The sequence below is a fragment of the Bradyrhizobium jicamae genome, assembly GCF_018130695.1.
GTDB lineage: Bacteria > Pseudomonadota > Alphaproteobacteria > Rhizobiales > Xanthobacteraceae > Bradyrhizobium > Bradyrhizobium jicamae_B.
Map to the genome: position 1 here is coordinate 1 of NZ_JAFCJX010000008.1, position 229221 is coordinate 229221.

205 protein-coding genes, 4 tRNA genes and 1 pseudogene (1 of these 210 only partly in view) are annotated in these 229221 nt (G+C 64.8%); 118 read left to right on the forward strand and 92 right to left on the reverse strand.

Features of this window, described 5'->3' with window-relative positions:
* Window positions 1-471: 471 nt before the first annotated feature.
* The 4 genes from JQ604_RS12880 (at window position 472) to JQ604_RS12895 (ending at window position 3904) form a co-directional block, all read left to right on the forward strand.
* Window positions 472-1623 (forward strand): hypothetical protein, encoded by a 1152-nt coding sequence (locus JQ604_RS12880; RefSeq protein ID WP_212357785.1) that lies wholly within the window; start codon window positions 472-474, stop codon window positions 1621-1623.
* 159 nt (window positions 1624-1782) lie between these two features.
* Window positions 1783-1859: transfer RNA gene (locus JQ604_RS12885), tRNA-Arg, on the forward strand.
* 131 nt (window positions 1860-1990) lie between these two features.
* Window positions 1991-2872, forward strand: coding sequence for a DUF805 domain-containing protein (locus JQ604_RS12890; RefSeq protein WP_212357786.1), 882 nt, complete (start codon window positions 1991-1993; stop codon window positions 2870-2872).
* A 276-nt stretch (window positions 2873-3148) separates the two neighbouring features.
* The gene (locus JQ604_RS12895) at window positions 3149-3904 is read left to right on the forward strand and encodes a hypothetical protein (protein WP_212357787.1); all 756 of its coding nucleotides are present in this window, start codon (window positions 3149-3151) and stop codon (window positions 3902-3904) included.
* Window positions 3905-4003: 99 nt separating this feature from the next.
* Here JQ604_RS12895 and JQ604_RS12900 read toward each other — a convergent pair whose 3' ends face one another.
* Window positions 4004-4912 carry a helix-turn-helix domain-containing protein gene (locus JQ604_RS12900; RefSeq protein ID WP_249158234.1) on the reverse strand — a complete coding sequence of 303 codons (909 nt, stop codon included), beginning with the start codon at window positions 4910-4912 and terminating at the stop codon, window positions 4004-4006.
* Between the two features lie 227 nt (window positions 4913-5139).
* On the opposite strand from JQ604_RS12900, the gene JQ604_RS12905 reads away from it, so the two are divergent.
* From JQ604_RS12905 to JQ604_RS12925, 5 genes are all read left to right on the forward strand, one after another.
* Window positions 5140-7266 (forward strand): molybdopterin-containing oxidoreductase family protein, encoded by a 2127-nt coding sequence (locus tag JQ604_RS12905; protein WP_212357788.1) that lies wholly within the window; start codon window positions 5140-5142, stop codon window positions 7264-7266.
* Window positions 7267-7319: 53 nt separating this feature from the next.
* Window positions 7320-7625 (forward strand): ferredoxin family protein, encoded by a 306-nt coding sequence (locus JQ604_RS12910; RefSeq protein ID WP_212357789.1) that lies wholly within the window; start codon window positions 7320-7322, stop codon window positions 7623-7625.
* Complete coding sequence (locus tag JQ604_RS12915; protein WP_212357790.1) at window positions 7622-8941, forward strand: FAD-dependent oxidoreductase; 1320 nt, start codon at window positions 7622-7624, stop codon at window positions 8939-8941. The genes JQ604_RS12910 and JQ604_RS12915 overlap by 4 nt, the downstream gene beginning before the upstream one ends.
* A complete protein-coding gene (moaA, locus tag JQ604_RS12920) occupies window positions 8935-9978 on the forward strand; it encodes a GTP 3',8-cyclase MoaA (protein ID WP_212357791.1) in 1044 nt (347 codons plus the stop codon). Before JQ604_RS12915 ends, moaA begins: the two co-directional genes overlap by 7 nt.
* Before the next feature lie 213 nt (window positions 9979-10191).
* The gene (locus tag JQ604_RS12925; protein ID WP_249158235.1) at window positions 10192-11052 is read left to right on the forward strand and encodes a tetratricopeptide repeat protein; all 861 of its coding nucleotides are present in this window, start codon (window positions 10192-10194) and stop codon (window positions 11050-11052) included.
* Between the two features lie 44 nt (window positions 11053-11096).
* Here the strand turns inward: JQ604_RS12925 and JQ604_RS12930 are convergent, their stop codons facing one another.
* Window positions 11097-11810, reverse strand: coding sequence for a hypothetical protein (locus tag JQ604_RS12930; protein WP_212357792.1), 714 nt, complete (start codon window positions 11808-11810; stop codon window positions 11097-11099).
* Window positions 11811-12126: 316 nt separating this feature from the next.
* Between JQ604_RS12930 and JQ604_RS12935 the strand changes: the two genes are divergently transcribed.
* A complete protein-coding gene (locus JQ604_RS12935) occupies window positions 12127-13659 on the forward strand; it encodes an aspartate ammonia-lyase (protein ID WP_212357793.1) in 1533 nt (510 codons plus the stop codon).
* Window positions 13660-13683: 24 nt separating this feature from the next.
* On the opposite strand, the gene JQ604_RS12940 is transcribed toward JQ604_RS12935, so the two are convergent.
* Entirely contained in the window at window positions 13684-15525 is a 1842-nt protein-coding gene (locus JQ604_RS12940; RefSeq protein WP_212357794.1) for a c-type cytochrome, read from the reverse strand.
* A gap of 246 nt (window positions 15526-15771) precedes the next feature.
* Here JQ604_RS12940 and JQ604_RS12945 point away from each other — a divergent pair, with 246 nt between their 5' ends.
* Entirely contained in the window at window positions 15772-16461 is a 690-nt protein-coding gene (locus JQ604_RS12945; RefSeq protein ID WP_212357795.1) for an alpha/beta hydrolase family protein, read from the forward strand.
* 204 nt (window positions 16462-16665) lie between these two features.
* Window positions 16666-17394 carry an aspartate/glutamate racemase family protein gene (locus JQ604_RS12950; protein WP_212357796.1) on the forward strand — a complete coding sequence of 243 codons (729 nt, stop codon included), beginning with the start codon at window positions 16666-16668 and terminating at the stop codon, window positions 17392-17394.
* A 4-nt stretch (window positions 17395-17398) separates the two neighbouring features.
* Here the strand turns inward: JQ604_RS12950 and JQ604_RS12955 are convergent, their stop codons facing one another.
* Window positions 17399-18178 carry an SDR family oxidoreductase gene (locus JQ604_RS12955; protein WP_212357797.1) on the reverse strand — a complete coding sequence of 260 codons (780 nt, stop codon included), beginning with the start codon at window positions 18176-18178 and terminating at the stop codon, window positions 17399-17401.
* Window positions 18179-18199: 21 nt separating this feature from the next.
* Entirely contained in the window at window positions 18200-19174 is a 975-nt protein-coding gene (locus JQ604_RS12960; RefSeq protein WP_212357798.1) for a ketopantoate reductase family protein, read from the reverse strand.
* A gap of 174 nt (window positions 19175-19348) precedes the next feature.
* On the opposite strand from JQ604_RS12960, the gene JQ604_RS12965 reads away from it, so the two are divergent.
* The gene (locus tag JQ604_RS12965; RefSeq protein WP_212357799.1) at window positions 19349-20149 is read left to right on the forward strand and encodes an enoyl-CoA hydratase-related protein; all 801 of its coding nucleotides are present in this window, start codon (window positions 19349-19351) and stop codon (window positions 20147-20149) included.
* Window positions 20150-20155: 6 nt separating this feature from the next.
* On the opposite strand, the gene JQ604_RS12970 is transcribed toward JQ604_RS12965, so the two are convergent.
* Together JQ604_RS12970 and JQ604_RS12975 are read right to left on the reverse strand one after the other, a co-directional pair.
* Complete coding sequence (locus JQ604_RS12970) at window positions 20156-20416, reverse strand: hypothetical protein (protein ID WP_249158236.1); 261 nt, start codon at window positions 20414-20416, stop codon at window positions 20156-20158.
* Window positions 20417-20479: 63 nt separating this feature from the next.
* Window positions 20480-21364 carry a LysR family transcriptional regulator gene (locus JQ604_RS12975; RefSeq protein WP_212357800.1) on the reverse strand — a complete coding sequence of 295 codons (885 nt, stop codon included), beginning with the start codon at window positions 21362-21364 and terminating at the stop codon, window positions 20480-20482.
* Between the two features lie 109 nt (window positions 21365-21473).
* Here JQ604_RS12975 and JQ604_RS12980 point away from each other — a divergent pair, with 109 nt between their 5' ends.
* From JQ604_RS12980 to JQ604_RS12995, 4 genes are all read left to right on the forward strand, one after another.
* Window positions 21474-22832 carry an FAD-dependent oxidoreductase gene (locus JQ604_RS12980; protein ID WP_212357801.1) on the forward strand — a complete coding sequence of 453 codons (1359 nt, stop codon included), beginning with the start codon at window positions 21474-21476 and terminating at the stop codon, window positions 22830-22832.
* Window positions 22833-22844: 12 nt separating this feature from the next.
* Entirely contained in the window at window positions 22845-23849 is a 1005-nt protein-coding gene (locus tag JQ604_RS12985; protein ID WP_212358017.1) for an ABC transporter substrate-binding protein, read from the forward strand.
* Between the two features lie 181 nt (window positions 23850-24030).
* A complete protein-coding gene (locus JQ604_RS12990; protein WP_212357802.1) occupies window positions 24031-24804 on the forward strand; it encodes an ABC transporter ATP-binding protein in 774 nt (257 codons plus the stop codon).
* Complete coding sequence (locus JQ604_RS12995; protein ID WP_212357803.1) at window positions 24797-25615, forward strand: ABC transporter permease; 819 nt, start codon at window positions 24797-24799, stop codon at window positions 25613-25615. Before JQ604_RS12990 ends, JQ604_RS12995 begins: the two co-directional genes overlap by 8 nt.
* 150 nt (window positions 25616-25765) lie before the next feature.
* Here JQ604_RS12995 and JQ604_RS13000 read toward each other — a convergent pair whose 3' ends face one another.
* Both JQ604_RS13000 and gtdA read right to left on the reverse strand, forming a co-directional pair.
* A complete protein-coding gene (locus tag JQ604_RS13000; protein WP_212357804.1) occupies window positions 25766-26776 on the reverse strand; it encodes an MBL fold metallo-hydrolase in 1011 nt (336 codons plus the stop codon).
* 95 nt (window positions 26777-26871) lie between these two features.
* Complete coding sequence (gtdA, locus tag JQ604_RS13005) at window positions 26872-27912, reverse strand: gentisate 1,2-dioxygenase (protein WP_212357805.1); 1041 nt, start codon at window positions 27910-27912, stop codon at window positions 26872-26874.
* 106 nt (window positions 27913-28018) lie between these two features.
* On the opposite strand from gtdA, the gene maiA reads away from it, so the two are divergent.
* Window positions 28019-28651 (forward strand): maleylacetoacetate isomerase, encoded by a 633-nt coding sequence (maiA, locus tag JQ604_RS13010; protein WP_212357806.1) that lies wholly within the window; start codon window positions 28019-28021, stop codon window positions 28649-28651.
* The gene (locus JQ604_RS13015) at window positions 28641-29153 is read left to right on the forward strand and encodes a MarR family winged helix-turn-helix transcriptional regulator (protein ID WP_212357807.1); all 513 of its coding nucleotides are present in this window, start codon (window positions 28641-28643) and stop codon (window positions 29151-29153) included. Before maiA ends, JQ604_RS13015 begins: the two co-directional genes overlap by 11 nt.
* Window positions 29154-29328: 175 nt before the next feature.
* Here the strand turns inward: JQ604_RS13015 and JQ604_RS13020 are convergent, their stop codons facing one another.
* The 6 genes from JQ604_RS13020 to JQ604_RS42010 all read right to left on the reverse strand — a co-directional run bounded on the left by JQ604_RS13020 (window position 29329) and on the right by JQ604_RS42010 (window position 34262).
* The gene (locus JQ604_RS13020) at window positions 29329-30939 is read right to left on the reverse strand and encodes a benzoate-CoA ligase family protein (protein ID WP_212357808.1); all 1611 of its coding nucleotides are present in this window, start codon (window positions 30937-30939) and stop codon (window positions 29329-29331) included.
* Window positions 30936-32066, reverse strand: a complete 1131-nt coding sequence (locus JQ604_RS13025; protein ID WP_212357809.1) for an FAD-dependent monooxygenase — start codon at window positions 32064-32066, stop codon at window positions 30936-30938. The genes JQ604_RS13020 and JQ604_RS13025 overlap by 4 nt, the downstream gene beginning before the upstream one ends.
* 345 nt (window positions 32067-32411) lie before the next feature.
* On the reverse strand, window positions 32412-32624 hold the full coding sequence (locus JQ604_RS13030; protein ID WP_212357810.1) for a hypothetical protein: 213 nt from the start codon (window positions 32622-32624) through the stop codon (window positions 32412-32414).
* A gap of 119 nt (window positions 32625-32743) precedes the next feature.
* Window positions 32744-32968, reverse strand: a complete 225-nt coding sequence (locus JQ604_RS13035; RefSeq protein ID WP_212357811.1) for a cysteine rich repeat-containing protein — start codon at window positions 32966-32968, stop codon at window positions 32744-32746.
* Between the two features lie 37 nt (window positions 32969-33005).
* The gene (locus tag JQ604_RS13040; protein ID WP_212357812.1) at window positions 33006-33824 is read right to left on the reverse strand and encodes a cysteine rich repeat-containing protein; all 819 of its coding nucleotides are present in this window, start codon (window positions 33822-33824) and stop codon (window positions 33006-33008) included.
* Window positions 33825-33911: 87 nt separating this feature from the next.
* Entirely contained in the window at window positions 33912-34262 is a 351-nt protein-coding gene (locus JQ604_RS42010; protein ID WP_349631100.1) for a hypothetical protein, read from the reverse strand.
* On the opposite strand from JQ604_RS42010, the gene JQ604_RS13045 reads away from it, so the two are divergent.
* A complete protein-coding gene (locus JQ604_RS13045; RefSeq protein ID WP_349631099.1) occupies window positions 34207-35277 on the forward strand; it encodes an efflux RND transporter periplasmic adaptor subunit in 1071 nt (356 codons plus the stop codon). The genes JQ604_RS42010 and JQ604_RS13045 overlap by 56 nt on opposite strands.
* Before the next feature lie 11 nt (window positions 35278-35288).
* Window positions 35289-38456, forward strand: a complete 3168-nt coding sequence (locus JQ604_RS13050; protein WP_212357814.1) for an efflux RND transporter permease subunit — start codon at window positions 35289-35291, stop codon at window positions 38454-38456.
* 304 nt (window positions 38457-38760) lie between these two features.
* Here the strand turns inward: JQ604_RS13050 and JQ604_RS13055 are convergent, their stop codons facing one another.
* Window positions 38761-39762 (reverse strand): NADP-dependent oxidoreductase, encoded by a 1002-nt coding sequence (locus JQ604_RS13055; RefSeq protein WP_212357815.1) that lies wholly within the window; start codon window positions 39760-39762, stop codon window positions 38761-38763.
* Between the two features lie 229 nt (window positions 39763-39991).
* On the opposite strand from JQ604_RS13055, the gene JQ604_RS13060 reads away from it, so the two are divergent.
* Complete coding sequence (locus JQ604_RS13060) at window positions 39992-41284, forward strand: dicarboxylate/amino acid:cation symporter (RefSeq protein WP_212357816.1); 1293 nt, start codon at window positions 39992-39994, stop codon at window positions 41282-41284.
* A 12-nt stretch (window positions 41285-41296) separates the two neighbouring features.
* On the forward strand, window positions 41297-42220 hold the full coding sequence (locus tag JQ604_RS13065; RefSeq protein ID WP_212357817.1) for an amino acid ABC transporter substrate-binding protein: 924 nt from the start codon (window positions 41297-41299) through the stop codon (window positions 42218-42220).
* An 88-nt stretch (window positions 42221-42308) separates the two neighbouring features.
* On the opposite strand, the gene JQ604_RS13070 is transcribed toward JQ604_RS13065, so the two are convergent.
* The gene (locus tag JQ604_RS13070; RefSeq protein WP_212357818.1) at window positions 42309-43610 is read right to left on the reverse strand and encodes a bifunctional folylpolyglutamate synthase/dihydrofolate synthase; all 1302 of its coding nucleotides are present in this window, start codon (window positions 43608-43610) and stop codon (window positions 42309-42311) included.
* Entirely contained in the window at window positions 43603-44619 is a 1017-nt protein-coding gene (locus tag JQ604_RS13075; RefSeq protein ID WP_212357819.1) for an ATP-grasp domain-containing protein, read from the reverse strand. Before JQ604_RS13075 ends, JQ604_RS13070 begins: the two co-directional genes overlap by 8 nt.
* Window positions 44620-45062: 443 nt before the next feature.
* Here JQ604_RS13075 and JQ604_RS13080 point away from each other — a divergent pair, with 443 nt between their 5' ends.
* The 4 genes from JQ604_RS13080 to JQ604_RS13095 all read left to right on the forward strand — a co-directional run bounded on the left by JQ604_RS13080 (window position 45063) and on the right by JQ604_RS13095 (window position 50023).
* Window positions 45063-45836, forward strand: a complete 774-nt coding sequence (locus JQ604_RS13080) for a ferredoxin--NADP reductase (RefSeq protein WP_212357820.1) — start codon at window positions 45063-45065, stop codon at window positions 45834-45836.
* 214 nt (window positions 45837-46050) lie between these two features.
* On the forward strand, window positions 46051-46920 hold the full coding sequence (locus JQ604_RS13085; RefSeq protein WP_212357821.1) for a patatin-like phospholipase family protein: 870 nt from the start codon (window positions 46051-46053) through the stop codon (window positions 46918-46920).
* 195 nt (window positions 46921-47115) lie between these two features.
* On the forward strand, window positions 47116-48747 hold the full coding sequence (locus JQ604_RS13090) for an FMN-binding glutamate synthase family protein (protein WP_212357822.1): 1632 nt from the start codon (window positions 47116-47118) through the stop codon (window positions 48745-48747).
* A gap of 142 nt (window positions 48748-48889) precedes the next feature.
* Window positions 48890-50023 carry a sulfotransferase domain-containing protein gene (locus JQ604_RS13095; protein WP_212357823.1) on the forward strand — a complete coding sequence of 378 codons (1134 nt, stop codon included), beginning with the start codon at window positions 48890-48892 and terminating at the stop codon, window positions 50021-50023.
* A 112-nt stretch (window positions 50024-50135) separates the two neighbouring features.
* Here the strand turns inward: JQ604_RS13095 and JQ604_RS13100 are convergent, their stop codons facing one another.
* The 3 genes from JQ604_RS13100 to JQ604_RS13110 all read right to left on the reverse strand — a co-directional run bounded on the left by JQ604_RS13100 (window position 50136) and on the right by JQ604_RS13110 (window position 53879).
* A complete protein-coding gene (locus tag JQ604_RS13100; RefSeq protein WP_212357824.1) occupies window positions 50136-52124 on the reverse strand; it encodes a carbohydrate porin in 1989 nt (662 codons plus the stop codon).
* A gap of 390 nt (window positions 52125-52514) precedes the next feature.
* Window positions 52515-52775 carry a hypothetical protein gene (locus JQ604_RS13105; RefSeq protein WP_212357825.1) on the reverse strand — a complete coding sequence of 87 codons (261 nt, stop codon included), beginning with the start codon at window positions 52773-52775 and terminating at the stop codon, window positions 52515-52517.
* A gap of 288 nt (window positions 52776-53063) precedes the next feature.
* On the reverse strand, window positions 53064-53879 hold the full coding sequence (locus tag JQ604_RS13110) for a creatininase family protein (RefSeq protein WP_212357826.1): 816 nt from the start codon (window positions 53877-53879) through the stop codon (window positions 53064-53066).
* A 125-nt stretch (window positions 53880-54004) separates the two neighbouring features.
* On the opposite strand from JQ604_RS13110, the gene JQ604_RS13115 reads away from it, so the two are divergent.
* From JQ604_RS13115 to JQ604_RS13165, 11 genes and pseudogenes are all read left to right on the forward strand, one after another.
* Window positions 54005-55021: an ABC transporter substrate-binding protein gene (locus JQ604_RS13115; protein ID WP_212357827.1), complete on the forward strand. Its 1017-nt coding sequence runs from the start codon at window positions 54005-54007 to the stop codon at window positions 55019-55021.
* Between the two features lie 210 nt (window positions 55022-55231).
* The gene (locus tag JQ604_RS13120; protein ID WP_212357828.1) at window positions 55232-56032 is read left to right on the forward strand and encodes an ABC transporter ATP-binding protein; all 801 of its coding nucleotides are present in this window, start codon (window positions 55232-55234) and stop codon (window positions 56030-56032) included.
* Entirely contained in the window at window positions 56029-56817 is a 789-nt protein-coding gene (locus JQ604_RS13125; RefSeq protein WP_212357829.1) for an ABC transporter permease, read from the forward strand. The genes JQ604_RS13120 and JQ604_RS13125 overlap by 4 nt, the downstream gene beginning before the upstream one ends.
* Window positions 56817-57800 (forward strand): 2-hydroxyacid dehydrogenase, encoded by a 984-nt coding sequence (locus JQ604_RS13130; RefSeq protein WP_212357830.1) that lies wholly within the window; start codon window positions 56817-56819, stop codon window positions 57798-57800. Before JQ604_RS13125 ends, JQ604_RS13130 begins: the two co-directional genes overlap by 1 nt.
* A 92-nt stretch (window positions 57801-57892) precedes the next feature.
* A complete protein-coding gene (locus tag JQ604_RS13135; protein ID WP_212358018.1) occupies window positions 57893-58495 on the forward strand; it encodes an AprI/Inh family metalloprotease inhibitor in 603 nt (200 codons plus the stop codon).
* A 304-nt stretch (window positions 58496-58799) separates the two neighbouring features.
* The gene (locus tag JQ604_RS13140; protein ID WP_212357831.1) at window positions 58800-59195 is read left to right on the forward strand and encodes a YciI family protein; all 396 of its coding nucleotides are present in this window, start codon (window positions 58800-58802) and stop codon (window positions 59193-59195) included.
* Window positions 59176-60500, forward strand: a pseudogene (locus JQ604_RS13145) (RNA polymerase sigma factor). Before JQ604_RS13140 ends, JQ604_RS13145 begins: the two are co-directional and overlap by 20 nt.
* A 181-nt stretch (window positions 60501-60681) precedes the next feature.
* Window positions 60682-61770 carry a cytochrome-c peroxidase gene (locus tag JQ604_RS13150; RefSeq protein WP_249158238.1) on the forward strand — a complete coding sequence of 363 codons (1089 nt, stop codon included), beginning with the start codon at window positions 60682-60684 and terminating at the stop codon, window positions 61768-61770.
* 24 nt (window positions 61771-61794) lie between these two features.
* Window positions 61795-62115, forward strand: coding sequence for a plastocyanin/azurin family copper-binding protein (locus JQ604_RS13155; RefSeq protein ID WP_212357832.1), 321 nt, complete (start codon window positions 61795-61797; stop codon window positions 62113-62115).
* Between the two features lie 28 nt (window positions 62116-62143).
* Window positions 62144-63802, forward strand: coding sequence for a methyl-accepting chemotaxis protein (locus JQ604_RS13160; protein WP_212357833.1), 1659 nt, complete (start codon window positions 62144-62146; stop codon window positions 63800-63802).
* Between the two features lie 86 nt (window positions 63803-63888).
* Entirely contained in the window at window positions 63889-64263 is a 375-nt protein-coding gene (locus tag JQ604_RS13165; RefSeq protein WP_212357834.1) for a hypothetical protein, read from the forward strand.
* Between the two features lie 109 nt (window positions 64264-64372).
* On the opposite strand, the gene JQ604_RS13170 is transcribed toward JQ604_RS13165, so the two are convergent.
* Entirely contained in the window at window positions 64373-65092 is a 720-nt protein-coding gene (locus JQ604_RS13170; protein ID WP_212357835.1) for a hypothetical protein, read from the reverse strand.
* A 394-nt stretch (window positions 65093-65486) separates the two neighbouring features.
* Here JQ604_RS13170 and JQ604_RS13175 point away from each other — a divergent pair, with 394 nt between their 5' ends.
* On the forward strand, window positions 65487-65792 hold the full coding sequence (locus tag JQ604_RS13175) for a hypothetical protein (RefSeq protein ID WP_212357836.1): 306 nt from the start codon (window positions 65487-65489) through the stop codon (window positions 65790-65792).
* A 74-nt stretch (window positions 65793-65866) separates the two neighbouring features.
* On the forward strand, window positions 65867-66829 hold the full coding sequence (locus JQ604_RS13180; protein ID WP_249158239.1) for a hypothetical protein: 963 nt from the start codon (window positions 65867-65869) through the stop codon (window positions 66827-66829).
* Window positions 66830-66865: 36 nt separating this feature from the next.
* Here the strand turns inward: JQ604_RS13180 and radC are convergent, their stop codons facing one another.
* On the reverse strand, window positions 66866-67579 hold the full coding sequence (gene radC / locus JQ604_RS13185; RefSeq protein WP_212357837.1) for a RadC family protein: 714 nt from the start codon (window positions 67577-67579) through the stop codon (window positions 66866-66868).
* Between the two features lie 57 nt (window positions 67580-67636).
* The gene (locus JQ604_RS13190; protein ID WP_212357838.1) at window positions 67637-68488 is read right to left on the reverse strand and encodes an intradiol ring-cleavage dioxygenase; all 852 of its coding nucleotides are present in this window, start codon (window positions 68486-68488) and stop codon (window positions 67637-67639) included.
* Window positions 68489-68640: 152 nt separating this feature from the next.
* Here JQ604_RS13190 and JQ604_RS13195 point away from each other — a divergent pair, with 152 nt between their 5' ends.
* Window positions 68641-69360 (forward strand): DNA-3-methyladenine glycosylase I, encoded by a 720-nt coding sequence (locus JQ604_RS13195; RefSeq protein ID WP_212357839.1) that lies wholly within the window; start codon window positions 68641-68643, stop codon window positions 69358-69360.
* Between the two features lie 14 nt (window positions 69361-69374).
* On the opposite strand, the gene map is transcribed toward JQ604_RS13195, so the two are convergent.
* Together map and JQ604_RS13205 are read right to left on the reverse strand one after the other, a co-directional pair.
* Window positions 69375-70199: a type I methionyl aminopeptidase gene (map, locus tag JQ604_RS13200; RefSeq protein WP_212357840.1), complete on the reverse strand. Its 825-nt coding sequence runs from the start codon at window positions 70197-70199 to the stop codon at window positions 69375-69377.
* 134 nt (window positions 70200-70333) lie between these two features.
* Window positions 70334-71650 (reverse strand): mechanosensitive ion channel family protein, encoded by a 1317-nt coding sequence (locus JQ604_RS13205; protein ID WP_212357841.1) that lies wholly within the window; start codon window positions 71648-71650, stop codon window positions 70334-70336.
* A gap of 234 nt (window positions 71651-71884) precedes the next feature.
* On the opposite strand from JQ604_RS13205, the gene JQ604_RS13210 reads away from it, so the two are divergent.
* On the forward strand, window positions 71885-73678 hold the full coding sequence (locus tag JQ604_RS13210) for a potassium/proton antiporter (protein WP_212357842.1): 1794 nt from the start codon (window positions 71885-71887) through the stop codon (window positions 73676-73678).
* 4 nt (window positions 73679-73682) lie between these two features.
* Here the strand turns inward: JQ604_RS13210 and JQ604_RS13215 are convergent, their stop codons facing one another.
* From JQ604_RS13215 to mepA, 6 genes are all read right to left on the reverse strand, one after another.
* Window positions 73683-75035: a hypothetical protein gene (locus JQ604_RS13215; RefSeq protein ID WP_212357843.1), complete on the reverse strand. Its 1353-nt coding sequence runs from the start codon at window positions 75033-75035 to the stop codon at window positions 73683-73685.
* A 150-nt stretch (window positions 75036-75185) separates the two neighbouring features.
* Window positions 75186-75857 carry a molybdenum ABC transporter ATP-binding protein gene (gene modC / locus JQ604_RS13220; protein ID WP_212357844.1) on the reverse strand — a complete coding sequence of 224 codons (672 nt, stop codon included), beginning with the start codon at window positions 75855-75857 and terminating at the stop codon, window positions 75186-75188.
* A gap of 2 nt (window positions 75858-75859) precedes the next feature.
* Window positions 75860-76555, reverse strand: a complete 696-nt coding sequence (modB, locus tag JQ604_RS13225; RefSeq protein ID WP_212357845.1) for a molybdate ABC transporter permease subunit — start codon at window positions 76553-76555, stop codon at window positions 75860-75862.
* A gap of 7 nt (window positions 76556-76562) precedes the next feature.
* Window positions 76563-77348, reverse strand: a complete 786-nt coding sequence (gene modA, locus JQ604_RS13230; RefSeq protein ID WP_212357846.1) for a molybdate ABC transporter substrate-binding protein — start codon at window positions 77346-77348, stop codon at window positions 76563-76565.
* 188 nt (window positions 77349-77536) lie between these two features.
* Window positions 77537-78043, reverse strand: coding sequence for a hypothetical protein (locus JQ604_RS13235; protein WP_212357847.1), 507 nt, complete (start codon window positions 78041-78043; stop codon window positions 77537-77539).
* 172 nt (window positions 78044-78215) lie between these two features.
* A complete protein-coding gene (gene mepA / locus JQ604_RS13240; RefSeq protein WP_212357848.1) occupies window positions 78216-79163 on the reverse strand; it encodes a penicillin-insensitive murein endopeptidase in 948 nt (315 codons plus the stop codon).
* Window positions 79164-79395: 232 nt separating this feature from the next.
* Here mepA and JQ604_RS13245 point away from each other — a divergent pair, with 232 nt between their 5' ends.
* Window positions 79396-79788: a L,D-transpeptidase gene (locus JQ604_RS13245; RefSeq protein WP_283817986.1), complete on the forward strand. Its 393-nt coding sequence runs from the start codon at window positions 79396-79398 to the stop codon at window positions 79786-79788.
* 116 nt (window positions 79789-79904) lie between these two features.
* On the opposite strand, the gene JQ604_RS13250 is transcribed toward JQ604_RS13245, so the two are convergent.
* Window positions 79905-80324: a DUF1801 domain-containing protein gene (locus JQ604_RS13250; protein ID WP_212358022.1), complete on the reverse strand. Its 420-nt coding sequence runs from the start codon at window positions 80322-80324 to the stop codon at window positions 79905-79907.
* Window positions 80325-80492: 168 nt separating this feature from the next.
* Here JQ604_RS13250 and JQ604_RS13255 point away from each other — a divergent pair, with 168 nt between their 5' ends.
* Window positions 80493-81608, forward strand: a complete 1116-nt coding sequence (locus JQ604_RS13255) for a DUF2652 domain-containing protein (RefSeq protein ID WP_212357849.1) — start codon at window positions 80493-80495, stop codon at window positions 81606-81608.
* On the opposite strand, the gene JQ604_RS13260 is transcribed toward JQ604_RS13255, so the two are convergent.
* From JQ604_RS13260 to lepA, 5 genes are all read right to left on the reverse strand, one after another.
* Window positions 81609-83576 carry a methyl-accepting chemotaxis protein gene (locus tag JQ604_RS13260; RefSeq protein ID WP_212357850.1) on the reverse strand — a complete coding sequence of 656 codons (1968 nt, stop codon included), beginning with the start codon at window positions 83574-83576 and terminating at the stop codon, window positions 81609-81611.
* A gap of 110 nt (window positions 83577-83686) precedes the next feature.
* The gene (locus tag JQ604_RS13265; RefSeq protein WP_212357851.1) at window positions 83687-84856 is read right to left on the reverse strand and encodes an acyl-CoA dehydrogenase family protein; all 1170 of its coding nucleotides are present in this window, start codon (window positions 84854-84856) and stop codon (window positions 83687-83689) included.
* Between the two features lie 399 nt (window positions 84857-85255).
* Entirely contained in the window at window positions 85256-86482 is a 1227-nt protein-coding gene (locus tag JQ604_RS13270) for an MFS transporter (RefSeq protein ID WP_212357852.1), read from the reverse strand.
* A 150-nt stretch (window positions 86483-86632) separates the two neighbouring features.
* The gene (locus JQ604_RS13275; RefSeq protein WP_212357853.1) at window positions 86633-86962 is read right to left on the reverse strand and encodes a hypothetical protein; all 330 of its coding nucleotides are present in this window, start codon (window positions 86960-86962) and stop codon (window positions 86633-86635) included.
* A 511-nt stretch (window positions 86963-87473) separates the two neighbouring features.
* Complete coding sequence (lepA, locus tag JQ604_RS13280; protein WP_212357854.1) at window positions 87474-89285, reverse strand: translation elongation factor 4; 1812 nt, start codon at window positions 89283-89285, stop codon at window positions 87474-87476.
* A gap of 158 nt (window positions 89286-89443) precedes the next feature.
* Between lepA and JQ604_RS13285 the strand changes: the two genes are divergently transcribed.
* The 4 genes from JQ604_RS13285 to JQ604_RS13300 are packed head-to-tail and all read left to right on the forward strand — an operon-like array spanning window position 89444 to window position 94069.
* Entirely contained in the window at window positions 89444-90802 is a 1359-nt protein-coding gene (locus JQ604_RS13285; RefSeq protein WP_212358023.1) for a YARHG domain-containing protein, read from the forward strand.
* Complete coding sequence (locus tag JQ604_RS13290; RefSeq protein ID WP_212357855.1) at window positions 90802-91566, forward strand: M15 family metallopeptidase; 765 nt, start codon at window positions 90802-90804, stop codon at window positions 91564-91566. Before JQ604_RS13285 ends, JQ604_RS13290 begins: the two co-directional genes overlap by 1 nt.
* Before the next feature lie 58 nt (window positions 91567-91624).
* Complete coding sequence (locus JQ604_RS13295; protein ID WP_212357856.1) at window positions 91625-93238, forward strand: glycosyltransferase family 39 protein; 1614 nt, start codon at window positions 91625-91627, stop codon at window positions 93236-93238.
* 33 nt (window positions 93239-93271) lie between these two features.
* Entirely contained in the window at window positions 93272-94069 is a 798-nt protein-coding gene (locus JQ604_RS13300; RefSeq protein ID WP_212357857.1) for an SDR family NAD(P)-dependent oxidoreductase, read from the forward strand.
* 114 nt (window positions 94070-94183) lie between these two features.
* Here the strand turns inward: JQ604_RS13300 and JQ604_RS13305 are convergent, their stop codons facing one another.
* The 5 genes from JQ604_RS13305 to JQ604_RS13325 all read right to left on the reverse strand — a co-directional run bounded on the left by JQ604_RS13305 (window position 94184) and on the right by JQ604_RS13325 (window position 98196).
* Window positions 94184-94510 (reverse strand): HPr family phosphocarrier protein, encoded by a 327-nt coding sequence (locus tag JQ604_RS13305; RefSeq protein ID WP_212357858.1) that lies wholly within the window; start codon window positions 94508-94510, stop codon window positions 94184-94186.
* Window positions 94507-94908 (reverse strand): PTS sugar transporter subunit IIA, encoded by a 402-nt coding sequence (locus JQ604_RS13310; RefSeq protein ID WP_212358024.1) that lies wholly within the window; start codon window positions 94906-94908, stop codon window positions 94507-94509. Before JQ604_RS13310 ends, JQ604_RS13305 begins: the two co-directional genes overlap by 4 nt.
* 86 nt (window positions 94909-94994) lie before the next feature.
* The gene (locus JQ604_RS13315; RefSeq protein ID WP_212357859.1) at window positions 94995-95576 is read right to left on the reverse strand and encodes an HPr kinase/phosphorylase; all 582 of its coding nucleotides are present in this window, start codon (window positions 95574-95576) and stop codon (window positions 94995-94997) included.
* On the reverse strand, window positions 95573-97384 hold the full coding sequence (locus JQ604_RS13320; RefSeq protein WP_349631096.1) for a sensor histidine kinase: 1812 nt from the start codon (window positions 97382-97384) through the stop codon (window positions 95573-95575). Before JQ604_RS13320 ends, JQ604_RS13315 begins: the two co-directional genes overlap by 4 nt.
* 110 nt (window positions 97385-97494) lie before the next feature.
* The gene (locus tag JQ604_RS13325) at window positions 97495-98196 is read right to left on the reverse strand and encodes a response regulator transcription factor (protein ID WP_016843287.1); all 702 of its coding nucleotides are present in this window, start codon (window positions 98194-98196) and stop codon (window positions 97495-97497) included.
* A 212-nt stretch (window positions 98197-98408) separates the two neighbouring features.
* On the opposite strand from JQ604_RS13325, the gene JQ604_RS13330 reads away from it, so the two are divergent.
* From JQ604_RS13330 to JQ604_RS13345, 4 genes are all read left to right on the forward strand, one after another.
* The gene (locus JQ604_RS13330) at window positions 98409-99143 is read left to right on the forward strand and encodes a HugZ family protein (RefSeq protein WP_212357860.1); all 735 of its coding nucleotides are present in this window, start codon (window positions 98409-98411) and stop codon (window positions 99141-99143) included.
* 67 nt (window positions 99144-99210) lie between these two features.
* Window positions 99211-101793 (forward strand): CHAT domain-containing tetratricopeptide repeat protein, encoded by a 2583-nt coding sequence (locus JQ604_RS13335; RefSeq protein ID WP_212357861.1) that lies wholly within the window; start codon window positions 99211-99213, stop codon window positions 101791-101793.
* 312 nt (window positions 101794-102105) lie between these two features.
* Window positions 102106-103722, forward strand: coding sequence for a phosphoenolpyruvate carboxykinase (locus JQ604_RS13340; RefSeq protein WP_212357862.1), 1617 nt, complete (start codon window positions 102106-102108; stop codon window positions 103720-103722).
* Between the two features lie 167 nt (window positions 103723-103889).
* Window positions 103890-104255 (forward strand): hypothetical protein, encoded by a 366-nt coding sequence (locus tag JQ604_RS13345; protein WP_212357863.1) that lies wholly within the window; start codon window positions 103890-103892, stop codon window positions 104253-104255.
* 237 nt (window positions 104256-104492) lie between these two features.
* On the opposite strand, the gene rocF is transcribed toward JQ604_RS13345, so the two are convergent.
* From rocF to JQ604_RS13360, 3 genes are all read right to left on the reverse strand, one after another.
* Window positions 104493-105461, reverse strand: coding sequence for an arginase (gene rocF, locus JQ604_RS13350; protein WP_212357864.1), 969 nt, complete (start codon window positions 105459-105461; stop codon window positions 104493-104495).
* A 144-nt stretch (window positions 105462-105605) separates the two neighbouring features.
* Window positions 105606-106430, reverse strand: coding sequence for an acyl-CoA thioesterase (locus tag JQ604_RS13355; protein WP_212358026.1), 825 nt, complete (start codon window positions 106428-106430; stop codon window positions 105606-105608).
* A 198-nt stretch (window positions 106431-106628) separates the two neighbouring features.
* Window positions 106629-109145 carry a glycogen/starch/alpha-glucan phosphorylase gene (locus JQ604_RS13360; protein ID WP_212357865.1) on the reverse strand — a complete coding sequence of 839 codons (2517 nt, stop codon included), beginning with the start codon at window positions 109143-109145 and terminating at the stop codon, window positions 106629-106631.
* A 197-nt stretch (window positions 109146-109342) separates the two neighbouring features.
* On the opposite strand from JQ604_RS13360, the gene JQ604_RS13365 reads away from it, so the two are divergent.
* Entirely contained in the window at window positions 109343-109576 is a 234-nt protein-coding gene (locus tag JQ604_RS13365; RefSeq protein WP_212357866.1) for a hypothetical protein, read from the forward strand.
* A 59-nt stretch (window positions 109577-109635) separates the two neighbouring features.
* Here the strand turns inward: JQ604_RS13365 and JQ604_RS13370 are convergent, their stop codons facing one another.
* Window positions 109636-109929 carry a GIY-YIG nuclease family protein gene (locus JQ604_RS13370; protein WP_212357867.1) on the reverse strand — a complete coding sequence of 98 codons (294 nt, stop codon included), beginning with the start codon at window positions 109927-109929 and terminating at the stop codon, window positions 109636-109638.
* 195 nt (window positions 109930-110124) lie between these two features.
* Between JQ604_RS13370 and JQ604_RS13375 the strand changes: the two genes are divergently transcribed.
* The gene (locus tag JQ604_RS13375) at window positions 110125-110556 is read left to right on the forward strand and encodes a hypothetical protein (protein WP_212357868.1); all 432 of its coding nucleotides are present in this window, start codon (window positions 110125-110127) and stop codon (window positions 110554-110556) included.
* A 7-nt stretch (window positions 110557-110563) separates the two neighbouring features.
* Here the strand turns inward: JQ604_RS13375 and JQ604_RS13380 are convergent, their stop codons facing one another.
* On the reverse strand, window positions 110564-111331 hold the full coding sequence (locus tag JQ604_RS13380; RefSeq protein WP_212357869.1) for a DUF2865 domain-containing protein: 768 nt from the start codon (window positions 111329-111331) through the stop codon (window positions 110564-110566).
* Between the two features lie 311 nt (window positions 111332-111642).
* Window positions 111643-112206, reverse strand: a complete 564-nt coding sequence (pyrE, locus tag JQ604_RS13385) for an orotate phosphoribosyltransferase (RefSeq protein ID WP_212357870.1) — start codon at window positions 112204-112206, stop codon at window positions 111643-111645.
* A 189-nt stretch (window positions 112207-112395) separates the two neighbouring features.
* On the opposite strand from pyrE, the gene JQ604_RS13390 reads away from it, so the two are divergent.
* Window positions 112396-113022, forward strand: a complete 627-nt coding sequence (locus JQ604_RS13390; RefSeq protein WP_212357871.1) for a glutathione S-transferase family protein — start codon at window positions 112396-112398, stop codon at window positions 113020-113022.
* Here the strand turns inward: JQ604_RS13390 and JQ604_RS13395 are convergent.
* The 6 genes from JQ604_RS13395 to JQ604_RS13420 form a co-directional block, all read right to left on the reverse strand.
* Window positions 113019-113651 (reverse strand): LysE family translocator, encoded by a 633-nt coding sequence (locus tag JQ604_RS13395; RefSeq protein WP_212357872.1) that lies wholly within the window; start codon window positions 113649-113651, stop codon window positions 113019-113021. The genes JQ604_RS13390 and JQ604_RS13395 overlap by 4 nt on opposite strands.
* 242 nt (window positions 113652-113893) lie before the next feature.
* Window positions 113894-116917, reverse strand: a complete 3024-nt coding sequence (polA, locus tag JQ604_RS13400) for a DNA polymerase I (protein ID WP_212357873.1) — start codon at window positions 116915-116917, stop codon at window positions 113894-113896.
* Window positions 116918-117042: 125 nt separating this feature from the next.
* Window positions 117043-117780, reverse strand: coding sequence for a response regulator (locus JQ604_RS13405; RefSeq protein WP_212357874.1), 738 nt, complete (start codon window positions 117778-117780; stop codon window positions 117043-117045).
* Entirely contained in the window at window positions 117777-119522 is a 1746-nt protein-coding gene (locus JQ604_RS13410; RefSeq protein ID WP_212357875.1) for an ATP-binding response regulator, read from the reverse strand. Before JQ604_RS13410 ends, JQ604_RS13405 begins: the two co-directional genes overlap by 4 nt.
* On the reverse strand, window positions 119492-121483 hold the full coding sequence (locus tag JQ604_RS13415) for a sensor histidine kinase (protein WP_212358027.1): 1992 nt from the start codon (window positions 121481-121483) through the stop codon (window positions 119492-119494). The genes JQ604_RS13410 and JQ604_RS13415 overlap by 31 nt, the downstream gene beginning before the upstream one ends.
* Window positions 121484-121580: 97 nt before the next feature.
* On the reverse strand, window positions 121581-122570 hold the full coding sequence (locus tag JQ604_RS13420; protein WP_212357876.1) for a TRAP transporter substrate-binding protein: 990 nt from the start codon (window positions 122568-122570) through the stop codon (window positions 121581-121583).
* A 158-nt stretch (window positions 122571-122728) separates the two neighbouring features.
* On the opposite strand from JQ604_RS13420, the gene ugpB reads away from it, so the two are divergent.
* The 10 genes from ugpB (at window position 122729) to JQ604_RS13470 (ending at window position 133645) form a co-directional block, all read left to right on the forward strand.
* The gene (ugpB, locus tag JQ604_RS13425; protein ID WP_212357877.1) at window positions 122729-124078 is read left to right on the forward strand and encodes a sn-glycerol-3-phosphate ABC transporter substrate-binding protein UgpB; all 1350 of its coding nucleotides are present in this window, start codon (window positions 122729-122731) and stop codon (window positions 124076-124078) included.
* Window positions 124075-125025 carry an aminoglycoside phosphotransferase family protein gene (locus JQ604_RS13430; RefSeq protein WP_212357878.1) on the forward strand — a complete coding sequence of 317 codons (951 nt, stop codon included), beginning with the start codon at window positions 124075-124077 and terminating at the stop codon, window positions 125023-125025. Before ugpB ends, JQ604_RS13430 begins: the two co-directional genes overlap by 4 nt.
* Window positions 125026-125266: 241 nt before the next feature.
* On the forward strand, window positions 125267-126889 hold the full coding sequence (locus JQ604_RS13435; RefSeq protein ID WP_212357879.1) for an ABC transporter substrate-binding protein: 1623 nt from the start codon (window positions 125267-125269) through the stop codon (window positions 126887-126889).
* 6 nt (window positions 126890-126895) lie between these two features.
* Entirely contained in the window at window positions 126896-127909 is a 1014-nt protein-coding gene (locus JQ604_RS13440; RefSeq protein ID WP_212357880.1) for an ABC transporter permease, read from the forward strand.
* A gap of 3 nt (window positions 127910-127912) precedes the next feature.
* On the forward strand, window positions 127913-128812 hold the full coding sequence (locus JQ604_RS13445; RefSeq protein ID WP_212357881.1) for an ABC transporter permease: 900 nt from the start codon (window positions 127913-127915) through the stop codon (window positions 128810-128812).
* Window positions 128813-129014: 202 nt separating this feature from the next.
* The gene (locus JQ604_RS13450; RefSeq protein ID WP_212357882.1) at window positions 129015-130844 is read left to right on the forward strand and encodes a dipeptide ABC transporter ATP-binding protein; all 1830 of its coding nucleotides are present in this window, start codon (window positions 129015-129017) and stop codon (window positions 130842-130844) included.
* A 22-nt stretch (window positions 130845-130866) separates the two neighbouring features.
* On the forward strand, window positions 130867-131046 hold the full coding sequence (locus JQ604_RS13455) for a DUF4089 domain-containing protein (RefSeq protein WP_212357883.1): 180 nt from the start codon (window positions 130867-130869) through the stop codon (window positions 131044-131046).
* 6 nt (window positions 131047-131052) lie between these two features.
* Complete coding sequence (locus JQ604_RS13460) at window positions 131053-132450, forward strand: AtzE family amidohydrolase (RefSeq protein WP_212357884.1); 1398 nt, start codon at window positions 131053-131055, stop codon at window positions 132448-132450.
* Window positions 132451-132453: 3 nt separating this feature from the next.
* Entirely contained in the window at window positions 132454-132843 is a 390-nt protein-coding gene (gene hpxZ, locus JQ604_RS13465) for an oxalurate catabolism protein HpxZ (protein WP_212357885.1), read from the forward strand.
* Between the two features lie 64 nt (window positions 132844-132907).
* Complete coding sequence (locus JQ604_RS13470) at window positions 132908-133645, forward strand: GntR family transcriptional regulator (RefSeq protein WP_212357886.1); 738 nt, start codon at window positions 132908-132910, stop codon at window positions 133643-133645.
* A 323-nt stretch (window positions 133646-133968) separates the two neighbouring features.
* Here the strand turns inward: JQ604_RS13470 and atzF are convergent, their stop codons facing one another.
* Entirely contained in the window at window positions 133969-135774 is a 1806-nt protein-coding gene (atzF, locus tag JQ604_RS13475) for an allophanate hydrolase (protein ID WP_212357887.1), read from the reverse strand.
* A 191-nt stretch (window positions 135775-135965) separates the two neighbouring features.
* Window positions 135966-136454 (reverse strand): MarR family winged helix-turn-helix transcriptional regulator, encoded by a 489-nt coding sequence (locus JQ604_RS13480; protein ID WP_212358028.1) that lies wholly within the window; start codon window positions 136452-136454, stop codon window positions 135966-135968.
* Window positions 136455-136600: 146 nt separating this feature from the next.
* Between JQ604_RS13480 and JQ604_RS13485 the strand changes: the two genes are divergently transcribed.
* Complete coding sequence (locus JQ604_RS13485; protein WP_212357888.1) at window positions 136601-138454, forward strand: feruloyl-CoA synthase; 1854 nt, start codon at window positions 136601-136603, stop codon at window positions 138452-138454.
* Between the two features lie 238 nt (window positions 138455-138692).
* On the opposite strand, the gene JQ604_RS13490 is transcribed toward JQ604_RS13485, so the two are convergent.
* Entirely contained in the window at window positions 138693-139211 is a 519-nt protein-coding gene (locus JQ604_RS13490) for a MarR family winged helix-turn-helix transcriptional regulator (protein WP_212357889.1), read from the reverse strand.
* Window positions 139212-139305: 94 nt separating this feature from the next.
* Here JQ604_RS13490 and JQ604_RS13495 point away from each other — a divergent pair, with 94 nt between their 5' ends.
* A complete protein-coding gene (locus JQ604_RS13495) occupies window positions 139306-140508 on the forward strand; it encodes a cytochrome P450 (protein ID WP_212357890.1) in 1203 nt (400 codons plus the stop codon).
* A 59-nt stretch (window positions 140509-140567) separates the two neighbouring features.
* A complete protein-coding gene (locus tag JQ604_RS13500) occupies window positions 140568-141773 on the forward strand; it encodes an ABC transporter substrate-binding protein (RefSeq protein WP_212357891.1) in 1206 nt (401 codons plus the stop codon).
* Between the two features lie 171 nt (window positions 141774-141944).
* Here the strand turns inward: JQ604_RS13500 and JQ604_RS13505 are convergent, their stop codons facing one another.
* Window positions 141945-143558 carry a tannase/feruloyl esterase family alpha/beta hydrolase gene (locus JQ604_RS13505; RefSeq protein ID WP_212358029.1) on the reverse strand — a complete coding sequence of 538 codons (1614 nt, stop codon included), beginning with the start codon at window positions 143556-143558 and terminating at the stop codon, window positions 141945-141947.
* Window positions 143559-143785: 227 nt separating this feature from the next.
* Between JQ604_RS13505 and JQ604_RS13510 the strand changes: the two genes are divergently transcribed.
* Window positions 143786-145477, forward strand: coding sequence for a tannase/feruloyl esterase family alpha/beta hydrolase (locus JQ604_RS13510; protein ID WP_212357892.1), 1692 nt, complete (start codon window positions 143786-143788; stop codon window positions 145475-145477).
* Between the two features lie 183 nt (window positions 145478-145660).
* Here JQ604_RS13510 and JQ604_RS13515 read toward each other — a convergent pair whose 3' ends face one another.
* Complete coding sequence (locus tag JQ604_RS13515) at window positions 145661-146932, reverse strand: NAD(P)/FAD-dependent oxidoreductase (RefSeq protein ID WP_212357893.1); 1272 nt, start codon at window positions 146930-146932, stop codon at window positions 145661-145663.
* A gap of 302 nt (window positions 146933-147234) precedes the next feature.
* Between JQ604_RS13515 and JQ604_RS13520 the strand changes: the two genes are divergently transcribed.
* From JQ604_RS13520 to JQ604_RS13545, 6 genes are all read left to right on the forward strand, one after another.
* Window positions 147235-147537 carry a hypothetical protein gene (locus tag JQ604_RS13520; RefSeq protein WP_212357894.1) on the forward strand — a complete coding sequence of 101 codons (303 nt, stop codon included), beginning with the start codon at window positions 147235-147237 and terminating at the stop codon, window positions 147535-147537.
* 18 nt (window positions 147538-147555) lie between these two features.
* On the forward strand, window positions 147556-148443 hold the full coding sequence (locus JQ604_RS13525; protein ID WP_349631097.1) for a sigma-70 family RNA polymerase sigma factor: 888 nt from the start codon (window positions 147556-147558) through the stop codon (window positions 148441-148443).
* 927 nt (window positions 148444-149370) lie between these two features.
* Window positions 149371-150789, forward strand: a complete 1419-nt coding sequence (gene thrC, locus JQ604_RS13530) for a threonine synthase (protein WP_212357895.1) — start codon at window positions 149371-149373, stop codon at window positions 150787-150789.
* Window positions 150786-152075: a M16 family metallopeptidase gene (locus JQ604_RS13535; RefSeq protein WP_212357896.1), complete on the forward strand. Its 1290-nt coding sequence runs from the start codon at window positions 150786-150788 to the stop codon at window positions 152073-152075. The genes thrC and JQ604_RS13535 overlap by 4 nt, the downstream gene beginning before the upstream one ends.
* 152 nt (window positions 152076-152227) lie before the next feature.
* Entirely contained in the window at window positions 152228-152815 is a 588-nt protein-coding gene (locus tag JQ604_RS13540; RefSeq protein ID WP_212357897.1) for a GNAT family N-acetyltransferase, read from the forward strand.
* A 117-nt stretch (window positions 152816-152932) separates the two neighbouring features.
* Complete coding sequence (locus JQ604_RS13545) at window positions 152933-153577, forward strand: hypothetical protein (protein ID WP_212357898.1); 645 nt, start codon at window positions 152933-152935, stop codon at window positions 153575-153577.
* Window positions 153578-153772: 195 nt separating this feature from the next.
* Here JQ604_RS13545 and JQ604_RS13550 read toward each other — a convergent pair whose 3' ends face one another.
* The 5 genes from JQ604_RS13550 to JQ604_RS13570 all read right to left on the reverse strand — a co-directional run bounded on the left by JQ604_RS13550 (window position 153773) and on the right by JQ604_RS13570 (window position 156372).
* Entirely contained in the window at window positions 153773-154258 is a 486-nt protein-coding gene (locus tag JQ604_RS13550) for an ATP F0F1 synthase subunit B (RefSeq protein ID WP_212357899.1), read from the reverse strand.
* Window positions 154259-154261: 3 nt separating this feature from the next.
* Entirely contained in the window at window positions 154262-154828 is a 567-nt protein-coding gene (locus tag JQ604_RS13555) for a F0F1 ATP synthase subunit B (protein ID WP_212357900.1), read from the reverse strand.
* A gap of 64 nt (window positions 154829-154892) precedes the next feature.
* On the reverse strand, window positions 154893-155123 hold the full coding sequence (locus JQ604_RS13560) for a F0F1 ATP synthase subunit C (protein WP_192735362.1): 231 nt from the start codon (window positions 155121-155123) through the stop codon (window positions 154893-154895).
* A 55-nt stretch (window positions 155124-155178) separates the two neighbouring features.
* Complete coding sequence (locus JQ604_RS13565) at window positions 155179-155928, reverse strand: F0F1 ATP synthase subunit A (RefSeq protein ID WP_212357901.1); 750 nt, start codon at window positions 155926-155928, stop codon at window positions 155179-155181.
* A gap of 72 nt (window positions 155929-156000) precedes the next feature.
* Entirely contained in the window at window positions 156001-156372 is a 372-nt protein-coding gene (locus tag JQ604_RS13570; RefSeq protein ID WP_212357902.1) for an AtpZ/AtpI family protein, read from the reverse strand.
* 461 nt (window positions 156373-156833) lie between these two features.
* Between JQ604_RS13570 and JQ604_RS13575 the strand changes: the two genes are divergently transcribed.
* Complete coding sequence (locus JQ604_RS13575) at window positions 156834-157364, forward strand: hypothetical protein (RefSeq protein ID WP_212357903.1); 531 nt, start codon at window positions 156834-156836, stop codon at window positions 157362-157364.
* Between the two features lie 23 nt (window positions 157365-157387).
* On the forward strand, window positions 157388-157855 hold the full coding sequence (locus tag JQ604_RS13580; RefSeq protein WP_212357904.1) for a secondary thiamine-phosphate synthase enzyme YjbQ: 468 nt from the start codon (window positions 157388-157390) through the stop codon (window positions 157853-157855).
* Between the two features lie 51 nt (window positions 157856-157906).
* On the opposite strand, the gene JQ604_RS13585 is transcribed toward JQ604_RS13580, so the two are convergent.
* Window positions 157907-159532 (reverse strand): MFS transporter, encoded by a 1626-nt coding sequence (locus JQ604_RS13585; RefSeq protein WP_212358031.1) that lies wholly within the window; start codon window positions 159530-159532, stop codon window positions 157907-157909.
* A 352-nt stretch (window positions 159533-159884) separates the two neighbouring features.
* Between JQ604_RS13585 and JQ604_RS13590 the strand changes: the two genes are divergently transcribed.
* On the forward strand, window positions 159885-160559 hold the full coding sequence (locus tag JQ604_RS13590; protein WP_212357905.1) for a response regulator transcription factor: 675 nt from the start codon (window positions 159885-159887) through the stop codon (window positions 160557-160559).
* Between the two features lie 72 nt (window positions 160560-160631).
* Here JQ604_RS13590 and JQ604_RS13595 read toward each other — a convergent pair whose 3' ends face one another.
* From JQ604_RS13595 to JQ604_RS13625, 7 genes are all read right to left on the reverse strand, one after another.
* Window positions 160632-160973 (reverse strand): hypothetical protein, encoded by a 342-nt coding sequence (locus JQ604_RS13595; RefSeq protein WP_212357906.1) that lies wholly within the window; start codon window positions 160971-160973, stop codon window positions 160632-160634.
* Between the two features lie 3 nt (window positions 160974-160976).
* Window positions 160977-164486: a PAS domain-containing hybrid sensor histidine kinase/response regulator gene (locus tag JQ604_RS13600; protein ID WP_212357907.1), complete on the reverse strand. Its 3510-nt coding sequence runs from the start codon at window positions 164484-164486 to the stop codon at window positions 160977-160979.
* A gap of 272 nt (window positions 164487-164758) precedes the next feature.
* Entirely contained in the window at window positions 164759-165988 is a 1230-nt protein-coding gene (gene hemA, locus JQ604_RS13605) for a 5-aminolevulinate synthase (protein WP_212357908.1), read from the reverse strand.
* A 190-nt stretch (window positions 165989-166178) separates the two neighbouring features.
* Window positions 166179-167240: an MBL fold metallo-hydrolase gene (locus tag JQ604_RS13610; RefSeq protein ID WP_212357909.1), complete on the reverse strand. Its 1062-nt coding sequence runs from the start codon at window positions 167238-167240 to the stop codon at window positions 166179-166181.
* A 217-nt stretch (window positions 167241-167457) separates the two neighbouring features.
* A complete protein-coding gene (locus JQ604_RS13615; protein ID WP_212357910.1) occupies window positions 167458-169602 on the reverse strand; it encodes a methyl-accepting chemotaxis protein in 2145 nt (714 codons plus the stop codon).
* A 228-nt stretch (window positions 169603-169830) separates the two neighbouring features.
* Window positions 169831-170565, reverse strand: coding sequence for an outer membrane protein (locus JQ604_RS13620; protein WP_212357911.1), 735 nt, complete (start codon window positions 170563-170565; stop codon window positions 169831-169833).
* A 371-nt stretch (window positions 170566-170936) separates the two neighbouring features.
* Complete coding sequence (locus JQ604_RS13625) at window positions 170937-171260, reverse strand: hypothetical protein (RefSeq protein WP_212357912.1); 324 nt, start codon at window positions 171258-171260, stop codon at window positions 170937-170939.
* A gap of 99 nt (window positions 171261-171359) precedes the next feature.
* Here JQ604_RS13625 and JQ604_RS41865 point away from each other — a divergent pair, with 99 nt between their 5' ends.
* Window positions 171360-171485, forward strand: coding sequence for a hypothetical protein (locus JQ604_RS41865; RefSeq protein ID WP_283817990.1), 126 nt, complete (start codon window positions 171360-171362; stop codon window positions 171483-171485).
* A 67-nt stretch (window positions 171486-171552) separates the two neighbouring features.
* Here JQ604_RS41865 and JQ604_RS13635 read toward each other — a convergent pair.
* A tRNA-Thr gene (locus JQ604_RS13635) sits at window positions 171553-171627 on the reverse strand.
* A 309-nt stretch (window positions 171628-171936) separates the two neighbouring features.
* Here JQ604_RS13635 and JQ604_RS13640 point away from each other — a divergent pair.
* The 13 genes from JQ604_RS13640 to JQ604_RS13700 all read left to right on the forward strand — a co-directional run bounded on the left by JQ604_RS13640 (window position 171937) and on the right by JQ604_RS13700 (window position 181410).
* A complete protein-coding gene (locus JQ604_RS13640) occupies window positions 171937-172128 on the forward strand; it encodes a hypothetical protein (protein ID WP_212357914.1) in 192 nt (63 codons plus the stop codon).
* A 35-nt stretch (window positions 172129-172163) separates the two neighbouring features.
* Window positions 172164-173858 (forward strand): FAD-dependent oxidoreductase, encoded by a 1695-nt coding sequence (locus JQ604_RS13645; protein WP_212357915.1) that lies wholly within the window; start codon window positions 172164-172166, stop codon window positions 173856-173858.
* Window positions 173859-173867: 9 nt separating this feature from the next.
* On the forward strand, window positions 173868-174176 hold the full coding sequence (locus JQ604_RS13650; RefSeq protein WP_212357916.1) for a UBP-type zinc finger domain-containing protein: 309 nt from the start codon (window positions 173868-173870) through the stop codon (window positions 174174-174176).
* Window positions 174177-174342: 166 nt separating this feature from the next.
* A complete protein-coding gene (locus tag JQ604_RS13655) occupies window positions 174343-174825 on the forward strand; it encodes a hypothetical protein (protein ID WP_212357917.1) in 483 nt (160 codons plus the stop codon).
* 78 nt (window positions 174826-174903) lie between these two features.
* On the forward strand, window positions 174904-175728 hold the full coding sequence (locus JQ604_RS13660) for an alpha/beta fold hydrolase (RefSeq protein WP_212357918.1): 825 nt from the start codon (window positions 174904-174906) through the stop codon (window positions 175726-175728).
* 180 nt (window positions 175729-175908) lie between these two features.
* Window positions 175909-176568 carry an epimerase gene (locus JQ604_RS13665; RefSeq protein WP_212357919.1) on the forward strand — a complete coding sequence of 220 codons (660 nt, stop codon included), beginning with the start codon at window positions 175909-175911 and terminating at the stop codon, window positions 176566-176568.
* Window positions 176569-176645: 77 nt separating this feature from the next.
* A complete protein-coding gene (locus JQ604_RS13670) occupies window positions 176646-177071 on the forward strand; it encodes a DUF2948 family protein (protein ID WP_212357920.1) in 426 nt (141 codons plus the stop codon).
* Window positions 177072-177260: 189 nt separating this feature from the next.
* Entirely contained in the window at window positions 177261-178556 is a 1296-nt protein-coding gene (gene hisD, locus JQ604_RS13675; protein ID WP_212357921.1) for a histidinol dehydrogenase, read from the forward strand.
* A complete protein-coding gene (locus JQ604_RS13680) occupies window positions 178553-179059 on the forward strand; it encodes a UPF0262 family protein (protein WP_212357922.1) in 507 nt (168 codons plus the stop codon). The genes hisD and JQ604_RS13680 overlap by 4 nt, the downstream gene beginning before the upstream one ends.
* 33 nt (window positions 179060-179092) lie before the next feature.
* A complete protein-coding gene (locus JQ604_RS13685) occupies window positions 179093-179557 on the forward strand; it encodes a low molecular weight phosphatase family protein (RefSeq protein WP_212357923.1) in 465 nt (154 codons plus the stop codon).
* Window positions 179558-179928: 371 nt separating this feature from the next.
* Window positions 179929-180558: a Maf-like protein gene (locus JQ604_RS13690; protein WP_212357924.1), complete on the forward strand. Its 630-nt coding sequence runs from the start codon at window positions 179929-179931 to the stop codon at window positions 180556-180558.
* A 241-nt stretch (window positions 180559-180799) separates the two neighbouring features.
* Window positions 180800-180982 (forward strand): DNA gyrase inhibitor YacG, encoded by a 183-nt coding sequence (gene yacG / locus JQ604_RS13695; RefSeq protein ID WP_212357925.1) that lies wholly within the window; start codon window positions 180800-180802, stop codon window positions 180980-180982.
* Between the two features lie 352 nt (window positions 180983-181334).
* Window positions 181335-181410: transfer RNA gene (locus tag JQ604_RS13700), tRNA-Phe, on the forward strand.
* 282 nt (window positions 181411-181692) lie between these two features.
* On the opposite strand, the gene JQ604_RS13705 is transcribed toward JQ604_RS13700, so the two are convergent.
* Window positions 181693-182613, reverse strand: coding sequence for a complex I NDUFA9 subunit family protein (locus JQ604_RS13705; protein WP_212357926.1), 921 nt, complete (start codon window positions 182611-182613; stop codon window positions 181693-181695).
* 32 nt (window positions 182614-182645) lie between these two features.
* Window positions 182646-183542, reverse strand: a complete 897-nt coding sequence (locus JQ604_RS13710; RefSeq protein ID WP_212357927.1) for a DUF2189 domain-containing protein — start codon at window positions 183540-183542, stop codon at window positions 182646-182648.
* 567 nt (window positions 183543-184109) lie between these two features.
* On the opposite strand from JQ604_RS13710, the gene coxB reads away from it, so the two are divergent.
* The 6 genes from coxB to JQ604_RS13740 all read left to right on the forward strand — a co-directional run bounded on the left by coxB (window position 184110) and on the right by JQ604_RS13740 (window position 188837).
* Window positions 184110-184943 (forward strand): cytochrome c oxidase subunit II, encoded by an 834-nt coding sequence (gene coxB, locus JQ604_RS13715; protein WP_212357928.1) that lies wholly within the window; start codon window positions 184110-184112, stop codon window positions 184941-184943.
* A 74-nt stretch (window positions 184944-185017) separates the two neighbouring features.
* On the forward strand, window positions 185018-186793 hold the full coding sequence (locus JQ604_RS13720; RefSeq protein WP_212357929.1) for a cytochrome c oxidase subunit I: 1776 nt from the start codon (window positions 185018-185020) through the stop codon (window positions 186791-186793).
* Window positions 186790-187494, forward strand: a complete 705-nt coding sequence (locus JQ604_RS13725; protein WP_212357930.1) for a cytochrome c oxidase subunit 3 — start codon at window positions 186790-186792, stop codon at window positions 187492-187494. Before JQ604_RS13720 ends, JQ604_RS13725 begins: the two co-directional genes overlap by 4 nt.
* Window positions 187495-187508: 14 nt before the next feature.
* Window positions 187509-188231: a heme-copper oxidase subunit III family protein gene (locus JQ604_RS13730; RefSeq protein ID WP_212357931.1), complete on the forward strand. Its 723-nt coding sequence runs from the start codon at window positions 187509-187511 to the stop codon at window positions 188229-188231.
* 9 nt (window positions 188232-188240) lie between these two features.
* Window positions 188241-188627 (forward strand): cytochrome C oxidase subunit IV family protein, encoded by a 387-nt coding sequence (locus JQ604_RS13735; RefSeq protein WP_212357932.1) that lies wholly within the window; start codon window positions 188241-188243, stop codon window positions 188625-188627.
* Window positions 188628-188642: 15 nt separating this feature from the next.
* On the forward strand, window positions 188643-188837 hold the full coding sequence (locus JQ604_RS13740; RefSeq protein ID WP_212357933.1) for a hypothetical protein: 195 nt from the start codon (window positions 188643-188645) through the stop codon (window positions 188835-188837).
* Between the two features lie 214 nt (window positions 188838-189051).
* On the opposite strand, the gene JQ604_RS13745 is transcribed toward JQ604_RS13740, so the two are convergent.
* The gene (locus tag JQ604_RS13745; RefSeq protein WP_212357934.1) at window positions 189052-190197 is read right to left on the reverse strand and encodes a Bug family tripartite tricarboxylate transporter substrate binding protein; all 1146 of its coding nucleotides are present in this window, start codon (window positions 190195-190197) and stop codon (window positions 189052-189054) included.
* Between the two features lie 233 nt (window positions 190198-190430).
* Between JQ604_RS13745 and JQ604_RS13750 the strand changes: the two genes are divergently transcribed.
* Window positions 190431-190817, forward strand: a complete 387-nt coding sequence (locus JQ604_RS13750; RefSeq protein ID WP_212357935.1) for a hypothetical protein — start codon at window positions 190431-190433, stop codon at window positions 190815-190817.
* Window positions 190818-190994: 177 nt separating this feature from the next.
* On the forward strand, window positions 190995-192047 hold the full coding sequence (hisC, locus tag JQ604_RS13755) for a histidinol-phosphate transaminase (protein ID WP_212357936.1): 1053 nt from the start codon (window positions 190995-190997) through the stop codon (window positions 192045-192047).
* Window positions 192048-192150: 103 nt separating this feature from the next.
* On the opposite strand, the gene JQ604_RS13760 is transcribed toward hisC, so the two are convergent.
* From JQ604_RS13760 to JQ604_RS13770, 3 genes are all read right to left on the reverse strand, one after another.
* Window positions 192151-194376, reverse strand: coding sequence for a phospholipase D-like domain-containing protein (locus tag JQ604_RS13760; protein ID WP_212357937.1), 2226 nt, complete (start codon window positions 194374-194376; stop codon window positions 192151-192153).
* Between the two features lie 253 nt (window positions 194377-194629).
* Complete coding sequence (locus tag JQ604_RS13765) at window positions 194630-195757, reverse strand: caspase family protein (protein WP_212357938.1); 1128 nt, start codon at window positions 195755-195757, stop codon at window positions 194630-194632.
* A gap of 171 nt (window positions 195758-195928) precedes the next feature.
* Complete coding sequence (locus JQ604_RS13770; RefSeq protein ID WP_212357939.1) at window positions 195929-196744, reverse strand: lytic murein transglycosylase; 816 nt, start codon at window positions 196742-196744, stop codon at window positions 195929-195931.
* Between the two features lie 245 nt (window positions 196745-196989).
* On the opposite strand from JQ604_RS13770, the gene JQ604_RS13775 reads away from it, so the two are divergent.
* The 3 genes from JQ604_RS13775 to JQ604_RS13785 all read left to right on the forward strand — a co-directional run bounded on the left by JQ604_RS13775 (window position 196990) and on the right by JQ604_RS13785 (window position 200873).
* Window positions 196990-198189 carry an ABC transporter substrate-binding protein gene (locus JQ604_RS13775; protein ID WP_212357940.1) on the forward strand — a complete coding sequence of 400 codons (1200 nt, stop codon included), beginning with the start codon at window positions 196990-196992 and terminating at the stop codon, window positions 198187-198189.
* A 10-nt stretch (window positions 198190-198199) separates the two neighbouring features.
* The gene (locus JQ604_RS13780; RefSeq protein WP_212357941.1) at window positions 198200-199915 is read left to right on the forward strand and encodes an FAD-dependent oxidoreductase; all 1716 of its coding nucleotides are present in this window, start codon (window positions 198200-198202) and stop codon (window positions 199913-199915) included.
* A 163-nt stretch (window positions 199916-200078) separates the two neighbouring features.
* Complete coding sequence (locus tag JQ604_RS13785) at window positions 200079-200873, forward strand: IclR family transcriptional regulator (protein ID WP_212357942.1); 795 nt, start codon at window positions 200079-200081, stop codon at window positions 200871-200873.
* Window positions 200874-200910: 37 nt separating this feature from the next.
* Here the strand turns inward: JQ604_RS13785 and JQ604_RS13790 are convergent, their stop codons facing one another.
* Together JQ604_RS13790 and JQ604_RS13795 are read right to left on the reverse strand one after the other, a co-directional pair.
* Window positions 200911-201582, reverse strand: a complete 672-nt coding sequence (locus tag JQ604_RS13790; protein ID WP_212357943.1) for a transglutaminase-like cysteine peptidase — start codon at window positions 201580-201582, stop codon at window positions 200911-200913.
* 73 nt (window positions 201583-201655) lie between these two features.
* Window positions 201656-202363, reverse strand: coding sequence for a hypothetical protein (locus JQ604_RS13795; RefSeq protein ID WP_212357944.1), 708 nt, complete (start codon window positions 202361-202363; stop codon window positions 201656-201658).
* 343 nt (window positions 202364-202706) lie between these two features.
* Between JQ604_RS13795 and JQ604_RS13800 the strand changes: the two genes are divergently transcribed.
* Window positions 202707-204008, forward strand: coding sequence for a PQQ-dependent sugar dehydrogenase (locus JQ604_RS13800; RefSeq protein ID WP_212357945.1), 1302 nt, complete (start codon window positions 202707-202709; stop codon window positions 204006-204008).
* A gap of 242 nt (window positions 204009-204250) precedes the next feature.
* Here JQ604_RS13800 and JQ604_RS13805 read toward each other — a convergent pair whose 3' ends face one another.
* On the reverse strand, window positions 204251-204652 hold the full coding sequence (locus JQ604_RS13805) for a hypothetical protein (protein ID WP_349631098.1): 402 nt from the start codon (window positions 204650-204652) through the stop codon (window positions 204251-204253).
* 133 nt (window positions 204653-204785) lie between these two features.
* Here JQ604_RS13805 and JQ604_RS13810 point away from each other — a divergent pair, with 133 nt between their 5' ends.
* Window positions 204786-205409, forward strand: coding sequence for a hypothetical protein (locus JQ604_RS13810; protein WP_212357946.1), 624 nt, complete (start codon window positions 204786-204788; stop codon window positions 205407-205409).
* A 109-nt stretch (window positions 205410-205518) separates the two neighbouring features.
* Here the strand turns inward: JQ604_RS13810 and JQ604_RS13815 are convergent, their stop codons facing one another.
* On the reverse strand, window positions 205519-205800 hold the full coding sequence (locus tag JQ604_RS13815; protein WP_212357947.1) for a hypothetical protein: 282 nt from the start codon (window positions 205798-205800) through the stop codon (window positions 205519-205521).
* Window positions 205801-206009: 209 nt separating this feature from the next.
* Between JQ604_RS13815 and JQ604_RS13820 the strand changes: the two genes are divergently transcribed.
* The 8 genes from JQ604_RS13820 to JQ604_RS13855 all read left to right on the forward strand — a co-directional run bounded on the left by JQ604_RS13820 (window position 206010) and on the right by JQ604_RS13855 (window position 216350).
* The gene (locus JQ604_RS13820; protein WP_212357948.1) at window positions 206010-206414 is read left to right on the forward strand and encodes a hypothetical protein; all 405 of its coding nucleotides are present in this window, start codon (window positions 206010-206012) and stop codon (window positions 206412-206414) included.
* Window positions 206415-206591: 177 nt separating this feature from the next.
* Window positions 206592-208052 carry a phenylacetate--CoA ligase family protein gene (locus tag JQ604_RS13825; protein ID WP_212357949.1) on the forward strand — a complete coding sequence of 487 codons (1461 nt, stop codon included), beginning with the start codon at window positions 206592-206594 and terminating at the stop codon, window positions 208050-208052.
* 49 nt (window positions 208053-208101) lie between these two features.
* Complete coding sequence (locus JQ604_RS13830) at window positions 208102-208899, forward strand: ABC transporter permease (protein ID WP_249158242.1); 798 nt, start codon at window positions 208102-208104, stop codon at window positions 208897-208899.
* Between the two features lie 14 nt (window positions 208900-208913).
* Window positions 208914-209714 carry an ABC transporter ATP-binding protein gene (locus JQ604_RS13835; RefSeq protein WP_212357950.1) on the forward strand — a complete coding sequence of 267 codons (801 nt, stop codon included), beginning with the start codon at window positions 208914-208916 and terminating at the stop codon, window positions 209712-209714.
* Complete coding sequence (locus tag JQ604_RS13840) at window positions 209714-210313, forward strand: GNAT family N-acetyltransferase (RefSeq protein ID WP_212357951.1); 600 nt, start codon at window positions 209714-209716, stop codon at window positions 210311-210313. Before JQ604_RS13835 ends, JQ604_RS13840 begins: the two co-directional genes overlap by 1 nt.
* A 277-nt stretch (window positions 210314-210590) precedes the next feature.
* Window positions 210591-212810, forward strand: a complete 2220-nt coding sequence (locus JQ604_RS13845) for a TonB-dependent siderophore receptor (RefSeq protein WP_212357952.1) — start codon at window positions 210591-210593, stop codon at window positions 212808-212810.
* Window positions 212811-212825: 15 nt separating this feature from the next.
* Window positions 212826-214004 (forward strand): PepSY-associated TM helix domain-containing protein, encoded by a 1179-nt coding sequence (locus JQ604_RS13850; protein WP_212357953.1) that lies wholly within the window; start codon window positions 212826-212828, stop codon window positions 214002-214004.
* A gap of 321 nt (window positions 214005-214325) precedes the next feature.
* The gene (locus tag JQ604_RS13855; protein WP_212357954.1) at window positions 214326-216350 is read left to right on the forward strand and encodes a DEAD/DEAH box helicase; all 2025 of its coding nucleotides are present in this window, start codon (window positions 214326-214328) and stop codon (window positions 216348-216350) included.
* Window positions 216351-217264: 914 nt separating this feature from the next.
* Here the strand turns inward: JQ604_RS13855 and JQ604_RS13860 are convergent.
* Window positions 217265-219043, reverse strand: a complete 1779-nt coding sequence (locus JQ604_RS13860; protein ID WP_212357955.1) for an acyl-CoA dehydrogenase — start codon at window positions 219041-219043, stop codon at window positions 217265-217267.
* Between the two features lie 193 nt (window positions 219044-219236).
* On the opposite strand from JQ604_RS13860, the gene JQ604_RS13865 reads away from it, so the two are divergent.
* Window positions 219237-219311, forward strand: a tRNA-Gln gene (locus JQ604_RS13865).
* Between the two features lie 431 nt (window positions 219312-219742).
* Here the strand turns inward: JQ604_RS13865 and JQ604_RS13870 are convergent.
* The 7 genes from JQ604_RS13870 to JQ604_RS13900 all read right to left on the reverse strand — a co-directional run bounded on the left by JQ604_RS13870 (window position 219743) and on the right by JQ604_RS13900 (window position 225376).
* Window positions 219743-219940 carry a hypothetical protein gene (locus JQ604_RS13870; RefSeq protein ID WP_212357956.1) on the reverse strand — a complete coding sequence of 66 codons (198 nt, stop codon included), beginning with the start codon at window positions 219938-219940 and terminating at the stop codon, window positions 219743-219745.
* Window positions 219941-220169: 229 nt separating this feature from the next.
* Complete coding sequence (locus tag JQ604_RS13875) at window positions 220170-220604, reverse strand: cupin domain-containing protein (protein ID WP_212357957.1); 435 nt, start codon at window positions 220602-220604, stop codon at window positions 220170-220172.
* 272 nt (window positions 220605-220876) lie between these two features.
* A complete protein-coding gene (locus tag JQ604_RS13880) occupies window positions 220877-221605 on the reverse strand; it encodes an SDR family NAD(P)-dependent oxidoreductase (RefSeq protein WP_212357958.1) in 729 nt (242 codons plus the stop codon).
* Window positions 221598-222983, reverse strand: a complete 1386-nt coding sequence (locus JQ604_RS13885) for an AMP-binding protein (RefSeq protein ID WP_212357959.1) — start codon at window positions 222981-222983, stop codon at window positions 221598-221600. Before JQ604_RS13885 ends, JQ604_RS13880 begins: the two co-directional genes overlap by 8 nt.
* Entirely contained in the window at window positions 222970-223215 is a 246-nt protein-coding gene (locus JQ604_RS13890; RefSeq protein ID WP_212357960.1) for an acyl carrier protein, read from the reverse strand. The genes JQ604_RS13885 and JQ604_RS13890 overlap by 14 nt, the downstream gene beginning before the upstream one ends.
* 43 nt (window positions 223216-223258) lie before the next feature.
* A complete protein-coding gene (locus tag JQ604_RS13895; protein WP_212357961.1) occupies window positions 223259-225076 on the reverse strand; it encodes a long-chain-acyl-CoA synthetase in 1818 nt (605 codons plus the stop codon).
* 30 nt (window positions 225077-225106) lie between these two features.
* Window positions 225107-225376 carry a phosphopantetheine-binding protein gene (locus JQ604_RS13900; RefSeq protein ID WP_212357962.1) on the reverse strand — a complete coding sequence of 90 codons (270 nt, stop codon included), beginning with the start codon at window positions 225374-225376 and terminating at the stop codon, window positions 225107-225109.
* 241 nt (window positions 225377-225617) lie between these two features.
* On the opposite strand from JQ604_RS13900, the gene JQ604_RS13905 reads away from it, so the two are divergent.
* From JQ604_RS13905 to metA, 4 genes are all read left to right on the forward strand, one after another.
* Window positions 225618-226844, forward strand: coding sequence for an acyl-CoA dehydrogenase family protein (locus JQ604_RS13905; protein ID WP_212357963.1), 1227 nt, complete (start codon window positions 225618-225620; stop codon window positions 226842-226844).
* Window positions 226845-226886: 42 nt separating this feature from the next.
* A complete protein-coding gene (locus JQ604_RS13910; RefSeq protein WP_249158243.1) occupies window positions 226887-227828 on the forward strand; it encodes an amino acid--[acyl-carrier-protein] ligase in 942 nt (313 codons plus the stop codon).
* Window positions 227829-227910: 82 nt separating this feature from the next.
* Complete coding sequence (locus JQ604_RS13915) at window positions 227911-229185, forward strand: O-acetylhomoserine aminocarboxypropyltransferase/cysteine synthase family protein (protein ID WP_212358034.1); 1275 nt, start codon at window positions 227911-227913, stop codon at window positions 229183-229185.
* Window positions 229186-229212: 27 nt separating this feature from the next.
* Window positions 229213-229221 carry the 5' portion of a homoserine O-succinyltransferase MetA gene (metA, locus tag JQ604_RS13920; RefSeq protein WP_212357965.1) on the forward strand. It continues 1056 nt past the right edge of the window, so 9 of the gene's 1065 nt are visible here — the first part of the coding sequence; the start codon lies at window positions 229213-229215; its stop codon lies off the right edge, out of view.

The window sequence follows — 229221 nt, forward strand, 5'->3', positions numbered from 1 at the left end:
ACCTTAAAGCTAGACTTAAGGTCAAATCCTCGGGCCGCCTCTCAAACTACACAAGGCGGCCGACGCCGGAGGGATACGTATTGGGGGCAGGTGGTGCGGGAGAATAATATTCGAGCCTGATACGGGCGCATCGCGGCCTTGATCCCGGCTGGCGGTTGCACCGTCCACTCTACTTTAAGCATGGCTTCACCCGCGGAACTGTCGCGGGTCCCGGGCGTGGCTTTATGCTACGTCTCCGAGCTGTCGGATGACGGAACGTCGATCTTTGACCTGCTGCAATTCTAGGTCGGCGAGACAAAAACCTTCCTTTGGCGAACCGGGGATCGGAGCGCCATCGCCTCACTAGAGCTCGGCGTGCAGCCGCGTATTCATTAGACGCGCTACACGCAAACCAACCCCTTGAACTTAAATTCTACTTAATAAAGGATGCAATCCTTAGTTGATTTTAACCGCAATTTTTTGGAGGAAGCAATGTCAATTTCGCGTCGCGCTTTCCTGAATCGTTCTGCAATTGGTTTGGTAGCGGGCCTTTCGCCAACGTCAATCAGATCACTCTTAGCCCAAGGGATGCCCCAAGCTACGGATGGAGACGAAGAACTGAGAGCGATGCTCTCTGAGAATGCAAAAGCACTGTACAATGACTTCTATATGCGAAGCGGACTCGCCGACAATGGTCAAGTACCAAGAAGCCCAGACTGCGCATCTCCGGATGTTTGGCTCAATGGTCCCAAGCTGCTGCCCGATCCGATCAATTCACTTGTAAACACTTACAATCAACAGTCCCCTACAGAAATCTACGTTGGACAGAAGAACTATATTTATGTTCGTTGTCGCAACTTGGGGCCTGATCGAAATAAGGGACAGATACGGCTCTACTATGTTCCCTCGCAGATTGCGATGTGGCCGCGCCTATGGTCACAAAACAAGCTAAAGACGGATACAGGTTCAGAAACAGTCGCAGTGAATGCTACGTATCACAACCAGATTGTTGGCGCTGCCGAGCCATTTACATGGGCTGCGCCGCCACCGCCCTCTGGCTCAGATCACTACTGCATGGTCGGACAGGTTGTGACCGCGTCGCATCCAAATCCGATTCCCGACGTTCAATATCTCGAAGCTTTGGCTGCTTGGCAGGCGAACAACCCTGGAATTGGATGGAAGAATATTGCCGCGGTTGATAGGGATCGCCCGACTTGGCAGGAAAATGTTGCGTATCAACATGAACGGACTGATTCCGACGTTTATATGTTGATTGATTGCCTCAACGTTCCTAACGACTGCTACGTAGCACTTAGTTCCGGCGCGTCGGGTCCAAGCCCTGCGATCGATATACAGAAGACCCGAATTGACACTGGACCGTCTTGGTCCAAGGGAATTCTAACCCGGATTCCTGCCAATTATCAGGCGAATCTGACGCTCAGCTTCTGGAAGGGGGCCCAAGCATTGCCGGGCAACCTCTCAATTTCTATACGATCGATCAAGGTCACGACCGCAAAAAGCTTTGCCGAAAGCTATTTCGAACAGCTTGGTGTTATCGAAAGCTATCAAGTCGACAGCAAAGATGGTCTTAAGCCGGTAAAAGGCTATCCGATCGGAAGAATGAACTTCATTCCAAAGATCTGATGGCTCACAGGCAGCGAGCCTCCATAGGCGGCGTCGGTGGCTCGCTGACTTGTCCCACTTGTTCTAACGTTTCACGCATGGCAGATGCTGGCGCAGGCTGGTGATTATGCGGCGCGTCTGGTATGGGATGGCAGCACCCGTGTGCACTCGCGGGTTCGCGGTCCCGTAGCTCAGCCGGATAGAGCGACGGTTTCCTAAACCGTAGGTCGGAAGTTCGAGTCTTCCCGGGATCGCCATAAAATCAACGATTTAACTATATGTGCGGCAGCCGGAGCAGATGAATTTGCTCCGTTTTTGCTCCGCTCGTTCAACGGTAGCAGTTTCGAGCCTCCACAAGTATTCTGCGATCGGCTGGGGGCCGCACTGCATGCTCATTCTTCGATTGTTTTTCAGCTTTTACGGACGGCTCAACCGCGCAAAATTTTGGCTCGCGCTCGCTCTCATCTACGCGTGGTGGGGCGGGGTTGTGGCTATTTGGTACGCTGTACTCTCACACGATGATACTGGAAACGGTATTGCTGGAGTCTTGATGGTCGTAGGCGTGGTGTCGTTCTTTTCGATCATGGCGAAGAGACTCCACGATGTGGGGCAGACGGCATGGTGGGTCGCTGCAGCCAACGGTGTGCTGGTTCTAGCTGCAAGATCAAGAGATGAGACGTCCGCTTCTATCACGAGCGCTCTTCTCTTTATTGCCGTCATCGTTCTCGGAAGCATGAAAGGACAAGTAGGGGGGAACACGTTCGGTCCAGATCCCTTGGAAGGCAGGCGAGAGCCAAGAGAGATGACCCCAAAGGAACAAAGCGCTTACGATAAAGGGCGTGAGTTCTCAAATGAGCTGTTCGGAGTGTTCGACGATTACATGCAGCAGCGCTTCGAGCCGGTGAAAGGAAGATATCTAGATATTCTTAGAGGTAACGTGCGCGATGCGCTGCAAGCGACGGACTCTCCGCCGCTAACTGTTGCTCGGGTTGAATATCGAGTGTTCCTGAACAACGTGAAGGAACTCGAAGAAAAAATGCTCGAAGAGTTAAAACAGTACATGCACAAGTGGCTAGATGTGGCTCACCAAATCGGTGTGGGGGAGGACACTGAGCGAGCGTTCGGTATTCGGGTTAGCAACTACATCTCTGATCTTTCAATGGCCGGATTGAAATTGCTGACGGACTACGCCGTATCGTTAAAGGACGCGGATACAGAGTGGCGCTTGGCAAATCCAGCGCGAGCGAAAGATTTTCCTGAACCTGAGTGATGGAGACAGCTAGCGCTGATCCAGCATTATGTCGTTCGTCAATTTTTTACAACTTCAACCCAAAGCCGAGCGGGCTCGCGCGTGAAATGCCCAATCTCTGCAGAAATGTAAGCGCAAGCGTAGCAGTGCGCATTTGCATGTTATACTGCCCGGCATGGACGTACAGGAAGTCGGTCGCCTAGGAGGCTTTGCGACTAACGAAAAGCTCTCCAAGAAAAAGCGTCAGCGAAACGCTCGCAGGGCTGCACAAGCTCGATGATCTAAGAGGGGGTAGGTTTGTCAGAGCAAGCAACGATCTCGGCAGAGCAGGCCAAAGAGCAGCCTGCAACACTTCCCTCATTCAAAGAGGTCCTCCAGGCAACGAAAGATAATTTCGTCATTGTGTCCGCAGCCGCCGTGCTGATCGGCGTCGTGTTGGCGATGACTTTCTTGAGTTCTTATTTGTGGGTGTTCGATTGGCATCTGATCTGGTTCGTACAGTATCCCGACATCATAACGTTTGGTCTCATCGCAATCGGAGTTCTCTCCGGTTCATTCGCGTTCATCCAATCTTCAGTGATGACGTTAATTGAAGCGTTCAATCTAAAAGGCCGCACAAGAATTGTCTGGATTGTTGTTCTTGTTCTCTTGGCCGGAGCATTGGCCGCGACCAGCGCGCGCGATGCGGTGGCGCGCGGGGAGGGATATTTCCACATTGTCTCCGGGGCAGGCGCACTCTTTGGAGCTGTATTCTTGATCATGATACTGGCCCGACACGTCAAGAGCGCTCGTCCGCCTAACTCTTTACAGCTGATGTTCCTCTCGTTCGCTCTCATCGGTGAGGTGGCAATCATCGGCCAATGGGTTGGTCAAACCGTAAGAGAGAAGAGTGATTTCAACCAAGATGTTTTTGTCAAAGATCAAGCGCTCAACGACGTCAAGATCGTTATTGTCATGTCTCGGCACACGGTTCTCATGAAAGGCAACGTTCTCTATGTCGTGCCGACTGCCGACATCACCAAATTCCAGTCGATCGGCAAAAGCATCAAATAGACCATTCCGATGCCGTTCCCCTGCCCGCGGCTCCCATTGGCACGGCTGAGGATCGTCACCTGAGTGACGATCTACCCGCTCTTCCGCGCCGTCGGCAGCCTACGTCGCCGGAAACGCCTTCCGGGCGCGGAACTGCGCCGGCGTCACGCCGACCGCCTTGCGAAAAGCCTTGTTAAAATTCGCTTGCGAGGAGAAGCCGGCGGCCAGCGCGATCTCGCCGATCTGGGTGTCTTCGCTGAGCAGACGCATCTTCGCCGAGGCGAGGCGCTGGTGGCTGACGAATTCGTGCGGGGGCGTTCCGGTGGCGAGGCGGAAGCTGCGGGCGAAGTGGGCTGCGCTCATGCAGGCGACCGACGCCATCTGGGTCACCGTGAGCTCGGCATCGAGGTTGCCGCGGATGAATTCCACCACGCGTGCCAGCCGCCGCGCATCCAGCGGTTTGTCGGCGTGTCGCACCGCCGGCTGGCGAATGTCGGCCGCGGAGTATTTGTGGACGAGGTGTGCGGAGAGCGCGAGTCCAAGCGCCTCCATGAGCAGGCGTCCCGAGGAGCTTTCGTGATTCAGCTCCTGCAGGATCTGGCCGGCGATCTGATTGATGAACAGATCCTGCGCGATGGCTTCGTAACGCAGCTCCACCCGCTTGGGGTCGACATCGAGGTCGCGCAGCATCGCGTCCTCGAACGGTTGGCCGGGCAGGAAGATGTGCAGGCAGTCCTGCAGCGGCTCGGCGACGTTGATGAATTCTTCGGTGATGCCGGACGGGCAGAGCCATACGGTGCCCGGCTGGCCATGCGTGACCTGGCGCATTCCGCTGCCGACGCGATCCACCAGGCTGTGGCCGTTCAGCAGCACGGCGACCTCGGTGTCGCGCGGCGTCAGCGGCGGCAGCTCGCCGGCCGCGTGCGTCCAGCGCTCGACCAGCAGGTTTGACCAACGTCGTTCGCAGGAGGTCTGCAGCATGCGTCCGGTAACATATTTACCGGCCGAGTGCCCGAGGACCTGGCCCATCGCACTCTCCTCTTGAGCGGTTACGCCGCTCAAAAAAATCTAGGCACGATTCATCTAGGCACGCTTCAAGGCAATTTCCGTGCCCATTGTCGGCTGCGGGCCCGCGGGCCGTCAAGCGGCGATCTCCGCAGGACAGGAAAAATGTTCCGCAGCCCAGGATAATCGCGCGGCGTTCCGATTTGGCAGACTGCGGCTTCCGATCCGCCAAACCGCTGAGGAGCGCGCACGTGGCCCAGAGCATAGTCGTTGGTGCATGCCCACATGACTGTCCCGATACCTGTTCGATCCTCACGACGGTCGAAGACGGCAAGGCGATCGCCGTTCGCGGCAATCCCGACCATCCCTTCACGAAGGGCAGGCTCTGCGTGAAGGTGAACAATTACGAGGAGCGGGTCTACAGCGACCAGCGCGTGCTGCATCCGCTCAAGCGGGTCGGCCCGAAAGGCAGCGGCAGCTTTACGCGCATTTCCTGGGATGAGGCGGTTGGCGAGATCGCCGCGAAGTGGAAAGCGATCATCGCCGATGATGGCGCCGAGGCGATCCTGCCTTACAGCTATCTCGGCACCCAGGGCATCATCAACGGCCTCAATGTCGGCGATCCCCTGTTCAACAAGCTCGGCGCCTCCGTGTCGGAACGCACCTTCTGCGATTCGGCGTCGTGCACCGCCTACATGATGACGATCGGGCACACGCCGGGTGTCGACCCCGAAAGCTTCGTGCATTCCAAATACCTCATCCTCTGGGCCTGCAACACGCTGAGCACCAACTCGCATCATTGGCCGTTCATCGAGAAGGCGAAGAAGAACGGCGCGAAGCTCGTCGTGATCGATCCGGTGCGAACCCGCACGGCGGCGCTGGCCGACTGGCATCTGCAGATCCGCCCCGGCACCGATTGCGCGCTGGCGCTGGCGATGATCCACATCGTCATCAAGGAAAACCTGATCGACCGCGACTACATCGACAAGCACACGATCGGGTTCGACGAGCTCGCCGCGCGTGCCGCGTCCTACACGCCGGAATTCGCCGCAGCCGAGACCGGCATTCCGGTCGAGGACATCATCAAGCTCGCGCGCGAATACGCGACGACCCCTCCTGCAGTGGTGCGCATCGGCGTCGCCGTGGAGCGCCATGCCGGCGGCGGACAGACGGTTCGTGCCATCGCGTGCCTGCCCGCCCTGATCGGGGCCTGGAAGCATGTCGGCGGCGGCCTGCTGCAGCTTCCGATCTGGGCATTCCCGGTCAATTGGCCGAATTTGATGCGCCCCGACCTGCAGCCGCCGAAGATGCGCGTCATCAACACCTGGCGTCTCGGCGCGGCACTGACCGGCGATTTGCCCGCGGGGCCGCCGATCCGATCGCTGTTCGTCTACAACGCCAATCCGATGGCCATGGTCACCGAGCAGGACAAGCTCGAGCGCGGGCTGGCGCGGGAGGATTTGTTCACGGTGGTCAGCGAGCATTTCCTGACCGACACCGCCAAATATGCCGACATCGTGCTGCCCGCGACCACGCAGCTCGAGCAGAAGGACATCATGTTCTCCTGGGGGCATCTCTATCTCTCCTACAACAATCCGGCGATCGCGCCGCTCGGCGAAGCCGTCTCCAACACCGAGCTGTTCCGGCGCCTCGCCGCAGCGATGGGGATCGACGATCCCTTCTTCTTCCGCTCCGACGATGAAATGATCGAAACGTCGATGGACTGGAGCAGTCCCGCGCTGCAGGGGATCAGCCTGGAGCAACTGAAGCAGACCGGTTTTGCCAGGCTGACGTTGCAGAACCCGGATGACTGGGCGCCGCATCGCGACGGCAATTTCCCGACGCCGTCGGGAAAATGCGAGTTCAAATCGAGCATCGCCGAAGGCGGCAATTTCGTCGTGCCGCTGTTCCGGCAGGGCTACGGCGCCGACCAGGCCGGCGAGCCGGTCGATCCGCTGCCGCATTACATCGCGTCGAACGAGAATCCGATGACGGCGCCGGCGGAAGCCGAGCGCTATCCGCTGAGCCTGATCTCGCCGAAGAGCCACGCCTTCCTGAACTCGAACTACGGCAATCTGCCCGCGCAGCAGGTGCTGGCCGGCGAGCAGCAGATGGTCGTGCTGAACCCCGAGGATGCCGCGCCGCGCGGCATCGTGGCCGGTGCGCCGATCCGCGTCTTCAATCAGCGCGGCTCGTTCGAGGCCTTCGCAACGCTGTCGGCGGACGTCATGCGCGGCGTGGTGGTGGCGCCGGCCGGATACTGGCACCGCTCGAACCGCAAGGGCGCGACCGTCCATGCGGTGACGCCGCCGGCCTATGCGGATCTCGGCCGGGCCCCGACATTCTCCGACGTCCTGGTGCAGGTGGCGAGCGCCTGACGCACTACGCGGCCGGCGTCGGCCGCGTGTTGCCTTCAACGAGAGAACAGACGATGCCCTATGTCGTGACGGATCTCTGCAACGGCTGCCGCTATACCGAGTGCGTCAGCGTCTGTCCCGTCGAGTGCTTTCATATCGACGACAGCATGACCTATATCGATCCGACCAACTGCATCGACTGCGGCGGCTGTGTTCCGGTCTGCCCGGTCGGCGCGATCAAGGCCGCGCACAAGCTGCCGCCGGACAAGACGGAGTGGATCGAGATCAACCGTCGCAGGGCGGCCGAGACGCCGGTCGTTGCGAGCCGGCTTCCGCCACTGCCCGGCGCCGACGCGCGCAAGGCGATGATCCTGCGATGACCGCCGCGGGATGCGCACGCTATCGCGTCGCGGTCATTGGCGGAGGGCCGAGCGGATTCTATGCCGCGGAGGCCCTGCTGCGCTCGGGGCAATCCGTCGACGTCGACATGTTCGAGCGCCTGCCGGTGCCCTATGGGCTGGTGCGCTTTGGCGTCGCGCCTGATCATCCGAAGCTGAAGCAGGTGACCCGAATCTTCGACCGGATCGCTGACATGCCCGGTTTCCGCTTCTTCGGCGGTGTCGAGATCGGCGCGACCGTGACGATCCCGGCGCTGCGGTCCTGCTACCATGCGGTCATCCTCGCCACCGGAGCTCCCGTCAGCCGGCTGATGGATATTCCCGGCGAAGACCTGTCGGGCAGCCATCAGGCCGGCGACTTTGTCGCCTGGTACAACGGTCATCCGGACTTCCGCCATCTGTCCTTCGATCTCGCGGCCGAACGCGCCGTCATCATCGGCCACGGCAACGTGGCGCTGGACGTGGCGCGGATCCTTGCCAAGACGCCGGACGAACTGCGCCATACCGACATCGCCGCGCATGCGCTGGATGCGCTTGCGGCCAGCCGTGTCAGCGAGATCTATCTGGTCGGGCGGCGCGGACCCGGTCAGACCCGCTTTGCCGCAAAGGAGCTGCAGGAATTTTCGGAGCTCGCTGATTGCGATCCCGTCGTCGTATCAGCTGCGTTTGACGCGATCGCTCCCGAGCCTGGCGCAGATGAGGAGGCGGAAGCCGTGCTGGCGATGCTCCGGGAGTTCGCGACACGTCCGGTCACGAAACGGCGGCGTTGCGTGTTCCTGTTCGATCTTGCTCCGCTCGACATCGAGGGCGACGGACGTGTCCAGCAAATATCGTTCGGTCGGGCGCTCGGGCAGCGAGCGCTGACCCTCGATTGCGGCCTGGTGTTCTCCAGCATCGGTCGCCGCGCGACGCCGGTCGACGGCATTCCCTTTGACGATGCCAGGGGCGTTCACGCCAATATCGGCGGCCGGCTTGCGGCGGCTGACCGCGTGCTGCCCGGTCTCTACGTCTGCGGCTGGGGCAAGCGCGGCCCGCAGGGGACGATCGGCACCAACCGCGGCTGCAGCGTGGAGACCGTGGCGAATGTGCTGGCCGATCTGTCGCAGCTTGAGGAGCCGCCGAGTCAGCCGGACAATTTGCTCGCGGCGACAGCCATCCGGCGCTTCGTCGACTATCCGGCCTGGATGCGCATCGACGCGGAGGAGGTCGCGCGGGGCGGCGCGAGAGGCAAGCCTCGCGAGAAATTCATCGCCATTGACGAGATGTTTGCCGCAGCCGGCGGAGGCGTCGCATGTTGAACGATGTTGGCCAGGGCGGCTCAGGTCTCAATGCCGGCGCTTGCGGATTGATCGACCGGTTTGGCCGGCACGTCAGGTATCTGCGCCTCTCGGTCACCGACCGCTGCGATCTGCGCTGCGTCTACTGCATGTCGGAGCACATGACCTTCATGCCGCGCAAGGATCTGCTGTCGCTCGAGGAGCTCGAACGCCTGGCACGGGCCTTCATCCGTCGCGGCGTCAGCAAGCTCAGGATCACCGGCGGTGAGCCGCTGGTTCGCAAGGACATCATGCAGCTGTTCGCGGCGCTGGGCGCGCAGCTCGACGCAGGGCGCTTGCGCGAATTGACCTTGACGACCAACGGCACGTGCCTGGCGCAGTTCGCAAGCGATCTCGCGCGCTGCGGCGTGAAGCGCATCAACGTCTCGCTCGATACGCTCGATCCGGACCTTTATCGATCGCTCACCCGCGGCGGCGCGCTGGCAAATGTGCTTCAAGGGATCGATGCCGCGCGCTCAGTGGGGCTGGCGGTGAAGATCAATGCGGTGGCGTTGCGCGGCAACACCGTGGCGGAAGCGGACCGGCTGATCCGCTTTGCCCATGACCGCAGCATGACCGTGACCTTCATCGAGACCATGCCGCTCGGCGACACCGGCGTCGATCGCATCGAGCAGTATCTGCCGCTCGATCAGTTGCGGCGATCCATCGAAAGCCGCTGGACGCTGAGCGATCTTCCGCTGCGCACCGGAGGTCCGGCGCGCTATGTCCGTGTCGCAGAAACCGGCGGCACGATCGGCTTCATCACGCCGCTGACGCATAATTTCTGCGAGGATTGCAACCGGGTGCGGGTCACGGCGTCTGGAATCCTCCACACCTGCCTCGGGCAGGAGGACGCCGTCGATCTCAAGGCCGTGATGCGCTCCTCCGACGAGGAGGCCGATTTGGAGCGGGCCATCGACGATGCAATCCGCGTCAAGCCGCGCGGACATGATTTCGTGATCGATCGAAATGGCGCGCCGCCGGCGCTGTCGCGCCATATGTCGGCCACGGGGGGATGAACGCGACGGACTCGCGGTTGACGACAGCCTCAGTGTCGATCGTTTCTGAATTTGTATTTCTATCAAACCAGCAATCAGAGTTCAGCGGCGATCTGTCAGCCAATGAACTCGATCACAGCCGCGATACGTCCGTCTTACAAAAGCGTAATGGTCGATCACGCGACCGTTGCTGGACGCGATGCTGGCGGCTGCACGACATTGCATGGCAGTCACATGCCGAAACCATCTGCTTTTCCAACCGCGAGTCGTGGACCAGGCCTGTCTCACGGCCAGCTGCTCGAACGCGCCGCGTTCGCCTTGCAGATGGGACGCTTCGCCGACGCCGAACGGCTTGCCGCCGATATCCTCAGGGCGAGCCGGACCAACACTGCTGCGGTGACGATCCTGGCGCGGGCGCTGCTCGCGCAGAACCGCGGCGCGGAGGCGATCGCGCCGCTGGAGAAAGCCGCGCGCCGCGACAGCGATGCGGGGATTGAGACCCTGCTGGGCGCGGCACTCGGCGGCGCCGGCCGCCGCGATGAGGCGATCGCGCGATTGCGGCAGGCGGTGACGCGACGGCCGCCGTTCTTGCCGGCGTTTCAGGAACTCGCCGGCCAGTTGCACAAGGCTGGCCGTCTCGACGCGGCGGTCGCCGCCGTCGAGAACGGTCTCGCGCTGGTGCCCGGCAGCGTCGACCTGGAGCTCGATCTCGCGCGCCTGCTGATCCATCGCAACGATCGCGACAGGGCGCGCACGCTGCTTCGCACAGCGCTCGATGCGGCGCCCGAGCGCTTCGACATCCTGACCACGCTGGCACGTTTGCTGCTGCTGGAGGGCGACTATACGGAGGCTGCCGATCTTTACCGGCGCGCGCTCGCGATCCGTCCTGACGACGTGCTGACGCGCGCGGATTTCTCCGCGTGCCTGCTGGAGATGGGCGATCGCGACAGCGGCGAGGCCAACCTGCGGCTGGCGTTGCGCGGCCGGCCGCAGATGATCGGCCGCACCACCTACGCGCTGGTCCAGTCATCGCACGGCCGCTTCTTCTTCCGCCCGAGCGAGGTCGCGAAATTCCTGGGCGAAGGGCGGGCCTAAAGCGTTTTCAAGCGAAGCGGATGCCGGTTCGCGTGGATCATGCGCTAGGCCCGGAACTGCCGCCGATACAGTCCGGGCTCCCGGCTGATCTGCCTGGTCAGCTCATGGACGCGCTGCGTCTCCTCGACTGTGAAGGCCGCCGTCTCGGCGACCCAGCTGTCGCGTTTCACCGGCATGCACTGCACGATCGGCGTGCCCATGGGCAGCACCCCGCTGAAACTCTTGTTGTGCCAGTGCGCCGGGAAATGAATCCAGCCGTCGCGGAAGCGGTCGCAATCGACCATGCCGCTCAGCGTCGTGAACGGCAGGTCAAAGCGATTGACCGGATGGGTGAAGAACAGCGCATAGCCGTCCGGCGCCTCGATGCTCCAGAGATTGTGGAACTTGATCACAAAGCGGTCGGGCTCGAACAAGGGCGAGCCCTTGACCTGGCTCTCGTCGTGAAAGCCGAGCGGCGAGCGTGGGTACTCCAGCGTGCCGCCGGGCGGGATGTCGTTGTCCCAGCTGATCGCGCCGCTCTCGACCCGGAGGTCGCAGAGCAGCGGCAGCAGGAAGCCGTGCGTCATGGCGTCGACGAATGGCGGACAGCGCTTGAGGGTATCCTCGTCGCGCATGTTGATCGCGTTGAAGGCTTGCGTCGGCATCGCCTTGAGCCAGCCGGGAAGGCCGAGCGTCGCGGGCACTGGCGGCGGGATCTTGCCTTCGAGCTCAGCCGGGCAGCGGAATTTGAGCGTGAGCGCTTCTTTATTGTTCGGCATCATTGCCTGTCTTTGAGCAGCTTACCTGAGCCTCATAATTGATCCGCGGCGCAATTGGGCGTTACGAAATTGTCACCTTCGTCCAGCTGTCCCTTCGCATCCGCGAAGCCTGTGTGCCGGACCGCTCGCAAGCATCATTTCCCGCAGCAAATCTATGCAAATCTTTGATGATGGAAGCCGAGACGGCATTGGCTTTGCACCCTTGCTGAGGGCATCATGGGCTCGCGTTGGAGGCGGCGCGGTCGATGCATGCGATAAATCCATCTCCGGCATGCAGCGTCTGCAGCCCATGGGGCGATGATCAAGGAGAATACTGATGGCTGAATCGAAGGTTGAGACCGTCACCACGGCAGGCGCCACGTCCGCCGACGCGAGCCCGCCGGCCGAGCTTGCGGTCGCGACCGTTCGCACGGTGCCGATCGAGCAGGCGCAATCGCGCACCGAGCACGACCTGCTCGGCGACGACGAGGTGCCGGCCAATGCACTGTGGGGCATTCACACCAAGCGCGCGGTGGTGAACTTTCCGATCACCGGTGTGCCGGTCGGCCACTTCCCGGAATTCGTCCGCGCGCTGGCGCTGGTCAAGCAGGCCGCCGCCCGCGCCAACAAGCGCCTCGGCTATCTCCCGGCGGAGAAGGCCGATGCGATCGACAAGGCCTGCACCCAGGTCGCGACCGACAAGAAGTACGCCGAGGCCTTCGTGGTCGACGCGATCCAGGGCGGCGCCGGCACCTCGACCAACATGAACGCCAATGAGGTGATCGCCAACGTCGCCTTGCTGCAGATGGGCAAGAAGCCGGGCGACTATCACACGCTGCATCCCAACGACGACGTCAACATGGCGCAGTCGACCAACGATGCCTATCCGACCGCGCTGCGGCTGGCCGTGATCTTCGCCACCCAGCCGCTGGTGCGCGCGCTCGATGACCTCGCCTATGCCTTCAAGGGCAAGGCGGTGGAGTTCGCCGACGTGCTGAAGATGGGCCGCACCCAGCTGCAGGACGCGGTGCCGATGACGCTCGGCCAGGAGTTCGACGGATTCCACGCCACCGTGAAGGAAGACGTCGCGCGGTTGAACGAAATCTCGTCGCTGTTCCGCGAGATCAATCTTGGCGCCACCGCGATCGGCACCGGCATCAACGCCGATCCGCGCTACGCCGCGCTCGCGGTCGAAGAGTTGTCGCGGCTGTCGGGACAGCCGATGATCCTCGCCTCCAACCTGATCGAGGCGACCTCCGATCTCGGCGCCTTCGTGCTGTTCTCCGGCGTGCTGAAGCGCGTCGCCGTGAAGGTCTCCAAGATCTGCAACGATCTGCGGCTACTCTCGTCGGGGCCGCGCACCGGCATCGGCGAAATCCGGCTGCCGGCGGTGCAGGCCGGCTCCTCGATCATGCCGGGCAAGGTCAATCCGGTGATCCCCGAAGTCGTCAACCAGGTCGCCTATCTCGTGATTGGGCATGACCTCACGGTGACGATGTGCGCTGAAGGCGGCCAGTTGCAGCTCAACGCCTTCGAGCCGACCATCGGCTATTGCGTGCTGAGCTCGCTCCGGATGCTCACCGCGGCGATCGATACACTGACAAAACGCTGCGTCGAAGGCATCGAGGCCGACCGCGAGCGCTGCCGCAGCCTGGTGCAGGGCTCGATCGGCCTGATCACCGCGCTGGCACCGTCGCTCGGCTACGAGGCGAGCTCGCGCGTCGCCCGCCGTGCGCTGAAGGAGAACCGCTCCGTCGCCGAGATCGTGCTGGAGGAGAAGCTGCTGACCGAGACCGAACTCAACCAGCTGCTCGAGCTCGAAGCCATGACGCGGCCGGCGCGCCGGCAGGGGCCGGCGCCGAAGGGGTAGGCGCCGCGAACGGCCCTACCGCGCTCACAGCGTCTTGATGAACTCGACCAAGGCGCGGCGCTCGTCTTCCTTCAGCTCCGGTCCGATCACGCCGGTCTTCTTCTCGTTCGAGAACTCGTGCCCGCTGTTGCTGTTGCCGCGTATCGACGTGTCGAGCTCAAAACTATTCCTGATCTTGTCCTTCCAGACGTAACCTAGATCCTTGGCGTCGTATTCGCGGTTGCCGAGATAGAAGGTCTTCGGCCGGTCCTTCACCGGGGACAGCAGCGCGTAGATGGTCGGCACCGAACCGTTGTGCAGGTAGGGCGGCGTCGCCCAGATGCCGTTGAGCGGACGGATCTTGTAGGCCAGCGGCGCCCGGATCTCGTTCGGCCGGTAGCCATTGATCCGCTGGCGATCTGCCGCGGGTGTGTTGTTCTGGTCGTACCAGACATTGACCGTCTTCTCGACGAGGTCACCGAGCGCCTTGCCGAAGCCGGTGTCCTTGATCCCGAGGTTGGCCGGCGTCTCGACGATACGGTTGGCGAGGCCGTCGGCCTGCGCGCTGTCGGTGCCGATATGGCTGATCGGCACCATCTCGACGTCGAGCAGCGGCTGGCCGGCGTCGTTCTTGATCCACCGCTTCTTGTCCTTGAACAGGGCGAACGCTTCGCTCGGGGGCAGCGCCTTGCTGTTGATCGCCGGGCCGTGGCATTCCTGGCAATGCGCCTTGTAGAGGTCGCCGCCCTTCCTCGCGAGATCCATGTTGATCGGCGGCAGGATGTTCTCCGGCCATTTCGGCGAGGCCAGGCCGCCAAAGCCCTTGTCCTCGCTGGGCGGCTCGCCGGCGATCATCCGCTCCATCTCATGCAGCACCTCGATCCGCGTGCTCGATTTGAACAGGCCCTTGGACTCGTCGAGCAGATTGAGCTCGGCGGTGACGCCGAGCGCCTCGCCGGCGTTGCGCACCATCGGCTGCATGATCGAGCCGTCATACTGCACCCAGCTGAACCACGGCGCGTTCCAGATCCGCGGGAAGTGCACCGGGGCCGAATGCGAGGCGTAATTGTTCGGATTGTTCAGGTCGAGCGAGAACACCTGGTTGCCGATCCGGTTCAGCGCATCGAGCCGGGCATAGCCCTCCTCGACACTGTTGGCGGCGACCTTGTTCTCCAGCGAATTGATGTTGCCGTACTGCTTCAGCACCAGGTCGAGCTGGCCGCGCAGCGCCATGCGCTCGTCGAGGCTGGCGTCCTTGCCGAGGATATTGTCGGCGAAGCGGGCGAAGCGGCCCGGCCAGAACCGGGTCAGCAGCAGCGACACGCCGATGCCCTTCTGGAATTCGAACAGGTTGGTGTTGGCGGGGCCGCCGTCGATGACGATCTCGGTGCCGCGATAGGTCAGGCTGCCGGTGTGGCAGGCCGCGCAGGTCAGACCAATCCCTTTCATGTCGGCCTTGGTGGCCGGGTTGCGCCAGGGCGCCCCGTTGGTATCCAGCATCGCCGTGGTGTTTTGCGTGAAGCCGATCGGCAGCGGGTTGGGTTTGCCGGGGATCACCGTATCCGGAATGAAGCCAAAGCGGCCCAGATAATTCGTGTCGCTGAGCGGTGGCGCAGCGGTGAACAGCGTCCACGGAATCGTCGGCTGCTCCAGCGTCATGAACCATTCATGGGGAATGCCGAAGGTCCGCGTGCCCTGGTCGGCGTGATAGAACCAGCTCAGCCGCTCGGCGCTGACATTCTGGTCCAGCCACACGGTCTTGGCCGGCGGCTGGTAGTCGACGACCTTCACGGTGAAGCCGCTCACGACCTGTTCGATGTCGTCCTTGAAGTAGAGCAGGCCGCCGATGACCAACAGTCCGATCACAACATTCGTCTTGCGACCCATGCCCATCCCCGATTCGCCAGTTACCGCGCGTCATAGTCGCGAGATTATTAAGAAACGCCAAAAAACAAACTCGCCTTTGGCGTGTAAAAAACTCGACGCTATCCTACAGGGGTGGGGCGCCGTCTAACAGCGGAAAATGCTGTCCGAGTGTGAGCCAGTTCACCGCCGGTGCCGCGACGTTTGCGCGCAACGCCGTGGGAAGCTAGAACCGGCGAGGTCAAGAATCCTTCCCGGAGTCACGCCGACTTGAACGCCAGCGCGCAACAGCTCACGATCGAGGTGGCGAAGGGCAGCGCGGTGTCCGCGTTGCTGCTGCGGCCGCCGCAGGCGCGCGCGGCCTACGTGTTCGCCCATGGCGCGGGCGCCGGCATGACCCACGCCGCGATGACCGCAATCGCCGAAGGGCTCGCCGAGCGCGGCATCGCAACGCTGCGCTATCAGTTTCCCTACATGGAGAAAGGCAGCAAGCGGCCCGATTCGCCGGCCGTTGCGCATGCCGCGGTTCGCGCCGCGGTCGCGGACGCCGCGCGTCATTGCGGCGATCTACCGCTATTCGCCGGCGGCAAGTCGTTCGGCGGCCGCATGACCTCGCAGGCGCAGGCCATCGCGCCGCTCGAAGGCGTGCGCGGCCTGGTCTTCCTCGGCTTTCCCCTGCATCCCGCCGGCAAGCCGTCGAATGAGCGGGCCAAGCATCTCGGCCAGGTCGATATCCCGATGCTGTTCCTGCAGGGCACGCGCGATGCGCTGGCGGAGTTGAGCCTGCTCGAACCCGTCGTGAAGGAGCTCGGTCCGCGCGCGACGCTGCATCTGGCCAAGGACGCCGATCATTCCTTCCACGTGCTGAAAAGCTCCGGCCGCAACGACCGCGAGGTATTGGCCGAGGTGCTGGATACGTTCGCGGCATGGGTGACCAAGAATTCTTCTCCTTCCCCCTGAAAGGGGGAAGGTCGGGATGGGGGTCTGCCACACGCACCGGCGCGTGTGGAGAGATATGATCCCCACCCGCTTTGCTCTCACGAGCAAAGCGACCTCCCCTTTTCAAGGGGAGGTGAAGATCGCCGTGCGGAAAAGATGGATCCGCAGCTTGCGCCACCTGCTACTGCTTGATCGTCAGACCGCAATCGATGCTAGATTGTGTCCATGACCAAAATCCTGATCGTCAATCCCAACACCACCGCCTCGATGACCGCGACCATCGCCACCGCTGCGCGCGCGGTCGCGGCATTGGGCACAGAGATCGAGGCCGTCACCTCGGCGATGGGGCCTGCCTCGATCGAGGGCTTCTATGACGAGGCCTTTGCCGTCCCCGGCCTGATCGAGGCGCTGCTTGGTGCGACCGATGCCGATGCCGGCATCATCGCCTGTTTCGACGACACCGGGCTCGACGCCGCGCGGACCGCGGCGCGGTTTCCGGTGGTCGGCATCTGCGAGGCGGCGCTGGTGACGGCGGGGCAGATCGCAAAACGCATCGGTGTCGTCACCACGCTGCCGCGCTCGATCGTGCCGCTGGAGGAACTGGTGCGCCGCTACGGCTTTGCCGAGCGCGCCGCGGTCACTGCCTGCGACGTCGCGGTGCTCGATATCGAGAAGCCCGGCTCGGGCGCGAAGCAGAAGCTGCAGGCGGAGATCGCGCGGGCGCTCGACAAGGGCGCGGAGGCGATCGTGCTCGGCTGCGCCGGCATGGCCGATCTCGCGCATGAGCTGTCGGTGCAGTTCGGCGTGCCCGTGGTCGATGGCGTCGCCGCCGCCGTGAAGCAGGCCGAGGCGCTGGCTGGTCTCAAGCTTACGACCTCGCGGCGCGGGTCCTATGCCTCGCCGGTTGCAAAGCCCTATTCGGGCTTGCTGCAGAAATTCGCGCCGCGTTCGTAAGCCCCTACGTCACCGGCCCGCCATAGATCCGGTCGCGCAGGCGGCGCATGCCGGAGAGCCAGCGGTCGCGGCCCGCGGCCTTGCGCTGCAAGTAGTCCTGCACCTGCGGATGCGACAGGATCAGGAAGCGCTCCTCATCCATCGCCGAGATCACCATCCGCGCGACCTCGCCCGGCTGCAGCACGCCGTCGACGCGGGCTGCGCTCGGGCCCGGCGTGGTCATGCCGGTCTGTACCGATTGCGGACAGAGCACGGAGACGCGGATGCCGCGGTCGCCATATTGAATGGCGAGATGCTCGGCGAGCGCGACCGCCGCATTTTTCGTGACGCCATACGGCATCGAGTTCAGCGAGGCGAGCAGCCCTGCGGCGGAGGCCGTATTGAGCAGATAGCCCGAGCCGCGCGCGAGCATGCCCGGCACCAGGGCACGCGCCGCGAACACGTGGCTCATCACATGGACGCGCCAGCTGACGTCCCAATCGGCGTCGGAGGCCGTTTCCTGTCCCTTGCGGGAGAGACCGGCATTGGAGAAGAACACGTCGACCGGGCCATATTTGTCCTCGGCGGCTGCGATCAGCGCCTTGATGTCTTCTTCCAGCCCGACATCGGCGGTGACCGCGAGCCCGTCGATGTCGCCGGCGACGCTGGCGAGCCGATCGCGCGAGGTTTTCAAATCGGCGACCACCACGCCGCGCGCGCCGGCCTCGGCATAGGCACGTGCCACCGCCTCGCCGATCCCGCTTGCGCCGCCGGTGACGATGCAGACTTTGCCTTTCACTTGCATGGTTCGTTGTCCCGTCTTTCGTCAGCCCTGATAGAGCGCTTTGCCGCGCGCCTTCTGGATCGCCAGTGAGGCCATCAGATCCAGCATCGGTGTCGACAATCCGGCAGCGCGCGCGAAGGCGGCGGGGGCGCGGACCAGCGCGTCGATCTCCATGGCGCGGCCGAGCTCAAAATCCTGCAGGATCGACGGCTTGTGGTCGGGCGCGGGGCCACTTCTGGTCACACGCTTCACCGCGGGGATGTAGTGCTGCGCGACCGCGTTGGCTTCCTCGAGCAGGCGCGGGATCACGTCCTGCATGTCGGGGTCGTCGCGCAGGGCGCGCGCGGTCAGTCCGGTCAACAGGCAGACCACCGACATCGACATGTTGGTGAGCAGCTTTGACCAGATCGTCTCGCGGATTTCCGCCACGTCGGGCGATTCGATTTTCGCGTCGTTGAGCGCCGCACGAAGCCGGACGATTCGCTCGCTCGGACGATCGTCGCATTCACCGATCGCCAGACGGTTGCGCTCGGGCGTGAGGTTCGCCACGACGCCGGGGGTGATCACCTCATTGGATGAGAACACCACGCCGCCGATGATGCTGCCTTTGGGCACGACGGCACGGAGCCGGCGGCCCGGGTCAAGAAAGGACAGATCGGGGATCGCAGGATGCGCGGCGGCCCGTCCGAGATCGTACCACCAGGGAATGCCGTTCTGAGCGAATACGATCGCGGTGTCGTCGCCGAGCAATGGCTTCAGTCCGGTTGCCAGTGCGCTGACGCCGGTCGCCTTCAAGGTCGAGATCACGACATCCTGCGGCCCGAGCGCGGCCGGATCGGCCGAGGCCTTGACCGATGCCGTGAATTCGGTGTCGCCGACCTTCAGCGTCAGTCCCCTGGCCCTGACCGCATCGAGATGCGGCCCGCGCATCACGCAGGAGATATCGTGGCCGGCGCGTGCGAGGCGGACCGCAAAGTGGCTGCCGACGGCGCCCGCGCCGAAAATGCAGATGCGCATGAAGGTAAAATTCCTGGTCAATTTGTGTGGCCAGTTTCCACGCCTGCGCGCCGTCGCGCAACCGGTCATGCAGCGAACGCGGCCTCAGCAGGCGGAAAGTGATGGATCAAGCCGCATGCTCTCGGCCATAGTGCCGCCAATCACAACCGAAATGCCGTGAGAGGGGAAATCGCCATGTCCGCCAGCCCAGTCCTGTGGAACCTCGATGCGCGCGGGGTCGCGACCGTCACGCTGAACCGCCCGGAGGTCAACAATGCCTATGACGGCGCGCTGATCCAGGGCGTGCTCACGGCGATGGATGAGCTCGCGACAAAGCCGCTGCGCGTTGTCGTGCTCAAGGGTAACGGCAAGCATTTCCAGGCCGGCGCCGACCTGAAATGGATCAACGGCGTGCGGCCCAAGTCGCCGGCCGAGAACGAGGCCGCCTCGCAGGCGACGTTCGAGGCGGTGCAGCGGCTCAACACGCTGCCGGTGCCGACGGTGGCGCTGGTGCAGGGCGGCTGCTTCGGCGGCGGCACCGGTGTGATCTCGGCCTGCGATGTCGTGATCGCGGCCGACAATGCGCTGTTCTCGATCACCGAGGTGCGCTGGGGCCTGACCGCTGCGATCATCATCCCGCAACTCTGCGATGCCATCGGCGTTCGCCAGGTGCGCCGCTACGCGCTGACCGGCGAACGCTTCGGCGCCGAGGACGCGCGTCGTATCGGCCTCGTGCACGAGGTGGTGCCCTTGGCGGATCTCGAAAGTGCCGGCGCCAAGGTGGTGGATCAGCTGCTCGCCAACGCGCCGGATGCGCTCGCGGAAACCAAGAAGCTCGCACTGGAAAGCTCGTTCGGCGGCATGGCTGTCGACGACGCGGCGTACAAGCGCCTGGTCAAGCTGCATTCGGCCAAGCGCCAGACCGCGGAAGCTGCGGAAGGGCTGGCGTCGTTTGCGGAGAAGCGCGCCGGCAATTGGGGAAGCGGCCAGGCGTAGGCCGGCTCAGCAGCCGCGGCAGATACTGTGCATGCTCCGATAGACGGCTTCATCGTCTTGACGCATCTGCCGCAGCGATTCGAATGTCCTGGAATCGGCGGAGGCTGCAGGTTCGGGCTTGCGCCTGGCGGCGAGCTGCTCTTCCTGGCGATGGTAGCAGGCTTCCCGCTCCGCCTTGGCCTGGATGAAGCGGCAGTTCTGCTCGATCGCGAATGCCGGCGTGGCGACGACGATCAGGCCGAGCGAGATTGAGGTCAGGAGTTTCAAGACAGTCGATCCTTTCGCGCTGTTGTCTCAGCTCGGCAAGACGGGAGCAAGACCGGCTTGACGTCACGGCATCTGTGACAGCGACGTTTTCAACGTCCGCAGCAGTGCCTGCACGGCGGCGGCGTTGATGCGGCGTTCGGGAACGGCGGCCTTCACCCACAATTCCGGGATCGGAAAATCCGATAGCACCGGCTGCAATTTCCCGGCGCGGAGTGCATCTTCGACGAGATAGCGCGAGATCAGCGCGATGCCGTTGTCGGCGAGCGCGCTCTGCGCCAGCACGCGGCCTTCGTTCGAGCTGAGCAGCGGGCGCACCTGCACATTGATGCGGCCGCGCGGGCCTTCGAATGGCCACTCCGGTCCGGTCGGCAGGAAGCTCAGGCAGCGGTGATCGACCAGATCGCGCGGATGCTTTGGCGTGCCGAACGTCCTGAGATAGGCCGGTGAGGCGCACAGCAGCCGGGGCAGCCGGCACAACGGCTCATCGATGACGCCGCCGAACGACAGCGGGAATGCGCCGATCGCGATGTCGAATCCTTCCGTGACCGGATCGACCGGGCGATCGATCATCACAATCTCGAGCTTCACGCTCGGGTTCTGAGTCTGGAACGTCGCGAAGGCATCGGCGAGCCGCGCCACCGTCAGCGAGGTCGGCGCCTTGACGCGCAGATGATCGGTGAGATCGCGATCCTTCTCACCCATCCGCGACAGCAGATCGCCGGCATCGGCCACGACACTGCGGGCGCGATGCACATAGCGTTGGCCGGCCTCGGTCAGCCGCAACTGCCGGGTCGAGCGATGGAACAGCGCGATGCCGATCCGCTCTTCCAACTGCGTGACGCGCTTGGCGACGACCGATGTCGCGACGTTGAGTTTTCGCGCGGCCGCTGAGAAGCCGCCGGCGTCGGCGGTGGCGAGGAAGGCGTGCAGATTGACCAGGACGTCCATCGACCTTTCTCGTTTCGAGTAAGCTGATCGCATAATTTGGCTTATTGTACTCCAATTCGGGTCAATTCATAGTCGGCTGCAACAACGCAATCAGGGTGGAAGTCGCATCATGCGCGCAGCGATCCAGGAGCCGGCACGGCAGGTGCCGGTCTACGGCGAATATGAAGTGGCCGTGCTCGGCGGCGGGCCGGCCGGGATCGCGGCGGCGGTGGCTGCAGCGCGCGCGGGGCGGCGGACGCTGCTGATCGAGCGCTACGGCTTTCTCGGCGGCATGGGCACTGCGGCCGGGGTCACGAACTTCTGCGGACTGCATGCCAATGTCTTCGGCGAGATGCATCGCGTGGTGCAGGGCATCGCCTCCGACCTGCTTGACCGGATCGACCGGCTCGGCGGGCTGAACACGCCGCATCTGATCCTCGGCAAGATCTTTGCGCAGGCCTACGACACCGCGGCCTACAAGATCGCCGCCGACGATCTGCTCGCGAGCCAAAAGGTCGACATCCTCTTCCACGCGCTCGGCGCCGGCGTCGTGATGGACGGCGCGCGCATCAGCGCGCTGCTGGTCGAGACCAAGGCCGGGCGGCAGGCGGTGCTATCAGACATTTTCATCGATTGCTCCGGTGACGGCGATCTCGCGGTCTGGGCCGGCGCGCCGTATGAGGTCGGCGATAACAAGGGCGGCATGCTCTATCCTTCGATGATGCTGCGCCTCAACGGCATCGATCCCGCACGCGCGGGCGACGCCTGGCGCACCATTCCGGCATTGATGGAGCAGGCGGAGGCCGCCGGCACCCATACATTCCCGCGCAAATCCGCGATCGTGCGGCCGCAGAAATCGCAGATCGAGTGGCGGGTGAACTTTACGCAGCTCAAGCGTGAGGATGGCGGGGCGATCTCCGGCATCGATCCCGGCGAGATGACGCGCGGCGAGATCGAGGGCCGCCGCCAGGCGCTGCAGGCCTTCGAATTCCTGCGCACCGTTCCGGGTTTTGAAAAGTCCTACATTGTCGATCTGCCGCCGCAGCTCGGCATCCGCGAGACGCGCCGTGTGATCGGCGGCTACATGCTCAGCGGCGAGGATGTGCTCGGCTGCGCATCGTTCGACGACTCCATCGGCGTCAATGGCTGGCCGAAGGAATCCCATGTCGCTGGCGACGTCGTGTTCGAGTTTCCGCCGATTCCTTCGAGCCGCGGCTTCAACGAATTGCCGTATCGCATGCTGGTGGCGGAGCGCGTAGACAATCTGCTGGTGGCCGGCCGCTGCGCCTCGATGACCCATGAGGGTCAATCGGCAGCGCGCGTGTCCGGCGCCTGTTTCGTGATGGGGGAGGCGGCGGGAACCGCGGCGGCGCTGGCGCTCAAGGGCAACACGATTCCACGCGACATTTCCGTCGAAAAGTTGCAACAACAGCTGACCGAACAGGGCGCCTTCATCGGACGCGATCAGGCTGTCCCGCAAGGATTGTGAGCGGAGGACATGATGCAAGGTTGGGCGCGGTTCGCAGTTGCGGGTCTGCTGATGCTGGCGGCAAGCTCCGTTGCGCGGGCCGATGATCTCTTGAAGGCCAAGATCGGCGTGCTGCGCCTGTCATCCTCCGCGCCGGTGTTCATCGCACAGGACAAGGGCTACTTCCGCGACGCCGGTCTCGACGTCGAGTTGAAATTCTTCGACGCGGCGCAGCCGATCGCGGTGGCGACCACCGCCGGCGACGTCGATTTCGGCATCACTGCCTTCACCGCCGGCCTCTACAATCTTGCCGGCAAGGGCACGCTGAAGGTGATCGGCGGCATGAGCCGCGAGAAGGCCGGCTATCCCCTGATCGGCTATTTCGCCAGCAACAACGCCTATGCGAGCGGCCTGAAGACGCCGAAGGATCTCGCGGGCAAGCGCGTGGCGATGACCCAGGTCGGGTCCAGCTTCCATTATTCGCTCGGCCTGCTGGCCGACAAATACCATTTCAAACTTGCCGACGTGAAGATCGTGCCGCTGCAGTCGCTGTCGAACGCATCAGCCGCGCTGAAGGGCGAAACCGTCGATGCTGCATTGCTGCCGATCTCGACCGCGCGCTCACTGGTGGACTCCGGCGGCGCGAAATTCCTGGGCTGGGTCGGTGACGAAACGCCGTGGCAGTTAGGGGCGGTGTTCGCCTCGCCGAAGACGCTGACCAACAAGCCGCTGGTGACCAAGCTGCTCTCAGCGCTCGCCAGGGCCGACCGCGAATATCACGACGTGATCCTCGCCACCATCAAGGACGGCAAGGTACCGATCAACGAGCAGACAAAGCCTTTGCTCGAGATCATCGCCAAATACACCAACCTTCCGATCGAGCAGGTGGTCGGCAACTGCGCCTATATCGATCCCGATGGCAAGCTCGACGTGAAGAATGTCGACAACCAGATCAAATGGCTGCAGGAGCAGGGTTTCGTCGACAAGGGATTCGATGCCGACGCGATCATCGCGAAGGATTATGTGAAGGCGGATTGAGATGCCGATTGGATCCTGCGGGGGCGGGGGCTGCATGGTTCGAGACGCCGCGTTGCGGCTCCTCACCATGAGGGAAAACGTCGGTCCGCAGGGTCTGCTTTATCCCCTCATGGTGAGGAGCGCGGCGTGCCGCGCGTCTCGAACCACGAGGTCCGTGACGCGCCCGGAGAGCCTAGTCTAGATGGACCTGATCGCCGACCATATCTGCCATCGCTTTGGCGCGCTCGACGTGCTCGACGATGTCTCCTTCCAGGTCGCGGCCGGCGAGGTGGTCGCAATCGTCGGTCCGTCCGGCTGCGGCAAGAGCACGCTGCTCTCGATCCTTGGCGGCTTGCTGCAGCCGAGCAAGGGCGCCGCCGAGCTGCGCGGCGCGCCGCCAAAGGACAGTCTCAACCCGCTGACCTTCGTGTTCCAGGATTTTGCGCTGTTGCCCTGGAACACTGTGGGGGAGAATGTCGCATTTCCGCTGCTGCACACCGGCCTCGGCGCCAGCGACCGCCGCGCGGTGGTCGATGACGCCTTGCGCCGCACCGGCCTCGGCGATTTTCGCGCGACATATCCAAAGCAGCTCTCCGGCGGCATGCGCCAGCGCGTCGGCATTGCGCGCGCGCTCGCGGTGAAGCCCGCGATCCTTTTGATGGACGAGCCGCTGTCGGCGCTGGATTCGCAGACCCGCGAGCTGCTGATGGAGGATTTCGTCCGCCTGCTCGCCGACGGCACGATGGGCGCGGCCTATGTCACTCATAATCTCGAGGAAGCCGTGCGGCTTGCCGATCGCGTCGTCGTGCTGTCGCGGCGTCCCGGCCGTATCCGGGAGATCGTGACCATTCCGATGACGCGCGCCGAGCGCGGCATGGCCGATGCGCGCGGCAAGCTCGCAGGCCTGCAGAGCGAACTGTGGTCGCTGATCCGCGGTGAAGCCATCGATGCCGAACGCGAGGTGCAGCATGCTTGATCGCGCCGCGCCAGATACCGCGAACGAAGCCAAGCGCCCGGTCGCCTTCCGCGGCGCAGGCTTCACGCCATCGAGCAGCCGTTATGCCGGCTGGGTCGGACTCGCGCTTGTGATCGCGGTGTGGCAACTCGCCGGCAGTGCTGGCTGGGTCAATCCGCTGTTCCTGCCGGCGCCGTCGGCGATCGCGGTCGCCATAACCAAGCTCGCCCAATCAGGCGCGTTGTGGCAGCACCTGTCGTGGTCGATCCTGCGCATCGGCTCGGGCTGGCTGATCGGCACTGCCGCCGGCGTCGTTGTCGGCTTCGCGATCGGGCTCTCGACCATGGCGCGCGGCGTCGGCATCACCTTCATCTCGGCGCTGTTCCCGATCCCGAAGATCGCGCTGCTGCCGCTGTTGATCCTCTGGCTCGGGATCGGCGAGGAGCCGAAGATCGCAACCATTGCGCTCGGCGTATTCTTCTCGACCGCGATCTCCGTCTATAGCGGCGTCGACGCTGTGCCGCGCAATTTGATCCGCATGGCGCAGAGTTTCAACGTGCCATTCCACACCATCGTGCGCCGCGTGATCTGGCCGGGCGCGCTGCCCTCGATCCTCGCCGGCTTCCGCATCACCGCCTCGGTCGCGCTGCTGCTCGTCGTCAGCGCCGAGATGATCGGCGCCCAGTATGGCATCGGCGCCTTCGTGCTGCAGGCCGGCAATCTCATGCAGACCGATCAGCTGCTCGCCGGCGTGGTGATCCTGTCGCTGTTCGGGCTCGCGGTGGGGAAGCTGATCGGTGTGCTCGAGGCGCGGCTCTTGCACTGGCGGTGACGACTGCCGCGGTGCGTAGGGTGAGCAAAGCGAACCCGTCCGCCGTAGCTCAACAAGCGAGGCGGAAGCGTGCCCACCATCGCGAGCACGCCGGAAATGGTGGGCACGTCGCTACGCTCCTTTGCCCACCCTACGAAACTGTAGTCCCGGCTACTTCCCCGCCGTGTTCTCGCCAATGCTGGCCCTGGTCGCCAGCGCGCATTCGCCGAGAATCGTGAGAAAACGCTGCACCGTGTCCTGCCCGACCACGAACGGATTCGGCTCGCCGGCCTTGCGCTCCTTGAGCGCCGCCATTTTCGGCACCGCATTGTCGAAGGCGACATGGTTGGAGAGGAAGATGTCGGCATTCTCTGTCTTCATGACGCCGCGATATTTCACCGTCGTGTCGGAATAGAGCTGCAGCCGGTCGGGCAGCGGCCCGAAATTATAGGCGGTGCCGCCCCAGGCCACCGCACGATGCGCCTCGCCGCGGTCGTGTACCGTGAACACGGTGGCGAGCGTACCGAGCGTATGGCCGGGAATCACGTAGAGCTTGATCGTGGTGTCGCCGAGCGTGATGGTCTCGCCGTCATTGACCGCCATGTCGCGCTTCGGTGGGGCGCTGAACAGCGGATTGCGCTTGGTGCCGAACAGGGGATCGCGCTGCGCCGTCTCCTCGGCCTGCCAGTCGATCTCGCTCATCACGATGCGCGGGCCGAATTTCTCCTTCAGATAGCCGGCGCCGCCGTCATGGTCGCCATGGGCGTGGCTGACGATGACGTATTTGATGTCGGCCGGATTGAGTCCGAGCTTGCGCAGGCCGCCGGCGATGTAGTTTTCGGCCTCGTCGGAATTGTCCATGGAATCGATGATGATGATCCCAGCCGAGGTCTTCAGCGCCCACGCCGTCGACCATTTTGCGCCAAGGAAATACAGCTCGTCCATCACCTGCATCGGCGCGAGCGGCGGCTCATTCACCGCCGCCTTGTACATGTCCATGAAGCTCGGCCCCGGCGTCGGGGTCGCCGTCTTGCACAGGCCGAGCGGCCCGAGCAGGTCGGATTTCGCCGCCGCCGTCGCATTCGCGATGTGCTGCGCGACCGCGGCCGGATCGGCCTTCTGGGCGTGGGCGGAGGACAGGCTCAGCGCAATTGCAGCGACTGCGGTGGTCAGATGATTCATGGCGGCCTCGCGTTTCCCCACGTTCTTGTCGTTGTCGACAGCATGAACGTGTGGACGCCCGGGTCAAGCCCGGGCATCACGAGACTGCTATTCGCTCACGCGTTGCCGCGGTCCTCGCGGAACAAATCGAGCTTCTGCTGCACCGGACGGTCCGAGAACGAGAACAGCACCGCATCGGCATCCGCCTCATGCGTCACCCAGTGCCAGCTCGGCACCACGAACAGATCGCGCGGGCCCCACTCGAAAGTCTGGTCGCCGATCCGCGTGCGGCCCTTGCCCTCGATCGCTGCGAACACCGTGGCGTCCGTTGCGCGATAGCGCGCAGTTTTAAAACCCTTCGGCAGCAGCTGGATGAAGGTGCCGATGGTCGGCATCGCGAAATCGCCGGTCTCCGGATTGGTGTATTTGAGCTTCAGCCCGTGGCAGGCGTCCCATTCGTCGCGGACCTTGGCGCGCTCCAGCGCCTCGCGGGTGTGGGCGTAGGGATAGTTGAAGATCGGCGACGTCTTCGAGGTCCGCTTCAGGTCGACTGGCAGCAGATTGTGGCCGTAGCGGGCAAAGCTGTCGCCCGCGGGCTTGGTGATCTTCTGCTGGTCTTCATGCGCGCCTTCCGCGAATGAGCAGTCGAAGAATTTCACGATGGGGATGTCGAGCCCGTCGAGCCAGAACATCGGCTGGTCGGTCTCGTTGGTGTGGTCGTGCCAGGTCATCGCCGGCGTGATCACGAAGTCGCCGGGCTCCATCGCGGTGCGCTCGCCGTCGACCGAGGTGTAGGCGCCCTTGCCCTCGAGCACGAAGCGTAGCGCCGACTGGCTGTGGCGATGCGCGGGCGCGACGTCGCCGGGCACCACCATCTGCACGCCGGCGAACAGCGAGGTCGTGATCTTGGATTGGCCGCGCAGGCCGGGATTCTCCAGCACCAGCACGCGCCGTTCGGCCTCCTTGGCCGTGATCAGCTTGCCGGCCTCGTTCATGTAGTCGCGGATCTGGTCGAATTTCCACAGATGCGGCTGGCAGGCGCTCTTCGGCTCCGGCGTGATCAAATCGCCGAGCACGTTCCACAGCGCCGAGAGATTCTGGCCGTCAATTTTCTTGTAGAACGCCTCGCGTTCCGGGGTCTTCTGCACGGCTTCCATGGGCTAAAACCCTCCCGTCTTTCGTTCTCTGGATTGATTGACAGCATACTGACAATCTGGGTACCGTCAACGGCAAGCCAGACGAGAATAATGCAGGGAGGTTCCGATGAAGCTGCATGGCTATTTCCGCAGCAGCGCGTCCTACCGGGTCCGGATCGCGCTCAAGCTGAAGGCCCTCACGACCGAGCATCTGCCGCATCACCTTCGCAAGGGCGAACAATGCGCCCCTAGCTATCTTGTCATCAATCCGCAGGGCCTGGTGCCGACGCTGGAGAATGACGCCGGCGCGATCCTCACCCAGTCGCTCGCGATCATCGAATGGCTGGACGAGGTCCATCCCAATCCGCCGCTGCTGCCGAAGGATCCGCTGCGTCGCGCCAAGGTGCGGGCGTTTGCGCAGGCCATCGCCTGCGACACCCATCCGGTGCAGAACCTGAAAGTGCTGGCGCGGTTGCGCAAACTGGGCCTGCCCGAAGAGCAGGTGACGGAATGGGCGGCCTGGGCCAATCGCGAAGGGCTGTCGGCCTGTGAGACGCTGATTGCCGAAGAAGCCGGGCCGTTCTGCTTCGGCGACACGCCGACACTCGCCGATCTCTGCCTGGTGCCGCAGCTCGCCAATGCGCGCCGGTTCGGCGTCGACCTCGCGGCCTATCCGCGGCTGCTCAAGGCCGAAGCCGCCGCCATGCAGCTCAAGGCGTTCGCCGACGCTGCGCCGGACAAGCAGCCCGATGCCGAATAGCAAGTCCGCTTCCGTTACGATGGACGCGGTCTATACCGCGCCCGGCTATCTGTTCCGCCGCATGCAGCAGATCGCGGTTGCGCTGTTCATCGAGGAGTGCAAGGCGTTCGACCTGACGCCGGTGCAATACGCCGCGCTGATCGCGATCTCGACCCATCCCGGCATCGACGCGACGCGGCTCTCGGCCGTGATCGCGTTCGACCGCTCGACGCTCGGCAACGTCATCGAGCGGCTCGAGGCCAAGGACTTCATCGACCGCAAGCCGTCGCCCGAGGACAAGCGCGTGAAGCTGCTCTATCTCACCAAGGCCGGCGCGGCGATCCTGCGCGACATCATGCCGTCGGTCGAGCAGGCCCAGGCGCGGATGCTGCAGCCGCTGAAGCCGGCCGACCGCAAGACGTTGCTGGCACTGCTGACGCAGCTGGTCGATCTCAACAACGAAGCGTCGCGCGTGCCGCTGCGGGCCGAGGATGCACTGGAGCATTTGGGGAAGTCGGGGTGATCTTGGAGCCGCTTGCTCCGCTTGACCCTCTCCCCCTGTGGGAGAGGGTCGCTTCGCGCAGCGAAGCGGGGTGAGGGGTATCGCTCCCCTCGGCGCAATCTCGCAAGCGGAGCGATACCCCTCATCCGGCGCTTCGCGCCACCTTCTCCCACAAGGGGAGAAGGAAGAAAGTGCATCACATCCGCATCACGGCCTGCCGATCGATCTTGCCCGTCCCCGTCTTCGGCAGTTCGTCGATGAACAGCACCTCGCGCGGATATTTGTGCGGCAAGAGCTTTGCCTTCACATAATCCTGCAGCCGCCGCGTCGCATCACCGGAGTCGAAGCCGGCCTTGTTCATCACCACCACCGCCTTCAGTGTCATGCGGCGGTCGGGCAGCTCTGCGGCATACACCGCGCATTCGCGCACATCCGGATGATCGGCGAGGCAGAGCTCGACCTCGAGCGGATAGACCCACTGGCCGGAGATCTTGATCAAATCGTCGGCGCGGCCGCGGAAGAAATGGAAGCCGTCGCTGTCGCGGATGAAGCGGTCGCCGGTGTAGATCCAGCCGCCCTCGCGGACGGTCTCCGCGGTCTTGTCGGGCCGGTTCCAGTACAGCGGCGTGTTGGAATCGCCGCGGACCCACAAGATGCCTTCCTCGTTGTCGCCGACCTCGCGGCCATCCTTGTCGCGCAGCAGGATTTCGTAGCCGGGCACGCGCAGGCCGGCAGCGCCGAGCTTCGTCTGCCCGGGCCGGTTGGAGAGATAAATATGTAGCGCCTCGGTCGAGCCGAGGCCTTCGATGATCTCGAGCCCCGTCAGGGTTTTCCAGCCGTTGAAGACTTCCGCAGACAGCACCTCGGCCGCCGACAGCGCCATGCGCAGCGAGGAGAAGTCGGCCTTGTCGGCGCCCTCGGCCTTGGTCAGCGAGGTGTAGAGCGTCGGCAGGCCGAAAAACACCGTCGGCTTGTACTGCCCGATCGCCGCAAAGATCGTCGCCGGCTTCGGCTGTCCCGGCAGCAGCAAGGTCGCGGCGCCGATCGAGAACGGGAAGGTGATGGCATTGCCGAAGCCGTAGGCGAAGAAGATTTTGGGTACCGAGAAGCAGATGTCATCGGGCGTCAGCTTCAGCACGTTGCGGGAGAAGGCGAGCTCGGAATAGGCCATGTCGTGCTGCAGATGCACGATGCCCTTGGGACGGCCGGTCGAGCCGGAGGAGTACATCCAGAACGCCATCTCGTTGCGATGCGTGTCGGCTTCCGCGAGCTCAGTGGCAAAGCCCTGCAGCCAGTCCTGTGCGATCAGCGTCGTCGGCACTGCGTGCTCGCCCGCCGTGCCATTGACGACGATCAACGTCTTCAGCGGAGTATCCTTGCAGGCCTCGGCATTGAACCGCGCGCAGAATTCGGCATCAGCCACCGCGACTGCGGCGCTGGCGTCCGACAAATAGAACTGCAGGAGATCCGGCGGCGTCAGCGTGTTGATCAGCAGCGGCACATAGCCCGCGCGCACCGCGCCGAAGAACGCGGCGGGATAGGCCGGCGTGTCGTCGAGGAACAGCAGCACGCGATCGCCGCGCTTCAGGCCGAGCGATTGGAAACCGTGGCCCCAGCGCGCCGCTTCCGCACAGAGCTCGCGATAGCTGCGATTGCCCCCGGGGCCGGTCAGTGCCAGGCGGTCGGCGTTGCCGTTGCCGAGATTGTCGAACAGGATACGGCCAGCGTTGTAGCGCTCGGGGATCGCAAAGCCGATCTCGCGCGTGCCGGCGCACTCATGCGGGACCTGATCCGTGATCGCGGTCATGACTGGCTCCTCGACGCTTCATAGCTGTTCATGAAGACCGGCGACATCGCGCGCAGCCGTGCGTCGTCGATCCGGCCGGAACGGGTGATGTAGCTGTAGGCAAAATCCATCAGGCCGACCTTCATGTGCTCGGGGAAGGTCTCGTACCAGTCGGCGCTGGTGCGTGCGGCGGTGACGAGCTTCTTCACGATCGGCTTGCGCTCGGCCTCGTAGCGGGCGAGCGCGGCCGCAACGTCGGCTTCCGCCTCCAGCGCCTTGGTCAGCGCGATCGCGTCCTCGATGGCGAGCCGCGTGCCGGAGCCGATGGAAAAATGCGCCGAGTGCAGCGCGTCGCCGATCAGCACCATGTTGCCATGCGACCAGCGCTCGTTCCAGATCCAGGGGAAATTGCGCCACACCGATTTGTTCGACACCAACGGATGGCCGTCGAGCGTGTCGGCGAACACCTGTTCGCAGATCGCCTGCGATTCCTCGATGCTCTTGTCGGCAAAGCCGTAGGCGTCCCAGGTGGCGGCGTCGCATTCGACCAGGAAGGTGCTCATCTCCTTTGAATAACGGTAGTGATGGGCGTTGAAGGAGCCGCGATCGGTCTTCACGAACGTTTGCGACAGCGTCGCAAACGTCTTGCTGGTGCCGTACCAGGCGAATTTGTTGGTGGAATGGGTGACGGAGGCACCGAACTCGGCCTCGAAGCTGCGGCGCACCAGCGAGTTCAGCCCGTCGGCGGCGACGATCAAATCGTAGCCTTTGAGCTCGTCGACCGACTGGATGACGGTGTCGAAGCGCGGTGTGATGCCGACGCTGCGGACGCGCTGCTGCAAGATGGTCAGCAGCGCCAGCCGCCCGATCGAGGAGAAGCCGACGCCGTCGATCTCGACGCTCTCGCCGCGCAGATTGAGCGTGATGTTCTTCCAGCTCTCCATCTGCGGCGCAATGGCGTCCACGGTCTCGGGATCGTCGGCGCGCAGAAACTCCAGCGCCTGCTCGGAGAACACCACGCCAAAGCCCCAGGTGGCGCCGGCGGCGTTCTGTTCGAACAGGTCGATCTCGGCGTCGGGATGACGCCTCTTCCAGAGATAGGCGAAGTAGAGCCCGCCAGGCCCTCCGCCGATCACGGCGATGCGCAACGTCTGCCTCCCAGATTGACAGTGTACTTACAAATTAGGGCCAGACTAATCTCCCTCCGGCCGGAACGCCAGAGGGAAAATGCGTGTTAGCCGGACCGGCAACAGGTCACGGCAGGCAGGCTCACCTCTCTCCGTAAGCGCAGGGCAATCGCATATGGGATCGGTGTGATGTGGGCAGCGGCGCTCGGCTCCCTCTCCCGCCTGCGGGGGAGGGCGGGGTGGGGGTGTCTCCGCATTGGGAATCCCACCGTGGAGGCACCCCCACCCGCCACGCATCTTCGATGCGCGTCGGCCTCCCCCGCAAGCGGGAGAGGCGGGCGCAGGCGGCTGCCGCTCGAACCTGGCTCAGTAGCAGCGGCGGACCTTCACTCCGCCGACCCAGACCCAGCGGCAGCCGGCGACGACCGGCTTGCGGACGACGACGGCGCCGCGATAGCCGGCGCAACCGGCGCGATAGACGCCGCGCGCGCAGACCACGGCATTGGCGTCGGACGCTTCAAAAGTCATCGTCGCGGCAAAGGACAGCAGGGCCGCGGCGAGCAGCAGACATGAACGCATGTGGGTCTCTCCCGGTCTTTGTTCTGGACGTCGGACAATCAGCCAAGGTGCTGCGCATGCGTCCGCCGCTAAAGGCGGCGAACCAAATCTCGCGATCGAACAGGCTGCGGAAGAGGCCGCTATTGCTTCTTCTCCGCGGCGGCCAGCACCTTCTTGCAGGCCGGCGACAGCTTGTCGCTCTCCTTGGCGAGACAGGCGATGATGCGCCCGCCTCCCGGCGTCACGCTTTTGCAATACTTCTCATAGTCGCCCATGCAGGCATTGCGCTGCTCGTTGGTCAGCTCCTGGGCGAAGGCAATCGTGGACGCGCCGAGAAGCGCGGCCGTCAGGACAATACGCAACATCTCTCATTCCTCCCGTGTGGTGCGCTGGTCGGTTCGTTCACCGCGCCGCGAACGGCGCCAGCACGTCCTTGCAGGCCGGCGACAGCGAGCCGGCGTTGGTGGCCAGGCACTGCACGATGCGTCCGCCGCCGGGCGCCACGCCGCCGCAGAGCGAGCGGACGTCGGCGCCGCAGGCCGAGCGCAGCACGAACAGCTCTTCGCGCGGCCGCAGCGGGCGCAGCACGATCACGGTCGGCGCAGCGGCGGGGGCTGCCGCAGGCGCCGCGGCCGGAGCCGTTGCAGCCGCACCGCCGGCTGCGGGAGCCGCGCCACCGCCGCTCGCCGCCGCGACCGCCTTCCCGCAGGCCGGCGAGAGCTTTGCCTTGTTCTTCTCCAGGCATTCCAGCGCCGGCGCGCCGCCGGTCGGCACGCCCGCGCACACCTTCGGATAGTCGGAGCGGCAGGCGCTGCGGATCGCCGAGACCTGCGCGCTGCTGGGTTGTTTTGCCGCAGGGGCGGCCGCGGCCTTCGGCGCAGCGGTTTCGGTGGCGGGCTTGGCTGCAGCCGCTGGCGCGGCGTCAGGCTTTGCGGTCGCGGGCGCTGTGTCGGCTTTCGGCGCCGCAGGCGCCTCGACGGCGCGCACCGCGCTGGCGCAGCTGGGCGCCAGGCTCGCCATGTTCTTCTGCAGACATTGCAGCGACGCCTCGCCGCCGGGTGGAACGCTGGAGCAATGCGCGATGTAGTCGTTGCGACATTGCGACTTGATGGCATCGCGTTGCGCTTGGGTCGGCGCCTGCGACAGGGCCGGCGTCGCGGTCGCAATGACGGCTGCCGCGAGCAACGCCGAGAATGTTGCCGCACGTGTCAACGTGATCATTTGAGCTAATCCTTTTGTTGTCGCCGGAAGCCGCCGCTCCAACCCGATGCTTGCTGACGGTGTTTTGGTTTGCTGACGATGTCTTGTCTAAAAAAGTTTTGTCGTAACAACCTTGGCGGGCGCATCATTTTCGCTTTCGGGTTCCACTGCAAGCAGATTGTTGCTATTCATGGCGAACGACGACCTTCTCGCTGCGATCGCCGTTTTCGAAAGCATTTTGACTCGGGGCCGTGACATGAGGCATGCGCGCACGTCGACAGATTCCAGGTCGGCAAAATCCATGCTGAACAATTTTGTGCGGCTGCGAAAAACCAAACCTGCGCGTCTTGTGTTTGTCGCATTCGCGTTTGCGACTTTAAGTGCCTGCGAACAAAATAGTTTTGTGCCGCCGCCGCCGCCAAAGGTGGATGTTGCGCTGCCGGTGCAGCGCTCGATCACGCGTTATCTGGATGCCACCGGGAATACCGCGCCGATCAAGAGCGTCGATCTCGTCGCGCGCGTGCAGGGCTTTCTGCAATCGATCAACTATCAGGATGGTACCTTCGTGAAGGAAGGCACCACGCTGTTCACGATCGAGCCGGAGAGCTATAAGCTGAAGCTGGAGCAGTCGCAGGCCGCCGAAGCCGGCGCGCAGGCGACGGTGAAGCAGGCCGACCAGGACCTGAAGCGGCAAACCGATCTGGTGCAGCGGCAGGCGGTCTCGCAGGCGACGCTCGATACCTCGACCGCGACGCGCGACAACGCGCAGGCCGGCCTGCAGCAGGCCCAGGTCAACACCAAGATCGCGGCGATGAATTACGGCTACACCAACGTGACCGCGCCGTTCGACGGCATCGTCACCAATCACCTCGTCTCGGTCGGCGAGCTGGTCGGCGCCGCCTCGCCGACGCAGCTTGCGACCATCGTCCAGCTCAACCCGATCTACGTGAATTTCAACGTCAATGAGCAGGACGTGCAGCGGGTCCGCGACGAGGCGCGCCGGCGCGGCATGACCGCCGATGATTTGAAGCAACTGCCGGTCGAGGTCGGGCTGCAGACCGAGACCGGCTATCCGCACAAGGGCCACCTCGACTACGCCTCGCCGACCATGAACCAGTCCACGGGAACGCTCGCGGTGCGCGGCGTGATCCCCAATCCGGACCGCGTGCTGCTGCCCGGCTTCTATGTCCGCGTTCGCGTGCCCTTCGAGAAGCGGGACAACACGCTGCTGGTGCCCGACGTCGCGCTCGGCAGCGACCAGGCCGGTCGGTACGTGCTGGTGGTCAACAGCGAGAACGTGGTCGAGCAGCGCAAGGTGACCACGGGGCCGCTCGAGGGCGATCTGCGCGTGATCGAAACCGGCCTGAAGCCGGACGATCGCATCGTGACCGCCGGATTGCTGCGCGCGATCCCCGGCCAGAAGGTCGATCCACAGCTGCAAAAGAGCGAAGCGGCGCCGGCACCGACCAAGTAAGGGGATACGCCATGATCTCCAAATTCTTCATCGAGCGCCCGGTCCTCTCCAACGTCATCGCGATCCTGATGGTGCTGATCGGCGGCGTCGCGCTGTACAATCTGGCGGTCGCGCAATATCCCGACGTGGTGCCGCCGACCGTGCAGGTGACGACGCGCTATCCCGGCGCCTCCGCCAAGACCGTGGTCGACACCGTCGCGCTGCCGATCGAGCAGCAGGTCAACGGCGTCGAGGACATGCTGTACATGCAGTCCTACAGCGGCGCCGACGGCACCTACACGCTGACCGTGACCTTCAAGATCGGCGTCGACCTGAATTTCGCGCAGGTGCTGGTGCAGAACCGCGTCTCCTCGGCGCTGTCGCAGCTGCCGAGCGCCGTGCAGAACCAGGGCGTAACGGTCCAGAAGAAGTCGACGTCGATCCTGTTGTTCGTGACGTTGACCTCGCCGAACAGGACCTATGACAGCCTGTTCCTGTCGAATTACGCCACCATCAACATCCGCGATGAGCTGTCGCGCCTGCCGGGCGTCGGCAATGTCACCGTGTTCGGCGCCGGGCAGTATTCGATGCGGATCTGGCTCGATCCATACAAGCTGCAGGCCCGCGGGCTGATGCCGTCGGACGTGATCCAGGCGATCCAGCAGCAGAGCCAGCAGGTCACCGCGGGCCAGGTCGGCGCGCCGCCGACGCCGGCGGGGCAGGCCTTCCAGTACACGCTCAACGTCAACGGCCGGCTCGACGATACCAGCCAGTTCGAGGACATCATCGTCAAGTCGGGCAATGCAGGCGACGTCACGCGGGTGCGCGACGTCGGCTGGGTCGAGCTCGGCGCACAGACCTACAGCCAGATCTTCTCGCTCAACAACAAGCCTGCCACCGGCATCGGCGTGTTCCAGTCGCCCGGCGCCAACGCGCTGCAGGTCGAGAAGGCCGTCGAGCAGAAGATGGCGGAGCTGGCAAAGCAGTTCCCGCAGGACATCAAATACGACACGCCGTTCGACACCACCAAGTTCGTCAATGCGTCGATCGAGGAGGTCTACAAGACCCTGATCGAGGCCGGCCTGCTGGTGCTGGTCGTGATCCTGGTGTTCCTGCAGGACTGGCGCGCGATGCTGGTGCCGGCAACCACGGTGCCGGTCACGATTATCGGCGCATTCGCGGCGATGGCCGCGCTCGGCTTCACCATCAACCTGTCGACGCTGTTTGCCATCGTGCTGGCGATCGGCATCGTGGTCGACGACGCCATCGTGGTGGTCGAGGGCGCGGCGCACAATATCGAGCGCGGCATGAGCGGGCATGATGCGGCGATCAAGGCGATGGACGAATTGTTCGCGCCGATCGTCGGCATCACGCTGGTCTTGATCTCGGTGTTCCTGCCGGCCGCCTTCCTGCCGGGCCTGACGGGGCGGATGTATGCGCAGTTCGCGCTGGTCATCGCCGCGACCGCGCTGCTCAGCGCCGTCAACGCCGCGACCCTGAAGCCGACGCAGTGCGCGGTGTGGCTGCGACGTCCGGTGCCGCCTGAGCAGCGCAACTTCTTCTATCGCGGCTTCAACGCGGTCTATGACCGGGTCGAGCGCGGCTATGCGGGGATCATCGGCGGCATCGCCGGTCATGCCAAGACGTCGGTCGTGATCGCGCTGCTGCTGATCGCCCTCGCCGGCTACGGCCTGTCGCGGGTGCCGACCGGCTTCATCCCAATCGAGGACCAGGGCTATCTGCTGGCCGCCGTGCAACTGCCCGACGGCGCCGCGATCGACCGCACCCAGAACGTGCTGCAGCAGGTCACCGAGATCGCCGGCAAGACGCCCGGCGTCGAGCAGGTGGTCTCGATCGCCGGCATCTCCGCTCTCGACAATTCGTCGAGCCTGGCCAATGCCGGTGTCGCCTATCTCATTTTGAAGGACTGGAGCGCGCGCGGTCCGGGCGAGGATCTGCGCTCGCTGGTGTTTGGTCTCAACGACAAGCTCGCGGTGATTCCGGAGGCGCGGATCCTGGTGATCCCGCCGCCGCCCATTCAAGGCATCGGCAACGCCGCGGGCTTTGCCATGCAGGTCGAGCTGCGCGACGGCAACGCCGATTACAGCAAGCTGCAGGCGGTGACCGGCGCGATCGTCAGCAATGCGCAGAGCCAGAGCGCGCTGCAGCGGGTGCAGTCGTCATTCCGCTCGATGGTGCCGCAGTTCAATGTCGAGGTCGACCGCATCAAGACCCAGACGCTGCATGTCACGACCGACCAGATCTTCTCGACGCTGTCGTCCTATGTTGGCGCGAGCTTCGTCAACCAGTTCACCAAGTTCGGCCGCACCTTCCAGGTCTACACCCAGGCCGACGCAAAATATCGCCTGAGCCTGCGCGACATCGAGAACCTGATGGTCCGCAACAGCAATGGCGACATGATCCCGCTCGGCACGGTGGCCAAGATCACGCCAACCGTCGGCCCGTCGCTGATCTCGCTGTACAACCTCTATCCGTCGGCGACCGTGATCGGCCTGCCGGCGCAGGGCTACAGCTCCGGCCAGTCGATGCAGCTGATGGAGGAGATCGCCGCCAAGACGCTGCCATCAGGCACCGGCTATGAGTGGACCGCGATGTCGTACCAGGAGAAGGCGGTCGGCGGGCAGATCTACTACGTGTTCGGCCTCGCGCTGCTCCTGGTCTATCTCGTGCTCGCCGGACAGTATGAGAGCTGGTACGCGCCGATCTCGGTGCTGCTGGCGGTGCCGCTATCGCTGATCGGCCCAACGCTGGTGCTGACGGGCCTGCGGATCGACAACAACCTCTACACCCAGATCGGCATCATCCTGCTGGTGGCGCTGTCCGCCAAGAACGCGATCCTGATCGTCGAGGTCGCGCTCGAGCGTCACATCCGCGACGGCCGCACGGTGCTGGAGTCCGCGATCGACGCCGCCCGCGCCCGATTCCGCCCGATCCTGATGACGTCGTTCGCCTTCATCCTCGGCGTCCTGCCGCTGGTGCTCGCCACCGGCGCCGGCGCCAGCGCCCGCAAGTCGATCGGCATCACCGTATTTTCAGGCATGATCGCCTCGACCTGCCTCGCCGTGCTGTTCGTGCCGGCGTTCTTCGTCGTGGTGCAGACGTTCGAGAACTGGCGCAAGGCGAAGAAGGGCAAGGCGGCGGGGCCCGCCGCGTCGCAGGCGACGGGGGCGGTGCACTAAGCCCCTCTCCCGGCACAAGGGTCGGTAGAAGTGAAGAGGCTGGCACCGAGGCGGGGTACCTTTTCGCCTCTCCCCGCTTGCGGGGAGAGGCCGGATCGCATGCAGCGGAGCGAAATGCGATCCGGGTGAGGGGGAGCCTCCGCGAGTCTGTTTCTCGCTGTTAGCGCGCAATGCAACTCGCAATGACGGTCGCGAGTTGGAGAAGCCGTCTTTGCGGCCACCGTTTGCCATGCCCCTCACCCGGATCGCATCTGGCGATGCGATCCGACCTCTCCCCGCACAAGGGCGGGGAGAGGTGAAGCGGCTACATCTTCACCATCCGCTTGCCCCGGTTCTCGCCGGCGAGCAGCCCGATCAGCGCTTTCGGCGTGTTCTCCAGCCCGTCGATCACGTCCTCCTGCACCTTCAATTTTCCGGAGGCGACCCAGGACTGCAGCTCGGCGAGCGCGGCGTCGCGCTGGTCCATGTAGTCCATCACGATGAAGCCCTGCATGATGAGCCGCTTCACCACGATCAGGCCGGGCACGCCGCGCGGGCCATGGGCGGAGGGCACGCCGTCATATTGCGAGATCGCGCCGCAGCAGGCGATGCGGCCGCGATTGTTCATCAGCGCGATGCAGGCTTCCAGGATGTCGCCGCCGACGTTGTCGAAATAGACGTCGATGCCCTTGGGCGCGGCGGCGCGCAGCGCCTTGAAGGTGGCGCCGTCCTTGTAGTCGACCGCGGCGTCGAAGCCGAGCTCCGATGTCAGCCAATCGCACTTGTCTCTGCCGCCGGCGATGCCGACCACGCGGCACCCCTTGATTTTCGCAATCTGGCCGACGATCGAGCCGACCGATCCGGCCGCAGCCGAGACCACCACGGTCTCGCCCTCCCTGGGCTTGCCGACATGGAGCAGGCCGAAATAGGCGGTGAGGCCCGCGACGCCGTAGACGCTGAGCAGGTGCGTCATCGGCTCGAGCTTCGGCATCCTGGAGAGATGCTTGGCGGGAACCGCGGCGTAATCCTGCCAGCCGGTGTCGCCGAACACGAGGTCGCCCGGCTTCAGGCCGTCCGCCTTCGATGACACCACCTCGGCAATGCTGCCGCCGGCCATCACCGTGTTGGCTTCCACCGCAGCGCGATAGGTCGCGCCGTGCATCCAGGCGCGGTTGGCGGCATCGAGCGAGATGTAGCGCGTCCGCAGCAGCGCCTCGCCGTCCTTCGGCTCGGGGATCGCGCCATTGGTCAGGCGGAAATGTTCGGGGCCGAGCTTGCCGGTCGGCTTCTCCACCAGCAGGATCTGGCGATTGACGGTGTCGTTCATGGTCGTCTCCCCAAGGTTCTTGGTCTGCGAGTCTTGATCAATCCCCGTGCAATGTGACCGCGCGGCGAGCGGCCGATTGCACAGATTGTGCGCTGCACGAACGCTAGTCGTGATGCCGGAAATCCACAACCGAAACATTTCGACAAGACGCAAGCGAAGCGTGAAGCGTGTTGCATAGGTGCGTAAATCTGCCACACTTGCCGCGGTCGGGAACTTACGGGGGTAAGAAATGTCAAACAGGTTTACGCAGTACATCCTGCTCGCGATGGTGCTCGGCATCGTGATGGGGACGATCGTCTTCAACTACATGCCGGACCAGCGGGCCGAGATCGCATCGTCCGTAAACCTGATCGCCATGCTGTTCCTGCGCCTGATCAAGATGATCATCGCGCCGCTGGTGTTCGCGACCCTCGTCGGCGGCATCGCTCATATGGGCTCTGGCGCACGGCTCGGCCGCATCTTCGCCAAGACCATGGGCTGGTTCGTGTCGGCCTCCTTCATCTCGCTGCTGCTTGGCCTGATCATGGTCAATCTGCTGCAGCCCGGCGCCAACTTCCCCGGGACGCTGCCGGACAAGGGCCAGTCGACCGGCCTGCCGGTGTCGGCGTTCTCGTTTGAGAAATTCCTGACCCACCTGATCCCGACCTCGATCGCGGACGCGATGGCGCAGAACGAGATCCTGCAGATCGTCGTCTTCGCCGTGTTCTTCGCCGTCGCGCTCGGCGCCATGCCGGAGCGGGCCAAGCCGATCATGGGCCTGATCGACGATCTCGCCCACATCATGCTGAAGGTCACCGGCTATGTGATGCTGTTTGCGCCGCTCGCGGTCTGGGCCGCGATCATGGCGACCGTCTCCAAGAACGGCCTCGGCGTGCTCTGGAAGCTGATCGTGTTCATGGGCGGCTTCTATCTGGCGCTGATGATCCTGTGGGCCATCCTGGTCATCGTCGGCTTCATCGCCATCGGGCCACGCTACAGTCATCTGTTGCGGCTGATCCGCGAGCCGCTGATGATCGCGTTCTCGACCGCGTCGTCGGAGGCCGCCTATCCGAAGACGCTGGAGGGGCTGAACAAGTTCGGCGCCTCCTCGCGCATCTCGGCCTTCGTGCTGCCGCTCGGTTACTCCTTCAACCTCGACGGCACGATGATGTACTGCACCTTCGCCAGCGTCTTCATCGCGCAGACCTACCACATCGACATGTCGCTCGGCACGCAGCTCGCAATGCTGGCGACGTTGATGATCACCTCGAAGGGCGTCGCCGGCGTGCCGCGCGCGTCGCTGGTCGTGATCGCCTCGACGCTGTCGCAGTTCGGCATCCCTGAGGCGGGCCTGTTGATGATCATGGGCATCGACACCTTCCTCGACATGGGCCGCAGCGCCACCAACGTGATCGGCAACTCGCTGGCCACCGCCGTGGTCGCCAAGTGGGAAGGCGAGTTGAAGGCCGAGCATGAGCTAGGGCCCGATGACGCGGTGCCGGCCGATGCGGTGCCTGGTGATGCCGTGCCGGCCAGCCATTGATGGGAGGGATGCATGCATCACGCCCGATGGAGGTCGATCCGGGCTAGTGGTCTGGCGTTGGCAGCAGCCTGTCTGCTGTCAGCTCCGGCCCTGGCCCAGACGGCCGGCGAGGGGCTGAGCCCCACGCTCGCCAATATCAAATCGAGCCACACCGTGCGGCTCGGCTATCGTGAGAGCTCGCCGCCGTTCTCCTTCCTCGATCATTCCAACCGGCCGATCGGCTACAGCCTCGAGCTGTGCGAGGCGATCGTCGACGAGATCGGGGTCGAGGTCGACGACGCCAATCTCAAGGTCGAGTACGTCAAGGTCACCTCCGACGACCGCATTCCCGCGGTCGTCGACAAGAAGATCGACCTTGAATGCGGATCGACCACGGCGAATGCCGAGCGCGCCAAGCAGGTGGCGTTCTCGCCGCTGATGTTCGTGGCCGGTACCAAGCTGATGGTGCCGAAGGCATCCGGCGTCACGCAGGTGGCCGACCTCAAGGGCAAGACGGTGGTGGTGACGAAAGGCACCACCAACGAGCAGGCGATGCACAATGTCGACAAGAAGCAGTCGCTCGGCCTCAACATCGTGACCTCGCCGGACCATGAGCAGTCCTACCAGATGCTGGTCGACGGCAAGGCGGACGCGTTCGCGACCGACGACATCCTGCTCTACGGCCTGATCGCACGGCACAAGTCGCAGGCCATGTTCCGCGTCACCGGCGATTACCTGTCCTACGATCCCTACGGCATCATGTATCGCAAGGGCGAGCCGCAGATGAAGGAGGTGGTCGAGCGCACCTTCCGCAAGCTCGGCTCCGGCCGCGACCTGATCCCGCTCTACAACAAGTGGTTCGTCGCTCGGCTGCCGACCGGCGAAAAGCTCAACGTCGCAATCTCGCCGCAGCTGGAGGAGGCGTTCATCGCGCTCGACGACACCGCGACGAAGTGAGACGCGGGTTGGGGGCATAAGAACGCGTCGCCGAACAGGAGACGCAACCGGAGCTCAAGGACGCCACCGTCCTTGAGCTCGCGCATGATCAGAAGAAGCGCAGCGCCTTGGGATCGCCGCCCCTGTATGCCACCGCAAATTCGGCGGCCAGGAACAGGCCTCCGATCACGACCACGGCGCGGGACTCGCGCCGCGCGATCTCGATCGTCTTGCGCATGGCGTCGGCGACGTCGCCCTGAAACAGGATCGCAGCCTTTGGATTCTCCTGGAGGATACTCTCTGCAATCACTTGCGGATCAGAGCCCTTGTGATAGGCGCGTGCGCACACGAATTTGTCGAAGCGTCGCGCAATCAACCGAATGATCTTGGACACATCCTTGTCCCGGGACACGCCGACGACGGCAATCCAGTCGCGTGACGGATAGAGCTGGTCAAGAGACTGAATCGTCTGCGTGATGCCATCAGGGGTGTGGCCGACGTCGATGACGATGTGGGGATCGTCCGAGATGGTCTCCAGCCGCCCGGGCCAATGGGCGGCGAGCAGGCCATCCCGCACGGCATTGATGAATTCAGCCTCGATCAGGCGGCCCTGATTCAACAGCCACTGGTGAACCAGGGCTGCGGCGACGACCGCATTGTTGATCTGAAACGAGCCCAGCAGCCGTGTCGAGACGCCAAATCTCAATTTGCCGATGCCGAGGTCGAAGGTTTGGGCGCGAGGGGAATAGCGGATGTCATGGCTGAGCAATTCCCTTCCGACGAACCGCGTGCTCACGCCTCGGTTGGCAACGTAGGACTCGATCACATCGTGCAGGGGCAGACAGTTCTGCCCGTAAATGACCGTGCCGCCGGACGCGCAGGCGTCGGTCTTGTCGAGCGCGATGAGCTCGAGCGAGTTGCCCAGCAACTCGGTGTGCTCGAGATCGACCGACACCACCGCGGTGACCTTGCTCCCGACGGTTCGCACCGGATCGTAGCGTCCGCCAATGCCGGCTTCGAAGATCATGAGATCGCAGGCCTGTTCCATGAAGAGGAGGCAGGCGACGGCGAATTGCGCTTCAAACGCGCCAAATCCCTGCTCACGGTCGGATTTGATCGCGGCGGACACCCTTTCGATGGCGTTGGCCAGCCTGTCCTGGTCGACCGGAATCCCATTCAAGCGAAAGCGCTCGGAAAACGCGAAGAGGTGAGGGGACGTGAAGAGGCCCGTGGTCAATCCATGGGACCTTGCGATGAACTCGCAAAACACCGACGTGCTGCCCTTGCCATTCGAGCCCGTCACGACGATCGAGCGCGCAGCCAGGCGCGCGCGGTCGATGCCCAGCGCCGTGAGCAGCCGGTCGACGCGCGCGAGACAAATCCCCTTGCCGAACTTTGGCAGCTCAATCATCGATCAGGCCCAGGAAAGCAAAGGTGCCGCGCCAGATCTTCTCCAGCAGATCGGTGCGGGAGATGTCTTCGAGAAACCGCACCGACGGGTTGGAGTTCAGCTCGATGACCCGGTAGTCCGATCGCCCCTCGCTTTCCGTTGCAAAGAGGTCGACGCCGGCCAGTCGCAGACCGAGCGCCCGGGTTGCCTTGATCGCAAGCGAGAATGCGGCGTTGCGATCCCGGGGATCAACCAGCGTCATCGTCCCGCCCGCGCTCAGATTGGCACGACCGGGCAGCGCGATCGTCTCTCCCTTTGCCGGCACCTTCTCCAGGCTCAGGCCAGGCGGCAGCCATCGGGCCTTGGCGGCGATCGACGTGCCTTTCCCTGCGAGCAGGTCGTCCATCCGTCCCAGCAACTCCGCGACCGTGCTGACGCCGTCGCCGCGCAACTGCGGAACGGTCTTCCGCGTGCAATACACCACGGCATCGTCCTGGACGAAGACTCGATACTCGGTGCCATCGGCAATTTCCTGGATGATGATCGCGTCGTGATAGCGTTGAACGTCCTCGATGTAGCTCTGCAGGGCAGCCGGGCTGTCGATTCTCTGCGCAAAGTCGCCACGCGAGCCCGTCAGCGGCTTCACGAAGCACTGGCCGCCCAACCGCTTCAAATAGTCCAGCGCATCGAGACGTTCATGGCCGGGCGTTCGCAGCGAGCGGAAGCGGTCATGCAGAAAAAAGTACTCGCCGCCCAGATTCGGGATCTGCAGTTCGCTCAGGATGCGGTTGGCAAAATACTTGTCGGTGGCGAGGTAGGCGCTGGTTGAATCGTTCTGCGGATAGGCGGGACACTTTCCGGCACCGAAGAAAGCGGTGCGGGTCGCGTTCGACACCGAAAAGACCAGGCCGGTCCCGCCGTCATGATCGCGAAACGTGAGGTTGCAGCGCTCGGCGGCGAACTGCGCATAGATGGCGTTGTCCGGATAGGAGGCGGGACGGCCGCTTCTCAGCGCCTTCAATCGATCCATTTTCTCAACCGGCCTTGAGCGATGCGGAGCAAATTTAGCCCACATCACGTGCAGCATCCACACCCGAGCCGGGACCGCGATTTCTGCAGGCCAGACAATCTTTTTTGATGGTTTCCAGCAGGATTTCCCGGCTGATCCGGACTGCTGAAGGATTTTCCCTTTGGCTCGCGCTCCGTAGCAATTAATTGCCGCAGCGACGGCGATCTCAGCAAGTAAATTGCGCAGCGTTCAGTCATTAACGATGTCTGCATCGAACCTTTTTACGCAATTAATCGACTGCCATTCCGAGATCGCAATTGTGCGCCAAACGATCTTGACTATCTCATGCATCAGCGCGATGGACACGCCGAGATCTTCAATGATCTCAGGCACTTTCGCGCGGTCGCGAGCCGTCTAAAAATCAAATCGTTCTAAATCCGGTCACATCGAGAAAACGAAAACACATGAGCGCGTTCTATCGAGAGAAGGTTCTTTCCGTTCAGCACTGGACCGATACGCTTTTCAGCTTCCGAGCCACCCGCGATTCCGGTTTCCGCTTCCAGAATGGCCAGTTCGCCATGATCGGCCTCGAGGTCGAGGGCCGGCCGCTGCTGCGCGCCTATTCGATGGCGAGCGCCAATCACGAGGAAGAGCTCGAGTTCTTCTCGATCAAGGTGCAGGACGGCCCGCTCACCTCCAAGCTGCAGAAGATCAAGGAAGGCGACACCATCCTGGTCGGCCGCAAGGCCACCGGCACGCTGATCACCGACAATCTGATCCCCGGCAAGCGGCTGCTGCTGCTGTCGACCGGCACCGGGCTGGCGCCGTTCGCGAGCCTGATCAAGGACCCCGACGTCTATGACCGCTACGACCAGATCGTGCTGGTGCATGGCTGCCGCCAGGTCTCCGAGCTTGCCTATGGCGAGGAGCTGGTCGCCAAGCTGCGCGACGACGAGCTGTTCGGCCCGCTGCTGTCGGAGAAGCTCTCGTATTATCCGACCGTGACGCGCGAGCCGTTCCGCAACCGCGGCCGCATCACCGACCTGATCACCTCGAACCAGCTGTTCACCGATCTGCATCAGGGCCCGCTCGACATCGAGACCGACCGCATCATGATGTGCGGCAGCCCAGGCATGCTGGACGAGCTGAAGCAGATGTTCGAAGCCCGCGGCCTCAAGGAAGGCTCTGGCAATACGCCCGGTCACTTCGTGATCGAGAAGGCGTTCGTGGAGCGGTGAGTCTCCTGTCCCGGACGCGGTGCAGCGTGCAACGCTGCTCCGCAGAGCCGGGACCCATTCTTTCCGACAACGTGGACCCCGGATCAGCAGCGCACCGCTACGCGCTGCGCAGCATCCGGGGAACGTTGCGGTTAGCGCGGTAGCGCCACACAATACCCCACTGCTATAAACCTCCCAACGCCGCGCATTGACGCTGGCGACGAGGGAGCGCGCATTGTCCATCACCGATCCGGCTGCCCCGAAGACCGCCTTCGTCTTTGCCGGCGGCGGCAGTTTTGGTGCGATCCAGGTCGGGATGCTGCAGTCGCTGGCGGCGCACGGCATCACGGCCGACATGGTGGTCGGCTCCAGCGTCGGCGCGCTGAACGGCGCGTTCTATGCCGGAGACCCGACGGTTGCCGGCGCCGACCGGCTGGCCGAGATCTGGCGCGGCCTGAGGCGGCACGACGTGTTTCCGATGACCTGGAAGACGATGGCGAGCTTCCTGTGGCGGCGCGACTTCCTGATCCCGCATGACGGCGTGCGGAAACTGATCGACGACCACATCCCCTTCCGCAATCTGGAAGACGCCAGGATGCCGGTGCACATCGTCACGACCGACATCATCAGCGGCGACAGTGTGGTGCTGTCGGAGGGATCGACCGCGGAGGCGATCGTCGCCTCCACCGCGATCCCCGGCGCGTTCTCGCCGGTGCACTACCGCGATCGTTTTCTCGCCGATGGTGCGATCTCCAGCAACACGCCGGTCCGCGTCGCGGTCAAGCACGGCGCCAAGCGCCTGATCGTGCTGCCGACCGGGCATGCCTGCGCCAACCAGGCGCCGCCGGTCGGCGCGCTCGCCAATGCCCTGCACGCGCTGACGCTGCTGATCGCTCGCCAACTCGTCAACGAGTTGGAAAACCTCGATCCCGCCGTGACCCATTTCGTGATCCCGCCGCTGTGCCCGCTGGTCGGCTCGCCCTACGATTTCTCCCGCACCGACGACCACATCAGTCGCGCCCGCCACAGCACCGACGCCTGGCTGGCGCAGGACGGGCTCGAGCCCAACAAGATCCCGCACGAGCTGCAGCCGCACGATCATTAGGTGGCGCAGCGGCCGCTTGCTCGCTTCACCTCTCCCGCTGCACCGCAAAACAGGCGTCCCGCTCCCCATTCACGTCATCGCGAGCAGCTGTCACATCCCTGACCCCCACCGCGTATAAGCGTGTAGCACTGGCTCGCTGAGTTGGATTAGGCTGACATGCCGAGGGAATTTCGGCAGAGGGGCTCGAGGGGTTCGATGGACACGCTGCTGCTTCCGTTCTCGCCACGCTTCATCGTGCTGACGATCTGCGGCGTGGTCACCGCGTTGCTGCTGGGGATCGGGGTCTTCGACCACAATCCGAAGATCTGGGAAGTCGTGCTGATCCCGCTGGTGATCTTCGCCGCGCTGACGCTGCTCGGCATCCGCGATCTCGTGCAGAAGAACCATGCGGTGCTGCGCAACTACCCGATCTCGGCGCATTTGCGCTTCCTGCTCGAGGAAATCCGCCCGGAGATGCGGCAATACTTCTTCGAGAGCGAGAAGGACGGCATGCCGTTCTCGCGCGACACCCGCGCGGTGGTCTATCAGCGCGCCAAGATGGTGCTCGACAAGCGCCCGTTCGGCACCCAGGAGGACGTCTATCGTGAGGGCTATGAGTGGATGCACCATTCGGTGGCGCCGAAGAGCCATGCCGATCCGAGCTTCCGCATCACCATCGGCGGCCCCGACTGCACCAGGCCGTATTCGGCCTCGGTCTTCAACATCTCCGCGATGAGCTTCGGCGCTCTGAGCCCGAATGCGGTGCGCGCGCTCAATGCCGGCGCCAGGAAGGGCGGTTTTGCCCACGACACCGGCGAGGGCGGCGTCAGCCCCTATCACCGCGAGAAGGGCGGCGACATCATCTGGGAGGTCGGCTCCGGCTATTTCGGCTGCCGCAACCGCGACGGCAGCTTCAACCCGGATGAATTCGCCCGCATCTCCGCCGACGACCAGATCAAGATGGTCGAGCTCAAGATCAGCCAGGGCGCCAAGCCCGGCCATGGCGGTGTGCTGCCGGCGGCCAAGGTGTCCGAGGAAATCTCGAAGATCCGCGGCGTCCCGATGGGCGAGGACTGCATCTCGCCGGCCTCCCACAAGGCGTTCTCGACGCCGCTGCAGATGATGGAGTTCGTCGCGAACATGCGAAAGCTGTCCGGCGGCAAGCCGGCCGGCTTCAAGATGTGCATCGGCCATCCCTGGGAATTTCTGGCGATCTGCAAGGCGATGAAGGAAAGCGGGCTCTACCCCGACTTCATCGTGGTCGACGGCAATGAGGGCGGCACCGGCGCCGCGCCGCTGGAATTCATGGACCATCTGGGCATGCCGATGCGCGAGGGCGTCAGCTTCGTGCACAACGCGCTGGTCGGCATCGGCGCGCGCGACCGCATCAAGCTCGGCGCCTCCGGCAAGATCGCGACCGCCTTCGACATGGCGCGCGCGATGGCGATCGGCGCCGACTGGTGCAATTCGGCGCGTGGCTTCATGTTCTCGCTCGGCTGCATCCAGTCGCTGAGCTGTCACACCGACCGCTGCCCGACCGGTGTCACCTCGCAGGACCCGATCCGCAACCGCGCGCTCTACGTGCCCGACAAGATCGAGCGCGTGTACAATTATCACCACAATACGCTGCACGCGCTGGCCGAACTGCTCGCCGCCGCCGGCCTCGAGCATCCGCAGGAGCTGCGCCCGATCCACTTCTCGCAGCGGACCTCGACCACCGAAGTCTGCTCGTTCGCACAGCTCTATCCGGCGCTGCGGCCGGGTGAGTTGCTCGAAGGCACCGAGGATCGCCGCTTCCGCGACGCCTGGGCAATGGCGCGGGCGGATTCGTTCCAGCCGGCGGGATAGGGTGGATATTCGCTGTCGTCCTGGCGAAAGCCAGGACCCGTAACCACAGGATTTGGGAATTGGATTCGCTGTGGCCCGCGCCTGCTAAATCTGCTGACATTAGTGGTAATGGGTCCTGGCGTTCGCCAGGACGACGAAGATCATGCTGATCTGGCTTGCGTCCTACCCTCGATCCGGAAACACCTTCTTCCGCGTGCTGCTGCGGCAGGTCTACGGCATCGCCACCTACGACCTGCACGAGCCGGATGCCGACCGGCCCGAATATGAGCACATCATCGGCAATGCCAGGCTCGATCGGACGATCGCGGACATGCACCGCGACGACCGCCTGCACATCGTGAAGACGCACGATCTGCCGACCGAGGACTATCCCGCGATCTATCTGGTGCGCGACGGCCGCGACGCCGTGGCGTCCTACGCGCACTTTGCGCTCGATCCCAGGCTCGCCGCCGACCGCGGCGCCTATCTCGACCTGCTGCGCAATCTGATCGAGACCACCGGCTCCTATGGCGGCTGGAGCGGCAATGTCCGCGCCTGGATGGCCCGGCACACGCCGACCGTGGTGGTGCGGTTCGACGATCTCATCGCGCATCCGATGGAGGAGCTGCGGCGCGCGATGACTGCAATCGGCATCACGGCGCCGGAGACTGGCGTGACGCAGCTGCCGAGCTTTGCCGAGCTGCAGAAGATCGGGCCGCAATTCTTCCGCAAGGGACGCACCGGTGCATGGCATGAGGACATGCCGGCTGATTTGCACGTGTCGTTCTGGCGCCGCCACGGCGACACCATGCGCGCGCTCGGTTATCGCGACGCCGAGCCGGCGGCCGAGGAATTCGCCGGCGCGCGTTTGGCGGCAGGTGAAACCCTGTCGTTTGCCGCCGGCGGCAACGGTCGTCCCGCGCTCGGCCATGGCTGGGGCGAGCCGGAAGCGTGGGGCGCCTGGTCAATCGACCGTCGTGCCGCGCTACAGCTCGCGGTCGGCCGCGATCAGGCCGCGCCGATCGAGATCGCGCTCTTCTATCGCAGCTTCGTCGAGGGCGCGCGCAAGATTGAGATCGTGTGTCGCGCGGCCGGCGGGACGGTTGCATCCTGGACCTGCAGCGTGGAGAATTGGTGCGGCGTGCAGGGGATCACCATTCCGGCAGATGCCGTCAGCACGGATGGAATCGTCACGCTGGAGTTCGAGATCTCCGATCCGGTCTCGCCCGCACAGCTCGGCCTCAGCCCCGACACACGTCCGCTCGGACTGGGCATCGAAACGATGCGGCGGGTGTGATTTGTGGTGACCTCGTAGCCCGGATGGAGCGAAGCGCAATCCGGGAAGGTCCATCCGCGGATGAAGCGGCCCCGGATTGCGCTGCGCTCCATCCGGGCTACGGGGCCGCCTGCTAAAACTCCCCGTGCAAGCGCCCTGAGAAAATATGCACCGGGCCGCGGTCGGCGTTGTAGGCGGGGTTGGTGACGAACTGATAGTCGGCGGTCAGCGTGAAATACTTGTTCAGGGAATAGGCGTAGTAGGCCTCGAGGATGCGCTCCTGGCGATAGTTCAGCGCGCCGTCGCCGATCAGGACACCGAGCCCGCCGGCGGCGATGAAATCGCGATGGTCCTTCGACAGCGAATTGATCGCGCCGCCGATGCCGATCGTGTCGTCGGGCCGGCCCCATTTGGTGCCTTTGATCGAGGTGCCCATCGACAGCGAGGCATCGATGTCGGTGAAGGCCATGATCTCGGTCTTGCCGTCGTTCCAGCTCCAGCGGCCGAACAGGCCGATGTCGTCGGTCAGCGCCTGCTCGAGGTTGACGACGTAGCCGTATTTGATGCGGCCGGTGCGGGTCAGCGAGATGTCGAGATTGAGCGCGGGATTGTCTAGCGTCTCGCGATAGCTGCCGGAGAAGGCGCTGTTCAGCCAGGCGATGGTGCGCAGCTTGCCGGGCAGCGAGAACAGGGAGTAGCGCGTCTCGAGTTCGAGCACATAGGTGCCGCGCTCGAACACATTGGTGTCGAAGCTGTTGGAATTCGACACCGATTGCATCAGGAAATAGCCGCCGCGCAGCGCCCATTGCTTCTGATTGAGCTCGGCGGTGACGCCATAGCTCAAGCCGACCTTGTCGGCGGAATAGTCGAACGCGCCCGGCGCCCACATCGACCAGTTGATGAAGTCCTTGCGGGTGTCCTTGGCGTAGGCGTTGCCGTCGAACACGTCCATGACCGCGAATTTGCCGGCCTGGATGGTCAACCGGTTGACGTCGACCTTGCCGCCGAGCTGGGTGGGCCCGCTGGCCAATTCCTCCTGCTCGCCGCCGAAGCCGAAGGTCTGGCGCACGAACAGCCGCGAGGTGTTGTAATGCGGATAGGGGAAGTTGGACTTCTGCGCCTCGCCGCTCGAAAAGCCGGCCAGACCGACCGTGTCGTTCAGGCCAAAACCCTGCAGCAGCTCGGGATTGTAATAGACCTCGCCGCCGTCCCAGAGGCGCGCATTGAGGAACAGGCTGCTGCTCCAGGTCGCCTGTGCCTGCGGCGCCGGCGTCAAGCTGTTCGTCCCTGTGTAGGGCGCACGGAACGAGGGGTAGCCCTGCGGCAGATAGGTGGTCTGGCCGTGGATCTCCCAGCGATCGGATTCAGGATTGGCAATCGCCGCCATCGGCGTGACGCCGCTGGCCCCGGTCAGGTCGATCTTGCGGTTCAACCCGAGGCGGACCATCTGCAGATCGGGGTTGGAGGAGTATTGCGTGCCCGACGGCAGGATGACGCCGGCGCGGTCGAAATGGCTGTAGAGATATTCCGCGCGCGCCGTCCAGTTTGGCGCAATGGCGTATTCGAGGCCGGCACCGGCGGCCCAGCCGAAGCGGACATGGATGTCCTTTTCCTCGTCGCCGATTGTGGGCGCATTGACGAAGCGCTGGCCCATATAGGCGAAGCCGCCGGTCGCATAGGCGAGCCACGGCCCGCTCGCATAGCCGATGCGGCCGCGCACGGTGCCCAAGTAGTCCCACTGCTCGTTCGCCAGCGAGCGCGGCGTCGCGATCAGCGACATCACCGAGTTCGAGGTGAGATAGTTCGGGAACGTAATGTCGCTTTCGACGCCGAGCAGCAGGCCGGAATTGGTCCGCCAATTGTAGCCGGCCTGCAGGCCGCCGATCATGCCGCTGAAATTGTTGTTCGTGGTGGTCACCGCGGGATCGATCAGCGTCGCGGTCGACGTGCCGCGGCTATAGCCGGCATGGGCGCCGACATAGAAGCCGGTCCAGTCGTACACGGTTTTCAGATAGGGCGCCTTCACCGGCAGCGCGGCGTCAGCCGCATGCGCCGCTCCGCCAAGGGCAATCGCGCCCAGGGCGACGCCGGCCAGAAGGTGAGATCGGTAAAAACGGCTCATGACGCGATGCTATCAGGCGCGAGGGACAGGGTTTCGCGCGGCATCACGACAGATTTGGCAGCATCCCGCCACCACCGAAATGAAGTCATCATCCGTCGCCCCCGACAAATTCCAGACCCGAGCCCGGACCGGATACTCACCAGCTTTCGTCAACCTTTATTGCAAGTAATTCGCAGTAGCAACTAAGAGTGAGCTGATACCTGCTGAATCGCATCCGGCGATGACAGTTTTGCAACAGGGGCGAGGGTCACCCGGCGAAGGGGCGGCGAAGGGGGCGGGCCCAAAAGGTTGACCCGCCCGGGGGGACGACCGGGCGGGTCGGGTGCGACACGGGGTGGATGAGGACCCGTGTCGAACACAGGATCCACAAGCCGTCAGACGTTCAGTCGATCAGTAGCAGGTGCGGACGCGGCCGATGTAGTTGCCGTAGGCGTCGTACTGGCGAACCCAGCCGCAGCGGCGATAGTCGTCGTAGTAGTAGCCGTTGTTGGCGGCGATCGCGCTGCCGACGATGGCGGCGCCGACGAGGCCGGCTCCAACACCCCAGCCCCAGCCGATCGGCTTGGCCTGAGCAGACGAGGTGGTCGCCATGGTGCCGGCCACGGTGAGGGCGGCGAAAGCGACGGCGGCAAACTTGGTCTTGATCGACATGAAAAACTCCATCCTTGCTTCGAGGGCGGCCATTGTGGTCCGCATGCGAGTTGGACGGAGGCTTTGCGAAATCGGTTCGATGTCGAAGCTGGAAATATGGTTTCGTGAATTGTTTCGTCGGAAACACAAGCGCGTGAGCCCTCAACCCTCATCCTGAGGAGACCGCGAAGCGGGCGTCTCGAGGGATGCAGGCCGCAGACGGGGCCTCATGGTTCGCCCGGCGATGCGAAGCATCGTCCGGAGACGCGCTACGCGCTCCTCACCATGAGGGGCTTGTGACGTAGTTCGTTAACCCTGCGGTTTGCGCAGAAAGATGTCCGGATCGAACGCATCGACATCCGCCAGCAATTCGCAGAACGCGCGCGCGCCGTGATCGATCAGGCGTTCGCCTTTTTCAGCGCTCGCCTGCGTCGCATCGCCGACCGCGCCGCTCGGATGCAGGTCCTGCGCCTGCCAGGCGAATGGCGCCGGGCGCTGCGTCGACAGCCAGCGATATTTTTTCTCGAGCGCGATGCTCGCGGGCGTGAAATTCGCGATCGCATCGATACGCACGCTGTGCGGATATTTCGCCAGCATGATCGAAGTCTCCACCGCGCCGCCATGAATGCCGTGTCGGAGTTCTTCCGCGCCGAACAATCCATCCGGCACGCCAAAGCGCGACCAGCTCGTCGTTACCGCGACCATGCCGTGGTGCGCGCGCAGCTCCTGCGCCACCAGCATCATAGCAGCAGAGTTGCCGCCATGACTCGTCACCATCACGAGCTTCCTGATGCCCGCGCGCGCGACGCTTTCGCCGAGCGCCATCCAGTCCCTCAGCGCGACCTCCATCGGCAGCGTCTGCGTGCCCGGAAAATCGATATGCTCGGTCGAGATCCCGACCGGCTGCACGGGTAAGAAGGTCGCGGGGATCGTCGCCGGCAGCAGCTCGCGGACCCGCGCGAGATAGGCCTCGCCGATCATGACGTCGGTTCCCAGCGGCAAATGCGGCCCGTGCTGCTCGGTCGCGGCCAGCGGCAGCACGGCGATCCAGCGCGAGGTCCCGCCGGCGCCGACCTCGGGCCAGCGGATCTCGGTCCAGTCGCGGGGCGGAAGTGGCGAAGTCATCACGCGAGACGTTTCATTCGAGGGATTTGCGAGGTAGTTTGTCCGGCATTCCGGGACCGCGTCCCGGGGGTGCCCACGCCCCTTATCCCGCCATCATGGGCCAGATCAATCGACGGAGTCCAACCATGTATCAGGCCTTTTTGCCGCGAGCGTTAACCGTCAGCCTCGTTGCCGTTCTCGCGGCCCTGACCCCGGTGCGCGCGCAGACCCTGGACAAGGTCTCGTTCGGGACCAATTGGGTGGCGGAGGCCGAGCATGGCGGCTTCTTCCAGGCGGCCGCCGACGGCACCTACAAGAAATACGGCCTCGACGTCGAGATCGTGCCGGGCGGCCCGAACACGAACAACCGCACGCTGCTGATCGCCGGCAAGATCGACTTCTTCATGAGCGCCAATTCGCTGCAGACGTTTGACGCCGTCACCAACAACGTGCCGCTGGTCGCGGTCGCCGCGATGTTCCAGAAGGACCCGCAGGTGTTCCTGACCCACCCCGAGGTCAAGATCAGCAAGATCGAGGATCTGAAGCCGCTGACGCTGCTGATCTCCAAGGAGGGTGTCACCTCCTACTTCCAGTGGCTGAAATCCGAATACGGCTTCGACGAGAACAAGGTAAAACCCTACACGTTCAATTCGCAGCCCTTCATCGTCAACAAGCAGAGCGCGATGCAAGGCTATGTGACGTCAGAGCCCTATGCGGTGGAGAAGGCGGCCGGCTTCAAGCCGAACGTGATCCTGCTCGCCGATCACGGCTACAGCACCTATTCGACCCTGATCGAGACGCGCCGCGAGATCGTCGACAAGAAGCCCGACCTGGTGCAGCGCTTCGTCGATGCCTCCGTGATCGGCTGGTACAACTACATCTACGGCGACAATTCGGCCGGCAATGCCATGATCAAGAAGATGAACCCTGAGATGACCGATGAACTGCTGGCCTATTCCGTCACCAAGATGAAGGAATATGGCATTGTCGATTCCGGCGACTCCCTCAAGAACGGCATCGGCGCGATGACCGATGAGCGCATGGCCAGCTTCTTCGACAAGATGGTCCGCGCCGGCGTGGTCAAGGGCACCATCGACTATCGCCAGGGCTACACGCTGCGCTTCGTCAACAAGGGCGTCGGCGTCGAGCTCAGGAAGAAGTGAGCTGCGAGACGTGATGCAATCAGCCGCGGCATCGGTGCTCCACCTCTCCCCCTGTGGGAGAGGTCGGATCGCATCGCCCGATGCGATCCGGGTGAGGGGTATCGGTCTCTCGTGGGACCTGCGCCCCCTCACCCGGCGCTGCGCGCCGACCTCTCCCCGGAGGGGAGAGGTGTCGTTTGCGGCGCGACTTCCTGCAAAGTCTGGCTACCAATGCTAGCGAACGCTGCAGCCAACACCACCAACCTCGCCGTCCGTCTCCGCGCGGTCACCAAGATCTATGACAGCGGCGTGACGGCGCTCGGGCCCCTTCATCTCGATGTCGGCCGCGGCGAATTCATCTCGCTGCTCGGCCCATCCGGCTGCGGCAAATCCACCGCGCTGCGGTTGATCGCGGGGTTGGCCGCGCCGACCTCGGGCAGCGTCGACGTCTCCCATCACGGTGCCGCCCGCCGCGGCAGCCATCCGATCGGCTTCGTGTTCCAGGAGCCGACCCTGATGCCGTGGGCCACCGTGTACGACAATGTGCGGCTACCGCTGAAGCTCGCGCACGCGCCGCCCAGTGATGCCGAGGGCCGCATCCACGATGCGCTTGATCAGGTCGGCCTGTCCGATTTCGCGAATGCCTATCCGCGCGAGCTGTCCGGCGGCATGAAGATGCGGGTGTCGCTGGCGCGCGCGCTGGTCACCGATCCCGATATCCTGCTGATGGACGAGCCGTTCGCTGCGCTGGACGAGATCACGCGCTTTCGTCTCAACAACGATCTGCTGACGCTGTGGCGCGACCTCAACAAGACGGTGATCTTCGTGACCCATTCGGTGTTCGAGTCGGTCTATCTGTCCGAACGTGTCATCGTCATGACAGCGCGGCCCGGCCGCATCGGCGCCGAGTTTCGCATCACCTCAGCCGAGCCGCGCAGTGAGGCGTTCCGCACCTCGGCCGAATATGCCGCCTATTGCCGCGAGGTCTCCTGCGCGCTGGCGCCGTCCTATGCCGGGCAGGCGAGCGCATGATGTCGCCGCAACGCCTCGCCCGCTTTGTGCTTCCCGTCGTGGTGTTCGCCGCGGGGCTTGCGCTCTGGGAATTTATCGTTCGGGTCAACGATATTCAGCCCTATGTGCTGCCGGGTCCGATTTTGGTCTTGAAGACGCTGGTGTCAGACTGGGGCGTGCTGTCACAATCGCTCGGCGTGACGCTGCTCACGACGCTCGAAGGATTTATTGCGGCTGCCGTGGGCGGTGTCGCGCTGGCGCTATTGTTCAATCAGTCGAAATGGCTGGAATATTCGCTGTTTCCCTATGCCGTGGTCCTGCAGGTGACGCCGGTGATTGCGATCGCGCCGCTGCTGCTGATCTATCTGCAGCAGCAAACGGCCGTGATCGTCTGCGCCTGGATCGTCGCCTTCTTCCCGGTGCTGTCGAACACCACGCTTGGGCTGAACTCGGTCGACCGCAATCTTACCGGTCTGTTCCAGCTCTATGGCGCGTCGAGCGTGCAGACCCTGCTGTTCCTGAAATTGCCGGCGGCGCTGCCCTATATGCTCGGCGGATTGCGCATCGCCGGCGGCCTGTCCCTGATCGGCGCCGTGGTGGCCGAGATCGCCGCGGGCAGCGCCGGCGCGGGCTCCGGCCTTGCCTTCCGCATCGCTGAATCCGGCTATCGCCTGCTGATCCCACGTATGTTCGCAGCGCTGCTCCTCCTGTCGCTGGCCGGGATTGTCATCTATGGGTCGCTGGCGCTAATTTCCCACCTCTTGTTACGACGCTGGCACGAAAGTGCGCTTGGAAAGGAAAGCTGATGTCCTCGATTTCTTCCGAAAAGATCGATCTGCTGATTTATGGACCGATCCGGCCAATCCTCGAGAACGGCTTCTCCGATCAATATGTGGTGCATCGCGCCGAAAGCCGTGGCGATCTCGAGCGGCTGACGCCCGACGTTCTCGCAAAGATCCGCGCGATCGCGGTGACCTATCACACCATGTCGACCGACAAGACCGCGATGGCGATGTTTCCGAAGCTCGAGATCGTCGGCAGCTTCGGCGTCGGCTACGACCACATCGATTCCCACTACGCGCGCGATCACAACATCGTTGTCACCAACACGCCCGACGTGTTGACCGAGGAGGTCGCCGACGTCGCGATGGGCTTGCTGATCTCGACCTTGCGCGAGTTCATCAAGGCCGATCGCTACCTGCGCTCGGGGCTGTGGCAGACCCAGAACTATCCGCTCAGCGTCGGCTCGCTGCGCGACCGCAAGGTCGGCATCGTCGGCATGGGCCGGATCGGCCAGGCGATCGGCCGCCGGCTCGAAGCCTCGCACGTGCCGGTGTCCTATCATTCGCGCAACCCGGCGCAGGGCGTCACCTACAAGCACTATCCCGATCTGATCGAGATGGCGAAGGCGGTCGAAACGCTGGTCGTGATCGTGCCGGGCGGCGCCTCGACCAACAAGATGATCAATGCCGAGGTGCTGAAGGCGCTCGGTCCGCGCGGCGTGCTGATCAACGTCGCGCGCGGCTCCGTCGTCGACGAGCCGGCGCTGATCGCCGCGCTGAAGTCGGGCACGATTCTCGCCGCCGGCCTCGACGTGTTCGCCGCCGAGCCGAACGTGCCTGACGAGTTGAAGGCGATGCAGAACGTCGTGCTGCTGCCGCATATCGGCTCGGCCTCGGTGGTGACACGCAACGCGATGGACCAGCTCGTGGTCGACAACATCAAGACCTGGTTCGCCGGCAAGCCGCCGCTGACGCCGGTGGCGGAAACCCCGGTGACAAGCCGCTGATGTCGGCGCGCGGGCTCATCACTGTCCTCATCCTGCTGCTGGCCGGCCTCGCTCCGGCCCGCGCGCAGGATGCATCGACCTTGAAAAAGGACATGATCGGGCAGTGGGAGCTCGCGACCACCGAGCGCAGCAAGACCTGTGTCGTCACCCTGAAGGGCGATGCCGCCGCCGGCGGCTTCAAGCTTGAGCTGGAGCCCGCCTGCGCCGCCGCGCTGCCTTTCACCAAGGAGATCACGGCCTGGAGCATCAAGGGCCTCGGCGACATCGTGCGGCTGCAGAGCGCCAATGGCGAATCCGTGATCGACTTCACCGAGGTCGAGAGCGGCATCTTCGAGGGGCTGCGCACCAATGAGGGCGTCTACATCCTGCAGAACCTCGCCGCTGCCCGCTCGCTCGCCAAATCGATGGACCAGATGATCGGCGACTGGTCGATGGTGCGCGGCAACGGCCAGGCGATCTGTTCGCTGGTGCTGACCAACACCGACGCCGGCAGCGACAATTTCCAGGTCTTCGTGAAGGGCAAATGCGATCCCGCCATCGCCGCCTTCAATCCGAGCCTGTGGCGGCTCGACCACGGCCAGATGCTCTTGATGTCGGCCAAGGGCGAGACCTGGGCTTTCGAGGCCGACGACAACGCGCAATGGCGCCGCGTCCCCGACAGCGCCGACCCCCTGATCATGCTTCGCGGGCAGTAGGTTCCTCTTCGCCTCTCCCCGCGTGCGGGGAGAGGCCGGAACGCATCGCCAGATGCGTTCCGGGTGAGGGGGAGTCTCCACGAATTTCTCTCTCACCTGACATGTGGAGACAGCCCCTCACCCTAACCCTCTCCCCGTAAGAACGGGGCGAGGGGACTCCGCCGCCGTCGCGGTTGCAGCGTGGTTCCAGCCCAAAATAATCTCCCTCACCCATGTCGAACCGGCGTCCCCCGGATCGTCGTTCCCCATAGCGAGCCGATCTTGCGGCAATCCCGCCGCAACTCGCCCCAATGGGAGTTCTCCGATGCGCTTCATGTATATCGTCACCTCCTCGCAGCCCCCGCGGCCGCCGACGCCGGCGCTGATGGACGCGATGGGCAAGCTCGCCGACCGGGAACTCAAGGCCGGGCGCATGATCGACAATGGCGGCTTGATGCCGCTCGTCACCGGCGCCCAGGTCCGCATCACCGACGGCAAGCTCGCCGTGATCGACGGACCCTTCGTCGAGGCCAAGGAGGTAATCGGCGGCTATGCGATCATCGAGCATCGCACCAAGGAAGAGGCGGTCGCCGCCGCCGTCGAGTTCATGCAGCTCCACAAGGACCACATGCCGGGCTGGGAGGGCACCTGCGAGGTCCGCGCCTTCGCCACCATGGGCGAGGATGGTGCCTGCCAGGTCGATGCCCGCGTCAGCGCCTGAAACGGGTTTTGACGCCACGAGGTCGGCGGCTGACACCGCCGGCCTCCAGCGCACCATCCTCGCGGTGTGGCGCATCGAGCAGCCGCGGCTGATCACCAGCCTGTCGCGGATGCTGCGCGATGTGCCGCTCGCCGAGGATCTGACCCAGGAAACGCTGGTCGCAGCGCTCGAGCACTGGCCCGTCAGCGGCGTGCCCGACAAGCCCGGCGGCTGGCTGATGGCGACCGCCAAGCGGCGGGCGCTCGATCATCTGCGCCGGGGCCGCATGCTGGCGCGCAAGCATGACGTCATCGCGCAGGACATGGCGCGGGAGCAACAGGCGATGCCCGATCTCGATTCCGCGCTCGACGACGATATCGGCGATGAGCTGCTGCGGCTGATCTTCACCGCCTGCCATCCGCGTCTGTCGCGCGAGGCCCGCGCCGCGCTGGCGCTGCGGATGATCTGCGGCCTCACCACCGAAGAGATCGCGCGCGCCTTCCTGCAGTCGGAGGCGACGATCTCCCAGCGCATCGTGCGCGCCAAGCGGACGTTGTCGGAGTCGGGTCTCGCCTATGAGACGCCGCGCGGCGAGGAATTGTCGGAGCGGCTCGCCTCGGTGCTGGAGGTCGTCTACCTCATCTTCAACGAGGGCTATACTGCGGCCAGCGGCGACGAATGGCTGCGGCCGCAGCTCTGCCACGACGCGCTGCGCCTGGGCCGTGTGCTGACTGCAATCGCGCCGCGCGAGCCGGAGGCGCACGGTTTGCTGGCGTTGATGGAGCTCAACGCCTCGCGCATGGCGGCGCGCACCGATGCCAACGGCGATCCGATCCTGTTGTTGGACCAGAACCGCAACAGGTGGGACCGCCTGCAGATCCGCCGCGGGCAACTGGCGCTGGCGCGCGCCCGCGAACTCGGCGGTGGCGGCGGCTTCTATGCGCTGCAGGCCGCGATCGTCGCGGTCCATGCCGAGGCCGCGACGCCTGACGTCACCGACTGGCGGTGCATCGCCACGCTTTACGGCGATCTCGCTGCGCTCGTGCACTCGCCCATCATCGAGCTCAACCGTGCGGTTGCGATCGCCATGGCCGAGGACCGGAGGCGGGACTTGCCATCGTCGAGCGCCTCGCGCATGAGCCGATGCTCGCCACCTATCACCTGCTGCCGAGCGTGCGCGGCGACCTCCTGCATAAGCTCGGCCGCTTCGACGAGGCGCGTGCCGCGTTCGAAGCTGCCGCTGCGCTCGCCGGCAACACGCGCGAACGCGATCTGCTGTTGCGCCGTGCCTCCGCGGCAGGTCAACAGCAGCCCGCGCCACGCTAGATTGTTGCGATGAATCGCACTCGCTCAATCGTTGCTAATACCCAGGGAAAACTCGGTAATTTCCCGGATACCGCCGCGACATTTTGATTAAGCTTTCAGTCCTAGGTTCATCTCCAGTCGGCACGGATTCATCATGCCGGTTCTGCGCGGTGCGGAGGTCTCCACCGTTCGGGGATGGGGCATGTCCGAATTCATTATCAAAAGATCCTTTGTGCTTGCGGCTGCCGTTGCTGCCACGACCAGCCTCGGCATGTTTGGCTTCACCGGCATCGTCAACGGTGCGGCCGTCGTCGGCGAGACACGCAAGATCGACCTCGGCCAGAAGCCGGCGAGCGGCGTCGACGCGCTGAAGGCGCAGTATCGCCGCCCGCTCGCGATTCCATTCCCGAAGGACAATACCTACACGCCGGAGAAGGCGGCGCTCGGCAAGAAGCTTTACTTCGACACGCGGCTGTCGGTGTCGATGGCGCAGTCCTGCGCCAGCTGCCACAGCCCGGGCTTTGGCTGGGGCGACGGCCTCGCGGTTGGCGTCGGTCACGGCATGGCCAAGCTCGACCGCCATTCGCCGACCATTGTCAATGCCGCCTGGGGCGCGATCTTCATGTGGGACGGCCGGCTCGCCACCCTGGAAGAGCAGGCGCTCGGCCCGATCCAGGCCGCCGGCGAGATGAACATGCCGCTCGATCAACTGGTCGCGCGCCTCAACGCGATTGGCGAATACAAGCCGCTGTTCGACGCCGCGTTTCCGGGCGAGGGCATCAAGCCGAAGACGCTTGCCGCGGCGATCGCGACCTACGAGCGCACGGTGGTCTCCGAGCGCGCGCCGTTCGACGCCTGGATCGAGGGCAATGAGAAGGCAATTCCGGAAGAGGCCAAGCGCGGCTTCGCGCTGTTCAACGGCAAGGCGCAATGCGCGGCCTGCCATGAAGGCTGGAATTTCACCAATGACGGCTTTCAGGACATCGGCCTGCCCAGCAAGGATATCGGCCGCGGCGAGTTCATGCCCGGCGTGATCAAGATGCAGCACGCCTTCAAGACGCCCGGCCTGCGCGAGATCAGCCGCCGCAGCCCATTCATGCATGACGGCTCGCTCGCCACGCTGGAAGACGTCGTCGAGCATTACGACCATGCCGGCGTCGATCGCCCGAGCCGCTCCGACCTGATGAAGCCGCTCGGCCTCACCGCCCAGGAGAAGACCGACCTGGTCACCTTCCTGAAAACCCTGAGCAGCGATCTCAGCCCGACCGCCGTGCCCGTCCTTCCCCGCTAACGTCAATTGTCTGGATATACACCGATGCGCAAGCTTGCTCTTTTCACGTCAGTCATTCTCGCAGGTCTTTCGGTCGGCGCCTTCGCCGCCACCGAAGTGATCCATCAGCAGGGCCGCGTGTTCTCGTTGGAGGCCGCGACCGTCAAGAAGGGGCAGGCGCTGACCTTCCTCAACGACGACACCGTCCCGCACAACATCATGTCGGCGTCCAAGGGCAACGAGTTCAACCTCGGCTCCCAGCCTCCGGGCACCTCGACCGACGTCAGCTTCAAGGAAGCCGGCGACGTGCAGGTGATCTGCGCGATCCACCCGCGCATGAAGATGATGGTCAAGGTCACCGACTAATTGCTCGCGGCAGCGCCGGAGGTTTGCGATGTCGATCCGCTACAAGATCTTCTGTGCGTTCAGTGTCGTGATCGCGCTGGCCTGCGGCCTTGCCTTCTACGGCATCCGCAGCATCTCGAACTCCGGCGATCTCGTGGTGCGCCTCTATGACGGACCGCTGATGGGCATCAACCACGCCCGCTCGGCCCATGCCGCGCTCAACGAGGCGCGATTGATCATGCAGCGCAGCCTCAGCGAAGGAACGTCCGCCGACTCGGTTGCGAAGTTCGAGAAGCTGATCAAGACCATCTCCGAAGACCTCGTCGTCGTGCGCGACCGCGTCCGCAGCCCGAGCGTCAGCGCGGCGCGCGAGAAGGTCGAGACCAAGCTAAGAGACTGGTCGACCGCGGGCCTGAAGATCCTCAAACCGCAAGCCGGCGGCCTGACCGAGATCCCGACCACCTTCGTCGTGTCGCAGCTCGGCTCCGAGACCATCGCTGCCGTCGACGATCTCGTCGAAATGGTGGCGGCCTACGGCTTCGACTTCCGCACCGAGGCCGAGGCCACGGTGGCAGAGGCCCACACCACGATGCTCGGCATCGCGATCGGGACCATCGTGATCGGCCTCCTGATTGCCGCGGCCTTCGCCTATTCGCTGAGCCGGCCGATCTTCGCCGCCATGCACGTCGCCGAGCGCGTCGCCGCCGGCAATTACACCGACGACATCAAGCTGCGCCGCCGCGACGAGCTCGGCCGCCTCCTGAAATCGCTCGCGGTGATGCAGGCGAGCCTGAAGGCGCGCGCCGATGACGATCTCGCGCTCAGTACCGCCAAGGACCAGACCCACGCCGTGCAGGTCAGCCGCCGCCAGCGCATCGAGGCCGAGATCGAGGCGTTCCGCTCGGCCTTTGCCGATGTGCTGAGCAACACCGACCGCATGACCGGCGAGCTCACATCGACCGCCCAGACGCTCTCCTCGATCGCACAGGTCGCCGGCAAGCAGTCGACCGAGGCGGCCTCGACCGCCGACCAGACCTCGTCCAACGTACAGACGGTCGCCAGCGCCGCCAGCGCGCTCGGCGAGTCCGTGCAGTCGATCAAGTCCAAGGTGCATGACGCCAGTGCGATCGTGCAGCGCGCCTCCGGTATGGCGACGACCGCCAACGACACGATCGGCGTGCTCGCCAATGCGACCAAGCAGATCGACCAGGTCGTCGGCTTTATCAGAACCATCGCCGGCCAGACCAATCTGCTCGCGCTCAACGCCACCATCGAGGCGGCGCGCGCCGGCGAGGCCGGCCGCGGCTTTGCCGTCGTTGCCTCCGAGGTGAAGGCGCTGGCGACCCAGACTGCGAAAGCGACCGAAGAGATTTCCTCGCAGATCGCCGAGGTGCAGTCGGCGACCCGTCAGGCCGTCGACAATGTCGGCGCCATCGCCTCCATCATGGGCGATATCGACAGCTTCACCGCGACCATCGCCTCCGCTGTCAGCCAGCAGAACGAAGCCGCGATTGAAATCTCGACCAGCATCGGCCAGGCCGCCGCGGGAACCGCGATCGTCGCCCGCAGCATCGCAGGAACCGCCGAGGCCACCGAGAACACCAACCGCTCCGCCGGTCTCGTGCTTTCCACGGCGCATGATCTGTCGGCGCAGGCCCAGCAGCTGCGCGCCTCGGTCGATCGGTTCCTGACGAACGTCGCGGCTTAGCACGCGCTGAAGCAACCAATCATCGCGGTTTCGACTCAAAGCCCGCGCATGCTTCCTGATCCCCGGTCGGATCAGGAGCAGGCGCGATGGCAAAATCCGTGTTGGCAATCGGCCTCGACCCCGCCTTCGTCGACTTCACCGCGTTCCTGCAGCTGACCCCGGCGCTGGTCCGTCACTACCTCGATAGCCAGATCGAGCGCTTGCGCACACTCGGCTATGAGGCCGACTCCTGCTTCACCGACATCGGCGACACTGCCGAGCAGGTGACGGCGGCCGCACTGATGTCGAAGCGCTACGACTGCATCGTGATCGGCGCCGGCCTGCGCGAGCCGGCGGAGCATCTGCTGCTGTTCGAGAAGATTCTCAATCTCGTGCATCGGTTGGCGCCCGATGCCAGCATTTGCTTCAACGCCAATCCGGCCGACACTGCGGATGCGGTGCAGCGCTGGGTGAAGCCGTAGTGGTAGCGTGATCGGGAAAAACTGAAAATCAGAGCTGCGGCACGGGAGGTGCACCGCACCCTCTTCCACAAGGGGAGAAGGTGCACCGCCGCCGCGGCAACAGCGCCGCTTACTTCTTCCTGTGAAAGAATCCCGTAAACGTCACGCTGCCGCCGCAGGCGCTGTTGTCCTCGACCTTGAGCAGCGGGCCGATGCGCTGCAGCCGCACCCAGCATTCGCCTTCATTGCGCTTCTCGAAGGGGATGCTGCCGTCGTCGACGAAGGCGACGGTGTCGCTGCCGGACGTCACTGCGACATCGGCCTTGATCACGGCGGAGCGCACGTCGTTTGCGCCCACCACCGCCATCAAGCCTTCGATGTGCAGCTTGCCGCCGGCGCCGCGCTTGATCGTGATTTCGCCCTGCTGCTGATCCCACGAGCCGATCCAGTCGGTCAGTTGCGGCTGAGGCATCGGCGCGACCGGCGTCAGCGCGTTGCTCGGCAGCCAGCCCGAGGTCCAGATGTGCTTCTTCGCCGTCGGCGACTGGTAGGTGACGCAAATAAATTCGCCCCTGACACGTCCGGTGAGCACGAGGTCGCCGGTGACCAGATAGGTTGAATTGCGGCAGGCCTCGGTCGCGGCCGGGCACTGTGTGGCTTTGAAGTCGTCGTCAAAGGGACTCTTGACGAAATTGACGCGCGGGGTGGCAGTCACCCTTGCCACGATCAGAGCGTGATCGTCATTGCCGTCGGCGCCGTTGCAATTGGCGGGATCGAGCGGGTCATAGGCGTGCGCGCCCGTGGCGCACAGCAGCATGCCGAAGACGAGACCGATGAACCACGATCGCATGATGTAGTATTCCGAAGCGCGACCATCGCGCCGGTATTAGGTAGTCCGGCGGGCGGGCAGGTTCAAGCGTAGGGATCGGGGAGTGGGACGGGCCTTGCCGCCACTCGCGCCGGAACCCCCGCGCCGGGCCATGATTTCACCCACAATATCTGGCTTGCTTCCGCCGCTCGATTTTGCTCTCGATGTGCCGTCAAGGCGGTCCCGGGGACTGATTCTTGAGCGGGAGCATGATCCGGAAAAGTGCGAAGCGGTTTTCCGAAAAGATCATGCTCAGACAACGGCTTGATGCGCGATGACGGTTGTCATTGCGTTTTTGAACGGCGGATGAAGTCATTGACCTCCGTTGACGCTGGCTAAGGAGCCGGCGGGACGGCCACACAGGAGACCTTTGGAAATGTTTCGACGTTTAGGACTTGCAGCGTTGCTGGCGCTCGCCGTGGCAGTGCCGGTGCATGAGGCGTCCGCCCAGGACGCGCTCGGCGGCGCCATTTTCGGTGGCGCGGCCGGTGCGATCGTCGGCGGCGCGCTTGGCGGTGGCCGTGGTGCCGCGATCGGCGCCGTGCTCGGTGCGGGCACCGGTGCTGCCGTTGCCGCCGAAGGCGAACGCCGCCGCAACGGCTACTACGCCTATCGCGACGGCTGCTACGTCCAGCGCCGCGACGGCGCCTGGCTGCGCGCCGACCCGCGCTACTGCTACTGAGCAGGACGCAGCGGCACGCTGCACGGCCTGGCTTCTGATGTTCATGTCGAGCGGCGTTCGAAACGCGCCGCTCGATGTTTTTTTGCGATGATCGTGTAAGATATCGCTGCACCTTCCAGCGTCCGCGCGCTCCGCGGCGATCGAGAACGTTGCGGCACAGGATTTTCCCGCGCATGAATGGTTTGGGTCGAAAGCTGCGGTGGTTGGCTCTTGCCGGTGCTGCCGTTCAACTGCTTGCGGCCGTGCCGGCAGGCGCGCAGCAAATTCCCATGGACGAGACGGGATTCACCGCCTTCGTCGCCGAACGAATGCGCAAGGAAGTCCAAAACCTGCCGGTCGTCATCAAGGGCCCCCTGACACTGTCGATCGGGCCCCTCCAGGCCAATCTCGATCGCGTTCATGCGTTCTGCAAGGCCAATGCGGCCGGCTGTTCCGGGGAGATCGGGGTCTATATCAGGGGCACCGCCGAGGCCGCGCGCAACAAGGACGATCTGCCGACCAGGGACGCCATTCGCGTCGTCATTCGAACCGCCGACTTCATGCAGAAGGCTTCAGCCGAACTTGGGCCGAAGGCAGCCGTCCCGACGAAGCCGCTCGTCGAAGGGCTGGTCATTGTGCCCGTGCTGGATTCGCCGCGCACGGTGCGAATGCTCAACGGCGAGAATCGCGACAAACTGGGGCTCTCACCGGCTCAGGTGTTCGACGTCGGCATTGCCAATCTCCGCCGCGCCGTGAAGCCTCTGATGGAGGTTGCGAAGCCGGCCGCACCCGGGCGCTTCGGCAGCCTCGGCGGCGACTTCTATCAGACCAGCCGGCTCGCGCTCGTCGATAGCTGGGCGCCACTGGCGCAAGCCCAGGGTGGCGTGCTGCTCGTGGCCGTGCCGGCAGCCGACGCCTTGCTTTATTCAAGCGAGGATTCCGCTGCGGCCATCGATGCGCTGCGGACGATCGCCAGGAACGTCATGTCACGCTCGCCCAAGCCGCTCTCCGACGCCGTGCTGCGCTGGACCCCGCGGGGCTGGCAAGTGGTGCGGTGAGCCCGTCGGGGCGAGATCGGGAGCGACACCGCAGCCTCAAATCAATCGCATCCCCTTCAGGCTCGCATGCCCGTTCTTGCCGACGATGATGTGGTCGTGCACGGAGATGCCGAGCGGTTTTGCGATGTCGACGATCGCCTTTGTCATCTGGATGTCGGCCTGCGACGGCGTCGGGTCGCCGCTCGGATGGTTGTGCACCAGGATCAGCGCGGTCGCCGACAATTCCAGCGCGCGCTTGATCACCTCGCGCGGATAGACGGGCGTGTGGTCGACGGTGCCGGTCTGCTGCACCTCGTCGGCGATCAGCTGGTTGCGCTTGTCGAGGAACAGCAGGCGAAACTGCTCCTTGTCGGCGAACGCCATACCGGAGCGGCAATAGTCGATCACGTCGTTCCATGACGACAGCGCGACGCTGCGCTTGATCTCGCCCTTGGCGATCCGGCCGGCGGCGGCCGCCAGCAGCTTGAGCTGGGTGATCGAGGCGTCCTTGATGCCGTCGACCTCGCGCAGCCGCGCCACCGGCGCATGCACCACTTCGGCAAACGAGCCGAATTTTTTCAGCAGCGCCTTTGCCAATGGCTTGGTGTCGCGGCGCGGGATCGCGGCGAACAGTGCCATCTCCAGCAGTTCGTAGTCGCTCAGCGCTTCCGGCCCCGCGGCATGGAAGCGCTCGCGCAGCCGCTCGCGATGGCCGTGATAATGCGGCGTCTCGTCGGCGTCATCCGTGCTGTCGGTGGTTTTGGTGCCCATCACCTGCAACCATGCCGTGCCCGGCAGGTTTTGCAAGTGTCGATGGTCGCCGCGCCGCTATGGCGCGCGCTTCAAGCCCGGAATCAGCGCGGCCAGCCGGTCCTTGATCTGGTGGCCGCGGGGCGGCGGGCCGCCGAAGGTCATGTCGGGAGGTGGTCCAGGTGGCAGGCCTGGTGGCGGCCCGCGCCGGGCGTCGGCGACAATCTCGGCGCGACGGTCGACGCCGAGCGTCAGCGTCGCCACATAGCGATCCCGTTCCTCCTTCACCGCGCAGAACGAGCGGCGATCGGGATCGGAGACCGCAACGACGTGGTCGTTGGCGTTGAGCGTGGTGCGGGTCCGTGCGCGGCCGGTATAGTCGGGCACGCTGGCGTAGATGAACTCGTTCAGCGCGTCCGGCAGGAAGGTCTGCCCGGTCAGCACATTGCGCGCGTCGAGGAACACCTTGAAGTGGATGTGGGTGGCGCGGCCGTCGTACCAGCCGGGATAGATGGTGTTGAATGCGACCCAGCCGCTGGTGTCGGTGGTCTGCGTCCCGCGCAGGAACGAATCGTGGGACGCATCGATGTTGTGTCCGTCGCCCTGGCCCGGATACGCCGAATAGAGCCCCTGCGCATCGCAATGCCAGATGTCGACCCGCGCGCCCGCGATGGGTGTGCAGGGGCCGGCCTCGATGACGCGCAGCCGCAACGTCAGGGGCACGCCGGCCCTGCCGTCGGTGACGTCGGCGCGGACCAGCTTTGGATCGGCGTAGAACGGACCTTCCTCCGCCTGCGGCGTCAGGATGCAGGCATCATCAGCAGCCGCGGCCCGGCTCTCGGCCGCAGCCTGCGCGGCCCGCGCCGGCATCAGCGCGGCTGCGCTTGCCGAGATCAGGCCGAGAAAACTGCGGCGCGTCGAACGGTCCAATGTGTCACTCCTGTCGATGGACGGTCTCATTCCATGACCAGCATGGCGATATCAGGACCAACGGGTTTCCGGATGTGGCAGGTTTGCGCTGCCGCGCGCCGCCAGCTAGCCTTTGTTCCGGCTCAACCGACGGTATTACGAAAGGCGTCCACGTGACTTCGTTCAAAGTGATCCGCGCCCGCGCCGAGAAGCGCAAGGGCGGGCCGAAGGCGCTGGAGAAATTGCTCCCGAAGCTCGAAAGCCCCAAAGCATTGGCAAAACTCGGCGACGACCGCGCGCTCGCCGAGATGACCCGGCGCGTGTTCTGCGCCGGCTTTGCCTGGAGCGTGATCGACGCCAAGTGGGATGGCTTTGAAGCGGCCTTCGGCGGCTTTGCGCCTGCAAAGCTCTCGTTCAAGCCGGACGAGTTCTGGGAGAAGCTGACCAGCGACACGCGCATCGTGCGCAACGGCGCCAAGATCATGTCGGTGCGCGACAATGCCCGCTTCATCCAGGAGATCGCGCGCGAGCACGGCAGCTTCGGCAAGATGCTGGCAGCATGGCCCGCCTCGGACGAGATCGGCCTGCTCGAGCTGCTGGTCAAGCGCGGCAGCCGGCTCGGCGGCAACACCGGGCAGATGCTGCTGCGCTTCCTCGGCTGGGACGGCTTTGTCACCTCGCGCGACGTCGTCGCCTGCCTGCGCGATGCCGGTCTCGATATCGCCGAGGAGGTGAAGTCGAAGCGCGATCTGGCAAAAGTGCAGGCGCAGTTCAACGCCTGGGCCGAGGAGAGCGGCTTGCCCTACACCCACATCTCGCGGATCTGCGCGATGTCGATCGGGGAGAATTACGAGCCGGCGGAGATCACGCGACGGATGCGGGGGGATGATTGATCAAACGCTCGTCGTCAGACCTGCACCCACGGCTTCTCGCCATGGCGCTCCGACAGCGTAAAGATCTCGACGCCGTCGGCGGTGACGCCGACCGAGTGCTCGAACTGCGCCGACAGCGAGCGGTCGCGGGTGACCGCGGTCCAGCCGTCGGACAGGATCTTCACATGCGGCTTGCCGAGATTGATCATCGGCTCGATGGTGAAGAACATGCCGGGCTTCAGCGGCACGCCCTCGCCGGGACGGCCGATATGGATGATGTTCGGCTCGTCGTGGAACAGGCGGCCGAGGCCGTGGCCGCAGAAATCGCGCACCACGCTCATGCCCTGCGGCTCGACATAGCTCTGGATGGCGTGGCCGATGTCGCCGGTGGTGGCGCCGGGCTTCACCGCGGCGATGCCGCGCATCATCGACTCATAGGTCACTTCGATCAGCCGTTCGGCTTTGCGCGCGATCGGGCCGATCGCATACATCCGGCTGGAGTCGCCGTACCAGCCGTCGACGATGAAAGTGACGTCGATGTTGACGATGTCGCCTTCCTTCAGCGGACGGTCGCCCGGCATGCCGTGGCAGACCACGTGATTGATCGAGGTGCAGGTCGAGTAGCGATAGCCGCGATACATCAGCGTCGCCGGATAGGCGCCGTTCTTGAAGGCGAAGTTGCGGACGAACTCGTCGATGACCGAGGTCGGGATGCCCGGCTTGATCAGGTCGGTCAGCTCATCGAGGCATTTCGAGACCAGCGCGCCCGCCTTGCGCATGCCGGCAAAGCCGCTCTGGCCGTGCAGCTTGATCTGGCCGGTCTTGCGCAGCGAGGTGTCGTTGGCTTCGATATAGCTCATGGGCGGGGTCGTTTCGGCGGCAAAGAGTTGATTTGAGAGCCTAATTTAATGATCGGGGCGGCTGGCGCAAGCGAAGGTTGGACATAGGCATAATGCCTAAACGGTTGAATTCCCGTGGCGTTTCCGAACGAACGCTAGCTGGATACCTCGACCACGGTCTCCACCGGCAGGGCGCCGCCGCGGATCCTGAGTTCCCGGACCGGGTAGGGAACGCGGATACCCTCGCGCTTGAAAGCCTCCCACAGCGCCAGCATCACCTCGCTCTTCACATTGTCCATGCCATCAGGGTCGGCGATCCAGAAGGTCAGCGAGAACTTCATCCCGGCCTCGGCGAACTCGGTCAGGATCGCGTTCGGCGGCTTGCCCTTGGTGGCGCGCGGGTGGGCAGATGCGGTGTCGATCGCGAGCTTGCAGACCAGCCGCGGGTCGGCATCGTAGTTGGTGGCGAACGGGATCTTCACCAGCGTGTTCTTGTCGGTGTAGGTCCAGTTGACCACCTTCTGCGTCACCAGATCCTCGTTCGGAATCAGGAACTCGCGGCCGTCGCCGGCGGCGACCGAGATGTAGCGCGTCTTCATCGCGCTGATCTTGCCCTGGCTGTCGCCGATGGTGACGAGGTCGCCGGGCTTCACCGATTTGTCGGCAAGCAGGATGATGCCCGAGATGAAATTGGCGACGATCTTCTGCAGGCCGAGGCCGATGCCGACGCCCGCCGCGCCGGTGAACACCGCAAGCGCCGAGAGGTTGATGCCGACCGCGCCGAGCGCAATCGTGATCGCGACCACCATCGAGCCGATGCGGATGATCTTGACCAAGAGCACCTGCACCGAAGGCGTCAGGTCGGTCGCGCGGTTGATCTGGCTCTCGGCGAAATTGCTGGCGATGTTGGTCAGCCACAGCGCGACGATGATCAGCGCACCGGCCTTGATCAGCAGCAGCGGCGTCAGGCGCAGGCCGCTGACGTCAATCGAATACGCATCCAGCGTCTCGGCGGCCCAATCGAGCTGGCCGATGATGCTCAGCGCCGCGACCAGCCAGGCCGTGACCGACACCAGCTTGACGATGAAGGCGTTGCGGATCACCGACGTGACGAGGCGGATCACCAGCCAGGCCAGCGCGAGCTTGGCGGAGACCGCGAGCAGATAGCTGCGGCTCGGCCAGGTCATGTGGTACATGGCGATCCGCGAGATCACCATCAGGATCGCAAATACCGCGGTCGAGGCGCTGAACACCATCACGCGCACGAAGTGCCGCAGCGGCAGCGGGAAGCGCATTGCCAGCGAGCCGAGGTCGATGCGGGCGCGGATCGCGGCGTCGGATGCGTAGGCGAGGCCGGCGCCGGCGAGGATGATGCCGAACTGCAGATAGAACCAGGGCGAGGTGAGCTCGGCGCCAAACGACCGCGCGGTGGTCTGGATGGCTTCCAGAATGTCCTTCAGGCTCATGTCCATCGGCAAAATCTCAACTCGGGCGTGGTCAGGCAAATGTGATTCGAATGGGCGGCAGAATCCCACAAAGGCGGTGGCGGGACCATCGATACACCACAGTCGCGACGCGAAGTAGCGGCGCAAATCCGGGCACTTTGCCGCTTCCGCAGAAAATGGGTTGGCGTCCCAGTGTGGCGACGATAAGGATGCAATTGCAAGTATTTGACATTCCTTGAGCGGCGCACGGCTTCCCTTGACATGGCTTCCCTCGACTCGGTCAGCATAGCGATCCTGCTCGGCGCGGTACTGGTGATGGCGGGCATCCTGTCGAGCCTGCTGGCGCTGCGCTTCGGCGCGCCCTTGCTGCTGGTGTTCTTGATCGTCGGCATGCTGGCCGGCGATTCCGGCCCCGGCCAGATCGCCTTCGACGACGTCCGCACCACCTATCTGGTCGGCTCGGTGGCGCTGGCGCTGATCCTGTTCGACGGCGGATTGAAGACGCGCTTTACCAGCATCCGCGCGGTGCTGGCGCCGTCGATGGTGCTGGCGACCATCGGCGTGCTGCTGACCGCGCTGGTCACCGCGCCGGTGGCGAAATATGTCCTCGACCTGAACTGGACGGAGTCGCTCCTGGTCGGCGCCGTGGTCGCATCGACCGATGCGGCCGCGGTGTTCCTGCTGGTGCACACCCAGGGCCTGCGCCTGCGCCCCCGCGTCGGCGCGACGCTGGAGGCGGAGTCCGGCACCAACGATCCCTTCGCGATCTTCCTCACCTTGATGCTGGTCGAGTTCATCTCGGTCGGCCAGAGCTCGGCTTCGCATATCGCGCTGGAGTTTTTGCGCGAGGCCATGCTCGGCGCGATCATCGGTGTGATCGGCGGGCGGCTGGTGGTCCTGGCGCTGAACTATGTGGCGCTGCCGCAGGGCCTGCATGCGCCGTTCGTCACCACGGCTGCGCTGGTCATCTTCGGTGGTGCGCAGATGGTGCATGGCTCGGGCTTCCTCGCGGTGTATCTGGCCGGCATCATCATAGGCAACCGGCCGACCCGTGCGCATAATTCGGTCGTGACGTTCCTCGACGCTGCGACTTGGCTGGCGCAGATCGTGATGTTCGTGCTGCTCGGGCTGCTGGTCTCGCCGCATCGGCTGTTGTCGAGCGTCGGTGGCGCCGTCCTCGTCGCGTTTGCGTTGATGCTGGTGGCGCGGCCGCTGGCGGTCGTGGTTTGCCTTGCGCCGTTCAAGTTCAACTGGCGCGAAAAGATCTTCATCGCCTGGACCGGCCTGCGCGGCGCGGTCGCGATCTTCCTCGCCTCGATCCCGATGCTGGTCGGGCTGTCGAAGGCCTATCTCTATTTCGACGTCGCCTTCGTCGTCGTCATCATCTCGCTGCTGCTGCAGGGCTGGACCCTGGCGCCGGCGGCGCGGCGGCTGCACGTGGCGCTGCCGCGCGCCGAGCGCGGCCCGCGGCGTGTCGAGCTGGACTTGCCCGGCCAGCTCGAGCAGCAGCTGGTCGGCTATCCCGTGCGCTCCAAGAGCCTGTATTTCCGACGTGGCCTGATCCCGTCCTGGTCGAAGCCGACGCTGGTGATCCGCAACGAGCAGATCCTGACGCCGACCGAGGCCGACCCGGTCGCGCCCGGCGATTACATCTACTTGCTGGCGCCGCCGGAGCGCGCCGAGGCGCTCGACCGCTTCTTCGTCGACATGGCGCCGTCGTCCGCGCCCGATCCGCATCTGCTCGGCGATTTCATGGTGTCGGGCGAGCACACGCTCGGTGAGCTCGCCGAAATCTATGGCGTTCAGGTCGACGAGCATCAGGCCAAGCTGACGCTTGCGGATTATTTCGACATCAACCTCGACCGCGCGCCGAAGGAAGGCGCTGAGCTCGGGCTCGACTCGATCGTGCTGGTGGCGCGCAACATCAGCGGCGGCCGCGTCAGCGTGATCGGCCTCCGCCTGCCTGAGGACGAAGAAGTGGTGGTGCCGCAAACGCGCATGCAGGCCTTCAGGCGCAAGCTCGCCGACATCTGGGTGTCGGTGGCGGGCGTCTGACGCGCTACTTCTTGCTCAGGAAGTTCGAATCCGGCGCGAACCGCTTGATCATCTCGGACAGATCGTCATCGGCCGGCGGGCTCGCCGCCGCTTGCTTCGGTGCGGGCGGCGTGGTCGGAGGCTTCGGCGTGTCAGCCCGATTGGTCTTCGGCTGTCCGGAGATATCGGCAAGCGCCGCGAGCAGCGATTCGTCGAGATCGTCGATCGGCGCCGCCGGAGGTGGCGGTGGCGGTGCGGCTGCCGCTGGTGGCGGAGCGGGCGGTGCTGGCGGCGGCGGAGGGGGTGGCGTGAGCTTCACATCCCTGGTGGGCTTCGGCGCTTCGATCGGCCGCTTGGCCACGACAGGCTGTGGCACGGATTGCGGTGCCTCCGCATGTTCGGCGTCCGCCCTGGCGGCAGCTTCCGCAATGGCCGCGATCAGCGCGGCCTCGAGCTCGTTCGGCTCGCGATCGGGCAGTGGCGGCGGCGTGAACGCGGGCGGCGGTGCCTTGGCCGGGGCGCTCCTGGCCGCCGCCTTGAAGTCCGGCTCACGCCGGCCCGGTTGCTTGATGCCTTCCTCGATGGCCGCGGCCAGCGACGCCTCGAGACCGGCGGGCGCGCCAGGCGGCACGGGCGGGGGAGCGCGCTCGGGCCTGGGCTCCCTGGCCACGCTTCTGAGGTCGGGCTCGCGTCGGCCGAACGGCGGTCGGCTCGGTGGTGGTGGCGTCAGCGGCGGTTCGGCACGCGCGGCATTGGCTTGGGCGGAGGCCTCGGCCACCGCCGCGAACAGGGATGCTTCGAGATCGGTGGGCGGTGCTTCCGGGGGCACGGGCGGCGGCAACCGGGCAGGCTTCTCGGCTCGCGGTGCGGCGGCGATCTCCGCTGTCCGCTCGCGCTGGGGGACGACCGGCGGCGGGTCGAACGACGGGGGCGGCGGCGAAGACGGTGGCGATCGCAGCGCCTCGCCGCGTGCCCGGGCGATGATGGTGTCGACGATCCCGCCCAGACGGGCCTTGTCGGGCGCGGCCATATAGCTGGTGGCGAGTTCGTCGACATATTGCGGGCCGTAATCGGCGAGCACCGAGGCGAGCTGCGCGAGATCGGGATCGCTATCGACCAGCTCCTGCCAGCGCGCCTTGTCGTAGGGCGGACGATCCCAATTGGCGCGCCGCGGCTTGCGCGGCGGCGGGGCGCCGTCGACGGACATGTCGGGCGTCTCGGCGGCCGCCAACGCGAGCTTCATGCGCCGGCGCTTCTGCTCACCGACCTGCAGCGCAATGAGACCGACGCCCATCAACAGGAAGCCGAGCGCGGCCCAGGCGATGGAAACACACAGCAAAAATCCGACGAGCAGTAATATCCAACCACTAAATCGCACGCGTCCCTCGCCCAATCCGGCACCCCGGCAGGGGATTAGCCAAAAAGCTGGACCATCTTAGGCCGATACGGGGAGAAACGCGAATTCGAGCATGACCCGGAAAAGTGTGAGGCGGTTTTCCGATAAGGTCATGCTCAAAAGAAAGGGATCTTAAGCGCCGCTCGTCAGCACCTTGACGCCACCAAAGGCGGTGACCTGACCGTCGCGGAGCATCACGATCTGGGTGGCGAGCTGGCGCAGCTCGGCGGCGTCATGGCTGACATAGACCATGGGCACGCCGGCCTCGTCGCGCAGTCGCACCAGATAGGGCAGGATCTCGAGCTTGCGTCCCTCGTCGAGCGCGCCCAAGGGCTCGTCGAGCAGCAACAGCCGAGGCTTTGCCAGCAGCGCGCGACCGAGCGCGACGCGCTGCCGCTCGCCGCCGGAAAGTTTGCCGGGACGGCGGTCGAGCAAGCCGCCGATGTCGAGCAGATCGATGATCCGCTTGTGCTGTGCGGGGTCGGCGGCGAGGCCGTTCATCCGCCGGCCATAGTCGAGATTCTGCGCGACGTTGAGATGCGGGAACAGCCGCGCATCCTGGAACACATAGCCGATGCGGCGGCGCCAGGTCGGCACGTGGATGCCATCCGCAGTGTCTTCCAGCGTGTCGCCATCGATCACGATGCTGCCGCGGTCGGGCCGCAGCAGGCCCGCGATCATGTTGATCAGCGAGGTCTTGCCGGAGCCGGAGGCGCCGAACAGGCCGGTGACGCGGCCCTCGCTGGCGAAGGCTGCGGAGAGCTTGAATTCGCCGAGTTGCTTGGTGATGTCGACGCGCAGCATGGTCAGTTTCCGTGCAGGCGTTGGGTGGCGCGGCGTGCGAACCATTCGGAGGCAATCAGCGCGGCCATCGCGATGACGATGGAGATGATCACGAGCCGCATCGCCGCACTGTCGCCATCCGGCGTCTGGATCAGCGAATAGATCGCCGACGAAATCGTCTGGGTCTCGCCGGGAATGTTGGAGACGAAGGTGATGGTCGCGCCGAACTCGCCGATCGCCTTGGCGAAGCCGAGCACCATGCCGGCGAGCACGCCGGGCAGTGCCAGCGGCAATGTCACCGTGAAGAACACGCGCCACGGTGCAGCGCCGAGCGTTTCCGCCGCCTGCTCCAGCCGGCGGTCGATCGCCTCGATCGAGAGCCGGATCGGCCGCACCAGCAATGGAAACGACATGATGCCACAGGCGAGCGCGGCACCGGTCCAGCGGAACGCGAAGACGATGCCGAGATAGTCGGCAAGGAAGCCGCCGACCAGACCCTTCTTGCCGAAGGTCAGCAGCAAGAGATAACCGGTGACGACAGGCGGCAGCACCAGCGGCAGGTGGACCGCTGCATCGAGCACCGACTTGCCCCAGAACTCATGACGCGCCAGCGCCCAGGCGAGCGCGATCCCGAACGGGGTCGCCACCAGCGTTGCGATGACGGCGACCCTGAGCGAGAGCAGGATCGCCGTCCATTCGGTCGGCGAGATCTCGAACACGCTTGGATCAGGTCGTCGGGCTGACCAGGAACTTGAAGCCGTATTTCTCGAGGATGGTCTTCGCCGCCGTCGAGCGCAGGAAGGCGAGATACTCCGTCGTCTCCGGCTTCGCCGTCGTCGTCGCTGCGACGGGATAAATGATCGCGGGATGCGATTCCGGCGGGAAGGTGCCGACGATCTTGACGCCTGGCTCGATCTTGGCGTCGGTCGAATAGACGATGCCGAGCGCGGCCTCACCGCGCGCCACCAGCGTCAGCGCGGCGCGCACGCTTTCCGCCATCGCAAACTTCGGCTCGGCCGCCTGCCATGCGCCGAGCTTCTCCAGCGCCGCCTTGGCGTATTTGCCGACCGGCACGGACTTGACGTCACCGGTTGCGATCTTGCCGTCGCCGGCGAGCTTGGCGAGATCGAAGCCGTTGGCGATCGTGACATTGTCGACCTTGGAGTCCTTCGGCGCGATCAGCACGATCGAATTGCCGAGCAGATTGACCCGCGTCGGCTCGTTGATGGTCTTCTGTTTGATCGCATAGTCCATCCAGTCGGTGTCCGCCGAAACGAACACGTCGGCCGGCGCGCCCTGCTCGATCTGCTTCGCCAGGGCCGAGCTGGCGGCGTAGCTGGCAGTGATCTTGACTCCGGTCTTGGCGGTGTACGCCGCGTCGATCTCGTCGAGCGCGTTCTTCATCGAGGCGGCGGCGAAAACGGTGAGCATCTTGTCCTCGGCGGCGGCAGGCGAATGCATCGCGCCCGCGAGGATGACGAAAGCGGTGAGAAGTCCGGCGATACGAGACATGGAAAGCGCTCCGTGCGGGCTCGCGCGCGGACAGGCGCGCGCAAGCCAGGCGTTGAATGGGTCAGGAATGCGACGGACGGAAGCGCTGTTCCGCTGCTCCCCGCAGGACTTACGGTCGTCGGGGAGATCGCGATTGCCGAACAATATCAGGCTGGTGGACGGGGTAAAGGCGGCTGTTTGTCTACTTCCTAGTCGGTCGGCAGGATCGCGATCGAGACCGCATTCTCCCTGGTGCCGCTGACCTGGAGCACGAACGGGCTCGCCGACAGCTCATATTTCATGGTCTTGCGGATCCCGTCACAATCGGTGGCGCCGCTGAACGCCTTGGGCTTGAGGAAATGGCCGTCCTGTACCAGATCGACCCAGCCGCCGGCCGACAGGCTGACAGTATAAAGGCCAGCCTTCGGCGCCGCCTTGAAGCTGGTGAAGCCGGCGAACGTGCCTTCCTTCGGCGCGCGCTCCGGCGGTGACGGCAGCTTGGCATCGCCGGGAGGCACCAGCGCCAGCGTGATGCCGGTCGAGGGCACACCGGCCTGCTCGCTGCCTGAGGCGAGCTTGGCGCGATCCGGCGCGGTGAGCGCGGCGCGTTCGCGGTCGATCGGCCATTTGAACTTGTCGCAGCCGCTCGGCTCTTCCGCCGCGAAGGCGGGCACGGTCCCGAGCAACAGCAGTACGGTGACGAGCGATGTGCGCATCTCAAGAGTCCTTCATAGGTGATCATCCCGCGCGTGAGCGCGGTCCACATCGACAAACGAGCGGGTGGAAGGATCAGGGACCCTGATCAGCAGGTTCGAACGCGCTTACGGCGCGGCGAAGTCCGAGGATAGCCCAGGTCGATGGCAGCGGAAAAGGCGGTTGACGCAGATGTTACGGCTTGGCGTCCGGCGCCTTCAGCACGGCTTTGCACTCGGCCGGCAGTTGCGCCAGCGTCATTGGCGGGCGTGGCTTCGGCGGAGTCGGTGGCGGTTTGGGATGCAGCACCGAATCCTTGAACCAGAAAGCGAGGTCGGCCGGCTTGCAGCCCTCGTCCTCGGATTGCGATTTCTGACCCTCGCAATGCGGGCTGCCGGCCGGACAGCGCATGCGGATGTGGAAGTGATAATCGTGGCCCCACCACGGCCTGATCTTGGACAGCCAGCTGCGATCGCCCTTGGCCTCGCGGCACAACGCCTTCTTGATCGCGGGATTGACGAAGATGCGCTGCACGGCCGGCTCCTGCGCGGCATCGCGCAGCACCAGCACATGACCCGGCGTGAACACTTTCGGATCGACGTCGAGTCGATCGTCGCGCACCATCATCACGGCCGAAGTTTCCTCGCGCTCCTCGCGCGAGTACATGCGGTTCGGCATCGGCGTCAGCCAGATATCCGCATCGAGCCCGATCTGATGGCTGGCATGGCCGCTCAATGCGGGCCCGCCGCGCGGCTGGCCGATGTCGCCGACGAGAATGCCGGGCCAGCCGGCATCCTTGTGCGCCTTGGCGGCGAGCCGCTTCAACAGCGCGATCATCTCGGGATGGCCCCAGTAGCGATTGCGTGACAGCCGCATGACCTGCCAGGTGTCGCCATTGAGCGGCATCTGCGCGGCGCCGGCGAGGCAGCCCTTGACGTAGGAGCCGATCGATTGCGTCGGCATCGCCGCCGGCAGCACCTTTCGTGCGAACAATTCCTTCGCGCCGAGCTTGGGATCGTTGGGATTGGCGAGCGGCGGCAGCGGTTTTGGATTGACCGAGCCCTTGTCCTGCGCGAGCGCCGAAGTGGCACTAGCGACGAGGACGGATAGCAGGAGGGGGATCAGAAGCAGGCGGGGCGTCATCGGATCACTCTGTCTGCGGAAAAATCTAGCATGAATCGGCCGATCGCGAGCCGCGCATCAATCGCAATTGCTTGATCGCCCACAGCCTGGATTAAGATTACCACCAGCCGGCGAGCGGCCGCGTCTTTACAAGAGGCGGTGTGAGGCGACATCATGGCGCCAATAAAATTTCAGGCAGGCGTAATTAATTATGTTTGGCGTATTTGGCGTACGGTCGGCATTTGCCGCCGCGATGTTGCTTTCCATTCTGGCTGTCTCGCGGGCCGAGGCAGGCGTCCTCGTTCACATCGACAAATCTTTGCAGCGCATGGCCGTCAGCGTCGATGGCGCGATGCGCTACAGCTGGCCGGTCTCGACCGGCCGCCGCGGCTACGGCACGCCGAACGGCGTCTTCCATCCGCAGATGATGGCGCGGCGCTGGTACTCGAAGAAGTATTACAACTCGCCGATGCCGCACTCGATCTTCTTCTATGGCGGCTTTGCCATCCACGGCACCAATGATCTCGCGCGCCTTGGCGGTCCGGCCTCGCATGGCTGCGTGCGTCTGCATCCGTCGCATGCCGCGGCGCTCTACGCACTGGTCGAGCGTCAGCGCGGCAGCACCCGGATCGAGATCACGAACTGAGCGTGGGCTCGAAATTTGTAGGGTGGGCAAAGCGTCAGCGTGCCCACCTTCACGAGCACGCCGCGAATGGTGGGCACGTCGCTTGCGCTCCTTTGCCCACCCTACGAATCTCTGCGCTACTTCGCCTTCCTTCTCCGATGATAGGTCAGCGCCAGCGCCACGCAGTGGCGCAGCGCGGGCTCCGGCAGCTTCTGCTTCGCGTCCAGCAGGATGGCGCGGTTGCCGCTGTAGCTGAGCTCCGGATAGAGCTCGCGAAACGTCTCGACCAGATTGGTCTGGCAGTGGAAATAGACCGCGCATTGATCCGCGGCCGGCTTGACCTGATCGATCCGGATGGTGCTGCCGCTGCCGGTCTCGGCGGTCAGATAGCTCGGCTGTCCCCATTTCAGGGTCTCTTCCAGCGCGCCGACGCCCGGGGTGGCCCTGGCGGTCGCGAAGATCAGCCGCCGCAGCGCCAGCAGCTTTGCTTTGATCGGGGCAGGGTAGGCATCGAACAGGGCTTCCCGATCGCCAATGCCCGGACGCGATTTGCGCACTCTGACGGTCGATGGATTTGCTGACTTGGCCACGGTCACCCCTTCCGTCCTTTGCCAGACCAGGATAGCCGGCGATCCGACGAAAGCCACTGACGCCTGCTGCCATGGTCGCAACTATCTGCTAATCTGGCCGTAGCTTGGCCTGCGTCAATCGAAGAGGCTTTGGCCGTGGCGAGTAAGGGCTTTCTGCTGATCGCCGACATCACCGGCTACACCATGTTCCTGACCAGCTCGGAGCTCGAGCATGCGCAGGGCGTGCTGGATGCGCTGTTCAAGAGCATCTTTGCCGAGATCAAGGCGCCGATCGTGCTGTCCAATCTGCAGGGCGATGCGGCGCTGGCCTATCTGCCCGATGTGAACCTGCCGCAGCCGCAATTCCCGCTCGACGCGATCGAACGGATCTATTGCAGCTTCGCCCACACGCTGGCGACGATGCGGCTCAACACCACCTGCACCTGCAATGCCTGCCGCAACATGGGGCAGCTCGATCTCAAATTCTTCCTGCATCACGGCATCTACGCCACGCAGACGCTGGCCGGACGCAGCGAGCTGCAAGGGCCGGAGGTGATCCGCCTGCATCGGCTGATGAAGAATTCCGTGACGAAGACCACCGGCATCAAGGCCTATGCGCTGGTCACCGAGCAGGCGGCGGATGCGATCGGGCTGCCGGACTTCTTTGCTGGCACCATCCGTCATGTCGAGCCGAGCGAGGAGTTCGGCGACACCGTCTGCTTCGTCTACGACCTCGCACCGGTGTTCGCGGCCTGGCGCGGCGCGCGGCGCATCGTGGTCGACGCGAGCGAGCCGCAGTCGCTGGAGATCGTCGAATGCGAGCTGCCGGTGCCGCCGGCGGTGGCCTGGACCTATGTCACCGATGTCGCACGCAAGGCACAATGGCAGCAGGGCATCGACACGATATCGATGACGGGGCTGTCACGCGGCCGGGTCGGACTTGGCTCCATCCAGCACTGCGCCCATGGCAAGGAGACGATCCTGCACGACATCGTCGACTGGCGGCCGTTCGATTACGTCACCTATCACATCCACACGCCGCTCGGCACGGTGGTGCGCGAGACCGCGGAGTTCACGCCGCTCGACAATGGCGGCACCCGCCTGACGCTGCGCTGCGCGCGGCCGGAGAGTGCCAAACCGGTGGCGCAGGCGATCGCGCGGATGATGATGCCGATGGTGCGAGGCAGACTGGAGCGTGAACGCCGCGCTTCGAAGGTGGCGCTGCTCAAGCTCGTGGCCGATGATCTTGCCGCGAGCCCGGCGGCGCTGTAGCTACGCCGCGCCGCGCAGGCCCGCGAGGAACGTATCGACGCTGTGCGACAGTGCGGAGGCCTGTTCGCCGAGCTGGCCGGAGGCGACCAGCACGTTGCCGGTCAGCTCGCGGGATTGACCGGCGGCGTGGCTGGCGCCGGCGACGTTGGTGGAGACCTCGCCGGTGCCGGCGGAGGCCTGCTGGACGCTGCGGGCGATCTCGCGCGTCGCCGAGCCCTGCTGTTCGACCGCAGCGGCAATCGCCGCCGCAATGCCTGATATCTCGCGGATGGTGCCGCTGATGTCGCCGATCGCGCTGACGCAATTGCCGGTGGCGGATTGAATCGCGGTGATCTGGCCGGCGATCTCCTCGGTCGCCCTGGCGGTCTGGCTGGCCAGCCCCTTCACTTCGGCGGCCACCACGGCAAAGCCGCGGCCGGCCTCGCCGGCGCGCGCCGCCTCGATGGTGGCGTTCAGCGCCAGCAAATTGGTCTGGCTTGCGATCGCGCTGATCAGGCGCAGCACCTCGCCGATCTTCTCGGCGGAGGCGGCAAGGCCGGTCACGATATCAGTGGTCTCCCTGGCCTTGACCACGGCATTGTCGGCGACCTGGCTGGAATGGGTGACCTGACGGCCGATCTCGGTGATCGAGGACGCGAGCTCCTCCGTCGCCGCGGCCACCGCGTTGACGCTGGCGGACGCTTCCTCGGATGCTGCCGCGGCGGCCGAGGTGCGCTCCGAGGTGCCATTGACGCTGGTCGTGATCTCGCCCGCGACGCGCTGCATGTCGCCGGTGGCGCGCGACACCGCGGCGACCACGCCCTTGACGTCGGCCTCGAAGCGATCGGCCATCTGCCGCTGCAGCGCCTGCTTCTCGACCTCGGCCTTGGCCTTGTCGGCCTCCTGCGCCTCGCGCAGCGAGGAAGTCTCGATCATGCTGAGGCGGAACACGTCGACCGCCTTGGCCATGGTGCCGAGCTCGTCGCGGCGATCGCTGCCGGGAATGGTGACGGAGGTGTCGCCGCTGGAGAGGCGGTTCATCACCGCGGTGATCGCCGCCAGCGGCCGCGACAGGCCGCGTCCGAGCAGGAAGGCGAGCAACACGGCGATCGCCAGGATAGCTGCGGTCGCGAGAACCAGATTGCGCGTCGCACTGGCGGAGGCCGCCTCGTACTCGGTGGTGTCCTTGATGATCTCGATCACGCCGACCGGCTGGCCCGCATAATTCCTGATCAGCCCGACATAGAGCGCGGCCGGGCGGCCGTTCAGCTCGGTGTCGCGGCGCAGGGCCTGGCCGCCGATCACGCCCTTCAACTCGTCGTCGTTGACCACAGCGGTGTCGCCATAGGTCGACGACAATTTCTTGAAGGCCTTGCCGTCGAACGAATGCACCGCGAGGTCGATGCCAAAGCGCTTCTTGGCGCGGTCGACGAATTCCTTGCCGAAGGCGGCGCCGACGTCGACATTGGCCACCGTCTTGCCGTCGCGCATGATCGGCGTCATGCCGAAGATCGACAACTGCTCGCGGCCGGGCTCGACGCCGACGATCGACTTTCCGGTCTTGATCGCTTCCACCACGGTGGAGCGGCGCGCGGACGCGTCATCGTCGAACACCTTTGGCGCATGCACGCGGTAAATGGCAATGGCCGGAGCCTTCCAGAAGGTGATCAGCGGAATGCCCTGCGCCTTCGTCGCCTCCATGGCGTCGCCGAGCAGCTTGCCGAGCGCGTCGCGGTCGCCCTTGCCGGCCGCATCGACCACCGGCGGCAGGGCCGCGATCACCGAAGAGACCGCCAGTGCCGCGCGGCCCTCATAGTCGATCGCCGCGGTCACGCTGTCATATTGCAGCTTCAGCTGCTGATCGAGCGCGAGCCGCGTCAATGCGCGCTGCTGGCTGATCGAGAAGCCGCCGAGGATGGCGCAGGCCACCGCGACGGTGAGGGAAATCGCCAGGATCAGGCGGGCGGCGATCGAAGGGGTCTTGAACATGGGGGAACCCGGGCATTCCAAAGATGAGGTTGTCCGGAAGCTCCCAGAAAATGCTTAACATTGCGCTGCATCATGGCCGTGCCTGAACGTCCGGTGCCTGCAACCGGGAGTCAGCGTGACATCGGCGGTCCCACCAGATTGCCGGACAGGATCGCCTTGCCCATGTCCTCGTAATGGCTGTCGCGGGCCTGGAGCTGCTGGTTGATCGCGTGCATGTCGCGCAGGCGGCGCTCGAAGCCATTGGCGCGGAACACCGCGGTGGCGCCGGCCATGTGATAGGCGGTGTCGACGATCTCGGTGGACTGATGGATGGTGGAGGTCGCGGCGAGCCGCAGCGCCACGCGATGGCCCTCCGTGAAGGGGCCGTGCGCGAGGTCGTCGAAGACTTCCGCCGCGGTGGCGAACAGATAGGCGCGGGCGCGGCGCAATTTCGCTTCGGTCAGCCCGATCAGTCCCTGCACGGCGCTGTTCTCTTTCATCGCCGAAAGACCCTGCGGCGTCTTCTTGCGCGACAGCTCGAGTGCGGCATCGAACTGCGCCCGCGCGACGCCGAGCGAGGTCGCGGCAAAGCCCATGCTGTAGATCGCATTGGTCGGGATCTTGTAGAGCGGGCCCTTCTCGCGCAGCGCCGAAGGCTCATCGCGAAGTGCGGCGAATTTTTCCGGGATGAAGAGATGGTCGACCGAATAGGAGTCGGTGCCGGTGCCGCGCAGCCCGATCACGTCCCAGACGTCGTACAATGTCGCGCTCGCGAGCGGGAACAGGATGGTGCGGATCTCGGGCGAGCCGTCCGCTTTCCTGCGCGGCGTGCCGTCGGCCTCGGTGATGCGCACATGGGCGCCGAGCCAGCTTGCCTGGCGGACACCCGAGGCAAACTCCCAGCGCGCATTCGCCCGGTAGCCGCCCGGCTCGGCACGGACGTCATGGTTGACCGCGCCCCAGGCCAGGATTCCCTGCCTGGTGTTGAAGATTTCGTCGGCCGCATCGTGATCGATATAGGCCGAAATGACGGCGCAGACGCTGCACTGGCCGAGGCACCACGCGGTCGACGCGTCGGCCTTGGCGATCTCCTCCTGCATCTGCATGAACGTGGCAAGCGGCACCTCGGCCCCGCCGAGGCTCTTTGGCAGCAGCGCGCGGTACAATCCGTTCTCGACCAGCGCGGAGACAACCGGTTCGGTGAGGCGCCGCGACCGCTCGATCGCATCGGCTTCCTGCCTGATCAAGGGCGCCAGCGCCCGCGCGCGTTCGACGAGGTCGATAGCGGTGGCCTTGTTCATGCGTATCCCCGTGCCCTTGTTGTTTGCTGCTTGGTTGAGCGGGCCGCGCGATGGTGGCTCATCCGGCCGGAGAGGGCAAGGTGGGATACCACGGTGGCAGAGCAGCCATCCGCTGTACGCACGCGACTAGAGCGGGATGAATTTTGGTTGAATCGGCGCGACCGCGGATTCGGATCACCTCTCCCCAGCGGGGAGAGGTCGATTTGCGCAGCAAATCGGGTGAGGGGGCGCTGCTCCAACGAGAAACCGTAACCCCTCACCCGGCGCTACGCCATAGCCGAAGCTTCGCTTCGGCGTTCTCTTAGAAGACGGCCGCCGAAGGCGGCCTATGCCTCTCCCAAGGGAGAGGTGAACTCCCGATGCGGCGTCAACTCAACCTAATCTCATTATGCTCTAGCCTCAGGCTGCAGCGCGGCCAAGATCCAGCGACGGCTGTCGTTTCGACGGGAAGCTCAGCGCGACCACGACGGCGGCGAGGCCGATGGCGAAGGAACCGGCGTGCAGCCATGTGTAGCCGTGGAAGTTGTCATAGACGAGCCCGCCGGCCCACGGCCCGAGCGCCATGCCGAGGCTGGCGAAGGCCGAGACCGCGCCGAACACCGTGCCCATGATCCTTGCGCCGAAGAACTCGCGCACCAGCACGGCATAGAGCGGCATCACCCCGCCATAGGCGAGGCCGAACACGACCGACAGCGCGTAGAACTCGCCGAGCTGCGCCACCGCGAGATACGTCGCGATGCACATGGCCTGAACGAAGAGCCCCCCGACCAGCACCGGCTTGGCGCCGAGACGATCGGCGAGCGTGCCGAGCAGCAATCGCCCGCCGAGCCCGGACATGCCGGCGACGCTGTAGACGGTAACAGCGGTGAGCGGGGCGATGCCGCAGACCATCGCATAGGACACCATGTGGAAGATCGGCCCGGAATGCGCGGCGCAGCAGGCGAAATGCGCGCCGGCGAGCGCGACGAATTGCGGCGTGCGCAGCGCCTGTGCCGCGGTCCATTGCGTCTCCGGCGCGGCGGTGGTGTTCGCATCGGCGGCGCTTTCGTGCTGCGGCGCAGGCCGGATCAGGAAGCAGGCGGGGATCAGCAGGGCCCATGCCGCGATCCCAATGACGACCATCGCGGTGCGCCAGTCATAGGCCGTGATGAGCCAGCTCGCGGTCGGCGCGATCGTCACCGGCGCCACGCCCATGCCCGCCGACACCAGCGCCACCGCGAGGCTGCGATGCTTGTCGATCCACGCGCTCGCCAGCGCCATCATCGGCGCATAGAAGCTGCCGGCGGCAATGCCGATCAGCACGCCGAAGCAGAGCAGGAATTGCCACAGGCTTTGCGCCTGACTTGCAGTCACCAATCCGAGGCCGAGCAACAGGCTGCCCGCGAGCACGACAATGCGGGTACCGAAGCGATCCGACAGCGCGCCCCAGAGGAATGCCGCAAACCCCATGAACAGGAAATCCAGCGTCGCCGCCGCCGACACACCCGCGCGCGACCAGCCCATCGCCTCCGAGATCGGCTGCAGGAATACCGCGAGCGACAGCATCGTGCCAAAACCGACACAGGTCATCAGCGCACCCGCGCCGACGATCACCCAGCCATAGTCGAACCGCGTGGCCTTGCTCATGCGTTTCCCCGGCGCTGTTGTTGTTTTGGTACGCGCGGGGGAGATGGTGGCCTATCCGCGGCCCATGGGCAATATGACGGGCAACATGCCTCTCATTCCAAGATCAGCTGAACGTGAGTTGCTTGCGCAAGATGTCGCAGCGACGCGCGTCTACCCGCACTGCCACGCGCGCCCGATCGGCGTCCAGGTCCAGCACGGGCCATAGCTGCCGCCATTGTAGCGGCCGCGGTAGAAGCCGGGCTGGCCGAAATAGTGCCAGTCTCCGCCATACCAATATTGCGGCGAATAATCCGGCACGCCGCGGGCTGCGCCGCGCGCGCCCAACACGGGCACGGTGTTGTTGGGCGGCTGGCGATAGCCGGGCAGGAAGCCGTAGCCGTGCCAGCGCGCGGAGCGCTGCTTGTGCGCCGGTGCGGCTGAGGTCACGGCGGGGAGCAGCGAGAGAATGACGATGATCGAGAGAGATGAGATGCGCGACATCAGCGCAACATAGTCGGCGCGTTGCTCGGTGGCGATTCAAATCGAGGTGCGAATTCGAGACAGTCGTTCCGAAGTGTTGCGGAACGGAAACCTGTGTCTCGGCTACACCCAGGGCAATCGCATATGGGATCCGAGTGATGTGGGCGCCGGCGATGGTCTCCCTCTCCCGCTTGCGGGGGAGGGCGGGGTGGGGGTGTCTCCGCACTGGGAATCCCTCTGTGGAAATACCCCCACCCGCCACGCATCTTGCGATGCGCGTCGGCCTCCCCCGCAAGCGGGAGAGGCGAACTGAGCAAGCCGACAGGCTCGCGCACTCATATGCGATTGCCCGCGGCTATGTCGCAGGCCTGCATCCCACGAACCGCGATGATGGCATTATGCACCTGATTTGCCCGACACGTCAAATAATATTCGCAAAATACGAAGTGCGGCGCTTGCGCCGCCGGCTACTGTGCATGGGGTTGTTTTCGAGATTTTGTTATCCGGCCTCCAAAAGTCAGGCCGGTCCGCCTCAGCTATCCACCTTCAGCGCGGCAATGAAAGCCTCCTGCGGGATGTCGACCTTGCCGAACTGCCGCATCTTCTTCTTGCCTTCCTTCTGCTTCTCCAGAAGCTTGCGTTTGCGCGTGATGTCGCCGCCGTAGCATTTTGCGGTGACGTCCTTGCGCAGCGCGCGGACGGTCTCGCGGGCGATCACCTTGCCGCCGATCGCCGCCTGGATCGGGATCTGGAACATGTGCGGCGGGATCAGCTCCTTCATCTTCTCGACCATGGCGCGGCCGCGACCTTCGGCGCGGGTGCGATGCACCAGCATCGACAGCGCGTCGACCGGCTCGTTGTTGACCAGGATCTGCATCTTGACGAGATCGGCCACCTTGTAGTCGGTGAGGTGATAGTCGAACGAGGCGTAGCCTTTCGAGACCGATTTCAAACGGTCGTAGAAATCGAACACGACCTCGTTGAGCGGCAGATCGTATTTCACCATCGCGCGCGAGCCGACATAGGTCAGCTCCTTCTGCGCGCCGCGGCGGTCCTGGCACAGTTTCAGCACGCTGCCGAGATATTCGTCGGGGGTGAGGATCGTCGCTTCGATCCACGGCTCCTCGATGTCGGCGATCTTCACCACGTCGGGCATGTCGACGGGATTGTGGATCGACAGCTCGGTACCGTCGGTCAGGTGCATCTTGTAGATCACGCTCGGCGCGGTCGCGATCAAATTGAGGTCGAACTCGCGCGACAGCCGCTCCTGGATGATCTCCAGATGCAACAGGCCGAGGAAGCCGCAGCGGAAGCCGAAGCCGAGCGCGGCCGAGGTTTCCATCTCGTAGGAGAAGCTGGCGTCGTTGAGGCGCAATTTGCCCATGGCCCCGCGCAGCGTCTCGAAGTCGTTGGCGTCGGCCGGGAACAGGCCGCAGAACACCACCGGGATCGCCGGCTTGAAGCCCGGCAGCATCTCGCTGATCGGCTTGCGGTCATCGGTGATGGTGTCGCCGACGCGGGTGTCGGCGACTTCCTTGATCGCCGCGGTGATGAAACCGATCTCGCCGGGGCCGAGCTCGTCGACCTGCTCCATCTTCGGCGTGAAGAAGCCGACGCGCTCGACGTCATAGGCCGCACCCGTGCCCATCATGCGGATGCGCTGGTTCTTCTTCATGGTGCCGTCGACGACACGAATCAGCACGACGACGCCGAGATAGACGTCGTACCAGCTGTCGACCAGCAGCGCCTTCAAGGTGGCGTCGCGATCGCCCTTCGGCGGCGGCAGGCGGGTGACGATGGCCTCCAGCACGTCGGGCACGCCGATGCCGGTCTTGGCCGAGATCATCACCGCGTCGGAGGCGTCGATGCCGATCACGTCCTCGATCTGCTGCTTGACCTTGTCGGGCTCGGCGGCGGGCAGGTCGACCTTGTTGAGGACCGGCACGATCTCGTGATTGTTGTCGAGCGCCTGGTAGACGTTGGCGAGCGTCTGCGCCTCGACGCCCTGGCTGGCGTCGACCACCAGCAGGGAACCCTCGCAGGCCGCCAGCGACCGCGACACCTCGTAGGCGAAGTCGACGTGGCCGGGCGTGTCCATCAGGTTGAAGATGTAATCCTTGCCGTCCTTGGCGCGGTAGTTCAGGCGCACGGTCTGCGCCTTGATGGTGATGCCGCGCTCGCGCTCGATATCCATGGAATCGAGCACCTGCTCCTTGCCCGCCATCTCGCGATCGGTCAGGCCGCCGGTCATCTGGATCAGGCGGTCGGCCAGGGTCGATTTGCCGTGGTCGATATGGGCAACGATGGAGAAGTTGCGGATGTTGGAAATCGGGGCAGTTGTCATGGGGCGCGGGATAGCATCCGGCCCCCCAAGCGGCAACCATATTGCAGCATTTTGCAGGGGGATCGCAGCGAATCAGTCAGGTTTTTCAACGGTCCCGGGCGATCGATTTCCGACCGGGCGTCTGCTAGTTCTGGAGGCAGCAAAGGGCTGACATGACGATGCGCTGGACCACACTCGTCGCGGGCTTGCTCGCGGTGCTCCTGATCTCGCCGGCGGCGGCCGAGAAGCGCGTGGCGCTGGTGGTCGGCAACTCCGCCTATCAGAACGTCTCGCGGCTCGCGAACCCCAGGAACGACGCGCAACTGGTCGCCGAGACGCTGCAGCGGCTGGGCTTTGCCGTGGTCGGCGGGCAGGCCCAGGTCGAACTGGACAAGGCGGGTTTCGACAGCGCCATCCAGCGCTTCGGCAGCCAGCTGATGGGTGCCGATGTCGCGCTGTTCTACTATGCCGGCCACGGCATCCAGGTCCGCGGAACCAACTATTTGGTGCCGATCTCGGCCAATCCGGTCCGAGAGGCCGATGTCGATTTCCAGATGGTCGATGTCTCGCTGGTGTTGCGCCAGATGGAGGGCGCGGGCACGCGGCTCAACATCGTGATCCTCGATGCCTGCCGGAATAACCCGTTCGGCGGCCGCGGGCTGCGTGCCGCCGATGGCGGCCTGGCCCAGATCCGCGCGCCGGAGGGCACGCTGCTGTCCTATGCGACCCAGCCGGGCAATGTCGCGCTGGATGGCGACGACGGACACAGCCCCTACACGCGCGCGCTGGTCGAGACGATGCAGAAGCCCGGCCTCGACGTGCTGCAGACCTTCAATCAGATCGGCCTGGTGGTGAAGCGCGCCACCGGCAGCGCCCAGCAGCCCTGGGTCTCGACCTCGCCGATCGACGGCTCGTTCTATTTCTCGGGCGGCACACCCGGGCAGGTCGCGACCGCCGATCCGCCGTCCACCGTGCTGCCGTCGCCGCCAGTGTTACCTCCGGCAGCGGCGCCGGTCGCGCGCACGCAGTCGGATTTCATCTTCCCGGACTCGGACAGTCGTCTGCTTTCCGAGGGTGATCTCGGCGCGCTCAGCAAGGACGATCTGCGCATCGCGCGAAACGAGATCTTTGCGCGCCGCGGGCGCTATTTCAACGCACCCGATCTGACTGCGCGTTTCAGCCGGTTTGCCTGGTACACGCCGCGCACCTGGGATCCGCAGCTCAACGCGGTCGAGAGCGCAAACGTCGCCCTGCTCGAGCGCTTCGAGTCCGGCGGCGGCACGGCATCGCTCGGATTCATCTTCCCGGATTCCGACCGCCGCATGCTCACGGCGGGCGATCTGCAACGGCTGTCAAAGGATGATCTTCGCATCGCACGCAACGAGATTTTTGCGCGGAGGGGACGCTATTTCGAATCCGCCGACCTCAAGGCGCATTTCGGACGCTTCTCCTGGTATGTGCCGAACACCTGGAATCCGAAGCTCAATGCGGTCGAGCAGGCCAATGTCGCGTTGATCGAGCGGGCCGGGACGCGCTGATGAAACCATGGTCGGCCTTTGCGGTCGCCGTCCTGGCGCTGCTGCCGGCGCAGGCGCACGCGCAGGGCAAGGCCGAGCTGCTCGACAGATTGGTTCGCGCCTATCCTGAGGCCTTGTCGGGCCATGACGACAAGACCATCACCTGGCGCGACGGCACCGTCATGCCGGTGGACGATGGCATCGCCGACAAGCCGTTCGATCAGTTGCTGCGCACCGCGTCCATTCTCGATCAGTTGCGGTTGCCTTATCCGGTCGGCGCGTCGGCGCCGCCCGCCGAGAATGCCGACCCCGGACGCTTCCGCAACGAAGCGTTCTTCAAGAAGATGTATGGCGACTGCACGACCGGCGAGGTGAAGCGCAATCTCGTCACGATCACCTGGCTGCCGCGTTCGTGGGGCAGGCCGGTGCAGGTGACGCGCGTCAACGGCATCGCGGAGCGCCTGAAGCAGGTTTCCGCGGAGATCGACGCGCTCGATCCGGCGCTGCGTGCCGCCGCATTCCCGATCGCGGGTGTGCTGTCGTGCCGTCCCGTCGCCGATACTGGTCGGATGAGCATGCACGGCTACGCCGCGGCGATCGATCTGAACCTGAAATTCTCCGATTACTGGCTGTGGGCGGGAAAGGCCAACACCATCCCCTACAAGAACCGGATGCCGCAGCAGATCGTCGACATCTTCGAGCGGCACGGATTCATCTGGGGCGGCAAATGGTATCACTACGACACCATGCATTTCGAATATCGTCCGGAACTGCTCGGCAAATGAGGCGCCTCTTCACGCCAAGCTGATTTCACGGAGACCAAAAACGCGCTACCCACGGGCCATGTCGACTGCATCCCTGCTGCCCACTGCGGCGCGCGCAAATCACCGGCTTTCCGTCCGCCGCCTGGCGGCCTGGCTGGCCTCGCGGGCCACTGATCCCAAGACCGGCCCATGGCTCGTGGTCGGCTTCGCGCTGGTCCACACCGTGCTGTGGACGCTGATCCTGGTCCGCCTCAAGGCCGCGCAAGACGTTCACATGGATGTCGCCGAGGCCTACGCCTGGGGCCAGCGCTTCCTGCTCGGCTATGGCAAGCATCCGCCGCTCTCGGGCTGGATCGCCGGGGTCTGGTTCAGGATCTTTCCGGTCACCAACTGGTCGACCTATGCGCTGGCCATGGCGACCGTCAGCTTCGCGATGGTGGCGACATGGTTCGCAGCCCTGCGCGTGGTCGACCGCCGCCGCGCCTTCCTCGCGCTGGTGATGCTCGCGCTCTACCCGATCTTCAATTTCAAGGGTTTCAAATACAACGCCGATCTGGTGCAACTGATCCCGTTGCCGCTTTTGGTGCTCGCCTATCTCAACGCGTTCGACAAGCGTAGCGTCAAATCCGGGCTGTGGCTCGGCTTTGCCGGTGCGCTGGCGCTGATGACCAAATACTGGGTGCTGACCTTCATCGGCGCCATCGGGCTTGCCGCGCTGATCCATCCGCAGCGTCTGCTGTTCCTGCGCTCGCCGGCGCCGTGGGTGGCGATCGGCACCATGGCCATCGCGATGGTGCCGCATCTGGTCTGGCTGGAGGAGGTCGATTTCCTGCCCTTCACCTATGCCGGCGACGTCTACGCGCTGTCGAGCCGGGCGGAGAATGTGCAGCTCGTGATCGGCTATATCGGCCACAATCTCGGCCTGCTCGCGGCACCGGTGTTGCTGGGATTGCTGGCGCTGGCGTGGGGATCGCTGACCCGCCGGCCAAAGGTCGCGCTGGCGCGGATCTGGTCGCGTGGGCCGAACACCGGCGTCAATGTTTCGCAGGCGCTGAATGTCTGGCTGATCCAGTTCATCGTCGCGATCGGCCCGCCGCTCGGCGCGCTGGCGTTCCTGGTCTACATCAAGACCGACTGGGGCATTCCGCTGTTCTTCCTGGTGCCGCTGGCGCTGGTCGCGATTCCCCAACTGCGGGTGACGCGGATGGCGCTGTTCCGCATCACCGCGATCTGGCTTTTGATATCGGTCGTGACGTTGTTCGCCGCGCCGTCGATCGCGACGCAGGAGATGGCGTCCAGGATCAGCAATGCCTCGACCTATGGCGCGCGCTCCGAGCTCGCGCGCGAGCTGACGGAGGCCTGGCACAACCGTTTCCATTCACGCTGGGCCGTGGTCGCCGCGCGGATGGATATCGACGCACCGATGACGTTCTACAGTCCCGATCATCCCGCCGCGATCTCGCCGGGCGAGGTGTGGTCGTCGGGACTGACCTCGCTCGATGAAGCCAAGCGGCTCGGCTTCATCGGCATCTGCGACACCACCGATCCGAATTTCCTGAAGCCCTGCGAGGCCTGGATGGCGGAGCACGCCAGGGACGCCGAGAAGCTCGTGATGACCACGCAGCGCTTCTTCGGCGGCCATCCCGGGCCGTCGATCGTGTGGAAGATATTCATCGTTCCACCCGCGAAATAAGCTCGCCGATACCGACGCGAATTTGGAGGACGCATGGATCTCGACCTCAGCGGCAAGACCGCGCTCGTCACCGGCTCGACGCGCGGCATCGGGCTTGCGGCGGCCAAGGGGCTCGCCGAAATGGGCGCCGAGGTGATCGTCAATGGACGCGTGGCTGCCGCTGTCGATGAAGCAATCGCGAAAATCCGGCACGCAAGACCATCCGCCAAAGTCCACGCTGCCGTGTTCGATCTCGGCAATGCCGCCGGCTGTGCCGCGCTGACAGCGCAATTCCCCGACGTCGACATCCTCGTCAACAATCTCGGCATCTACGAGCCGAAAGGATTCTTCGACATCGAGGACGCTGACTGGCTCAGAATGTTCGAGGTCAACGTCATGAGCGGCGTGCGGCTGACGCGGCATTATCTGAAGCGGATGCTGGACGAGAAGGATTGGGGCCGCGTCGTGTTCGTCTCCAGCGAGTCCGGCGTCTATATCCCGAAGGAGATGGTGCATTACGGCTTCTCGAAGTCGGCGCAGCTCGTGATCGCGCGCGGCGCGGCCGAGACCACCAAGGGCAGCAACGTCACGGTGAATTCGGTGATGCCGGGACCGACCTGGGTCGAGATGTCGCCGACGCGTCTCGCCGCACGCGCCAGCGCCACCGGCACCTCGGTCGACGATCTGGTCTCGCGCATGTTCACCGAGCGCCGTCCGGCCTCGCTGCTGCAGCGCTACGCCGCGCCGGAGGAGATCGCCAATCTGATCTGCTACGTCTGCTCAAAAGCCTCCAGCGCCACCAACGGCGCCGCGCTGCGCGTCGACGGCGGCATCGTGACGAATCCGTTTTGAGTTGGATCGGTAGGGTGGGCAAAGGAGCGAAGCGACGTGCCCACCATCACGAGCACGCCGGACATGGTGGGCACGGCGCAAGAGCGCCTTTGCCCACCCTACAAACAGCGACTGCTACACGCCTTCTTCGTTGAATTTATCCGCGACCAGCTGCGCGATCGCATCCAGCGCGGCTTCCGCTTCCTCGCCCCTGGCACTCACGGTGATGGTGGTGCCGGGGCCGGCGGCCAGCATCATCAGGCCCATGATCGAGGTGCCGCCGACGGTCTCGCCGCCGCGGGTCACGAAGATCTCGGCGTTGAAGCGCTCGACCATCTGGACGAATTTTGCCGAGGCCCGCGCATGCAGGCCGCGCTTGTTGACGATCAGGAGTTCGCGGGAGATTGCGCCGGCGGGCACGCCGGGGGCGGCTTCATTGCTCGCCGGAGTCTCGCCGCTCATTTGCCGGCGAGAACGCGGCTGGCGATGGTGACGTATTTGCGGCCGGCTTCCTGCGCCATCGCGATCGCGTCGGGCAGCGAGCGCTCCTCGCGCACCTTGGCGAGCTTGACCAGCATGGGCAGATTGATGCCCGCGAGCACTTCGACCTTCGGCCGGCTCATGCAGGAGATCGCCAGATTGGACGGCGTTCCACCGAACATGTCGGTGAGAATGGCGACCCCTTCGCCGGAATCGACACGGTTCACAGCTTCAATGATGTCGCTGCGACACAGATCGGAGTCGTCCTCGGCTCCGATCGTAATTGCTTCAATTTGTTTCTGCGGACCCATGACATGTTCAAGCGCCGCCTTGAACTCGTCGGCAAGGCGCCCATGGGTCACAAGCACTAGACCAATCATCGGAAACTCCTCGCGGGCGCTTTTGGTGCACCGCACGAACGCGCCACTTTGACCATCCAGAGGCCCCGCGCAAGAGGGCATCTTGGCTAGTCTCCCGGTTTCTGGCGGGACAAAGGGGAGGCTGCGCCGGTCAAATCGGCTGCAAGTGTGGGATGGATATGGTTACCAATTCCCTTCCCACAATCTCCCGCAAGATTACGGGACCATGAACTCTCGGTTGTCGTCAGCGCTGCGACAACCTGTAGCAGGGGTTGCTGCCCGGATGCGACGGGGATTCGCGGTAATATGACACCTTTCACCCGGGTCTTAAGTGCCGCGGGCGGCGGCAGGCGCTCCGCATCGGCCGCGGCCAAGTCCACGACCAGTCCGACCGGTGCCTCGGCGGCGAACGGCAGATGGCGGATTCCGAGGCCGCGGATCTCGATCAGGCCGGCCAATTCTGGCGCGGTGCGGACCCGCAATTGTTCGCCGGCTGTGTCGAGATGGACACGGTCATCGCCCACCAAAACGGCCGGCGGAAGCTGCCCGGCGCGGCCGGCGAGAATCAGTTCGAAGGCGAGGCGGGACTTGCCGGAGCCGGAGGGCCCGCGGATCAGGACGGCGCGGTCGCCGACCAGCACAGCGGAGGCGTGCACCGTTGCGCCGCCACTCGCATCGGTGTCGCTCATAGCAGCGCCGGCAGGCGCACCACGAAGCGCGCGCCGGTGACCGTGGGCTTGCCGTCCTCGTCGGCGGGACCGTGGCGATTCTCCGCCCAGATGCGCCCGCCATGGGCCTCGATGATCTGCTTGGAGATCGACAGGCCGAGGCCCGAGTTCTGGCCAAAGCCCTGATGCGGACGATCGGTGTAGAAGCGCTCGAAGATGCGCTCCAGCGCATCCTCGCCGATGCCGGGGCCGTCATCGTCGACCACGATCTCGATCTCGCTGCGCACGCGGCGGCAGACGATGCGCACCTTCTGGCCGGGCTTGGAGAACGACTGCGCGTTCGACAGCAGGTTCGAGATCACCTGGCCGAGCCGTGAATCATGGCCGGGCACCGAGAGCGTATCGGTCGAACTGCGGCCCTCGAAACGCGCTTCGACGGCGACGTCGTGGCCAAGCCGCGTTTCGTTGGCGACGCCGACGAGCGTCGTCAGCAGCCGGCGCAGGTCGACCGGCGCCATGTCGTTGCGCTGCAATTCGGCATCGAGCCGGCTGGCGTCGGAAATGTCCGAGATCAGGCGGTCGAGCCGCTTCACGTCGTGCTCGATGACGGCGAGCAGCCGCTGACGGCTGTTCTCGTTGCGCGCCAGCGGCAGGGTCTCGACGGCGGAGCGCAGCGAGGTCAGCGGGTTCTTCAGCTCATGGGCAACGTCGGCGGCGAACATCTCGATCGCCTCGATGCGGCTGTACAGCGCATTCGTCATGTCGCGCAGCGCGCCGGAGAGATGGCCGATCTCGTCGCGGCGGCGGCTGAAATCGGGAATCTCGACGCGGGTCTGGATGCGGCGGCGGACCCGCTCGGCGCCGTCGGCAAGCCGCCGCACGGGGCCTGCGATCGTGCTCGCCAGCAAGAGCGACAGCATGATCATGACCGCGGAGGCGACGCCGCCGATCTTCAGGATCGCCAGGCGCTCCGAGGTCACCATCTGGTCGATGTCGTCGCCCTGCGTGGTCAGCATCAGCGCGCCGCGCACGGCGCGGAAATGCTGCACGGGGACCGCGACCGAGACGACCACCGCGCCGCGCTCGGTGACGCGCACCATGCTGCTCTTCATGCCCTCAAGCGATTGCCCGACCTCCGCATAACCCTTGCCGCCTTCGGGGCCGAGCTCGCGATAAACAGGCAGGTCGCCGCGGTTGAACCAGGTCTTGATCGCGGTCTTGGTCTTTTCGAAGAACGACGGCTTCTCGCTCGGCGGCGGCAGCTCGAAGCGCAGCACGTCGCCGCGGGCGAACAGATTGCGGCTGTCCAGGATCAGCCCGCCGTCGCGGTCGAAGATGCGGGCGCGGGTTTTGGTCGGCGCAATCAGCCGGCGCAGCACCGGCGCGACGCGCTCCGGATTGATCGGGAAGTCCGCGGAATCGTCGGGCGCGCCATAGCTCTCGCCGAGCTTGAGATCGTTGAAGTTGTTGGCATCGAAGGTGATGGTGTTGCCTTCGACGGTGGCGGAGGCCGCGATCGCTTCCGAGATGATCTCGGCATAGACCAGCAGGCTCTGCGTGCGCGCCTCGATCAGGCCGGCGCGGAACTGGGAGAGATAGAGGATGCTTGCGACCAGCGCCACCAGGCCGGCGAGGTTGAGCGAGACGATGCGGCGCGTCAGGCTGGAGAATGACAGCGCGAAGAAGAACTGGCCGGCGCGGCGCAGCCAGCCGAGCGGCCGGCGCCAGCCTTTGTCTTTCGCCTTGTCGTCAGCCACGAGGTCCTGATCGACGGACGATGGCACGTCCTCGTTGCTCAGGCCCTGCTCAAGCTGTGGTCGATCAAGCACAGGCAAAACTGCCGGTTTGAGTGTGGTCCCGCGAAGCAAATCATCGCCCGCGCCAGTCTAAACGACTGGCGCGGGCTTGGTGAGTTAACGAGCCGTCTGCAATATGCAGATCAGGCTTCCTTGAAACGATAGCCGACGCCGTACAGCGTCTCGATCATCTCGAAATCGTCGTCGACGACCTTGAACTTCTTGCGCAGCCGCTTGATGTGGCTGTCGATGGTGCGGTCGTCGACATAGACCTGGTCGTCATAGGCCGCGTCCATCAGCGCGTTGCGGCTCTTCACCACGCCCGGGCGAGTGGCCAGCGCCTGCAGGATCAGGAATTCCGTCACCGTCAGCGTCACCGGCTCGTTCTTCCAGGTGCAGGTGTGGCGCTCCGGATCCATGCGCAGCAGGCCGCGGTCGAGTGCGCGGGCATCCGGTTCCTTCGGAGCCGCGGTCGGATCCTTCGGCTGGCCGCGGCGGAGCACGGCCTTGACGCGCTCGACCAGCAGGCGCTGCGAGAACGGCTTGCGGATGAAATCGTCGGCGCCCATCTTGAGGCCGAACAATTCGTCGATCTCCTCATCCTTGGAGGTGAGGAAGATCACCGGCAGATCGGACTTCTGGCGCAGCCGGCGCAGCGTCTCCATGCCGTCCATGCGCGGCATCTTGATGTCGAGGATCGCAAGGTCCGGCGGCGATGTGCGAAAACCGTCCAGCGCCGACGCTCCGTCCGTGTAGGTCATGATCCGATAGCCTTCGGCTTCGAGCGCGATCGAGACGGAAGTGAGAATGTTGCGGTCGTCGTCGACCAAGGCGATTGTGGGCATGAGCTGCTTTCACAATGAGAGTGGCTTAGACGGCGGGCTCCCCAGCGACGCGCCGTATCAATGGGCTTTGAACGCGGTCAACGAGCAATGCAAGCTGGGCTGAAGTGTGACCGAGTTCCGCGAAACGCTCGCGGCCAAGTACGTGCACCCCATATAGCACCCTGAAATCCTGAGAAAACCCCCTTTTTTCAGCAAAGATGGCCGGATAAACCATGGAACCGACTGCAGATTTTAACCCTTCCAGGCTGGCTCGCTCGCTGCTTCGGCGCAGCCGGCAGGGCGCGCTGGCCACATTGATGGCAGACCACGGCGATCCCTATTGCTCCCTGGTCAATCTGGCCAGCCATCCGGATGCCTCGCCGATCCTGCTGATCTCGCGGCTGGCGCTGCATACCAAGAATATCCTGGCCGACAGCCGGGTCTCCCTGATGCTGGACGAGCGGGTCGCGGGCGATCCGCTGGAGGGGGCCCGGATCATGCTGGCCGGGCGGGCCGAGGAGGCTGACGAAACCGAGGTCGACTTGCTCCGCCGGCGCTACCTCGCCGCCCATCCATCCGCAGAAGCCTTTGTAGAATTTAAGGATTTTTCGTTCTTCCGGATCCGCCCCGCCGGCGCCCATCTGGTCGCCGGCTTCGGCCGGATCGTCGACCTGAAGCCGGAGCAGTTTTTGACCGAAATCAGCGATGCGGGCGGCTTGCTGGAGGCCGAGCCGGGCGCCGTGGCGCACATGAACGAGGACCATCGCGAGGCCATGAACCTCTATGCGACGCGGCTGCTCGGGGCCGAGAGCGCCAATTGGGCCTGCACCGGCTGCGACCCCGACGGCATGGACATGCAAGCCGACGGCCGGACCCTGCGGCTCGATTTCCCGGAGCGGGTCACTGATGGCACCGGGCTCCGCAAGATGCTGGTGCGGCTCGCCGGCGAGGCCCGCGCCAAGGGCTGAGCATCGCGCTGAATTGAACGGCCGCTGCCGCTTCCGCGACCCATGGCGGTGTGGAGGCGAGACGTTCATGAAATCCAGCAGTCGTTTGGTCGTTACGTTCTGGCTTGCGCTCGCCGCAACCACGAGCCTGACCGCGCCGTCGCGCGCGGGTGACGCCACCAGCGCCAGGATCAACGAGCTCAGCCGCGCGGGCAAGATCGCCGAAGCCATTCCGCTCGCGAAAGCGCAGCTCGACAGCCTTGAAAGGAAGTTCGGACCCAACAATCGCGACGTTGCGGCGGCGCTGAACAATCTGGCGCAGCTCTATGGCAGCCAGGGCCGCGACGCCGAGGCCGAGCCGATGCTGAAGCGCGCGCTCGCGATCCTCGACAAGACGTCGGGTCTGGACTCCGTCGACGCCGCGCCGATGCTGAACAATCTCGCCGCGCTCTATCAGCGCCAGGAGCGTTTTGCCGATGCCGAGCCGCTCTTCAAGCGCGCCCTTTCGATCCGCGAGAAGTCGCTGCCGGCAGGTCATCCCGATCTCGGGCAATCCCTGAACAATCTGGCGACGCTCTACGAGAAGCAGGGCAATCACGACCAGTCTGAGCCGCTGTTCAAGCGGGCGCTCGCGATCTACGAGAAGGTCGGCGGCCCCGAACATCCCGCGGTCGCAACCTTGCTCAACAATATCGGTCAGGTCGACAAGGTGCAGGGCCGCTACGCCGAGGCCGAGCCCCTGATCAAGCGCTCGCTGGCGATCCGTGAAAAGGTGCTCGGCCGCGACCATGCCGACGTCGCGCGCTCGCTCAACAATCTCGCCGATCTCTATGAACGGCAGGGCCGCCTAGAGGACGCCGAGCCGTTGTATCAGCGCGCGGTCACGATCCGGCAAAGCGCGCTCGGCCCCGATCATCCCGATCTTGCGATCTCCTCGAACAATCTTGCCTCGCTCTACCAGAGCGAAGGCCGCACCGCGGATGCGCTGCCGATCGTCGAAGGCACGATCGCGAACGGCCGCGCGCAGCTGCGCGTCGCGCTGCCGGTGCTGTATGCGAGCAAGCCACAATTGCTGCCGGCGGAGAAGGCGCTCGATGACGCCCTCAACGTGGTCCAGCGCGGCACGCAGTCGTCCGCGGCGTCCGCCGTGAACAAGCTCGCGGTGCGGCTCGCCGCCGGCACCGATCGTCTTGCACAGCTGGTGCGTCGCGACCAGGACCTCGCGTCCGAGACCGAGATGCTCGACAAATCGCTGCTCGCAGCCGTGTCAAAGGACAGGACCAGGCGCGATCCCGCGGCCGAGCAGCGCAGCCGCCAGCGTCTGTCTGCAATCGCCACCGAGCGCGCCGGCCTGCAGAAGACGTTTGCCGGCGAATTCCCCGACTATGCCGCGCTGTCGAATCCGTTGCCGATGACGGCGAAGGAAATCCAGGCGCTGCTGTCCGATAATGAGGCGATGGTGCTGTTCTCGGTCAACGAGAAGGACACGTACGTTTTTGCGATCACCCGCGAGGGCGTCGACTGGAAGCCAATTGCGCTCGGCGCCGAGGCGCTGTCGCAAAAGGTCGCCGCTTTCCGCCGTGGGCTCGACATCAACAAGGCGAACGACGGCGCCGGCAAGAACGGCCTGTTCGATCTCGCGCTCGCCAACGAGCTCTACACGACGCTGCTCGGCCCGGTCGACACGCTGGTCAAGGACAAACGCAGCCTGCTGGTGGCGCCGAGCGGCGCGCTGACTGCGTTGCCGTTCCATCTGCTGGTGACCGAAAAGCCGTCGGCCGCGATCCCCGAGACCTTCGCGGGCTATCGCGATGCCGCGTGGCTATTGAAGCGTCAGGCGATCTCGGTATTGCCGGCGGCATCGAGCCTGAAGGCATCGCGCCTGTTCGCGCGCAAGGAGGAGAGCACCAAGCCGATGACCGGCTTTGGTGATCCCCTGTTCAATCCATTGCAGGGCGGCGCCGGTGACAGCCGTACGACCAGGCAGGCCTCGCGCGCGCTGGTGACATCCGCCTACACCGACTTCTGGCAGGGCGCGGGTGTCGATCGCATGCGGCTGTCGTCGGCGCTGCCGCAGCTGCCCGATACCGCCGATGAGTTGAATGCGGTGGCCAAGGATCTCGGCGTGTCCGATTCGGACATCCATCTCGGCACGGACGCGAGCGAGACCACCGTGAAGCGCGCCAATCTCGCCGATTACAGCATCGTCTATTTCGCAACACACGGCCTCGTCGCCGGTGATGTGAAGGGCGTTGCGGAACCTTCGCTCGTCCTGAGCATTCCCAAACAGCCGACCGATTTCGACGACGGCCTGCTGACCTCGAGCGAGGTCGCGCAGCTCAAGCTCAACGCCGATTGGGTGGTGCTATCCGCGTGCAACACGATAGCGGGCGACAAGCCCGGTGCCGAAGCGCTGTCCGGGCTCGCCCGGTCGTTCTTCTATGCCGGCGCACGCGCGCTGCTGGTGTCGCACTGGTCGGTGGATTCGGAAGCCGCAACGCGGCTGACGACGGCAACCTTCGATCGCCTCAAGGCCGATCCGAAGCTTGGCCGCGCCGAAGCGCTGCGCCAGGCCATGCTGGCCTATCTCAACGACACCGCCTCGCCGCGCAACGCATACCCGGCATTCTGGGCACCGTTTGCCCTGATCGGCGAAGGGGCGGTGCGGTAATACGCAACGCTTGTGCATCGCACGCACCGCTTGGTAGCGCTATCAAGCGACTAAAGGCCGCGCAGTGCCCAGAAAACCAGCAAAAACGAAAGCAAGGCGAAAGCACGCGGCGCGTTCGGCATTTGACGCGGATCAACGCCGCGCCATCGAATAAACCAAAACTGCGCGGACTGGCTTGGCAAGGACGGCGTTCCTCACTATTAGGTCGCCGGACCCGGGCCGGAAGGCTATCATTCAACAAGCGGTCACCGCGACGGGGCGCGAATAGCGACATTCGCGCAAACGGAATACGCGGCTTCGAGGAGGTTCTTCGTGCAAGAGACGGGCGTGCATAACGGTGCCTTTGGTGCCGACAAATTCGGCTTAAGAAATCTCAAGGGCGTGCAATGGAACCTCGGCGCGCCACAACTTTATCAGCACTCGCTCTCCGCCGGAGAAGCGGTGCTCTCGGCTGACGGCGCGCTTTGCGCTGATACCGGTGAGTTCACCGGCCGCAGCCCCAAGGACAAGTTCACGGTCCGCGACGCCTCCACCGACAAGAAGATGTGGTGGGCCGGCAACCAGTCGATCACCGCGGAGCAGTTCGAGGCGCTGTACCAGGACTTCCTCAAGCACGCTGAAGGCAAGTCCCTGTTCGCGCAGGATCTCTATGGCGGCGCCGATCCGGCCTATCGCATCAAGACCCGCGTCTTCACCGAGCTTGCCTGGCACTCGCTGTTCATTCGCACGCTGCTGATCCGCCCGGAGGCGTCGGAGCTCGCGAGCTTCGTACCGGAGCTCACCATCATCGACATGCCGAGCTTCCGCGCCGATCCGAAGCGTCACGGCTGCAAATCGGAGAACGTCGTCGCGATCGACTTCGCCCGCAAGATCGTCCTGATCGGCGGCTCCTATTATGCCGGCGAGATGAAGAAGTCGGTGTTCACGACGCTGAACTATTACCTGCCCGAGCGCGGCGTGATGCCGATGCACTGCTCGGCCAATGTCGGCGCCAAGGGCGACACCGCGATCTTCTTCGGGCTGTCAGGCACCGGCAAGACCACGCTGTCGGCCGATCCGAACCGCACGCTGATCGGCGATGACGAGCACGGCTGGGGCCCGAACGGCGTGTTCAACTTCGAAGGCGGCTGCTACGCCAAGTGCATCAAGCTGTCGCAGGACGCCGAGCCCGAGATCTATGCCGCCTCGACCCGGTTCGGTGCGGTGCTTGAGAACTGCGTGCTCGACGAGACCACCCGCGTGGTGGATTTCGACGACGGCTCCAAGACCGAGAACACGCGCTCGGCCTATCCGCTCGATTTCATCCCGAACGCCTCGCGCACCGGCTGCGCACCGCAGCCGAAGAACGTGGTGATGCTGGCCGCCGACGCCTTCGGCGTGCTGCCGCCGATCGCCAAGCTGACGCCGGCGCAGGCGATGTATCACTTCCTGTCCGGCTACACCGCCAAGGTCGCCGGCACCGAGCGTGGTCTCGGCAACGAGCCGCAGCCGGAATTCTCCACCTGCTTCGGCTCGCCGTTCCTGCCGCTCGACCCCAGCGTCTACGGCAACATGCTCCGCGACCTGATCGCCAAGCACAATGTCGATTGCTGGCTGGTCAACACCGGCTGGACCGGCGGCAAGTATGGCACAGGCTCCCGCATGCCGATCAAGGTGACGCGTGCGCTGCTGACGGCCGCGCTCGACGGGTCCTTGCGCAACGTCGAATTCCGCACCGACAAGTATTTCGGATTCGCGGTCCCGACCGCGCTGCCCGGCGTGCCGAACGAGATCCTCAATCCGGTCAACACCTGGAAGGACAAGGACGAGTTCGACAAGACGGCGCGTAGCCTGGTCGGCATGTTCCAGAAGAACTTTGCCAAGTTCGAAGCGCAGGTCGACGCCGAAGTCCGCGCCGCCGCGCCGGACGTGAAGCTCGCCGCGGAATAATCGGCGCTTTCATTTCGAGATCGAAAAGGCGGCCCGCGTGGCCGCCTTTTCTGTTTCTGATGATGTCTTACTGTTTCCATGGAAATATCGGGACAAGCAACGCAAGGTCTCGTTAACCCCCGTGCGTCCGTAGTCGCTCCATTCGATTTTCGGCATGGAGACCGGCGATGGGCGACATCATGAGCATCCTGCAGAACTCCTACACGTCTGCCTCGCTCTCGACGCCGTCGAGCACGCCCTATGTCAATGTCGATCCCGCGAGCTATCAGGGCAGCTGGGACGGCACCTATTCGAACGGCCAGACCTTCAAGTTCTCGATCTCCGACGTCAACGGATTCCGCGCCCAGGTGAAGTATCAGAGCGGGTCGACCACGCAGTATCAGCAGGTGCTGATCAAGGACAATTCGTTCCGGATCGGCGACACCAAGTTCATCCTGCAAGGCCAGGGCAGTGCGCAGGTGCGCAACGTCATCAGCGATCCCGCCACCGGCGCCACGACATTGATCGGCGGCACCGCGACGCAGGAGACGTGAAGGGAGCACTTCACCTCTCCCCGCTCTTTGCGGGGAGAGGTCGACGCCGGAGCGCAGCGTAGGCGGCGGGTGAGGGGCATGGCACGCGGCAAGCGGCGAATTCGATATTTGCCGCCAGGTCACTCGAGGAGTCGGAGAGGCTATCCGCATGGCACCGCCGTGCACGGCCCCTCACCCGGATCGCATCTGCGATGCGATCCGACCTCTCCCCGCTGAAGTGCGGGGAGAGGTGAAAGGTCAATCCGGCAGCACCGCATTGGTCGGCGTCGGTCGGTCAGCGATCTGCATGCCGAACAGGCTGCCGGTCAATTCGACCGCGACGCGCGCGGTGCGGCCGCGCTCGTCGAGGAAGGGATTGAGCTCGACGATATCTAGCGAGCGCACCAATCCAGAATCGTGCAGCAGCTCCATGATCAGATGCGCTTCGCGATAGGTGGCGCCGCCCGGCACCGTGGTGCCGACGCCGGGTGCGACTGCCGGATCGAGGAAGTCGACATCGAAGGAGACATGCAGCACGCCGTTCCTGGCGCGTACGCGCTCGATGACGCGGCGGATCAGCACGGCGACGCCGAACTCGTCGATCGCGCGCATGTCGGCGATCGCGACCTTGCGCGCGCGCACCAACTCCTTCTCCAGCGGATCGATCGAGCGGACGCCGAAGAGATCGAGCTGGTCGGGCGTGATCGGCGCGCGCGGCAATCCGCCGAGCAGATTATCGAGCCCGGGTTCGCCGCAGAGAAACGCCGCCGACATGCCATGCATGTTGCCGGTCAGCGTGGTCGACGGCGTGTTGTAATCGGCATGCGCGTCGAGCCACAGCACGAACAGCGGCCGGCCCTTGTCACGCCAGTAGCGGGCGACGCCGTTCACCGAGCCCATCGACAGCGAATGATCGCCGCCCATGAAGATCGGGATCGCACCCGAGCTCGCGAGCCAGTACGAGCGCTCGCTCAAGGCGCGGATCCAGGTCTTCACCTCGTCGTAGAATTTTGCGTAGACCGGCACGGGCCCGTCCGGCACCACGGCCGGAATTGCGATGTCGCCGTGGTCGTCGACCGCAAAGCCGAGTTGCTGGAGCAGCCGCGCGATGCCCGCCGTGCGCAGCGCCGCGGGTCCCATCAGCGTTCCCGCCTGCGAAGCGCCGATCTCGATCGGCGCGCCGAGCAGCGCGATGCGTTGCGGCATTGAGTTGCGGGTCTCGGACATCGGAGCCCTTTCCAAAACCGTAGGGTGGGCAAAGGCGCGTAGCGCCGTGCCCACCATCAAGTGCGGTGCTCTGGATGGTGGGCACGCTTCCGCCTTCGCTCGTTGAGCTACGGCGGACAAGTCGCTTTGCCCACCCTACGCCGCTTACACCTTGAAATAGGCGATTTGCGTCGTGGTTGCGAGCAGGCGGCCGGATGGAGACCACAATTCGCCGTGCTGGTCGCCGTAACTCTTGTGGAAAATCCGGGCGTCGGCGACGGCCAGCACCTTGGTCGTGTCTTCCGCGGCGAGATCGGCGGAATCCACGTGGAAATACGTGGTCAGCGACACCGTGCCGAACGGCACCAGCTCGCGCCGCGCATGGAACACGCGGCCGAAGAAGGCGTCCGACATCGACATCAGCGACAGCGCGTCCAGCTTGCGCGGCTTCTTGTCAGCGATCCACAGCTTGGAATAGGGGCTCAGCGGCTCGCTCGGCGGCGGCGCGGTGCCGAAGGTCGGCTCGCCCTCGACGAAGCGGAAGTCGTATTGCTTGACCCAGGTCATCGCGAGGCTCGGATAGGAGCGCGTCTGTTCGAACGGCGTGGCAGCACCGGGAAATGGCATCGGCTGGTGCGACCACGACGGCCGCCGCTCGGCGAACACCGCGGTCGCCAGCGTGACGACCTCGTCGCTGCCTTGCGTCATCTCCACGCTCCAGTGCTGGCTGGAGCGGTTGGCCTTCACCAGGCGGACGTCGAGATCGAAGGCGCCTTCCTTGACCGGTGCGCAGTAATTGACCGTCAGCGCCAGCGGATCGCCGGCACGCTGCGGATGCTCGATCAGCGCGCGCAGAATCGTCGCGGCCGTGCAGCCGCCGAACGGGCCGACAAAGGCCCAGTAATCCGGACTGGTGCGTCCCTGCCAGCGGCTGTCACCGGCGGTGACGGCGGTCGCTTCATCGAAAAGATGCGGGGTCTTGGTGAGCATGAAATTCCCTGAGCATGGTCTGTCGTCATTCACGAGTCCCACCACCACGAGCACGCCGGGAATGGTGGGCACGTCGCTACGCTCCTTTGCCCACCCTACGGACTACGCTCGCAATGACGGTCGTCATGTTATGGCAATATCGCGATTGCCACGCCAAATTCAATGACGTCTGAGGTCATCGATTTCCGCGTGCCGGGATTATCCCTTCGCCTCACGCTTGGCGCCAACCGTCGGCGCGGTCGGGCGCACCGGGACGTGCCAGATGTCCTCGGCATATTCGCGGATGGTGCGATCCGACGAGAACCACGGCATCCGCGCCACGTTGAGGATCGAGGCCCTGTTCCACGCCGGCACCACCTGCCAGCGCGCGTCGACGCTGCGCTGCGCCTCGTAATAGGAATCGAAATCGGCCGAGACCATGTAGTGGTCGAGATAGCGCAGCGCGTGCCCGATCGAGGCGAAGCGGGCGGGATCGCCGGGCGAGAACTCGCCGCTCTCGATGGCGCGGATCGCGCGCTCCAGCCGCGGCGACTTGCCGATCACGTCGCTGGCATCGAGCCCCTGCTTGCGGCGGACCATGACGTCGCCGGCCTCGAGGCCGAAGATCGCGATGTTCTCCGTACCCACATTGTCGCGGATCTCGATATTGGCGCCGTCGAGCGTGCCGATCGTCAGCGCGCCGTTCAGCGCCAGCTTCATGTTGCCGGTGCCGGAGGCCTCCATGCCGGCGGTCGAGATCTGCTCGGAGAGGTCGGCGGCGGGAATGATCATCTCCGCGAGGCTGACATTGTAGTCGGCGAGGAACACGACCTTGAGCCGTCCTGCGATGTCGGGATCCTTGTTCACGACCTCGCCGACATCGTTGATCAGCTTGCTGATCAGCTTGGCGTAGCGATAGCTCGCCGCTGCCTTGCCGGCGAAGATCTTGACCCGCGGCACCCAGTCGCGCTTCGGCTCGTCCTTCATCGCGTGATAGAGCGCGATGGTCTCGACGATGTTGAGCAGCTGCCGCTTGTATTCATGGATGCGCTTGATCTGCACGTCGAACAGCGCCGACGGATCGACCTTGATGCTATTGCGCTCGCCGATCAGCCGCGCCAGCGCCAGCTTGTTGTGATGCTTGACGTCGCGGAAGCGCTTCTGGAACGCGATGTCGCTGGAGTGATCCTCGAGGCGTTCGAGCAGCGAGAAATCATCGAGCACCGCCTCGCCGCAGGTCTCGCGCAACAGCGCGGTCAGCCGCGGGTTGGCCAGCATCAGCCAGCGGCGGAAGGTGATGCCGTTGGTCTTGTTGGTGATGCGCTGCGGATAGAGATGATGGAGATCGTGGAACACGGTCTCCTTCATCAGGTCGGAATGCATTGCCGAGACGCCATTGATGCGGTGCGAGCCGACGAAGGCGAGCTGGCCCATCCGAACCCGGCGGCCGCTCTTCTCGTCGATCAGCGACACCGAGGCGCGATATTCGATATCGCCGGGGCAGCGCTCCTCGGCGAGCGCGAGATGGGCGACGTTGATGCGGTAGATGATCTCGAGATGCCGCGGCAGCAGCCGCTCGAAAATCTCGACCGGCCAGCTCTCCAGCGCTTCCGGCAGCAGCGTATGGTTGGTGTAGGAGAGGGTGGCGACGGTGATCTTCCAGGCCTCCTCCCAGCGGAAATTGTGCAGGTCGACCAGGATGCGCATCAGCTCGGTGACGGCAAGGCTCGGATGGGTGTCGTTGAGCTGCACCGCCGCCTTCATCGCGAGGCTGCGCAGCTGGCCGTCGGCGGCGAGGTGCCGCTTGACGAGATCCTGCAGCGAGGCCGAGACGAAGAAATATTCCTGGCGCAGCCGCAGCTCGCGGCCCGCCGCGCTCTCGTCGTTCGGATAGAGGAATTTGCAGATCGCTTCCGCGCGCGCCTGCTCGGCGCTGGCCGAGACGTAGTCGCCGGTGTTGAAGACGTCGAGCCTGAGCGGGTCGGGCGCGTGTGCCGACCACAGCCGCAGCGCATTGACGTGCTGGCCGCGCCAGCCGACGATCGGCGTGTCATAGGCCATGGCTTCCACGGTCTCGGACGGATGCCAGGTGGCGCGATCGCGGCCGCGGTCGTCGACATGCTCGACATGGCCGCCGAAGTGGATGTTGTAGACCACCTCCGGCCGCTGGAATTCCCAGGGGTTGCCGTAGCCGAGCCATTCGTCGGGATATTCCTGCTGCCAGCCCTGGTTGATGATCTGGCGGAACAGACCGAAATCGTAACGGATGCCGTAGCCGATCGCGGGGATCGCCAGCGTCGCCATGCTCTCCATGAAGCAGGCGGCGAGCCGCCCCAAGCCGCCATTGCCGAGTGCGGCATCCGGCTCGCATTTGCGCAAGTCCTGCAGGTCGACGCCGAGATCGCCGAGCGCGGTCTCGAATATGGGCAGCAGGCCCATATTGTTCAGCCCGTCGGTGAAGAGACGGCCGATCAGGAATTCCAGCGACAGATAATAGACGCGCTTGGCGCCGGCGTCGTAGCTCTGCTTCTCCGCGGTCAGCCAGCGGTGCACGATGCGGTCGCGCAGCGCCAGCGCCGCCGCCTTGTACCAGTCGCGCCGCGTCGCCATGGCGGCGTCCTTGCCGATGGCAAGCCGCAGCTTGGCCAGGATCGCGCCCTTGATTTCGGACAGTGCCAGCTCGTCGACCGGCTGGTTCAGGGCCGAAGAGTTCCCCGGAGAAGATTGTTCCTGCAACGCGCTTGACCCCTGCAGCTCAGACTCAACGCAAATGATACGCGCGTTGCACTGCGATCGATACCATCGATAGGTTTGCTATGCACGGCGTTGGTATGATTTTATGCAAGGACCGGGCCGGATTGAGGGCAAAACGGTCGCCCAGATCGGTGTTAGAATCGGCGCCAGGAGCCGGAATTTGGGGTTTGAGGTGCGCCATGAGATTGCTGATCGAGATCGTCGCCGCCGCGCTGCTCGTCATCTGCATCACCGCCACCAGCGCCACCTTCGCCGCCGGCAAGGTGGGCCGCAGCGCCGACGGCCTGACCTGCGGCTTCGCCGTTCCAGCCAACGCGTCGCCCGCCGCCCGTTGCGCCACGATCAAGCGGCAGTGCGGCGGCAAGTTCTATGCGAGCGCGTGCGGCGACAGGCTGATGTCGGCGGCGAACTGAGGCAGCTGCCGCAAAAATGGTGTCGTCCCGGCGAAGGCCGGGACCCATAACCACCGCTCTCACAGAAGATGGGACAAGTCCCGCCAATCCGGATTGTCCTCCTCGATCAAACGAATTTTCCAGTCACGGTGCCATTTCTTCAAGGCCTTTTCGCGCGTGATGGCCTCGTACGGTGAGGGGTAAGTCTCCACGTAAACAAGTCGCGTCACGCCGTATTTCTTGACGAACTCCGAACCGCGTCCGGAGCGATGCAATGTAAGTCGGTTGCTGAGATCCCTGCAGACGCCGATGTACAGCGTGCCGTGGCGCCGGCTTGCAAGAATGTAGACGTAGTACGCGGCTGGTGCATTCATCGCGGGGCACTCGTTTCCGAAACGTCTTACAGTCGTGGTTATGGGTCCCGGCCTTCGCCGGGACGACATCAATTTCAGTAATCATACACTCTTCGGAACAAATTAAGAACACTTTAGCAAGTCTTTGATATATCATTGTGATTCGGCGCGTTGCCGACACAACATCTATGGTCTGTCCGTTCCCGCGAGGGCTACATGTCCACCATCGCCTTTGATCAATTCGCTCTCACCCGCATCGCCGATTTCGCGCGGTCGCTGTCGCGGCTGCATCAGGCGTCGCGCCGCCAATGGGTCGATGACGACCAGATCGACCGCGAGTTCAACGCGGTCTGCATGTCGATCTGGGGCTACACGACCGATGATTTCAGCGACGAGCTGTTCTCGACCGAGGACCACGCCTGGCTCGATACGCTCGACGAGGCGCATGCGCGGATCTTCGCAGGCGAGCTGGGCTACGACCTCGTCGACGATCAGGGCATGCTGACCGACTGGTGGGGCTATTGCTGGATGATTTTGGCGGAGAAGCGCGGCCTGCTCACGCCGGAGAACCGCGCCGCCGCGCGCGCCGCGATCGAGGACAAATATCTCGCGGCGCCGAACGTGATCGGCGTGATCGTCGGCAGGTGAGGCGCCGTCAGTTGGCCTCGGCGCGCCGGGCCGGTTTCGGCGTGGCGCTCTTCGGCACCACCGACGCCGGCAGGGCGACGTCGCGGGAAGTCTCCGGCAGCGGGGCATCGCTGGCCATTTCGGCGGTGACGGGCGCGACCTTCATTTCGCCCAACCGGGCGCGGATCGCTGCCGTCAGCCCGGGATAAGAGGCAATCGGCGTGAAATCTGCAGTCTGTTCATTGCCGACGCGGACGCCGGTATAGGCGACGAGGCCATCGCTGGTCGCGATCACGTCGCCGGAACGCAGCGACGTGTCGAGCGCGAGGTCGACCGGTGCGAGGCCCGAGGGATCGCGGCCGTTGCAGGTGCAGTCGGCGCGCAGCGCCTTGCGATAGGCGAACGCATTCTCGCTGTCGGCATAGCGCTCGCCGCTGCTGGAGGCGGCGCCGTCGATGTTGCTGCCGAAGAAGACCTTGGTCGGGCTCGCCGGGCAGAACGCCTGGCAGAGCTGCACCGGCGAGGAATTGCCGCGCATGGTCAGCGGAAAATACTTGCCGTCGCAGCTGCGCACACAGAACGCAGGTCCCGAACCCGCGACGCGTTGCGTCGGCGCGGCCTGCGGGGCCGGCTGCTGGTTGATGCCGAACGGATCGGCGAAGAAATTGGCTTGTGGCGGCGCCTGGCGCGCCTGCTGCTTCGGCGCGCCGCCAAAGAACAGGTCGAACAGGCCTTCGGCCGAGACGGGGGCGGGCACGACCAGGACGGCGCCCGCAAGCGCGGCGGCAGCAAGCATCACGCGGCGCCGCACGCGCCGATCACTCAACTCTGTACGCAACGCCAACTCCACGCAACGCAACTGAACACGTCGACACGACAAGTGTTTCGACGCGATTCACCATAATGCGGGATGGTAAACGAGCGATTGATTGCGCGGGGAACTGCGGAAAAGAAAGCGGAGGACGCAAGCTTTCGTGCCCCGGATGCTGCGCAGCACGAAGTGGTGCGCTGCTAGGCCGGGGCCCATGTGAGCCGCGGAAAAAAATGGGTCCCGGCTCTGCGGAGCGTCACTGCGTGCCGCACCGCGTCCGGGACATGAGAGCTCCTTCAGCTCTTCAAGAACTCACCCGCCTTGTACAGCGCGCGAAACTCCAGCCCGGCCTCGGCGAATGTCTCGGTCGCGCCTTCCTCGCGGTCGACCATGGTGAAGACCAGCGCGATCTCGCCGCCGGCCTCGCGCACCGCCTCCACCGCCTTCAGCGCCGAGCCGCCTGTGGTGGTGACATCCTCGACGATGACGATACGTTTTCCCGCCAGCGTCTCGCCCTTCGCGAGTCCTTCGACGGCAAGCCGCGCGCCGTGCTCCTTTGGCTTCTTGCGCACGAAGAAGGCCGCGATCGGATGGCCCTTCAGCCAGGACAGCTGCGCGATCGCACCCGCCAGCGGCACCGCGCCCATCTCCAGCCCACCGACGTAATCGAGCTGGTGGTCCTTCAGCGCCTCATAGGTCAGTTCGGCGAGCAGCGCCGCGCCCTCGGGGTCGAGCATCGTCGGCTTCAGATTGAAATAGAAATCGCTCTTGCGGCCCGAGGCCAGCGTGATCTCGCCGCGGCCGAACGAGCGCTTGCGGATGATCTCGGCGAGGCGGGCGCGGGAGGCTGATTTGGACAAGGTTCTTCTCTGTCGGTTCGAGGCGGCGCGCAATCTATCGGCGGTCCCCGGCACATTCCAGCGCGGAAAGTCCGCCGTCAACAGTGGCCGTGTCGCGCTTGCCGCAGGCGCGCCCCGCCGAAAGCGCGGGTTGTCGCGGGCTGCAGTTCCCCGTAATCAGGCCTCCAAACTGCTGTGGGGGAAGCAAAAATGACCATCGAGCTGCACACCTGGAACACGCCGAACGGCCGCAAGATCTCGGTCGCGCTCGAGGAGATGGGGCTGCCCTATCAGGTGATCCCGGTGAATATCGGCAAGGGCGAGCAGATGGCGCCGTCCTTCCTCGCCATCAGCCCGAACAACAAGATTCCGGCGATCGTCGATCCCGACGGTCCCGGCGGCAAACCCGTCAGCATCTTCGAATCCGGCGCGATCCTGCTCTATCTCGGCGAGAAGACCGGCAAATTCCTGCCGAAACCGCTGGCCGAGCGGATTCCGGTCTATGAATGGCTGATGTGGCAGATGGGCGGCTTCGGCCCGATGCCCGGCCAGGTCCATCATTTCATCGCGCTGGAGAACGAGCAGGACCGCGCCTACGGGCTGAAGCGCTACATGGCCGAGACGCGGCGGCTCTACGACGTCCTCAACAAGCGGCTCGCCAGTCGCGACTACGTCGCCGGCGATCTCTCGGTCGCCGATTTCGCCATCCTCGGCTGGGCCTGGCGCCACCCGCGCCACAAGGTGGAACTGGCGGATTTTCCCAATGTGAAGCGCTGGTACGAGACGCTGATGGCGCGGCCTGCGACCAAGCGCGGCATGGAAGCGAAGCTGGATTAAGCCCGCCGGGCCTCGAAGGCCATCTTCACGGCAAGCCCTGTCAGCACCGTGCCCATCAGCCAGCGCTGCACCAGCAGCCAGCTCGGGCGGGTGCCGAGAAACACCGCGATCGAGCCGGCGGCGAGCGCGATCAGGGCGTTCACGCTGACGCTGATCACGATCTGGATCGCGCCCAGCAGCAGCGATTGCGACAGCACGCTGCCGGCGGGGTCGATGAACTGCGGCAGCAGCGCGAGATAGAGCATCGCGATCTTCGGATTGAGCAGGTTGGTGACGAAACCCATCGCAAACAGTTTGCGGGGGCCGTCGACCTTCAACTGCTTCACCTGGAACGGCGAGCGGCCGCCGGGCTTCAGTGCCTGCCACGCAAGCCACAGCAGATACGCCGCACCGGCAAAGCGCAGCGCGTCATAGGCGTAGGGAATCGCGAACAATAGCGCGGTGATGCCGAATGCCGCGCACAGCATGTAGAACACGAAGCCGAGCGCGACGCCGCCGAGCGACACGATGCCGGCCGCGGGCCCCTGCGTGATCGAGCGCGAGATCAGATAGATCATGTTCGGGCCTGGCGTCAGCACCATGCCGAAGGAGACGAGTGCGAAGCCGAGCAGGGCGGAGGTGTGGGGCATGACGGACACGGGGTGGGGATGTGCGTTTGTAACGCGCGGGGTGCCGCGGGGCCACGGTTCAATTGTTCTCGGAGCAATGTAGCGGCGCGGGTGGTGCGCCCCCTCGCCCCGCTCTTGCGGGGAGAGGGTTGGGGTGAGGGGCTCTCTCCGCGAGTTCAGATTGACGTGAGACCTGTACCCCCTCACCCGGATCGCAAGAGCGATCCGACCTCTCCCCGCAGGCGGGGAGAGGTGAATCGAGATCAATGCGCCTCGTCCCAGTTCGTGGCCGCGCGTGCATCCACTTGCAGCGGCAATGACAGATTCACCGCCGGGAACGGCGCGTCCTGCATCACTTTCTGCACGACCGGCAGCGTCGCCGCGACCTCGTTGTCGGGCACCTCGAAGATCAGCTCGTCATGCACCTGCAGCAGCATCTGCGCCGACAATTTCTTCTCGGCGAGCGCATCCTCCATGCGGATCATGGCGCGGCGGATGATGTCTGCGGCGGTGCCTTGCAGGCGGGCGTTGATCGAGGCGCGTTCGTTGAAGGCGCGCACCGAGGCGTTGGAGGCCTTGATGTCGGGGTAGTACATCTTGCGGCCGAACAGCGTGGTCACATAGCCGTTCTTGCGGCAGAACTCCTTGGTGTCGTCCATGTAGGCGCGGATGCCCGGGAAGCGCTCGAAGTATTTCTTGATGTAGGCCGACGACTCCTCGCGGGCGATGCCGAGCTGGTTGGCGAGGCCGAACGCCGAGATGCCGTAGATGATCCCGAAGTTGATCGCCTTGGCGCGGCGGCGCACCTCGCTCGGCATGTCCTTGATCGGCACGCCGAACATCTCGGAGGCCGTCATCGCGTGGATGTCGAGGCCGTCGCGGAACGCCTGCCGCAGCACCGGCACGTCGGCGATCTCGGCGAGCAGCCGCAATTCAATTTGAGAGTAGTCGGCCGACACCAGCTTGTGGCCCTTGGTCGCGATGAAGGCGCGGCGGATTTTTCGACCGTCCTCGGTACGCACCGGAATGTTCTGCAAATTCGGCTCGTTCGACGACAGCCGTCCCGTGGTGGTCGCAGCCAGCGCGTAGGTGGTGTGCACGCGATGGGTCTGCGGGTTGACGTAGGTCGGCAGCGCGTCGGTGTAGGTCGATTTCAGCTTCGAGACCTGCCGCCACTCCAGGATCTTCTTCGGGAAGTCGTGGCCCTGCTCGGCGAGATCGTCGAGCACCTGCGCGGTGGTCGACCACGCGCCGGTCTTGGTCTTGGTGCCGCCGGGCAATCCCATCTTGCCGAAGATGATGTCGCCGATCTGCTTGGGGCTGCCGACATTGACCGGCTCGCCGGCGATCTCCTGGATCTCGGCCTCGACCCGCGCGGCGGTCTGGGCGAAGTCGCCCGACAGCCGCGACAGCACCTGGCGATCGATCGAGATGCCGCGCCGCTCCATCCGTGCCAGCACGGACACCAATGGCCGCTCCAGCGTCTCGTAGACGGTCGCCATGCGGTCGGCAACGAGGCGCGGCTTCAGCAGCCGCCATAGCCGCAGCGTCACGTCGGCACTCTCGGCCGAATATTCGGTGGCCTTGTCGATCGCGACCTGGTCGAAGGTCAGCTTGCCCTTGCCGCTGCCGACGAGGCCGCCATAGGCGACCACGGCGTGGCCGAGCCAGCGTTCCGCGAGAGACTCGATCGCATGCGAGCCGCGGCCGGCGTCGAGCGCATAGGACATCAGTTGCGCGTCATCGGTGTTGCGCAGCGTGATGCCGTGCTGCGCCAGCATCACCGCGTTGAACTTGATGTTGAAGCCGATCTTGAGAATGCCTGATGATTCCAGCGCCGGCTTCAGCGCCGCCAGCACATCCGCAGGCTTGAGCTGGTTCGGCTCGAGCCCGGCATCGAACAGGCCTGCCCCGCCGCCGGCCTGCTTGTGGCCGAGCGGGATGTAGCAGGCATCGCCCGGCGCCAACGCCAGTGCGATGCCGGAGATTTCCGCCTGCATCGGATCGATCGAATCGCTCATCGCCTCGATAGCGACATGGCCGATGTCAGGCACGCGCGCGACCCAGGCCTTCAGCGTATCGAGGCTGCGGATCGCCTGATACTTGGCTCGGTCGAACGGCAGCTTGCGCATCGCGTCCGCGCGCGCTTCGGCCAGCGAGACCGGCGTGCCCTTCGGGCTGAACGACTTGTCCTCCTTGCTGCCCGACTTCGCCGGCAACGCCGCCGGACCGGCGAACAGGTCGCCGGTGGTGCCGCCGGATGTCGCCGGCGCGGCTTCGCTCTTCGCACCGGCGCTCTTGTTGCTCGCATCGGCCTCGATATTCGCGGGATCGATCTGCGAATAGTCGGCGACGCGGCGGGTGAGGGTGGTGAATTCCATCGCCTTGAGGAAGGCGACCAGCTTGCGTGCATCGGGCTCGTGCACCGCGAGGTCGTCGAGCGGCACCTCGAGATCGACCTTGTCGTCGAGCAGCACAAGTTGTCGCGAGATCCGCGCCTTCTCGGCATTCTCCAGCAGCGCCTCGCGGCGCTTCGGCTGCTTGATCTCGGTGGCGCGAAACAGCAGCTGTTCGAGATCGCCATACTCGACGATCAGCTGTGCCGCGGTTTTGATGCCGATGCCGGGCACGCCGGGCACGTTGTCGGTGGAGTCGCCGGCCAGCGCCTGCACCTCGACCACCTTCTCCGGCGGCACGCCGAATTTCTCGATCACCTCGGGAATGCCGATCCGGCGATCCTTCATGGTGTCGTACATCACGACCTTGTCGGTCACGAGTTGCATCAGGTCCTTGTCCGACGACACGATGGTCGTGGTCGCGCCGCGCTCGCCGGCCAGCCGCGCATAAGTCGCGATCAGATCGTCGGCCTCGAAGCCGGCCTGCTCCAGGCAAGGCAGGTCGAAGGCGCGCACGGCCTCGCGGATCAGCGCGAATTGCGGAATCAGGTCGTCGGGCGCCGGCGGCCGGTGCGCCTTGTAGTCGGGATAGAGCTTGTTGCGGAAGGTGATCTCCGACTTGTCGAAGATGATCGCCAGATGCGTCGGCCGGTTGTCCTCGGGCATGTCGCGCAGCAGCTTCCACAGCATGTTGCAGAAGCCGAGCACCGCATTGACCTGCAGCCCGTCCGACTTGCGGTTGAGCGGCGGCAGCGCGTGATAGGCGCGGAAGATGTAGGAGGAGCCATCGACCAGGAAGACGTGGTCGCCTTTCGTCGTCGCCTTGGCGGCAACGGGCTTGGCGGTCTTCGGATCGGGCTTGGCGGGAGCTTTGGGGGCTGTCTTCGGCATGGGCCGAAATTTAGGGATTTTTGCGGGGAATGACAGTCTTGCGGTTGCAGAATCCGACGCCGCCACACAGCCAAATACGTCGTCCTGGCTGTCGCCAGGACGACGTAAGGGGTGTTACGCGAGGGCTAAGCCTTATCCCCCGTCGGCGAGAACAGATACCCGCCGCCTCTGATAGTGCGGATCACGGCCGGCTTGGTCGGGTCGATCTCGATCTTGCGGCGGATGCGCATGATGCGCAGGTCGACGGCGCGGTCGAACGCTTCGGCGTCGCGGGCATTGGCGAGTTCCAGCAGCCGTTCGCGCGACAAGACCCGTTTGGGATTGGCCGCGAACACCTTCAAGAGGCCGAACTCGGAGGCCGTCAGCGGGTGCTCATTGCCCTCGTCGTCGCGCAGCGCCTGGGCTTCGAGATCCAGCCATTTGGTACCGAACCGCACCAGCTGATCCTTCTCGGCCTTGGCTGCGGCCGCCTCGGGCGCGACGGCCTTGGCGGACACGCTCCGCCGCAGCACCGAGCGGATCCGGGCCATCAGTTCGCGCAACTCGCAGGGCTTTGCGACGTAATCGTCGGCGCCGATCTCCAGGCCAACCACGCGGTCGATCGGGCTGGCAGTGGCTGTCAGCATGATGACGGGAACGTTGATCTTGCTCTTGAGGTCGCGAATGATCGACAGCCCGTCTTCCTCGGGCATGTTGAGGTCGAGCACCACGAGGTCGGGCGTCGAGTTCTCGATCTCCTTGCGCAGGCTCTTGCCGCCGTCGCACAGCGTCACGCCAAAGCCATGCATCTTGAGGTAATCGCCGACCATTTCGCGGGCCGGCGCCTCGTCGTCGACGATGAAGATGTGCGGGTTCTGGCTCATGTGTCTGTCGCCGGCAATGTAACGGTAAAGGTCGAGCCCTGTCCGGGGCCGGGGCTATCCGCGGCCACATGGCCGCCATGCATATCGATGATGCGTTTGACGATCGACAGACCGAGGCCGGTCGAACTTTCGCCCGCGGTCGGCTTGGCCGAGAGCCTCTGGAACCGGCCGAACAGCCGCCCGAGATCCTCTGGGCTCAGGCCGGCGCCCTGGTCGGAAATCCGGATCACGGTGTCGTCGCCCTCGTGGCTGACGGAAACGGTGATCTTGCCGCCGATCGGCGAGTATTTGATGGCGTTCGACACCAGATTGTCGATCGCCTCGCGGATACGGTCGGAATCGCACATCGTGACGAAGTGCGGCGGCGCGGACACCGAGATGCTCTGCTGCTTGTTGACGGCCAGCGGCAGGTTGGCCTCGGTCACCTCATTGACCAGCGCCGCGACATCCACCGGCTCGCGGCGGATGGTGATGTCGAAGGCATCGGCCATCGCATCCGAGATCAGATGATCGACCATCGAGGTCAGCCGCTTGGTGGCGTCCCTGATGTGCTCGACCTGGGCGGTGACGTTTTCCTTCGGCATGCCGGCGCTGATCAGCTCGGTCAGCATCTCGGTGCGGCCGAGGATCACCCCGAGCGGGTTCTTCAGATCATGGGCGACGGTGCCCAGGATCTCGTTCTTGAAGCCGTTGGCGCGCTGCAGCCGCAGCCACTGCGCCGAGAGCCGGCGGTTGGCCTGCATCAGCGCGCGGGTGCGCTGGGCAACGCGGTCTTCCAGCTGGGTGTTGGCGTCCTGCAGCTGCTGGTACAGGATCACGTTGTCGAACGCGATCGACAGCCGGCTGGAGAAGATCTCGACCAGTGCACGGTCGGTTTCGGAGATCTCCCGCTCGGATTGCAAGAGCACCACGACCTCGCGGCCGCTTCCGGTGCGCGAATAGAGCACGCTGCGGTGGTCGGCGAATTCGTTCTTGCGGCGCGTGAAGGCGGCTTCCACCATCGAGCGCAGATCGGGATCGAGCGCCTTCGAGGAGGTGGTGCCGATGAAGCGGCTGTAGCAGCCGGAGCAGGCCAGCACCGAGAAATCGGCCGCGGCCGCATTGCCGTCGTCGCGCAGCACGAGGATGCCGGCGCAATCGACATTGAGCAGCGAGGCGAGTTGGGTCAGCACGCCCTCGGCGAGCCGCTGCATCGACTTGAAATCGTACAGCGTGGAGGCGGCATCGATGATGATTTCGAGGCCGCGCCTTGTCTGCACCATGCGTTCGAGCTGTTGGTAGCTGCGCAGCGCGGCCGTCAGCGAGGTGAACAGCTTGTCGGCGGTGAGCTCGGTCTTGGCCTTGTAGTCGTTGATGTCGTACTGGACGATGACCCGCCGCTCCGGCGCCTGGCCCGGCTGCCCGGTGCGCAGGATGATGCGGACGGTCTCGTTCTTGATCTCGTTGCGGATGTATTCGACGAGCTCGAGGCCGGCGACGTCGGTTTCCATGATGACGTCGAGCAAGACGGCGGCGATATCGGGGTTGTCCCGCATCAAGGTGCGGCCCTCGGCGGCGGAATAGGCCGACAGGATCTCCAGGGTCGCACCGTGCAGATTGTAGTCGCTGAGCGCAAAGCGGGTGCCCTCATGCACCGCGTGATCGTCATCGATGACGGCGATCTTCCATTTACGCGCCGACGAATCCTCCGGGGCGCTCTCGGTATCGTCGATCAGGTGGAGGACATCGTCCTGTTCGGCCATTGACTGGTTCCGTCGGCTAAAGCGTCTGTGATCGTGGGTTGGCCCTTGGCGACCCGGGGCATGATAATGCGGAAAGTCGTGCCTTGTCCTACCCTTGACTCCAGCATCATGCGGCCGCCGAGCTGTTGGGTGACAAGATTATAGACAATATGCAAGCCCAGGCCGGTACCACCTTCGTTGCGGCGCGTGGTGAAGAACGGGTCGAACGCCTGCCGCTGCACGTCCGGCGTCATGCCGGCCCCGTTGTCGGCGAAGATGATCTCGACGTCGTCGGCGCCGCGCGCCCGGGCCGAGATGGTGATTGTACCAGATCGTCCGCCGGCGAAGGCATGGTTGACCGCATTAAGGAAGAGATTGGTTAAGATCTGCCCGTAGGCGCCGGGATAGCCGTCGATCAAGAGGCCCTCGGGCACGTCGACCGACAGCGCGATGGCGGCCTTCTTCAGCACCGGCCGCAGGCTCGCGACGATCTGGTCGGTCGATTCACCGAGGCTGAACTGGCGCCGCTCGGCGTGCGAGCGGTCGACAGCGACCTGCTTGAACGACTGGATCAACTCGCCGGCGCGCTGCAGATTGGCGACCAGTTGCTGCGCTGCATCGCGCGAGGTGCGGACGAACTCGTCGAGCTTGGAGCGGCGCAGCTGCTCGGTCTTCAGCTCGGTCTCGAACATCTCGGCGCGGCGGGCGAAGCTGGAAGCGACGGTCAGGCTGATGCCGATCGGGTTGTTGACCTCATGGGCGACGCCGGCGACCAGGCCGCCGAGCGCCGCCAGCCGCTCGGCATCGATCAGGTTCTGCTGCGCGGTGTTGAGCTCGATCAGCGCGGTCTCGGCCTTCTCCTTCGAGGCCCGCAATTCGTCCTCGGTCTGGCGCTTGGCGATGGCGTTCTCGCGGAACACCTCGACCGCGCGTGCCATGGCGCCGACCTCGTCCTTGGCTGATGTGCCCTGCACGGCGCGGTCGTAATCGCCATTGGTGATCGCGCGCATCGCCGCCATGATCTGCGCCAGCGGCAGCCGGATCGAGAGCGCGATCAGCACGCCGGCGGACAGGATGATGCCGAGGAAGATCACGGCAATCGACAGCACGCGACGGGAAATGTCCGACAGCGTGCGGTCGAAGGTCTCCTGCGCCTTCTGCTCGCGCTGGCGCATCTGCACCGAGAGGTCGTCGATGGCGCCGATCGCGTCGGCCTGGCTGGCGTCGATGGTGCTGCGCAGGAGCTCGGTGCGGCTGGTGAGCTGCTCGCTCAGTTTCGCCATGCCGTCGCGCAGCTCGGCGGTCTTGGTCTTCAGCCGCGCCAGCGCCATGCGCTGCAGGTCATTGTCGGCGAGATCGGCCATCACCGGAATGGTCTTCTCGATCGTCTCGGTGTTGCGGCGCGCCTCCTCGGCCGAGGCCGACGCCAGCGACAGATAATAGGAGTTGGTGGCGACCAGCAGCGAGGTGAAGGCCTCGCGCGACTTGCCGAGCGAGGGCCAGATCAGCGCGTCGCGATGGCCGGTGGCGCCCTCGATGATCGAATAGAGCCCGGCCATGTCCTTGGCGGGCGCCAGCACCTGCTCGTCATAGGTCTTGGAGATCTTCGCCTGCACCGTGCGCAGCTCGCCAAAGCCGTCGAGGAAGCGGCTGGTGACGCGTTCGAGCTTCTCGACCGAGCCCGACAGCATCGGATCGGTCGAGGCGCGGGTGGTCAGCGTGCCCAGCACCGCCTCGCGCAGCAGCAGGATCTCCGCGAACAGGTCCGGGCTCGGCTGGTTGATGTAGCGGTGGATCAGGTTCTGCAGCCTTGAGGTCTCGCTTTCCAGCTTGGCCAGGATCTTGTCGGACTCGCGGACCTGGCGGACATCCTCCCAGGCCGATCCAAGCACCTTGGCGCCGTTCCAGATCAGGGCCGCCAGCACGATCACGACGGCGGAGTTGAGCAGCGCGATCGACAGGATGCGCCAGCGGATCGGCACGGCGCGCAGCACCTGGACGATGTGGAAACGGCCCCGCGCGGCGAGGCCGGGCGATCGTTCCACTGTCGGGTCCTGCCGGGGTGCTGCCAAGTTGACCTCACTCCACCTTGCGGATCCGTTCGATCAGCGCTGTGATCGCGGGATCGCGCTGCGCGTTGGCATAGAGCGGCGCCATCGCGGCCTCGAACGGCTTGCGGTCGAAGTCACCGACGATCTTGACGCCGGCGGCCTCGGCCTGCTTGCGCGACTGCTCCTCGAGGTCGCGCCACTTCTCGCGCATGAACAGGCTGGAGCGCTGCGCGGCTTCGCGGAAAATCTGCTGCTCCTCCGGCGTCAGGCTGCCCCAGGCCTTCAGCGATATCACCAGCACTTCCGGGCTGACCGTGTGCTCGGTGAGCGTATAGTAGCCGGCGTATTTATAGTGGCCGGTGGTGACGAAGGACGGCCAGTTGTTCTCGGCGCCGTCGATCAGCTTGGTGGCCAGCCCGGTCAGCACCTGGCCATAGGGCAGCTCGATCGGCTCGGCGCCGAGCGCACGGATCATGGCCGACATCTGCTGGGATTGCTGCACCCTGAGCCGCAGCCCCTTGAGGTCCTCGACGGTGCGGACCGGGCGGACGCTGTTGTAGATCGAGCGGGCGCCGGAATCGTAGAAGGCGAGGCCGACGAAACCGTGCGCCTCGAAACTGTTCAGGAGCTCGCTGCCGATCGGCCCGTCCAGGACCTTCTGCAGGTGCTCGACCGAACGAAACAGAAACGGCATGGCCAGGACGTTGACGGCGGGCACGATGGTGCCGATCAGCGCCACGTTGGTGCGGTTGAGGTCGATGGCGCCGGCCCGGGTCTGCTCCAGCGTCTCCTTCTCCTCGCCGAGCTGGCGGGAATGGAAGACCTGCATCTGGTGGCGTCCGCCGGTGCGTTCGGCAACCATGCGGCCCATATAGCGTAGCGCCTGGACCGTCGGATAATCCTCGTTCTGGGTGTCGGCAGTGCGGAATTCGCGCGCGACCGCGTTCGCCGAAACCGCCGTACAGAACAGCGCGACGACAAGCGTAATGGTCCGCGAAAGGACGGCGCGGCGGTACACAGGCGACAAATCCCCTTGTGAGTTGAGTCGGCGGCGGGACGAAAAGGTTCACGGCATTTTTAGCAGAAGCGGAGCCCTTCGCCATCCGTCGAATCGTTAATTCCGCGCTGCAACCTGAGGGATCGTTTGCAACGGCGGTTCTCGCATTCTATGACGGCATGTCCATCTTGGCGGGAACGGATCTTGTGAAGTTGCTCTGGAAAGTCCTGCAGCTTGCCGCGGCGGCGGCCATCGTCCTTTCGTCTCCGGCGCGCGCCGCCACCGACATCAACTGGTGGCATGCGATGTCGGGCCAGCTCGGCAAGCAGGTCGAGAAGCTCGCCGCCGACTTCAACGCCTCGCAATCCGAATACCGGATCGTGCCGACCTACAAGGGCAACTACACCGAGACGGTGACGGCGGCGATCTTCGCGTTCCGCTCGCGCAGCCAGCCGGCGATCGTGCAGGTCAACGAGATCGCGACCGCGACCATGATGGCGGCGCGCGGCGCGATCTACCCGGTGTACGAACTGATGCGGGATCAGTCGGAACCGTTCTCGCCACAGACCTATCTGCCGGCGGTCGCCGGCTATTACGCCGACGTCAACGGCAACATGCTGTCGTTCCCGTTCAACGCCTCGACGCCGATCCTCTACTACAACAAGGACATGTTCCGCTCGGCCGGGCTCGATCCCGATGTGGCGCCGAAGACCTGGCCCGAGGTCGGCGCTGCGGCAAAGCGGCTGCGCGCGGCGGGCGCACCGTGCGGCATGACGACGTCGTGGCCGTCCTGGATCAATGTCGAGAATTTCTCCGCCTTCCACAATCTGCCGATCGCGACCCGGGCCAATGGCTTCGGCGGGCTCGATGCGCAGCTGGTCTTCAACAATCCGATCCTGATCCGCCACATCGCCCAGCTCGCCGAATGGCAGACGACCAAGATCTTCGATTACTCCGGCCGCGGCCAGTCGGCCGAGCCGCGCTTCCAGAAGGGCGAATGCGGCATCTTCATCGGCTCCTCGGGCACGCGCGCCGACATCAAGGCCAACTCGAATTTCGAGGTCGGCTACGGCATGATGCCGTATTATCCGGACATGCAGGGCGCGCCGCAGAACTCGATCATCGGCGGCGCCACGCTGTGGGTGCTGCGCGATCGCTCGCGCACCGAATATGCCGGGGTGGCAAAATTCTTCACCTTCCTGTCGCGGCCGGAGGTGCAGGCGAGCTGGCACCAGAACACGGGCTATCTGCCGATCACCCGCGCTGCCTTCGATCTCAGCCGGGCCCAAGGCTTCTACGATCGCAATCCCGGTGCTGCGATCTCGATCGAGGAAGTCACGCTGAAGCCGCCGACCGACTATTCCAAGGGCGTGCGGCTCGGCTCCTTCGTGCTGATACGCGACGTGATCGAGGAGGAGCTCGAGCAGGTGTTCGCCGGCAAGCGCTCGGCGCAATCAGCGCTGGACAATGCCGTCGAGCGCGGCAACCGCCTGCTGCGCCAGTTCGAGCGCGCCAATCCGGACCGGTGAGGCGGCTTCCGCACATTCCCGACTACGACACCTATCGCACCTGGCGCGCCGACATCGCGCGCTGGCTGCCGATCGCGCTGGAGATTGCGCAAGCTCACGGCCTGCGCGCCGGGGCGACGCATGTGTTTGCGACCGGCACCAATCTCGTTGTTGGCCTCGACGACGGGCTGATCCTGAAATTGTTTCCGCCGTTCCTGCGCCCGCAATTCGTCTCCGAGCAGGCCTCGCTGACCGAGCTGCAGGGCAAGCTCGGCTTTCCCATTCCTGCGCTCGTCGCCGAAGGCGAGCGCGACGGCTGGCCCTATCTCGTCATCACGCGGCTGTCCGGCGTGCTCTGTTCGGACGTCTGGCCGCAACTCACGGAAGCAGAGAAGGAGCGCCTGCTCGGCGAGGTCGGGGCGATGATTGCCGAGGTGCATCGCGTGCCGCCCGGCGCGCTGCTTTCGATCGAGCCGCGCTGGGACGCGTTCCTGCGCGGCCAGATCGCGCAATGCCGCGCGCGGCATGAGCGGCTGGGCATGCCGCAAAAATTCCTCGACGGCTTTGACGCTCTCCTGCGCGACGCGGCAACACTGATCCCGATGGATGCGCCGCCGGTGATCCTGACCGGCGAATACATCCAGGAAAACTTCCTGCTCGGCCGCCGCAGCGACGGTTGGCATGTCGCGGGCCTGTTCGACTTCGGCGACGTCAAGACCGGCTGGCGCGAGTACGATTTGCTCGGCCCGAGCGCCTTCATGGCCGCCGGCCGCCCGCGCCGCGTCCGTAGCCTGTTCGAGGGCTTTGGCTATGGGCCGGCCGATATCGACTTCGCGCTGAAGCGGCGGCTGATGGCGCTGATGCTGCTGCATCAGGCCAGCGATCCGCTGCGCCATGTCTGCATCGATGGCTGGCCCGACAAGGCCGACGATCTCGTGCAACTGCAGGAGCTGATCTGGCCGAACTAACGCTGCCGGTACTGGGATGCTTAACAGACAAGCGGCTGGATTTTGATGCCTAATGTCCGAGCAAATGATCGGCTTTGTATGCAATTGATGGTGAGGCATGCCGGTGCGACCTGATCGAAGCCTTTCTGAATTCCTCAGCGGTATCAGTCAATTAGGCCAAATCTAACGTTTCGTTAAGGTTTGGCACGAACCTTGCGATTCCTGTTCCAAAGCCAATTTTCACGCGCGTTGGAGCATCACCATGAAGCGTCGCGATTTCCTCAAATCCGTGTCCGGATTGGCCGCCGGTGCGGCGCTGCCGGCGATGCCACAGGTCGTCTCGCAGGCGAAGGCCGACGCCCGCTCCGAGACGCTCTTGATCGTCTCGGAAGGCGGCCCCAACAATCTCGACATCCACGGCGTCGGCACCAATGTGCCTGGCTATGAGGTGTCCTGGAATTGCTACGACCGGCTGATCAGCCACGAGATGAAGAGCGGCCCTGGCGGCGTGCCCTATTACGACCGCGACAAGTTCAAGGGCGAGCTCGCCGAGGACATGAAGATCGACGACATGTCGGTCACCTTCAAGCTGCGCAAGAACGCCAAATTCCACGACGGCGCGCCGGTGACGGCGAAGGACGTCAAATGGTCGCTCGATCGCGCCGTCAGCGTCGGCGGTTTCCCGACCTTCCAGATGAGCGCGGGCTCGCTCACAAAACCCGAGCAGTTCGTCATCGTCGATGACGCGACCGTGCGCGTCGACTTCGCCAAGAAGGATCGGCTGACGATCCCCGATCTCGCCGTGATCGTGCCCTGCGTCGTCAACTCCGAGCTCGTGAAGAAGAACGCCAGCGAGAAGGATCCGTGGGGCCTCGAGTTTACAAAACAGCAGACCGCGGGCTCCGGTGCCTACAAGGTGACGAAGTGGACCGCCGGCACCGAAGTCGTGATGGAGCGCAACGAGGATTGGGCCTGCGGTCCGCTGCCGAAGATCAAGCGCGTGATCTGGCGCATGGTGCCGCAGGCCGGCAACCGCCGCGCGCTGCTCGAGCGCGGGGATGCCGACATCTCCTATGAGCTGCCGTTCAAGGATTTCCAGGAGATGAAGGCGAACGGCAAGCTCAACGTGGTGTCGCTGCCGTTCTCCAACGGCATCCAGTACATCGGCATGAACGTGACCAAGCCGCCGTTCGACAATCCCAAGGTGCGGCAGGCGATGGCCTATGCGATGCCGTACCAGAAGATCATGGACGCGGTGCTGTTCGGTCTCGGCAATCCCATGTTCGGCGCGGCAAAGGACAAGGCGACCGAGGTCGCATGGCCGCAGCCGACGAAATATGTCACCGACATGGACAAGGCCAAGGCGCTGCTGGCGGAAGCCGGCTACGCCAACGGTTTCGAGACCACGATCTCGTTCGACCTGAATTTTGCCGGCGTCAACGAGCCGCTCTGCGTGCTGGTGCAGGAGAGCCTGGCGCAGCTCGGCATCAAGACCACCATCAACAAGGTGCCCGGCGCCAACTGGCGCACCGAGCTGAACAAGAAGGAAATGCCGCTGTTCACCAATGTGTTCTCGGGCTGGCTCGATTACCCCGAATACTTCTTCTACTGGTGCTATCACGGCAACAATTCCGTCTTCAACACCATGAGCTACAAGTCGCCGGAGATGGACAGGCTGATCGACGGCGCGCGCACCGCGGCCGCCACCGGCGACATGGCGACCTACGACACCGACGTGAAGGGTTTTGTCGACCTCGCCTTCGCCGAGGTCCCGCGCATCCCGCTCTATCAGCCCTTCGTCAACGTCGCGATGCAGAAGAACATCAGCGGTTACCAATACTGGTTCCACCGGAGGCTGGATTATCGCGCGATGGCCAAGGGGTGATGCGCCATGCTCACCATGATCGGCAAGCGGCTGATGTTTGCGATCCCGTCGCTGATCGGCGTGGTGATCGTGACGTTCCTGCTGACCCGCGCGCTGCCGGGTGATCCTGCGGCGTATTTCGCAGGTCCCGCAGCGACCAAGGAGGCGGTCGAGCAGATCCGCAAGAAGCTCGGGCTCGACAAGCCGCTGATCGAGCAGTTCTTCCGCTACACAAACGATCTCGCCCATGGCGATTTCGGCAACTCGCTGACCACGGGCCAGCCGGTCGCCGCCGAGCTGCGCAACCGCCTGCCGGCCTCGGCCGAGCTGACGCTGCTTGGCCTCATTGTCTCGATCGTGATCGCGATTCCGCTCGGCGTGCTGGCGGCGACAAGGCCGGGATCATGGATTGATCATCTCTGTCGGGTGACGACGACGGCCGGCGTCTCGCTGCCGGTGTTCTTCACCGGCCTGGTGCTGGTCTATTTCTTCTATTTCCGGCTCGGCTGGTCGCCGGCGCCGCTCGGCCGGCTCGATGTGTTCTACAGCGCGCCGCCGACCGTCACCGGCTTCTATCTGATCGACACCCTGGTCGCGCGTGACTTCGAGGCATTTCGTTCGGCGCTGGCGCAGTTGATCCTGCCGGCAGTGACGCTTGCGATCTTCTCGCTGGCGCCGATCGCGCGCATGACCCGCGCCTCGATGCTGGCGGTGCTGGCGAGCGAATTCGTCCGCACCGCACGCGCGAGCGGTCTGTCGCCCAGCACTGTGATCGTCACCTACGCGTTCCGCAACGCGATGCTGCCCGTCATCACCACGCTCAGCATGGTGTTCTCCTTCCTGCTCGGCGCCAATGTGCTGGTCGAAAAAGTGTTCGCCTGGCCCGGCATCGGCTCCTACGCGGTGGAAGCGCTGATCTCCTCGGACTTCGCGCCGGTGCAGGGTTTCGTGCTGACCATGGCGGTCATGTACGTGCTGCTCAATCTCGTCATCGACATTCTCTATGGCGTCATCGATCCACGCGTCAGGCTGGAAGGATAATCCATGAGCACCGTTGCGCCCACGATCGAACCGGTAGGTCCCGCCCGTACCTCAGGGCTGTCGGCGATCCTCGAACAGACCCGTTATGTGCTCAGCGAGAACAAGGTCACCGGCTTTGCCTTCGCGCTGCTGGTCCTGATCCTGTTCGCCGCTTTGTTCGGTCCCTATGTCGTGCCCTACGATCCGCTCGCCTCGGACACCGCTGCCGCGCTGAAGCCGCCGTCGGCGGCGCATTGGTTCGGCACCGACCAGCTCGGCCGCGACATCTTCAGCCGCGTCATCGTCGCGACAAGGCTCGACACGTTCATCGCGATCGCCTCCGTCGTGCTGGTGTTCCTGATGGGCGGGCTCGCCGGTATCGCCGCCGGCTATTTCGGCGGCTGGACCGACCGCATCGTCGGCCGCATCGCCGACACCATCATGGCGTTCCCGCTGTTCGTGCTGGCGATGGGGATCGTGGCGGCGCTCGGCAACACCGTGCAGAACATCATCATTGCGACTGCGATCGTGAACTTCCCGCTCTACGCCCGCGTCGCGCGCGCCGAAGCCAATGTCCGCCGCAACGCCGGCTTCGTGCAGGCGGCGCGTCTCTCCGGCAATGGCGAGTACCGCATCCTGCTGGTCCACATCCTGCCGAACATCATGCCGATCATGATCGTGCAGATGTCGCTGACCATGGGCTACGCCATCCTCAACGCCGCCGGCCTGTCCTTCATCGGCCTCGGCGTCCGTCCGCCGACCGCCGAGTGGGGCATCATGGTCGCCGAGGGCGCGGGCTTCATGGTCTCTGGCGAATGGTGGATCGCGCTGTTCCCCGGCCTCGCCCTGATGATCGCCGTGTTCTGCTTCAATCTGCTCGGCGACGGCCTGCGCGACATCGTCGACCCCCAGCGGAGGACGTGATGCTGAAGTTGCTTGAGCGAGCCGCATCTCTTCGCCTCTCCCCGCTTGCGGGGAGAGGCCGCACCGCCTTGGCGGTGCGGGTGAGGGGGACTCTCCGCGAACTCCACTCGCTCCTGAGTCTGCTGATAGAAGCCCCTCATCCTAACCTTCTCCCCGTAAGAACGGGGAGAAGGGACGCACTGCGCAAGCGGAGCGAGCGCCCATGACCGCCCAGCCGCTGCTCGACGTCCAGGACCTCACCGTCGAATTCACCACCCGCCGCGGCATCGTCAAAGCCGTGCAGCACGTCAACATCTCCGTGGCCAAGGGCGAGACGGTCGGCATCGTCGGCGAGTCCGGCTCCGGCAAGTCGGTGACATCCTATGCCGTGATGCGCATCCTCGATCGTGCCGGCAAGATCGCGGAGGGCTCGGTGATGTTCTCCGGCATCGACGTCAAGGCGGCGACCGAGAGCCAGATGCGCGATCTGCGCGGCCGCGAAGTCTCGATGATCTTCCAGAATCCGCGCGCCGCGCTGAACCCGATCCGCAAAGTCGGCGACCAGATCGAGGACGTGCTGCGCACCCATGTGCAGCAGGCCCAGGTCACCGACCGCGGCGAGAAGGCGATCGAGGCGCTGGAGCAGGTCAAGATCGCCCGTCCCCGCGAGCGCTATCATGCCTATCCGTTCGAACTGTCCGGCGGCATGTGCCAGCGCGTCGTCATCGCGCTCGCGCTCGCCTGCAATCCGCAGCTCCTGATCGCGGACGAGCCGACCACCGGCCTCGACGTTACGACACAGAAGGCGGTGATGGATCTGATCGTCGAGCTGACAAAACGGCGATCGATGTCGACCATCCTGATCACCCACGACCTCGGCCTCGCCGCCGCCTATTGCGACCGTGTCGTGGTGATGGAGAAGGGCCGCGTGGTCGAGACCGCTGTTTCGGCCGACATTTTCGCCAAGCCCGAGCACCCCTACACCAAGAAGCTGATGCGCGCGACGCCGCGGATCGGCGTGTCGCTAAGGGATTTGTTACCGGAGGACGATGCTGCTGCCTTCGCCTCTCCCCGCACGCGGGGAGAGGCCGACGCGCGCAGCGCGGCGGGTGAGGGGGACTCTCCGCGGACTGTGCTCGCGGATGCAGCCCCTCACCCCAACCCTCTCCCCGTGAAGAACGGGGAGAGGGGGCACAGCAGCGCAAGTGGGAAGGGCGAGCACCCCCTCCTCCTCGTCGAAAAGCTCGTCAAGGAATACCCCCGCCAGGGCGCCACCGCCGTGCTGTCAAAGCTGTTCAGCCGCAAGCCGCCGGTGGAGCAGGAGGTGTTCCGCGCCGTCGACGGCATCGGCTTCTCAATCGGCCATGGCGAGAGCGTCGGCCTGGTCGGCGAATCCGGCTGCGGCAAATCGACGACGTCGATGATGGTGATGCGGCTCTTGGACCAGACCTCGGGCCGCATCGTGTTCGACGGCGAGGACATCGGCGCCATCATGCCGAACGCCTTCGCGCGGCTGCCCTATCGCAGCCAGATCCAGATGGTGTTCCAGGATCCGACCGACAGCCTCAATCCGCGCTTCACCGCGGCGCGCGCCATCGCCGACCCGATCATGCAACTCGGCGACATCAGGGGACGCGACGCGCTGCGCGCCCGCTGCGAGGAACTGGCGCGGCTGGTCGGCCTGCCCGTCAACCTGCTGGATCGCTTCCCGCACCAGCTCTCCGGCGGCCAGAAGGCCCGCGTCGGCATCGCGCGCGCCATCGCGCTGCATCCCAAGCTCGTGATCCTGGACGAGCCGACGGCGGCGCTCGACGTCTCCGTGCAGGCCGTCGTGCTCAATCTGCTGCAGGATCTCAAGCAGTCCATGGGCATGAGCTATTTGTTCGTCTCCCACGATCTCAACGTGGTGCGCCTGCTATGCGACCGCGTCATCGTGATGCGATCAGGTCGCATCGTGGAGCAAGGCTCGTCCGAACAGGTCTTGGGCAATCCGCAGGATAGCTATACAAGGGAGCTGCTGACGGCGATCCCCCATCCGCCGTTGCCTGTTTAGAGACGAGCGAAGCGGGAGCGAAATGGCCGACCAACTCGACGACTACATCAACGCCGTCGCGGCAGCGATGGCGCTGCCGGTTGAGGATGCCTGGCGTCCCGCGGTGCGGGCCAATCTCGACGTGTCGCTGCGGCTGGCGAAGCTGGTCGATGATTTTCCGCTGCCGGATGAAACCGAAGCAGCCAGCATCTATTCGGCGTGACCCGCGATGTCCGACAAGATTGACGGGCTTTCCGCCACCGACATCGCCCAGGCCGTCTCCAGCCGCAAGCTGACCGCGCTTGACGCCGTCGAGGCGTCGCTGTCGCGCATCGCAAGCCGCGACAAGATCCTCAACTCCTTCACCGACGTCACCGCCGAGCGTGCGCGTGCCAAGGCAAGGGCTGTCGATGCCGACATCGCGGCCGGCAAGCCGGTCGGCCCGCTCGCCGGCGTGCCGTTCGCGGTGAAGAACCTGTTCGACGTGCAGGACCTCTCCACCCGCGCCGGCTCGAAGATCAATCGCGACCTGCCGCCCTCGACGCGCGATGCCACGCTGATCGAGCGGATGGAAGCCGCCGGTGCCGTGCTGGTCGGCGCGCTCAACATGGGCGAATACGCCTACGACTTCACCGGCGAGAACGTCCATGACGGCCCGTCGCGCAATCCGCATGATCCGACCCGGATGACGGGTGGGTCTTCGGGCGGTTCCGGCAGCGCCGTCGGCGGCGCGCTGGTGCCGATCGCGCTCGGCTCCGACACCAACGGCTCGATCCGCGTGCCCTCGTCGTTCTGCGGCATCTTCGGCCTGAAGCCGACCTATGGAAGGCTGTCGCGCGCGCGCTCCTATCCGTTCGTCGCGAGCCTCGATCATCTCGGTCCGTTCGCGCGCAGCGTGAAGGACCTGGCGCTGGCCTATGACGTGATGCAGGGCCCTGATGCCGATGACGCTGCCTGCAGCACGCGGCCGGTCGAGCCGACGCTGTCGTCGCTCGGTGAAGGCATCGGCAATCTCCGCGTCGCCATCGCCGGCGGATATTTCCAGAAGAACGTGTTTCCGGAGGCGACCGAAGCCGTCGCCCGCGTCGCAAAGGCGCTCAGCGCGACGCAGACCGTCGAGTTGCCCGAAGCCGCGCGCGCCCGCGCCGCCGCCTACATCATCACCACCACCGAGGGCGCCTCGCTGCATCTCGATCGCCTGCGCAAGCGCCCCAACGATTTCGATCCGGCGGTGCGCGATCGCTTCATCGCCGGCGCGATGGTGCCGGCACCCTATGTCGACAAGGCGCAGAAGTTCCGCCGCTGGTATCGCGCCAAGGTGGTCGAGCTGTTCAAATCGGTTGACGTGATCCTGGCGCCGGCGACGCCCTGCACTGCGCCAAAGCTCGGTCAGGTCAATTTCGTGCTCGATGGCGTCGAGCTTCCGGTCCGCGCCAATATCGGCGTGCACACCCAGCCGATCTCCTTCATCGGCCTGCCCGTGGTCGCGGTTCCCGTGCCGCTGGAGCCGATGCCGATCGGCGTGCAGATCATTGCCGCGCCCTGGCGCGAGGACATCGCGCTGCGGGTTGCGCATGCGCTGGAACAGATGGGCGTGGCGGCCGCGCCGACGCCGAGGGGACTCTAACTCATGGACATCGATCTTCCCGACGTGCTCGCCGAGGTCACCGCGCAGTTCGAGCGCTATGAGAAGGCGCTGGTGACCAACGACGTCGCCGTGCTCGACGAGCTCTTTCGCAACGACAAGCGCACGCTGCGCTACGGCATCGGCGAGAATCTCTACGGCTATGACGCGATCATGGCGTTCCGCGCCGCCCGCTCGCCGGTCGGGCTGATGCGCAAGACCGACAAGACCGTGATCACGACCTATGGCCGCGACACCGCTGTTGCCTCGACCCTGTTCTATCGCGACGCCGCACCGGGCCGGGTCGGCCGGCAGATGCAGACGTGGATTCGTTTCCCGGAAGGGTGGAGAATCGTCGCCGCCCATGTCAGCATCATCGACGAGCCACGAGCATGATCCGGAAAAGTGGGGACCGGTTTTCCGAACAGATCATGCTCAAAAGATAAGGGATAATTGAGGCATGAGCCTGGACGACCTGCCGACGCGATCACCGCAGCCTCAAGGCAACGAGCCCGAGGTCACGGTTCGCCGTGTCGATCGCCCGGCATCGCCGCAGGACAAGGTGACCCGCGCCGAGGAACTGCGGCTGCAGCTCGCCGACGAGATCGTGCAGGGCACGCTGGCGCCCGGCTCGCCCCTGGATGAAACCGACATCGCCCGCCGCTTCAACGTCTCGCGCACACCGGTGCGCGAGGCGCTGCGCCAGCTTGCGGCAAGCGGCCTGGTCGATGCGCGCGCCCATCGCGGCGCGGTGGTGGCGCGGCCGTCGCTGGATCGTCTCAACGGCATGTTCGAGGCAATGGCGGAGCTGGAAGGCATGTGCGCAGGGCTCGCCGCCGAGCGCATGACGGCAGCCGAGCGTCACGCCCTGGAGGCGATCCACGAGGAACTGCGGGTGCTGAGCTACACCGGCAATCCCGAGCGCTTCCACGAGGTCAATGAGCGCTTCCACAACGCGATCTATGCGGGCTCGCAGAACGACTACATCGCCGAGATCACGCTGGCGACCCGCGTCCGCGTTCAGCCGTTCCGCCGCGCCCAGTTCCGCAATCTCGGCCGCCTGGCAAAGTCCCACGCTGAGCACGACCGCGTCGTCGTCGCCATCCTGCGCGGCGACAAGGCCGGCGCGGCGGCCGCGATGCGCGCCCATATCGAGCTGGTGCGCGGCGAGTACGAGGTCTACGCGGTGTCGGTCTGACCTTCACCTCTCCCCGCCCTTCTGCGGGGAGAGGTCGGATCGCATCGAAGATGCGATCCGGGTGAGGGGGTACAGGTCTATCGATAGATCACAACTCGCGGAGAGATGCGAAAATCGTAGGGTGGGCAAAGGCGCGTAGCGCCGTGCCCACCATCTACGGCGTGCTCGGGATGGTGGGCACGCTACGCTTTGCCCACCCTACAGCTCCGGCGTTCCCCGGATGCTGCGCAGCACGAAGTGATGCGCTGCTGTTCCGGAGCCCATGGGTCCCGGCTCTGCGGCGCGTCACTTCGTGCCGCACCGCGTCCGGGACACGAGAGTCCTTACCCCTTCGCCTTCTCCGCCATGAATGCCCGCCATCCGCCATACGCCGAGATATCGCGCGCGCCCGCAATCGCCGCCGGTTCCACGATAAACCCCTTCGCCTCGCGCCCATCGGCCAGCCGCACCGTGCCGATCGACAGCGGCGGGGGGATCGCGGCGACGAATTTGCCGAACGCGCCGGGCGATAGCGACCACAGCTCCAGCTTGATCGAGGTGCCCGTGCCGGCCGCAACGCGCAGCATGCCGGGCTTCGGCGGCGTGGTGTCGAGTGCGTAGAGTTTGTAGTCCGGCGCCGTGACGGCTTCCTCGATCAGCGTCGCATCGAGCGCCTGCAATTCACGGTTCAGCGCCATGCCCGAGAGATGCGCGCCGACCACCGCGATCGGAATCTCGTCGCTACCATCAGCCGCAAGCTGCGCCAGCGGCGGCTGCGGCAATGACTTGGCGCCGACAGGCAGTTTGGTATCCGCATGGAATACGCGCCCGATGCTGGCAAGCTTCGCGTCCTGCCCCGCGGGCGCCAGCAGCGTGATGCCAAAGCCCGCGCCGTCCGCGCGCATCGCCGCGGGCAGCGCGAGGCCGCAGAGATCGAGCAGGTTCACAAAATTGGTGTAGGTGCCAAGCCGCGAGTTGAGCTCGATCGGATTGGCCAGCACCTGCGCGGTCGAATAGACCGTCGGCGCCGTCGGCAGCACGATCGCGTCGAGCTCGGCAAAAGTGCGTTCGGCGACGCCGCGCAGCGCCTGCAGGCGATAGAGCGCCGAGAACGTCTCGGCTGCCGTGAGCCGGGATCCCGCCGCGGTGATCTCGCGCGTGACCGGATGGATCGCATCCGGCGATGACGCCAGCAGATTGCGGATCACGAGGTAGCGCTCGGCCACCCACGGCCCTTCATAGAGCAGCCGCGCGGTCTCGTAGAAAGGCTCGAGGTCGAACTCGACCAACGTGGCGCCGAGCGCTTCCCAGCGCTTCAACGCGTCGCCATAGGCCTTCTCCGAATGACGATCGCCGAAGAAGATCAGCTGTCCGTTGCGGGGAATGCCAAGTTTCAATTTCGTCGGCATCGGCGCCAGCCTGCCAAGCGGCCGGCTGCGCGAAAACGGATCGGCGGCGTCATGTCCCGAGATCACTTCGAGCGCGGCCATCGCGTCGTCGACGGTCAGCGAGAACACCGAAATGCAATCGAGCGTACGGCAGGCCGGCACCAGGCCCGCGGTCGAAATCAGGCCGAGGCTGGGCTTGAGACCAACGATGTTGTTCAGCATCGCCGGCACCCGGCCGCTGCCAGCGGTGTCGGTGCCGAGCGCAAGCGGCACCAGGCCCGCGGAGACCGCGACCGCCGAGCCGGAGCTGGAGCCGCCGGGGATGAGATCCTCTCGCACCGGATTCCTGGGAATGCCATAGGGCGAGCGCACGCCGACCAGGCCGGTGGCGAACTGGTCGAGATTGGTCTTGCCGATGATGATCGCGCCGGCCGCGCGCAGCTTGGCGACCGCGGTCGAATCCTGGGTCGGCATGTAGGAGAAGGCCGGGCAGGCGGCGGTGGTCGGCAGGCCCCTGGCGTCGATATTGTCCTTCACCGCGACCGGCACGCCATAGAGCGGCAGCTGCGCCGGTTTCTTCGCGGCGAGCGCCGTGGCCTCGGCCAGCGCGTCCTTCTCGTCGCGCAGGCTGATGAAGATGGCGGGATCGTCGTGGTCGCGGATGCGCTGGTAGGTGCGCGCGATGGTTTGCGCCGGCGTCAGCGTGCCGGCGCGATGCGCGGCAACGATCGCGGCGGCGGTTTCAGGCGCATCGGACCCCATGGCAAGACGAACTCCAGCAAGAAAGGCACCTGCTTCGAAGCAAGCGATGTGCCATCGTTGTATACAATACTTTCTGCCGGAGAACGGATAAGAATTCTATCGTATATTCATATCTTTAATAGCGATCCTGCCGCGATGAAGGTTTGCCGATTGCGCGCTTTGAAAAATCTATTCGCCTAAGAAATAGGCGATCAAGTGAAGCCGGCCAGGATCTGCAGCAGCTTCTCGCGGTTTTCCTTGCCGATCTTCTCGGCGATATGCCGCTCGTGCTCGGCGGCGAGCCGCTTGAATTGGCGGAGCGCAGCCTGGCCGGGATCGGTCAGGTGGAGCGCGTGGGAGCGGCGGTCGTCCCTGGATTTGACCCGCTTCACCAGCTTGCGCCCTTCGAGGCTGTCGAGCAGGTGCACCAGCCGGGCGCGCTCGATGCCGAGGCGCTTGGCCACCGCCATCTGGCTGAGGCCGGGGTTGGCGCCGATCACGGTCATCACCGAATACTGGGTCGGGCGGATGTCGACGGCGGCGAGCGTCTTGATGAAGTCCTGGAAGATCCAGAGCTGGAAGCGCCGGATCGCGTAGCCGGCGTGACCGACCAGCGCGTCGAGGCCGATCTCGTCCGCGTCATGGCGCCGCGTCTTGCCGCGGGCCGGGCGCTTTCGCCCAGCTTTCGTTTCCGTCCCCATCGCGCCGTTTGCCACGTATTTTTCTCCAGCGTCCGATCACTTGTACCTCGGCAGGACGGCTGAGGAAAGATTGTTGTTGACGACAACAATTGCTGTGCTCAACATTATGGGAAAGCAGCCCGTGCGAGGCGTGCGAGGAGGAAACCATGATGGCCGCTGCCGGCGGTGACGCCTCAACCCTGTTTGCCACGCCCGCGATCGTCGCTGACCGCAGGATCGACGGCAGCATCATCGTGCGATCGTCGACGCCGCTTGGCGACAGTGCGCGCTGCATCGGCGACTGGCTGGAGCATTGGGCGCGACAGGCGCCGGACCGCATCTTCCTCGGCGAGCGCGCCAATGCGGACTTGCCGTGGCGCACCGTGACGTATCGCGAAACGCTGACCGCCGTGCGCGCGGCCGCATCCTGGATCCTCGCGCAGGGGCTGAGTGCGGAGCGGCCGCTGGTCATCCTTGCCGATAATGGCGTCGATCACGCGCTGTTCGCGCTCGCCGCCCAGCACGTCGGCGTGCCCTCGGCCGCGATCTCGCCGGCCTATTCGCTGATGTCACGGGATTTCGACAAGCTGAAGAGCATGATCGGCCTGCTCGATCCCGGCGCGATCTACGTGACTGGGACGAAGCCGTTCGCCGGCGCGCTCGCCGCGATCAAGGGGCTGCATCGCGCGGTGATCGTCAGCGGCAATGCCGACGATGCCGATGCGACGGCGTTCCGCACGATCATCGCGACGCCGGAATCGCCCGATGTCGCAAAAGCCTTTGCCGCTGTTATGCCCGACACGATCGCAAAATTCCTGTTCACCTCGGGCTCGACGGGCACGCCGAAGGCCGTGATCAACACCCAGCGCATGCTGACCTCGAGCCAGCAGGCCAAGGCGCAGACCTGGACGTTCCTGGAAAATGCCGGCGAGGATCTCGTCATTCTGGACTGGCTGCCCTGGAGCCACACCTTCGGCGCCAACCACAATTTCAACCTGGTGCTGCGCAACGGCGGCACGCTCTATATCGACGGCGGCAAGCCGGCGCCGGGGCTGTTCGCGACCTCGCTGGCCAATCTGCGCGGCGTCGTGCCCACGGTCTATTTCAACGTGCCGCGCGGTTTCGACATGCTGATCGCGGCGCTGCGCAGCGACGAGGAGTTGCGCCAGAAATTCTTCGGCGGCGTGAAGTTCGCGTTCTATGCCGGCGCGGCGCTGCCGCAGAATCTCTGGGATGCGTTGGAGGAGTTATCGATCAAAACCGTCGGCCGCCCGCTGCCGATGGTGTCGGCCTGGGGGGCGACCGAGACCTCGCCGCTCGCCACCGACTGCCACTTCCAGGCGCAGCGTTCCGGCAATATCGGCGTGCCGATCCCCGGCACCGAACTGAAGCTGGTGCCATCAGGCGACAAGCTCGAAGTGCGCGTGCGCGGGCCGAACGTCACGCCGGGCTACTGGAAGGCTCCTGATCTCACCGCGCAGGCGTTTGACGAGGAGGGGTTCTACAGGATCGGCGACGCCGTCACCTTCGCCGACGCTGCAAGACCCGAGCTCGGCCTGTTCTTCGACGGCCGCGTTGCCGAGGATTTCAAGCTCAACTCCGGCACCTGGGTCAACGTCGGCACACTCCGTGTCGCCGGCATCGCGGCGGTGGCGCCGTTGGCGCAGGACATCGTCGTCACCGGCCACGGCCGTGATGAGGTGCGCTTCCTCGTGTTTCCCAACATCGCCGCCTGCCGCGCCGCGGCTGGTTTGCCGGAGAGTGCCGACGTCAGGGACGTGATCGCCCACGCCGCGGTCCGTAGCGCGATCGCGATAGGCCTGGCAAAACTGAAGGCGCAAGGCGGCCATTCCTCCGGCCATGCCACCCGTGCGCTGCTGCTTGCGGAACCAGCTTCCGTCGACGGCGGCGAGATCACCGACAAGGGCTACATCAACCAGCGCGCCGTGCTGACCCGCCGCGCTGCAGCGGTCGCTGTGCTGGAAGATGACAAGGCAGCCGAGCCCATCGGCTGCGGCTAAGAACGTCATCAAACCAGACGTTTAACACCTGAGTTCCCCGCCGCTTCGTTTCGCCGCGCCGCACACATCCGAGATTTTAGTTGCCAAGGCAACTAAGCTGTGGGAGTTTCCGGCGCAACGGACAAACGCCGCCGGTCAACGGCCGCTCATTTCATTTCAGGGAGGGACTATCTTGCGCCGTACGGCAGCACGGACCGAGTTCGCGACGACCGCCGGATCATCGCGATCCGCGCGCGTGTCAGGTCGTGCTCTGCCCGGTCACGGCGCCGAGATTTTCGTGCAGCCGCCGCAGCAGGTCGATCAGCACCTCGCGCTCGTCCTTTTTCAGGCAGGACAGCAGCCGCCGTTCGCGCTCCAGCGCCGCGGCAATCACCTTGTCATGGACGACGCGGCCGCGGGCGGTCAGCGAGATCGCGTGCGTGCGGCCGTCGTCGGGCGCGCTGCGGATCACGACCAGGCCGCGCTTCTGCAGCATCGCGAGGTTACGGCTCACCGGGCCCTTGTCGAAGCCGATGACGTGGCAGATCCGCGAGGCCGGGATGCCCGGCTCGATCGCCAGCAGCGACATGATCCGCCATTCCGTGACGTTGACGCCGAAATTCTTCTGGTAGAATGCGGTCGCGCTGTTCGACAGCTTGTTGGCGATGAAGGTGATGAACGCCGGCACATAGCGCTCGAGATCGAGCAGCGGCCCTTCGGCCTCGGCGATCTCGGCTTGCCTGGTGCGGCGCGGCTTGCGGGGAAGAGGACTGCTCATCGCGCAAATCATCGCCGCGAAATCGCCTCCGAGCAAGGGGCATGGGGCACATCTTGACAGGATCAGGCCAAGGACCAAACCACGGGAGGTCCCGATGACATCAGCAACTCAAAACGGCGTTCCCCATCTCGACGTCGATCCCTTTGCGCTTGCGTTCTTCGCCGATCCATTCCCGACCCATGAGCGGCTGCGCGAGGCCGGCCCCGTGGTCTATCTCGACAAGTGGAACGTCTATGGCGTGGCGCGGCATGCCGAGGTGCATGCGGTGCTCAACGATCCCGCCACCTTCTGCTCCAGCCGTGGCGTGGGCTTGAGCGATTTCGCCAAGGAGAAACCGTGGCGGCCGGCGAGCCTGATCCTGGAGGCTGATCCGCCCGCCCACACCCGCACCCGCGCGGTGCTGAGCCGTGTGCTGTCGCCGACCGCGCTGAAGCAGGTGCGCGAGCGCTTTGCCGCTGCGGCCGAAGAGCGCGTCGACATCCTCTTGGAGAAGCGCAGCTTTGATGCGATCGCCGATCTCGCGGAGGCCTTTCCGCTCTCGATCTTCCCGGATGCACTCGGCCTGAGGCCCGAAGGGCGCGAGAATTTGCTGCCTTACGCGAGCCTCGTGTTCAACGCGTTCGGCCCGCCGAACCAGTTGCGGCAGGAGGCGATCGAGCGCTCGGCGCCGCATCAGTCCTATATCGCTGCGCAGTGCCAGCGCGAGAATCTCACCCCCGGCGGCTTCGGCGCCTGCATTCACGCCCAGGTCGATGAGGGCGCGATCACCGCGCCCGAGGCGCCGCTTTTGGTGCGCTCGCTGCTGTCGGCCGGACTGGATACGACGGTGAATGGCATCGGTGCTGCGGTGTATTGTCTCGCCCGCTTTCCCGATCAGTTCGAGAGGCTGCGCAGCGATCCGACCCTGGCGCGCAATGCGTTCGAAGAGGCGGTGCGGTTCGAAAGCCCGGTGCAGACCTTCTTCCGGACCACCACGCGCGACGTCGAGCTGTCGGGCGCGCAGATTCCCGAAGGCGAGAAGGTGCTGATGTTCCTCGCCGCCGCCAACCGCGATCCGCGGCGCTGGGACAAGCCCGACACCTACGACATCACCCGCCGCACTGCCGGCCATGTCGGCTACGGCTCCGGCATCCACATGTGCGTCGGTCAGCTGGTCGCTCGGTTCGAAGGCGAGACGATGCTTTCAGCGCTCGCGCGCCGCGTCGCGAAGATCGAAATCACCGGCGAGCCGACGCGCCGTTTCAACAACACGCTGCGCGGGCTCGACACGCTGCCGGTCACGATCACGCCGGCCTGAGCCGCGGAAATTCAGTCGCCGGGGGCAACCGGCGTTCACATGACAACGAGGAGGAGAGGATGAGGGCTTTTGGACTTGGTCTGGCGCTGGCGTGCGCCGCTACTGTGGCGCATGCGCAAATATCCGGGGATGTCGTGCGCGTCGGCGTGCTCAACGACATCTCCGGCATCTTCCAGGACACCAACGGCATGGGCTCGGTCGAGGCCGCGCGCATGGCCGCGGAGGACTTCAACGGCGGGGCTAAGGGCATCAAGGTCGAGATCGTCTATGCCGATCACCAGAACAAGGCCGACGTCGGCTCCGCCATCGCGCGCAAATGGCTCGACGTCGAGGGCGTCGATGCCATCGTCGACGTGCCGAACTCGGCCGTGGGGCTGGCCATCAACACCATCCTGCGCGATACGAAGATGACATTCCTGGCATCGTCGACCGCAAGCTCCGATCTCACCGGCAAGGCCTGCTCGCCGAACACCATTCAATGGGTCAACGACGCCTGGGCGACCGGCAACACCACCGCGGCCGCGATGATGCAGCGCGGCGGCAAGGACTGGTATTTCGTCACGGTCGACTACGCGCTCGGCAAGGGCATCGAGGCCGAAGCTACCAATTACATCGAGAAGCACGGCGGCAAGGTGCTCGGCTCCAGCAAGCATCCGCTCGGCACCTCGGATTTCGCCTCCTTCCTGCTGCAGGCGCAGGGCTCGAAGGCCAAGGTGATCGGTCTCGCCAATGCCGGCGGCGACACCATCAACGCGGTGAAGCAGGCCGCGGAGTTCGGCATCCAGCAGGGTGGCCAGACCATGGTCGCCTTCCTGCTGTTCGTGAACGACATCCACGGCATGGGTCTGAAGGTCGCGCAGGGCCTGCAGTTGCTCGAAGCGTTCTACTGGGACATGAACGACGACACCCGCGCCTTCGCAAAGCGCTTCGCCGCGCGTCCCGGCATGAACGGCAAGATGCCGAGCGGCAACCAGGCCGGCGTCTACGCCTCCACGCTCGCCTATCTCAACGCCGTCGCCGCCACCGGCAGCGATGATGCGAAGGTCGTCGTGCCGCAGATGAAGACGTTCAAGGGCAAGGACAAGTTGTTCGGCGACACCGAGATCCGCGCGGACGGCCGCGTCGTGCATCCGATGTATCTGTTCGAGGTCAAGAAGCCCGAGGAGTCGAAGTACCCGTACGACTATTACAAGCTGATCTCGACGATATCAGCGGACCAAGCGTTCCGCCCGCTCGCGGATGGTGGCTGTTCGCTGGTGAAGTGACGATAGCTCGCGCAGCGATCTCTCTTCGCCTCGCCCCGCTTGCGGGGAGAGGCCGACGCGCGAAGCGCGGCGGGTGAGGGGGACTCTCCGCGAGTCCAACTCTCACCTCGCTTGCGGAGACTCCCCCTCATCCTGACCTTCTCCCCGCAAGGGGGGAGAAGGGAAAGAAAGTTACGGCGCGCAGTAGAAGCTTGCCGCCGCCGTTACCGGCCCCGTCTTGTAATGCGGCCAGGCCGGCCATTGGCACAGCGGCAGCGCGCGGAGTGTCTCGAAGCCGGGCGCCTCCACCTTCTGCTCGGCGACTTCGAGATCGCCGGGCGCCTTGCCGGTCTCGACCCAATCGACCAGCACCGCGAGCATGTCGACATTGGCCGGCGCGCCGGAGCCGACATGGTCGACGCCGGGCGCGGTGTAGAGGCGGACGAATTCCGCGGCCTTCTCCTTGCCGAGCTTCTTTTGCACGTTCTCGAAGTAGCGGATGCCGGCGTAGGGGCTCTGCGCGTAGTCGGCCATGTGTTCGAGGATCACGAGCTTGCCGCCGCGGGCGCCGAAGCGGCTGATATCAGGATTGGTCGAATCCATCAGCTCCGACACCTCCAGTACCCGCGCCTTGTGATCCTCCGGCTTGTAGGTCGTCACATCGAGCTTGGGATCGCGCGCGAACACATATTGAATGCCGCCGGCGCCATAGACCCACGCGATGCCGTTCGCGGGCACCGGCGGTTGCGCCGGCGGCGCGGTGCCGAGCCACCAGGCGAGCCAGCCGCCGGTCGGGGCGAACGCCGGTGTGCCTTCACCGGAGACGCCCCAGCCCGGATAATCGTCGAGCCCGTTGGCCATTGCGAATGAGAATTTGTACGGTGCATGCAGCGTCTCGATCGCCGCGACCTGCTTCTCGGTCAGGCAGTCGTCGCCGCTCTGGCCCGCCGCACATAGCAGCGAGGCCGGCTTGAACAGCGCCTTGCAGCCGACGGGATTCTGCACCAGCGCATCGTCCGAGCCGTCATCCCTGTCGCAGGCTTTCAGCACGGCATCGGCGACGAGTTTCACCTGCGCGGGGCGGATCCAGCCGTCGCCCATCGTCACGAGGCCGCCGCGGGTGCCGGCATGCTGCAGCCCGACCCAGTTGATCACGGGCACGCGCGCGAAGATGCCGTCGAAATCGTCGGGGTAGCGCTGCGCCATGGTCAGCGCCTCGCGACCGCCTTCCGACGATCCCATGAAGTACATCTTCGCCGGCGGGTTGCCGTAGGCGCGCATGATCAGTGCGCGCGCCGCGTCGCGCACTTTCTTGTAGGCCTTGTGCGAAAAATTCTCGAACGCTTCGTCGTTCAGCGCGAACAGCTGCGGCGGCTCGCCGGGCTTCGACTCATGGCCGGAGTCGGTGCCGTAGGTGACAAAACCGTGCGCCAGCGGCGAGGCCTTGCCGAAGGGATAGGCGGGCGGCAGGCCGAGCCCCGTGATCAGCACGCCATTGAAGCCTCCGCCGCCATATTGCAGCGAGCGGCCACTCCATTCGACCGGCAGATTGACCTGGAATTTGATCGGCGGCGCCTTGGGATCGACGGGATCGATATGCCCGAGCACCTTGCAGAATTGCGGATTGGCCGGCGTGACGCGGCCGGCCGGCGTCGCTCCCTTCTCGGCGACGGCAAGCGGCGATGGCGCCTGCATCGCCGCACTGTCGATCTTCACCGCATTGTCGCTTGCACCGACCAGGCCGCTGCAGGTCGCGGCGGGATCGCCGAGCATCTCGGATGCCGTGGCAAGCCCGGGGCATGACATCGCCGTGACAATCGACGTCGCCAGCGTCCACGCGCGTGGATTGATCCGCATGATGTCCTCCCTGAATGTTCGTTGCCGCGGCAAGGATTTCCTCCGCGGCGTTGCCGCACAATGACCCGCGCCGTGGAAACGTCAAGCGAGGGGCACTCCAGGCCTGCCGCCGGCCTCTTGCCAAAATGGCAAAATCGTAATAGTTATAAAATATAACTATCAAGGAGGAGGCCCGGATGAGGTCGATTGCGTCGGTATCGATCGGTGCGCTTGCGGTATGTCTCGGCGTGCCCACGCTCGCCCGTGCGGATGAGGCCTGCACGCAGGTCACCACGGCGTCGCTTGGAATCTCCGGCGTTGAGATCACGGGCTCGAAGCTGCAGGAGGCCGACGACAAGCTGCCGAAGCATTGTCTCGTCACCGGGCTCGCCAACCAGCGCACCGGTATCGACGGAAAATCCTACGCGATCCGGTTCGAGATGCGCCTGCCCGTCACCTGGAACGGACGCTTCCTGCATCAGGTCAATGGCGGCAATGACGGCGTCGTGGTGCCGGCGCTCGGCGACAAGCCGGATGGCTGGGTATCCGGCGGCACCGTGCCGCTGGCGCGCGGCTTTGCGGTGCTGTCGTCCGACAGCGGACACTCCGGCAATGATCCGGCCAACAAGCCGCTCGGACTCGCCGCAGGCGCCGCCTTCGGCATGGACCCGCAGGCGCGGCGTGACTATGGCTATGCCGCCGACATGACGCTGGCGCCGGTGGCGAAGAAGCTGGTCGCCCTGCATTACGGCAAGCCCGCCGATTACTCCTACATGGCCGGCTGCTCGAACGGCGGCCGCCATGCGATGGTCGCCGCGGGCCGCATGCCGGAAAATTACGATGGCTTCCTGGTCGGCAACCCCGGCTTCGATCTGCCGCGCGCGGCGATCCAGCATGCCTGGGACGTGCAGGCCTTCCTCAAGGTCGATCCCGATCTCCGCAAGACCATCACGAAGGAAGACGGCCAGCTGATCGCCTCGCGCATCACGCAGGCCTGCGACGCGCTCGACGGCGTCAAGGACGGCCTGACCTCAAACCTCGCCGCCTGCCAGAAGACGCTCGACCTCAAGAGCCTCGTCTGCACGCCGGGCCAGACCGAAGGTTGTCTGTCGGAAGCCAAGGTTGATGCGCTGAAGATGAGCTTTGCGGGCCCGCGCAATTCGAAGGGCGAGGCACTTTATTCCGACTGGCCGCTCGATGGCGGCATCGGCACCGGCAATTGGCGCGCCTGGAAGGTGGAGAGCACGGTCGCGCCCTGGAATAACTATCCGATCATCGCGACCATGGGCGCGGCGTCGCTCAACCTGATCTTCTCGACGCCGCCGGTCGCGGTCGAAGGTAGCAGCGACAAGCTGGTCGACGCGCTCAGGGCTTACGACTTCGACAAGGATGCCGCGAAGATCTTTGCGAAGGATGCGACGTTCACGGAGTCCGCGATGGACTTCATGACCCCGCCCGAGGTCGACGATCCCAAACTGACAAAACTGCGCGACGCCGGCCACAAGATGATCATCTATCACGGCCAGGCCGATCCGGTGTTCTCGGTCAACGACACCATCCGCTGGTACGGCAAGCTGAACGCCAACGTGCAGGGCGGTGCCGGCAATTCCGTTCGCCTGTTCACCGTGCCCGGCGCCACCCATTGCGGCGGCGGCGTCACCCTGGACAAGTTCGACGCGCTGTCGGCGCTGACCGATTGGGTGGAGAAGGGCAAGGCGCCCGACCGCATCATCGCTTCGGCCAACCCGGCCAACAAGGACGTGCCGTCGTCGTGGAATCCGGCGCGGACACGGCCGTTGTGTCCGTATCCGACCTACGCGGCGTTTTCAGGCAAGGGCGATGCGGATGATGCGGCGAATTTCGTCTGCACGATGCCGGAGACGAAGTAGGCAGCCGCAGGTGCGCTGCACCCTCTCCCCTTGTGGGAGAGGGTCGCTTCGCGCAGCGAAGCGGGGTGAGGGGTATCGCGCCCCTCGGCCGCATCTCGCAAGCGGAGACATACCCCTCATCCGGCGCTTCGCGCCACCTTCTCCCACAAGGGGAGAAGGAAAGAGGAAGCTGCGCTAGCTCGCCTACTTCGCCACCTTGCTGCTGCCTTGCGTGATCAGCCGGGCCGGGCGCTGGTCGCGGGTGTGGATCCAGAGCCAGTTCATCGCGACCGCGAGGCGATGGCGCACGCCGATCAGGAAGTAGATGTGGGCAAGGCCCCAGATCCACCACGCCAGGGTGCCGCGCATTCTCACCTTGCCGAAATCGATCACGGCCTTCTTCTTGCCGATCTGCGCGAGGCTGCCGGCGTGCTTGTACTGGAACGGCGGCAGCGTCTCGCCTTTCAGCCGGGCCTTGATCAGCATGGCGGCATAGCGTCCCTGCTGCTTGGCGGCCGGCGCGATGCCCGGCACCGGATTGCCGTCAGGGCCCTTGATCGTGGTGGTGTCGCCGACCGCGAAAATGTCGGGATGGCCGGGCACGGTCAGGTCAGGCTCGACCTGCAGCCGATAGGCGCGATCGGCCGGCGCGTTCAACCATTCGGCGGCGCGCGAGGCCCGCACGCCGGCGGCCCATACGATGGTGCGCGCCTCCAGCGTCTTGCCGCCATAGATCACGCCGTCGGCCGAGCATTCCGTGACCGGCGCGCCCAGCATCACCTCGACGCCGAGGCTCTCCAGCGAGGCTTGCGCGTAAGCCGAGAGATCGTCCGGAAAGCCCGCGAGCACGCGCGTCCCCGCCTCGATCAGCACCACGCGCGCTTTCCTTGTATCGATATGGCGGAAGTCGCGCGGCAGCGTGTCCTGGGCGAGATCGGCGATGGTGCCGGCCATCTCGACGCCGGTCGGCCCGGCGCCGATCACGACAAAGGTGAGCAGCGCGGCGCGTCGCGCCGGATCTTCCTCGCGCTCGGCGCGCTCGAACGCGACCAGGATGCGGCGCCGCAGCGTCGTCGCATCCTCCAGCGTCTTCAAGCCCGGTGCGAACGGCTCCCATTCGTCATGGCCGAAATAGGCGTGGCGCGCGCCGGTGGCGAGGATCAGCGTATCATAGGAGATGGGATCGCCGTCCTCGAGCAGCACGCGCTTTCCCGCCGCATCGACGCCGTTGACATTGGCGAACAGCGTCGTCACGTCGGGCCGGTCGCGCAGGAGATAGCGGATCGGCCAGGCAATCTCGCTGGTCGCCAGCGAGGCGGTCGCGACCTGATAGAGCAGCGGCTGGAACAGATGATGGTTGCGGCGGTCGATCAGGGTGATCTTGACGCCAGCGCCGCGCAGCTCGAACGCCGCCTGCAGCCCGCCAAAGCCTGCGCCGACGATCACCACATGATGGGGTTTCGGCGCGCTGGTCATGGCAGGTGACTCCTTCTGTCTCCGCATTCACTATGTAGGCACTTTGCACGACGGGTCCATGGCGCGTTTGCTAATCGGGCGATAGCGAAGACGTATCGATCCGTCGTCCTGGCGAAAGCCAGGACCCATAACCACCGAATTCAGTCATTGAAATGACCCGTGGCCCCAGCGTCGCGCCACCACGTGCATCCGGGGTAATGGGTCCTGGCTTTCGCCAGGACGACGGAATTTTTTTTGCCCCACCGCATCCTTTGGCCTCCGCCATTCGTCCTTGCAACGAAACCCCCAAGGGAGACTGCGCCATGAAACGCATGCTGATCAAATACAAAGCCAAGCCCGAGATGGCCGACACCAACGCCGAACTGGTCGCCGCGGTGTTCGCCGAGCTGAAGGCCGCACAGCCCGACGGGGTGCGCTATGCCTGCCTGCGGCTCGAGGACAACAGCTTTGTCCATATCGTCGAGACCGAAGGCGAGGGGCCGAGCCCGGTGGCGAAGCTTCAGGCGTTCCAGACGTTCCAGAGCGGCATCCGCGATCGCTGCGCCGAGCCGCCGGTGTCAAATGGCGTGACCATCGTCGGCAATTATCGCATGCTGGGCGAATAGCTCACGAAAGAGAATCCGGTGCCCGAGGTGCAGGCGACTCCAGACGTCAACGCGCTGCTGGCAGCGATGCGGCCGAAGCTGCATCGCTACCTCGCGCGCATGGTCGGCTCGGCGATCGATGGCGAGGACGTGCTGCAGGACGCGCTGATGAAGGCCGTGGTGGCGTGGCCTGAGGTCGGTGAGATCGGCAATCTCGAGGCCTGGCTGTTCCGCATCGCGCACAACACCGCGCTGGACTTCCTGCGCCGCCGCGCCCGCCAGGAGGCGCTGTTCTCAAGCGATGAGGTCGACATGGCCGCGGACCAGCTCGATGCCGTGGAAAGCCGGCAGATCGCCGCCACCAGCCTGCGCACCTTCATGCGCCTGCCGGTGACGCAGCGCGCCAGCGTCATCCTGATGGACGTGCTCGGCTGCTCGATGCAGGAGGTCTGCGCCGTCATGGATGTCAGCCTGCCCGCGGTGAAGGCCGCCTTGCATCGCGGCCGCGCGCAGCTGCGCGCGCTGGCCGATGAGCCCGACGACGCGCCGCGGCCCGCACTGTCGGAGGCCGACCGCGCGCGCCTCAACGCCTATGTCACCAGCTTCAACGCCCGCGACTTCGATGCCATCCGCGCCATGATCGCCGACGATGTGAGGTTGGAGCTCGTCAACAGGCAGCGGCTGAACGGCAAGGCCGAAGTCTCCCGCTATTTCGGCAATTACTCCGGTGTCCACGATTGGCAGCTGGCACCGGGCATCGTCGACGGCCGCCCCGCGATCCTGGTGCTCGATCCCAGTGCGCCAACCGCGCCGCCCAAATATTTCATGCTGCTCGCCTGGTCCGCCGACAAGGTCGCCACCATCAGGGATTTCCGTTACGCAGCGTATGTGCTTGAGGGCGCAGAGTGTGTGATCGAATCCGCGTAGGATGGGTAGAGCGAAGCGATACCCATCAACTTCGTGCCGCGTGGAGAGATGATGGGTATCGCTCCGCTCCACCCATCCTACGAAGCTGCAGCCTGCACGCTCCCGCTGACATTGGACCACTGATTTGCCCGACGACGCAAGGTCGTCAGGCGAAAATAATGTGCTTTACACGAACTTCCGATTATGCTAACAATGCGCTCGTCTCACCCGACACGAGGGGCGCTCGCGAACGCCACGAACGTGGGTGAAGATGCGGTGGCCGCCGAGCGTGCGACAGGCGTGTGCACGCAAGGCGGACGGTGAAGTCGTGTGGGCCTGCCGCCCCGATGCTGGTGGCAAGCACGCGAAAGGCCCAAAGCCGATCGTGGACGATGGTGGCACAAACGCAGAGTCTCACCAGGGCGAGCACGTATAAGCCGTAAAGCCATCGCGCAGGGAAGGCCGGATGCCTCCGCCGAACCTGTATGCTCGTGCGCGCACTCTTTTGTGCACATTGCGCACGGGACCGCGGGTGCGGCGTGCACCCGGTCTTCCCTGCGCCCTCGTTATCGAGCGAGGGCGGAACGAGATGGAAAACTCGGGCAGATCATGTCGCGAGAATGCGAAGCTGCGTCCTCACATTCGGTGTCATCGCCCGGCCTGTGCGCGATTGCGCACAAGGACCGGGCGACCCAGTACGCCGCGGCGCATCGGCTCAATCACAATCGTCTCTGGAATACTGGATCACCCGCATGCGCGGGTGATGACACCGAGGAGGACAGAAGCGCCATCGCGTTCGCCAGGGCGACGGGGGAAGCGCTTTTCCCCTACCCGCCATTTGCGATCCCTCAAAAACACTCTATGGTGCCCCGATCTCCGGCTTCGGCGGGGAGTAATCACTCATTGATATCAAGGGCTTGGTGAGGATCTTGGCCTTTGGAGGGCGGTGTGACGCGCTATATTTCGACCCGGGGCGAGGCCCCCACGCTGGGCTTCTGCGATGTGATGCTGACCGGGCTTGCCCGCGACGGCGGCCTCTACGTGCCGGAAATCTGGCCGCAGCTCTCCGCCGAGACCATCGCCTCGTTCTTTGGCCGGCCCTATTGGGAGGTCGCCGTCGAGGTCATCAAGCCGTTCGCCGCCGGCGAGATTTCGGATGCCGATCTCGGCCGCATGGCCAATGAGGCCTATGCCACCTTCCGCCATCCGGCGGTGGTGCCGCTCGACCAGGTCGGGCCGAATCAATTTTTGCTCGAGCTGTTCCATGGTCCGACGCTGGCGTTCAAGGACGTCGCGATGCAGCTGATCTCGCGGCTGATGGATCACGTGCTGGCGCAGCGCGCCCAGCGCACCACCATCGTGGTCGCAACCTCGGGTGACACCGGCGGCGCCGCGGTCGAAGCGTTCGCCAATCTGGCGAATGTCGATCTCATCGTGCTGTTCCCGCAGGGGCGCATCTCCGACGTGCAGCGCCGCATGATGACGACGACCGGCGCGGCCAATGTGCACGCGCTCGCGATCGAAGGCACGTTCGACGATTGCCAGGCGATCGTGAAGGCGATGTTCAACCACCATCGCTTCCGCGATTCGGTCGCCCTGTCAGGTGTCAACTCGATCAACTGGGCGCGCATCGTCGCGCAAGTCGTCTATTATTTCACCTCGGCCGTCGCGCTCGGCTCGCCGCAGCGGACCGTCGACTTCACGGTGCCCACGGGCAATTTCGGCGACATCTTTGCAGGTTACGTCGCCAAGCGGATGGGTCTGCCGATCCGGCGCTTGCGCATCGCCGCCAATGTCAACGACATCCTGGCGCGTACGCTGAAGACCGGCATCTATGAGGTCCGCGAGGTCCATGCCACGGCCTCGCCGTCGATGGACATCCAGGTGTCCTCGAACTTCGAGCGGCTGCTGTTCGAAGCCTCCGGCCGCGATGCCGGCAGCGTCCGCCGCCTGATGGACTCGCTGAAGCAGTCCGGCCGCTTCGTGCTGCCGGATGCGACGCTCGCCGCGGTGCGCAAGGATTTTGACGCCGGCCGCGCCGACGAGACCGAGACGGCGGCCGCGATCCGCGCCGCCTGGCGCGAGGCCGGCGATCTCGTCGATCCCCACACCGCGGTGGCGCTCGCGGTGGCCGACCGCGACACGTCGGATTCGCAGGTTCCCAACATCGTGCTGTCGACGGCGCATCCGGCCAAATTCCCCGATGCGGTGGAAGCCGCCTGTGGCGCGCGGCCGCAACTGCCGGCCTGGCTCGGGGGCTTGATGACCAAGCCGGAACATATGACTGTCATGAAGAACGACCAGGCGGAGGTCGAGCGATTCGTGTTGTCGGTCAGTCGCGCCGCCAAGCAGGGAGTTGCCGGATGAGCGTTGAAGTCACCAAGCTTCCCTCCGGCCTGACCGTCGTCACCGACACCATGCCTCATCTGGAAACCGCGGCACTCGGCGTCTGGGCCGGCGTCGGCGGCCGCGACGAGAAGCCGAACGAGCACGGCATCTCGCATCTCCTGGAACATATGGCGTTCAAGGGCACCACGCGGCGCTCCTCGCGCGAGATCGTCGAGGAGATCGAGGCGGTCGGCGGCGACCTCAATGCCGGCACCTCGACCGAGACCACCGCCTATTATGCCCGCGTGATGAAGGCGGACGTGCCGCTCGCGCTTGACGTACTCTCGGACATCCTCGCCAATCCGTCCTTTGTGCCCGACGAGCTCGAGCGCGAGAAGAGCGTGATCGTGCAGGAGATCGGTGCCGCGCAGGACACGCCTGACGACGTCGTGTTCGAGCATCTCAACGAGCTCTGCTATCCCGACCAGCCGATGGGCCGCTCGCTGCTCGGCACCGCCAAGACGCTGAAGGCGTTCAACCGCGACATGCTGCGCGGCTATCTGTCGACGCATTATCGTGCGCCGGACATGGTGGTGTCGGCCGCAGGCGCGGTCGATCACAAGCGTGTCGTCGAAGAAGTCACCGCGAAATTCGGAAGCTTCGAGGCATCAGCCGCGCCGAAGCCGACGCCGGCGATGTTCGGCAAGGGCGGCTCCAAGGTGGTGCATCGCGAGCTCGAGCAGGCGCATCTGACCCTGGCGCTGGAAGGCGTGCCGCAGACGGATCTGTCGCTGTTCTCGCTGCAGGTCTTCACCAACACGCTCGGCGGCGGAATGTCGTCGCGGCTGTTCCAGGAGGTGCGCGAGAAGCGCGGGCTCTGCTATTCGATCTACACCTTCCATGCGCCCTACAGCGACACCGGCTTCTTCGGCCTCTACACCGGGACCGATCCGGCCGACGCGCCGGAGATGATGGAAGTGATCGTCGACGTCATCAATGACGCCGTGGAAACCCTGACCGAAGCCGAGATCGCCCGCGCCAAGGCCCAGATGAAGGCGGGTCTCCTGATGGCGCTGGAAAGCTGCTCGTCGCGCGCGGAACAGCTGGCGCGCCACGTGCTGGCCTATGGCCGGCCGCAGACCGTCGACGAACTGGTGGCGCGGATCGATGCCGTCAGCGTCGAGTCGACCCGCAATGCAGCCCGCGCATTGCTGTCCCGCAGCAGGCCCGCAGTGGTCGCTCTCGGCAGTGGAAGAGGTCTGGACACGGCGGTGTCTTTTGCGGAAGGATTGACCAAGGCCAAAGCAAAGACGCTTTTGCATTAGGTCCCTCCTTCACCTCTCCCCGCCTGCGGGGAGAGGTCGGATCGCGAAGCGATCCGGGTGAGGGGGAGCCTCCGCGAGTCTGGTTTGTGAGAGAGCCCTCATTCCATGGCAACGGAATGAGGAACGGTAGTTCGGGCAGGAGAACGTAGGGCATGGCCCTGTTTCGTTTGCCATCCAGTGGACCGGCTGCGCTGATGCCGCGCGGCCACGGGCTGCTGCTGCGCGCCCCGCAAATGTCCGACTTCCCGCAATGGGCGCAGCTGCGCGAGCAGAGCCGCGGTTATCTCACGCCCTGGGAGCCGATCTGGCCGTCGGACGACCTGACCCGCGCCGGCTTCCGCCGCCGCCTGCGCCGCTATGCCGAGGATATCGCGGCCGACCGCTCCTATCCGTTCATCATCTTCCGCGAATCGGATGGCGTCATGATCGGCGGCATCACGCTCGCCAATGTCCGCCGCGGCATCGTGCAGGCCGGCACCATCGGCTATTGGGTCGGCCAGCCCCATGCCACGCGCGGCTACATGACGACGGCGCTGCGGGTGCTGCTGCCGTCGCTGTTCGGCGAGCTCAACCTGCACCGCATCGAAGCGGCCTGCATCCCGACCAATTCGCCGTCGATCCGGGTGCTGGAGAAATGCGGCTTCAGCCGCGAGGGCCTGGCGCGTCGCTATCTCTGCATCAACGGGGTCTGGCAGGACCACCTGCTGTTCGGCCTGCTGCACGAGGATTTCCGCGGCTGATGTCCGTCTTTTGGTCGATGTTTCCCACCTTGTTCCGTGCCTTGTTCCCCGCCTTGGGTTCGCCGCCATTGCGCTGCTATAACGCCCGCGCAAATGAGAACCTCTCCGGATATTGGAATGACTGACAAGCGCGTGATCAGGCTCGCAATCGCGGCAACGGTGACGATCGGCCTCGGCTGCAGTGCACTCGCCACGGCCGCATCGGCGCAGTCGCTGAGCGACCGCTTCAAGAGCCTGTTCGGCGGCTCCGACAAGCCGGCGGACAAGCCCGCGACCGGCCAGCCGCCGGCGCTGAACGACAGCGATGCCGAGCTGACCTGCCCGCCGGTGACGATTCGCGCCGGCGCCTCGACCTATGCGGTGGCGGCGCCCGGCAAGCAGCCGGTCGGCAACGACCTCAAATTCCTGGCCTCGATCACCAAGACGGCGCGGCAGTGCACGCTCGAGGGCGGGCAGATCACGGCCAAGATCGGCATCCAGGGCCGCGTCATCGCCGGCCCCTCCGGTGCGCCGCCGAGCGTGACCGTGCCGCTGCGCGTCGCCGTGGTGCAGGGCGGCGTCGGCGAGAAGACCATCGCGACCAAGGCCTACCAGACCACGGTGCAGATGGACGACAGCGGCAGCGTGCCGTTCACGCTGGTCGCCGAGGATCTGATCTATCCGGCCCCGTCGCCGTCGGTGGCCGACAACTACATCTTCTACATCGGCTTCGACCCGCAGTCGCTGAAGCCCGAGCCGAAGACGAGGGCTAAGAAGAAGTAAGTGCGCGACACTCGATCCACACCATCCAGTGTCGTCGCCCGCGAAAGCGGGCGATCCAGTACGCCGCGGCTTATCGGGCCAATCACGACTGCCTCTGGAATACTGGATCGCCCGGACGAGCCGGGCGACGACAGCTGGAATAAAAAAAGCCGGCGCGATCATCTCGCGCCGGCTTTGTGTTTGAAAAGGTCTTCGTCAGTTCAGCTTGGAGCGAACTTCCGCGATGCCCTTGGACACGAGGTCCTCGGCGACCTGGCCCTTGACCGACTGCGACAGGATCGTCGAGGCGGCGGTCACTGCGGCTTCGGCCGCGGCGGCACGGACGTCGGCCACCGCCTGGGCCTCGGCCAGCGCGATCTTGCTCTCGGCGGTCTTGGTCCGCCGGGCGACAAAATCTTCCATCTTGGCCTTGGCTTCCGTTGCGATCCGCTCGGCCTCGGCCTTGGCGTTCGCGACGATCTCCTCGGCCTCACGCTCGGCGCTGGCGCGGCGGGTCTTGTACTCCGCAAGCAGCTTGGTGGCCTCTTCCTTCAGACGGCGAGCGTCGTCGAGTTCGGCCTTGATGCGCTCGGCGCGGTGGTCGAGTGCGGTCATCGCCGTGCGAAAGACGCCGAGATAGCCGAACACGATCATCAGAATGACGAACGCGATCGCAACCCAGGTCTCCGGTTCGTAAAACATCGGTTATCCCTTCAGCGAAGCGTCGACGGCGCTGTTGACCGCATTGGCGTCCGGAACGACGCCGGTCAGCCGCTGCACGATGGCGCCGGCCGCATCCGCCGCGATGCCGCGGACATTGCTCATGGCATTGGTCCGGGTCGTTGCGATCTGCTTCTCGGCTTCGGCAAGCTTGGCCGCCAGCTTGTCTTCCAGCGATTTGCGCTCGGCCTCGGACGCCGCGTTCTGCTTCTCGCGGGCCTCGTTGCCGATGGCCTGCGCGCGCGAGCGTGCAGCCGCCAGATCGGCCTCATAGGCCTTCAGCGCAGCGTCGGAATCATCCTTCAGCTTCTGCGCCTCGGCCAGATCGCCCTCGATCTTGTTCTGACGTGCATCGATCGTCCCGCCGACGCGCGGCAGGGCGATACGCGACACGATCAGGTAGAGCGCGACAAACGCAATGGCCAGCGACACCAGCTGCGAGGCGTAGGTGGAGGAATCGAACGGCGGAAAACCGCCGCCGTGATGTCCGCCTTCAGCCTCGGTGTGGGCGCCGGCCTTCTGGCCTTTTGCCTCGCCATGACTCTCAGCCATGGTGTTCTCCTGTTGCTGTCATACGCGCCGCCCGAAATGGCGGCGCGACGGGGTGCCGCTCGGATCAGAGCGGAACGAACAGCAGGAGCAGCGCGATCAGCAGCGAGAAAATGCCGAGCGCTTCGGTCACGGCGAAGCCGAAGATCAGGTTGCCGAACTGGCCCTGAGCGGCCGAGGGGTTACGCACCGCAGCGGCGAGGTAGTTGCCGAAGATGATGCCCACGCCGACGCCCGCGCCGCCCATGCCGATGCACGCGATGCCCGCGCCGATAAGTTTTGCTGCTGACGCTTCCATGTTTAGCTCCTTGGAAAGATGGATTTGGATTGAGGGTGGAAATTCCCCGGACCGCTTAGTGTCCCGGATGAATGGCGTCGTTGAGGTAGATGCAGGTCAGGATCGCGAACACGTAGGCCTGCAGGAATGCGACCAGCAGTTCGAGCGAGGTCAGCGCGATGGTGAGCGCCAGCGGCAGCACGCCGCCGACCCAGCCGAGCGCGCCGAGCGAGAAGCCGAGCATGGCGATGAAGCCCGCGAACACCTTCAGCGCGATATGGCCGGCCAGCATGTTGGCGAACAGACGCACGCTGTGCGAGACCGGGCGGAGGAAGAAGGAGAGAACCTCGATGAACATCACCAGCGGCAGGATGTAGCCGGGGACGCCGTGGGGAACGAAGATCTTGAAGAACTTCAGGCCGTTCTTGGCGACGCCGTAGATCAGGACCGTGAAGAACACCAGCAGCGCCAGCGCGGCGGTGACGATCAGGTGGCTGGAGATCGTGAAGGTGTAGGGGATGATGCCGATCAGGTTCGAGACGCAGATGAACATGAACAGCGAGAAGATCAGCGGGAAGAACTTCATGCCTTCCGCGCCGGCCGTCGAACGGATGGTCGAGGCGACGAACTCGTAGGAGATCTCGGCGACCGACTGCAGTCGGCCCGGGACCAGCTCGCGGCCGCTCGCCAGCATCAGCAGCGCGATCACCAGCACCGCGATCAGCATGTAGAGCGACGAATTGGTGAAGGCGATCGTGTGATTGCCGATTTGGCCGAGCGTGAACAGGGGCTCGATATTGAACTGATGGATCGGGTCGATTTTCATCCGCGCGGCTCTTGGTCCACCGGCCGTCCTGCCGGTTATCGAATTTCAAATGTCATGACTTCCCGTCAGCGCTCAGCGCTTTCTGGAGGCCACGCCCGCAGACCTCACCACGTTGACCACGCCGGCGACGAAGCCGAGCAGCATGAACACGATGAAGCCGAATGGCGATGTCGACAGCCAACGGTCGACCCCCCAGCCAATCGCCGCCCCGACGGCAACGCCCGCGATCAGCTCCGAGGAAAGACGAAAACCGAGCGCCATCGCCGAAGCTCTGGCCGCACCGTCCCCGCTCCCATTACCGGATTGATCAGTCTTGCTCCTGCGGCTGTCACGAATTTCAGACAACCGATGATCGAGACTTCCGAGCCTTGCGGAAAGCGCAGCTTCGTCGGAGGACGCTTGATCGCGATTCCCATTTGCGTTGTCGTTCGTGCTTTCAGCCATGCTGAAACACTAAACGATGCTGCGGTTGATGGAAATTGCGCCCGTCACCCTCAAAAGCCGCGCGGACCATACTGACCACATCTAATCAAGTCAAGATTGCGTCGTAACCAGTTATTGCTTTGATTTCATTGGATTTATTGGAAGATATACAACGGCGGAGTGACGCAGCAATCGCAGTGCAGCAGCTCATATGCATGGGAACGTTCCGGCAGGCCATTTGCGCGCGATCGGCGCACGGCGTGGCGATGGCGCGCCGGAAGCTGATGCCGGCGCGGTGGTCCGCACCGTCCGGGAATCGAGATGGCAGGCCGCATGGTCCCGTAAGCCACTGCGATATCGAAGTAAATCGCGGTCGTGCGGGGCAGGCGGCGGATCGAATGGCGAGACAATGCGTTGAAGTCGTGCCGCGAGGTCTATACTTCAGGACGTCAGGGGACATCACTTCGAGGCGGAGCCGGCTCATGCGCAACGCGACGTCGTCATCGAAATCCGTGATTCCGGCCTCGGCCGCGATTTTGGCCGCGATTTTGCTGATCAGCGGTACGGCGGCGGCGCAGTCCGCACCCGATACCGAGAACGGCCGCTACACGCTGTCGCCGGCGGCCGACGGTTTCCTCAGGCTCGACACCCGCACCGGCGCGATGTCGACCTGCATGAATTCGAATGCAGGCTGGGCCTGCTATGCCGTGCCTGACGAGCGCGCGGCGATGGACGCCGAGATCGGCCGGCTGCAGGCCGACAATGCCAGGCTGAAGGCGGAGCTCGCCGCGCGCGGACCCGCTGCGGCCGGCAAGACCGAGGACGCGCTGCCGAAAGCCGATTCGCTCAAGAAGCCGGAGCCGAAGGTTGCCGAGGGCGAGCGCAAGATCGAGATTCCCTTGCCGAGCGATCGCGACATGGATCGCATGATGTCGTTCCTGGAAAAAGCCTGGCGCCGCCTGATCGAGATGGCCAACCGCGTCCAGCGCGACTTCAATGGCGGCAGGATTTGAGAGCAAGATTTGAGAGATTGCCGATGAATGCGAGAGCAACGCGCTCGGCGCCCTCGGTGGTCGCGGCGACCAATGTCGTGTCGTCGCGGCTGACCGTGCAGACCGGCGGCGCGGGCTTTTCCGACATCACCGGCGAGGTCGCAAAATTCCTGCGCGAGGCGCGCGCCGGCGAAGGTGCGGTGACGCTGTTCATCCGCCACACCTCGGCGTCGCTGACGATCCAGGAGAATGCCGATCCGACCGTGCTGGTCGACCTGATGACGGCGCTCGATCGTGCCGCGCCCGAAAATGCCGGCTGGCGCCACGACGCCGAGGGCCCCGACGACATGCCCGCGCATATCAAGACCATGCTGACAGGGACGTCGCTGCACATCCCCGTGCTCGACGGCGCGATGGCGCTCGGCACCTGGCAGGGCATCTATCTGATCGAGCACCGCGCCCGTCCGCACCGGCGCGAGATCGTGCTGCAGTTCATCGGCGCCGCAAAATAAGAACGGCCGCGGATTGCTCCGCGGCCGTTGGATTGATTGCTCGTCAGACGATCAGGTCTTGCTGATGTCGACGTCCTTGGTCTCCGGCAGGAAGATCAGGCCGACGACAGCCGTGATCGCCGCGAAGATGATCGGGTACCAGAGGCCGGCATAGATGTCGCCGGTCGAGGCCACGATCGCGAACGCGGTTGCCGGCAGCAGGCCGCCGAACCAGCCGTTGCCGATGTGATAGGGCAGCGACATCGAGGTGTAGCGGATGCGGGACGGGAACAGTTCGACCAGCATCGCAGCGATCGGGCCGTACACCATGGTGACGAAGAGAACCAGGATGAACAGCAGGCCGATCACCGCCATGACCTGCGGGCGGAAGATGTCGAACGGGTGCGCCATCTTGACGATGCCGGCATCGCCCGCCTTCGGGTAGCCCGCGGCGGCAACGGCGGCGGTGATCGCCGGGTTGCCGTCCTTGGCGTTGGCGTAGGGCACTTCCTTGCCGTTGACCATTACCTTCACGCCGGAGCCGGCCGCGCCGTAGGTCGTCGCATACTTGACCGACGACTGGGCGAGGAAGGCCCGGGCGGTGTCGCAGGGCGCGGTGAAGACGCGGGTGCCGACCGGGTTGAACAGGTCGCCGCAGCCTGCCGGATCGGCCACCACCTCGACCTTCGTGCTCTCGATCGCCTTCTCCAGCGCCGGGTTGGCATTGGTGGTGATCATCTTGAAGATCGGGAAGAAGGTCAGCGCCGCGATCGCGCAGCCCGCCAGGATGATCGGCTTGCGGCCGATCCGGTCGGACAGCATGCCGAACACGACGAAGAAGCCTGTGCCGAGCAGCAGCGACCAGGCGATCAGGAGGTTGGCGGTGTAGCCGTCGACTTTCAGGATCGATTGCAGGAAGAACAGCGCATAGAACTGGCCGGTGTACCAGACCACGCCCTGGCCCATCACGCCGCCGATCAGCGCCAGCAGCACGATCTTGGCGTTGGCCCAGTTGGCGAAGGCTTCGGTCAGCGGCGCCTTCGAGGTCTTGCCCTCATCCTTCATGCGCTGGAATACCGGCGATTCATTGAGGCGCAGCCGGATCCAGACGGAGATGCCGAGCAGCAGCACCGACACCAGGAACGGGATGCGCCAGCCCCAATCGGCAAAGTCCTTCTCGCCGATGATCGAGCGGGTGAACAGGATCACCAGCAGCGACAGGAACAGGCCGAGCGTCGCGGTGGTCTGGATGAAGGAGGTGTAGTAGCCGCGCTTGCCCTGCGGGGCGTGCTCGGCGACGTAGGTCGCCGCACCGCCATACTCGCCGCCGAGCGCGAGGCCCTGCAGCAGGCGCAGTGCGATCAGGATGATCGGCGCCGCGATGCCGATGGTCGCGGCATTGGGCAGGATGCCGACGATGAAGGTCGACAGGCCCATGATCAGGATGGTGACGAGGAAGGTGTATTTGCGGCCGACGATGTCGCCGACGCGGCCGAACACGATGGCGCCGAACGGGCGCACCAGGAAGCCGGCGGCGAAGGCCAGCAGCGCGAAGATGTCGCGGGTCGCCGGCGGATAGGCCGAGAAGAACTGCGCGCCGATGATGCCGGCGAGCGAACCGTACAGATAGAAGTCGTACCACTCGAACACGGTGCCGAGCGACGACGCGAGGATAACGAAGCGTTCGTCCTTCGTCATGCCGCCGGATCGCGCGGAAGTTGCCGTCATAGTGGACATCTGGATTGCTCCCCCCAAATTTATTGCCAAGCTCGCCCATCCGTCGCGCTTGGCCGGATTAAGTCTCGGACTTAGGTTCAAGGTAACATCGCCGTGAAACCCCGCCCAATAAGACTTTCGGCCTTTTCATGCCTTGTCTTGCTGACAGGAACCTGAATTGGATATGCAGCGGCAGGGCGTGCATCTATTGCGACGCACAAGCCTCTGAGTTAACTGCGTTGGCATTTGGCATTATCGAGCGCTTGCGCGATGCTGCCGCTCGGGGGACAAGGGGGCTTATGCGGGGCGGCAACGACCCGTGTGTGAGAATGTGATGACTGCTGCTGTGAACACCCACCTCGTCATCGCCGATGACCACCCGCTGTTCCGCGACGCGTTGCGCCAGGCGGTGTCGAGCGTCGTCAATTCCGCCACGATCAGCGAAGCCGGGTCGTTCGAGGACCTGACTGCGCTGCTGGAGCGCGACTCCGAGGTCGACCTGGTCCTGCTCGACCTCAGCATGCCCGGGATCAGCGGCTTCTCGGGCCTGATCTATCTGCGGGCGCAATATCCGGCCATCCCGGTCGTGATCGTTTCCGCCACCGACGATGCCGGCACCATCCGCCGCTCGCTCGATTTCGGCGCCTCCGGCTTCATCCCCAAGCGGTTCGGCGTCGACACGCTGCGCGATGCCATCATGAAGGTGATGGAGGGCGACGTCTGGGTTCCTCCGGATACCGATCTCTCGGCGGCCGGCGATCCCGACATGACCCGCTTGCGCGACCGCCTGGTGACACTGACCCCGCAGCAGGTGCGGGTGCTGATGATGCTGTCGGAAGGCCTGCTCAACAAGCAGATCGCCTACGAACTCGGCGTCTCCGAGGCCACCATCAAGGCCCACGTCTCGGCGATCCTGCAGAAGCTCGGCGTCGAAAGCCGCACCCAGGCGGTGATTGCCGCGGCCAAGATCGCCGGCGGCCAATGGCGCCAGGGCACGCCGACGGCTTGATTTGCCAATAGCCAAGGATTCATCGGGTGAGCGTGCCTGTCATCTCGCAGGCACAACACACGACGCTCGCGTTCAGATGATTCGCGGCACTCCGGGGAGCCGATCATCTGGACTTTCCCCAGCTAGAATCAGGTCAAACGTCGTCTCAAGCGTATCCGCCATAGCCTCAAGGTCACCTTGGCGGTCTTCGATATAAGGCGCCTCAGCCCGCAAGATTTTGCTCGCCTTATACAACTCGTTCAGCAGTGACTTTGGGATGAGAGCCTGCCCCTTGAGTGCATGAGCGAGGACCGTTGCCTCGCGATCAATTCGCTGGAACGCAGCCGCATCGACCTTTCGAACAGTTTGTATGGCCAGAAGGAAGTCGCCAAGTTCAAGCTTCAACTGTTCAAAGGACGTTTCAAACTTGGTCATGCGTTACTCCGCCGCCACCATCTGCAAGGTCCGCCACTGTCCGATGACTGCACGCAGTGACGCTGGCTTCACCGGCTTGTTCAGCACCGCGATGTTTTCCTCGCGCGCCGCGGCGCGGACTGGTGGGCTGCGGTCGGCGGTGATCAGGATCGCCGGGATGTTCTCGCCGAAGCGGCGGCGGATCTCGCGGATCGCGGCGACGCCGTTGCCGCGGTCGAGATGGTAGTCGACCAACAGGCCGGTGACGCTGGCGCCCGAGGCCTCGATCGCGGCCATGGCGGCGTCGGGATCGGTCACCGCGATCACCTCGGCATCCCAGGCGGTGAGCAGCGTCTTCATGCCGTCGAGGATCGCCGGATCGTTTTCGATGCAGACGATCAGCGCGCCGCTCATCGGCGTCTTCGCCAGCGGCGTCGTGCTGGTGACGGCGGCGGTGTGGTTGATGGCGGTCGCGACGGGCACCGTCACGGAGAAGACTGAGCCGCCGCTGGCATTGGCGTCGATCGCGATGCGGTGGTTGAGCACGCGCGCCAGGCGCTCGACGATCGATAGTCCAAGGCCGAGGCCGCGCGCGATCCGCGCGCCCTGCTCGAGGCGGTGGAACTCCTTGAAGATCTCGCTGCGCTTCTGCACGGGGATGCCGACGCCGGTGTCGTAGATGCCGATCTGCAAGGTCTCGCCATGGCGGCGGCAGCCGACCAGCACGGTGCCGCGCGGGGTGTATTTGATGGCGTTGGAGATGAAGTTCTGCAGCAGCCGGCGCAGCAGCGAGCGGTCGGACTCGACCGGCAGCGAGCAGAGCACGAAGCGCAGATCGAGACCCTTGTCGCGGGCGATCGGCGCGAACTCGATCTCCAGCGAGCGCATCAGATCCGCCATCTTGAAGCTGGTGATCGACGGCGTCATCGCGCCGGCATCGAGGCGGGAGATATCGAGCAGCGCGCCGAGGATGTCCTCGATCGCCTCGAGCGAATCGTCGATGTTCTCGACCAGGCGCGAATCCTCGCCGCCGTTCTGGCGCTCGACCAGGCTCGTCACATAGAGGCGGGCCGCATTCAGGGGCTGCAGGATGTCGTGGCTCGCGGCGGCGAGGAAGCGTGTCTTGGAGATGTTGGCGTCCTCGGCGGTGCTCTTGGCCGTCGCGAGCTCGGAATTGAGGCGGGTCAGCTCCTCGGTGCGGTCGCGCACGCGCTTCTCCAGCGTCGCGTTGGCGCGCTCCAGCGCCTCAGCCGCCTCGAAGCTCGGTGTCACGTCGGAGAAGGTGATGACGAGGCCGCCGCCCGGCATCCGGTTGGTGCGGACCTCGATCACCAGATGACGGTCGGTGAAGCGTTCGAGATAGGGCTCGCCCTCGGTGGTGTAGGCGGCGAGCCGCTTCTCCAGCAGGCTGTCGCTATCACCGGCGCCGGCAGGGCTGACCGCGCCCATGTATTCGAGGATCTCGGGCAGGGGAATGCCGAGCTGCACCAGATGCGGCGGCAGCATGAGAAGTTCGCTGAACTGGCGGTTGGAGCAGATCAGCTGCAGGTCGGCGTCGAACACCGCGATGCCCTGACGCACGTGGTTGAGCGCGGTCTGCAGGATCTCGCGGTTGAAATGCAGCGCGGCATGGGAGTCGTCGAGCAGTTTGAGCGCAGCCTTGGCCGAGACCGTCCGCTTGCGCAGCAAGAGCGACATCACGAGGCGTGAGGACGCAGCCCCGATCGAGGATGCGATCAGCCGCTCGGCGTGCTGCAGCAATTCGAAATCGGCAGGCGCCGCCGGCTCGAGCCGGCCATGGTGATTGGCGGCAAAGGTCTCGAACGCCTGGCGGGCGCGGTCGGGGCCGACATATTGCGTGACCGTGCTCTGGATGTCCTGCACCGTCACGGTGGTGCGCCAGCGGCGGAAGGTCGGCGTGATCGGCGCCAGCGTCGTCGGCACGAACAGATCGGCCTGCAGGTGCTCGATCGACGATGGCTCGCGCGCCAGCGAGAAGATGACGTAGGTCCCGATATTGAGCAACAGGCTCCAGAGCACCCCGTGCAGCAGCGGTGGCAGGTCGGCGCCGAACAGCGCCTGCGGCCGCAGCGCCTCGATGCCGAACGGGCCGTGCTGCAGCAGCATCAGCCCGGCGGTGGAGGTCTCCAGGAAGCTCGGCACGAACAGCGTGTAGAGCCAGACCACGAAGCCGACGATCATGCCCACCATGGCGCCGCGCGCAGTGGCGCGCCGCCAGAACAGGCCGCCGAAGAATGCCGGCGCAAGCTGGGCGATCGCGGCAAACGACAGCAGGCCGATCGAGACCAGCTGGGTGTTGCCGAGCGCGCGGTAGTAGAAATACGCCATGATCATGATGGCGAAGATCGAGAAGCGGCGCGCCTTCAAGAGGAAGTCGCCGAAGTCCTTTTGGGTGAGGCGGGCGTCGTCGCTGCGCGGCAGCACCAGCGGCAGCACGAGATCGTTGGACACCATGATCGACAGTGCGACGCATTCGACGATCACCATCGCGGTCGCCGCCGACAGGCCGCCGACGAACACGGCAAGGCTCAGCAGTTGCGAGTTGCCCTCGATCGGCAGCGCCAGCACGAACATGTCGGCGTCGACCGCGCCGAACGGGAAGGTGATCAGGCCCGCGATCGCGATCGGGATCACGAACAAATTGATCGCGACGAGGTAAAGCGGGAACAGCCAGCGCGCCCTGCTGACCTCGGCGCTGGTCGAGTTCTCGACCACGCTGACGTGGAACTGGCGCGGCAACAGCATGATCGCGCAGAACGACAGCAGCGTCATGATCAGGAAATTGCCGATCGACGGCACATACTGGATCGCGCGCAGCGCCTCCGGCGTCTTCAGCGCGCGCTCATAGAGCTCGGTCGGCGAGAACATCCAGAAGGTGACGAAGGCGCCGGCGGCGATGAAGGCGACCAGCTTGACGATCGACTCGGTCGCGATCGCCAGGATCAGGCCGTGCTGGTGCTCGGTGGCATCGGTGTGGCGGGTGCCGAACAGCACCGCGAACACCGCCATCGCGAGCGTCACGATCAGCGCGATGTCGCCGATCACGGGGATCTTGGAGAACGCCTGGTCCTCGCTCAAAATGGTTTCCAGCGAGGAGGCCATCGCCTTGAGCTGCAGCGCGATGTAGGGCACCGAGCCGATGATCGCGATGCCGGCCACGGTCGCGGCCACCGCCTGGCTCTTGCCATAGCGCGCGGCGATGAAGTCGGCGATCGAGGTGATATTCTGCGACTTGGCGAGCGCGATCACCCGCCGCAGCAGCGGCGTGCACAGGCCGATCATCAGGACCGGGCCGATATAGATCGCCAGGAAGTCGGTCGCGGTCCGGGTCGCGAAGCCGACCGAGCCGAAGAAGGTCCAGGAGGTACAGTAGATCGCCAGCGAGAGCGGGTAGATCCAGTGGCTGGCGCGGCCGCGCTCGCCAGCCGGCATCCGGTCGCCGCGGCTGGCCACGAAGAACAACAATCCGATGTAGGCGAACGCCGTAGCGATGACGCCCCAGTCGTGCAGCATCGCTGCTCATCTCCTGTCCCGGCCCAAGGAGATGGCCGGTCGCAGCGAGTATAAACGCATTGGGCCGGCCGCGCACCGCGCGACCGGCCCAATTCGGAAGCTGTGTGGGTAGGGTTACTGGTCGCCGCTGCTAACCCTCATCCTGAGGAGCCCGCGTTAGCGGGCGTCTCGAAGGATGCAGGCCACCAACGGGGCCTCATGGTTCGCCCGGCGATGCGCAGCATCGTCCGGAGACGCGCGTTCCGCGCTCCTCACCATGAGGAACGAAGAGGTTACTCCGCCGCCAGCGACTTTTTCTGCAGGGGCAGGCCGAGCCGGTCCCAGACCTGCAGCAGCGCTTCGGCCAGCGCGTCGATCAGCCCGTCGTCATGGTAGGGCGAGGGCGTGATGCGGAGCCGCTCGGTGCCCTTGGCGACCGTCGGATAGTTGATCGGCTGGATGTAGATGCCGTGCTCCTCCAGCAGCATGTCGGAGGCGCGCTTGCACTTCTCGGGATCGCCGACGAACAGCGGCACGATGTGGGTGTCGTTCGACATCACGGGCAGGCCGGCGGCGTTGAGGATCGCCTTGGTGCGGGCGGCGCGGTCCTGATGCCGCTCGCGCTCCCAGCTCGAGGTCTTCAGATGCTTGATCGCGGCGGTCGCGGCCGAGCAGATCGCCGGCGGCAGCGCGGTCGTGAAGATGAAGCCCGGCGCATAGGAGCGCACCGCGTCGATGATCTCGGCCTTCCCTGCGATATAGCCGCCGAGGCAGCCGAATGCCTTGGCCAGCGTGCCTTCGAGGACGTCGATCCGGTGCATGACGCCGTCGCGCTCGGCAATGCCGCCGCCGCGCGGGCCGTACATGCCGACCGCATGGACCTCATCGACATAGGTCATGGCGCCGTATGTCTCGGCGAGATCGCAGATCCTGGCGAGCGGCGCGACGTCGCCATCCATGGAGTAGAGGCTCTCGCAGACGATCAGCTTGGGCCTTTCAGGGCCGGCGGCGATCAGGAGCTCTTCGAGATGGGCAATGTCGTTGTGGCGGAAAATCTGGCGCTCGCAGCCGGCCTGGCGGACGCCCTCGATCATCGAATTGTGGTTCAGCGCGTCCGACAGGATCAGGCAGTTCGGGATCAGCTTGGCGATCGTCGAGATGCCGGTCTGGTTCGAGACATAGCCCGAGGTGAACAGCAGCGAGGCTTCCTTGCCATGGAGGTCGGCGAGTTCCGCTTCGAGCTGGACCAAGGGATGGTGGGTGCCCGCGATGTTGCGGGTGCCGCCGGCGCCGGTGCCGACCCGGGTCGCGGTCTCGACCATGGCGCCGACCACCTTCGGGTGCTGGCCCATGCCGAGATAGTCGTTGGAGCACCAGATCACGACATTGCGCGGGCCCTTCGGCGTGTGCCAGGTCGCATGCGGGAAACGGCCGGCCATCCGCTCCAGGTCGGCGAACACGCGGTAGCGCCGCTCGTCATGGAGGCGGGTGAGGGCGGCATTGAAGAACTTGCTGTAATCCATCGGCGTACCCAAAAAGGCGGAACCTGACCGCTGCCCGGCTTTCTTAGAGCTTTTCCAGCTCTAATGTCTATGCGCTATCCCACATTTGGCCGCGCGGCCGCACTTGGGCAAAATGCCCTATCGGACCGTGGCTTGGATTGATTTCGGTCAAGCGGCCGAGCGCCCGGGATGGCCCGTGGGCCGGCGCGGATCAGGTCGTGCGATACTGGAACACACCGTCGACCTGCTCTGAGGTCAGCCGTCCCTCGACCAGCATGTAATTGACATGGGCGACCAGTTCGCCGGATGCGAAGCCCATCTGGTGGACGTCGAGGGGGTATTTGTTGAACACGACAGGGACCAGTTCTCGCGAGGTTTTCGGCACCTCGCGGCAGGCGTCCGCGATCAGCCGGCAGCGCTCCTCGTGGTGATCGGCGAGCTGCTTGATCCGGGTCTTCAGCCCGTAGAACGGCACGCCGTGGCCGGGCAGCACCATCACGTCATAGGGCAGCGTGGTGGTCAGGCTCGCCAGCGACGCCAGATATTCGCCGAGCGAGTTCTGCTGCGGCTCGACGGCCCAGACGCTGACATTGGGCGAGATCTTGCTCAGCACCTGGTCGGCGGAGAGGAACAGCTTGTCGGCCGCGCAATACAACATGACCTGATCGAGCGCGTGGCCGCCGCCCGTGATCACCTTGAAGCGGCGGGTGCCGATCACGACCTCGTCGCCATGAGAGAGGCGGTGATAGGACGGCGGCAGCACCGAGACCCGCTTCAGATAATCCTGGCCGCGGCCGAGCAGCTTTTCGGTCAGGTCTTCGTCCATGCCGTGGCGGCGGAAGAACAGCCGCTGCGCGGCGCGCCGCTCCTCGGTGCCGCGGTTCTGGTGATAGACCGACTGCAGATACTCGACCTGCGACATGAACAGCGGGCAGTCGAAGCGCTCGGTGATCCAGCCGGCAAGGCCGACATGGTCAGGATGCGAGTGGGTCACGATCAGGCGCGTGACCTTGACGTGGCTAAGCGGCCCTTCGAACAGCGTGGTCCACGCTGCGATCGACTCCTCGTTGCCGAAGCCGGAATCCACCATCGCCCAGCCGTCGCCGTCGGCCAGCAGATAGATGTTCACATGGTTGAGTCGGAACGGCAGCTTCAGCCGCACCCAGAGCACGCCCGGCGTCACCTCCACGACCTGGTCGTGGCCGGGATGGTTTTCCCAAGGGTACCGCAATGCTTCCGCGGAGGAGTGGATGCTGTCTGGTTTTGGATTCATTCTACCGGCTTAGCGGGCCACGGCCGGCCGCGCCAGCCGAAAAATCGGATGGCCGGTGTGAACAGGAACTAGAAATTCCGTAGCCCGGATGGAGCCAACGGGTCGCGCGAACGCGCGCCCGATGACAGGCTCCGCGCAATCCGGGGCGGCTCTATCCGCGGGCAGACCGCTCCCGGATTTCGCTTGTGCTCCATCCGGGCTACGGCAGCTTCGTTGCTTACGCCGCGCGGATGTTCGACAGGAAGGCGTCGATCTCCGAGCGCAGCACGTCGGCCTCGCGGCGCAGCGCGTCGGAGGCGTTGAGCACCTCGCCGGCCGCGGCGCCCGCCTCGGAGGAGGCGTTGCTGACGCCGACGATGTTGCTCGACACCTCGCTGGTGCCGCCGGCGGCGTGCTGGATATTGCGGGCGATCTCGCGGGTCGCAGCACCCTGCTCCTCGACGGCAGCGGCGATCGCGGTAGTGACGTCGTTGATCTCGCCGATAGTGCCGGAGATGCTGCGGATCGCGGAGACCGCCGTCGTCGTCACGGTCTGCATGCTGACGATCTGCTGGCGGATCTCTTCCGTCGCCTTCGCGGTCTGGCTGGCGAGGTTCTTCACCTCGCTTGCGACCACCGCAAAGCCGCGCCCGGCTTCACCGGCGCGCGCCGCCTCGATGGTGGCGTTGAGCGCGAGCAGGTTGGTCTGCGAGGCGATGGTCTGGATCAGGTCGACCACGACGCTGATGCGGCCGGCATTGTCGGCTAGCCCCTGCATGGTGGCGTCGGTCGAGCTTGCTTCCGCCACCGCCTTGCGGGCGATCTCCGCCGAGGTGACGACCTGGCGGCTGATCTCCTCGATCGAGGACGACAGCTCCTCGGTGCCGGCGGACACCGTCTGCACGTTGACCGAGGTTTCCTCTGCGGCCGAGGCCACAGCATTGACCAGCGAGCTCGACTGGTCTGCGGTCGCCGACATGCTCTGCGCGGTCGACTGCATCGAATTGGCCGAGGTCTGCAGGCTGTCGAGCGCGGTCCGCACGGTGGATTCGAACGCGACGATCTGGTTTTCCATGCGCGTGGCGCGCTCGGTCTTGGCGACGCGGTCCTTGTCCTGGGCGGCCGAGAGCTCGCGGCCCTCCAGCATGCTCTCGCGGAAGATCTGTAGCGAGTCGGCCATTGCCGAGATCTCGTCGCGCTGGCGGCTCGCGGGGATCTCGGTCTCGAGATCGCCGTCGGACAGCAGCTGCATCGAGCGCTGCAGCCCGCGGATGCGGCGCAGGATGTTGCGGCCGACATAGAGCCAGACGAACAGGAACGAGCCGACCAGGGTCAGCGCGCCGAGGCCGATCATCACGGTGGTTGCGAGCGAGATCTGCTGCCGCGCCGCGAAGGTCGCCGCGTTGGTCTCCTTCTGCACGCCGTCGACCAGCTGCTGCACGCTGATGCCGAGGCCGACATTGAGCTTGCGGGTCTCGTCGAGGATGGTCTGGCCGTAGTCGATCGAGTCGAGCTCCTTCTCGCGCAGCTTGAACACACCGGTCTTGCCGGAGCCGAGCGCCAGCAGCTTCTGCGCAGTGTCATGCATCGCCGCGATCGCCGGATTCTTCGGCAGGTCTTCGAGGTTGGACTTGATACGCTCGTGGCTCGCCTTGAATTCCTTCTCGATCTGTTCGAGCATGTCGCTGGAGCTGGCCGACAGCCCCGCCGTCATGTCGGCGGCAGCGAGGTTGCCGAGCGCCAGGATGGTGCCGATCTGGCCGACCGTGCGGGCGGCTTCGGTTGCGTCGTCGCCGTTGACTTCGGCCGAGCCCAGGATGGCGCTCAGCCGTGTCTGCGCATCCAGCATCGCTGGGCTGGCGGCCGAGACGAACGCGGTCTGTGCCTTGCGCAGCGCGATGTATTGCTTGTCATGCAGCGCTGCGACCTCCAGCCGCTCCTTCGCCGCCGAGATCAGGCTGTTCGTCGCCTCATCGGTGTTCTTGGCATTTTCCTTCAGCGCAGCCACGATCGACTTGTCGGCGCCGAGCTCGATGATCTCGCCGAGCTTGGCGGTGAGCTGCTGCTGGACTTCCTTCACCTTCTTGGTGCGCTCGTTCAGGGCGTCTTCGGTCGGCGAGGCCAGCAGGCCCGGTCCTTGCGCTGCGAGTGCTGCGCTCTGCGCGGACAATTGGAGGCTGGCGGCGAGACGCGGAATGTCGCGGCCGCTGAGGTCGGTCATGGTGGTGCCGAGCTGGCTGAACACCCAGCCGGCGCCGGCGCTGATCACCAGCGCCATGCCCGCGATCACGGCAAACGCCGCGAACAGGCTGCCGCGCACGCCCATCTTCGGAAGATGGATGCGCTTGAAATTTGGTTTGCCGAGCTTGAATCGAAACGCCATTGCCCCGTGCCCCGTCGTCACTACCTTGGGATGATCCCTCGCGCGGCAGTATCGCGACCGTCCGTTAAAAAATGGGGAAGGCTGCGGGCGATCTCTGTTATTTTTCAGCGACATGCGCGGTGATTTGTTCCGCAGGTCGGAATTGGATCCGTGCGCTGCCGCTGCACAACGCAACAAAAAAGGCCGGCATGTATGCCGGCCTTTCGCTGCTCGTCGTGACCTCAGAGATCAGTAGCGCGCGACCGCCTGGCCGCCGAGATTGAAGCGGTAGTTGATGCCGGCCTTGATCGTGTGCTCGTCATTGTGGAACGAGCCGAACGGCACCAGGGCTGCGGGCGCGAGGAAGCGCGCGTCGCCGAAATTGTAATACTGGTACTCGGCCTTGGCCGACCAGTTCGGCGCGAACATGTATTCGAGGCCGGCGCCGACGGTGTAGCCGTTGGTGTGATTGTCGCTGAGCAGGAAGGGAACGTTGACGCCGCCGAGCGTCAACGTCTCGCGGTTGTCGGAATAGGCGTAGCCGCCATTCACGTAGACGAGGCCCGGACCCCAGGTGTAGCCGATGCGGCCGGTGATCGAGGCGATCGCGCGCTGGTTGTTGTTGTAGACGAGGCCGGTCGGGAAGATCGCGTTCAGCGCATTGTTGCCGAGCCAGGAATACTGGCCTTCGACGCCAACAACGACATTCGGATGGAACTGCCAATCGGCGCCGGCCTGCACGCCGCCCATCAGGCGGGCGCTGTAGTCCGAGAGCACGAGGCCGTTGAAGGCGTTGCTGCCCGCAAACGCGCCGCCGAGATGGCCGCCGATATAGAAGCCGGTCCAGTTGTAGATCGGCGCGGCATAGGGTGCATACGCGGGAGCCTGGCTGTAGGGGCGTGCGCCAAGATCGGCGGCGTGGGCGCTCGCGCTCACGGCAGCAATGGCTGCGAGGGAAGCGGTGGCGAGCAGAAGGGTCTTCATCATGGTCTCCGGCAGGTAACTGAGGCGCCAGGGCGCCGTCCTTGAGGGCAGTTAGGCCGGATTTAAATAAAATGCTGTCAATGAAGCGGCAGCGCGTCCGATAACCCAAGCTCTTGGCCGGTAATCCTTTTTTGTGCCTAACGCGGGCTTAAGCGGCGCGGTGAAGAAACGGTAAAGAAGCCGTCATGCGCAACGAAGTCAGGTCGGATTGGCGGCGGGGATTCACCTCTCCCTTGGGAGAGGTCGGCGCATAGCGCCGGGTGAGGGGATGCGGTCCCTCGATGGACCTGACACCCTCACCCGGATTCCTCGCTTCGCTCGCAATCCGACCTCTCCCTCCGGGAGAGGTGATCGAAGCCGGTGTTGGAGTTTCAGCCGAGCCTGCGCCGCACGTCCTCGCGCATCTGCTCGCGAAACGCCTGGCGGCGCGCCGGACGGTCCTTCACCGCCACGTCGTGGCGGTCGAAGATGTTGAACTTCTCCAGGATCGGATAGCGCTCGCTGGCCATCGCCAGCACCCGAAGGAGTTCAGCGGCCTGGCTGCTCGGCCCCGTCACTTCCCATTTCCGGATCGTGTTGGCGGCGTTGGCATCGTCAGACAATCCGCACAGCTTGGCCATGTCGGCAGGGGTGAGCGGACGGCCGATCGCTTCGCTGAGATCTTCGCGCAATTTCTTTAGTTCTGGTCCGGTCACTTAGGGTTCCGCTCCGGGGACAAGAAGTGTGAAGTGGATCACGTATCACGCTCCGGACCGGGGCTATACCACGCGCACGCATTTCCCGAGGAGGCGATCATGCGCGATATTATTGAAAGCCTGAGTCCCGAGGACGGACAAATCGACTGGAAATGGGTCGGCAGTGTGTTCGCGTTCTACGTCGTTGTCGTTGTTGCCGGCGCAGGTGTGGTGATCACGCATTGATAATTGCGCGGCTCGCGCGCGACGAAGGTCGCGCGAGGGCTGATGTCATGATGATGTTTGCAAAGAATGGTGCTGCCAGACAGGATTGAACTGTCGACCTCTCCATTACCAATGGAGTGCTCTACCACTGAGCTACGGCAGCATGCCCGGGAAAAGAATCGGCCCTCAAGGGCCCGTCCAAGCGGGCGGTTCTTGCCACAAGGCCCCCTCCGGCGCAAGCACAAGGGTGGCCCCAAAGCGCCTCGAATCCGCTGAATTTGTCCGATCTGGGCCCTCGGTCGCTGTTATCGGGCCGATTCGGGGTGGATTCGGTTCCCAATCGCGCCAGCGCGGCCTTCCCTGACAAATCTTGCCCGAATCCAGCCTCGGACCTGGCCAGCCGAGTGGGTGCAGGGCGCCGGCGCTTTGACTATTCTGCGGAGCGCGAGAGTTGGAGGCGAGCGAGTTCGGAATGGCTGACGAGAAGGACAGGGGCAAAGCGGATGCGCGCGGAGCGACTGCGCGGCGGGATCGTCTGAAGCTTGCGCTGCGCGAAAACCTGAAGCGGCGGAAGTCGCAGGCGCGCGGGCGGACCGACGCCGCATCTACCGAATTGCCCGACGCCTTCCTAGATGACGCTGGCGAAAAGGAGCCCGGTCGATAGGATCGCTCTTCGCCGGGCAAGCGGAAACAACAAGAATGGCCGACGAGACCACGATCAACCGACTGAACGCCACCGCCTATGCCTTCCCGCGCCTCGAGCAAACCTTTCCGACGCTGACGCCGCAGGAGATCGAGCGCATGCGCCGCTTCGGCGAGCTGCGCGCGTACAAATCCGGCGAGGCGCTGTTCGAGACCGGCAAGCCCGGGCCCGGCATGTTCGTGGTGCTCTCGGGCAATGTCGCGATCACAATCCGCGACGGCCTCGGCATTGTCACGCCCGTCATCGACCAGGGGCCCGGCCAATTCCTCGCCGAGATCGGCCAGCTCTCCGGCCGTCCCGCGCTGGTCGACGGCCATGCCGAGGGCGATGTCGAGACGCTGCTGCTGCCGCCGGAGCGGTTGCGCGCGCTTTTGGTTGCCGAGGCCGATCTCGGCGAGCGCATCATGCGTGCACTGATCCTGCGCCGGGTCAGCCTGATCCAGGGTGGCGCCGGCGGCGCGGTGCTGATCGGCCCGGCCTCGGCCGGCAACATGGCGGGCCTGCAGAACTTCCTGTCGCGCAACGGCCAGCCGCATCATTTCCTCGATCCCGACACCGATACGGACGCCGCCGATCTGGTCGCGCGCTATTCGGCCTCGCGCGCCGACCTGCCGCTGGTGGTCTGCCCCGACGGCACCGTGCTGCGCAATCCGTCGGAGATCTCGCTTGCGATGGCGCTCGGCATGATCGGCGCCCATGCGCATGACAAACTCTACGACGTCGCCGTGGTCGGCAGCGGTCCGGCCGGTTTGGCCACCGCTGTTTATGCGGCGTCCGAAGGCCTGTCGGTCGCGGTGCTGGATTCCCGCGCCTTCGGCGGTCAGGCCGGCGCCAGTGCGCGCATTGAAAACTATCTCGGTTTCCCGACCGGCATCTCCGGCCAGGCGCTCGCAGGGCGCGCCTTCAACCAGGCGCAGAAGTTCGGCGCGGAGATGCTGATCCCGGTCTCGGTGAAATCGCTCGACTGCTCGAAAGCCTCGGGTGCGTTTGCGCTGTCGACCATGTGCGGCCACACGCTGCGCGCCAAGTCGGTGGTGGTGGCGAGCGGCGCGCGCTATCGCCGGCCGGAGATGGCGAACCTCGAGGCCTATGAGGGCCGCGGCGTCTGGTACTGGGCTTCGCCGATCGAGGCGCGGCTTTGCGCCAACCAGGACGTGGTGCTGGTCGGCGGCGGCAATTCGGCCGGGCAAGCCGCGGTGTTCCTGTCGGCGCATGCGCGCAAGGTCTACATGATGATCCGCGGCGGCGGTCTCGGCGCCAGCATGTCGCGCTATCTGATCGAGCGCATCGAGGCGACGCCGAACATCGAATTGATGTTCAACACCGAGGTGATCGGGCTGGAAGGTGTGGAGACGCTGGAGCGCATTCGCTGGCGCAGCCGGCTCGCGCCCGACGAATTTTCGCTTCCCGTCCGCAATCTTTTCCTGTTCGTCGGCGCCGATCCCGCGACAGGCTGGCTCGAAGGCTGCGGCGTGCAGGTCGATCGCGCCGGCTTCGTGGTGACCGGCGTCACGCATGACGAGAGCGGGCGTCCGGTGCCGCAGCTCGAAACCACCGTGCCCGGCGTGTTCGCGGTCGGCGACGTCCGCTCCGGCTCGGTCAAGCGCGTCGGCGGCGCGATCGGCGAGGGCGCGCAGGTCGTTGCCGCGCTGCACGGCTTTCTTGCCGACAGCGCGAGCCCATCGTTGTAGAGGCCACGCATGTCCAAGGGCTGCAATCACATCGCCGGCATCCAGGACGTGACGCCGAGCGCGCTCGGCTGCGAGGAGTGCCTGAAGAGCGGCAGCCGCTGGCTGCACTTACGGATCTGCCGGACCTGCGGCCATGTCGGCTGCTGCGACGACTCGCCAAACAAGCACGCCACGGCGCATTTCCACGCCACCGGCCATCCCGTGATCGAAGGCTATGATCCGCCGGAGGGCTGGGGCTGGTGCTATGTCGATGAAGTCTTGTTCGATCTCTCCAGGCGCAAGACGCCGCATAACGGCAAGATTCCGCGCTACTATTGAATCTTATTGCGCGCACGCCTGCCTGCATTTGTGACAGCAATGCAAAGCGATTGTGCGCATCATCCTTTCGTTGAGTTCCTGCATCCGTTACCGCGCACGGCACTAGGGCGAGTGGAAATTTCCGGACACACATCGTAACGTCGGGGTCTCAACGGGGAGGCGTCGCATGGTCCTGTTTCACACACTCATCAGCCTGATCGGAATCGTGACCGGCCTTGTGGTGATGTACGGGCTGCTCGGCGCGCAGCGGATGCCCGGCATGACCGCGGTCTTTCTGGTGACCACCATCCTCACCAGCGCCACCGGCTTCCTGATTCCGCCGCTGTTCTTCGACAAGCTGCTGCCGTCCCACGTCGTCGGCTTCATCTCGCTGGTGCTGCTCGCGATCGCCTGCATCGCGCTCTACCTCATGAGGCTCGCCGGCATCTGGCGGTCCGTCTATGTCGTCACCGCGATGGTCTCGCTCTATCTCAACGTCTTCGTGCTCGTGATCCAGAGCTTCCTGAAGATTTCGGTGCTGCACGAACTGGCGCCAAGCGTGCCGCCGTCCGGTCCGGTGTTCGGCGCGGTGCAGGGCGTCGTGCTGGTGTTCTTCGTGATCGCCACCATTGCCGCCTGGCGGCGCTTCAAGCCGCTGGCGCTGGCCTGACGCTTACTCAGTTTCGTCATCGCCCTCGCACGCCCGAACGGGCGTGCTCTCCACTATCCGTGCAGGAAAGGCTGCTCCATGCCCATCATCACCACCAGGGACGGCGTCGAGATCTTCTACAAGGATTGGGGCGCGGGCCAGCCGATCGTGTTCAGCCATGGCTGGCCGCTGTCGTCGGACGATTGGGACGCGCAGATGATGTTCTTCCTCAATCACGGCTTCCGCGTCGTCGCCCATGACCGCCGCGGCCATGGCCGCTCGGCGCAGGTCGCCGACGGCCACGACATGGATCACTACGCCGACGATCTCGCCGCGCTGACCGCGCATCTCGATCTCAAAAACGCCGTCCATGTCGGCCATTCCACCGGCGGCGGCGAAGTCGTGCACTACATCGCGCGTCACGGCGAGAGCCGCGTGGCCAAGGCCGCGATCATCGCCGCGGTGCCGCCCTTGATGGTGCAGACCCCACAAAATCCCGGCGGCCTGCCGAAGAGCGTGTTCGACGATTTTCAGGTCCAGCTGGCGGCCAACCGTTCCGGCTTCTACCGCGACATCGCCGCCGGCCCGTTCTACGGCTACAACCGTCCCGGCGCGAAGCCGTCGGAGGCCGTGATCCAGAACTGGTGGCGCCAGGGCATGATGGGCGGCGCCAAGGCGCATTACGACGGCATCGTCGCCTTCTCGCAGACCGACTTCACCGAGGATCTGAAGAAGATCAACGTGCCGGTGCTGGTGATGCATGGCGACGACGATCAGGTCGTGCCCTATGCGGATTCAGGCCCGCTGTCGGCGAAGCTTTTGAAGAACGGCACGCTGAAGACGTACAAGGGCTTTCCGCATGGCATGCCGACCACGGAAGCGCCGACGATCAACGCGGATCTGCTGGCGTTCATCAAGGGCTGAAGCGAGGCACACTTCGCCTCGCCCCGCTTGCGGGGAGAGGCCGGATTGCATCGCAGATGCAATCCGGGTGAGGGGGACTCTCCGCTTGCTCGCTGTCAGCATTTTTGCGGAGATAGCCCCTCACCCCAACCCTCTCCCCGTAAGAACGGGGAGAGGGGGGACTATTGGAGAGACCACGGCATGAAAGTCATCCTGTTCGGTGCGACCGGCATGGTCGGGCAGGGCGTGCTGCGCGAGTGCCTGGTTGATCCCGGCGTGACGCGGGTGCTGGCGGTTGGGCGCAGTCCGACGGGGCAGAGCCATGCCAGGCTCGTCGAGCTGAGCCACAAGGACTTCACCGATTACACCGCGATCGAATCGCAGCTCACCGGCTACGACGCCTGCTTCTTCTGCCTCGGCGTCTCCTCGATCGGCATGGATGCGGAACGCTATCGCCATCTCACCTATGACATCACGATGGCCGCGGCGATCACGCTGTCGCGGCTCAACCCGGGCATGGTCTTCACCTATGTCACCGGCCGCAGCACGGATTCGACCGAGAAGGGCTCGATGATGTGGGCGCGCGTCAAGGGCAAGACCGAGAACGACCTGCTCAAGCTGCCGTTCAAGGCCGCCTACATGTTCCGGCCCGCCGGCATCCAGCCGCTGCACGGCGTGCGCTCCAAGACCGCGTGGGTGCAGGCGTTCTATGCGGTGACGAGCCCGCTGCTGTCCTGGCTGGTGCGGGTCGCGCCGAACCACATGACGACCTCCGAGAAGTTCGGCCGCGCCATGATCGCGGTGGCGCGCGACGGCTATCCGAAGCCGATCCTGGAGATGGAGGACATCAACCGGTTCTGACCCGGTTCCATTGGTGTCGCATTTTCCCGCATCCGACGCGGTACCGATCCGGCGGCGACGCGTTATAGAGTGTCGCCATGCCACCCGCCCCGCTCAAATTGATCGCGCTCGACGCCGATGACCTCGCGGTGATCTCCGCGCATGTCCAGGACGCCCAGGTCGCCGCCGCCGACATCGTCTGGCGGCAGGACGAGAAGCGGCTGGTTATCGGCATGTTCCGCCTCGACTGGGAGCAGACGCTGGCGGGCGATCCTGCCTCGCGGCGGCTGATCGCCGCACTGCGGTTCGACCGGGTGCTGGCCTGCAAGTCGCGCAACATCGACCTCGACGATCTCGAGGCGACCCTGGAACTGGTCGGGATCGAATTCCATCCCTCCGACCCGCCCGGCGGCAGCGCGCTGCTGCTGTTCAACCACGGCGCCGCGCTCCGGCTGGATGTGGAGCGCCTGGAATGTGAGCTGACCGATCTCGGGACGGATGATCTGGGCACGGCGGCGGTTTAGGCACGGATTGTAGGGTGGGCAAAGCGATAGCGTGCCCACCTTCGCGAGCACACCGGGAATGGTGGGCACGGCGCGAGGGCGCCTTTGCCCACCCTACAGGTCCCGGCCTTCGCCGGGACAAGGGTTGACGGCCATAATCCGTCGCGCCATTGAGCAGGGACCGATTCCGTGACGTCCCAGAAAGCCAATATGCCCGTTCGCCTGGACCGACAGAGCGCCGATTTTGCCCAGCGTTTCCGTGACTTCCTGGCTGCCAAGCGGGAGGTCTCGGCCGATGTCGAGTGCGCCACCCGCGCCATCGTCGACGACGTCGTGGCGAGGGGCGACGCGGCGCTGCTCGAGGCGACGAAGAAGTTCGACCGGCTGGATATTGCGGCCTCCGCCCTGCGGGTGACCGCGGCCGAGATCGAGGCGGCCGTGAAGGCCTGCGACGCCAAGACCGTCGACGCCCTGAAATTCGCCCGCGACCGGATCGAGACCTTCCACCAGCGCCAGATGCCGAAGGACGAGCGGTTCACGGACGCCACCGGCGTCGAGCTCGGCTGGCGCTGGACCGCGGTCGATGCGGTCGGGCTCTACGTGCCCGGGGGGACTGCGGCCTATCCGTCCTCGGTGCTGATGAACGCGGTGCCCGCCAGGGTCGCCGGCGTGCCGCGCGTCGTCATGGTGGTGCCGGCGCCGGACGGCAAGCTCAATCCGCTGGTGCTGGCCGCCGCCCATCTCGGCGGCGTCGCCGAGATCTACCGCGTCGGCGGCGCGCAGGCGGTGGCCGCGCTCGCCTATGGGACGGCGACGATCGCGCCGGTCGCCAAGATCGTCGGGCCGGGCAATGCCTATGTCGCCGCCGCCAAGCGGCTTGTGTTCGGCAAGGTCGGCATCGACATGATCGCCGGCCCCTCCGAGGTGCTGGTGATCGCCGACGACACCGGCAACGCCGACTGGATCGCCGCCGATCTGTTGGCGCAGGCCGAGCATGACGTCAGCGCGCAGTCGATCCTGATCACGGACTCTGCGCGGCTCGCGGCCGATGTCGAGCGCGCGGTCGAAGCGCAGCTCAAGACGCTGCCGCGTGCGGAGATCGCGCGCGCGTCCTGGCAGGACTTCGGCGCCATCATCATGGTCACCAAGCTCGACGATGCGGTGGAGCTCGCCAACGCGATCGCCGCCGAGCATCTGGAGATCATGACCGCGGATGCCGAGGGCCTGTCGAAGCAAGTCCGCAATGCCGGTGCGATCTTCCTTGGGCCGCACACGCCGGAGGCGATCGGCGATTATGTCGGCGGCTCCAACCATGTGCTGCCGACGGCGCGCTCGGCGCGGTTCTCCTCGGGCCTCGGGGTGCTTGACTTCATGAAGCGAACCTCGATCCTGAAATGCGGCCCGGACCAGCTGCGTGCGCTGGGGCCGGCCGCGATGACGCTCGGCCAGGCCGAGGGTCTCGATGCCCATTCACGTTCCGTCGGACTGCGCCTCAACCTCTCATGAACAAGCCGCCCCACGACGAGGATTCCAACAATCGCATCGTCGCGGTGACGCTCGACGAGGAGTCGATCGGCCGTTCCGGTCCCGATATCGAGCACGAGCGCGCGATCGCGATCTACGACCTGATCGAGCAGAATCTGTTCGCACCCGAAGGCGCAGCCGGCGGCGGACCGTTCACGCTGCATATCGCCATCACCGGCAACCGCCTGATGTTCGATATCAAGAAGGAAGACGGTTCGCCGGTCGTCGCGCATTTGCTGTCGCTGACGCCGTTCCGCCGCGTCGTGAAGGACTACTTCATGATCTGCGACAGCTATTACAACGCGATCCGGACCGCCACGCCCGACAAGATCGAGGCGATCGACATGGGCCGACGCGGCATCCATGACGACGGCTCGCGCACGCTGCAGGAGCGGCTGAAGGGCAAGGTGCGCGTCGATTTCGAGACCGCGCGGCGGCTGTTCACACTGATCACCGTGCTGCACTGGAAGGGCGAGGGCGCATGATGCCGAAGCCCGCTTTGAAAAAAGCCTGACCGCATGGCGCCGCCGAGCGCGCGCACCCCGCAGTCCGTGCTGTTCGCGTGCGGCCTGAACAGCGTGCGCTCGCCGATGGCCGAGAGCCTGTTGCAGCAGATGTTTCCGCAGGCGCTCTATGTCCGCTCCGCCGGCGCGCGCAAGGGTGAGCTCGACCCGTTTGCGGTCGCCGTGATGGCCGAGTTCGGCCAGGATATCTCCGGCCACAAGCCGCAGACCTTCGAGGAGCTCGAGGACTGGGAAGGCCTGAACTTCGACCTGATCATCACGCTGGCGCCGGAGGCCCACCACAAGGCCCTCGAACTCACCCGCACGCTCGCCGCCGACGTCGAGTACTGGCCGACCGTCGATCCGACCACCACCGAAGGCAGCCGCGAGCAGAAGCTCGCCGCCTATCGCGAGGTCTGCGACGGCCTCTTGCTGCGGATCCGCCGCCGGTTTGCCAAGGTGGGCGCCGCGAGCGGCTGAGGTCCATCCGCGTGCCCCGGACGCTGCGCAGCGCGCCGCCCTTCGCGGCGTGGTGCGCTGCTGATCCGGGCCCATCGGAGCATGATCCGGAAAAGTGTGAAGCGGTTTTCCGATAAGATCATGCTCAAACGAGGGGTGTCGTGGGTCCCGGCTCTGCGGTGCACCGCTGAAGAAGCGCTGCACCGCGTCCGGGACACGAGAGCTTACTTCCGGTCCGCTTGTCGCCAGACTGACAAACGACTGTGCTTATCGGGGTTTGCGAGGCCGGGAGCCGTGATTCCCCGTCCGGTTCCGTGGTTGTGAAACCAGCCCCGGTCCGTTAGGTTCCGCGCGCGTTCGTCCCTCCGATTCAGAAGAATTCCCGCATCCGCATGCTTGGCCGTCCCAAAATCGTTCTTGCTTCCGGTTCGCCGCGGCGGCTGTCGCTGCTCAACCAGGCCGGCATCGAGCCCGACGCGCTGCGTCCGGCCGATGTCGACGAGACCCCGAAGCGGGGCGAGCTGCCGCGCGCCTGCGCCAACCGCCTCGCGAGGGCGAAAGCCGACGCGGCGCTGAAATCGGTGCATCTCGACGACGATCTGCGCGGCTCGTTTGTGATCTCCGCCGACACCGTGGTCGCGGTTGGCCGCCGCATCCTGCCCAAGGCCAACCTGGTGGACGAGGCCGCGCAGTGCCTGCGCATGCTGTCGGGCCGCAACCATCGCGTCTACACCGCGATCTGCCTGGTGACGCCGAAGGAGGCGTTCCGCCAGCGCCTGGTCGAAACCCGCGTGCGCTTCAAGCGCCTCTCCGAAGACGACATCCAGGCCTATATCGGCTCCGGCGAATGGCGCGGCAAAGCCGGCGGCTACGCCGTGCAGGGCATCGCCGGCTCCTTCGTGGTCAAGATGGTTGGCTCCTACACCAACGTGGTCGGCCTGCCGCTGTATGAAACCGTCACGTTGCTCGGCGGCGAAGGCTTTCCGATCCGCTACGGCTGGCTCAACGCGATCGGCGTGTGAGCCGTTTCGTTTCGCCATCGATCTTCGCACCGCATCGGCAGTGCACCTCTCCCCTTGTGGGAGAGGTCGAAACTCAAGCGCAGCTTGAGGTTCGGGTGAGGGGTATCTCTCCGCACGAGCAGAGTTCGAGGTGACATACCCCTCATCCGGCGCTTCGCGCCACCTTCTCCCACAAGGGGAGAAGGAAGAGGAACCCGTGGCGCCACCGCCTTTCGATGCCTACATCGTGTAAATTGCCGCCATGAACGACAACCTCGACAAACCCGCATCTCCGCCGCGCGTCTGCCCGATCTGCAGCAAGCCGGTCGAGCAAAAATTCCGCCCGTTCTGCTCCTCACGCTGTCGCGATGTCGATCTGAACCGCTGGCTGACCGGCCGCTATGTCGTGCCCGGCCGCGACGACGAGGTCGAGGACCTCGAGTAAAGCGTTTTCGAGCGAAGTGGATACCGGTTCGCGTGAAGAAAACGCGTCGGAACAAGAGAGCCCGATTCGTCCGAGACCGACAAATGGGGCCCCGTGATCCGCGACGCCAAGATCAAGGTGGAAAACTGAGCCGACAGGGCGGCTGCGATCTGCAAAATGCAGCCGAGGCCGCCGCCTCCGGATTATCTCGGTCGCGAGGAGATGAAAAAAAGTTTTAACTTATCAAAGGCTTATGACGGAAACGGAAGGCGGGCGACGCCTCGCGAAGCCAAAGGCGAAGTGAGGTGGACACAGCCCCTCGACCTCTCTATAAACCGCCCGCTCGCTTCGGCCTTTTAGGCCCAGCCGGTATGCCCAGGTAGCTCAGTTGGTAGAGCATGCGACTGAAAATCGCAGTGTCGGTGGTTCGATCCCGCCCCTGGGCACCATTTTACGCTTTTCCACGGTGGAGCACGATCTTGCAGGATTGTGTTCGCGGGACGGTCGGCGCTAACGGCGCTCGCGGTCTCTCGCCAGGGGTCGTTAAGCTCACGTACGTTTAAATCCTGCCTCGCAACACCCGGATGCTTGCGATATCGGCGCAGACGACCCGCGGGGCCGCCTTTCGCGTTTTGGCGACCACTTCGCAGAGATCGGGCGTTGCGCTCCCCGCAACCAAGTTGGAAAGCCCTGGCAATCTCAATCGATTGTCGCGCACGAACCGTCTGTCGTTAGAGCGATCTAGCCGGGCAGCCTCTTTCTTCTCGACTCGCTAATATCCTCTGGAGGATTTCCTCGATCGAAAGTGGCGAAATGCCAAGCTCGGCAAATCCAGGCATCTCCGGCGACGGCACGGTGTCGATCTGCATCAGCTCCACCTGATTTCGAGTAAGGGGCAGGCCAGGGAGCATTATTTCGGAGGCCCTTACCAGCGCGTGCCAAACGGCAAACGGGATCGGAATCAGGAGAGGCGCGAGGCCAGCTTGATGCGCAATCGCCGTGAGCAATTGCTCGTAAGAGTAGGGGGTCGGGCCGCCGAACTCAAAGACTGTCGGGTGAGTCTCGGCTCGCTCCATGATTCGGGCAATCGCCTCTGCAACATCTTCAACATAGGCCGGTTGCAATCTGGTCCGGCCCTGGCCGAACATCGGATAGATCGGAAGCCGACGAAGGAGCTTGAGGACGGTGCTGAGAAACGCGTCGTCCGATCCGAACATCGCAGCCGGGCGGACGATAAACGCATCGGCGAATTCCGCACGGACCGCCTGTTCGCCTTCGCCGCGCTTTCGGATGTAGCAGGACGGCGAGGCGACATCGGCACCGATCCCCGAAACGTGAACAAGCCGCTTGACTCCCGACCGGTGGGCCAGGACTGCTACCCGTTGCGCCGCCTCGACGTGAACGGAGTGAAAAGTTTCCAGTCCGCGCTCGCGATAAAGGCTGACCGCGTTTATGACGCCGTAGGCGCCAATCAGCGCATCCGCGACTGATCGCTCATCGTGAATGTTGGCCTCTACGAATTGAACTTGATTCTCGGGACCCGACTGGCTGTGTCCCCCGTCCGGATGCCTTGACGCGATCCGGACGGGAAATTCGTGATTGCGCAGATGGCGAACGATGCGGTTGCCGAGAAAGCCGGTTCCGCCGAACACAGTGATGATGCGCCCGTTCGTTGCTGCCCCGGCTAGCGTTCGCGGCTCCACGGGAAGAGCGAGGCCGGAAAATCCGCCGCATAGCGGTGGCCTATCGGCGGGCGGGGCTGTTCTTCCGGCGGATTCGGATCAGGCTCGACCACCTTCCGATAAAGATGCCAAGTGGCATGACCGAGCACCGGCAGAACGACGGCGAGACCGACGAAGAACGGCAGCGAGCCGATCGCCAGCAGTGTCGCGACAACCAGACCCCATGCCGCCATCGGAATCGGATTTTCTCCCACGGCCCGCAGCGACGTCCGGATTGCGTCGATCGCAGTTGCGTGCCGGTCGAGCATCAGTGGAAACGACACAACGCTGATGCACAGGGCCACGACGGCGAACAGGAAGCCGACGCCGCAACCGACGATGATGAGCGACCATCCTTCCGGTGTCGTCAAAACACGCGTTGCGAAGTCAGGGATGCTTGCAGCCGGAGCATAGCCGAAGGTCGCAACGTAGATCGCGTTCGCGGCGCCGATCCAGACGCCGAACAGAACGAACAGGAGGACGCCGAGTTCGAGCATGGCGCCAAAGGACGGTGCACGCAGCACCTCCATTGCGTCCCAGGCCGCGGCTTCCTTTCCGCGCTCGCGGCGGCGGCTGAGCTCATAGAGGCCGAGCCCGGCAAAAGGACCGATCAGGGTAAAGCCGGCGGCGAGCGGAAAGAGCAGCGGCAGCACCGAATAGCCGATGACAAGTCTGAACAGGACAAGTCCGAGAACAGGATAAATCACGCACAGGACGATGGCGTGAGTCGGGATAGCCTTGAAGTCTTCCCAGCCCAGGCGCAGCGCGTTGCCCAAATCGGAAAGGCTGATCTTGCGAACGACAAAGGGGGTAGAGACGCCGAACACTTGCAGTTTGGGTCTTGCGAATACTGTGGCCATAGCTCCGGTCTCCTTGTCTGTGACCGCAGGGAGCGGAGCGCACTCAAATCGCACGCATCCGTCTCGTGCGCGAAATTCGCGATCGAGCCCGGCAAATCAGGTTCAACGTGAAGGAGCCTTGCCGGACGACATCTGTCGCGACCGGTACAGTGAAATTAGTACGATATGCGATAGAAGCAAGATGGCGCTCATCGTTGGGTGAATTGTGCATCCGCACAAATCGATTTGCTGCATCGCGCCATCGCATGGTGGCGCCGGCGGGGGTCCGTCGGCTGCGTTGCATCCGGGCCTAGTCCGCACCCGGACAGGGGCGGGCATACTCGTCTGTATTGACTCTATTGACGCCGGGCTCGACGGGGACCATCTTAAAAAGCACTGAACGGCCCCGGCTCCCGTGAGATGACCGGTTTTGACGTGCAGTTCGTGTCGACCTTTTACGTCGCGACCGGCCTAATGGGCGAGACAAGAGGCACGATGATGGCGAAGATGGCATTCGCCATTGTGACAGACGTGAGCTCCGCCCTCTAGCTCGTATCCGCAGCCTTAATTGGCAAGGATGCATTAGGGATGGCTGTAGCGATCATACTGCTGTTGGTTGCACTGGCCTCGGTGCTGTTTCACATTTTCAGCCCGTGGTGGTGGACCCCGCTCGCCTCAAACTGGCGCTACATCGACGACACCATCACCCTGACATTCTGGATCACCGGCGCGGTGTTTTTCGCGGTCGTCGCCTTCATGGCCTATTGCGTGTTCCGCTTCCATCACAAGGAGGGCAGGCGCGCCGCCTACAATCCCGAGAACAAGCGACTGGAATCGTGGCTGACGATCGGCACCGCCGTCGGCGTCGCGGCCATGCTGGCACCGGGCCTCGTCGTCTGGCACCAGTTCGTGACCGTCCCGGCCAATGCGACCGAGGTCGAGGTGATGGGCCAGCAGTGGATGTGGAGCTACCGGCTGCCCGGAAAGGACGGCCGGCTCGGGACATCAGATGCCCGCCTGATCAGCTCCGACAATCCGATGGGACTAAATCCCGACGATCCCAACGGCAAAGACGACGTCGTTGTACTGAACGAGGATCTGCACCTGCCGGTCGGCAAACCGGTGAAGGTGCTGCTCCGCTCGATCGACGTGCTGCATGATTTCTACGTGCCGGAGTTCCGGGCGAAGATGGACATGATCCCGGGCTCGGTCACCTATTACTGGTTCACGCCGACCCGCACCGGAACATTCGACGTCCTCTGTGCCGAACTCTGCGGCGCCGCGCACGCGCAGATGCGCAGCAAGGTCGTCGTCGAGGAAGACACGGAATATCACGCCTGGCTGGAGAAGCAGCGGACGTTCGCCGAGCTGTCGGCGCAGCGCAACGTCGAGAAGGCTGCCTACAAGAGCGGCCGCGAATGAAAGGAATGACGAGGAGGCGCCATCCCTCGTGAGGCGACCGCCTCGCCGAACAGAAGACCAAGGAGGGTATTCCGATGGTCGATGTCCCGTTTGACACCACCGCAGGCATCCCGCCCGCTGAAGTGGGCGAGGTCGAGCTTTATCATCCGAAGAGTTGGTGGACGCGGTACGTCTTTTCGCAGGACGCCAAGGTGATCGCCATCCAGTACTCGATGACGGCGATGGCAATCGGAATGGTCGCGCTGGTGCTGTCGTGGCTGATGCGGCTGCAGCTGGGATTTCCCGGCACATTCTCCTTCATCGATGCCAACCAGTACCTGCAGTTCATCACCATGCACGGCATGATCATGGTGATCTACCTGCTCACCGCGTTGTTCCTCGGCGGCTTCGGCAACTACCTGATCCCGCTCATGGTCGGCGCCCGGGACATGGTGTTCCCCTATGTGAACATGCTGAGCTACTGGGTCTATCTGCTCGCCGTGCTGGTGCTGGCCGCGACCTTCTTCGTACCGGGCGGACCCACCGGCGCCGGCTGGACGCTGTACCCGCCGCAGGCGATCCTCTCCGGCACGCCCGGGCAGGACTGGGGCATCATTCTAATGCTGGCCTCGCTGATCCTGTTCATCATCGGCTTCACCATGGGCGGGCTCAACTATGTGGTGACGGTGCTGCAGGCGCGCACGCGCGGCATGACGTTGATGCGGTTGCCCCTGACGGTGTGGGGCATTTTCACGGCCACCATCATGGCGCTGCTGGCCTTCCCGGCGCTGTTCGTCGCCTCGGTGATGCTGCTGTTCGACCGCCTGCTGGGCACCAGCTTCTTCATGCCCACCCTGGTCGAGATGGGCCAGCTGACGAAGTATGGCGGCGGCAGCCCGATCCTGTTCCAGCACCTGTTCTGGTTCTTTGGGCATCCCGAAGTCTACATCGTCGCCCTGCCGGCCTTCGGCATCATTTCCGATCTGATCAGCGTCCATGCGCGGAAGAACATCTTCGGCTATCGTATGATGGTCTGGGCCATCGTGGCCATCGGCGCCCTCAGCTTTGTCGTATGGGCGCACCACATGTATGTGAGCGGCATGCACCCGTATTTCGGGTTCTTCTTCGCCACCACGACGCTCATCATCGCCATCCCGACCGCGATCAAGGTTTACAACTGGGTGCTGACGCTTTGGCGTGGCGACATCCATCTCACCGTCCCGATGCTGTTCGCGCTGGCGTTCATCATCACCTTCGTCAACGGCGGCCTGACCGGGCTGTTTCTCGGCAACGTGGTGGTCGACGTTCCCCTGTCTGACACCATGTTCGTCGTCGCCCACTTCCACATGGTGATGGGCATTGCGCCGATCATGGCCGTGTTCGGCGGCATCTATCATTGGTATCCGAAAGTCACGGGGCGCATGCTCGATGAGACGCTTGGACGATTCCACTTCTGGGTCTCGTTCCTCGGCGCCTATGCGGTGTTCTTCCCCATGCACTATCTTGGTCTGCTGGGCATGCCGCGCCGCTATCACGACATCGGCGAAACCTCCTTCATTCCGGCGTCCGCGCATGACCTCAACGCGTTCATGAGCGTGGCGGCCCTGATTGTCGGCTTCGCCCAGCTGGTGTTCCTGTTCAATCTGGTCTGGAGCCTGTTCAAGGGCAAGGAGGCCGGCGGCAATCCCTGGGGAGGCGCGTCGCTGGAATGGCAAACGCCGGAGACCCCGCCGGGGCATGGCAATTGGGGCAAGGAGCTCCCGATCGTCTATCGCTGGGCCTACGATTACAGCGTCCCCGGCGCGGCCAGGGACTTCGTGCCGCAAAATGAGCCGCCGGCTGGATTGGCGGCGCAGGGGTCCCGCCCATGAGCGCCATCATCCTGTTCATGGCTGGCGTCGCGGTCATTGCGGGATGGTGGCTCTCGCAACAGCGGCTGGCAGCCAAGCCATGGCTGGAGGAAGGCGTGATCGTCGATCTGCGTGAGCACGACAGCTCATCGCTGCCGGCGGCGAAGATCGGATTGGGCGTGTTTCTGGCTGTGGTGGGCTCGCTGTTCGCGCTCTTCATCAGCGCTTATTCGATGCGCATGACCATGGTGGACTGGCGGACGCTGCCGGTGCCGGCGCTGCTGTGGTTCAACACGGGTGTGCTGGTGCTGAGCAGCGTCGCGCTGCAATGGGCCTACATGGCCGCGCGCCGCAACGACATGGACGGTGTCGTTCTCGGCCTGCTCGGCGGTGGCGCCTTGGCCGTCACATTCCTGGCCGGACAACTGCTGGCGTGGCGGCAGCTGAGCGCCGCCGGCTATTTCGTCGCATCCAACCCGGCCAATTCGTTCTTCTACCTGATCACGGCGGTGCACGGGCTGCATCTGATCGGCGGTCTGGTTGCGCTCGGCCGGGCGATGTTTAGGCTGCGGCATGGCGCCGAGGCTGGTCAGATGCGCCTCAGTGTCGAACTCTGCGCCATCTACTGGCATTTCCTGCTGCTGGTCTGGCTGGTGCTGCTCGGTCTCCTGACCGGCTGGACCGACAACTTCGTCGACATCTGTCGCCAATTGCTCACTTGAAGGGCGGACACGAGATGGCAGACACGGCGCTGACACGTCAGATCGAACCGCCCGCGCGGCCGGCAGGCTGGCAAGGCATCGCGGCCGACTGGTCGTCGGATCAGCGCGCCTTCAAGAACGTCTCCTGGGGGAAGGCCATGATGTGGATCTTCCTCCTCAGCGACACCTTCATCTTCAGCTGTTTCCTGCTGTCGTACATGACGGCGCGGATGTCCACCACCGTGCCTTGGCCCAACCCGAGCGAGGTCTTCGCCCTCAACATCGCCGGCCAGCACATCCCGCTCATCCTGATCGCCATCATGACCTTCATCCTGATCAGCAGCAGCGGGACGATGGCCATGGCGGTCAATTTCGGCTACCGGCGCGATCGCGCCAAAACCGCCGCCTTGATGCTCGCCACCGCGGCCTTCGGCGCAACATTCGTCGGGATGCAGGCATTCGAATGGACCAAGCTGATCATGGAGGGGGTGCGGCCGTGGGGCAATCCGTGGGGCGCGGCGCAGTTCGGCTCATGCTTCTTCATGATCACCGGCTTTCACGGCACCCACGTGACGATCGGCGTGATTTTCCTGATCATCATTGCGCGAAAGGTTTGGCGCGGAGATTTCGATATCGAGCGGCGCGGCTTCTTCACAAGCCGCAAGGGGCAATACGAAATCGTCGAGATCACCGGCCTTTACTGGCACTTCGTCGATCTGGTGTGGGTGTTCATCTTTGCGCTGTTTTATCTCTGGTGAGGTCTCAGCATGACAAACGTCGCGGTACATCTGGAAGCGCAGCAACACGCGCATGAGGCGCTCGCATCACCCACCGCGCACGCCGAGGGCCAGCAGCATCCGATCAAGCTTTATCTCGTGGTGTGGGGCTGGCTGTTCGTGCTCAGCACCTGCTCCTATCTGGTCGACTATTTCGGCGTCCATGGCTATCTCCGATGGTCGCTGATCCTGCTGTTCATGGTGCTGAAGGCGGGTCTGATCGTTGCCGTCTTCATGCACATGGCCTGGGAGCGGCTGGCGCTCGCCTACGCGATCCTGCTGCCGCCGGTCCTGGTGTTGGTATTCGTGGCGATCATGGTGTTTGAATCCGACTATACCCATCTGCTCCGCGTCATATTCTTCGCGCCAACGGCATAGCCGGGAGGTTTGCGGATGCAATTTACCGTCGGGCTCAAGCTAAAGGGAAAAGCAAACCATGTCGTTCTGGACGCACAGGACGCGCTCGCTGCCGCGCTGAGGGTGAAGACGGAGTTTCCGGACGCCGTCATCATGTACGTACGCCCGAAAAACCAGCGTGGCGACACACGTCATCCGTCACATCCGCTCGCCGAGGACGTTCCTCGGTGAGAGAGGCCGACGCGCCGCGATCGACTCGCTTGATCGCCTTCAATTTGAACGCCGTCGGAAACTGACGGTTCTTTCCTCGTGCCGCCACAGGTCATTCTCGAAATGCCTGTCACCGCAATTAGCGTGTCTCACTTAAGGGGTGCAGTCCAGCACTGCACCGTAATCGCCGACGGCTACTCCTTCGCGTGCGCGACGTACACAACCGTGCCTTGCTTTAATGCGCGGCGATGCGCGCGCTCTCGATCACCCGCTTGTAGCGTGCGGTCTCCTCGACGATGAACGGGCCCATCTCGGCCGGCCCCTTGTCGGCGATCGACACCTGGCCGTTGGTGGCGAGGTCCGCGACGATGCCGGGGTCGGCGAGCACGGCGGCCAGCGCCTCGGAGAGCCTGCCCACGATTCTCGGGTCGGTCCCGGCCGGGACCGCGACCCAGGCCGAGCCGACACTGACGGCGTCCGGGTAACCGGCCTCGAGCACCGTCGGCGCGTCGGGCAGCGCGGCCAGCCGCGCCGTGCCGGTGGTGCCGAGCACCTTGACCTTGCCGGTGTCGATCAGCGGCCTGAGCACGGTGAGGTAATCGAAGGAGACGTCCAGGATGCCCGACATCATGTCGGTCATCTGGCTCGAGCCCGACTTGTAGGGCACGTGGGTCAGCTTGATGCCGGCGGCCGCCTGGAACATCTCGCCGGCAAGATGCTGGGCGGTGCCGGGGCCGGGGGAGCCGAAATTGATCTTGCCCGGGTTGGCCTTCGCGTAGGCGACGAACTCGGCCAGCGTGCTGTAGGGCGCTGTTGCGGTTGCGACGAGGATCTGGTTCGCCGAGCTCACGCCGCGGATATGGACGTAGCTCTTGAGCGGATCGTAGTTGAGCTTCGTCAGCCCCAGGTTCGGCTGGATCGTCATCGGTCCGCCGGAGGCGTAGAGCACGGTGTAGCCGTCGGGCTGGGCCCGGGCAACGAACTCCGTCCCGATGGTCCCGCCGGCGCCGGGTCGGTTCTCCACCACCACAGGCTGCCCAAGCCGCGTCCGCAGCAGCTCCGCGATCTTGCGCGAGACGAGGTCGGTGACGCCGCCGGCCCCGAACGGGACCACCCAGGTGATCGCGCGGTTCGGCCAGGAATTCGCAGCCGATTCCGCGGCCGTCTGGGCCCGCGCGGCGCCCGCCTGGAGCGCCAGCGTCGTCGCGGCGACGAGACACAGCAGCGTTCTCGTCAATTTCGATCCGGGGCGACCGGTCAGGCCATTGCGCGCGCCAGATCCCGCGGCAGGGCCTTGCGCACCGACCGCGTTGTCGATCACCTGCCGCGAGGACTGATGATCACCGCGCTGCTGCGACAAGGCGAAGAGTCCGAAGTCCATGGATGCAGTCCCCCCTCGTTGCAGCGTGGCCGTTGATGGCCATGTTGACCGAAGGTTACAGACTTGAGTCTCTTCCAACCATTGGCGCAGTCCGAGCATCTCTTTTGCAAAAAATGAAAAGATCAATGGATCGCCTTCGTCGGGGTCATCCGACTGCGCAAGTTTGTCACGCTTCCCAGCGCGGCACGAACGTGCACACTCGCGCCATCGACAGAACGTTGGCGACGGACCTCATGACCTACATCGTGCTGATTGCCGTGATCGGCATCCTGCTTCTGCAATGGACCGGCGCGATCCCGCTGGACAGCGTCGGTGGGGCGCTGGTGATCGCGACGGGTGTTCTCGCCGGCACACTGGCTGTCGCGATCCACGAGGCATGGGTGAAGAAACGGGGTGTGCTGGGCTGGATCGTGAACGTCGTTGTCTCCTTCGCCGGGGCCCTGCTGATCGCCCCGCTCGGCGGCATGGTGATGGTGATGCTGCTCGTGCCATTCGTGAATGGATCCACGAGTCTGGCGGCGGCGGGAGGCCCCGTGATGTCGGTTGCGCTCGCCGGCCAGATGGTCATTGCGCTGCTGGGATCGTGGGGCGGGCTGTGGCTGGTGAACCGGTGGCGATGAGCTTGTTCTGGGGGTGGTGGCCGCCACGATTGTTGAATTGCGGTGACATGGCATTCAAAGCGGGCTATTCGCTCCGCTGAGACCTGAAATCAGGCGGACCATCATCCCATGGTCGTCGGACCACGGCGTCTGCCGTGGTCTCGTTGACGTGTCCGCCTCACCGCCGAGCTACGCATCATGAGCCGCTTCTGGAGTTCCATCGTTCACGGCCTGTCGCCCTATGTGCCCGGCGAGCAGCCGAAGCAGGGCACGTTCGTCAAGCTCAACACCAACGAGAACCCTTATCCGCCGTCGCCGCGCGCGCTGGCGGCGATCGCGGGCGCCACGGATCGGCTGCGGCTTTATCCGGATCCGACGGCGCTCAAGCTGCGCGAGGCGATCGCGGCGCGCTTTGGTGTGACGGTCGGCGAGGTGTTCGTCGGCAACGGCTCGGACGAGGTGCTGGCGCACACCTTCCAGGCGCTTCTGAAGCACGAGGCGCCGCTGCTGTTTCCCGACATCACCTACAGCTTCTATCCCGTCTATAGCGGCCTCTATGGCGTCAGCTATGTCGAGGTGCCGCTGGATGCGTCGATGCGCGTGCAGATCGCGGATTATCGCCGGCCCTGCAGCGCGATCCTGCTCGCCAATCCGAACGCGCCGACCGGCACCGCGCTGCCGCGCGCCGCGATCCAAGAGCTCGTGACGGAGCATCCGGATCAACTCGTCGTCGTCGACGAGGCCTATGTCGATTTCGGCGGCGAGAGCGCCATCCCGCTGGTCGCGCGCCACGACAATCTGCTTGTCATCCAGACGCTCTCGAAGTCGCGCGCGCTCGCGGGCCTCCGCGTCGGCTTCGCGATCGGCCAGCGCCCGCTGATCGATGCGCTGGAGCGGGTGAAGGACAGCTTTAATTCTTACCCGTTGGATACACTCGCCATCGCCGGCGCGGTCGAGGCGATCAATGACGAGACGTGGTTCGAGGAAACCCGCGGGCGGATCATCAGGAGCCGCGAGGCGCTGGTCCGCGATCTCGCCGCGCTCGGCTTCGAGGTGCTGCCGTCGTCAGCGAACTTTGTGTTCGCGCGGCATCCCAAACATCGCGGTGCCGATCTCGCCGCGGCCTTGCGCGAGCGTGGCGTTCTGGTGCGGCATTTCAGGAAGCCGCGGATCGAGGATTTCCTGCGGATCACGATCGGCACCGACGAGCAATGCGGCAAGCTCATCGCGCTGCTGCGTGAGATGATCTGACGACAAGCGCCGAGGCCGCCCACATGAGGTGGCCCCGCTCATTGTGTTCGCTCCCGCCGGTCGGCATGTCCGGCGCGAGTTCGAGAAGGGATACGCCGCGAGGCTACGCGTTGGCGAGGAAGTAGCTCATGGTCGACGGACCTTTGCTTTCCAGCTTGCCCTTCTGCCAGCTGTCGGTCAGCGAAAGCAGCCCATGCGGCACGACATGCGCGGCGGCTTCCTTGTAGGATGTGAGCTTGCCGTCCTTGATGTCCTGGCGGATTTTCTCCTCCAGCCGCGCGCGCATCAGATAGTGCTCGTAAAGGTCCAGGACATGCACGGCGTAGGACACCGCCAGATCGCGGTTGCCTTCGATGATCAGGAAGTTCTCGTCGTTGCAGTAGGACGCCTTGTAGCCGAGGTTGTGACTGCCGGTGATCACCGTGCACCTCTTCTCGTCAAGCGGATCGATCACGATGATCTTGTCGTGGATGATGGCGTGTCCCGCCGTCAACAGTTCAGGACGCAGATTGCCGAACGGAATTCGCACCGCCGCGGCGCGCACCATCGCCACCTGGCTTCCCGGTCCGCCCGGCCACCAGATCGCCGGCGGCGGCATCTTGATGGCTCCCTTCTTCACCGGTGGCTTCTTCTCGCCCTTCTTGGGCGCGACGTAGTTCGGCATCGCGGTCGGGTCGCTGATGGCGCCGAGCACGAAGCGGCCCTTGTCGGAGATCGAGGTCAGCTTCTTCGCGAACTGCGCGCTCTCGCCGTTCTTGTCGCCACGTTCGATGTCGGCAGCTTCGCCGACGATGTTGTTCACGCCGGACCGGCCGGGCATGAAGACCAGGAACATGATGGCCTTCCTGGCCGCATCCATGCGGTCATAGACTTCCTTGAGGTCGGCCGGCCGGGCAGGGCTTTTCTTCGGCACGGTCGGTTGTTTGGTGTTGGGGGAGAACCAGACCTGGGCGGTGCTGCCGGCGGACAGCTTGTGCTCCTTCCGCGCCTTCTGGTTCTCGGCCCGAATCTCGGCGCCCTGCTTGTTCGAGTTCGGCGCGGCGCCCTTCACCTTCTTTCCCTTCACCGTGACCGTCAGCGGCTTGCGCGGAGCCTGCTTGTCGTCCTTCAGCGCGTTCCAATAAGCGAAATAATCGGCGGCGACGGCGTCATCCTCGATGATGATGCAGTTGTTCGACTGCGCGCACAGGCCGGTTTCGGTCCAGTTGGTGCTGCCGGTCATGACGGCGACCGGCTTGTCACCCTTGACATAGACGGCGAGCTTGTTGTGTCCGATTCTCGCCGACGAATTGAACATCCGGTCGATCACGCGATCCTTTTGCGCGCCGGCCGCCTTGTGGAGCTGGGCGCGCGGATCGTCGTTCTCGGTGTCCCAGAGGACCGGCAGCTTCTTCGTCTTCGCCGCCTTCTTTTTCGCTGCTCCGTTGGCCCCCTTCTTCGCCTTCGGATTGGGATTGAGGTTGCCCGCGGTTGTCAGGATGATGTGAATGAGCTTCGATTTCATGGCGTCGACCAGGAGCTTGATGAGCTGCTTGTCGTGCAGCTCATAGAGCGCGAGATAGACCTGGCCACCTTCCTTCCTGGCGCGGTCGACCAGCTCGGTGACGAACTTGTAGACATCTCCCATCAGGAATTCCCGGATCTTCGAATCCGGGCGTTGGATTTCCTCCTTCAGGGTCTTCAGGAGGTGGTTCTCCTTCTGGTCGGCGGCTTTGGCGCGCTTGGCCGGCTTGTCCGAGTTCGCATCCTTGACCGCGTTCTTGGACGGCCCCTTTTTCACGCTTTCCAGCTGTCGGACCAGGTTTTGCGTCGAGAGGATCCCGTTTGTGAAGGTCGCCTTGACGTTCTTGCCGTAGTCGTGCGTCACATTGATCGTGTTCGTCTTGATCGGATCACCGATCGCGACGAGCGGGTGCTTGGGCCCGAGGTAGCTTGGCTGTCCGTGCGCGTCTTTCTCAGGCGCCGTGGGAGACAGTGGAAGCTGCTTCTGGCTTGCGTCGGCGAGGGCGACCGGAACGATCTCATAATGAACCTCGAAATCGATCGGCCGGACGGTCGTGGTATCGCGCGACTTCCGAAGCGTAAGGTCGCGCCAATGGAAGTTCTGGATTGGCCAGACCGAGGCGTCCTGTTCGTTCCAGTTCGGATTGTTCTGGTCGGTGAAAGCGATCCATGTCGGCAGGATTCGGCGCTTGCCTTTATCCTTGCCGGTCTCGTGAACGCGCGTGACCATGAAGCCGACGCATCCCTTGATCTGCTTCTCGATGTCCCATGCGATGTAGGCGACCTCACCGTTGCACCAGGCGCCGGCACGCTTGATCAATTTCATAAAGACCTCCTCAAAATGAAAAATCCAAAAATGCAGCCTGATCAACAAGCTATTTCAACATGACAAATAGTCAATCTCAAGTTGCAAGGTGGGATCGCACTCTGCACAACCGAACGGAGGGTGCGAACCTGACTTTTCCGATGGCCGCGCCGCCGAAGGACGCGGTCGCGAACGACAAGGGTGTGTAGAACGTGGCAGGCGATCGTAGCCCGGATGCGCGGAAGCGATCTCCGGGCCGCTTGATGCTGCGTGCCTATTCCACGCTCCGTTTCCAGTATCCCGTCCCGAGCTTGCCGGTGATGACAGCCGTGGTGTCGCGGACCTCGTACGAGCCGCCGTCGCTGTAATCCTTCGGCAGGCCCTTGAGCGCATGGAGTGTCCAGTGACCGTTCGCGGCGGTGATCGTGCCCTCGTGCGGGGGCGCGGCGCGAAGGCCTTCGGCGCGGAATTTGTAGGTGCCGTCGCCGAGGATGCGCCAGACCCAGCGTGACGCGCCGCGCTCGCCGGGCACCATGATTTCCCAGGTCCCGACCAGTGTGGGATCGACTGCGAGCGGCGGCGCTGGCGCGGGACCTGAGACCGTCGGGGCCGCATTCGCCTGCGACGTGTTCGAAGCGTCCGCCCCGGACGGCCGGCCCGCCAGATAGATCGCCTTGCGCGACAGCGAGCCATAGACGAATGGCTGCTGCTCGTTGCGCGTCGCCTCCATCACGTCGTCGCGGACGTTGCGGAACATGAAGGTGACCTCGACGCCCGGGCTCTCGATATTGTGCAGCAGCGCCGCCGTGAACGGACTGTTGCGGCCGTCGCCGTCGAGCGCGGTGGTGCCGTCGCGGGCGGCGTAGGCGACCAGCACGTTGCCGGCCGGCTCGATGCGGCCGAGCCCGCCGCTCACCGCCGCACGCACCGCCAGCGACCGGCTCATCTTCGCCGCGAACGGATTGTTGCGGCAGGCGTCGAGGATCACGAGGCCAAGGCTCGTGGTGCTGGCGACCTGCAGCATCACGCTCCGCAGGCTGATGGCTTCGTTGGCCGCGTCGGTGTCCCGTTTCAGTTCCGCATCGACCGGGATCAGCCAGTTCTCGCCGTTGATCTCCATGCCGTGGCCGGCGAAATACACCACGGCCATGTCGGCGCCGCCGGCCTCGCGCCCCAGCGCGATCAGGCCACGCCGCATCCCGTCGAAGTTTCCATTGGCGATCAGCGTCACCGCGAAGCCGAGTCGCTCCAGCGCTGCGGCGATGTCGCCGGCATCATTCGGCGGATTGGGCAGCGTCGGCACGCTCTTGTAGGCGCCGTTGCCGATCACCAGCGCCACCCGCTTGCCGTCGGCCGCAGCGGACGCCGACGTGAGGCCTGCGAGCGCCGTGACGACAGCCAATCCCGAAACGAATCCGCGCCGGTCCATGCTGTGCCCGATCGGACGTGACGCCGGCCTGATCAAGCCGCCGGCCGGAAGTGTTTATGGGCTGGAGGTTATCCGCTTGCGCGACGCCAAAACAGCGTCGAAGGCACGCGATGATTGAGTTTTCTCAAAGTCGGGTAGCCCGCTTTACCGCGACGCCGTCCCGCCGCCCTCGTCGATCTGCCGGCCCATCAGCGCGATCGCCTTCTGGTACACGCCGGCCGCATTCCAGGCTTCGATCGCCGCAAAGTTCGGCTCGCCGGGCTGGTAGCCGGCGCCGGCGCGCCAGCCGTGGGCCTTGAGGAAGGCGGCCGTGGAGGTCAGCGCGTTGGCGGCGTTGTCGAGATTGCCGGTGCCGTAGGCCAGGATGTTCTTCGGCATGAACTGGGTCTGGCCGACCTCGCCATGCATCGAGCCGCGCGTCGCGCCCGACAGCACGCCGCGGTCGATCAGCTTCAGCGCCGCGTAGAGCTGGTCGGTGAAGAATTCGGGGCGGCGGCAGTCATAGGCGAGCGTCGCGATCGACGACAGCATGTTCTGGTTGCCGCGCTGGCTGCCGAACCCGGTCTCCATGCCCCAGATCGCGATCAGCGGTCCGGGCGGCACGCCATAGCGCTGCTGGATCGAGGCGAACAGCGCGCCCTGCGACACTTTCAGTCCGCGCCCGCGCGACACGATCGTGGTGGCGCCGCGCTTGGCGAGGAACTGGTCGAGCGAGAGCGAAAAGCTGCGCTGGCTGCGGTCGGCGTTGATCGTCGCCGTCGCATAGCTCGTCTGCATCAGCGCGGCGATGGCGGTGCCGCCGATGCCCTTGGCGCCAGCTTCGCGCGAGAATTCCTGCTTCCAGGTCTCGAACCCGCCGGGTCCGTTGCCGCATTGCGCGGCGTCGACGCGCGAGGCCATGGCGGTCAGCGTGGCCAGGGCGACGAGGGCGGCCATCGCGTGGTGTTTGCCAGGGGTCATGTCGCGCGTCTCCGGTTCATGTGTCTGCGATCACTATAGCATTTGCGGTTCCGGCGTCGCGTGACAGTCGCCGCGCAACGCCGTCGCATTGACAAGCGCTGCGGCAACGATCGCGCGGGCCGGGCGGTTCCGGGCAGTTGGTCGCCTCGATTATCTATTGACAAATAGATTTGATAATTACTAACTCCGGGCCAACCAGAACCAAGGCCGGCCGCAACAAGAGGCCGCAGCAGGAGAGGAAGCCCATGAGATCCGTTCTCGCCGCCGCCATTCTCGTCAGCGCCATGTCATCGGCGCATGCGCAGGTCTCCGACGACGTGGTGCGGATCGGCGTGCTCACCGACCTCTCGAGTTGGGGGCGCGACAATTCCGGCCCCGGCTCGGTCGAGGCGGCGAAGATGGCGGTGGAAGAGTTCGGGCCGACCGTGCTCGGCAAGCCGATCGAGATCATCTCCGCCGATCACCAGATGAAGACCGACGTCGGCACCAACATCGTGCGCGGCTGGTTCGACAACGGCAAGGTCGATGCGGTCGCCGACATCCCGAACTCCGGCATCGCGATCGCCGTCCACAACATGGTGAAAGAGCGCAACAAGATCGCGCTGCTGTCCGGTCCCGGTGCGAGCTCGCTGACGGATGAGCTGTGCAGCCCGAACACCGTGCACTTCACCTACGACACCTACGCGCTGTCGAAGGTCACCGCGTCGGCCGTGATCAAGGAAGGCGGCAAATCCTGGTACTTCATCACCGCGGATTATGCGTTCGGCCAGCAGCTGGAAAAGGACGCCACGCGCTTCATCAACGAGATGGGCGGCAAGGTGCTCGGCGGCGTGCGGCATCCGACCAACACCGCGGATTTCTCCTCCTTCGCGCTGCAGGCGCAGAGCTCCAAGGCCGACGTGGTGGCGTTCGCCAATGCCGGCCAGGACACCGACAACGCGATCAAGCAGTCCGGCGAGTTCGGCCTGGTGCAGGGCGGGCAGAAGCTGGTTGGCCTCTTGATGTTCGACACCGACGTCCACGCCATCGGCCTGAAGTCGGCGCAGGGCACCTATATGACGACGGCCTCGTACTGGAACATGGATGAGGCGACCCGCGCCTGGTCGAAGAAGTTCTACGAGCGCACCAAGGTGATGCCGACCATGATCCATTCAGGCGTTTACGGCTCGGTGCTGCATTATCTCAAGGCGATCAAGGCCGCCGGCACCGACGATCCGAAGGCCGTGATGGCCAAGATGCGCGAGCTGCCGATCGAGGATATTTTCGTGCACGGCGGCAGGCTGCGTGAGGACGGCCGCGTCATCAGGGACATGTATCTTGCCAAGGTGAAATCGCCCGACCAGTCAAAGGAGCCGTGGGATTATCTCGAGATCGTCAAGACGGTGAAGGGCGAGGATGCCTTCCGCCCGGTCTCGGAATCCAAGTGCCCGCTGCTGAAGAAATAGGATTGTTGGCATGACCGACGGCCTCGAGAGTTACGAATGCGACGCGCTGGTGGTCGGCTCCGGCTGCAGTGGCCTGTCGGCCGCGGTCACATCAGCGCATCACGGGCTCAAGGTGCTGGTGGTCGAGAAGGAGCCGCGCTTCGGCGGCACCACGGCGCGTTCCGGCGGCTGGCTGTGGATCCCCGGCACGTCGCTGGCGAAGGCCTGGGGCATCGAGGAGAGCCCCGATCAGGCCAGGACGTATCTGCGGCACGAGGCCGGCAATTCTTTTGATGCTGCGCGGGTCGATGCGTTCCTGAGCGAAGGTCCGAAGGCCGTCGACTTCTTTACGACGAAGACGGCGGTGCGTTTCGACATGCCGCTGACCTTCCCGGATTATCACGCGGAGGCGCCGGGTGGCGCGCAGGGCGGCCGCTCGATGGTGGCGCGTCCGTTCGATGGCCGCGAGCTCGGCGATCACATCAAGACGCTCGGCAGCCCGCTGCCGGAGCTCACCGTGTTCGGCATGATGCTCGGCTCCGGCAAGGAGATCGTGCATTTCATGCGCGCGACGCGCTCGCTGCCGTCGGCGATCTATGTGGCAAAGCGGCTGTCGAAGCACGCCGGCGACGTGATGCGCCACGGCCGCGGCATGACGCTGACCAACGGCAACGCGCTGGCCGGGCGTCTGGCAAAATCCGCGTTCGATCTGAAAGTCCCGCTGTGGCTGTCCTCGCCGGTGCGCGAACTGATCGTCGACAACGGCACCGTGCGCGGCGCGATCGTCGAGCGCGACGGGCGCAGGATCCGCGTCAATGCCAGGCGCGGCGTCGTGCTGGCCTGCGGCGGCTTCCCGCATGACGTCGCGCGGCGGCAAAAGATGTTTCCGCACGCACCCACCGGCAAGGAGCATTTTTCGCCGGGCCCGGCCGGCAACACCGGCGACGGCTTGCGCCTCGCCGAATCCGCCGGCGGGCGGATCGAGGATTCGCTGCCGAACGCCGCCGCCTGGGTGCCGGTCTCGGTCACCACGCGCAAGGACGGCAGCAAGGGCGTGATGCCGCACTTCATCGATCGGGCAAAACCCGGCGTGATCGCCGTGACGCGCGAGGGAAAACGCTTTGCCAATGAGGGCAATTCCTACCACGACTTCGTGCAGGAGATGGTCAAGGCCGCAAAGCCCGGCGAAGAGATCGCGGCCTATCTGCTCTGCGATCACCAGACCTTGCGCAAATACGGCCTCGGTTGCGTGCCGCCGCGTCCGATGCCACTCGGCCATCACCTCAAGACCGGCTATCTCAAGCGCGGCAGCACGATCACCGAGCTGGCGGCGCAAACCGGCATCGATGCGAAGGGTCTCGAAGCAACCGTCGCCGAATTCAACACAACAGCCAGCGAAGGCCGCGATCCCGCCTTCGGCAAGGGCTCGCGCGCCTATAACCGCTATCAGGGCGATGCGCTGCATGGCCCGAACCCCTGCGTCGCGCCGCTGGCGCACGGACCGTTCTACGCCATCAAGATGGTGATCGGCGATCTCGGCACCTATGCCGGCATCGTCACCGACGCGAATGCCCGCGCGCTCGATGCCCACGGCCGCGTCATCCCCGGCCTCTATGCCGCCGGCAACGACATGGCGAGCATCATGGGCGGCAATTATCCCGGCGCCGGCATCACGCTCGGCCCGGCACTGACGTTCGGCTATATCGCGGGCAAGCATCTCGCGGGCGCACTTCAACCCTCATCCTGAGGACCCCGCGGCACGCGGGCGTCTCGAAGGATGCAGGCCACAGTTGGGCCGCATGGTGCGAGACGCGCGTTCCGCGCTCCTCACCATGAGGGTCAGAGGTCGCGCCTCGCAGACAGTCCAGTTTCCTGCTAATTGCGAGCTGGCAAAACGCATCCGGGGGCCCATGACCAAAGACAGCCGCGGTATCCAGTCGATCGAGGTCGGCGGCGAACTGCTCCGGGCGCTGGCGCGGAGCGGCGAGCCGATGATGCTGCGCGATCTCGCGCGCGAGGCCGGCATGCCGCCCGCCAAGGCGCATCCGTATCTGGTGAGCTTTTCACGCATCGGCCTGATCGAGCAGGACGAGGCCACCGGACGTTACGAGATCGGCGCGCTCGCGCTCGAGCTCGGCCTGATCAGCCTGCGCCGCCTCTCGGCGGTGCGGATTGCGACGCCGCGGATCGCAGCGCTCGCCGGCACCATCAACCACGCCGTCTCACTCGCGGTGTGGGGCACGCATGGCGCGACCGTGGTGCGGCTGGAAGAGCCGAGCCATCCCGTGCACATCGCGATGCGCGTCGGCTCGGTGATGGCGCTGCTGGAGACCGCGACCGGCCGGGCGTTTGCGGCCTTCATGCCGCAGAACACCGTGAAGGCGGCGATCGAGAGCGGGCTCGATCGTCTCGGCGTCGGCTACAATCCCAAGCGCGCGCCGAAGAGCCCGAAGGTCGCGGAGATGTTGAACGAGGTGCGCAGCCGCGGGCTTGCCCGCGCCCTCGGCGATCCCTTGCCCGGCGTCAACGCCTTCGCCGCGCCGGTATTCGATCACGCCGGCCACGTCGTGCTCGCCATCACCGCGATGGGCCCGGAAGGCACTTTCGACGCCGACTGGGACAGCGCGATTGCCACGGCACTGCGCAATTGCGCCGGCGACATCTCCCGGCAATTGGGCCACGGCACGGTGCGCGCGACCGGGTGAGCTTCGCGCGAAGAAAACGTGTCAAAGCAAGGGATGCTTACTCCACGACCCTGACGATTCGTGCCGAGTGCGGAATGATCGGGCTCGGCGAGGGCGTCCCGGCGACCGGTTTCGCCGGCTCAAGCGTGTCGCCGAGCGCGATCCAGACGTTGGGATCGGCGTTCGACTGGCGCTTGATGAAGCGATAGCCGGTGTTCCGCCACAGCAGGATATCCTCGCGCTTGTTGTCGAGGATCAGGTCGCCGCGGTCGGTGTTCACGGTGAGCACCGCATGACCTTCGTCGCGATCCCGGACCACGGTGACCAGCAACGCCGAGGCGGGCCAGCCCGCGTCGATCAGCGTCTTGCGCTTCATCAGCACATAGTCTTCGCAATCACCGTAGCCGTCGGTCGGAATCGACCAGCGCTCGACCAGGCCCCAATGATCCATGTCGGTCATCGGCTTGACGCTGTCGTTGACCCATTTGTTGACGCGAACGAGATTGCTCCAGCTCTTTTGCGAGAGCACGATCGTCTTCGGCTGGTCATCGCCGGCTTTGCATGCGTCGGGCGTCTCGGTGCAGAACTCGACCCAGCCGATCGGCGCCCGGGCGGTCTGTCCGACGGCAGCCCATCGCGGGTCGGCGGGCCCTTCGGCACGGGCACATGACACGGTGCACAGCAGACCGAGACCGATTCCCCTCGCCGTTAACCCTAAGAATCCGTTCATGCTTGCGACGCTAGAGCAAACGGTCCGCCACCGAAAGCCGGAAAAGACCAACATGGCTAACGCCGGTCGGGCGTTAACTACGGGCGGCTTCGATCCGCGCCAGATGCCGGCTGGCATAGCGCTTCTCGTCCTTGCTGAGATAGCCGAGCGAGGAGCGGGTGCGGGCGGGGATGTAGACGAAGCCGAACCGCAACAGCAGCAGCGACAGCGCAATCGCCAGCGCGCCGCCCTGGATCTGCGTGCGGTCGGTTCGGGTCACGAAGTTCCGATAGCCGAGGATCATCGAGGTGAGGTCGACCGCGCGCTCGCTGTGTTGCAGCGGATGCTGGATCGAAAACAGCACCACATGCGACAGCTCGTGCGCGAAGCCGGCGACGATAAATTCGAATGGATCTTTCTCCAGCACCTCGCGCCTGACATTGACGATGACGCGGGTTTGCCGAAAGGCCTCTGATCCGTAACGCGGCATCGGATTCGGCGTTTCGATCCACATCGGCGTTTCCGCGCACGGCGTGTCGACGATGCGCAAGCCGACGCGCAGATCGAGCCGCATCGAATTCTTGATCCAGCCCAGCATGCGCGGATGGTCGGCCTGACGATGCAGTTGTCGCAGCTCCGGCGCGTCGATCGGCGGGACGACGGTGCCCAGCGATGTGACCAACTGCCTGATTTCGTCTTCCAGCCGCTGGCGTTCCTCGGGCGTGAGGCCGGACGTCGTTGCGACAAGGAGGATCGAGACGACGACGAGGAGGACCACAATCCCCGCCAGCACGATCACCATGGAAATGCCCCGCACACGCATGCCGCGCATGGATTGCGGCGGCTGGCCATTTGTTGCGACGGAAGCGGACCGGGTTCAACGCGCTCGGGCGCCGGCGGGGAGCCAGCCGGGTGTCGGAAAAGAAGCCCGCCGACCTGGGCGGGCTCAAGATCAGGGAGGAAGCGCTCCGACAAGAGAACGCCCATGCAATTTCGGCGATTCGCGCTGCATTGCGAAGATCGTATAACTACTGTCATGCTACCCGGCATGATGCCGGTCGGCAGAAGGCGGTTTTGAGCGACGTGGACGGTGGTTCGCGCGAGGAAACGCGTCGGTTAAGAAGCGCGAATAACAGGGGAATTTCATGAGCATGTCGGCTAGTTTTGCGCGCGTCGTCGCGCTGATCGGCGCGGGCGCCGTCCTGTGGCGGCGCAGGCAGGGCGAGTCGCCGCAGCCGGCCTGGGGCGCGACGCCGCAAATCCCGCAAGCCAAGTCGCAGGGTGCGATCCCGACCTTGAAGATGCCGACGGCGCGGGGCTGGAAGCCGGGCGAGAAACCGACCGCGGCGCCGGGGCTCAAGGTCAATGCGTTCGCGACCGATCTCGATCATCCGCGCTGGATCCACGTGATGCCCAATGGCGACGTGCTGATCGCGGAGGCGACGCAGATCGCGGGCACACCGAGGAGCGTATTCCATTATGCGATGCAGGCGACGATGCGGCGTGCCGCGGCGCTCGGCGTCAGCGCCAACCGCATCACGCTGTTGCGCGACAAGGATGGCGACGGCACAGCCGAACATCGCGGCGTGTTCATGGAAGGCCTGAGCCAGCCGTTCGGCATGGCGCTGGTCGGCGATACCTTCTATGTCGGCAACACCGATGGCGTGGTCGCGTTTCCCTACAGCGCCGGTGCCGACCGCATTACCGCGCAGGGCAAGACGCTCGTCACCTTCAAGCCCGCCGGCCATTGGACGCGCAGCCTGCTGCCGAGCAAGGACGGCACCAGGCTTTATGCAGGCGTCGGCTCGCTCAGCAACATCGCCGAGATGGGCATGGAGGTGGAGGAGGGCCGCGCCGCGATCTATGAGCTCGACCTCGCCGGTGGCACCAGCCGCATCTTTGCAAGCGGCCTGCGCAATGCCGTCGGTCTCGCCTTCGAGCCGAACACGAATGTGCTGTGGACCGTCGTCAACGAGCGCGACGGCATCGGCGATGAAACGCCGCCGGATTATCTGACCTCGGTGCGCGACGGCGGTTTCTACGGCTGGCCCTATTGCTATTGGGGCCAGATCGTCGATGACCGTGTGCCGCAGGATCCGGCGATGGTCGCGAAAGCGATCCAGCCTGACTACGCGCTCGGCGGTCACACTGCCTCGCTCGGCCTGTGCTGGATGCCGGCGGGCACGCTGCCGGGATTCCCCGACGGCATGGTGATCGGGCAGCACGGCTCGTGGAATCGCGCCACGCTGTCCGGCTACAAGGTGGTGTTCGTGCCGTTCGAGAACGGCCGTCCCTCCGGCCCCGCGCGCGACATCCTGTCGGGCTTCCTCGCACCGGACGAGAAGTTCTCCTACGGCCGCCCGGTCGGCGTCACGCTCGGCCCCGACAAATCGCTGCTGGTTGCCGACGACGTCGGCAACGTGATCTGGAGGGTGACGGGGGTGTGACAAAGGCAATCGCATGAGAGGCGCGCAGGCTTGTCTGCTGGCGCGCTTCGCCTCTCCCGCTTGCGGGGGAGGCCGCCACGCATCAAAGATGCTTGGCGGGTGGGGGTGTCTCCACGTTGGGATTCCCAATGCGGTGACACCCCCACCCCAGCCCTCCCCCGCGCGCGGGAGAGGGAGTTCCGGCGTCGATGCCGCTAATCCTGAACCCACATGCGACTGCCGGGGGCTTAAACGAGCCGCAACTACGCGCCGCTCTCGTGGTCTTCGCCGGCGTCGGCGACACTACCGTGCGCGCCCGACAGCGCCGATGCGCCGCGCAAGCGGAGCGTGACCGCGATCAGATCGACATCCGCCTTGAGCAGATCGAGATCGCGCGTCATCTCGCGCAGCTCCTGGCCCTTGCGCGCGATCTCCTCGGAGACCTCGATGGCCATGTTGCGCTCGGTGACCCCGCCGGCAGTACCGACGAACATTCGGGCCCTGAGCCACTCCAGCCGGGCCCGCTGCGTGTCGCGCTCGAACTTCTTCTCGGCGAACTGACGCCGGCCGTCGTGGTAGGCGCCCAGCAGCTCCACGTCGGACATCTTGTGCAGGGCATCGGCGGAAACGTTCATGTGATGGACAGCAGGTTGCGCGTGCTCCACGAACCCCTCAGCCGGTGCACGCGACGCCGGCCCTCCGGTCGAAAGTCTTCCGGAGGATAGTCAGGCAAGACCCCTGCACCAAGCGGATTCTCGGCTGTACCATCCAGCAATCCGAATCACGGGAGCGATGGTCATGGCGATCAACATGGCGCAGAAGCGCGCAAAAAAGGCGCAGCACCGCAAACAGGTCGTGGCGGAGAAGCGGCGGGTGGAGGCCCGGGAGGCCAGCCTGCCGGCGCGGATCGCGCGGTTTGCGCAGACGCCCGTCCAGGCCTGCTACATGGCCGAGGGCCTGTTCGAGACCGGTATCGGCACGCTGATTCTGGCACGCGGCAATTCGTCCTATTCGATCGGGCTCGGCTCGTTCCTGATTGACGTGTTCTGCCTCGGCGTCAAGGACGTCATGTTGAAAGAGGTCGACGGCGACTGGCTCGATTACTACGTGGAAACGTGCAATGCCTCCGCGCCCCTGATCGAGATCGAGCCGAGCTACGCCCGCAAGCTGCTGCGCGACGCCGCAGTCTGGGCGCAATCGATCGGCTTCTCGCCTCATCCCGATTTTGCCACGGTGGAGCGGATATTCGGCGATGTGAATCCCGACGACAGTGACGCGGTGTTCCAGTTCGGTTCTGATGGCAAGCCAACCTATATTTCCGGTCCGAACGAGACGCCGACACAGATTCGGCGCCTCACCGAGACGCTGCGCAAGCATCTCGTCGAGGGGGCGGAGATTGTGGTGGGGCCGACGGCGAGTTGAGCCATTCGGATATCATGACCGTCAGCCGGATTTCGTCTTGCTGGCGGCAAGCAAAAGGGCCCACCGCTCCGGAGAGCGATGGGCCTCGTCGTCATTACTTCTGCTCGTGTCACCACTGCCGGTAGATGCCGGTCAGCGTGCCGTTGTTGTTGCCTTGCGGGCCGACATCGCCCTGGGTCGAGCTCGGCGCCGGATGGTTGCTGCCGTTCAGCGAGCCGTAATATCCCGGGCCATTCTGATAGTAGTTCGCGCGCGGCGCTTCATAGCGCGGTGCGCCACGTTCCCATCCATACGAGTTCCCGTAGGCATCATAGCCTTGCGCCATCGCGCCGGCGGTGCTCGCGATCAAGGATGCGGTGACGATCGAGAGGATTTTTGTCTTGCGTTGCATAAACACTCCTTGCTGGTGTCGGGAGCCAACGAGTGTCATGGAGCGGTGTTCCGAATTCCAAGATCAACTCTTGCTCGCGCGACGATCGCGCAGATGTCATCATCACCTCTCTGTCACCAGCTCATTTCGCGTCGATTGAGGAAGTCTTAGCTCACTCGTGTCGTCATTCACGCTGCTCTTCAAACGACGACGTCCGAGAGTTCCACGCGATGCTGAAAGACGGAACTTACGCAGCCTGGTTCAAGACTCCGTTGAATCACGGGACCGGAATCGTGCATGTCGCCGATGGAGCGATCTGGGGCCGCGACAGCATCATGACCTATAGCGGCACATGCCAGGTCGACGGCGAGCGCTTCACCGGCGTGCTGCGGACCAAGCGTCATACCGAAGGGCACGACACGGTGTTCGGTGTCGATGGCCTGACGATTCGAATCGAAGGCACCTGCATCGGCAAGATCGCCACCTATGTCGGCGAAGCCGATGAAGTGCCGGGCTTGATCCTCGAGGGCACGCTGATCTGGAGCGAGCAGGCGACGCCTGCGCCTGAGCCCGGCGCGCCGCTGCCGGCGTTCAATCTCGACAAGCTGCCGAAACTGCCGAAGCGCAGTCGCTAGATTTCTTCAGCACAATCGCATCGCCCGCACGCATCGCGATGAACGCCTGTTCATCCTGCGACGCCCTGCGACCGCGTGTGATGCAAATCACGGCGAGAGCGACCGCGAGGCTTCATTGATCGCGACATGAAGGCGCAGGTCCGGTTGCGGACTTTGGCATCACTCATGGAGCTGAAGATGGAATCCTCTCTCGCTGTTCAGGTCTCGCAAGACGACGTTGCGTCGGCGTGCGATCAAGCCACCTCTCTCGTTCCGGCAGCAGCGAATGACGCGGAGCCGCGTCGCCTGCAGTTCTGGGAGTCCGAGCACACCCGTCCGGATTTCGAGCCCGGCGGCGACGCAGCCCCGGGCCTCGTCGCAGCCACCGAGAATTATCTCGGCGCATGCATGCGCCATCCCTATCTGCCGGTCGCCGAGATCCGCGCCAGGCAACTGGCCCGCATCCGCGAGCTGGTCGAGATGGCCTATCGCGACATTCCCGTCTATCGCAACAAATACGATGCCGCCGGCTTCAAGCCCGAGCATCTGCGCGACTATGACGACATCCAGAAGATCCCTGTCATCACCAAGCCCGAGCTGGTCGCGGCGTTTCCCGATCAATGCGTCAACAAGAAGTACAATCCGGAAGATCTGTTCCCGACGCGCTCGTCGGGCTCGTCCGGCCAGACGCTCCTGATCCGCGTCGACTATGACGCCGTCATCACCGACACCATCCAGGGCGTCCGCCAGTTCGCGATGCAGAGCGGCGGCAATTACAAGCCTGAAGATTTGCTTGCCCACGTCTACACCGTGCCGTGGTGGTTCGACTCGATCGGCGGCAAATATCCGACCGCCTTCATCTCGAACCTGATTCCGCCGGCGCGTGTCGCCCAGCATCTGCGCTATCTCGGGCCGAAAATCCTGTCGCTGTATCCGTCGAGCCTGGATGCGCTGATGCCGCATGTCGACGAGTTCCGCGACACGCTGAACGTCGCGGTGACCCATTCGGAATACTCCTCGCGCACCGCGCGGGCGGAATGGTCGCGCCAGCTCGGCGTGCCCGTGCTCGACGAGTATTCCTCGGAAGAGGCGACCCGCATCGCGCTGGAGATGCCGAACGGCGTCTATCACGTCTGCGACGACACCGTGCATCTCGACGTGCTCGATCCCGCGACGTTACAGCTGCAGGCCGACGGCCAGTCCGGCATTGCCGTGATCACCAATCTGCTCAACGAAGCGATGCCGTTCATCCGCTACGTCCAGGGCGATTACATCACCCGTCCGGCCAAGCCCGCGGCAAGCGATATCAACTGGTCGCAGATCGCGAGCATCGACGGCCGGCTCAACGACGCCTTCGTCAACCGCGACGGCCGCAAGGTCCCCGCCGGCAGCATCCTGGATGCGACCTACCGCTGGATGTTCGACTGCAACCTGCATCTGGCGCAGTTCGAGATCGTGCAGCGCGGCGTCGACCTGGTCGAGGCGCGCGTCGTGCTCGGCGCCGACACGCCGTTACAGCGGCTGAACGGCTCGGTTGCGCATCTGGAGGATCTGCTCGCGCTGTGCCTCGAGCATCCCGTTCGCGTCCAGGCCCATGCGCTCGAATTCTTCCCGCCGAAGGTCGGCAAGCGCCGCCCGATCCGCCGCGAGATGGCGTAATGCCCTGACCGGTCAGCGCCAACGAGGGATGCAAGAACGGATGGATGTCATGTCGGACTCACTGAACCGCATCGCAGCGATGACGGCGCGCTACTACTATATCCTGCGCTCGTCATGGCTGCGGCTTTTCGAGATCATCTACTGGCCGGCGATGCAGATGCTGGTGTGGGGTTTCCTCTACACCTACCTCTATGAGAGCAAATCCGCGATGGCCAGCACCGCGGGCCTCTTGCTCGGCGCGGTGCTGCTGTGGGACGTGCTGTTCCGCGGCCAGCTCGGCTTCACCTTCACCTTCCTGGAGGAGATCTGGTCGCGCAATCTCGCGAACCTGATGATGTCGCCGCTGCAGCCGGCCGAGCTCGCGGCCTCATTGATGCTGATGAGCCTGATCCGCCTCTTGATCGGCACCATTCCGGTCACGATCCTGACGCTCTTGCTGTTCGGCTTCAACGTCTACGCCATGGGGCCGGGGCTTATCGCCTTCTTCCTCAACCTGGTGCTGACGAGCTGGGCGATCGGCCTCGTCGTCGCCGGTCTCGTGATCCGCCAGGGTCTCGGCGCCGAGAGCCTCGCCTATTCCGTGATGATCGTGCTGCTGCCGCTGTGCTGCGTCTACTACCCGGTCGACGCGCTGCCGGCCTGGCTGCATCCGATCGCCTGGTCGCTGACGCCGACCTATGTGTTCGAGGGCATGCGTGCCGTGCTGCTCGACGGCGTGTTCCGTGCCGATCTGATGATCGAGTGCCTGGCGCTCAACGCCGTCTATCTCGGCCTTGCCTTCACGGCCTTCATCACGCTGCTGCACAGCGCCCGCCACAAGGGCGGCCTGCTCACCATGGGCGAGTAACGGGGAGATCTGTCATGAACATCGAACAATTCGTGCCCGCCAGGCGGGCCACGTCAACCGGCAATCTGCCGGCGCGCATCGAGATCGAGGAGCTGCCTGCGATCGCGGTCGAAGACCTCTGCAAGACGTACCGTGGTTACTACGCCGTCGACGACGTCAACTTCGTCGTGCCCAAGGGCTGGACCGTCGGCCTGCTCGGCGGCAACGGCGCCGGCAAGACCACGACGATCGCGATGATCATGGGCCTTGTCGTGCCGAGCTTTGGCCGTGCCATGGTGCTCGGCCACGATATGGCGCGCGAGCGTCACAAGGTGCTGAAGCAAATGAATTTCGAGAGCCCCTATGTCGCGCTGCCCGGTCGCCTCACGGTGCGCGAGAACCTCACCGTGTTCGGCAGGCTCTATGGCGTGCCCAATCTGAAAGCGCGCATCGAGGAGCTGATCGAGGATTTCGAGCTCGGCGACGTGCTCGACCGCGTCACCGGGCGGCTGTCGGCCGGGCAGAAGACCCGCGTCGCGGTGGCGAAGTCGCTGATCAACGAGCCGGAGGTGCTGCTGCTCGACGAGCCGACGGCCTCGCTCGATCCGGATCGCGCCGAATGGGTGCGCGGCCGGCTGCGCGCCTATCAGCAGCGCCGCGGCGCGACCATCCTGCTGTCGTCGCACAACATGGCCGAGGTCGAGCAGCTCTGCGATTTCGTCGTCATCATGAGCCGCGGCCGCATCGTCGCGATGGGCCGCCCGCGCGAGCTCACTGAGCGCTTCCAGTGCCGGGATCTCGACGAGGTATTCATCTATCTGGCGAGGGTCGCGTGATGCCCGCTCTTGCGTCCGAAAATTCGGCGCGGATCGTGATCGGCCGCGAGCGCCGCTCCGATGTCGCGGCCCGCGAAGATTTGCTCGATGCCGCCTTCGGCCCCACTCGTTTTGAAAAGACCTCGGAGCGTCTGCGTGAGGGACGGCGGCCCGCGCGCGGCCTCGCCTTCGTTGCGCGACAGGGCGGACAACTCGTCGGCACGCTGCGGCTCTGGCCCGTCGTCACCGCCACCGGCCACACCGGCCTGCTGCTCGGCCCGCTCGCCGTTGCGGCCGATGCGCGCTGTCACGGCATCGGCGCTGCCTTGATGTGGCAGGCGCTGTACAAGGCCAAGACGCTCGGTCACCGCGCCATCCTGCTCGTTGGCGACGCTGCCTATTACAACCGCTTCGGCTTCTCGGCCGAGAAGACCGGCGCGCTCCGCATGCCCGGCCCGAATGAACGCGCGCGTCTGCTGGCCTGCGAACTGGTGCCGGAGGCGCTCAGCGGCGCGCGCGGCGTGATCTCGGCGGCGCCGTCGCGATTGTCGCAACTCGTGCAGCAGGTGTCGCCGTTGCGTCATATTCACTGCGCCACAACGGAACCTGCGGCGTCCTGACTCGCTGCGTGCACACGCCTGCCGATTCTGGATGCATCATGGCGGTCGGGCTGCTGCATCGTTGCGCAGTGTGCGGCGTCTTAGAGAGATTCAATTTCAACACGGTTCTCTTCACGTGTCGCGGCTGCTAGAGGCGCAGTGAAGTACGTGATTTGGAAGTGTGAACGTGACTGGACCTGTGGATGGACGCAGCATTGCGGGCCATCGATTGCGCGCGCGCCCTCGCAGCACGCGCTGGCTGATCGGAACCGTGCTGCTAGCCGCAGACGCTCCGACGATGGCAAACGCACAATCCGGTACGACATTGCCGCCGGTGACGGTGGAACAGCCGGCGCAGACGCGGAAGCAGGCACGGACCGTAGCGTCATCGGCGCAGCAGCGGCAGGCCACCGCGCGCCAACGCAATCAGGCCACGCCACCGTCTGCCGAGCCCACACCGTCCGAACGCGCCGCAGCCGCGGCCCCCGCATTGAACGAGGCCAAGCTCGGCTATCGTGCGATGCCGAGCTCCACCACGCTGCGCAGTGGCGCCTCGCCGCTCGACACCGCGCAATCCGTCAACATCGTGCCCGAGCAGGTGCTCAAGGATCAGCTGCCACGCAATCTCGACGATGCGCTCGCCAACGTCTCCGGCGTCACCCAGGCCAACACGCTGGCGGGCACGCAGGATGCCGTGATGCGTCGCGGCTTCGGTGACAACCGCGACGGCTCGATCATGCGCAACGGCATGCCGCTGGTGCAGGGCCGCAGCCTCAATCCCGCCGTCGAAAGCGTCGAGGTGCTGAAGGGTCCGGCGTCGCTGCTCTACGGCATCATGGATCCCGGCGGCATCGTCAACACCATCAGCAAGCGGCCCGAGCTTTACCAGCACGGCTCGGTCACGCTGCTCGGCTCGACTTACGGCTCGCGGAACGGCGCCGACGGCCTGCTCGACATCACCGGTCCGATCGGCAAGGACGGCCTGGCCTATCGCTTCATCGGCTATGGCGTTGGCGAGGACTATTGGCGGAACTTCGGCCGTCACCGCGAGATGCTGATCGCGCCGTCGCTGGCCTGGTACGGTGAGAGCACGACGGTTCAGCTCAATTACGAACACCGCGAGTTCATCACTCCCTTCGACCGCGGCACCGCGATCAACCCCGCCACCAAGGCGCCGCTGGCGATCCCGGCAACGCGCCGGCTGGATGAGCCCTTCAACAACATGTGGGGCACGTCCGACCTGATCCAGGCCTCGGTCGAACACCGCCTGAACCAGGACTGGAAAGTCACCGCCGCCTACAGCTACAACACCGAGACCTTCAGCGCCAACCAGCTCCGCATCACCGGCGTCAATGCCACGACCGGCGTCGAGACGCGCAGCAATGACGGCACGCAGGGTTCGCTGAGCAATTCGAGCTACGGCACGTCCTACGTCTCCGGCGGCTTCTGGCTCGGCAACATGCGCAACGAGGTGCTGTTCGGCGGCGACGGTCAGTACCGTACGATCTATCGCGACAATCTGATCCGGCAGGCGACGCCGACGTTCAACTTCTACAACCCGGTCTACGGGCTGGTGACGCCGGGCACCACGGTCTCCGCCAGCGACAGCGCGCAGACCGACAAGCTCGGCCAGTGGTCGCTGTTCTTTCAGGATACGCTGCACGTCACCGAGCGGCTCGCGCTGGTCGGTGGTGTCAGATACATGGACTACGACCAGATCGCCGGACGCGGCAAGCCCTTCGTCACCAACACGAATGTGTCCGCGGACAAGGCGCTGCCGCTCGGCGGCGCCATCTTCAAGCTCACCGAGCAGATCTCGCTCTATGCGAGCTACACGCAATCGCTGAAGCCGAATTCGACGATCGCGCCGCTCTCTGGCGGTGGCGGTGTGGTGCTCGGCAACAACATCGCGCCGGAGGGGGGCACGCAATACGAGGCGGGCCTGAAATTCGATCTCAACAAGCGGCTCTCGGGAACGGTAGCGGTCTACGATATCGAGAAGCAGAACGTGCTGGTCAGCCAGCTCAACACCGCGACCGGCCTCAACGTCTACACCGCAGCCGGCAAGGTCCGCTCGCGCGGCGTCGAGGTCGACGTCACCGGACGGCTCACCGACCAATGGAGCATGATCGGAAGCTATGGCTACACCGACGCGCGGGTGACGGAAGATCCGACCTACGCCGGCAAGAAGTTGCAGAACGTCGCGCTGAACACGGCCTCGCTGTTCCTGGTCTATGATTTCGGCACCGCCTTGCCCGGCCGTCTCCGGCTCGGTGGCGGCGCGCGCTATGTCGGCGATCGTCCCGGCGATGCGCTCAACACCTTCGGGCTGCCGTCCTACGGCGTCGCCGACATCTTCGCGACGTATGAGACCAAGGTGCAGACATTCCCGGTGGTTTACCAGTTCAACGTCAAGAACCTGTTCAACACCGTCTACTATCCCTCCGCCGTCAACAATCTGAACGTCGCGGTCGGCGATGCCAGGCGCTTCTCGCTGTCGGCGACGGTGAAGTTTTGATCGGGGAGCGCCGCAATGGGTGAACGTCGGCGCCCGATCAAGGCCGCGCTGTTGCAGGTCCACTCCATCGTGGGCCTGGTGATCGCACTGGTGCTGGCGGTGATCGGGCTATCAGGCGCGATCATGAGCTTCGAGGACGAGATCCAGGCTGGCCTGAACGCCGGCATCTCGCAGGTCAGCCCGCGCAACGCGCCGCTGCTGACGCCGGATGAACTGGTGTCGCGGCTGCAGGCCGCCGGCGATTTCGGCAAGGTCTCGGCCGTGATGGTCTCGAGCCACCCATCGGCTGCGGCGCGCATCCGCTTCGCGCGCAGCGAGGCCGGCGCCCGGCCGTCGTCAGTCTACGTCGATCCCTACGATGCGCACGTGCTCGGCTCGCCGCGGGCTGAGGACTTCTTTGCCACCGTGCGCAAGCTGCACCGCTGGCTGCTGTTGCCCGGCGACAGCAACGGCTATGGCCGGCAGGCCACGGGCATCGCATCGCTCGGCCTGATCGCGCTCTTGATCACGGGCCTCGTGCTGCGCTGGCCGCATCGCGCCGGCAGCGTCAGGATGTGGCTGAAGCCAAATCTCGCGCTGCGCGGCCGCGGCCTGCATCGCTCGCTGCATGCGGTGGTCGGCACCTGGGTGCTGCCGATCTATCTGGTGATGACGCTCACCGGCCTCTGGTATTCGTTCGACTGGTACAAGGACGGCGCCATCTGGCTGCTGTCGCGCCCCGAGGTGGTCAAGGAGCGGATGCCGGCCAAGGCGCCGCGTGGCACGGCCGCTGCGTCCGATGCAAAACCTCTCACCTTCGATCGCGCCTGGGCGACTTTCCAGCACGAGCAGGCCGGCCGCTTCGCGCGGGCGCAGCTCACGTTGCCGGCCTCGGGCACGATCATCCGCGTCCGGTCATGGCCGCATGACGGCGGCCTCGATAGCGTCCGTGACGAATTGCGCATTGATGCCATCACCGGCCGGTTGGTGTCGGCGGAGCTCTATGCCGACAAGACGCTCGGCGAAAAGATCCTCGCCAGCGTGCTCGACATCCACCGCGGCGCCATCCTGGGCTGGCCGGGCCGGCTCGCCTTCATGCTGGCCGCCGCCCTGATGCCGCTGTTCGTCGTCACCGGGCTGTTGCTCTATCTCTCCCGCCGGAGGCATCGCCGCCTGTCGCAGCAGGCGCTCGGGAGCCTTGTTCCGGGCGAGTGAAGGACCATTCGTAGGGCGGATTAGCGGAGCGTAATCCGCCAATCTTTGCCGCGAGACCGTCGGCGGATTACGCCTCCACTTTCGCTTTTGAGCGACGGCCGACGTGGCCCGGCTAATCCGCCCTACGATTCACCACGATTCACGCCGCCAATCCTGCTCCGTGCATGGCTTTTCTGCCCCGCCAGGCATGGCGCTTTGCTCTCGCATGGCGTAAAGCACCCCCAAATCAGATCGCCACGCGCGCGGCCGTGCCGCCTGCCGGGCCTGCAGCAGGGCCATCGGGCCCGATTTGCTGCACCAGATCCAACCAAGGTTTCTATCGTGTCATTTCCGACCACAAGTCCGCCGCTCGCCCGAGCTTTGGCCGAGCGCAATTATGATCAGCCGACCCCCGTTCAGCTCGCCGTGCTGCAGGACGACGCCGCAGGCCGCGACCTGTTGGTGTCGGCGCAGACCGGCTCCGGCAAGACCGTCGCCTACGGGCTCGCGATGGCCGCGGATTTGCTGGCCGATGCCGGGCGGTTCGAGCGGGCGGCCGCGCCGCTGGCTCTGATCGTGGCGCCGACCCGCGAGCTTGCCCTGCAGGTCCAGCGTGAGCTGGCCTGGCTCTACGAACATGCCGCTGCGCATGTCATCGCCTGCGTCGGCGGCATGGATCCGCGCCGCGAGCAGCGCGAACTGGCGGCAGGCGCGCATATCGTCGTCGGCACGCCCGGCCGGCTGTGCGATCATCTGCGCCGTGGCCATCTCGACGTCTCCGAGCTGAAGGTCGTCGTGCTCGACGAGGCCGACGAGATGCTCAATCTCGGTTTTCGCGAGGACATGGAGTTCATCCTCGAGGCGACCCCGGAGACGCGCCGCACCCTGCTGTTCTCGGCGACGTTTCCGCGCGGCATCGTCGCACTCGCAAAACAGTACCAGCAGCAGGCGTTCCGGATCGAGGTCACCGGTGACGAAGGCGGCCATGCCGATATCGACTATCGCGCCATCCGCGTCGCGCCTGACGATGTCGAGCACGCCGTCGTCAACGTGCTGCGATATCACGAGTCGCCGAGCGCGCTGGTGTTCTGCAACACCCGCGAGGCGGTCAAGCATTTGCAGGCGGCGCTGCTGGAGCGCGGCTTTTCCGTGGTCGCGCTGTCCGGCGAGATGACGCAGAACGAGCGCACCCAGGCGCTGCAGGCATTGCGCGACGGGCGCTCGCGCGTTTGCGTCGCCACCGACGTCGCAGCGCGCGGCATCGACCTGCCGAGCCTCGACCTCGTGATCCATGCCGATCTGCCGAAAGACCCGGAGGTGATGCAGCATCGCTCGGGCCGCACCGGCCGTGCGGGGCGCAAGGGCGTCAGCATCCTTCTGGTGCCGCCGGCGCGGCGTCGGCGTGCGGAGCTGCTGCTGAATCTCGCCGGCATCGATGTGCTCTGGGGCACCGCGCCGCAGGCCGACGAGATCCGCAAGCTCGATCACGATCGCATGCTGCAGGATGCGGCATTCACCGAGGAGGCGACGCCGGACGATCTGGCGCTGGCGCAGGCGTTGCTCGCGGAGCGGTCGCCCGAAGCGGTCGCTGCAGCGTTCGCGCGGCTCTATCGGTCGCGGCTTCCGTCGCCTGAAGATATCCTTGATCCCGGCGAGAAGCGCAATTGGGATCGCGGCGATCGCGGCCGCGACAACGTCCGAACGCCGCGTGGCGATGATCGCTCCGACGGGCCCCGATCGAAGCCGGGAAAATCGCTCCGTCACGGCATGGGCGAGCCCAGCGTCTGGTTCCGCGCTGCCATCGGCCGACGCAAGAACGCGGAAGCCCGCTGGCTGCTGCCGATGATCTGCCGTCGCGGCGGCATCGACAAGCGTGACATCGGCGCCATCAAGATCATGGACACCACCACCGAGTTCGAGATCGCCGCGCGGGTCGCAGACTCCTTTGCCGGCAAGGTCAAGCGTCCGGACAAGGAAGACAGCATCCGCATCGAGGCGCTGCCCGACGCACCGCAGGACCGCGCACCGCAAGACCGTGCGCCGACGGAAAAGCGACCGCACGCGCCGTCGCGCGACTCGTCGCACGCCGCGTCGCGCGCGCCCTGGCGCGATGCCGGCGAGACCGATCGCAGGCCGCCCCGCGCCGAGCGCTTTCGCGAGGAGCGAGACGGCAAGCATCGCGAGGAGCGGGAACCGCGCAGCAAGCCTCACGGCAAGAGCAAACCGCCATTCGCCGGCGAGCCGGCCTTCGGAAAGAAGAACAAGCACCGCAACAAGCCCGGCCATGCCGCGCAGACGCCGTCAGTGACCGCCTGGTCCGCCAAACCCGCCGGCGGCAAGAAGAACAAGAAAAAGCGCCGCGGCTGATCGCGGCGCAAATCGTAGGGCGGATTAGCGAAGCGTAATCCGCCATTCTTTGCCGCTACACCTGTCGGCGGATTACGCCTTACGGCTAATCCGCCCTACGGCGCTCCCGCTGATATTGGACCACTGATTTGCCCGACGGCGCAAGGTCGTCAGGCAAAAATATTCCTCTTTACGCGAACTTCTGAATATGCTAACAATGTCGCGTCTCACCCGACACGAGGGGCGCTCGCGAACGCCACGAACGTGGGTGACGATGCGGTGGCCGCCGAGCGTGCGACAGGCGTGTGTGCGCAAGGCGGACGGTGAAGTCGTGTGGGCCTGCCGCCCCGATGCAGGTGGCAAGCACGCGAAAGGCCCAAAGCCGATCGTGGATGATGGTGGCACAAACGCAGAGTCTCACCAGGGCGAGCACGTATAAGCCGTAAACCATCGCGCAGGGAAGGCCGGATGCCTCCGCCGAACCTGTATGCTCGTGCGCGCACTTCTTCTGTGCACATGGCGCATGAGACCGCGGGTGCGGCGTGCACCCGGTCTTCCCTGCGCCCTCGCTTCGAGAGAGGGCGGAACGAGATGGATAACTCGGGCAAATCATGTCGCGAGAATGCGAAGCTGTGTCCTCATATTCAGTGTCATCGCCCGGTTTAACCGGGCGACCCAGTACGCCGCGGCCTATCGGCACAATCACAACCGTCTCTGGAATACTGGATCACCCGCATGCGCGGGTGATGACACCGTTAGGCTGTTTGACATTAGATCAGAACCAACCTCATCGTCGTCCTGGCGAAAGCCAGGACCCATTACCACGGCTGCAAATTGCTGTGCGACGCTGGGGCCACGATCCCTTTCACAACCAAATTCGGTGGTTATGGGTCCTGACTTTCGTCAGGACGACGATGGGAGGGGCGCGCGGGATGTTACCCCAACAACACCGCATCCGCGCCATTCACGGCATCGGCGCTGTCGGTGACCGTCTTCTCCAGCGAGGTCGCTTGCACCGCGACGTTTTCGGCGAAGAACCGCGCCAGCGCGACGTAGCGCTGCGGCTCGCCTTCGCCACTGGCTTTGGCGGCGAGCGCTTCGCCGGCCAGCATGCAGCCGCCGAGCGTCGCGCCGAACAGGCGCAGGTAAGGCGTGGCGCCGGCCAGCGCATCGTTCGGCGCGGACGCGAGACGCTCGAGCAGCCATTTGCTCGACCGCTCCAGCGCGCCGAGCGCATCGCGCAGTTTTGCACCCGTCGTGCCAAAGGCGGGATCATTCGAGGTCTCGACCTGCTTGACGATGCCGGAGAGCTCTTCCGTCAGCGCCCAGACCGAGGCGCCGCCATTGGCGCCGAGCTTGCGGGTGACGAGGTCGATCGACTGGATGCCGTTGGTGCCCTCATAGATCGTGGTGATGCGGGCGTCGCGATAATGCTGGGCGGCGCCGGTCTCCTCGATGAAGCCCATGCCGCCATGGATCTGCACGCCGAGATAGGCGACCTCGTTGCCGATGTCGGTGGAGAAGGCCTTTGCGATCGGCGTCAGCAGCGCGCCGCGCGCGGCGGCCTCAGTGCGGACCCTGGCGTCCTTGGCGCGCACGGAGACATCGAGCGCGACCGCGGTCGCATAGCAGATCGAGCGCGCCGCCGCCGTCATCGAGCGCATCTGCATCAGCATGCGCTTGACGTCGGGATGCACGATGATGGCGTCCGTGCCGTCGCCCTTCTTGCCGAGCGCCTTGCCCTGCTTGCGCTCCTGCGCGTAGGCCAGCGCCTGCTGGTAGGCGCGGTCGGCGATGCCGACGCCTTCGAGGCCGACGCCGAGGCGGGCCTGGTTCATCATCGTGAACATGCAGCGCATGCCCTGGTTCTCTTCGCCGACGAGATAGCCGATCGCGCCGCCACGATCGCCCATGGTCATGGTGCAGGTCGGGGAAGCGTGCATACCGAGCTTGTGCTCGACGCCGCTCGCAAAGATGTCGTTGCGCTCACCGAGCGAGCCATCGGCCTTGACCAGGAATTTCGGCACCAGGAACAGCGAGATTCCCTTGGTGCCGGCGGGCGCATCGGGCAATCGTGCCAGCACGAAATGCACGATGTTGTCGGTCATGTCGTGCTCACCATAGGTGATGAAGATCTTCGTGCCCTTGATGCGGTAGCTGCCGTCGGCCTGCTTCTCGGCGCGGGTGCGCAGGGCGCCGACGTCGGAGCCGGCATTGGGCTCGGTAAGCTGCATCGTGCCGGTCCAGGCGCCGGTGACGAGCTTTTCGAGATAGATCTTTTTCAGCTCATCGCTGCCGTGTGCGTCGAGGGCCTCGATCGCCGACAGCGTCAGCAGCGGACAGAGGCCGAAGGCGATGTTCGAGGCGCTCCAGATCTCGGTGCAGGCGGCGTTGATCGCAAGCGGCAGCCCCTGGCCGCCGAAATCTTCCGGACCCGACACCGCGTTCCAGCCGGCCTCGGTCCAGCGCTGATAGGCGTCCGGCCAGCCCGGTGCAGTCGTGACCTTGCCATTGTCGAGCTTGATGCCGTGCTCGTCGCCGACGACGTTGAGCGGCGCCAGCACGTCGCTGGCGAACTTGCCGGCTTCCTCCAGCACGGCCGCGGTGATGTCGCCGTCGAAATCGCCGTAATGGCCGGCGGCGACGGCGGCCTGCAGGCCCGCACCATGATTGAGGGACAGCAGGATGTCGTTGATCGGTGCGCGGTAGGTCATGGCGTTACTCCCGGGGGAACATTTGGCCGTCGTCTTCCCACGAAAGCAGGGCGCCCTCAACTCTCCGATGGGAGGTGTGTTGGGCGGCCCGGCGAGGGGCTGTTCCGGCGACGATTTCGCCTGAAATCGCTGGTCAGCCTGTTGAAATGGCCGAACGCACTCTGTAGACCGGCGGTGCGCTCGCGCGGCGCGTTGGGGCGTAGCCAAGCGGTAAGGCAGCGGATTTTGATTCCGCCATTCGGAGGTTCGATCCCTCCCGCCCCAGCCAATTGATATTGCTTGGCAAATTGCGTTTTTCGGCCCCGTTGAAACGACGGATTCCGCGCTCCGGTGTTGCCGCACGGAGGGTTGCGTTGGGAAAATCGGGAAATGGCCGCGCCTCATGTGGATGAGCCGGCGCGCCGGAATCGCAAAAGAGTGGGAGCCAAACAGAACGGCCCCGCCAAGCACGCAACTCCAGCAGGGCCGCCCGCTCCGCCGGGTTGGGTGGGGGCATATGCGGACCCGGGGATCAGGCCAGCCTAGCCCTGCCATCGCGAGTTGATGAGCACTATCGAGAGGTACCTAAAGCGGATGTCCCGGATCCCGTCCCGCCGGCGTGAGGCCTTCCAATTCGTGCTGAATTGCTGCGTGGCGGCGCTCGACGTTCGTCAGAACCCTGCCCGCATTTTCAATGCCATGATGTTGCGCGTGGGAACGTCACATCGAGGACTGAAATCGTTGCTGAGCGACCCTTCGCTCTTGCCGGGCCTGTTCCTTTTGACGAAGCTCCAGGGTCTGCAGCAGGATTTCGACAGCAGCCTGCCTCAGCAGCTCATTTTCCGCAGCAAGGGTCGTCATCGACGTTCCGAATGCGGGGGCGGTGGTGGGCAGATGGGCAGCAGTTGGAGAATTCATGGCGATCCTCGCGACATCCTCGAACCCCAAGGATCGCACGTCGACGTTGAATTGCCTCCGGCTACTGCGGCCTACCTCTTTCGGTGTGATCAAACGGGTCGCTGCCGGAGGCAGGGCCAATGAGCCGGCCGAGATGAACTTCGAAACGCGTCGCGCCATCCGTGGGACGGTCGCGCCATGCGTCGGTCGCGGCCGAGCGGCATTCGAATGCGCCGCATGGCGGGTGCAATCAGGACGTCACATGACGGCGAGCAAAGAACGTCCGCTTGATCTTGTTGACGCCGCGCGTGGCCAAACCGAGCAGGAGCGGATTGGTCTGGCGGAAGACGGCAACCTTCTTCACATAGTGCTCAACATGCCATTTGGCGTGGGCTCCGTTGTGAAACACGATCACGTCACCGATGCCGTAGCGCTTCGGTGGCATGCCCTGGCTCTCGATCACGGCCGAGCCTTCGTGGATCACAATGGTCTCGTCGACATCGTAGTACCAGTTGAACTTGCCCTCGGTGCAGGACCAGATCACGGTTGTGGAACTTCCGTCCGCGCTGGTCGAGAGCACGGCCGAGCGCGCTTCCGGATTGCCTTCAATGATCCAGGATGGCTCGATCGGCGACGGCTTGAGATCGACGTTGCAATGGCCGGTGTCGATAAGGGCAAGCGGCATCGGTTACCTCAAATAACTAAAATGAAAGTGCCCGCTTCCAAAGTTCCCGATGACGCTGGTTGCTAATCTTGAATTCTTCGGGATCCCTATAATCAGATGGTCTGCAAGGAGGAGTAAAGAGGCCACTTTGCCGCAACTCATGTCGACGTGCGTGCCGCACGACGCAATTCGCGCGCGGAGTCCGCTCATGGGACGCGGGACAAATTGGTGTGTCATGGAATGATGCACGTATGGCGTGTGCTGAAATGGTCGACGTCTGTCGTTGCAATGGGTCAGGCGGTATTGCCGGCATCGACCGTCAGCACGGTGCCGGTGATGTTCCGGCCGCCTTCGCCCAGCAGATACTCGACCATGGACGCGACGTCGCCGGCGTCGGGCAGGCGGCGCAGCGCGCTGCGGCCCGCGATGCGCCTGCGGCCGTCATCGTCCAGCGACCTCGTCAGTTCGGTGTCGACGAAGCCCGGCGCCACCGCGTTCACGGTGATGCCAAGCCGGCCGACTTCGCGGGCCAGCGAACGGGTGAAGCCGGTGGCGGCGGCCTTGGAGGCGGCGTAGACGGACAGGCCGTTGTAGCCGGTCGAGGCGATGATGGAGGAGATGTTGACGATGCGCCCGGCGCCGTCGGCCATCATGTGGCGCACCACATATTTGGTCAGGATGATCGGCGACAGCACGTTCAGGCGGATCAGCGCCTCGATGTCGGAATTGCGCATGGTGGCCAGCAGCCCTTCGGTGCCGATCCCGGCATTGTTGACGAGGCCGTAGATCGCGCCGAAGGCGTCGCGCAGCTCCTTCACGAAGGCGGGGATCTTCTCGGCCTCGCCGAGGTCGAATGCCCTGAAGTGCAGGCGGTCCGCGCCCGCCTCACGGATGGCCCGTGCCAGATCCTCGCTCTCGCGACGGGCGAGCGCGACCACGTTGTAGTCGCCGGATATTGCAAGCCTGCGCGCAATCGCAAGTCCGATGCCGCGACTGCCACCGGTGACGAGGACATTACGCATCGGCGCGCGCCAGTTTGCCCGCTTCCGTGACGTCGAGCCGCTCGACGAAGCGGATCACCGCGGGAACCTTGTATGCCGCCAGCGCGTCCTTGCAGCGGCCGAGAATCTCCGTGCGGATCGTCTCAACGCGAGCCGCGTCGGTGCCGTCGGCGAGCACGACGTCGGCGACCACGACGGCGCCGGTGATCGGGCTCTTGCGCGACCGTGCACGCGACATCCGCACGGACTCGTGTCGGTTGATCACGGCCTCGATCTCCTCGGGATGGACCTTCAGCCCGCCGATATTGATGATGCCGCCGCGCCGGCCGACGAAATGATAGCGGTTGTCGCGCAGCTCGACCATGTCGCCGGTGTCGACGAAGCCGTCGGCATCGGCGAGCGGCGGCGCGTCGACGCCAATATAGGCGCGCGCCGTGCGCCGGGAGCGGATCCGCAGCGAGCCGTCCACGACCTTCATCTCGACGCCGTCGCGGTTCGGTCCGATCAGGTCGGCGGGAAAACCCTCGCGCCCGTCGTCGACCGCAAAACCGACGCCAGCCTCGGTCGAGGCGTAGGCATGGCCAATCGACGCATGCGGAAACGCCCGGGCAAGGCCGTCGAGCACGGCCTGATCGGCGATCTCGCCGGACAGGCGGACATAGCGTGGCGAGAAGTCCGCGGTCGCACCGCTCATCAGAAGCTTGCGCCAGTGCGACGGCGTGCCGGAAATGTGGGTGACGCTGCCTGCGCGCAGCCGTGCCACGTGATCGGCGAGGGCTTCCCCGCGCTCCGACAGCACCATCGATCCGCCGCCGATCACGGCACGCAGGAAGATCTGCAAGCCGCCATAGCGGCGGATGTCGTAGAACGTCGCCCAGGTCGCGCTCCGGTAGCGCGCCGGTCCATCGGCGACGATTGCGCCGGCGAGCCCCTCGAGCGTATGCCGGACGATCTTCGGCAGCCCTGACGTGCCCGAGGTCAGCATCAGCCACTCGGTCGCGCGTTCGGTCTTCCATCCCGCATCGGTCGGTTCGGGCAGACCCACGCCGACGACCAGGTGCGCGCCGGCATCGCCTTGGTGCTGCGGCTGATCGGTGACAATGGCGTCGATCTCGGCCTGCGCTTGCAGGGCCTTGACGTGATCCGGATCGAGATCGGGCGGGCAGAGAAGCATGCGGCGGGCGACACCGTCGAGCTCGATCATCGCGAGGGTGGACAATAGCTGTCCCGATGTCGCAAGCAGCACCGACCGTCCGGACAGCTCGCGGGCTCCGCCGACCAGGCAGCTATGGCTGCGAATGTCGGTCAGCGATATGGTGTGCCTTGCATCGGAAATCGTCCGGCCCTTCAGCTCCGGACCGAGAAATTCGCGCAAGGCAAGGACGTCAGGCGGGGACATTCTCGTAGGCTCTGATGAACTCGCCGACGGTCGAGGGGAAGGGAGCGTCCTCGGCGACTGTGAACGGATCGATGCCGAGATCGTCCTCCAGCCGCGCGACCAGGATCGCGAACGCCAGAGAGTCGAACCCCGTGTCCTGCAGCGGCAGATCGTCCTGGAGCGGCGGAAGCGTGACCTTCTGCTCTTGCGCGATCTGCTGCATCGCCGAAAAAATCTTCAGTCTGACTGACATAATCACCTCACTTTTTCAAAACACTCGCTTCAAAAAACCGATCCTAAAGCCTGATTCGGCCCTCCACGATGCGCGCGTAGATGGCCGGGTCGATCGAACGATAGTCGCCGCTCGCCGCATCGCGCAGGAACAGCCGGTCGTGCACGACCGCGGGATCGAATCCCTCGCGGATCAAGCGCTGCTTCTGCTGCTTGAAGCTCTCGGTGACGTCCAGCTCGCGGCAGAACCTGATGAAGACCGGAAGGGCATAGGCGGGAAGGCGGCGCGACAAATGCTCTGCAAATATCCCGAGATCGAAGCGCTGGTCCACCACCAGAGCCGCCATGCCGGCGCGGCCGTCGGCGCCGGGGACGGTGGCCCCGTATGTCGAGGCGTCGACAACGCCGGGGCATTCCCTGATCGCGTCATTTACCTCGCTGGTCGCGACGTTCTCGCCTTTCCAGCGGTAGGTGTCGCCGACCCGGTCGACGAAATGGAAGAAGCCCTGCTCGTCGCGAACCATCAGATCGCCGGTCCGGAACCAGGCATCGCCTTTCGCAAAAACGTCGCGCAGGACCTTCTTCGCGGTCTCGGCCGGGTCCGTGTAGCCTTCGAAAGCTCCGCCACCCCGATCCGCGGTGCCGATGCGTCCGATCGCCTCGCCGGCTTCGCCGTGGCTGCAGGCGATGCAGAGCCCGTCGTCGCCACGGAGCGGGCCGCTGCGCTCCGCATCGACTTTCACGATCGCGGCCGGAAAGCGGTGCGCCAGCAGCGGCGGGATGCGGCCGATGGCACCGGGCTTTCCTTCGACGTTGAACAGCGAGAAGTTGCCTTCGGTCGCGGCATAGAATTCGAGGATCTGCGGAATCGCAAAGCGCTTGGCGAACGCCTCCCAGATGTCGCCGCGCAGTCCGTTGCCGACGGCCAGTCGCAGCCGGTGCACGGCCTCGAGCCCCGAGGCCGGCGCCTTCAGGAGGTAGCGGCAGAGTTCACCGATGTACTGGACGACGGTGCAGTCGAAATACATGACGTCGTCCCAGAAGTCTTCCGCCGAGAATTTCTCCGCGATCACGACGGAGCCGCCGGCGCGGAGCATGCTGCACGTCGCGACGACGCCGCCCACGGAATGATGGAGCGGCAAGCAATCGTAAAGGCGGTCGTCGACGGAGGCGTCCGTCAGCCCGGCAAACCATCCGCCCCAGCTGAGAATGCGCCGATGACTGACATTCGCGGCCTTCGGCAGCCCCGTGGTGCCCGAGGTGTAGATGAGCAGGGCGCGCTGATCGATCGTGATGTCGCCGCGCTCGGCGGAGGACAGAGGGCGTGGGTCTGCGGCGGCGAGCGCCGCGTCCAGATCGGCGCCGGCGCTGCCGGGACCCAGTCTCCAGATTTGCGGCACGCGATCCAGGTGCGGACGTGCGGTCTCAAACGCATCCGTGCAATCGGCGGCGAGAACAATGTGGTCGGCGCGCGCAACGTTGATGCAATGGGCGAGCGACTGGCCGACCAGCCTTGTGTTGATCAGCGCCACCGTGCCGCCGACGATGCTGATGCCGAGCCAGCAGGCCATGTAGTCCGGCCGGTTGGGCATCAGCAGGCAAACGGTGCTGCCGATGCCGACACCCAGGTCACGCGCCCAACGCGCATATTGGTTGATCCGGGCGCTGAGCTGCCTGTAGGTGTAGGATTGATGATCGGAGAGCAATGCAAGGCGTTCGGGCTGTCGCTTCGCCCATTGTTCGACGACGTCGGCGAACAGGTGCCGAGGCTCAGCCTCGATCTGCGAGGTCAGTTCGATCGCCTTCAGCCATGCCTTGGCGGCGGAGGGTCTGCGCTGCGGGGCGCCGTTTCCGCTCGCTCGCTCAATCAGGCCTGCTTCCATGATCCGACCGTGCAGATGATTTCCATTCTCTCATCCCGCGCTGGGTGCGAGCTGGTTGAGGATCATGACTTCCAGCGTCTTCACCGATTGGAAGTTCTCGGGCGTGATCTCGGGCTGGGGAAGGGTGAGATCGAACTCGGCTTCGACCTTGAGCATCAGCGCGACCATATCCATCGAATCGAGGCCGATATCCACCAGCGAGGATTCCGGGTGGATCTCCGCGATGATCGCGTTTTGCTTGAGAACGCTCCTGACGACCGAAAGGACGCGATCCTGGACGCTGGGGGCAAGGTCTCGCATTTGAACTCCACTCATCGCGTGACGTGATTGACCATGATCGACGCGACGATACCCGACCGCAGCTCAGGTCGTTAGTTGCGCTTCGGGGGTACCCCCCTTGGGGGCGTGTTCTCGGCGGCATCCACCTTATGCCCCGCCGACTCCGCAAGCCCGGTCGGTTAGATTGCCAGCGTCGAATTCGCGCGAATTTCATCGCGAGCCTGTTCGGCTCGTCCGGCCATCAAATGAGAGGCGTTGGGCCATGAATGTGCAGGAAGTCCAGTTCCGCAGTCTCCCCCTGGAAAGCAGCCGAGCACAATTTTCTCCGGATCGCGCTTCATTCCAGCAGCGGGCGGCTGCTGTTGCGGAGGCTGCGGCGACCGAAGTCGAAGCGGTCGACCGCGACTCACGCTTCCCGCGGAAGGCCATCGACGCGGCGCGCAAGGAAAGGCTCCTGGGCGCCCAGATCCCGATCGAGTTCGGCGGCGAGGGCGCGTCGATTTCCGAGGTGGCCGACATGTGCTACGCGCTCGGCCGCGCCTGCTCCTCGGCCGGGATGATCTTCGCGATGCATCAGACCAAGGTCGCATGCCTGGTCCGCCACGGCGTGGGCAGCACCTGGCACGAAAAGCTCATGCGCCGCGTGGCAGCCGAACAGCTGCTGCTGGCGTCCTCGACGACGGAGGGTCAGAACGGCGGAAACATTCGCTTCAGCAAGGCCGCGGTCGAGCACGAGGGGGCTGAGATCTCGCTCGAGCGCGACGCGACGGTCATTTCCTATGGTGCCGAGGCAGACGGCATCGTCACCATCGCCCGCCGCGCCGACGACGCCGCTGGATCCGATCAGGTGATGCTGGCCATCACCCGGGACGACTACAAGCTGGAGCAGACTCTCGCATGGGAGACGCTCGGCATGCGGGGCACCTGCAGCGCCGGCTTCAAGCTGAATTTCAAGGGCTCCTCGGAGCAGATATTCCCGGTTGCGTACGAAAAGATCCACGCGCAGACGATGACGCCGGTCGCCCACCTGTGCTGGTCGTCGGTCTGGGCGGGAATCGCGGCCGCAGCAGTCGACCGCGCGCAGCTCTTCATCCGCAAGGCCGCCCGCGGGGCCGGCGGCAACATGCCGCCCGGCGCGGCGCATTTCACCTCGGCGAAAATGACGCTGAACAAGCTGCGCGCCATCATCGCCGTGAACATCGAGTCCTATGCGGCTCGCGGACGCGATGAGCGCGCGCTGTCATCGGTCGACTTCCAGTCCTCGATCAACCTGCTCAAGGTCGAGGCCTCCGAACTCGCGGTCACGGCCGTCATGCATGCCATGCGCGCCTGCGGCCTGTCCGGCTATCGCAACGACACCGACGTCAGCGTCGGACGCCATCTCCGCGACGTGCTCTCGGCGCCGATCATGATCAACAATGACCGTATCCTGGCCAGCATGGGCGGCGCCACGCTGATGAGCGCCGTGCCGGCCTCGCTGCGGGATTGATTTTTGGTTCTCGAACGCAAGGGACTCGATGTGAACGTAGCCATGTTTGCTGCACCGGTGGAATCAGCTCCGCTTCCGCCCGATCCGCTGGATCATCTCGCCGATGTGCTGTTCCACCAAATGGGTTCGCCGGGAGTTTACGGCCGCACGGCGCTGTATGAAGACGTCGTGGAGAGGCTCGCTGCCTTGATCACGCGGCATCGTGAGCCGAATGCCGAGGTCATGCGTTTCCCTCCGGTCATGAACCGCGCGCAACTCGAGCGGTCGGGCTATCTGAAAAGCTTTCCGAACCTTCTCGGCTGCGTCTGCGGCCTGCATGGCACGGAAACGGAAATCGACGCGGCGGTCAGTCGCTTCGATGCCGGCGGCGACTGGACTGCGTCGCTCTCACCGGCCGATCTCGTGCTGTCGCCGGCCGCCTGCTATCCGCTCTACCCAATCGCGGCGAGCCGCGGTCCCGTTCCGCCCGGCGGCTGGTGCTTCGATGTGGCCGCCGATTGCTTCCGCCGAGAGCCATCGCGCCATCTCGACCGGCTGCAGTCCTTCAGGATGCGCGAATACGTCTGCATCGGCACCGCAGACCATGTCGCGGCGTTCCGGGAGCGCTGGATGGTGCGCGCCCAGCAGATTGCGCGCGATATCGGGCTGACCTTCCGCGTCGACTATGCCAGCGACCCGTTCTTCGGACGGGTCGGCCAGATGATGGCGGTGAGCCAGAAGCAGCAATCGCTGAAATTCGAGCTGCTGGTGCCGCTGCGCTCCGAGGAGCGGCCGACCGCCTGCATGAGCTTCAATTACCATCGTGATCACTTCGGCACCACCTGGGGCATCGCCGACTCATCCGGGCAGCCGGCCCACACCGCCTGCGTGGCCTTTGGAATGGATCGTCTCGCCGTCGCCATGTTCCATATCCACGGCACTGATGTCGCGAAGTGGCCGACAGCGGTGCGGGAGCTGCTCAACTTCCCGCGGGATGGCCGGTAGGCGCGGTCGTATTCGAGGTACGTCAATGCACGTGAGAAATCCAGAGGCAGCCCGGGATCGAAAAGCCGAAGGGCCGGCCTCAATGAAAAGAGAAACGCTCGCCGTTCACGGTGGCTTCATAGACGATCCGGCCACCAAAGCCGTCGCCGTGCCGATCTACCAGACGGCCTCGTACGCCTTCGACAGCGCCGACCATGGGGCCGCGCTCTTCAATCTCGAAGTGGATGGCTTCCGCTATACGAGGATCGGCAATCCGACCAACGCGGTGCTGGAGAAGCGCGTTGCCGCCATGGAAGGAGGCGTCGACGCCCTCAGCGTGGCGTGCGGCCAGGCTGCCGTGAATTATGCGGTGACCAACATCACCGAGATGGGCACCAACATCGTCTCGGTCCCGCAACTCTACGGCACCACGCATACGCTGTTCGCGCACATTCTGCCGCGCCAGGGCGTCACGGTCCGTTTCGCGGAAGACGACCGTCCGGCGAGCGTGGAAAGGCTGATCGACGACAACACGCGAGCGGTGTTCTGCGAGAGCGTCGGAAATCCGGCCGGAAACGTCTGCGACATCGAAGCGATGGCCGACGTCGCCCACAAGCACGGCGTGCCGCTGATCGTCGACAACACGGTGGCGACCCCGATCCTGCTCAGGCCGATCGAATACGGCGCTGATATCGTCGTGGAGTCGCTGACGAAGTTCATGGGCGGGCACGGCACCACGCTCGGTGGAATCATCGTCGATGGCGGCAAATTCCCGTGGGCGGAGCATAGCCGGCGCTTTGCGATGATGAACGAGCCGGAGAAATCGTACCACGGGCTGGTCTTCGCCGAACGCTACGGGGCCGCCGCCTACATTGCGCGCTGCCGCGCCGTCTCGATGCGGAATACTGGCTCCATCCTGGCGCCGCTGAACGCGTTCCTTTTGCTCCAGGGCATCGAGACCGTCGCATTGCGGATCGAGCGCCACGTCGAGAATGCCGAGGAGGTCGCGCGGTTTCTGCGCAATGACCGCCGCGTCGGATGGGTGAACTACGCGGGCTTCGAAGACAGCCCCTATCGCGCGCTGACGCAGAAATATCTGGGCGGCCGGGCCTGTTCGCTGCTGACCTTCGGCGTGGCGGGAGGGTTCGAGGCCGGCAAGCGGTTCTATGACGCGCTGAAGCTGGTCAAACGGCTGGTCAACATTGGCGACGCGAAGTCGCTGGCCTGCCATCCGGCATCGACCACGCACCGGCAGATGTCACCCGAAGAGCAGGAGAAGGCCGGAGTGCGGCCCGAGATGATCAGGTTGAGCGTTGGAATCGAGCACGTGGACGACATCATCGCCGACCTCGATCAGGCGCTCCGCAAGGCAAACTGAATCCACGTGAGCAATGAAGGCATTCCGATGCCCGTT

Excerpts from the sequence above, each read along its gene's own strand:
- JQ604_RS13870 (WP_212357956.1), bottom strand. The coding sequence starts at position 219,940 with ATGAATTCTCCAACTGCTGCCCATCTGCCCACCACCGCCCCCGCATTC.
- coxB (WP_212357928.1), top strand. The coding sequence starts at position 184,110 with ATGGCTGTAGCGATCATACTGCTGTTGGTTGCACTGGCCTCGGTGCTG.
- JQ604_RS13015 (WP_212357807.1), top strand. The coding sequence starts at position 28,641 with ATGCCGAATAGCAAGTCCGCTTCCGTTACGATGGACGCGGTCTATACC.
- JQ604_RS13515 (WP_212357893.1), bottom strand. The coding sequence starts at position 146,932 with ATGACCAGCGCGCCGAAACCCCATCATGTGGTGATCGTCGGCGCAGGC.
- JQ604_RS13065 (WP_212357817.1), top strand. The coding sequence starts at position 41,297 with ATGCATCACGCCCGATGGAGGTCGATCCGGGCTAGTGGTCTGGCGTTG.
- JQ604_RS13835 (WP_212357950.1), top strand. The coding sequence starts at position 208,914 with ATGAACATCGAACAATTCGTGCCCGCCAGGCGGGCCACGTCAACCGGC.
- JQ604_RS13745 (WP_212357934.1), bottom strand. The coding sequence starts at position 190,197 with ATGGACTTCGGACTCTTCGCCTTGTCGCAGCAGCGCGGTGATCATCAG.
- radC (WP_212357837.1), bottom strand. The coding sequence starts at position 67,579 with ATGGGCACCAAAACCACCGACAGCACGGATGACGCCGACGAGACGCCG.
- JQ604_RS13860 (WP_212357955.1), bottom strand. The coding sequence starts at position 219,043 with ATGACCTACCGCGCACCGATCAACGACATCCTGCTGTCCCTCAATCAT.
- yacG (WP_212357925.1), top strand. The coding sequence starts at position 180,800 with ATGAACGACAACCTCGACAAACCCGCATCTCCGCCGCGCGTCTGCCCG.
- JQ604_RS13620 (WP_212357911.1), bottom strand. The coding sequence starts at position 170,565 with ATGAAGACCCTTCTGCTCGCCACCGCTTCCCTCGCAGCCATTGCTGCC.
- JQ604_RS12915 (WP_212357790.1), top strand. The coding sequence starts at position 7,622 with ATGACCGCCGCGGGATGCGCACGCTATCGCGTCGCGGTCATTGGCGGA.
- JQ604_RS13390 (WP_212357871.1), top strand. The coding sequence starts at position 112,396 with ATGACCATCGAGCTGCACACCTGGAACACGCCGAACGGCCGCAAGATC.
- JQ604_RS13140 (WP_212357831.1), top strand. The coding sequence starts at position 58,800 with ATGCGCTTCATGTATATCGTCACCTCCTCGCAGCCCCCGCGGCCGCCG.
- JQ604_RS13485 (WP_212357888.1), top strand. The coding sequence starts at position 136,601 with ATGATGGCCGCTGCCGGCGGTGACGCCTCAACCCTGTTTGCCACGCCC.
- JQ604_RS13880 (WP_212357958.1), bottom strand. The coding sequence starts at position 221,605 with ATGCGTAATGTCCTCGTCACCGGTGGCAGTCGCGGCATCGGACTTGCG.
- JQ604_RS13890 (WP_212357960.1), bottom strand. The coding sequence starts at position 223,215 with ATGTCAGTCAGACTGAAGATTTTTTCGGCGATGCAGCAGATCGCGCAA.
- JQ604_RS13795 (WP_212357944.1), bottom strand. The coding sequence starts at position 202,363 with ATGGTGATCGTGCTGGCGGGGATTGTGGTCCTCCTCGTCGTCGTCTCG.
- JQ604_RS13235 (WP_212357847.1), bottom strand. The coding sequence starts at position 78,043 with ATGCGCACATCGCTCGTCACCGTACTGCTGTTGCTCGGGACCGTGCCC.
- JQ604_RS13640 (WP_212357914.1), top strand. The coding sequence starts at position 171,937 with ATGGCTGACGAGAAGGACAGGGGCAAAGCGGATGCGCGCGGAGCGACT.
- JQ604_RS13875 (WP_212357957.1), bottom strand. The coding sequence starts at position 220,604 with ATGCCGCTTGCCCTTATCGACACCGGCCATTGCAACGTCGATCTCAAG.
- JQ604_RS13825 (WP_212357949.1), top strand. The coding sequence starts at position 206,592 with ATGGAATCCTCTCTCGCTGTTCAGGTCTCGCAAGACGACGTTGCGTCG.
- JQ604_RS13170 (WP_212357835.1), bottom strand. The coding sequence starts at position 65,092 with ATGCGATCGTGGTTCATCGGTCTCGTCTTCGGCATGCTGCTGTGCGCC.
- JQ604_RS41865 (WP_283817990.1), top strand. The coding sequence starts at position 171,360 with ATGCGCGATATTATTGAAAGCCTGAGTCCCGAGGACGGACAAATCGAC.
- JQ604_RS13165 (WP_212357834.1), top strand. The coding sequence starts at position 63,889 with ATGGCAAAATCCGTGTTGGCAATCGGCCTCGACCCCGCCTTCGTCGAC.
- atzF (WP_212357887.1), bottom strand. The coding sequence starts at position 135,774 with ATGGGGTCCGATGCGCCTGAAACCGCCGCCGCGATCGTTGCCGCGCAT.
- maiA (WP_212357806.1), top strand. The coding sequence starts at position 28,019 with ATGAAGCTGCATGGCTATTTCCGCAGCAGCGCGTCCTACCGGGTCCGG.
- JQ604_RS13285 (WP_212358023.1), top strand. The coding sequence starts at position 89,444 with ATGCGCTGGACCACACTCGTCGCGGGCTTGCTCGCGGTGCTCCTGATC.
- JQ604_RS13800 (WP_212357945.1), top strand. The coding sequence starts at position 202,707 with ATGAGCATGTCGGCTAGTTTTGCGCGCGTCGTCGCGCTGATCGGCGCG.
- map (WP_212357840.1), bottom strand. The coding sequence starts at position 70,199 with ATGAGCTATATCGAAGCCAACGACACCTCGCTGCGCAAGACCGGCCAG.
- JQ604_RS13820 (WP_212357948.1), top strand. The coding sequence starts at position 206,010 with ATGCTGAAAGACGGAACTTACGCAGCCTGGTTCAAGACTCCGTTGAAT.
- JQ604_RS13305 (WP_212357858.1), bottom strand. The coding sequence starts at position 94,510 with ATGAGCGGCGAGACTCCGGCGAGCAATGAAGCCGCCCCCGGCGTGCCC.
- JQ604_RS12910 (WP_212357789.1), top strand. The coding sequence starts at position 7,320 with ATGCCCTATGTCGTGACGGATCTCTGCAACGGCTGCCGCTATACCGAG.
- JQ604_RS13500 (WP_212357891.1), top strand. The coding sequence starts at position 140,568 with ATGAGGGCTTTTGGACTTGGTCTGGCGCTGGCGTGCGCCGCTACTGTG.
- JQ604_RS13445 (WP_212357881.1), top strand. The coding sequence starts at position 127,913 with ATGAGCACCGTTGCGCCCACGATCGAACCGGTAGGTCCCGCCCGTACC.
- JQ604_RS13460 (WP_212357884.1), top strand. The coding sequence starts at position 131,053 with ATGTCCGACAAGATTGACGGGCTTTCCGCCACCGACATCGCCCAGGCC.
- JQ604_RS13265 (WP_212357851.1), bottom strand. The coding sequence starts at position 84,856 with ATGAACAAGGCCACCGCTATCGACCTCGTCGAACGCGCGCGGGCGCTG.
- JQ604_RS13850 (WP_212357953.1), top strand. The coding sequence starts at position 212,826 with ATGGGTGAACGTCGGCGCCCGATCAAGGCCGCGCTGTTGCAGGTCCAC.
- JQ604_RS13410 (WP_212357875.1), bottom strand. The coding sequence starts at position 119,522 with ATGGCCGAACAGGACGATGTCCTCCACCTGATCGACGATACCGAGAGC.
- ugpB (WP_212357877.1), top strand. The coding sequence starts at position 122,729 with ATGTCCATCTTGGCGGGAACGGATCTTGTGAAGTTGCTCTGGAAAGTC.
- JQ604_RS13505 (WP_212358029.1), bottom strand. The coding sequence starts at position 143,558 with ATGTCATGCCCCGGGCTTGCCACGGCATCCGAGATGCTCGGCGATCCC.
- JQ604_RS13670 (WP_212357920.1), top strand. The coding sequence starts at position 176,646 with ATGCCACCCGCCCCGCTCAAATTGATCGCGCTCGACGCCGATGACCTC.
- JQ604_RS13455 (WP_212357883.1), top strand. The coding sequence starts at position 130,867 with ATGGCCGACCAACTCGACGACTACATCAACGCCGTCGCGGCAGCGATG.
- JQ604_RS13110 (WP_212357826.1), bottom strand. The coding sequence starts at position 53,879 with ATGACTTCGCCACTTCCGCCCCGCGACTGGACCGAGATCCGCTGGCCC.
- moaA (WP_212357791.1), top strand. The coding sequence starts at position 8,935 with ATGTTGAACGATGTTGGCCAGGGCGGCTCAGGTCTCAATGCCGGCGCT.
- JQ604_RS13000 (WP_212357804.1), bottom strand. The coding sequence starts at position 26,776 with ATGAATCATCTGACCACCGCAGTCGCTGCAATTGCGCTGAGCCTGTCC.
- JQ604_RS13135 (WP_212358018.1), top strand. The coding sequence starts at position 57,893 with ATGATCGGGCAGTGGGAGCTCGCGACCACCGAGCGCAGCAAGACCTGT.
- JQ604_RS13830 (WP_249158242.1), top strand. The coding sequence starts at position 208,102 with ATGTCGGACTCACTGAACCGCATCGCAGCGATGACGGCGCGCTACTAC.
- JQ604_RS13900 (WP_212357962.1), bottom strand. The coding sequence starts at position 225,376 with ATGCGAGACCTTGCCCCCAGCGTCCAGGATCGCGTCCTTTCGGTCGTC.
- JQ604_RS13395 (WP_212357872.1), bottom strand. The coding sequence starts at position 113,651 with ATGCCCCACACCTCCGCCCTGCTCGGCTTCGCACTCGTCTCCTTCGGC.
- JQ604_RS13815 (WP_212357947.1), bottom strand. The coding sequence starts at position 205,800 with ATGCAACGCAAGACAAAAATCCTCTCGATCGTCACCGCATCCTTGATC.
- JQ604_RS13750 (WP_212357935.1), top strand. The coding sequence starts at position 190,431 with ATGACCTACATCGTGCTGATTGCCGTGATCGGCATCCTGCTTCTGCAA.
- JQ604_RS13095 (WP_212357823.1), top strand. The coding sequence starts at position 48,890 with ATGCTGATCTGGCTTGCGTCCTACCCTCGATCCGGAAACACCTTCTTC.
- JQ604_RS12960 (WP_212357798.1), bottom strand. The coding sequence starts at position 19,174 with ATGCGCATCTGCATTTTCGGCGCGGGCGCCGTCGGCAGCCACTTTGCG.
- JQ604_RS13315 (WP_212357859.1), bottom strand. The coding sequence starts at position 95,576 with ATGAGCGACACCGATGCGAGTGGCGGCGCAACGGTGCACGCCTCCGCT.
- JQ604_RS13440 (WP_212357880.1), top strand. The coding sequence starts at position 126,896 with ATGCTCACCATGATCGGCAAGCGGCTGATGTTTGCGATCCCGTCGCTG.
- JQ604_RS13730 (WP_212357931.1), top strand. The coding sequence starts at position 187,509 with ATGGCAGACACGGCGCTGACACGTCAGATCGAACCGCCCGCGCGGCCG.
- JQ604_RS12985 (WP_212358017.1), top strand. The coding sequence starts at position 22,845 with ATGCAAGGTTGGGCGCGGTTCGCAGTTGCGGGTCTGCTGATGCTGGCG.
- JQ604_RS13785 (WP_212357942.1), top strand. The coding sequence starts at position 200,079 with ATGACCAAAGACAGCCGCGGTATCCAGTCGATCGAGGTCGGCGGCGAA.
- JQ604_RS13070 (WP_212357818.1), bottom strand. The coding sequence starts at position 43,610 with ATGATTGAGCTGCCAAAGTTCGGCAAGGGGATTTGTCTCGCGCGCGTC.
- JQ604_RS13210 (WP_212357842.1), top strand. The coding sequence starts at position 71,885 with ATGGCTTCCCTCGACTCGGTCAGCATAGCGATCCTGCTCGGCGCGGTA.
- JQ604_RS13520 (WP_212357894.1), top strand. The coding sequence starts at position 147,235 with ATGAAACGCATGCTGATCAAATACAAAGCCAAGCCCGAGATGGCCGAC.
- JQ604_RS13030 (WP_212357810.1), bottom strand. The coding sequence starts at position 32,624 with ATGCGTTCATGTCTGCTGCTCGCCGCGGCCCTGCTGTCCTTTGCCGCG.
- JQ604_RS13075 (WP_212357819.1), bottom strand. The coding sequence starts at position 44,619 with ATGGATCGATTGAAGGCGCTGAGAAGCGGCCGTCCCGCCTCCTATCCG.
- JQ604_RS12955 (WP_212357797.1), bottom strand. The coding sequence starts at position 18,178 with ATGCAAGTGAAAGGCAAAGTCTGCATCGTCACCGGCGGCGCAAGCGGG.
- JQ604_RS13585 (WP_212358031.1), bottom strand. The coding sequence starts at position 159,532 with ATGACGAAGGACGAACGCTTCGTTATCCTCGCGTCGTCGCTCGGCACC.
- JQ604_RS13740 (WP_212357933.1), top strand. The coding sequence starts at position 188,643 with ATGCAATTTACCGTCGGGCTCAAGCTAAAGGGAAAAGCAAACCATGTC.
- JQ604_RS13610 (WP_212357909.1), bottom strand. The coding sequence starts at position 167,240 with ATGAATCCAAAACCAGACAGCATCCACTCCTCCGCGGAAGCATTGCGG.
- JQ604_RS13470 (WP_212357886.1), top strand. The coding sequence starts at position 132,908 with ATGAGCCTGGACGACCTGCCGACGCGATCACCGCAGCCTCAAGGCAAC.
- JQ604_RS13175 (WP_212357836.1), top strand. The coding sequence starts at position 65,487 with ATGTTTCGACGTTTAGGACTTGCAGCGTTGCTGGCGCTCGCCGTGGCA.
- JQ604_RS13155 (WP_212357832.1), top strand. The coding sequence starts at position 61,795 with ATGCGCAAGCTTGCTCTTTTCACGTCAGTCATTCTCGCAGGTCTTTCG.
- rocF (WP_212357864.1), bottom strand. The coding sequence starts at position 105,461 with ATGTCCGAGACCCGCAACTCAATGCCGCAACGCATCGCGCTGCTCGGC.
- JQ604_RS13090 (WP_212357822.1), top strand. The coding sequence starts at position 47,116 with ATGGACACGCTGCTGCTTCCGTTCTCGCCACGCTTCATCGTGCTGACG.
- JQ604_RS13050 (WP_212357814.1), top strand. The coding sequence starts at position 35,289 with ATGATCTCCAAATTCTTCATCGAGCGCCCGGTCCTCTCCAACGTCATC.
- JQ604_RS13130 (WP_212357830.1), top strand. The coding sequence starts at position 56,817 with ATGTCCTCGATTTCTTCCGAAAAGATCGATCTGCTGATTTATGGACCG.
- JQ604_RS13725 (WP_212357930.1), top strand. The coding sequence starts at position 186,790 with ATGAGCGCCATCATCCTGTTCATGGCTGGCGTCGCGGTCATTGCGGGA.
- JQ604_RS13565 (WP_212357901.1), bottom strand. The coding sequence starts at position 155,928 with ATGAAAATCGACCCGATCCATCAGTTCAATATCGAGCCCCTGTTCACG.
- JQ604_RS13295 (WP_212357856.1), top strand. The coding sequence starts at position 91,625 with ATGTCGACTGCATCCCTGCTGCCCACTGCGGCGCGCGCAAATCACCGG.
- JQ604_RS13480 (WP_212358028.1), bottom strand. The coding sequence starts at position 136,454 with ATGGGGACGGAAACGAAAGCTGGGCGAAAGCGCCCGGCCCGCGGCAAG.
- hisC (WP_212357936.1), top strand. The coding sequence starts at position 190,995 with ATGAGCCGCTTCTGGAGTTCCATCGTTCACGGCCTGTCGCCCTATGTG.
- JQ604_RS13275 (WP_212357853.1), bottom strand. The coding sequence starts at position 86,962 with ATGTCGCGCATCTCATCTCTCTCGATCATCGTCATTCTCTCGCTGCTC.
- JQ604_RS13105 (WP_212357825.1), bottom strand. The coding sequence starts at position 52,775 with ATGTCGATCAAGACCAAGTTTGCCGCCGTCGCTTTCGCCGCCCTCACC.
- JQ604_RS12975 (WP_212357800.1), bottom strand. The coding sequence starts at position 21,364 with ATGGACGTCCTGGTCAATCTGCACGCCTTCCTCGCCACCGCCGACGCC.
- JQ604_RS13245 (WP_283817986.1), top strand. The coding sequence starts at position 79,396 with ATGTTGCTTTCCATTCTGGCTGTCTCGCGGGCCGAGGCAGGCGTCCTC.
- JQ604_RS13655 (WP_212357917.1), top strand. The coding sequence starts at position 174,343 with ATGGTCCTGTTTCACACACTCATCAGCCTGATCGGAATCGTGACCGGC.
- hemA (WP_212357908.1), bottom strand. The coding sequence starts at position 165,988 with ATGGATTACAGCAAGTTCTTCAATGCCGCCCTCACCCGCCTCCATGAC.
- JQ604_RS13885 (WP_212357959.1), bottom strand. The coding sequence starts at position 222,983 with ATGTCCCCGCCTGACGTCCTTGCCTTGCGCGAATTTCTCGGTCCGGAG.
- JQ604_RS13735 (WP_212357932.1), top strand. The coding sequence starts at position 188,241 with ATGACAAACGTCGCGGTACATCTGGAAGCGCAGCAACACGCGCATGAG.
- JQ604_RS13495 (WP_212357890.1), top strand. The coding sequence starts at position 139,306 with ATGACATCAGCAACTCAAAACGGCGTTCCCCATCTCGACGTCGATCCC.
- JQ604_RS13780 (WP_212357941.1), top strand. The coding sequence starts at position 198,200 with ATGACCGACGGCCTCGAGAGTTACGAATGCGACGCGCTGGTGGTCGGC.
- JQ604_RS13840 (WP_212357951.1), top strand. The coding sequence starts at position 209,714 with ATGCCCGCTCTTGCGTCCGAAAATTCGGCGCGGATCGTGATCGGCCGC.
- JQ604_RS13810 (WP_212357946.1), top strand. The coding sequence starts at position 204,786 with ATGGCGATCAACATGGCGCAGAAGCGCGCAAAAAAGGCGCAGCACCGC.
- JQ604_RS13680 (WP_212357922.1), top strand. The coding sequence starts at position 178,553 with ATGAACAAGCCGCCCCACGACGAGGATTCCAACAATCGCATCGTCGCG.
- JQ604_RS13300 (WP_212357857.1), top strand. The coding sequence starts at position 93,272 with ATGGATCTCGACCTCAGCGGCAAGACCGCGCTCGTCACCGGCTCGACG.
- JQ604_RS12980 (WP_212357801.1), top strand. The coding sequence starts at position 21,474 with ATGCGCGCAGCGATCCAGGAGCCGGCACGGCAGGTGCCGGTCTACGGC.
- JQ604_RS13120 (WP_212357828.1), top strand. The coding sequence starts at position 55,232 with ATGCTAGCGAACGCTGCAGCCAACACCACCAACCTCGCCGTCCGTCTC.
- JQ604_RS13345 (WP_212357863.1), top strand. The coding sequence starts at position 103,890 with ATGGGCGACATCATGAGCATCCTGCAGAACTCCTACACGTCTGCCTCG.
- JQ604_RS13895 (WP_212357961.1), bottom strand. The coding sequence starts at position 225,076 with ATGGAAGCAGGCCTGATTGAGCGAGCGAGCGGAAACGGCGCCCCGCAG.
- modC (WP_212357844.1), bottom strand. The coding sequence starts at position 75,857 with ATGCTGCGCGTCGACATCACCAAGCAACTCGGCGAATTCAAGCTCTCC.
- JQ604_RS13160 (WP_212357833.1), top strand. The coding sequence starts at position 62,144 with ATGTCGATCCGCTACAAGATCTTCTGTGCGTTCAGTGTCGTGATCGCG.
- JQ604_RS13550 (WP_212357899.1), bottom strand. The coding sequence starts at position 154,258 with ATGTTTTACGAACCGGAGACCTGGGTTGCGATCGCGTTCGTCATTCTG.
- JQ604_RS13020 (WP_212357808.1), bottom strand. The coding sequence starts at position 30,939 with ATGACCGCGATCACGGATCAGGTCCCGCATGAGTGCGCCGGCACGCGC.
- JQ604_RS13685 (WP_212357923.1), top strand. The coding sequence starts at position 179,093 with ATGGCGCCGCCGAGCGCGCGCACCCCGCAGTCCGTGCTGTTCGCGTGC.
- JQ604_RS13660 (WP_212357918.1), top strand. The coding sequence starts at position 174,904 with ATGCCCATCATCACCACCAGGGACGGCGTCGAGATCTTCTACAAGGAT.
- gtdA (WP_212357805.1), bottom strand. The coding sequence starts at position 27,912 with ATGGAAGCCGTGCAGAAGACCCCGGAACGCGAGGCGTTCTACAAGAAA.
- JQ604_RS13775 (WP_212357940.1), top strand. The coding sequence starts at position 196,990 with ATGAGATCCGTTCTCGCCGCCGCCATTCTCGTCAGCGCCATGTCATCG.
- JQ604_RS13545 (WP_212357898.1), top strand. The coding sequence starts at position 152,933 with ATGACTGACAAGCGCGTGATCAGGCTCGCAATCGCGGCAACGGTGACG.
- JQ604_RS13325 (WP_016843287.1), bottom strand. The coding sequence starts at position 98,196 with ATGCCCACAATCGCCTTGGTCGACGACGACCGCAACATTCTCACTTCC.
- hisD (WP_212357921.1), top strand. The coding sequence starts at position 177,261 with ATGCCCGTTCGCCTGGACCGACAGAGCGCCGATTTTGCCCAGCGTTTC.
- JQ604_RS13645 (WP_212357915.1), top strand. The coding sequence starts at position 172,164 with ATGGCCGACGAGACCACGATCAACCGACTGAACGCCACCGCCTATGCC.
- JQ604_RS12995 (WP_212357803.1), top strand. The coding sequence starts at position 24,797 with ATGCTTGATCGCGCCGCGCCAGATACCGCGAACGAAGCCAAGCGCCCG.
- JQ604_RS13595 (WP_212357906.1), bottom strand. The coding sequence starts at position 160,973 with ATGACCAAGTTTGAAACGTCCTTTGAACAGTTGAAGCTTGAACTTGGC.
- JQ604_RS13540 (WP_212357897.1), top strand. The coding sequence starts at position 152,228 with ATGGCCCTGTTTCGTTTGCCATCCAGTGGACCGGCTGCGCTGATGCCG.
- JQ604_RS12890 (WP_212357786.1), top strand. The coding sequence starts at position 1,991 with ATGCTCATTCTTCGATTGTTTTTCAGCTTTTACGGACGGCTCAACCGC.
- JQ604_RS13080 (WP_212357820.1), top strand. The coding sequence starts at position 45,063 with ATGAGCGCGTTCTATCGAGAGAAGGTTCTTTCCGTTCAGCACTGGACC.
- JQ604_RS13125 (WP_212357829.1), top strand. The coding sequence starts at position 56,029 with ATGATGTCGCCGCAACGCCTCGCCCGCTTTGTGCTTCCCGTCGTGGTG.
- JQ604_RS13710 (WP_212357927.1), bottom strand. The coding sequence starts at position 183,542 with ATGGCCACAGTATTCGCAAGACCCAAACTGCAAGTGTTCGGCGTCTCT.
- JQ604_RS13575 (WP_212357903.1), top strand. The coding sequence starts at position 156,834 with ATGCGCAACGCGACGTCGTCATCGAAATCCGTGATTCCGGCCTCGGCC.
- JQ604_RS13310 (WP_212358024.1), bottom strand. The coding sequence starts at position 94,908 with ATGATTGGTCTAGTGCTTGTGACCCATGGGCGCCTTGCCGACGAGTTC.
- JQ604_RS13205 (WP_212357841.1), bottom strand. The coding sequence starts at position 71,650 with ATGGACATGAGCCTGAAGGACATTCTGGAAGCCATCCAGACCACCGCG.
- JQ604_RS13270 (WP_212357852.1), bottom strand. The coding sequence starts at position 86,482 with ATGAGCAAGGCCACGCGGTTCGACTATGGCTGGGTGATCGTCGGCGCG.
- JQ604_RS13060 (WP_212357816.1), top strand. The coding sequence starts at position 39,992 with ATGTCAAACAGGTTTACGCAGTACATCCTGCTCGCGATGGTGCTCGGC.
- JQ604_RS13665 (WP_212357919.1), top strand. The coding sequence starts at position 175,909 with ATGAAAGTCATCCTGTTCGGTGCGACCGGCATGGTCGGGCAGGGCGTG.
- JQ604_RS13910 (WP_249158243.1), top strand. The coding sequence starts at position 226,887 with ATGTTTGCTGCACCGGTGGAATCAGCTCCGCTTCCGCCCGATCCGCTG.
- hpxZ (WP_212357885.1), top strand. The coding sequence starts at position 132,454 with ATGGACATCGATCTTCCCGACGTGCTCGCCGAGGTCACCGCGCAGTTC.
- JQ604_RS13760 (WP_212357937.1), bottom strand. The coding sequence starts at position 194,376 with ATGAAATTGATCAAGCGTGCCGGCGCCTGGTGCAACGGTGAGGTCGCC.
- JQ604_RS13770 (WP_212357939.1), bottom strand. The coding sequence starts at position 196,744 with ATGACCCCTGGCAAACACCACGCGATGGCCGCCCTCGTCGCCCTGGCC.
- JQ604_RS13115 (WP_212357827.1), top strand. The coding sequence starts at position 54,005 with ATGTATCAGGCCTTTTTGCCGCGAGCGTTAACCGTCAGCCTCGTTGCC.
- modA (WP_212357846.1), bottom strand. The coding sequence starts at position 77,348 with ATGTCTCGTATCGCCGGACTTCTCACCGCTTTCGTCATCCTCGCGGGC.
- JQ604_RS12990 (WP_212357802.1), top strand. The coding sequence starts at position 24,031 with ATGGACCTGATCGCCGACCATATCTGCCATCGCTTTGGCGCGCTCGAC.
- polA (WP_212357873.1), bottom strand. The coding sequence starts at position 116,917 with ATGCCGAAGACAGCCCCCAAAGCTCCCGCCAAGCCCGATCCGAAGACC.
- JQ604_RS12950 (WP_212357796.1), top strand. The coding sequence starts at position 16,666 with ATGACCAAAATCCTGATCGTCAATCCCAACACCACCGCCTCGATGACC.
- JQ604_RS13380 (WP_212357869.1), bottom strand. The coding sequence starts at position 111,331 with ATGCTTGCTGCCGCCGCGCTTGCGGGCGCCGTCCTGGTCGTGCCCGCC.
- JQ604_RS12935 (WP_212357793.1), top strand. The coding sequence starts at position 12,127 with ATGGCTGAATCGAAGGTTGAGACCGTCACCACGGCAGGCGCCACGTCC.
- JQ604_RS13535 (WP_212357896.1), top strand. The coding sequence starts at position 150,786 with ATGAGCGTTGAAGTCACCAAGCTTCCCTCCGGCCTGACCGTCGTCACC.
- JQ604_RS13100 (WP_212357824.1), bottom strand. The coding sequence starts at position 52,124 with ATGAGCCGTTTTTACCGATCTCACCTTCTGGCCGGCGTCGCCCTGGGC.
- JQ604_RS13335 (WP_212357861.1), top strand. The coding sequence starts at position 99,211 with ATGAAATCCAGCAGTCGTTTGGTCGTTACGTTCTGGCTTGCGCTCGCC.
- JQ604_RS13435 (WP_212357879.1), top strand. The coding sequence starts at position 125,267 with ATGAAGCGTCGCGATTTCCTCAAATCCGTGTCCGGATTGGCCGCCGGT.
- JQ604_RS13180 (WP_249158239.1), top strand. The coding sequence starts at position 65,867 with ATGTTTTTTTGCGATGATCGTGTAAGATATCGCTGCACCTTCCAGCGT.
- JQ604_RS13590 (WP_212357905.1), top strand. The coding sequence starts at position 159,885 with ATGACTGCTGCTGTGAACACCCACCTCGTCATCGCCGATGACCACCCG.
- JQ604_RS13035 (WP_212357811.1), bottom strand. The coding sequence starts at position 32,968 with ATGTTGCGTATTGTCCTGACGGCCGCGCTTCTCGGCGCGTCCACGATT.
- JQ604_RS13040 (WP_212357812.1), bottom strand. The coding sequence starts at position 33,824 with ATGATCACGTTGACACGTGCGGCAACATTCTCGGCGTTGCTCGCGGCA.
- JQ604_RS13290 (WP_212357855.1), top strand. The coding sequence starts at position 90,802 with ATGAAACCATGGTCGGCCTTTGCGGTCGCCGTCCTGGCGCTGCTGCCG.
- JQ604_RS12880 (WP_212357785.1), top strand. The coding sequence starts at position 472 with ATGTCAATTTCGCGTCGCGCTTTCCTGAATCGTTCTGCAATTGGTTTG.
- JQ604_RS13450 (WP_212357882.1), top strand. The coding sequence starts at position 129,015 with ATGACCGCCCAGCCGCTGCTCGACGTCCAGGACCTCACCGTCGAATTC.
- JQ604_RS12965 (WP_212357799.1), top strand. The coding sequence starts at position 19,349 with ATGTCCGCCAGCCCAGTCCTGTGGAACCTCGATGCGCGCGGGGTCGCG.
- JQ604_RS12900 (WP_249158234.1), bottom strand. The coding sequence starts at position 4,912 with ATGGGCCAGGTCCTCGGGCACTCGGCCGGTAAATATGTTACCGGACGC.
- JQ604_RS13650 (WP_212357916.1), top strand. The coding sequence starts at position 173,868 with ATGTCCAAGGGCTGCAATCACATCGCCGGCATCCAGGACGTGACGCCG.
- JQ604_RS13560 (WP_192735362.1), bottom strand. The coding sequence starts at position 155,123 with ATGGAAGCGTCAGCAGCAAAACTTATCGGCGCGGGCATCGCGTGCATC.
- JQ604_RS13260 (WP_212357850.1), bottom strand. The coding sequence starts at position 83,576 with ATGTTCAAGACCCCTTCGATCGCCGCCCGCCTGATCCTGGCGATTTCC.
- lepA (WP_212357854.1), bottom strand. The coding sequence starts at position 89,285 with ATGACAACTGCCCCGATTTCCAACATCCGCAACTTCTCCATCGTTGCC.
- JQ604_RS13570 (WP_212357902.1), bottom strand. The coding sequence starts at position 156,372 with ATGGCTGAAAGCACGAACGACAACGCAAATGGGAATCGCGATCAAGCG.
- JQ604_RS13150 (WP_249158238.1), top strand. The coding sequence starts at position 60,682 with ATGTCCGAATTCATTATCAAAAGATCCTTTGTGCTTGCGGCTGCCGTT.
- JQ604_RS13055 (WP_212357815.1), bottom strand. The coding sequence starts at position 39,762 with ATGAACGACACCGTCAATCGCCAGATCCTGCTGGTGGAGAAGCCGACC.
- JQ604_RS13555 (WP_212357900.1), bottom strand. The coding sequence starts at position 154,828 with ATGGCTGAGAGTCATGGCGAGGCAAAAGGCCAGAAGGCCGGCGCCCAC.
- JQ604_RS13690 (WP_212357924.1), top strand. The coding sequence starts at position 179,929 with ATGCTTGGCCGTCCCAAAATCGTTCTTGCTTCCGGTTCGCCGCGGCGG.
- JQ604_RS13365 (WP_212357866.1), top strand. The coding sequence starts at position 109,343 with ATGAGATTGCTGATCGAGATCGTCGCCGCCGCGCTGCTCGTCATCTGC.
- JQ604_RS12940 (WP_212357794.1), bottom strand. The coding sequence starts at position 15,525 with ATGGGTCGCAAGACGAATGTTGTGATCGGACTGTTGGTCATCGGCGGC.
- JQ604_RS13845 (WP_212357952.1), top strand. The coding sequence starts at position 210,591 with ATGGCAAACGCACAATCCGGTACGACATTGCCGCCGGTGACGGTGGAA.
- JQ604_RS13915 (WP_212358034.1), top strand. The coding sequence starts at position 227,911 with ATGAAAAGAGAAACGCTCGCCGTTCACGGTGGCTTCATAGACGATCCG.
- JQ604_RS13405 (WP_212357874.1), bottom strand. The coding sequence starts at position 117,780 with ATGAGCCAGAACCCGCACATCTTCATCGTCGACGACGAGGCGCCGGCC.
- JQ604_RS13580 (WP_212357904.1), top strand. The coding sequence starts at position 157,388 with ATGAATGCGAGAGCAACGCGCTCGGCGCCCTCGGTGGTCGCGGCGACC.
- mepA (WP_212357848.1), bottom strand. The coding sequence starts at position 79,163 with ATGACGCCCCGCCTGCTTCTGATCCCCCTCCTGCTATCCGTCCTCGTC.
- JQ604_RS13370 (WP_212357867.1), bottom strand. The coding sequence starts at position 109,929 with ATGAATGCACCAGCCGCGTACTACGTCTACATTCTTGCAAGCCGGCGC.
- JQ604_RS13720 (WP_212357929.1), top strand. The coding sequence starts at position 185,018 with ATGGTCGATGTCCCGTTTGACACCACCGCAGGCATCCCGCCCGCTGAA.
- JQ604_RS13905 (WP_212357963.1), top strand. The coding sequence starts at position 225,618 with ATGAATGTGCAGGAAGTCCAGTTCCGCAGTCTCCCCCTGGAAAGCAGC.
- JQ604_RS13330 (WP_212357860.1), top strand. The coding sequence starts at position 98,409 with ATGGAACCGACTGCAGATTTTAACCCTTCCAGGCTGGCTCGCTCGCTG.
- JQ604_RS13600 (WP_212357907.1), bottom strand. The coding sequence starts at position 164,486 with ATGCTGCACGACTGGGGCGTCATCGCTACGGCGTTCGCCTACATCGGA.
- JQ604_RS12925 (WP_249158235.1), top strand. The coding sequence starts at position 10,192 with ATGCCGAAACCATCTGCTTTTCCAACCGCGAGTCGTGGACCAGGCCTG.
- JQ604_RS13790 (WP_212357943.1), bottom strand. The coding sequence starts at position 201,582 with ATGAACGGATTCTTAGGGTTAACGGCGAGGGGAATCGGTCTCGGTCTG.
- JQ604_RS13355 (WP_212358026.1), bottom strand. The coding sequence starts at position 106,430 with ATGCTCACCAAGACCCCGCATCTTTTCGATGAAGCGACCGCCGTCACC.
- JQ604_RS13615 (WP_212357910.1), bottom strand. The coding sequence starts at position 169,602 with ATGGCGTTTCGATTCAAGCTCGGCAAACCAAATTTCAAGCGCATCCAT.
- JQ604_RS13510 (WP_212357892.1), top strand. The coding sequence starts at position 143,786 with ATGAGGTCGATTGCGTCGGTATCGATCGGTGCGCTTGCGGTATGTCTC.
- JQ604_RS13490 (WP_212357889.1), bottom strand. The coding sequence starts at position 139,211 with ATGAGCAGTCCTCTTCCCCGCAAGCCGCGCCGCACCAGGCAAGCCGAG.
- JQ604_RS13375 (WP_212357868.1), top strand. The coding sequence starts at position 110,125 with ATGTCCACCATCGCCTTTGATCAATTCGCTCTCACCCGCATCGCCGAT.
- JQ604_RS12930 (WP_212357792.1), bottom strand. The coding sequence starts at position 11,810 with ATGCCGAACAATAAAGAAGCGCTCACGCTCAAATTCCGCTGCCCGGCT.